Source organism: Shewanella sp. BJSY2023SW005 (genome assembly GCF_047314585.1).
In the GTDB taxonomy this organism is placed as follows: domain Bacteria; phylum Pseudomonadota; class Gammaproteobacteria; order Enterobacterales; family Shewanellaceae; genus Shewanella; species Shewanella algae.
This window is the reverse complement of sequence record NZ_JBKORJ010000030.1, coordinates 1-230,686: the sequence shown is the minus strand read 5'-3', so window position 1 is coordinate 230,686 and position 230,686 is coordinate 1. Positions and strand designations below refer to the sequence as shown.

Here is a 230,686-nt window from a genome sequence, read left to right as displayed (position 1 = left end):
TGTTGGGTATTTGCCGCCGCGTGCGCCTTGCTGTCCATGTTGGCCGTGCTGGCTATTCCGGGTAGCGACTCCAGGCGTCAATCACAGAGTGACCCCATTGACGCCTGATGATTTCTTACAAGAGCAGAGCATCATTTGCCGGAGAGAGTTATGAGTAAAATGTTTCGACTGGGCCTTATCATTAATCCGCTGGCCGGGCTTGGGGGCAGTGTGGCCCTCAAGGGCAGCGACGGTGTGGCAAAAGAGGCGCTGAGCCTTGGCGCCACCCCCAAGGCCGGGCTGCGAATGGAGCAGGCCTTGGCAGTGATAACGCCTTTTGCCGAGCGCCTGCAAATCTATACCGCCTCGGGTAACATGGGCGCCGACCTGGCGCAAAAGCTGGGTTTTCGCACCGAGGTGTGTTACCAGGCGGCGACGGATACCAGTCGCAGTGATACCCAGGCTGCCGCCAAGGCCTTGATGGCGCAGGAGCTGGACTTGCTGCTGTTTGCCGGCGGCGATGGCACGGCAAGGGATATCTATGGGGTTGTCGGTGAGCACTTCCCCGTACTCGGTGTACCGGCCGGGGTCAAAATTCATTCGGGTGTTTACGGCATTACTCCCCATGCATCCGGGTTGGTATTGAAGCAACTGCTGGAAGGCGCCCTGGTGAGTCTGATGAGCGCCGATGTGATGGACATAGATGAAGAGGCCTTCCGCCAAGGCACGGTCAGGGCGCGGCGTTATGGTGAAATGACAGTGCCTGCGGAGCCGCGATATATCCAGGCGGTGAAGATGGGCGGCCGCGAGGTGGATGAACTGGTGCTGGCGGATATTGCCGCCGAGGTGGTCGGCGATATGGAAGATGAGCTCTATATCATGGGCTCCGGCAGTACAGTGGCGGCCGTGATGGAGGAGCTGGGGCTTGATAACACCCTGCTTGGGGTGGATCTGGTGCAGAACAAGGCCCTGCTGGCCTCGGATCTTAATGCGGCGCAGTTATTGAGTGCCACTGAAAATCAAAAGGTTAAGTTGGTCATTACCCTGATAGGTGGCCAAGGGCACATTCTTGGCCGTGGCAACCAGCAGTTGTCGCCCGAGCTTATCCGGCGCATTGGCAAGGAAAATATCATCATTCTTGCCACCAAAAGCAAACTAAAAGCACTTGAAGGCAGGCCGCTTATCGTGGATAGTGGCGACCAGAAATTGGATAGCGAACTTAGTGGCTATTATCGAATTGTGACAGGTTACCGGGATTACGTGATGTATCAGGTGGCCAACCCAGACTTAGCGGAGTAGAGCATGTTAGAGAAGTACGAACAGGCATTGGAGCAGTGGATTGGCGAGATAGTGGCCGGCGGTGACGATGATGCCCTGTTTGCCAGCGGTTACCTGCAGGGGCATTTTGCCGTGGTGCTGGCCGAGCTGGAAAACGAGTCAGAACAAGGGCCGGATGCCTTGAATGAGCGGATGCAGCAATGTCTGAAACTGGCAGCCAAAGAGCTTGAAGATGCCGATTATCGTCTGGTGGATAGCGCCTGGTCAGAACTGAAACAGCGGATCGCCGCCTGAGTCTGGTTTGAGCAAGAAAAAGCCCCGTTCGGGGCTTTTTTTGTGTCTGACTTTTTGTGTCTGAAATGATAGCGAATGCAGAGAGTTTACAGCGCCTTGCCTCTGATGAGCTTGCGCATCCACATCCGGTTGGGGTTGAGGCGCTGCAGCAGTGTACTTCCCACAGGCAAAGGCTGATGGCAAAGCTCTGATGCCAGAATTTCCGCCGCCAAGGGGCCGGTACTGAGGCCGCGGGAGCCCAAACCACCAAGAACATACAGACCCGGATGCACAGGCGCCTGCGTCTGTTGCCAGTAGCGGGCACTCTCGGGAGTGTGCTGATGTTGCTGATAGCCCTGCATTAGTGCCTCGACATCCGGCGCTTGTCCCAACATGGGGAAGTGATCCCGGGTGACCATACGCACGCCCACTCTGGCACCTTGCCCCATCACCAGCCCCTGGTGCCAGTCGGCATCCGGATAACTCATGGCAATTTTTTGCAGGTTTTCTCTCTGCTCGACTGCGCTGTAGGCCAACTGCTCGGGATCCTTAACATAACTGGCTCCCAGGCAATGAATACCCTCCCAGGCCGGGGTGAGATAGCCCTTGGCGCAGAGTACAGTCTTAAGCGCTTCCAAACCGCCTTGGGTTGCCACTTCACTGACCTGGCCGCGAAAGGGGGAGGCGGGCAGGGCCGAAGTTTGTGGCAGCGCTGTCAGCGAAGTGCCGCTTGCCAGCACCAGTTTTTTGAATGGTCCAAAGCGGCGACCATCGGCTGCACTCAGCCACCAGTGGCTACCTTCTCTTGAAATCTCGCTGATATGGGTTCGGGGTTGAAAGTCACAGTAAGTCGAGTCGACGGCGTATTGGATGGCGGCCTGACACAGGGCTCTGGGACAGACCCAGCCACCCAGAGGGTAAAAAAGACCATCTTCTTTTATATCCAATCCCGCAAGCTCTGTCGCCTCAGTGCTGTCGACCCGGCGCAGAATATCCGAGTGCCAGTTTTGGCCCTCGGCAATCTTATTCAGACGGGCGCGACTTCGCTCATCAAAACCTGTATGCAACACACCGCAAAAGTCATGGGCGATATCGAAACCGGCGGCAGCCAGCGCGGTTATCCGCCGCCGACTAAAGAGAAAACCTTGTTGGAACAGGGTGTTGAGCTCGGATGTTTCCGGAGTCAACAGCGGGTAGAGCGCGCCCTGACGGTTACCACTGGCGCTTTCACCCGCGTTTTCCTCGCTGCAAAATACCTGGCTGGCTTGTTTACGCCCGGCCAGCGACAACGCCAACTGACAGCCGGCCACACCGGCGCCGATAATGGCAACACTGTCATCGGCTGCAAGCGCCGGCTCCCGATAGAGTGGCCAGGGCGCCAGCCGGACACTGCTTTGGTGCCGCAAGGCAAGGCGTTCTGCCTTGGCGATAGGCTCGAGCTCAGTTTGGTGAGTCAAAAGCAGCGATGCCGGGCTGCTAAAATCCGCAGCATTGAGGCCGCTATTGACCATTAAGGGCGCAAATCTTTCTTTTCTTTCCGGTAAGCACAGCAGGGCGGCGCTGTCTTTGGCCAGGCGAGCCATCTGCCAGGCTGCTGCCTCAGAGGGCAAGGACTCGGCAAGCCACAGCCAGTTGTCTATCCAACCTTGATGGCTTAAACCTGGCAGCTCTTTGAGCAGCGCTGCGTCGAATTCAAGATAGAGATCCAGTCTCAGCCTGCCGCCATCGAGCACAAAGCGCTGGCAGCCAGGGAGCGCCATGGGTTTGCCTGCCTGCAGCTCGGCGAGCAAACTCATTACTGCAGTCGTTTGACTCTCGGCGGATGTCGTATTTTCAGCCTTCTGCCATAATTGCAGTTTGTTTTTCAGAAGCTCGAGCGACTCGGCCTGAGAGTTTTTATCGGCGGCGAACAGCAAAAGTTGTAACACAAGCTTGGGATAATCCTGCCTTAGTTGGCTCCAGAGCTGTATCAGCGGTAGCAGGGTTTCGCCGCCTACCGCCGCCAGACATATTTGCCGTCCAAGGGGCTTGTCATCGAGCCGGGTTTGTTGGTAGGGCGCAAGAGTTGTCGCCGGGGCTTGTGTTGTTTCTGCAGATGTGGGATTTTGGCTGCAAGTTTGCGTATTTTCACTGCCGGATGGCCGAAGTTGTTCCTGTTTCACGGGCAATCTTTTACTCTGGAGGCCTTGTTCGGCATTATTTTACCCAAGTTTACGGAAAGCTGACCACTTAAATGCTGTAAAACGGCTAACATGGCGTCAGCAAAAGTAGGTACTGAATTGTACGGAATGGATAGTAAAACATGAAAAGAGTCGTGATCACCGGAATTGGCGTTGTTTCAAGTATCGGTAATAACAAACAAGAAGTGACTGAATCTCTCAAGGCTGGCCGCAGTGGTATCACCCACTCGGATCAGTTTGAGGAGATGCAGCTGCGCAGTCATGTCTGGGGCGACATCAAACTCAATCCCGCAGAGCTTATTGATCGCAAGGCGTTGCGTTTTATGGGTGATGCCGCAGCCTACGCCTATTTGGCTATGCAGCAAGCTATTGAAGACAGCAGTCTGACCGAAGAGCAGTATTCAGATCCTCGTGTGGGTCTTATCGTGGGTACCGGCGGCGCTTCGTCTTCCAACCAGGTTCAGGCGGCAGACACCTTGCGTGCCAAAGGCGTCAAGCGTGTGGGTCCTTATATTGTGCCGCGGATTATGTCTTCTACTGCCAGTGCCTGTCTGGCGACGCCCTTCAAAATTAAAGGGATGAACTATTCCATCAGCTCGGCCTGTGCCACCAGTGCGCACTGTATCGGTCACGCGGTGGAACTTATCCAGATGGGTAAACAGGATATGGTCTTTGCCGGCGGCGCCGAAGAGATCGACTGGACCCTGACCATGGGCTTTGATGCTATGGGCGCCTTGTCGACCAAGTATAACGACACACCGGAAAAAGCCTCCCGCACCTATGATGCCGACCGTGATGGCTTTGTTATCTCAGGTGGCGGCGGCATAGTGATTGTCGAAGAGTTGGAGCACGCGCTGGCCCGTGGCGCCAAGATTTATGCCGAAGTCATCGGCTACGGCGCTTCATCAGACGGTTATGACATGGTTGCCCCAAGCGGTGAAGGTGCGGTGCGCTGCATGAAGATGGCGCTGGAGTCAGTAGATACACCTATCGATTATGTTAACACTCACGGTACTTCTACCCCTGTCGGTGATGTGCGTGAACTGGAAGCCTTGCGTGAAGTTTTCGACGGCCAGATGCCGGCGATTGCCTCAACCAAGTCGCTGACAGGGCATGCCCTGGGCGCAGCCGGTGTTCATGAGGCTATATACAGCCTGTTGATGCTTGAAGGTGGGTTTATCGCGCCTTCCATCAATATCGACAATCTGGACGCGGCCGCAGAAGGTATGCCAATTGTGCGTGAATACCGTGACGCCGAGCTCAACACTGTTATGAGCAATAGCTTCGGTTTCGGCGGCACCAACGCCACACTGGTGATGCGCAAGTACAAGTAAGCGCCTTGATTCAGTGAAACAAGAAGGAAGCCGAATGGCTTCCTTCTTTGCTTGTGAGCTGACGCAGAACTTGTTAGTAGCTTCCTTAAATGTGCGCCGGACTCAGACAAGTCTGCAGGCCGCTGATAGAATAGCGGCTTAATCCACAACAGAGCAGGAAAGTCGATGAAGTTGGTGGTTGATGAAAACATGCCCTATGTGCAGCCCTTGTTTGCCGAGCTGGGGGAGATAGTGGCCGTTGATGGTCGTCATCTGGATGCGGCCACAGTGGCCGATGCCGATGTCTTGCTGGTGCGCTCGGTCACCAAGGTCAATGAGGCGCTGCTGGCAGGCGCACATAAACTTAAGTTTGTCGGCAGTGCCACCATAGGGACAGATCATGTGGACAAGGCTTATCTGGCGTCCCGTAATATTCCCTTTTCCAATGCCCCAGGTTGTAATGCCACCGCAGTTGGCGAGTATGCTTTTATCGCCATGTTGGAGTTGGCCAACAGATTTGATACTCAGCTCAAGGGCAAAACCGTTGGCATAGTTGGCGCCGGCAATACCGGCTCGGCGCTGGCGCGCTGCCTTGAAGCCTACGGAATCAATACCTTGCTCTGCGACCCCTTTCTGGCCAAGGCTGGAGACAGCCGCCGTTTTGTCAGCCTGGATGAACTGATTGCCGGCGCCGATATTGTTAGTCTGCACGTACCTCTGACCCGGGAGGGCGACCATCCTACTTGGTATCTGTTTGACGAGCAGCGACTAGAGACATTGAAACCCGGCTGCTGGTTGCTTAACTGCTGCCGCGGTGAAGTGATAGACAATCGCGCGCTGATCCGGGTCAAGGGCAAGCGGCCTGACCTCAAGTTGGTACTGGATGTTTGGCAAGGGGAGCCCAACCCCATGATGGAACTGGTGCCTTTGGTGGAGTTTGGCACCCCGCATATTGCCGGTTACAGCCTGGAAGGCAAGGCCCGGGGCACTTTCATGTTATATCAGGCCTTGATGGCGATACTCAATCGCCCGGCGGACAAGTCGCTTGCCACTCTATTGCCCGAGCGCTGGAATTCCCGGCTCGATATCAGCAGTATGCCAGATGAAAAGGCATTGTTGTCTCTATGCCGATTTATTTATGATCTACGTGATGACGATGAAAAATTCCGGAAAATGCTGAAAAACCCCGCAGGTTTTGATGACATGAGAAAAAATCACCGCCATAGGCGAGAATTCAGTGCTTTGACTCTTTCAAACGCCGGGGGTTCTGGGGTAGATTGGTTGTCTCATTTAGGTTTTTCAGGAGTCGGTCTGTAAATGTCGCAGGAATTTAACGTTGTCGTATTGGGTGCCTCCGGGGCTGTGGGTCAAACCATGATAGAAATCCTTGAGGAGCGTAACTTCCCGGTGGCGAATCTGTTTCCACTGGCCAGCACTCGCAGCGCCGGTGAAACTGTGAGTTTTCACGGTAAACAGGTAGAGATCCTCGATGTGGAGAGCTTCGACTGGACTCAGGCGCAGATAGGCTTCTTCTCTGCCGGTGGCGATGTCTCGGCCAAGTGGGCGCCGATAGCGGCCGATGCCGGTTGTGTGGTGATAGATAACACCTCACACTACCGTTACGACCTGGATATTCCATTGGTTATTCCAGAGGTCAATCCACAGGCGATTGCCGACTTCCGTAACCGTAATATTATCGCCAATCCCAACTGCTCAACCATTCAGATGTTGGTGGCGCTCAAGCCTATCTATGATGCCTTTGGGATCAGCCGTATCAATGTGGCCACTTATCAGTCGGTTTCCGGTACAGGCAAAAAGGCGATTGAAGAGCTGGCGGGTCAATCTGCCAAGCTGCTGCAGGGCTTGCCTTCAGAGCCCAAGGTTTATGATAAGCAGATAGCTTTCAACGTGTTGCCGCATATAGATAAGTTTATGGAAAATGGCTACACCAAAGAAGAGATGAAGATGGTTTGGGAAACCCAGAAGATCCTCGGCGACAGCGAGGTTTTGGTGAACCCTACCGCGGTACGGGTACCTGTGTTTTATGGCCATTCGGAAGCGATTCATATCGAAACGCTGCAACCGGTTGATGCCGCGGAAGTCAAGGCGGTATTGCGGGATGCCGAAGGCGTGGTGCTGTTTGAAGATGATGATGATTATCCGACAGCTGTCACCGAAGGTGCCGGTAGTGACCCTGTGTATGTCGGCCGGGTGCGCAAGGATATTTCCCACGATCTGGGTATAGATCTTTGGGTGGTCTCTGACAATATCCGCAAGGGCGCGGCGCTCAACAGTGTACAGATAGGCGAGATCTTAATCCGCGATTATCTGTAAGGAAGGTGCGAATAAGTCCTCGCGGCACTCTGGCTTACACAGCAATTGGCGTTCAAGGCATCTGACTGAAGACATGCCGGGGCCTGTCGAAGTCGGATAACGCAGAGAGCCGGTTGCTGTGCAAGCCCCGAAGGGCGTGGCTTACAGTCCTGCCTGCTGTGTTGTGCTTCTTGCAAAGGACTAAGGCCATTTGCTGCGAACCACGCCTTGCATCCAGGCCTGTAAGCCGACGCAGAGCACGCATGGGACTTGTTTGCACCTTCCCTAACACTCTAAGAACTCTTTGTTTCTGTTGAAAAAGCCTGCAAGCAGCAGGCTTTTTTTGTTTTGCAAATGTGAACAGTAGCAGGGCGGACATTTCTGGTTTATAGTAATCTCAATAAATACAAATGCCTAAAGCCAGTCGTCAGTTGGCGAAACCAGCGCTTGAAAGGGAAGAATGGATGAACTTTCGCACTTCATATCTTGTTGGCCTGATGGCCGCTTTTTTTGCCCTGAACCAAGGTACTCTCATTGAACCCGCCCATGCAGAAGGCCTGAAAATTACCGGCCCTGATGGTCAGGTGCGCCAACAGGTACGCCAGTATGGTCCGACTACGCCATCAGACACCTTCTGGAGCATTGCCCAGAAAGTCAGACCGGATTCCAGTGTCAGCATCTATCAGGTCATGGCCGCTATATTTGAGGCCAACCCGCACGCCTTCACCTCCAATAATTATAACAGCCTGGAACGGGGCATGATACTGCTGATCCCTTCCAAAGAGGTGATGCAGGCTATTCCCCAGAGTATGGCCAGAGCCCGTGCCGAGCAGGACGACAAGAGCTGGTCTTCCGGTAAGCCGCTAAAAGCAGATGATGGCAAAATTGAAACTGCCAAAGCCCCCGAGCGTGAAAGCCAAGCCGCAAAAGAGCCAACGTCGGCCACCCAAACTCCAACGGCGGCGCAGCCATCCAAGGTAGCTACAAGTGCCAAGGAAAACAGCGCGCAGCCGAAAGTCAGTGAGCCATCGACTGAGCCAACTCAAGTGGCTGCAGACAAATCGCCAGCCACCACAACCGAAAAAGCAGCCACGGAAGCAACTCCGGAAACGGCCGACGACAACAGCATTGAAGCGCTGCAGAGCCGCAATCTGAGCCTGACCGATGAACTGGGACGCGCGCAGGACATGCTCACAGTGGCCAATACCGATAACCAAGGGCTGCAAGCGCAAATCGATGAACTGAATCAGCGTCTGTCTGTGTTGGAAGAATCGCTGCAGGCCAGCAAAAAGCAGGAGCAGCAACTCAAAGCCGAAAATGCTGAACTCAAGCAGCAACTTCAAGCTGCCAGCACTACGGCTAATGAGCCGGACGACCTCTGGCGCAGCCTGATGGACAACCCGTTGTTACTGGCCCTGGCCGCGGCCATACCCGCGGTACTGCTGTTGTTATTGCTATGGAGCATGCTGCGCCGCAGACGTAAACAGAGTGATGCCCAAGCACCACAGACCGAAGCGGCTCCAATGGCTGCCGCGGCTGTCGCCGGCGCGGCCACAGCCGAGATGGCCAATGCCGACGATGAATTGGCGGTGCATCTGGATGATGATCCGGACGATTCCATTGATTCACTGCTGGATGTCGACAGCTCAGCGCTGCAGCCTGAGCCGGAAGTTGAGAGTGACAACGAGCAGATGGACATGGCGCAGGAGATGTTCATCGACTCGGGAGAGGGGGATGACACCCAAGAGGCCGAAGATGAAGGCCAGTCCCTCGATGATCTCTGGGCCGAAGCCATGGGCGAGCAGGAGTCGGGTGAGCAGGAAGACGCCGCAGAGGAAGACTTGGACTCACTGCTGGCCGGATTGGACGATACCGATAAACAGGAAACCATTCCTGAAGAGTTGCAGGCCGAAAGTGTTCCAGCATCAGAGCCTGAGCTCAGTGAAACCTTACCCGAAGATGTGACGGCTGCTTTCGAGCAGAGCTTTGAAGCCGAGCTTGAACAGAATCTCAATATCGAACCCGAAGAGCAGAGTTCCGAGCCTGAATTGGATACAGAGCTGCAGAGTTTGGATCTGGAGAGCCAGGCCGATGACAGCGCAGTAGTCATTGATGAGGATGAAGATCTCAGTGCTGCCATCGCTGCCGAATTGGCCGAAGATGAACAGGCTGAAGAGACTCTGGATGAGACACAGGAAGCCGATCTCGATGCGCTGCTGGCCGGGTTTGACGTCAATGAAAACACAGAACCTCAAATTGAAGACGATAGTAAGATTGAAGCCGAGGAAGATCTCAGCGCTGCCATTGCTGCCGAGCTGGATGAGGATGACTCAGCTGATACCGAGCTGGGCGAAGAAGCTGACATTGATGCCTTGTTGGCTGGATTCGACTCGCCGGCAGCAGAGAGCACTGAAACGGAAGACTTAAGTGACGCTATCGCCGCAGAGCTTGAAGATGACAATGTTGCCATAGACTCCAGCGATACAGAGGCAGACATAGATGCCTTGCTGGCAGGCTTCGATGACTTGGGCGATGCTGTCGAGACTCAGGAAGCTGAAGCAGAGCCGGTTCAAGCTGAGGAAGAGAGTGAAGATCTGGACGCCTTGTTGGCTGGGCTTGCGGATGACGTAATTGCGATAGATAACGTTGATGAGGCGATAGCTGAGACTGACGAGGAAGATAGCTCAGAGGTTGAGTCGGATGATGCCACTGAGCGCAGCGATGCCGAATTGGATGCCATGCTGGCAGGCTTGTCGCAGGCTGAGGACTTGGATGAGCCTAAGAAGTCCGATGAAACCGATACTTTAGCCGATGAGAGCAGGGATACCGACAGCGAGCCACAAAGCGCTCAACGCAGCGACAAGGATTCCGGCTTCTTCGACGATCTCAAGGCCGGCAGCAAGAGCCATGATCCCCATATTCTTGAGTGGGAGCCCTCCGCACCCAAAGAGCCTTTGGTTGAGGAAGAGCCCTCAGCGCAAGAAAAGCAAGAGCCCTCAGTGCAAGAAGAGCCTTCAGCGCAAGAAAAGCAAGAGCCCTCAGTGCAAGAAGAGCCTTCAGCCATAGAAGAGCTCTTGGCTCAAGAAGAACTCTCTAATCAGGAACAGGCTGCTGATGTTGAAGACAGCGTAACAGATACCGAGCAGGCTCTGGATATTGACCTGGCCCAGGATACTGACGACAGTGACAAGAGCCTGAGCGACGATGACCTGTTGGCCGCTTTTTCTGAAAACGTTGCCAAGGAAGCGGAGGCGGATGAGGAATTCAGTCTCGAACTGGATGATGATGACTCGCTGGATCTCGAAGACCATAAACTGACAGTGGATGAAGCGCTTGCGGCCCTCGATGCCAAAGAAAAAGGCAAGGTGGCTTCCAGCATGGTACCTGAGCACGATCTCAGCGCCTTCCAGAAGGAAAACGGTTTTATCGATATTGAGCGCCTGCTCAGTGAAGCCGACGAAGGCAACAGTGATACCGACCCCTACAAGGAGCTGGATGTGGATATGGGTGAGCTCGACTCCCTCGTTGGCGCCGCCGCTATGGTCGATGTCGATGATGAGGAAAACTCTGTCAATGCCAAGCTGGACTTGGCGCGGGCCTATATCGAAATCGATGACAAAGACAGCGCCAAGGCATTGCTTAAAGAGGTGGAGCTGGACGGCAACGCCCGTCAGCAAGAGGAAGCTGCAGCCCTGATAAAAACCTTGGGCTAGAGCTCAATCAATACTCAAACGGCGCCTGGAGCGCCGTTTTTTATGCAGTCTGTTGCTTGTCCGGGCTTTTTCTTGGAGGCGAATGCCCGCTCTGTGGTAGAATTCGCCGCCTTGAGATCAGGGGAGAAACAGATGCGTATTGCGTTGGGTATCGAATATGACGGCAGCGGCTATTATGGTTGGCAGCGCCAGGCCGAAGTGGATTCAGTTCAGGGGCAGTTGGAGCGGGCCTTATCCATGGTCGCCAATGAGCCGATAGCACTGCAATGCGCCGGTCGCACCGATGCCGGGGTACACGCCACCGGGCAAGTGGTGCATTTTGATACTTCTGCCGTGCGTAAAGAAGGCGCCTGGACCCTGGGCGTCAATGCCAATCTGCCGGACAATATCGCGGTGCGCTGGGCCAAAGAGGTGGATGACAGTTTTCATGCCCGCTTTTCGGCAACCGCTCGCCGCTACCGCTATATCATCTACAACCACAATTTCCGTCCCGGCATTTTGCGTGGTGGCGTCAGCCATTATCACGGTGACCTAGACGAGCAGAAGATGCATCAGGCGGCTCAGTATCTGCTGGGCGAGCGCGACTTCACCAGTTTCAGGGCGATCCAATGTCAGTCGCGCACCCCGTTTCGCAATGTGCACAGGGTCAGTGTGACCCGCCAGGGCATGTATGTGATAGTGGATATCGAAGCCAATGCCTTTTTGCATCACATGGTGCGCAATATTGTCGGCTCGCTGCTGGAAGTGGGGCTTGGCAATCAGCCGCTGGATTGGCTGGGACAGTTGCTGGAGCTCAAAGACAGAACCCAGGCTGCCCCCACGGCCAAACCCAATGGCCTCTATCTGGTGCATGTCAGCTATCCTGAGCAATATCAACTGCCCAAGTTGGCCATGGGCCCACTGTTTATGCCGGACTGAAACCGTTAGCATGCTGTTGCCGCTACGCTTTTGCTTGCGGCAACATCAAGATTTAAGGGAAGAATCAAATGTCGCAATCATCCGCTCATCCGCATCAGCTACCGGGAGCCAACGCTCCTTTGTCTGTTTGGCTGGACTACCTGCTGGCCATTCATCCGACCGAAATCGATATGGGGCTCGAGCGGGTCACCCAAGTTGCCACCAGGCTCGGGGTGCTGTCACTGGGCAGCACCAAGGTGATCACAGTTGCCGGTACCAATGGCAAGGGCAGCACCTGCCGTATGCTGGAGCAGATCATGCGCGCGGCGGGTTATCGGATCGGGGTTTACAGCTCGCCCCATATCATCAATTACAATGAGCGGGTGCGAATAGACGACGTCGATGCACCGGATAGCGACTTTATCTCGGCCTTTGAAACCATAGAAGCGGCCAGGGGCGACACCTCGCTGACCTTCTTTGAATATGCCACGCTGGCCGGGTTACTGCTGTTCAAGCAGGCCAGGCTGGATCTGGTTATTCTGGAAGTGGGCCTGGGAGGCAGGCTTGACGCCACTAATATAGTAGATGCCGATGTCAGTGTGGTAACCGCCATAGATCTTGATCATCAGGCGTATCTTGGTGACACCCGGGAGTTGGTTGGCCGTGAGAAAGCCGGCATCTTCCGTCAGAACCGCCCGGCGATAGTGGGCGATGCCGAGATGCCTGCCAGCGTAGTTGATGTTGCCAATGAAAAGGGCGCCTTACTCAAGGCGGTGGGGCAGGCATTTTCCTACAAGCAAACCAGCACAGGCTGGGATTTTTGCGGTGAGCACTGGCAGTTTGAGGGCTTACCCAAGCCGCAATTACCTCTGCCCAGCGCCGCCACTAGCTTGGCGGCGCTGGAACAACTCTGGCCTGAACTTTCCGAAGCGGCGATTCGCTCAGGGCTCGCCAGTGCCAGGCTCAGCGGCAGAATGGAGCATATCAGTGAGGCGCCGCTGATTATTTTGGATGTGGCGCACAATCCCCACGCGGCCCGCTATCTGGCGCAAAGGCTGGATGAACTGCAGGCCAAGGGGCGAGTCTATGGCGTTTGCGGTATGCTCAAGGATAAGGATATCGAGGGCGTGATGCAGGCGCTGGCGCCTAGTATAGACAGCTGGTTGTTGGTGACCTTGCATAATGAGCGTGGTGCCGATGCCGGCCGTTTGCGAAAAGCCCTGCCGGATGGCTGTGACGCCCGGGAATTTGAACAGATGCCGGATTGCTGGCAATACCTCAAACCCAAACTCGGCGCCGAAGATGTGGTAATTGTCTTTGGCTCCTTTTACACTGTTTCGGGCTTTAAAGCGCTTATCTAATTGACTGGAAGGAAGATATTTTGTCGACTCAGTTTCATAACCGTCTTGTAGGTACCGTAGTATTGGTCGCCTTGGGGGTGATCTTTTTACCTGACATTCTCGATGGCAAGAAAGAGCGCCAGCAAGAGCAGTTCACTGAAATTCCGCTGCGGCCGGATACCGAATCGCAATTGGCGGAGCCGGGAGAGTTTGAAACCCTGGATGTAGCCGAGACTCTGGACTTGGCACAGGAGACAGACGAGCCTCAGGTTGAAGTCGAACCGGCGGCGCCCGAGGTGAAGGCTACCGAAAACAGTGTTTCCAACACCGCCCAATCCAAGCCACAGGAGGTCAAAAAGACTCCCGAACCCAAGGCCAAACCCAGTGATGCAGCCTGGACTTTACAGCTCGGCGCCTTCAGTAACGCGGCCAATGTCAAAGCCCTGGTAGCCAAATTGCGCAAGGCCGGATTCAGCGCCTATACCTTGCCGGACAAGCCTGTGGACGGAAAGTTGACCCGGGTGTTTGTCGGTCCGGATGTCTCCAGTGATCGCATCAAACAGCAACAGAAGAAGGTTGAAGAGTTGACCAAACTCAAGGGTAAAGTGGTTCGCTATAACCCACAGGAAAGATGACAGTTTGCCCCGAGTCGGCAAGCAATTATTTACGCCCCGGGGGTGAGAATGCTTGCCTTCTCTGGTAGAATCCCGCCGACTTAAATCTTCACCGGATACTTCTACCCATGGTTTGGATAGATTACGCCATCATCATAGTTATCGGATTATCGACCCTTATCAGTCTGATCCGTGGTTTTGCCAAAGAAGCCATGTCGCTGGTGGTTTGGTTCGCCGCCTTTTTCATCGCCAGCCAGTTTTATCAGGACCTTGCCGTTCATATCACTCAAATCAATGATGAGGTGCTGCGAAACGGGGTTGCCATTGCCATCTTGTTTATTGTCACCCTGATAGTGGGGGCCTTGGTGAACTATTTGATCGGCCAGTTGGTCTCCAAGACAGGGCTCTCGGGAACGGACAGAATTCTTGGCCTGTGTTTCGGTGCGCTGCGCGGCGCATTGATAGTCAGTGCCATACTCTTTTTTATGGATGCCTTTACCGGCGCACCCAAAACCGATTGGTGGCAGGGTTCGCAACTGGTGCCCGAATTCGGGGTGGTTATCCAGTGGTTTTTTGACTACCTGGAAAATACCTCAAGCTTTGTACCCAAAATATAAAAAATACAATTATCAGAACATCTTACAATGAGGAAGCTTACCCATGTGTGGTATCGTCGGAATCGTTGGCCGCTCGGCGGTCAATCAGACCATCTATGATGCACTGACAGTGCTTCAACACCGTGGCCAGGATGCTGCAGGCATAGTGACTATCGATCAGAATGCCTTTCGCCTGCGTAAGGCCAATGGTCTGGTCAAGGACGTATTTGAACCCAAGCATATGCAGCGGCTGCAGGGCAACGCAGGCTTGGGCCATGTGCGTTATCCCACGGCCGGCAGCTCCAGTGCCTCTGAAGCCCAACCGTTTTATGTGAACTCTCCTTTCGGGATCTCTCTGGCGCACAACGGCAACCTGACCAATACAGTGCAACTGGCCGAAGGGCTGCGCAACAAGCGCCGCCATGTGAACACCACTTCCGACTCTGAAGTGCTGCTCAACCTGTTGGCCGATGAGCTGGACAAGACCGACAGCCTGACCTTGAGCCCGGATGAAGTGTTCGATGCGGTTTCCCGGGTGCACGCCGACACCCGCGGTGCCTACGCCGTGGTGGCCATGATTATCGGTCAGGGCCTGGTGGCATTTCGCGATCCTTTTGGTATTCGCCCTCTGGTGCTCGGCAAGCACGAGACAGCCTCTGGTACCGAGTATATGGTGGCCTCAGAGAGCGTGGCACTGGATGCCGTTGGTTTTGAAGTGATGCGCGATGTGGCTCCCGGCGAAGCCGTGTATATCACCACAGAAGGTGAGCTGTTTACCCGTCAGTGCGCCGAAGCGCCAAGCTATGCCCCCTGTATCTTCGAATTCGTTTACTTTGCCCGTCCGGACTCCACCATAGACAAGGTGTCAGTCTATGCCAGCCGGGTCAACATGGGCGCCAAGCTGGGTGAGAAGATCCGCAAGGAATGGTATGACCATGATATCGATGTGGTGATCCCTATTCCGGAAACCTCCTGTGATATTGCTCTGGAAATTGCCCGTGGCATGGATCTGCCTTACCGTCAGGGATTCGTGAAGAACCGCTACATCGGCCGTACCTTTATCATGCCGGGGCAGCAGGAGCGCAAGAAGTCGGTTAGACGCAAGCTCAATGCCATCAACGCCGAGTTCAAGGACAAGAATGTCCTGCTGGTGGACGACTCCATAGTGCGTGGTACCACTTCAGAGCAGATCATTGAGATGGCCCGTGAAGCTGGCGCCAAGAAGGTGTATTTCGCCTCGGCCGCGCCCGAGATCCGCTTCCCCAACGTCTACGGTATAGACATGCCAACCTCCAATGAGCTGATTGCCCATGGCCGTGATGCCGATGAAATCGCCCGTCTCATTGGCGCAGATGGCATTATCTTCCAGGATCTGAGCGACCTGGTGGAAGCTGTGCGAATGGAAAACCCGGATATCAAGCGCTTCGAAACCTCAGTGTTTGACGGCCACTACATCACCAAGGATGTGGATCAGGCCTATCTGGATCATCTTACCCAGCTGCGTAACGACGATGCCAAGGCCAACCGCAACAAGGATATAGGTACCAACCTGGAGCTGCATAACGTCTGCCATCCTTGATAAGTACTCTCTGATAAAGCCAACCCTTGAGGTTGGCTTTTTTCTGTGCCAGTCAGTATGCTGAGCCTCGACTCTTGATGGTGCAGGGAGAGAAGCACAATGGATAAGTACCGGGAAACCGTAGCAACCTTTGACAAAATGGCGCTTCCCTATCGGGATAAGTTTGCCGGCAACGATTGTTATGACTCGGCCCATAACCGATTTGCCTCCTTGCTGAAGCAGTATCAGGCCTGTGCCGGACGGCGCCTGCGGTTACTGGATATCGGTTGTGGCCCAGGGCATGTCAGCGGCATGTTGGCAAAAAGGGTGCCTGAGCTCGAGATAGTGGGTATAGATGCGGCGCCGGCCATGGTGGCACTTGCCAGTGAATTGTTACCCGAGGGACGTTTTTATCGGCTGGATAGCCGCGAGCTTGGTTGTCTTTCGTCGCTGCTTGAAGCTGATGCCGTGCAGGCTATCGCAACCTTAGATGTGCCTGAAAGTGCAGCTACGCCCCTAAGTCTTGGGGTTTCTGATGGCTCTAATACCCTTGATGACTTTAATGCCCTTGATGGCTTAGACACGCCAGAGGGTTTTGATGCAATACTTCTGCTCTTCATTACGCCTTATCTTGAACGTCAGGATGTGATTGCCTTACTGCAAGACTGCCGTGTGCTACTGAATGACGGCGGGCTCCTGTATCTGGCCTCCATGGAGGATGACTATCAAGCGTCCGGCTATCAAAGCTCCAGCGCAGGAGACAGAGTATTTATCCACTATTATCCCGAAGTGTTTTTCGTCAGTGAGTTGGCCGCGGCCGGGTTTGAGCTCATCGACAGCCTGCGTAAACCCTATCTGGAGCAGGGCGAGGTCAAGGCCACAGATCTGTTTCTCTACGCCAAAGCCGTGTAAAAACAAAGGCGCTTCAGAGGCTGATAGCGCCTGAGCTTTTCAGGTAAAACGCTTATTTTGCCCGCTACTTTTTGTTCACTACTTTTTGTTCACTGCTTTTTATCACGACTGTTGGCTCGTGAATTTGTCTCACGATTTTTTCTCGTGGCCTTTTCGCGTAACTTTGTCTCGTGATTTTTTTCTCAGTTAGCGAGCCGTTTTGCGAATAAACTCCAGCAGGCGGTTATTGGCCGGCATGGCATGGTCCTGGCAAAGCTCAAGTCCCTGGGCTGCAGCCAGCATCAGGATCCACTCTTGATCGCGAATGCCGCTTTGCGGATCGCGCTGCCTTAACATGGCATCGAACACCCGGTTGGAGTCGCTGCTGTAATCGCCTCGGTAGTTGAAGGGGCCATAGAGGCAGAAACGACCGCCGTTTTGCAATACTTTGCCTATGCCGGTAAACATCGCCTCCACCATGGGCTGGCTCATGATATGCGCAGTATTGGCGCTATAGATGGCATCCGGCGCCGGCTCAGTTGCCGCCTGCGGCCAGGGTGAACACACCTCCAGAGTGATCACCTCGGCCAGGTTACTCGCCGGGAGTTTGGCATGCCAGGCGCGGATCCCATCCAGATACTGGGGCTGATCGCTGCATTGCCACACCAGATGCGGCAACTGCGGGGCAAAGTAGACCGAGTGCTGACCGGTTCCACTGCCTATCTCCAATACCCTGCGGCAGCCAGAGAATGCCTGTTTGAGTATTTTGAGTATCGGCTCGCGGTTGTTTTCACAGGCTTGGGAGAAGGGCGCGGGTATCGAAGACATAAAAGATTTCCTGCAATCTTGCCGTCGTGACGGCTGAGTGAGTCTGGTGTTTTATCGTACTGACTTTATAACATCGCCAGAGGTTTAAATCATGGCAAGACTAATCTTGCGAAGAACATAAAAAAGCGCCCCTGAGGGCGCTTGGGTCGTTTTCAGTCTCAATCGACACTCTTATTGGGCAGGCTTGAGATCTATGCGGTAGACGGCAAAGCCCAGCTCATCGGTACTCAGCTTGGTCATAGTCCTTTGCTGGTTGGCCTGGATGAAGTTGGCGGCCTTGTCACTGTCCTGGGTCGCAAAGCGGATATCCAGGGCAACAGCCGTATCTATACTCTTGAAGTCCCAGTTATAGTCGGCCGTGGGGTTGACCATGGCGTCATACTTGTCGGTTTCAGGATTGTACTTGGACTGCTCTGTGATGTAAGCCGCCAGAGCTTCACGGTTGGTGTCCGGCAGTTCCAGTACCACGTGCTCGCTGCCGGTGCCGGCAAACTTTCCGCCAAAGGCGCGGTAGTTGTTGGAGGTGACGATAAATTCCTTGGCCGCCAGGTTTTCACCTGTATAGACAGTGCCTTCGCGGTCGGTGAAGGCCAGATCCACAATTCGTGAGGCATCGGCATTGACCAGAGCACAATCCCGGTCGTATTTGCTCGGCTGTGTCACGTCTATCTTGTAGGACACGCCATCGATAACATCAAAGTTATAGGTGGGGTGGTTATAGTTCACCAGCTCCTGCGGCTCAGTGCTGGCAGGATCTATCTGGTTGAACTGGTTGGCTGAACACTCGAGCCAGTCTTTCAGCTCGGCGCCGTTTAGCTTAACCGCTACCATAGTGTTGGGGTAGAGGTAGAGATCGGCGGCGTTCTTGAAGGTCAGCGGCCCTTTGTCCACCATTACATACTGATCGGCATCACTGGTGGTGCTATGGCGGCCACCGGCCTTGAACGGCGCGGCTGCAGAGAGCACAGGCAATGACTTGAGTGCTTCCGGCAGCTTGGCCTTGACGTTGGCTATCTGGGCGTCGGAGACAATCTGCACAGTCGGGTCGTCCTGCACCAGCGTCAGGAAGCTGAACATGTCGGCGGCAGCTACCCCGATTGGCTGCTCGACAAAGGCGATGGTGCCCTGGTGTTCCAGCTCAACCGCATCGTGAATGTCCTTATCGGCTTCCACCAGAGGTGTCTTGTTGGCACCGTCATAGATAGGGCGGGCCTCAGTGCGGGCCGAGAGCACAGTCCACTTGCCGTCTTTACGTTGCAGTTTGAAGTCGACCAGGCCCATGTTGTCGCCCCAGCGACCCGGCATCACGGCGGGGACACCGTTAAGCAGGCCTTTTTCCACATCTGTGTTGGGCAAGTCGGCATAGCGGGCATCGGGGAAGATGGAGTGGCTGTGGCCGAACATGATGGCATCAATGCCGTCGACATAGGTGAGGGCATAGGTGGCATTTTCGGCAGCAGGATCGCCTGGGTTTTCGGTGGAGCCAATGCCTGAGTGCGGAATGGCGATAATGATATCGGCGCCTTCAGCCTTCATTTGCGGCACAAATTTCTTGGCGCTCTCCACTATGCTCTCGGCGCGTACCTTGCCGGTGAGGTTCTGCTTGTCCCACAGCATAATTTGCGGAGGCACGAATCCTATATAGCCAATCTTGAGCTTGTGACTGTTGCCGTCAGTGTCCTTAACCTCGGTTTCCTTGATGAGATAAGGGGTAAACAGGTTGTCACCTTTCTTGAGTCCCTTCCAGCAATCATCGGCATCACAATAGACGTTGGCGTTGACATAGGGGAACTGGGCGCCGGCGAGGGATTTCTCCAGGAAATCCAGGCCGTAGTTGAATTCGTGGTTGCCTATGTTACCCACGGCATAATCGAGCAGGTTCATCGCCTTGTAGGCGGGGTGCACTTCGCCATCGGCGATACCGACCTTGGCCATATAGTCGCCCATGGGGCTGCCCTGCAACAGATCGCCGTTATCGACCAATACTGTGTTGGTGACTTCTTTGCGGGCGGCATGGATCAGGCTGGCGGTACGGGCCAGACCTATAGTAGGGTCTTCCTTGCCGCTGTAATAGTTGTAATCCATGATGTTGGTGTGCAGATCTGTGGTTTCCAAAACCCGCAGATCCACGCTCACCGTTGGCTCATCCTTGTTGTCACTGCCACAGGCACTGAGACCCATTGCGGCGGCAACCGCCAGTGTTACTAATGTTTTAGTTTGCATTGTTTACTACTCTTGGTTTTTATTATCGACCCCGGGAGATTATCCCGTCCATCATCCGGTTAAATCACTGTTAATCATGTGATTAATCTGGTTAACCAAGGCGCAGTATACCCAAAGGCGGCGACACTTATGTGACATCGGCCGTTAAAAACGGGTGACAATTTGTGACAAGTGGCAAATAAATGTCCGCTGACTGTCCCGGTTGTTCAAAACTTGTTCCAGTGACCGCAAGAGGCCCGACTTTGACGCTGGATTTCTGCTCAGTCATGTCGGCTCCATGGGGGAGGGCAGAATTTCTTACAGTTAAGTCATTGTCCAAATAGCGGAAGAGTTGTTAAGGTAATGGCGGGAATCAACAGGGCTGTTGCCCCGCCGAGACAGGTGTCCCGGGTATTCAATCATAACTAAGCAATAGCCTGCCGTTAATGGAGTCAAGATGCGTAAGACATTAATCGCCACCGCCATAGGCGCTGCACTGGTGCTGAGTGCCTGTGCCGAACAGCAAACCAATGAAACTGTCAGTAATGCCCCGGCCAAAGAAGCGAGCCAAAGTATGCCAGAGGCAAAAAGCACCGAACAAACAGCAAGCAATGTGCTGCTCAGCCCAAGTCCGCTGCAGTATCATGCGCCGCAGTTCGACAAGATAAAAATCGCAGACTATCTGCCGGCCTTTGAAGCCGGGATCAAGGAACACAACCAGCAAATTGCCGGCATAATCAACAACAGCGAAGCCGCTTCGTTTGATAACACCATAGTGGCGATGGAAAAGACCGGCGCCATTCTCAATCGTACTTCCAGGGTCTTCTTCAATCTGGCCGGGTTGATCTCCAACGATGAGTTTCAGGCCATTCAAGGGGAAATCGTTCCCAAGCTTACCGAACACAGCGACAATATTTTCCTCAATCCCAAGTTGTTTGCCCGGGTTGAAGCTGTCTACAACCACAAAGATAGCCTGAGCGCGCAAGATCAGCGTCTGGTGGACTTCTATTACAATCAGTTCGTCCGTGCCGGCGCCAAATTGAGCGAAGCCGACAAGACCCAAATGCGTGAGCTCAACGGTGAGCTGGCCACATTGTCGACCGAGTTTTCGCAAAACATTCTCAAGTCGTTCAAGGATGATGTGATCCTGGTGACCGATAAGGCGCAGCTCAAAGGCTTGAGTGAGGATGAGATAGGCGCCCTGGCCAACGCCGCCAAGGAAGCGGGTAAAGAGGGCTACCTGATAAGCCTGGTGAATACCACCCGCCAGCCACTGCTGTCGAGCCTGGAAGACAGAGGCCTGAGAGAGAAAATTTGGCAGACTTCGGCCAATCGCGCCATGGCCAGTAATGGTCCTATCGTACTCAAGCAGGCACAGTTGCGCGCCGAAAAGGCCAAACTGCTGGGTTATGAAACCTGGGCTGACTATGTACTGGCCGATCAGATGGCCGGTAATCCGGATGCGGTATTTGCCATTTTGGATGACCTGGCACCCAAGGCCGTTACCAAGGCTAAGGCTGAAGGCAAGGATATCCAGGCGCAAATCAAGGCTAGTGGTGCTGACTTTGAGCTGCAGCCATGGGACTGGGCCTTCTATGCCGAGCAGGTTCGCAAGGCCAAATACGATCTGGATGAGAGCCAGATCAAGCCCTACTTCGAATTCAATACCGTGCTGAATGACGGCATGTTCTACGCCATGCAGAAGTTCTACGGCATCACAATGAAAGAGCGCAAGGATCTGCCGGTATGGCAGGAAGATGTCCGCGCCTGGGAAGTATTCAACGAAGACGGCAGCTCCATCGGGCTCTTCTATCTGGACCCTTACGCCAGAGTAGGCAAGAACGGCGGCGCCTGGATGGATGAGTACGTGACCCAAAGCTTCCTTTTGGATAACAAGCCTGTGGTGTACAACGCGCTCAATATTCCCAAGCCAGCCGAAGGTCAGCCTACGCTGATGACCTTTGATGAAGTGACTACCATGTTCCATGAGTTTGGCCACGGCATTCATGGTTTGTTCTCGCAGGTGAAATACCCAAGCCTTGCTGGTACCGCTACTCCAAGGGACTTTGTTGAGTTCCCATCCCAGGCCAACGAGGATTGGGCCACAGATCCGGACGTTTTGGCTCACTATGCCAAACATTACAAAACCGGCGAGCCAATTCCGCAAGCCTTGCTGGAAAAAGTGCGAGCAGCGGCTACCTTCAACCAGGGCTATGACACGGTAGAGTATCTGGCCGCAGCGCTGCTTGATATGGAGTGGCACTCACTCAAGGCTGGTGAACAAGTGGCGGACGTTAAATCCTTCGAAGCCAAGGCCCGTGCCAAACATGGCCTGGATTACGCGCCTGTGTTGCCACGTTACCAGTCGACTTATTTCAGCCATGTATTCGGTGGCGGTTACTCGGCCGGATATTATGCTTACCTGTGGACCGAAGTGTTCGCTGCCGACGCCTTTGCCCATACCATGGCAGAAGGTGGCCTCAAACGAGCCAATGGTGACAAGTATCGTCAGGCAATTCTCTCCAAGGGGAACAGTGAGGATCTGATGCAGGACTACATCCAGTTCCGCGGCCAGAAACCCACAGTGGATGCGCTGCTCAAGCGCCGAGGCCTGGTAGACTGAAACCTTTGATAACACCCGCCAAATGGCGGGTGTTTTTTATCCCTCAAATAAGATGATAAAAGCTATGGAAGCTATTCGTTATCCCATCAAGGGCAGTTGCCAGTGCGGCGCTGTCAGTTATCGCTTGTTGGCGCCGCCGCAGATGGTGGTGGCCTGCCACTGCAAGGAATGCCAGAAACTGTCCACCAGTGCCTTCAGCATCACGGCGATTGTCAGAGCCGAAGATATAGAATTCAGTGGCGAACTGAGCCATTGGCAGCGTGGTTCGGCCAGCGGTAATATCAGCGCCGCCAAGTTTTGTGGTCGCTGCGGCAATCGTATCTATCACTACAACCCGGCAGAGCCGCAGAGTATCAAGCTCAAGCCCAGTAACCTGGAAGATACCCGTATCATTCAGCCGAGTGCCCATGCCTGGGTCAGTGAAAAGCAGGACTGGTTTGTTATCCCGCCCGGAGTCAAGCAATACACCGGTCAGCCTTGAGAAAGCCCAGCCCTGATAAAGAACTAAAAAAGCCGTTCACTGAGTGAACGGCTTTTTGATTGCGCTGCTGGACATTGCTAATCCGGCAAGCGTTTATTCCGCCAGCAGGCCGCGACTGCGCAGCAGTGGCTCAATGGCGGCTTCCTGACCACGGAACGCCTTGTAAAGCGCCATAGGATCTTCACTGCCACCGCGCTCAAGGATGTTACTGCGGAACGCCTTGGCGGTAGCCGGGTCAAAAATACCGTTTTCCTTGAAGGCCTCAAAGGCATCGGCGCCGAGAATGTCAGACCAGATATAGGAGTAATAACCGGCCGAATATCCTCCGGAGAAGATGTGGCTGAAGTAGGTGGAGCGATAGCGCGGCGCTATCTCAGAGATCAGCCCCATATTGCTCAGCGATTGCTGCTCGAAGGCGGCCGCATCCTGAGGTTCGGTGACGCTGCTGCTGTGCCAGTCCAGATCCAGCTTGGTGGCTGCCATGTATTCCACCGTGGCGAAACCCTGGTTGAACTTGCTGGCGGCGCGGATCTTGTCTACCAGGCTCTGGGGGATCACCTCACCGGTTTGATAGTGCTTGGCAAAATGCGCCAGCACATCCGGTTGAGTCATCCAGTTTTCCATCACCTGTGACGGGAACTCCACATAGTCGCGGGGCACGGAAGTGCCGGACTGGGAACGATACTCCACCTTGGACAGCAAGGCGTGCAGCGCATGGCCGAATTCATGGAACAGGGTACCTGCTTCATCGAAAGTCAGCAGCGTCGGCTCATCGCCACTGGGGCGAGGGTAATTGAGTACGTTGACTATGATGGGCTGCTCGTTGATGCCATCGACCACCGCCTGGCGGCGATAGGCATTGGACCAGGCGCCGCCGCGTTTGCTGTCACGTACATAGTAATCGCCAAAGAAGATACCGATAACGCTGCCATCTTTATCTTTCACCTCGAAGGTGCGTACATCCGGGTGATACTTGGGCAGATCGTCACGCTCGGTGACACTGATGCCATAGAGGCGGTTGGCGGTGTAGAACACACCCTTGAGGGTGTTTTCCAGAGAGAAGTATGGCTTGGTCTGCTGTTCGTTGAAGCTGTACTTGGCGACGCGTATCTTGTCGGCATAGTACCACCAGTCCCAGGCGGCCAGTTTGAAGTCCTTGCCTTCGCTGTCGATAAGCTTTTGCATCTCGGCCTTTTCGGCTTCGGCCTGGGCCAGGGCGGCGGGCCAAATTTTATCCAGCAGGGCGTAGACATTTTCCGGAGTCTTGGCAGTACGCTCTTCCAGCACATAGTGGGCGTGGCTCGGATAGCCCAGAAGCTGGGCTCGTTTGGCTCTAAGAGCCGCCAGCTCTGCCAGCACCTTCTTGTTGTCGTGGGCGTTGTCGTTGTTACCGCGCTCGATATAACCCTTGTAGAGTTTTTCTCTCAGCTCACGATTATCGGCATAGGTCAAAAACGGGGTGACGGAGGGGCGTTGGGTGGTAAATACCCACTTGCCGGGATGGCCGCGCTTGATGGCCGCCTGGGCGGCAACGTCAATCACATCCTGCGGCAGACCGGCCAGATCGGCCTGCTTGTCTATCACAAGTTCAAAGTCGTTGGTTTCTGCCAGCACATTATCGCCGAACTCCAGGCTCAGCTTGCCAATCGCTTCATTGAGCTTTCTAAGCTCCGCCTTACCGGCTTCATCCAGGTTGGCACCGCCGCGGCTGAAGCGTTTGTAGGTGTCTTCGAGCAGTTTCTGCTGCGCCGGGTTATGTACCAGCTGATCTTTTTGCTGATAGACAGTCTTAACCCGCTGAAACAGGGCGTTGTTGAGGTAAATATCATCGCGGCTGGAAGACAACAGCGGGGATACTTCCTTGGAGATCTTCTGCAGCTCGGCAGAGGTGTCGGCGCTGGTGAGGTTATAAAACACCCCTGACACTTTGGTCAACAAGGCGCCACTGCGCTCCATGGCTTCTATGGTGTTGGCAAAGTCAGCGGCGGCCGGATTGTCTATGATGGCCTGAATCTCTGCCTTGCGCTCGGCAATCCCTTGTTTGAAGGCCGGCAGGTAATGCTCGGACTCGATGCGATCAAAGGCGGGGATTTCAAGGTAAGTATTCCAGGGCTGGAAGAAAGGGTTGTCCCGGGTTTGTTCGGCCTTGGCAGCGGCTGGGTTTGTGCCTGTGCCATTTTGGAGAGCAGGCGCTTGGGTTTGGGCAGATGTGTCGCTCTGGGATACAGGCTGGTTGTCGCAGGCGCTCAGTGTCAGCGCCAATCCCAGGGCCAGAGCCACTGGAGAGAGGGTCATTCCCTTCATTGTTATTCCTCTATGCTGGTGTTTATCTCCCGTATGGCGCGGCGGGCCGCGCCGAAGCCGTCCTTAGTAACATGCCGTATTGAAAAAGGCCAATTTTGTCCTGTTTAGTTTGTAACAAAATTTAGCGAATGCAGTATCGAAACTGTATCTGTGGCACACTCTCAGGCCTTTGAAAATAAAAGATAACAAAAGCCACCCTGCCATGATGATAAGAACACTTTCCCGTTTATCCCTGTCGCTGTCCCTGTGCGTGTTTGCTCCTTTTGTAAGCGCAGAGAGCGGCCTTACGCCTCAGGCTTCGAGCCAGGTTTCAAGCCATATTTCAAGCGTAAGCGCTGCCCAAGGTACAGAGTCTGCATTGAGTAAAGTCTCGCCACTGTCGAAAACCTTGGCCCAGTACAGCCTTGACCGCTATGGCAGCGAGATGGAACAGAGTCTCGCCGAGTTGGTGCGCTTCAATACCGAGGCTATTCCAGGGTTGACGCCCGACACCAATCCGGAATTCATCGGCTTCAAGCAGGCGCTCAAGGCCCAAGCTGAGCAGTTGGGGCTGGATTATGCCGATCACGGTTATGTGCTCTTGATAGGCCTTGGCGAAGACAGGGGCGGCGGCGCTAACAAGCTTGGCATCATTACCCACGGGGATGTGCAACCGGCCAATTCAACGCTTTGGCACCAGAGTCCCTATCAACTGGATATTCAATCGCAACCGGGCAAGCTGATAGGCCGCGGCACCGAAGATGATAAGGGGCCGATAGTCACCGCCATGTATGCCATGAAGGCGCTCAAGGACAAGTCGGTAAAACTGAACCGTCGCATTGAACTCATGGTATATCTGGCCGAGGAGTCGGACTGGGAGCCGCTGAAAGTGTTTCTCAAGGACTATCAAGCGGCCGATATAAATATCACCATAGACGCCGAATATCCTGTAGTCACCGCCGAGAAGGGCTGGAGCCAGATAAAACTCACGATACCTGAACCCAAAGTCAAGGCGCCTAATTTCGATAAACCGCAACTGCAGCATTTCAGCGGTGGCTCCTTTGCCAGTCAGATCCCCCAGCAGGCCTTGGCCCTGATCCGCGGAGCCGACAGCGCAATGGTCAGCCGTTTGCAACGCGTCGCAGAGTCCCAGCAGGGGGTGCACTATGATTTTACCCTGGATTTCGACAGCCTGGAGATCGCCGCCAACGGTAAATCGGCCCATTCCTCAACCCCTGAAGATGGTGTCAATGCCGTGACTCATCTGGCTGCGCTGTTGGAGTCTGAGACATTCGCGCCGAGCCAGTCGGCATTAACCTTGGCATTTATCAATGAAATGATAGGCTTGGACCTCTATGCCGAGCGCTTTGGCGAGCTGGGCTATAGCGATGATTTTATGGGGCCTATGTCGCTGGCGCCGACTGTGGTGGAGTGGGGGCAGGGGGGTACCAGCATTACGCTTAACCTAAGGCGCCCCATAGGCAAGAGCCCGGAAACCTTGGATAAACAGCTGTCCGCGGCGCTGGCCGGTTGGCAGCAATCCCACGGCGTGACTCTGGTCGATGTCAGCAGCTATTGGGGCGAGCCCAAGGTGATGGATAAGGCGCCGCATCTGCAAACCCTGCTCAATGTGTTTGCCGAGTTTACCGGTATTGCCGACCCTAAACCTGTTGCTATTGGCGGCTCCACCAACAGTAAACTGTTTCCCAATGCCCTCAGTTTTGGTCCGGCCATGCCGGGTGTCGAGTATACAGGCCACAGTGAACATGAGTTTATCACCCGCGAGCAGTTGCAGCTGAACCTTAAGATGTACACCGCCGCCATGGTGGAGTTGGCGGTAAACCCGGGATCATAAGTCTAGGGAAGGTGCGAATAAGTCCCATGTGTGCTCTGCGTCGGCTTACAGGCCTGATGCAAGGGGGGCGCAGCAAATGGCCCTAGTTCTTTGCAATACTTCCCTAAGCTGCCGAGATAATCGCTCTTGAGTAAAAGTAAAGTCATGCGGACTGGGAGTGGCACCATCATCACAGGGCGGTGCCTTATACTCTTAAACCGGGCCCTGCTCCAGGCAGGGCACTTGTTCCAAAGCCTGATCCCAAGCGGCGCGCGTTTGACAAAAAATGTGTGCCTGGGGAGTCAGACCCGGCTCATCGTCCAGGCTGCCTGCGGGTATTTGCAGCAGGTGGCCACCTTCGACTGCTTTGGGCAGCGGCGAGCCGCAAACGGCGCAAAAATGGCGGCTGTGGCGGGTACCGGGCAGGGTAAACGCAGTAATGGCGTCCTGGCCACTGAGCCAGGTTAACTCGGCGCTGTCTGAAAACAGATTGGCACTGTGGGCCGAACCTGAATCCTTGCGGCAGCGACTGCAGTGGCACAAAAAGAATTGCTGCAGCTCAGCGCTTATTTCAAAACGAACCTTGCCGCAAAGGCAACTGCCTCGATAGTGCTTCATGTTCCCTCCTTGGTGTTGATAGGTTATTCCCTTTCGAGCCCGTCCCAAAATCTTGGCAGCCCCTCCAGGCTCCCTGGCTCAAGGAATAAGCAAACGAGTTTATTCTAATGGGATGGACCGGGAAACAGCAAATCCTGTTGGCACCATAACCAGCGCGATTTTGCACCCAAAGAAGCGGCTTTGGCCTTCGGGAAATCTTCTTGTAATCTGTGACTTGCTTGGGTATGGTCGCCATAACTATCAATGAGATACAGTACAAGCTCCTGGGGTATTCAAGGATGTTTCAGTGACGAAAAGGATTGTCGGTTTCGCGGTAGCTATCGCCGATTGAACTCAAGGTTCGGCGCGCTCTCTTGTTTGCTCATTACCGGATGTTGATTCTCCAGCACATCAAACTCGTGCGCCTGGGTTATGGTGATGATTTGAGCTTATCGCTTATCCATGTTTGCGGGTTTGCAGGCCCTATATCTATGACAATGATTGGCAGATTTGAATGGATTAAGGGTTTTTGACAGTTTTATCAGTTCAGGAATAAAAATGGATAACTATTTTGTGTATTTCGGTGTTGCCATGGCCACCATTCTCTTGCCTGGGCCAGCGGTGATGCTGACCGTCAACAACTCGATTCAACGCGGCTTGCTCAAGACCTTTGCCGGTATCTTTGGGGTCGCACTGGCTATTTTGTTTGTTGCCTTGATCTCGGCCACCAGTTTGGGGGTTGTGTTGGCCAGTTCAATACTGGCCTTTACTGTAATTAAGTTTATTGGCGCCGCTTATCTTATCTATCTTGGTCTGAAAATGTTCCGAGCCAAGGGTGGTGGCACCAGCAGCGCTCATTTACAGCAAGGCAGCGCTCGCAAGTGTTTCGCCGAAGGATTTTTAGTCTCCATCTCCAACCCCAAGGCGATCGTGTTTTTTATGTCGATATTCCCGCAGTTTATCGACCTGCAGCGGGAATACGCTCCTCAGTTTGCCTTACTCGCCGCAACCTTTAGTGGCTTGGTGATCCTTATTCACACTCTGTATGCCCTGTTTGCTTCCATTGCCAAGACCAAGCTGGCTTCCGGCAAGGGAAGCTCAGTGCTGAATAAGCTAAGCGGCGGCGTCTTTGTCTGCTTCGGCATTGGCCTCGCCGCATCAAGCCGCTAGTGTCACAGGGTTTATGGCATGAGCTTTTAAATAGGATGATCTCAAGCGGGTTGTTGGTATCTTCAACAAGCTTGCAGAATAAAAGGGATTTATGAAGAAAATCATAGTGGTATCAATTGCGCTGTTGCTGTCAGGCTGCGCAACTCAAGTCGATAAGTTTTCCTATCTGAAGCAATGGAATGACAGCTGGCAAGCATGTGATCGTCAGGGCAAGACATCGACACTCACATTCCCCGCCAGCCCTTGGTTCAACGCTCTGGCACGTGAAGACAAGATAGCAGTGTTGATTTACCTGAATGAGTTAAAAGACTATCAGTGTACTGAGGATGAAGCACTGAGACTCAAAGCGGTACTCGCCGATGCCGATATCACCACACTCAACGACTTGCTCAAAGGTTTTATCTATTTTGAGGCGCCGGACAAAGAGGCGATACAACACCTGGATCAGAGTCAGGTTGAGGCGCTGGCAAAGGCTATCGACGGGCCTTTTAACCCGCTGAAAGTGGCTGAAGATTTAGGCATGCTACAGCCCTGAGTGTTCAGGCATCACAGGCGTGGCATTTAGATATAAGAGGCAAAACCACCAAGAGCCAAGCTACAACAGGGAGGTTTTATGGCGCTTATTTATGAGGTTCAGGTTCGGGGAGCGGCCAAGGTGCTGGTACATGAAGTCAGCTCCCGCGCGGCCGCCGATCTATTGGTTTATCGAGTCGACAGCCGCGGCGCTACACACAATCAGGATAGTCTCTGGTGTCAGGTGGCGAGCCGCTCAATGGCTACGTCACTCATTCATTGGGTCAGCCATCGTGGCGCGGCCGATCTGCTGGTGTATTTTGTCAGCAGCCGCGGAGCCAGTGGTTGGCAAACTCAGCACCCGCTCAAAGGCCGTTTGTAACCCGGCTGCTTTTAAATCCAGGTAAAGAGGACGCCGGAAAGGTGAAAGGATGGATATTGGTAAACAGCTTTGGCTGCTCTGTGCGTTTTCATGAACCCGAGCTGGACACCAGTGGCTGGCTTAAACACTATTGCGTGACCATCTCGGGAGAAGGCATGCAGGCAAGTGTGAGGGTGGATAATCTTCCCTACGGACGGAACCCGGCGGATTTCTTTGAGGAGCTTGCCCGGCAGTGGCAGGGTTGGCAAGGCGAGCAAAGCTGGGCTGCCATAGAAGGTGAGTACAGTCTTGTGGCAACGACAGATGCCTGTGGCCATCTGCTATTGACCGTCAGCCTTTTAGCCAAAGGTGGTTTTCCTGCCTGGAGCGCCGAGGTGAGCCTGGCGATAGAAGCCGGGCAGTTGCAGGCATTGGCTATGAACGGCAAAGATTTCTTTTATCCCGCGCCGGCCGGCCTTTGAATGCCCTTTAAAGACGTTTTACTGACAAGGATTTCCATGAGATTCGTATTTTTGCTTTGTGCCTTGCTGCCTCTGACTATATTGGCCGAAGAGCAGCGTTTTACACTTGCGGCCGGGCTTATCGATGAAGCTGTGACAGTTCAGGTTGCTTTGCCCGAGAGTTATCGACATTCAGACAGTTTTCATTACCCCTTGCTGTTGGTACTTGATGGTTCGACTCAGTTTCATCATGTGGCATCCAGCGTCGGCTTTCTGAGCACATACGCCATAGTACCGGAAATGATAGTGGTGGGCATAAGCACCCGCGACAGACTCAAGTACTTTACTCCCACAGAGCCGGAAGATTTCGCCGCAAGGGCGGGAAAGGCCGATGTTTATAACCGTTTTATCGCAGAGGAACTGCTGCCTACATTGAGTGAACGTTACCGTCTGGCGCCTTACCGGATGATATTTGGCCACTCTTTGGCCGGGCTTTACAGCAGTTATCAGGTGCTCGGTCCGGCATCGTCCTTCAATGCCGCGATAGCCATTAGTCCCAGCCTGTGGTGGGACGATGGTGCCTTGATTACAGATTACGACAAATACCAGACTCGCGAGCGCAAAGCGCCCATGCGCTGGTTTCTCAGTATGGCGAGTGAGCCAGGCGAGATGGCGCGGGCCTTTGATGCCATGCTGCAAAAACTGGAAACCAAGAAGCCGTCAAAGCTACAGGTTTTCAATGCCCGTTTTGCCCGAGAAACCCACGACAGCACTCCCTTGATTGGCAATGTCGAGGGGCTTAAAGCCATCTTCAGTGGCTGGAACGCGGTACCGGAAGTCGATGTGATGTCGCTGCAACAGCTGCTGGCGTTCTACAGGGAAAAAACTGCCGAGTATGACTATACCTTTCCGTTGTCGGCACATCAATTCAATGTATACGGCCTAAAGGCCGCCTATGAGGGCCAAACTGCCTGGGGCGTTGCCATATTGGAGCAAGGAGTAGAGAAATTCGCTCGCTCGGAAATCCTTTGGGACAGCCTGGCAACGGCCTATACGCTTAACCAACAGCTCGATAAGGCTATGGCGGCGTCTATCAAGGCGCTGCAATTGGCCAGGCTGCATGGTTCGGTTTTTCTCGAAGAGATTATGGCTCAGAACCGGGCGCTTGAGCAAAAACTGAGTCAGCCCTAACTCAGGTCTTTTACCTACCAAGCCCGGGATTTCCCGGAGAAAATTTACACCTGTTATGAGAGGAATGCCGTGTTTCGTGGATTAAATGAGATAAAACAACATATTGAAGAAGGCAATCTGGACTATTTGCGCCAGCATATGCCGAAAGCCTGGTCCCAATATATGTTCAGGATAGAGAAAGACCCGGCCGGGCTTGAGATCATCTCTTATCTCAGGGCGAACGCCGTTATCAAGGACTATCAAATCTATTACCTTATGTATTGCCGTGTGACGTATTATTCCGAGCCGAAGCAGTTTACGCCGCTATTTGACATCATCAAAGTCAACGGCCGGATGGCAGCTTGGTCGAAGACGACCCTGAACATCTTTACCGGCTGTGTCACGATGTTTATCTCGGTTTTATTAGCGCGTTTATTTCAGTGGGTGGCCGCTTGGACCATAACCGGTTGTTGGCATTGGTCTTCGCAGGAGAGTCTGACGCTTACGCCATTTTTAATTTTCTACTGCCCAGATACGCCTTCTCCCATGAGGCACTGGCTACGGCGGCGGCCTGTTTGTTTTACAATGAATACCATTTGAATGGAGCCGGTGAACAGGCTTTGGCAGCCTTGCTAAGTCGGGGCATAGCGTTGGATTACTGCTTTGATGATGACAGTGAATTCGGCGAATATGCTTGCTTGGCGGCATTGATCTTCGGTCACAACCCAAAAAGGTTTAACCAGCTGTATGCCGATGGTGTCGAGCAGGCGCTTGTCGACAGTTTCGATTGGTCGCTCTTGCTTACCGAGCATGAACTGACTCTTGAGCATATTGAAGCCCTTAAGCTGTTGTCCCGCAGCGCTGCGTTACCCATAGATGAGATTGGCGAATGCCTGTTAGAAAGAGAAGATGAAGCACTGCTGGCTGCTTTTGACTCCCTGCGCTGATGTCTTGGGCTGATGAACTTTATCAATCACGGCGCGAATGGCCGTTGAGGCTGTGAGCGGGAAACTCAGGGGGTTGCAAGAAACTGCCGACTTTCAAGGAGCGAAAAAGTATGAATCTACTGCTGCTCAGTAATCACCAAAGCGCAACCGGCCATAAGGCGCTAGCGTTTGTTATTGAGGCTTTGGGGCTTAAAGGACAAGTCGGTGGTTACATAGGTTCAGAGCCTGATCCCGAGGGGGATTTCTACCGGGCAACACAGGCGTTTTATCAAGGCCTTGGCATAAACCTCAACACCTACCTGGATTTTGAACGGGGTTTTAACGACACTGTGATGCAGACGTTACTGGATAAGCCTTTAGTGCATCTCTCGGGCGGGGATACTTACCGTTTTTTGCGCGGCTTGCATAGTCGCAATCAACAGCAGAAACTCAAGAGTTATGCTGCATCCGGACATCTCCTGGTTGGTGTCAGTGCCGGCGCCATGCTGCTGACCGCCAACATAGAAACCGCGGTGCTTTGTGGTGACAGCAATACAGTGGGCCTTGAAAACCTGAAGGCGCTGGGCTTGGCCGACCTTTTATTTGTGCCCCATGTGGTTAATTCGCAGAGCCGAGACCAATCCCATGGCCTCAGCCAAAAACAGCGTGCAAAGCAATTGGCTAAGCGGCATGGTTTGCCCGTTTATCTCTGCTCGGATGAAGACGCTCTGGCCATTATTGATGGCCGACTTCACAGTTTTGGTGCGCCGGAGTTCATCCTGCCAGAGGCTATCGCCTGAGTTTTGCTGTGTAGCAGTGCCCGTTCATCGGGATGACAAACCTCATCTATTGGGGTAGTTTGAACATTATTGATGGCTTATGCCAACAAGGCCTTAAGGAAGCAAGGCATCACCCAAGAGGAAGTAAGGATGGCAGCAGAACTGATCAAATCGTCAATGACTACAGTGCAGAATGGAGTGGCCAAAGCCGATGGCAAAATCTCCTTGACCGGCAATGAACTTAAGTTTGTGCCTTTCAATCAGCAACTGGGGCTGGGGCCCTACACACTCAAGCGTGATGATATCTGCGCGGTAGAAAAGTGTCTGGCTACTGGCGGCGGTATTTTCCCTATATCGGCAGATGCGCTGCGGGTCATTCTCAATGATGGCAAACGCTATGAGTTTATTCTGGCAGATACCTCAGAGTGGCTTACGCTGCTGTAATTTAGTGCCTCTTTCGGTAAAAGCGGCATAGTCGGGAGCTGGGTATGAAAGTATTGGCAATGTCTCAAACGCAATGGTACCTGTTGGAGCATGAAGAACAACTATATCTGGACGTGCTTTGCCGACATAACAACCGCTTTATGATCCAGCTCAATGGGCAGGAAATGGCGGAATATCGCCGTTCCGGCAATCTATTTCTCGGGCAACTGGCCCGTGATATTCAATATGCGGTACCTATCCTCAAGGGGGCCCGTTCCAGTTTCCAGGGGCGGGATCAGCGTCGTCAACTGGGAGAATTGGCCACCACAGCCGAATGTGAATGGCTGGCGGCCAAAGAAGCTGAGCAGTGACCAACGGAGGTACAGCTTCAAAAAAATTTTATAAGGAAAACCGTGCAAGCAGTGTTTAAGCAAACCGAGGGCGATTACCTCGAAGCCGTTATTGAAGTGGCGGGGCAGCCGCTTACTGTGATGGATGAATTCGGTGGTGACAGCCTGACTTATGGTGAGGTCATTGATATTGAGCTGAGCGTCGGTATCGCCTGTGAACAGGAGGATCAAAACACCATGTTGGCCGGCAACCCGGAGGGGTTAAGGCTGCTGCAGCATATTCAGGGATGGAGCTACCGCGCATTTGGCACCATAACCGATATTACCCAAGGTGCTGTCATAGATGTCGGCCTATGTCGGCTGGAGGCACCTTTCGATAGCAATATTAGCGGCGAAAGCATCGCCTTCACCATTTTACGGCTCGATGCCAGGTCTGTACCAAGCTCAGACTGATACCTTAAAGCTTGTCGCCGAGAGTTTTGCGATCGAATAGATATTGCGGACAAATATCGATACTGTCTGGGCGATTTTTGGGCTCTGTGGATAGCCGGTGCGTCTCTCGGGATTGCAATCATGCTATCAAAGGCCGCATAATCGGCAACGGGCTTATCCTCGCCCCATGTCATACTTAAGTGCCTGCTAAGGCTTTCAAATCAAGGTCACGGAAAACCCAAGGTTTTGTGACAGTTATTCTGATCGGAAAAGGAATTTTACCTCAATGCTTTTGCAATCTTTTATCGACCATCTGCCACCCGGCGCAGATATCAAATCAGTATCGGCGCCAACTCTTGCCAAATATCAGGACCATTTGCCCGAGTGCTTATTGGAACTGTGGCAACAACATGGCTTTGGCCACTATGGTGATGGTTTAATCCAACTTATTGATCCGGATGAATACCTGGACAATCTCTGGGGCTGGCTGATGTTGGATGAAGACATGAGTCGCATCCCGTTCGCTATCAGCTGTTTTGGCGACATTTTTTATTATCGACTCCTGAGCGATGAAGGGGATGAAGATATCGCCTTTATCGATCCCCACACTTCGCAGACAGATGTGCTCACCTGGAGCATGGAAGATTTCTTCAACGACTGGTGTTGTGACGATGAAGTGCAAGCCAGCTTCTTCAGGAAGAAGGATCTTCAGCAAGTCAGTGATCTGCAAGGTAAGCTGCAGCAGAACCAGATCTACTTTTACACCCCGGCACTGCGTCTCGGTGGTGAACCTGCCATTGATAAGACTCAAAGAGGCGATGCCAGGGTTCAGCTGGACTTATTGCTGCAATTGGCTCTTGAAGCCTAACCGCGAGAACAGGAGGAGAAATTGAACCGGGCAGCAGTCATAGTCTACTGGTTGGTCTGTTTGTATACGCTTGGCAAGCTGGTTTTGTCGGCGCACTGGGCCATGTTTATCGATTTCCCCTCCATGCTTGGCGTTATTGCTCCCGCCCTGGCTTGTTGGTTTACCCCTTTGGCTGCGACAAGGCGCGCCAAATTACGGGGGGCCATCAAAGTATGCTGGTTGGCCGCCGGGCTTATGTTTATTTACGGTTTGCTGCGGGTTTTGATGCAAAGCTTAGGCGGCGCCGAAACCATCATGGCCGGTTTGGGCGTGGCCTTATTGCCGCTGTTTTACAGCTTAATCATCAACTTATTTGCCGCGCCATATCTGTTCTTTGGTGCCGCTCGGCAAGTGGGCTCCAATCAGCCTTTGAGCACAAAGCGGCATATTGGAGAAGCGAGCCAAGCAGAGTGAGTTCTTATGTTTGCCCATCTGTTTCGAAAACGAAAGATAAGGCAATATGCCCGTAAGCTATCCAGGGATTTGCTAAAGCATTATGGCAAGAAGAGATATTACTCCAGAAATCAGCTGGAAAGGGCCTTAATCAGACAAAAGCTCAGGCGTCCGGCCAGAGACGGTGACAGCAATGGCAAGATTTCGACCAACGAATATTATGCCTATGCCATGTACTGCTCACCGGCCGAGTTTTCCCGCATTTCGATGCAAACTTCCATCGCCCAAGGTTCCAGTGAGCCGGACTATGGGCAACTGAGAAGGGAAGCTGCGGAGGTTATCTTTGGCCGGCCACAGGATTTTTCTATCACGAGCCTGCATGATGCCAGCACAGACCATAGTGCAGCGGAAACCGCCGCTGCGGATCCGGGGTGTGATTCTGGCAGTGATTAAGCTGAAAGTGAGCGAGCTGGTCGTGGGCGCTTGGCCTTTGCTTCTGCGATGACCACTCCTGGCTGACAGGAGAGCTCCGGTCAGCACTGTAAATCGGGCAAAAGGGTTAGAAGCTTATACTCAGGGAGAGGGCAATGCCGGAACTATTGATCCAGCTTGTGCTGGGTTTTGCACTGCTGACGGGCGTTTTGGGCTGGTTTGCCTTGATGTTTGCCTCGCTTCCCGGCGCCGAGCTGCGTCGCAGTTTGTCTATGCGTCTGGTGCGAGGGTTGTTTTACAGCTATCCCCTTTGGGTGTTGGTGCCGGTATATCAGCTTAAATACACCTTGGTGGCAAGTTCTGTGGATTTGCTTTGGGGGATAGTCCCAATGCTGCCTTTGTTGTTGGTCTGGTCGATATTCACCCTTCAGGGGCGGGAGCTTAAACGTCGGCAACAATCAAAAGTGGTATCAAAGCCCACGACCAAACAGGAGTAGAAGGGCAGCTAAACCAGAGGCTGCCAATGTCCAAGTAATACCCATGCCCATTGATACCCGCAACGACTGGCCTAACAATCAAGGAGGTTTAGATGGTGACTATCGCCGAGCTGCAAGCTTTTATTAACTATGAGCTGCCACATAGCGGCATTGTGATTGAACATCTGGGAGATAAGTCGGCCAGAGTGCGTAAGCCGATAACTCAGGCGCACCTGCGCCCCGGTGGTACTGTCTCAGGGCCGACCATGATGGAGCTGGCGGATATTGCCATCTATGTCGCCTTGCTGGGGGAAATAGGCATAGTGCCGCTGGCGGTAACCACTAACCTGAATATCAACTTCCTGCGTAAACCCAGTGCCGAGTGTGACATTGTCGCCGATTGTAGGCTGCTGAAACTGGGTAAATCACTGGCGATTGCCGAGGTGTCTGTGTTTTCGGACGGACACAGCGACCTGGTGGCCCATGCCGTGGGCACTTATTCCATTCCGCCGGCGAGCTAGCCTCTAACCCCATTCAAAAACAGTTGTTTTCCTCCGCGCTGATAGAGATGTCGCATCATGCATATTCCTCCTGAAATCAATCTATTATCACCTTTTGCTGCGGACGAGCAGCCCATGGGACCCTATCCTTCATTGGGCTTTCTGCCTCTGTTCGATGCCGAGCTCGGCAACGGTGATTATTTTGGGCTCTATTGGCCCTTGGGCCGGGAGACAGAGGCGCCGATTGTCTGTGACATGTGGCACGATGAGGCCAAGTTGGTACCGGCCTTTTCCGGCGCCGGTAAATTTGTTGCCTGGCTCGAAGCCAACGACTGGGAGCGCGGCGATGAAGAGCCGCAAGACGCAGACTTTGCGCCAATGTTGGTTCAGAGCGCCAAGGCGTTTTTTCGCGGAGCAGAGGAGGGGCCAGCCACGCAGGACGATATTGAGGCAGGCATTGTTTTACTGCAGCAGGCCTGCGAGCAATTACCGGAAGTGGGTGACTATTGGTTTGCACTGGCATCGCAGTTAAGGCGTTTGGGGCGAAATGAACTGGCGGCTCATGCTGCTCTACGGGCGTTTCACAGTAATTGGGCCTTCGGCATCCCCTCCGATGGCGTAATGCGAATGCTCAGCCAGGTGCAGTTGCAAACTTATCTTGAAGATGATCCCTTCATCCGCCGGCTCGATGGCTTTAAGCCGGGATTTGGCGGTGAAAAGCATAACGACAACTATCCCATCATGCTGGCGGCATCCAGGGAGTATCTGCAGGCTGGCCAAGTGCTGCCCGGATTGATGCTGTATCAAAACTATGCCTATTCCATGTACTTTGAGACTCAGGCCTTTCAAGAGCGCTATGGGTTTGAGCTGACTCGTTGGCAAAGCGAGTTTTCCGCCTTGTGTTTAACGCACTTAGGGGATGATCGCCGCGTGAGACTCAGTCATGAAACGGCTTGGAAGCCGTAACTCTTGGTCAAAGGGGCTTCAATAAAATTAAAAAGGCTCCCTTGGGAGCCTTTTGGCTTATCTAAGGTTAAAACTGGTAGGTGACTGAGACCCCAAAGTTACGGGGATCGACTATCGCCGCATAGCCATCCGGGTAGTTACGGGCTGCCGGAGAGCGGCTCAACACGGCTTTCTCATCAAAGGCGTTGTTGACGAAGGCGTTGAAGATCCAGTTGTCTGTCTCATAATTGAGCGACATACGTGCCAGCACATAGTCACCGGCAACTCGTTCCTCTGTGTTCTCAAAGTCACCATAGTACTCACCGACATAGTTGGCGGAGACACTGAAGGTAAGCTGATCTGTCAGCCAATACTGGGCACCGAGATTGGCGGTCATTGAGGGGGCCGAATCCAGTTCATTGCCCTTGGCTGAGGCATAACCTTCTCCAGGTTCCTTGATTTCCGAACTCAACAGCCCAAGGCCGCCGTGCAGGCGCAGATCCCGGGTCACCATGGCTGAGGCTTCAAACTCGGCACCATAGGTAATTACCTTGTCCATGTTGATAACCCGTCTGGCAGAACCTGTGGCCTGATATCCGTCGTAGTCGTTGTAGAACAGGTTGGCGCTCAGGTTGATATTACCGCCATCCAGGCTGGTTCTCAGCCCAAGTTCATAGGCGTTAACGTACTCTTCATCGTAGAAGTAGAACTCATTCTCCGGAAAGCCTATCGCCGCACCGGCGGCGTTGTAACCACGGCGACCGCTTAAGGAGACTGTGGTCTCGGCATTGATATCGTATTGCAGCACCAGCTTGGGCAACTTGATGGTCTTGCTGTTGTCCAGGGTATCTTCTATGGGCGTTTGCGGCTGCTTCATCCAGAAATTACGTAGCTGCGACTCCCGTTCGACCCGGCCTCCGGCGGTGATCCTGAAGTCATCGGTGAAGTTATAGGTAAATTCGCCGAAAACCGCTTTGGAGTCACTATTGTCGTCGCCGCGATAAACCGAACCGCCGATACTGTTGAAGTCTTGATCGCGCTTGAAATAGTAGAGGCCGATAAAGCCGCTGTAGAGTTCGCTGTTAAGGCCAAAATGCAGCTTGGTTTCAGCCGTGGTGTTGGACTCCTCCATACTCACCACTTGCTCGGTAGCAGGATCCTTGTCATAAGTATCCATCACCCAGTTGTAGTTCATTCTGGCCAGCAAGAAGTCGACCGAGAAATTGTCACTGATCCTGTAGTCCAGCTTGATGCTGCCGGTATCGGATTCAGTGTCCATGTTTCTGGGATTGATGGGCTGATACTTCCAGGGATCGTCACCACTGAAGTATTGCCGTCCCGTGTTGCCGCGCTCATGGTTTTTGGAATAGCTGAGCATGGCCTTGAGGCCGTCAATGGCAGCGGGCTCCCACAGGAGTTTGGCTCTTATTCTGTCTGTGTTGAGCTTATTCAGATCAAAGCCAGGCGGGTTAGCTTCATGGATAACCGGGTTGGCGTAAGTTTCACCATCGGTATGCTGCGCCGACAGGCGAAAGGCCAGCTCATCTTCAATCAAAGGGCCGGAGATAGCGGCGGCCGAGTCTATATATTGGCTCTCACTGCGATAACCCACACGAGCGGCACCCTGCCAGTCAAAAGTCGGATCCTTGGTCTTGATAAACATGGCGCCGCCTATGCTGTTGCGGCCATTGCTGGTGGATTGGGGACCACGAAACACTTCAATCTGCTCTATGTCCCACATGCCGGTATCGCCGGTCAAATCCGCCATAAAAGGTTCTGCCACTCCATCGGTTATTGTCGATACCCGGGTCTTGGCGCCGCCGGAAACCCCACTAAAGCCGGTGGCGGCTCCGTTACCGGAAACCCCGCGGATATTGGGCATCTGCCCGGACAGCACTACCAGGTTGGGGATTTCAGAGATGGCGTCATGCACCGACAGGTATTGCAGCGTCTTAAGCTGCTCTTCGGTGATGACAGATACAGATGAACTCACGTCTTTCAATGATTTCTCTGTCTTTTCCCCCAAAACGACAATTTTTTCGATTGATTGATTTCCGCGCTCGACAGCATCGTCGGCAAAGGCCGGTGATGCCAGCATAGCGAGCAGCAGGGCGTTGAGCTTAAACTTGTAGCTAGGCATGAGTATCTGTCCTGATTAACAAATGAAGCGATTGAGAAAATAAGCTTTAAGTGGGGGGCAAATTTATATTGTTACAAATATGAGTGCAAGTGATAATTGTTATCATTTAATAAATTGTGATCGAATGCAGGGAAATCTTTTGTAAAAGGGACAAATTGGATACTCGAAATAAGTCTGTGATGAAACTGCAGTTTTTAGGGCTGGCATCTGAGTGCGCTTAAGGTAAGTTGCTCGGGCACGTTCGATGGCTTGGATCAAAGGGGGCGCTCTATATCTCAGTCAGACTGGAATCAATATGACTTTGGCCGTTGGAAGCCGCTGCCGCCCAATGCTCAGCGGCTAAAGACTTTAAAGGGCTAGTTAGCGTTGGTTATTGCGCCGGCTTTGGATCTGCAGCGACAAGAGTTGCCAATGAGGCGTCAGGTAACGGGCGAACATTCTTTGTGCCAGGCGCTGCTTCAATCTTTGCCAAAGACCGGGAGGAGTAGTGAACTGCAACATAATACTCTCCTTGAGCCACTGCTCATCGAAACCGGCCCATTCGCCACAGACATCGAATAGATTGGGGCCGCACACAGGGGCAACTTCGCGGTAGAGAATATGCTCCAGTTCCGGCAGGGAATAGGGTGAAAGTGCACATACTCGGGTGATGCCGGGGTAGTGCAGGGCGACATCTGTATCAAGAAACAAGTCCGACAGTGCGCTCCATACCGCCTGGCGGGTGTGGAGCGTTTCTGCGTCTTCAAGCATGATCTGTGCGGGGGATTCAGCCATAGGGTCCTTCCTTTGGGGCTGCAGTCTGTGCCGTGAGGTTAACCAAAGCGGCAATCGACATCAAGTGTTGGCTGCCTGTGGTTCGCGGCGCCAACCCAGACTCATGGCGAGGAGCAAAGCCATCAGCGCCAGCAAGGCCCCGGCCAACGGAAGCTCGTTCAGTCCTGTGCCCAATGCCAGCAGAGTCCCGGCAATCCAGGCACCGAGGGCATTCCCCAGATTAAAGGCACTTTGGTTAAAGGTTGACGCTAACAAAGGCGCCTTGGCGGCACTCTTGACCACTAACATCTGCAGCATGGGGCAAAGTGCAAAGCCGACAACTGACCACAGCATCAGCAGCGGCACGGTTAACAGCAAGCTGCCGAGGCAAAAATGCAACGGGGTTAGAATGCCAATCAACGCCAGACTCAGGAATGTGAGCGAGGGCAGAAGTTTTCTGTCGCCGAGAAAGCCGCCAAGTAAACTGCCAAGAGACAATCCCAACCCCAAGGCAAACAGTACCAAAGTGATCTCCTTGGGAGAGGCGCCGCTAACTTGTCCCAAGGTTGGGGCAATATAAGTGAAAACACTGAAGAGGCTGGCGTTGGCCACCACGGATAAGGCCAGGCCGCTGAGGACTTTGCGGTTCTTTAGTACCTTGAGTTCATCTTTAAACCTTACCTTTTGCTGAACCAGATTGGCCGGCAGGTAAAACCACAATGCAACAAGTGCCAACAATCCTATTGCGGCAACTCCCCAAAAGGCGCAGCGCCAACCCAGTGCCTGACCTATGGCTGTACCCAGGGGCACTCCCAGGATATTGGCCAGGGTAACGCCCATAAAGACCAACGCAATGGCTTGGGTCCGTTTTTCCGGCCGGGACAAATCGGCAGCCACTATGGAAGCCAAACCAAAAAACGTGCCATGACATAAAGCGCTCAGTACGCGAGCCAGCATCAAGGTTTCATAGCCATCGGCCAAGGCGCAGCAAAGGTTACCGCCAATAAACAGTAACATAAGCCCGAGTAGGGTGCGCTTGCGGGGGATCCGAGCAGTAGCCATCGCCAGTACAGGGCCACCGAATACTACGCCAAGGGCGTAGAAGGTCACCAACAGGCCGGCCTGAGGCAAGCTGACATTGAGTGACCCGGCGACTTCGGGCATTAAACCCATAATGATAAATTCGCTGGTTCCGATGGCGAAACTGGCGAGAGTCAACGCAAGAATAGCCAGTGGCATCTTGACTCCTGTGGATAGTGGCAAGCGACGAAAGAGAGTGCTGCAGTCATAGTTCAGAAATAATTCAGCAAATGCGATTTTACGACCCGTCTGTGCTGCCACGCTCATGAAAACTTGTTATGGGGCTATGCCATGCGGGAATTGCGGGGTGGGGGCACCTTTGAAGTGACACAAGCGGGCTGCGCTTATGTCAGGGCCGGGGAATATTTTGATAAGGGTTAAAGCGATAAAAAAGGACCAGCATTGAGCCAGTCCTTATTAAGGGGGTTAACGGGTTATTTACGAACCCACTTGCCGGAAGCATCCTGCACTATATGGCCTTTGTCGGCGGCAGCAATCGCCTTGGCGCCGGCGAGTTTGGCAACATCATCCACGGAAATCCCGTTTTGACGGGCGATTTTTTCATAATGTGCCCGGCGTTTGGCATTGATATCCTTAACCAGTGCCGTCACCTCGGCGCTGGATTTGACCACGCCCAAATAGCCGTTTTGCTGTTCACCCACCAACCCTTGGCTCTTGGCGTCCTGCAAACCTATGGCAAAGACGCAGAAACTCATCAACAGGGCGGCAGTCAGGGTCATCAACTTGGTTTTCATCTGTGTTTTCCTTTCGCGAATTCTGGCACCTTAGAAGAGTTCATCATTGGTCAGCAGCTGATCCAACTCTTTATCGACCTTAATGCGAATTTCATGTTCGATTTTCACATTCAGGTTGATAACGATTGGCTTATCCGGTGGCTCAATCTTGACCGTTGGGGTACAACCCGACGCCAGCAGCAAGGCTGTAGCCAGCGGCAGCAGAAATTTAATCTGTTTCACATTCATGTCCTTTTGTGTCCTCACTGCATGGAAGCTTCAATTTGGGTTTGAAGCTTGTCACCTATGGTCAGACTCCTGAGGAGCTGCAGCATGTTCTCCTCATGAGAGTAGTTCAAGTGGATAGGGCGTTCAATCCCCTCGGCCTTACCTTTTACTTCAACCTTGAGCCAGGCCTCACCATCCGGTGCCATATCGTAAGTGCTGGCCAGGGTAGAATATTGCAAGTGTTCGAGGGTAGAAAAGGCAAAGTCCAGATAGGGTTGCCCAGCACGCATTTGAGCTACAGCCGGATTATTGCCGACCTTGATAAGTCCGCCTGGGGCACGGGCCGCCAGGCGGCCGCCTTTGACCGACACCTGGCCGTCGGTAATAAATACCGGCAATACACCATCGAAAATACCGTCGGCGTAGATGCCTTCCTGAGGCTGGATGGCCAACAGTTCTTCCAGGCTCAGGCCCTGCAACACCAAATAGGCATTGGATGGCGCGTTGAGCCGCAAGCGGAAGCTGGGCAGCAGCATTTGTCCCTTGAGTAACTCGCCTTGGCCGCGCACCTGAATATCGGCATCCCGAAATCCGGGCAACAGCTTGGCTTGAGTGCTTTGGTTGTTGTCGAGTTCAGGGGTCAGGCTGAGCTGGCCTTCCAGTCCCAGATTGGTCAACAGCACTCCGGGGTTGAAGGCCTGTACCGAAGCCTTGAGCTGCTGACAGTTGAGTTCGGCCTCTGCCGGCGCCTTGGCTTCCTTGGCCAGTGTCAAACGGCACAATGCCGACAGGTTGGCGCCTTCAAATGGTAACTGACTGATACTGCCAGAGAGATCCGACAGCAGCGGGTTGAAATCCAGTTGCAATTGCAGCGCTCGTCCAAGCCCTTCGAGCTTGAGGTCGGCAATCATATGGGTCTCGCCCCTGAGTACCAACTCAGGAGGCAAGGGCAGGTTCTTGGCCGCCAGCGCCTTGATATCCGCGAGATCCGTATCCAGGGTCCAGCGACTGTTCAAGCGATAGCCAAGCGGATCTTTGGCCCGCTTGGGCCAGATGGGCATAAAGTCGTGGCGGCTGTGAAGCGGGATATTATCCAGTTGCCAGTTTTCTTCACTGATAAGACGGTTATCCTGCCAGTCAATGGTTTGGCTGAAGCTGCCATAGCCCAGATTGAGCAGGGTTTCGGTGCGAGGTCCGAGCTTGGTATGCCGGGTTTGGCTTAAGTTGAGCCCATCGAAGGCCAGATTCAGACGACTGGCAAAACGCTCATCCAAGAGTTGGCTCAAGAGTGGCAAGTGCCGTTTTTGATTTAGGTTGGCATCCAGGGTTCGACTGAGTCCGGGGCTAAGGAGCGAGGTTTGGGCAATCGACAGTGCCAGCGGCCCGCTTTTAGCCTGCAATTCACCCAGCTGGCTGCTGACCGCGGGCAAAGACAGCTTAAGTTTGCCTTGGTTGAAGCTGCCACTGAGCGGGTCCAGCAGTGACAACTTAAAGCCCGAGAGTTGGATACTTTTATCCTCTATACCGGCTTGAATGGCGTCAGTGCTGAACCCGGAATTGGCCGCGAGGCTGAAGTTCAGTTGTTGCCCTTCGCTTGTCGACTCCAGTGCCAGCTTACCGCTAAGTGCCATTGATGCGCCCTCATTGAGTTGCAATTCAGCTGCAGCCGACTGCCAGCGAAAACCGCTTGGCAGGGAGGCTTCAAGGCGCCAGTCTGTGCGTGCTTGTTCCAGTGGCAACAGCTCAAGGCTGAGTTGCAGCCCCTGAATGGCCTGTTGCAGCGCCAGTTCGAGTCGCTGCTCGGCCGACAAGGGCTTTGAGTTTGAGGAGTTTGGTGAGCTTGAGCCTGATGAGCCAGAGCTTGATAAACCAGAGCCCGGCGAATTTAACCCTTGAGGCTTGGCGCTTTGCGGCAAAGAAACAGAAGTGTCTTGCTGTGCTCCTGCGGCCTTTGGCAGTTGCAATTGCAGGTTTTCAAGGGTCAGCAGCAAACTCGGCCGCTCGCCATTACTGAGCACTGCTGGGCTCAATTCCGCAACACTTGGCCCATTAATTGGCGCACCGCTCGACGCTTGCTGCTTCTCTGTCATCAGGGCGGGCAGTAGCGGCCGCACTGTCAGATTCGGCAGCGACACCCGCATGGATGTCTCATTGCCCGTTGCCGCATTGTTCTTTGTATCATTGTCCTTGGTGGGTTTGAATTCGGCGTCGAGGCCCTGATCAAGCGCCAGCTCAATTGCGGCGATAAGGGGTTTTACTTGTTTTTTTTCAGCGGGCTCTTGTGCCAAGACTTGCTGCAGCTGCGCCAATTGCGATTCGAGTTCCGCGGCCTTGGTTGCTGATGTTTGTGCGGATGAGGATGTTGCTGCGAGCAAGGCAAGCAGCGCTTGGCGCTGAGCCGGAGTGGTTGAAAGCGTGAGTCTCAGCGGCGCCAGCTCAAAAAACTGCTCGCTGGTGGAGCCCGAAAAGCGAAAGCGCAACCCCGCGCCATCACTATCCTTAACCTCAGCCTCAGCCTTGGCACTGAAACTGGCAGCAGCGTTGGAACTTGGGCACAGAGGGCTATCAGTCAATGAATTGTGTGCCTTAGCTTCCAGAGGCAGCGGCGTAATCTTAAGCGCCACTTGCTCGAGTCCCAGCATGGCAATAGTCGGCGCCGACCAGCAATGGCGCGAGTCTATGTTGCCTTGGGTCAAATCCAGAGTCAGTTGTGAGAAGAGATCTCCGCCAAGGCTCGGCATCAGCTCGGCATTCAATATTTCATCAAGTTTAAAGGCGCTGATGAGGGGCGCTGCGGCCGGGTCCTGCTCAACACTTGCCAGCGCTTGTTGCAGCGCTTTGAGATGCAGATGACTGGTCAATCGCCAGGCGGGGGCACCGTTGGCGAGTTTGGCTTTCAAATCGGCGGTTAATGCCAGCAGGGGCGTCTCTTGTCTTGTTTGAGTTCCTGAGTGAGTCTCTTGTTGCCCTCCTTGTAACCAGGTGGCCAGCTCAGTAACCAGTTGCCCGGAAGGGCTGAGCTGCAACTTTTGCAGCAGCAGAATAAAGCTTGGGGTTTTACCTGCCTTATCCAAGGTCAGCGACGCACTGGGTGTATCGGATACGCCCGCCTCGGGTTGCAGGCTTATTCGGGTCGGCCCCAGGGCTATTTCGGGCACAGAGTTCAAGTCCAGCGTCAGACTCTGACCGCCATCATCACCGCCGGGCAAGAGTAGCTCAGGCGTCAAACTAAAACCGGCGTCTCGATAGCTGACTTTTTGAAGTTGCGCCATCAACCAGTCGGTGGAGCCAGGGGGAGGCGTCGATGCTTCGCCTGTCAGCAATTGCCAAATTCGTTTTGCACTGACAGGCGATTTGAGCTGGAGCCTGAGTTGATGAAACTCAAGCTCGCTGCCCTGGTAATCAAGCTTGAGATAATCGAAGCTCAGTCTGTCCCAGCCTTCAGGCGCCAGACGCAACTCGTCGATACGAATATCTTGCGCAGCCAGATATTGATTAATATGCGGCAGCAGCCACTGCGGCCTTTCATACAGGGACCAAACCAGCCCTACCAGCAGGGTACTCGGAAGCAGCACCAGCAGAAGCAACATGCCAACAGCCCATACAGTCAGGCGTTTCTTGCTTGGGAGTCGATACCTCATTGGTGTTTCCCGGCCTTGGCCGCTCACTCCTGCCAGCGGATTTCTGTGGTCAGAGTGTGGCTCTGTTTGGGGCCGAGCACCAGTTTATCTTCCAGCACATTGGCGGCTTCCAGGCAGACCATGGACAGGTAATCCTGCTCTTGGAAACGGGCCAGCCGCTTGGACTTGTCTATCCAGGGATTCCAAAGTACTGCCGAGTGGCTCTGCTCACGGCTGACAAGAATAGTGCCGTTGGGGGTATGCAGCTTTTGCAGCTCGGACAAGCCGGTGTAAACCCGGTCGGTCTCGCGCTCAAAGCACACTTCGTCCTCGACTTGTGCATACGGGCCTTCACCAAACTCGACATATTGGCTGCCGGCAAAGCCTGTGGCGCGCAGCTGGTGGATATCGCCGATGGGGAAATAAGAGTGCAGCGCCTGGGTCAGCGTCACGCTTTGCTCTCCCAGGTTGCGGTTAATCAGGCTGACTCTGAGGCTGTCGCTGAGGACAAAGTCCAGCCGCACCTCGGTATCGTGGGGCCAGTAACCTTTGTCCTCGTCGCTGAGTTTAAGGACAAAGCTCAGCTCTACCCGTTCATTACTGATATGAGTTCGCTCAAGTTGCCACAGCCGGGTGCGGGCAAAGCCATGCTGGGGCCAGCCCTCATTGGCATGCATGCCAAACCAGGGCCAGCAGACGGGAATACCGCCGCGAATACCACTGCCCGGCAGATAGTCATCGGCAGGAGAAACCCACAGCAGCGGCGCCTTGCCCTTGGGCACAAAGCTGTCTATCTGGGCACCCTGTAAAAAAATACGGCCGTAGCAGAGTGGGGTATCGATTTCGATATAGTCCAGACCATTGGGGTGTTTGCGGGTGTTGACGCTGGCCATGCAGGATTCCTTTAGCGGGCGAACAGGATAATGCCCCTAGCTTACAAAGTTTTACAGCCCGAGATAAGGGGCTGTTCAAGCGAATTTACGCAGGGCGCTGTTCTTGCATTCAAAAAAAGTGATATAAAACTGGTCAGAGGTGCTGAGTTTTTACTCAGAATTGGCTAAGGTGAAACATCAATCACAGGGAAAAGGAAATAAGCATATGGCAAGTTATCAGCCGCCGATGCGGGATTACCGCTTTATTCTTGAACAGTTACTGGATATTTATCAGCAGCCAAAGCTGCAGGGGTTCGATGAAATCGACCCTGAGTTGGTCAATGCCATTCTCGAAGGCATGGCCGATTTCAGCACTGGGGTGATGCTGCCGCTCAACAGTGTCGGCGATCTGCAGGGCTGTCGTCTGGAAGCAGACGGGGTGAAAACCGCCGATGGCTTTATCGATGCCTACCGCCAGTATGTGGATAACGGCTGGCCGACGCTGACCTGTGATCCCGAGTTCGGCGGCCAGGGCCTGCCGGAAGTGGTGGGTATCTTTGCCACCGAAATGCAGACCTCCTCCAACATGGCCTTTGCCATGTATCCCGGGCTGACCCACGGTGCTTACAGTGCCATTTTTGCCCATGGCTCCGAGGCGCTCAAGGCCAAATATCTGCCCAAACTGGTGAGCGGCGAGTGGACCGGCACCATGAATCTGACCGAATCCCATGCCGGTACCGATCTGGCGCTGCTGCGCACCAAGGCCGAGCCCAGCACTGACGGTTGCTATCTTGTCAGCGGTGAGAAAATCTTTATCTCCAGTGGCGATCACGATCTGGCCGAAAACATAGTGCACCTGGTCTTGGCCAGGTTGCCGGATGCACCGGCCGGGGTGAAGGGGATCAGTTTGTTCGCCGTGCCCAAGTATTGGGTCAAGGAAGATGGCAGCCTGGGCGAGGCCAACAATGTCAAGGCCAGCGGCCTCGAGCATAAGATGGGCATTCACGGCAATTCCACTTGTGTGATGCTGTTCGACGGCGCCAAAGGCGAGTTGGTGGGCGAAGCCCATCAAGGCCTCAGAGCCATGTTCACCATGATGAACCAGGCGCGCATGGGTGTTGGGGTTCAGGGGCTGGGCGTCTCTGAAATCGCTTACCAGAACGCGCTGGCCTACGCCAGAGAGCGGGTTCAGGGAAGGGCACTGTCCGGCACCAAGGCGCCGGAGCAAAATGCCGATCCTATTCTGGTGCACGGTGATGTGCGGCGGATGCTGTTGTCGCAAAAAGTCTTCAATGAGGGCGCCCGCGCCCTTATCGGCCAGCAGGCGCTGTGGCTCGATGAAGCCGAGCGCCATCAGGATGCAGAGCAAAAGGCCAGAGCCAAAGCGTTGGCGGCGTTGTTTACCCCTGTGGTCAAAGGCTTTATCACAGATAGAGGCTTCAGCGCCTGTGTCGATGCTCAGCAGGTGTTTGGCGGCCATGGTTATATCCATGAGTGGGGGATGGAGCAGTTTGTCCGTGATGCCCGTATCGCGATGATTTATGAAGGCACCAATGGCGTGCAAGCCCTGGATCTGGTGGGGCGTAAGCTGATGGGTGACAAGGGCGCGGCGCTGAAACTCTGGGCCGCAGAGGTGGAGGCCTTTATCGAAGGCGCCAAACCCAAGGCCGCTCAAGATCCCCGGCTTGCCAAAGTGCTCGAAGGTTTGGGCCAGGCGGCAACGGATCTGCAGCGCGGTACCCAGAGCCTGATGGAGTTGGGGATGAATAATCCCGACAACCTGGGCGCGGCCTCCATGCCTTATATGCAGCTGTTTGGCACAGCTGCGCTGGCGTGGATCTGGGCGCGGATGGCCGAGCTGGCGCTCGATGGGCTGGCAGATGATGCCGACGGTTTCTATGCCGGCAAACTGGCCTCGGCGGGTTTCTTTATGGACTACTATGTCAGCAGCGCCAGTGGCTATCGGCGTCAAATCGCCGCGGCCAGTGAATCCATCATGGCCTTCGACGACAGTTACTTCGGCTAAGCTTCAATACCAAAGGGTCGGTGCAACCGGCCCTTTTTTGTGGTACACCAATAGCTTCCAAGCCAATCGGTTCGTCAGTATGGAGTGACAAGATGGATCTGAATTACGACAACAACAATATTTTCGCCCGCATTCTTCGCGGCGAGTTGCCCTGTATCAAACTCTATGAAGACGAGCATACTCTGTCTTTCATGGATATCATGCCGCAAACCAAGGGCCACTTATTGGTGTTGCCCAAGGAGTCGGCCGTGACCCTGTATCAGTTGTCCGATGAAGGGGCGGCGGCCTGCATGCGTACCGTCAAACTGATGGGCAAGGCAGTGGAAAAGGCCATGGGGATCCCGGGCTCCACTGTGTTCCAGCACAACGGCAGCGCCGCCGGTCAGAGTGTGCCCCATGTACATTTCCATGTGCTGCCCGGCCCGCTTAAAGGCCTGATGGAGCACGCGGCCCATCAGGGGGATATGGATGAGCTGCACACCATAGCCGACAGAATTCGCGCTTGTATCGGATCTTGAGTTGTTTTCCCCCGCCAGACAGCCGCCACAGGGCGGTTGTTTACTATTAGTGCTATCTCAATCTGCTTAAAGTCAGTTTGCCGTTGATAAGCAAAGAGAGGTTTGATTGCATAATCGCATTGTATTTACCGGTGGGCCGGGTTCAGGCAAGACGTCTGTCATCGACTTTTTGCAAAGCCTGGGTTACCCGAGTGCGCCGGAAGTCGGCCGTAAGGTGATAAAGGCTCAACTGGCGCAAGCTGGAAGGGCGCTGCCCTGGGATGACAAGAGCGCTTTTCGTGATGCCATGGTTGATGAAGAGCTGACGCGTTATCAAACCTTCAGCGGCGATGACGGCATTATCTTCTTTGACCGCAGTATGCTGGATTCCTACGGTTATAGCCTGCTTGAGAACTTAACGATTCCCGAGAGTTTGCTGAGTCATTGCCGTGAGCTCGTTTATCACCCAAGGGTATTCATCTTTCCGCCCTGGCAAGCCATTTATGCCAATGATATGGAACGTAAGCAGGACTTCAGTGTAGCGGTGGCGACTTATCATGAGATGCAAAAAGCCTATGAGGCTTTCGGTTATGAGTTAATTGAAGTTCCCAAATGGTCGGTTGCGAAGAGAGCCGGTTTCATTTTGGCCAAGGTAGGCGAGGCACTGCAAACGCCCTAAGCTGTCGCTGTGAGTTTTCTCAGCCATTCAACCAGAGGTTCCGGTTTAATCCCCGGGCCGACCCTACCAAACGCTCAGTTTGAATATTGCCAATATCACTGCACAGGTCAGCAGTCCAAGACCGCCCAAAACACAAACCACTTTTTCAGGGTAGCGTGAACCCAGTTCGGGAAAGAGGATAGCGCCCAGGCTGAAGCTTGGGATCATCTCGTACAGTAACCCCATTCTCTGGTTGCTTGCCGGTGCAAATGGCGGCAGGTAGAAGTAACAGAGCAGATAAATAGCCAAGGTGACAATCGCGAGCCATTCATAGCCCAGAAAGGGCTCATCGGCCTTGAGCAGACGACGCAGCAGGACAATCATAATCGCCGCGATTAAAAGTAGCATGACACTTCCCTGTAAATAAAATGGCCGCCACAAACTACGGGATCCGAGATGAGCTGACAAGCGCAAAAGAGAAAAAGCGCCGCAGGGGCGACGCTTTTTGAGGTTATTTACCAGCTCAGGTGGTAATTGATGGCAAAAGTGCGGCCACGGCCGTGATAGTCAAACATCTTCTCCGGGCCGTAAGTTGGGCTGTAGAAGTAAGCGGCTCGCTGGCCCCAAAGGGTGCTGTAGTCCTTGTCAAGCAGGTTTTCGATGCCATAGCTCAGGGTACCGACCGGCAGTTCGATGGAACCGAGCAGATCCAAAGTGGTATAGCTGTCCAGCTCACTTCTCTGGCCATCATTTGCCTTGAAGCGATAGTCAGAGTCGGCGCTGAAGCTGTGCTCGGCCTGCAATCTTAACTGTTGGCTGTCACCGCGCCAGGCGATAAAGGCCGTGGCTTTGGAAGGTGAAGCATAGGTGACTGTCTCATCAATCCAGTCGGCGCCATTTTTGATTTCACTGCGAACCAGATGCAGGTTGCTGCCCACCTGCCAGGCGCTGCTGATATCGAAGTTCAGCTGGGCTTCCAGGCCATAGGTGCGTTTATCGTTGTCCTTGACTTCTATGGTCAGATCGCTGCGATTGACCTCAATCACCTTATCCGAGATGGCGTAATACAGACTGGCCTGGGCCTGCCAACGGTCGGCCAGATAGCGCCAGCCCAGCTCAAAGGAGTCGGTCTTGATGCCATCGAGGCGGGAATCATTGATATTAATGCTGTTGGTCAGCTGCAGATAACCATCGGCATCGGCCTGATAGCTGCCGCGACCATAGTATTTGGACAGATCCGGCAGCTCAAAGCCCTGCGAGTAGGCAAGCCACAGTTGCTGGTCCCGGCTCAGTTTAGCCACCAATCCCAGGTTAACCAGGCCTACATGGTAGTCGGTGCTGCCGCCCTTGATAGCATCGGCGCCCGGCGCCTTACCCTGGGCAATCGCCACCTGTTGGTTATAGCCGATAAAGTCATCGACGCTGTTGTCCATCTGCTGATAACGATAACCTGCGTTGAGCACCAGATAGTCGTTGATATCCCAGCTGCCCTGCAGGAAGGCTGCGATGGACTCGACACTGAAGTCGACATATCGGCCTGTGGTGAACAGCTCCTTCATGGTCAAACCGCCACTCTGGTTGGCGGCGTCGAGATCAAAACTCATCTGATCCGAGTCGAAGCTCTCCTTGTCCCAGTCGATGCCCCAGGTGAGTTTGAGGCTGTCGCTGGGCTTGGATTCCAACACGGCTTTCAGGCCATAAATGCCGGTGTTTTGTGACGAGGCCGAGAAGTTGTAAACCCCGAGGGTTTCACTGACGTAAGGGAAGGGGTGAAAGTCGAGATCTTCCTTGCGATAAAAGCCTTGCAGGTACAAGGTTTGGCCGAGAAAGTCAGCCTGGGTATAGCTGAGGTTCAATAAGGTACGATCGGTTTTGGGGCTGCGATCGGCATTCAACCCCTTGCGGCTTTCGAGCAGGGAAGCATCTGAGGTGACGCCGCTGAAGTTTTCCCCCATATAAAGGCCGTGGTCGCCATCGGACTCATTGTTGTAAAACTGCACCATGGCACTGAGGGTGGCATTGTTTGGTAGGCTCCAGTCCAGGTTGGCCATCAGATCATAACCTTGGGTGTACTGCATGCCGGTTTGGGTGATATCCGGCATTACCTGATTGCCGCTGCCGTCGAACCATTGGCCATTTTCCTGCCAGGCGGCACTGAAACGTCCCTTGAGGGTATCGCTGCCGCCGGCCACGGCAAAGGCGGCGCGATAATCCAAGTCATCACTGCCGTTAAAACCCGATTTGAAACCTGCTTCGGCTTCAAAGGTATCCTGGCTGTCGGCGGCTTTTTTGGTCACTATATTGATAGCGCCGCCCAAAGCACCACCGCCATAGAGGGCTGAGGCGCCGGCCAACACTTCAATGCGGGCGATGTTAAAGGGATCTATGCTGTCCAACTGGCGGCTGATCCCTCTGGAGGTGTTCATGGATACGCCGTCTATCAGCACCACCATGGCGCGGCCGCGCATGTTCTGACCAAAGTTGGTCCGGCCCTGGCTGGATACGTCCATGGAGGGAACCAGGGCGGCCAGCATCTCTTTCACGCCTTTGCCGCTGTCTATCTGCTCGCGGATGCTGTTTTCATCGATTAGCCAAACCGTGCTGGAGAGCTCGCTTATCTGGGTAGGGGTACGGTTGGCGCTGACCACCATGCGCTCCATCTGGGTTTCTTCGGCCATGGCGGCTCCCATCAGCAGCAATTGACTGCTGACAGCAGCGGCGACAAGGCTCATCCGAACCATGGATTTGGGCATAACATTCTCCTAAACAACTCAAGGGGTTAAATGAGGCACCAGACAGGGATCCAGCAGGCAAACGCCAGGCTGAGCGTCTTCTTGCCGGGTTGGTATCCCAAGGCTAAAGACAGCACCAAGCCTGGTGCCAACAGCAGGATCAACAGCCGGGCATCCAGCCCAAAACTGGCCAATACCAGCATGATTGCCAGCAAGACCAATCCCTCACACCAAAGCAGTTGGTTACAGCGCAACAACAGCGGGGACGTTTCCATATTATTTGGCCTCCTGAAAGATGTTGCATTTTAATTGCAAACAAGAATGGTTCGCAATTGAATTTACACTGAGTGATGGAAAAGTGAACTTATGGAGGTATGAATATTTCCATAATGAAATCATGGGTATGTGAAGAGATCTTCGAATAGTGCTTTGAAGGGGGGCTGTGGGTGGGACACTTGGTTTTGACTGTCGGAAAAATAAGGGTTTGCTCTTGGCCTGGAAAGTCTCAACCGGGCTTTCATGGTTGATTTCAGCCGCTGATAGGGCATAGATTACGGCAAGGTAGAAAGGGAAATACTGAGAAAGGTTGTATTCAACACTATGGACAAGTTACTGGAAAATCTGTTTTCAAAGCGCGCTGATGAGCTGGATGCCTTGCTGGATAAAAGGGATGAAGCGGCATTTGATAATGCTTGGGTGCATTTAAATCAGCAAGTAGGCGAGGTTGATGCTCACTTGGATAACAGCTTGGATAACAAATTTGATAGCAAAGCGTTGTTTATAAAATTGTCCGAAGCGACCAATTGCCACGAGATATGCTGTTATATCACAGATGACCTGGAGCTGATTGAGAAAGCTCGGACCATGGGCTTGGAGTCAAGGTTTCTGGATTATTTAAAGCAAAGCTATCGGCAAGGTCAGGTGCCTTGCGAATGGTTAGGCTAAAAAACAGACTCGCTCTTTCGTATCGGCGGCGTTGCCGGCTTGAGCAGATTTCAGGAGACTTGTTTGATGAAAGTGAAACGAATCGTAGCCAATGTGGCTGCTGCCGACCTGGACGCAGGTCAAGTATTTTATGAATCGATTTTTGGTCTTGAGCTGGTTATGGACCATGGCTGGATTAAAACCCTTGGCTCAGCTGAAGAGATGAAAATTCAAATCAGTTTGGCGACCGAAGGCGGCTCAGGGACGCCGGTGCCAGATCTATCTATTGAGGTGGACAATCTTGATTTGGTGCTTCATCGGCTGAGAGCGCAAAACATAGAGATTGAATACGGGCCAATCTCAGAGCCTTGGGGTGTACGCCGCTTTTATATCAGAGATCCATTTGGGAAATTGCTCAATGTACTTCAACATGATCCGGATATACTCCAGAGCTAACTTCAAATTGAATAGTGGATGATTTTACTTAAATAACCCATTGATTTCACTATGGCCACCCCAGGTGAATTGCTTTTACCCCGGGGCTGAGCGTCGGGACAATAAGGAATTAAGCAGATGCAGTTACCCATAGAGTATTACTGGTTGAAAGCGCATAAATTTGCAGGACTCATGCCTTGGTGGTTTATCGATGAACCCGGCGGACCCGGGCTGAGAATGGAATACCAAAAAGAAACCGGGGAGGACTTCTATCCCATCGCCAGGCGGCAAGATAATGACAGCGTGGCCGGGTTTAAAGTGATTGACGGCGAAATACAAAAAGAGCTGGTCTCTGTCCATTTAACCTGGACAGGAAAGCGCGAACAGCAAGGTTTTCCGGCCATGGCCGTGTACAAGGATATTTTTTCCTGGTTGTCAGAAGAAGTCCTTCCCGAAACGGCTGACTGGGTAAGTGAAGAATTCCTGGCGGAGCTTGAGGAGGAAAATAGATAGCTGCGCTGTGTTTAGTTGCTTTGTTTAGTTGCCTTGTTCAATCGCCTTGTTCTATCAACTTTGCCCAATCAAGCTTAGTTAATCATGCCATTACCCACAGAGGGTTTGCAGCCGACAGATGACTTGGCTAGAATTACTGTAATTTTATCCAGTAATACTGTTCAGTGACAACCAAAGGACGCAGTGGATGATCCTCTATATCGCCGAAAAGCCCAGCCTTGGGCGCGCCATCGCCGAGGTGCTCCCAAAACCCCATCGCAAACATGAGGGCTATATCGAGCTTGGCAACGGAGATTGTGTTTCCTGGTGTATAGGTCATCTGCTGGAGCAAGCTGAGCCGGATGCTTACGATCCCGCCTACAAGTCCTGGCAGTTGGAACATCTGCCTATTGTCCCGTCCGATTGGCAGATTAAACCCAAAGCCAGCAGTCGCGGCCAACTCAGTGTCTTGCGTAAATTGGTCAAGCAGGCCAGTGAGTTGGTCAATGCCGGCGATCCGGACCGGGAAGGGCAGTTGTTGGTGGATGAAGTGATTGCCCATCTTGGGGTCAAGGGCGATAAGTTGGCAGCAGTTAAACGCTTGTTGATAAGCGATCTCAACCCGCAGGCGGTCAAACGCGCCCTGGGGCAGATGCGCAGCAACCGCGAGTTTGTGCCATTGTCGACTTCGGCACTGGCGCGTAGCCGAGCCGATTGGCTCTACGGCATGAATATGACCCGTGCCTATACCCTGCAGGGGCGCAAGGTGGGCTATCAGGGGGTGCTGTCGGTCGGTCGGGTGCAAACCCCTGTGCTTGGTTTGGTTGTCCGGCGCGATCAGGAAATCGCTGCCTTTGTGCCCAAACCTTTTTATGAAGTACTTGCCCATCTTAGCACCCAAGAGGGGAGCTGTTTCAGCGCCCGCTGGCAGCCCAGTGAGGCCTGTCAACCTTGGATGGATGAGGATGGGCGGGTGCTCTCCCGCGGTTTGGCGATGAATGTGGTCGGCAGGATCACCGGCCAACCCGGCCGGGTAGATGAGCTGGAGCGTAAGCAAAGACACCAGGCACCGCCTTTGCTCTATAGTCTGTCTGCGCTGCAGATTGATTGCGCCAAACGCTTCGGTATGAGCGCCAAAGAGGTGCTGGATACGGTGCAGTCCCTGTACGAACGGCATAAATTGATAACCTATCCGCGCTCCGATAGCCGTCACCTGCCCAAGGCGCAGTTACAGCTGGCCCCGACAGTCTTGAATGCCATTACCCAAGGGGCGGCAGAACTGCTGCAAGGCTGTGAAGCGCCCAATCCCGCCCTTAAGTCCAAGGCCTGGAATGATGCCAAGGTGGACGCCCATCACGCGATAGTGCCTACGGAAAAGACGGCTAACCTCGGTGTGTTATCACAGCGTGAGCGTCAGGTGTATTTGCAGATCGCCCGTCAGTATTTGGCGCAGTTTTACCCTAATTATGAGTACCTTGAACCCCGCGCCGTGATAGACATTGCTGGAGGTTGCTTCGTGGCCAAGGCCAAACAGCCATTGAAACAGGGTTGGAAGCAATTGTTTGGCAAACAAAAAGCCGACGATGAAGCGGAAGATATTCAAACCAGCTTACCTGAGTTGACTCAAGGGCAGATACTGGATTGCCTTAAGGGTGAACTAGTGGAAAAGATGACCCAGGCCCCCAAGCATTTTACCGATGCCACACTGCTGGCGGCGATGACAGGAATAAGCCGCTATGTGAAAGACCCAGAGATCCGCAAAATCCTAAAGGAAACCGATGGTCTGGGCACAGAAGCGACCCGCGCCGGGATCATTGAACTCTTGTTTAAACGTGGCTTTTTGAAACGTCAGGGCAAGAGTATTTTGGCTACCGAGGCTGGCAGCGGGCTTATTCAAAGCCTGCCTGAAGTGGCCACCACGCCGGATATGACGGCGCTGTGGGAAAGTAGCCTGGATGCGATTTGTCGCCGTGAACTTAAATATCAGGCCTTTATGCAGCCCTTGACGGCTAAACTGGGCGAGCTTATTGAGCAGGCCAAGGCACAATTGCCTACGGCCTTGAGTGGCGTGAAAAGTACAGGCTTCAAAGGACGTAAACGTCGCAGTGGCGCTTATGCCGGCAAGGCCGGAGCCCCCAAGGGCACAAGCACCAAAAAGAGCACTGGCGTTAAGACCGGCACCGGCAAGCGCAGCTATCGCTCAGCGACCAAGAGCAAAACCAAAGCCCAGTCCGCAACGTCCTGAGAATTTGGGGTTATTTCAAGCGTCGGTATTGGTTGGACAGGGCATGGTACTCGTATCCCAGCGCACTGAGCTTATGTTCGAGCTGAGCAGGTGACAGGTCAAGCTCGTAATAAAGTGCATCTCTGTCCGGGCAGTGCAGTCTCAGTTTCTCATTGACTATGCCCAGCAGTATTTCGGCGGGCAGATGTTGCAGGCTTTCCATATTCCCTCCAGGCGTCAGCGGTTGACTGTTTCATAATGCAATAGAGTTGGCTTGGGTTGCAAATCTTGCCTGAATATATTTAAAGTTTCATAAAATCAATATCTTAATAAAGCAATTTCATTTTCTATTCTCGGCGGTTTTGCCTTTGTTTTATCACCCCTTTTTATCAACTCTTGTTACATCAAGCATTCGTGATGATTCGAACCGAGTCAGCTTTAACCGTATAAAAATCAAACCGTTATTCTTTCCTGTGTGGCAGTAAACTCTGCTCTTGCCGATACGCATGCATCTCTTTTGCTGCATAAACTGCTCGCTTGTTACAACGATATTTAATTCTTCTCACGGCATTTAACGCCCGCCAACCACGATATTTCACGATTTGTCGATCCAGCTCAGGAAACCAGGGGTTGGGATTGGCTTTTTAACAGCTGGCACGCAAACTGCAGCCCTCGAGTAACACATAGAAATATGTCTAATAAATCAGCGTATTAAACGCGTTTTACTTATAAAAGGGTAATGAATATGAACAAGAAGATCCTGGCACTTATGATCCCGGCTATGCTGGCGAGTGGCGCTTCTCAGGCTGTGGAACTGTATAACGATCAGACCAACAGTGTGAACATGATAGGTTGGTTGGGTTTTGCCGCCTTCAATGATGGTCATGAAACCTCTGTTATTGATAACTTCTCTCGCGTAGGTTTCCGTTTTGATCGTCAGGAGCGTAACGGCTGGCGCGCCTTTGCCCACACAGAGTGGGGCATCAACATGGTGACCAGCGATGACGGTCTGATCTACACCCAAGGCCAGGGCGGCGGTCAGATGCGTGCCGAGAAGAACAGTGACTTCTTGTTCAACCGCTTGGGTTATGTGGGTATGGCTCACGATAAGTGGGGTACTATGACTTTCGGTAAGCAGTGGGGTGCATACTATGATGTGGCTTACACTACCGACGTGCTCAATGCCTTCACAGGTTGGTCTGTAGGTGCCTACACCTTTGGTGACGGTGGCCTGACCGGGGCCGGTCGTGCCGATGCTGCCTTCCAGTATCGCAATACCTTCTTCGGCAAGCTGCATATCGCCCTGCAGTATGCTTCCAAGCAAAATGACGACGTTGCCCTGTTTGACGAAAACGGCGTCGCTCTGAACGATGGCTCTGAGCTGAGCTTTGACTCCAGCTATGGTGCCAGCGTGACTTACTATGTGACCGATAAGTTCAAGGTTCTGGCCGGTTTCAACCGTGGCGACTTTGAAGGCAACCTGGCCGGTGTTGCCGTTGATGATACCAACCAGATCGTCGGTATCGGTGCCCAGTACGGCAGCTTCTACCAGTATGCTCCAGGCCGTGACGCCGATGGTCTGTACGTGGGCTTCAACGCTCACAAGAGCAAGCAAAACGAACTGGTTGGCGGCAGCCTGTACGACTCCACCGGCGGTGAATTCATCCTTGCTTACCAGTATGACAACGGCTTTGTTCCTTCTCTGTTGCTGAGCTATCAGGATCTGGACACAGATGCCAACACCGCCATCCAAGGCGATTGGACCCGCCAGTTTGCGGTTCTGGGTCTGCACTACCGTTACAGCCGTGACACTGTGATGTATGCCGAAGCCAAGATTGACTTCAGCAGCATGGATGACAAGTCCTGGGAAGATCTGCAGGACAACAACTATGCGGTAGGTATCCGTTACTTCTTCTAAGGGGCTCCCTGTATTTCCCTGCACAGGCCACCTTAGGGTGGCCTTTTTTTAATTTATTCACGAGCTTATCCATTGCATTGGGCAAGGGAAACTAGATGCCATCACGGACATGAGTCCAGGGTGCTGAAGGAGACTCTGATTGAACAAGGAAAAGATGAAACTCAATAGTAAAATAGTCGGGTTGGCCGTTACCTTGCTTGGCGGTTTTGGCACGACTGATGCCGGCGCATCGACTCAAATAGAAGCCGGATATCTGGGGTTTACGAGTGCCACCCGTGACGATAATCCCGGGGCTTTCAACCAAAGCTTTGCCGCGCTCAGTCATTTCAGTCGTGACGAGCGCAACACTTTTTATCAGATGCTCAAGGTGGAAAACCCCGGTAAATGGGTGGCGGATAAACGGGTCGCCTTCAAGTCATTGACGGTTTGGCATTATCGGCTCAACGAAGAGCGTACCGCCCTGTGGCTGCAAAACTTTCTCGGCACCCATAAGCATCTGACCGAGGATAATTTTTATCTCGGCTTGAAGCAGCATTTTGACTGCGGCGCGCTGCGTTTCAACCTGGGATTGGCGGGGCATTATACTGTGAGTCAGTCCAATCTGACCGATAAAGATTACTCAGGGTTATCCGGCGTGGTGCTCAATGGCAACAGTTATTACGATTTGCCAGTGCTCCCCAAGGGCTGGAAATTAAACCTGGATTATACTGCGGCTTTTGGGCGTGACCGCGAGCATGCGGCTGTCTTTGGTTATGACGACGATTATGGTCATCAATTGTTTGCCGCTGTTTCCGGCCCATTGGCACAAGACTTGAGTCTCAAGCTGCAACTGACGCACTACAAGAGTTGGGGCACTGCTCCCAACGATGGCCTGGAGTACAGCTTCTCGCTTCGCTACGCTTTTTAACGCCACTGCTATATGCGCTTTCAAGCCCGTCGATGAGACAAGATGCAACAGCCAGACCCGGCAGCAAGGTGCAATAAAAAGGCCGAAAGTGATGACTTTCGGCCTTTTATGTTATTTTTCCCCGTCGGAATGAGCTTGCTCCTTTCCAGAGTCGTTTGCCATGTCCTGTTTCTAAACGATCCCCAGTTTTTTCATCTTGCTGCGTAGAGTATTGGGGTTAATATCCAACAGCTCGGCAGCACCACCTGGGCCGTAGAGCTTGCCGCCGGTCACTTTAAGGGCGTGCTCTATGTATTTACGGGTCATGGTTTCCAGCGGTACCAGTTGATTGCCCGCATGGCTGGGGTCGACCACTATGGTCTGGCCGCTGGCGGTGGCCACGGCTTCGGTTTGTGGCGCCAGGAAACTGAAGTCCAGTGGTCCGGCCGGGTTTTGAATGATGGCCCGCTCCAGCACATTGATCAGCTCCCTGACATTGCCGGGCCAATTGTACTGACTGAGAATGGCCAACTGCTCAGGGCGGATACAGGGCAGTTTGAGCAACTGGAATCGGGCGCTCAGCTGTTCAATAAAATGCTGCACCAACAGAGGGATATCTGTGCGCCGCTGGCGTAAAGAGGGGATGTCTATCGGGAATACTGCCAGCCGATACCAGAGATCCTCACGAAAATCCCCCTGATGCACCATGGCTTGCAGGTGCCTGTGGGTTGCCGCTATCACTCTGATGTTCAGGTGTACCTGTTCATGGCCACCGACCCGGGTAATGGTGCTGTTTTGCAGTACCCGCAGCAGTCTCACTTGAGCCGAGAGTGGCAGTTCACCTATCTCATCGAGGAAGATGGTGCCGCCGTTGGCCTGTTCAAAATAACCGGCCTTGCGCGATTCGGCGCCGGTAAAGGCACCTTTCTCATAGCCGAACAGCTCTGAGTCGATAAGGGTCTCGGGAATGGCGCCGCAGTTGACTTTGACAAAGGGTTTGCCGGCCCTGGCCGAGAGTTCATGAATGGCGTTGGCAATCACCTCTTTTCCGCAACCGGTTTCCCCCAGCATCAGTACTGTGGTGTTGAGATGGGCGATGGATTGCACTTGTTGCATCACCTGTTTCAGCCCCGAGTTGGCACCGACCACACCGTTTTGCACATCCAGCGTGCGTTTGAGGCTAACGTTTTGTTTGGCCAGCGCCTGATTTTCCAGCAGCAGATTACGACCTCTGAGGTTGAGGGCAGTGATCAGGGCAAAGGTGCTCATCTGCGGCGCCAACATATCTGCGTGTCGGGGGCGGAAGGTACCGGCACTCTTGGAGTAAAAACCTACTATGCCCAAATGGGTATCTTCCATCGACATACGTAAAATGATCAGCGAGCGGATCCCGGGGATCACCTTGGGGGCAACCTGGGATGTCACGGGATCATGATCAATGTCGTTAACAATCCTCACCCTCGGCCTATCGGGATCTTCCAGCGTTTTGGCCAGTCCCTCTGGGAGGGAAACCTGGACATCAAGCGTGCTTGCCTGCGTTTCGCTGGCCTGGGCGATAAATTGTATATCATTGAATTCTTTTCGATAAATATTAATGAACAGGCCATCGAGTGGCACTGAGTCACGTACATAGTCGAAGTAGTGTTTAAGCGAGGTTTCCAACTGCAGGCTACTGCAGAGCCGCCTGGTACACTCGTAATAAAAGTGTTTTTCCATTGATATTTCAAATAAACCGCGAAGTTTCGTGATTGTAGATCTTTATATTTCGTGATTCTGTGGCCGTAATCATAAATCTCCCCCTGAGCACCTCTTTTTGGTTAGTTGGCATGGCCAGTGCAACTGGTTGACTGAGTTCTTTCCCTGCATGAAAGGAAAATAAGTACATGACAGAAAAACAGAAAATAGACAGTGGTCGTCGTCAGTTGCTCAAGGGCGGCGCCGCTCTGGCAGTGACCGGGGTGGGGATGGCTGTCAGCAGTGGTGCCATGGCCCAGTGCCGCGAACAGGCGCCGGAATCCTTTGATGAACTGGTAGACGTATTGGTAGTCGGCAGTGGCTTTGCCGGTATGGCAGCAGCCCTGCAGGCCCGTGAAGCCGGTGTCAGCGTAATGGTTATCGACAAGATGCCGGTTTTTGGTGGCAACTCAACCATTAATGGTGGTGCCATGGCGGTTGCCGGTTCTCCGTTGCAAAAGCAGGCCGGTATTGAAGATTCAGTAGATGCCATGGTGGCCGACATGTTGCGCGCAGGTCGTGGCATGAATGATGTTGAAATGCTCAAGCTGGTATGTAACGGCACGGCAGAGTCCTGCCAGTGGCTGATTGACTATGGCGTTAAGTGGAAGCCTTTCGTACAGCATTTCGGTGGTCACAGTGTGCAGCGGGTACTGCAGACAGTAGAAAGCTCCGGCGCCGGTATCATACGTCCGCTGGTCAAGGCTGCCCGTGCCAAAGGCGTGATCATGAAAAATCAAACCAAGCTCGAATCTTTTATCCGTGATGCTGAAGGCCGCGTGATCGGGGTCGAGGTTCGTGAAGGTTATTATTTCCCACGGGAGCGGACAGGTAAGATACGCACCATAGGAGCCCGCAAAGGGGTGATCATGGCGACCGGCGGCTTTGGCCGGGATATCGAATATCGCATGATGCAGCTGCCTGAGCTGAACAATGACCTGGACTCAACAAACCATCCGGGGGCGACCTCTGAAGCACTGAAGCAGATGATGCTTCTGGGGGCCAACCCTATCCATCTGGATCAAATTCAGCTGGGCCCATGGGCATCACCCGATGAGAAAGGTTTTGGTACTGCATCCCAGTTCAACACCATTGCCACTTATCCTCACGGCATAGTGGTGGATGTGCGCACCGGTGAGCGTTTCTTCAATGAGCTGGCCGACCGTAAGGCGCGTGCCGATGCCATCATGACCCGCAGAGATGAGCACAACAACCCTGTGTATCCCATTGGCTTTACCAATGCCGAAGGTGCCAAGAATGCCCAGACACTGGATTGGGGTATCAAGTACAAGGTGATCACCAAGGCCGACACGCTGGATGAACTGGCCAAGGCCTATGGTATGCCGGCCGACAAGCTCAAGGCGCAGGTGGCCCGTTGGAACGAAGCGGTCAAGAGCGGTGAAGACAAAGAGTTTGGTCGTCCAATGCAGGAAGCCATAGTGTTGGATAAGGGCCCATGGTACGCGGTGCGTATGTGGCCGAAAGTTCACTACTGCATGGGTGGTGTCAAGGTTAATACCAATTCTGAAGTCCTGCATCTGGTCAGTAACCAGCCGATTGCAGGCTTGTATGCGGCCGGCGAATCCACCGGCGGTATTCACGGTGCCAGCCGCCTCGGTGCCTGTGCTGTGGCTGAAGGTATTGTCACCGGCCGTAATGCCGGCCGTAACTGTGCCGCTGCCAAGCCGGTAGCACTGAAGCAAGCGTAACAAATTCAATAACAAGGAGTAAGATGATGAACAAATCTCTAATGCTGGCGTCGCTGACGCTGGGCCTGATGTCAGGCAGTGCTCTGGCAATGGAACAAGTGGTTCTGGATGGCAAGCACATGACTCAGGAACAAGCCTGGGCCATTGCCGATGGCGCCAAAGTCAAAGTAGCCTCTCAGGCACGCACCAAACTGGTTAAGTCTCACGAGTTGCTGATGGAAGCTGCGCGTCTGGGTAAGCCTGTCTATGGTCTGACTGTAGGTGTGGGCCTGAACAAAGACCACAAGCTGTTTGATGCCAATGGTGAGCTGAGTGCCGCCGTTATGGATGCTTCCCGTAGCTTCAACTACAGCACGCTGCGCGCTCACAGTGCCGGTGTCGGCGAACCTATGCCAGTGCGTCTGACCCGTGTGGCTCTGGCCGTGCGTCTGAACACCATTCTGTCCGGTCAAACCGGGGTTCAGCCTGTGGTTGCCGACCTTTACGAAGCCTACCTCAACAAGGGTATTACTCCAGTTATCCCTTCACAGGGTACTGTGGGTGAAGCCGACATCCTGCTGGCCTCTCACGTAGGTCTGGCAATGATTGGTGAGTGGGAAGTGTTCTACAAGGGCAAGCGTGTCAGCAGCCGTGAAGCCATGGCCGATGCCGGAGTTCCTTTGCTGGAGCCTATGGGTAAAGATGCTCTGTCTATCCTGTCCAACAACGCAGTGGCTGTAGCCTATGCGATGAAGGGCTATCAGGATGCCAAGCACCTGCTGGAAGTGTCTCCAACCGTATTCGGTCTGAGCCTTGAAGGTTTGAATGGTAACGTGGCACCTTTCCTGCCACAAACCAATGATATCCGTCCTTTCCCTTATATTCAGGCAACCACCAAGGATATTCTGGCGCAGCTGGATGGCAGCTATCTGTGGCAACTGAATGATGAGCGTCCGCTGCAGGATCCTCTGAGCTATCGCACCACAGCCTACACTCTGGCCAGTGCCAAGAAAGCCCTGGTGGATCTGGGCGAAGTGATCGACATTCAGATCAACCACTCAGATGATAACCCAGCCGTAGTACTGGGCGCATCCAAGGACTACAGCCAGTTCCCTCAGGTAGCCAAATACATGGTTGAAGGCAAGGGTGGTGTGTTCCCAACCACCAACTTCGAGCCTCTGCCTGTTGCCCTGGCGGTACAGAACCTGAGCACTGCCCTGACTCACGTGTCTCACAACAGTGTAATGCGCACTATCCACCTGTCTGATGCCCACTTTACCCGTCTGAGCCGCTTCCTGGCCGGTCCGGAAAACAATGGTCATGCTTTCGGTGCTATCCAGAAAGCCTTCGTTGACATGCAGGTGCGTAACAAGCAATTGGCTAGCCCGGTTTCATTCGATGGTATCCAAATTGCCGGTAACATCGAAGACACTTTCACCAACCTGAAACTGGCTTCTGACAACCTGATCCAGATTGTTGACAACACCAACACCATCTATGGTCTGGAGCTGTTGCACTCTACTCAAGCTGTCGATCTGCGCAAGATGCACGACAAGAGCCTGAAGCAGGGTAAAGCCACAGGTGCCATGTATGAAGGTTATCGTCAGAAAGTGTCTTTCGTAAGCAAAGATCGTCCTTTCACTCCTGACATTCAGGCGTCACACGACTTTATTGCCAACTACTGATAGAAGAGCGGGGCAGGCAACTGCCCCGCAACAGGAAGCCCAAGATGTTGAAGATGATATCCACTGTTCTTGTAGCCTGCGCCTTGTTGCTGCCTGGAGCGGCCAACGCCATGAAGATCAAGGACTACCACAAAGAAGTCATGACAGCTGAAAATGGTCGTGTCGATTGCGCCGCCTGCCATGGTGATGCCAAGCGCAAGACCATTCCCGATGCGACAGCCTGTGAAGCCTGCCACGGCACTCCTGAAGATGTTGCCAAGCAGACAGCACGTCCGGCCAACGCCGGTCATGATGTTGAACCCAACCCCCATGACAGCCTGCACTATGGCACGGACTTGCCATGTACTTACTGCCATCAGGAGCACAAAGAGAGCAAGGTTTATTGCAATCAGTGCCATGAGTTCACCTATCCAGCAATGAAGCGCTAAGTCGGCGGTTCGAGTCTCCCTGTATTCTTTGGATTGGACCCAGTCCGTTATTTCCACCGCAGCCTTGGCTGCGTTTTTTTTGGATAAAAAAAGGTCTGCCAAAAGGGCAGACCGGGACGACACCGAAACAAGTGTTTAAGCAAAGCGTCAATGGATGTGGAACCAAGTTCAGTGTGCGCTTTTAAAATTAACCCAAACTGAATTCACCTGAGCGCCTGGCCGCGATTGAGCGCAATCAGCTTATCGAGGATCCGCTCACCATCCATGCGTATGCCATTGTGCTCATATTCAGAGGTCAACCAATACTTGAGGTTGCCGACTCTGGCGGCGGTTTCCAGGCTGTAGGCCTGCTCGACATACATATCTTCGCTGTAGATGGCAGCGGCGACAGGTACACGGTTATTGGCAAGAATGTTCGGGTCATAGAGTGAAGGCCAATCGGCTTTGGCGGCCAGCAATTCGGCGCAGGCTTTCAGTGGCTTGAGGTTGGCAAACTGTTCGAACATCCAGGGGTAAATCATCTCGCCGCTGAAAAGCAGCTCTTCGGCGTCCGGGGCAAAAGCCGGATATTCGCCCCGCACCCTGTGGGCGGCCCAGTTTGCGGCTTGCTGCTGGCAGTAGATGGACTCGTGCATTATGGCAAACAGCGGGTTGGTATTGTAATCCAGTATTTGGCAGAACTGCGCCTCAAACAGGGGATTGAGCGCCTTGCCACTTGGGGTATCTATCAAGGCTTGCTCCAGCAGATAGTAGACGGCCTCCGGCCCTTGCTCCATGCCTAAGTTGACACCCAAAAGTTGCAGCATTTCCTGGGTCAGCCGTTCTCCTGTGGCCAGGCGCGCCTCATGGCTATTGATAAAGCCTCTTAGCTCGGCCAGTAGGGCTTTGGCATCTTTGAAGCGGGCAAAGAAATCCTGATTTTTGGCCAGCAGGCGTTGATAAGTTGCCCGGTAAACCTCGGTAGCGGGGCGTTCAAGGGAAGGGATACCGCCGGTAATAAAGGCTTCCTTGAGCCCTTGCGGCGCGGCGCTCAGGTATCTGAGTACGCAAAAGCCACCGAAACTCTGACCGAGAATGCTCCAGGGAGTATCAGGGCTCAGTTGTGCCCGAATCGCCTCGGCATCGCGGATGATGTTGTCGGCGCGAAGATGGCTCAGGTGCTCAGCCTGTTCGTCAGGCGTCATGCCGTCCAGTGTCTTGAAGCTGACCGGGCTTGAAAGACCAGTACCACGCTGATCCAGCAAGAGTACCCTATACTCCTTGAGTGCTCTTTTAATCCAGCCGCCATTGGCAAGGGGGCGGGCGGCACCAAAGCCCGGGCCACCCTGAAAGAACACCAGGAGTGGCAGGGTCGCGGCGTTATCCTGGGTGCCGATAAGCTCCCTGGCAAAAATTTGCAGTTGTTCCCCGGTGGGATGCTGATAATCCAGTGGCAGAGAGAAGAAGTGTTTGCGGCTCTGGATGCCAGCAAGACGGCTGTCTGTTATCATGTAGGGCCTTGGGCTTGAAGGTTGGATGGCTCAAAATTGTATACAAAAATCCCTGCGCTGCAAACCGGCGCCAGAAAAGCCGCTTATCTGTCGCTTTCCTGCCCGGGATCAATTTTTCTGTTGCCGGGTTGGTGGATCATGCATCGAGACGATCTATCGATCATGGAACGATAACAGCCTGCGAGTGTGTGTAATGAAATACCAGATCATCCCAGTGACCCCTTTCCAGCAGAATTGCAGCCTCATCTGGTGTGAGAAGAGTGGCAAAGCCGCTGTGATAGATCCAGGCGGTAACCATGAGCGCATCATGGATGCCCTGGCGCAGCACGGCCTGCAGTTGCAATATATTCTTTTGACTCACGGACACATAGATCATGTCGGTGCCGCCAAGGCTTTGGCCACCGAGTGTGACGTGCAGATTATTGGCCCGCATATCGACGATAAATTCTGGCTGGAGAACCTGCCACGCCAAAGCCAGAACTTTGGTTTCCCGGCCTGTGAAGCCTTCGAGGCAGACCGTTATCTCGAAGATGGTGAAGAGGTTACATTGGGAGAGCAGGCATTGCAGGTGTTTCACTGTCCGGGGCATACACCCGGGCATGTGATCTTCTTTGACCGCGAAGAGAACCTGGCCTGGGTGGGAGATGTCCTCTTCCGTGGCTCTATAGGCCGTACTGACTTTCCCGGCTCCAACTATCAGCAGTTGATTGACTCCATTCGTTACAAACTCTGGCCCTTGGGCGAGCAGGTCAACTTCATTCCCGGCCACGGCCCTATGTCGAGCTTTGGTGAAGAGCGGCGAAACAACCCTTTCGTTGCCGATCAGCTACTGGCCGATTGAGGCTATCCCTGTTGCAACTGACCCGGGCATGCCCGGGTTTTTATTTGGCTGAAATTCACTCCATTATTGTTTTTTTACTACTAAATGTTTGCAAAGTGAGCCAGGTCTCGGCATTAATAGGCCATTTTTTGGTGTAGATCCGGTTTTTGTTATCAAAAACGGGGTAATTTAACCAATAGTTACATTTTGTGGAGATACTCCTATGCAACAGCGTTGGCATGCAGCAATATCTGCCGGCCTCTTGGCCACTGTATGGTGTGGGGTTGCCGACACCTTTGGTCTGATCACCTGGATAGGGTTTCTGGGGTGCAGTACTTTCTTTGCTCAAGGACGCAGTGGGTTCGCCGGTTTGCTTCAGGCCTGGTGCACCAATACATCGGGAGTATTCTGGGCCTGGCTTATCATCAGCGGCAGCAGCTTCTTTGTCTCGCCGGTATTTGGCTGGATCTTCACCGGCATAGCCACCAGTGCCATGTGCCTGCAGGCCTGCTTCGGTAAACTTAACTTTATTCCCGGTGCCTTTATTGGTTGTTGCATCACCTTTGCCATGTCGGCGGATATTGCGGCTATTATGCCGCCGCTGCTGATTGGTGCCGTATTCGGTTATGCCATGAGTCGCTTGACCGATCTCATGGGCTATTGCCAAACCAGCCGCAGTCGTCAAACTCAAACAAAACCTCTGCCGGTCGAAAGGGTGGTGGAGTAATAGATTATACTGCCAGGGTCCTGTCCCGGCTTTTAGCTTCGCGCTGAGGAGCACTGATGAAGCAGATTCAGTTTAGAAAAGTTGATGCCATGCTGATTAAGTTCAGTCTCAACGGTAAATTCTGGCTTGTGTGTTCGCTGGTTACCGCCATAACCGCCGCTATCGCACTGGCCAACTGGTGGCAGTTGGATGCCAGTGTAACCCAGGGCGCTGAGGCGCGTTTACAAGCCAAAGCCGAGACCCTGCTCCAGCTGGCGCCCGAGCCGGAGAGCGATCTTTGGCTACAGCAGCAAGGCCTTAGCCGCAATGAACCGCGCGCCGAGGTGAAAGTCATGCTCAGTAGCCGTGACGGCAACTACTGGCTCGGTGACAGCTTAACACTGCAGGAGCAAGAGATGCTCAGCCGGGCGAACTGGATGCTGCTGTGGGCTTTTGTCGGGCTGTTGCCACTGTTTCAGCTTAGCTATTGGATCTCCACCTCACTCGGCGGCGGACTCTGGGATATGTATATGGCAATCAAACGCCTGGCTGACGGCGATTTGAGCTTCAGGCTCAATTTCTTCGGCACAGATGATTTCAGCCTGATAGCCCGCGAGATTGACCGCTGCGCCGATAACATGAGCGAAATGGTCACCGCCATCAGCAGCAATGCCGAAACCTTGTCGATGGCGGCTTCCGAATTTGCCGAGCAAGCCGCCGCCGGTGATGAGATGGGCAAAATTCAGTGGCAGTTTCTCGATACTGTGGCCACGGCGATGGAGCAGATGAGCAATGCCATTACCGAAGTGTCCCATAACGCCGCCGAAACCTCTTCCCAGACCCGGGACAATGCCTCTCAGATGGGACAGGGCGCCAGACACATAGCAGAAACAGTTGCCAGTATAGGTGAGTTGTCGGGCCGGATTGCCGAGGCTTTCTCTTCGGTATCGCAACTTTCGCGGGATGCCACCGAGATTGGCGCCGTGGTGACCACTATTGATGGTATTTCCGAGCAGACCAATCTGCTGGCGCTCAATGCCGCCATCGAGGCTGCCAGAGCCGGAGAACAGGGGCGCGGCTTTGCCGTGGTTGCCGACGAGGTGCGGACCCTGGCGGGGCGAACCCAGGAAGCGACAGTGGAAATTCAACGTATGATTGAGGGTTTGCAGGCGGGCAGCCGCAATTTGTCTCAGTTGACCGAGGCGATAGTGTCGCAGGCGGATGAAAGCCGCCAGGCGATCATTCAGGTGGGTACGGACGTTGAGGGGATGCGTGGCTCAGTGGATGCGGTTTTTGATCGCAGCAGCCAAATCGCAGCCTCGGCCGAAGAGCAAAGCGTGTCGGCCCGGGAGATCAGCTCGCAGCTTGGCGATATCCGCAGCCACTCGGATCAGATGCGCCAGGCCAGCGAAAGGGCGATAGAACTGAGTCAAAAACTGGCCCAGGCTTCTGCCTCTCTGACCCGGCTGTTGGCACAATATAAAACCAGTTGAACGGCTAGACAGCTGAGCCATAAAAAAAACGCCGGCATCATCAGATGTCGGCGTTTTGCGTTATATTGTTTCCTGAGCTTTGTTTTTTGCTTCAGGCGTGCCGCTTGCTGTAGTCAGCGCCATCAGCGCCATCCAGCGTTAGCGACAATGTCAGCGAAAACAGCTCCAGATAGGCGCGTGATCCGAGGGCTTGTCGATGCCGCGAAGCGCGTAATCCACATCGGCCTCACTCAAGCGGCTTGCCAGCGACTCGGTTGCCAGGATCACATCGATACGCAGGCCGCGGTTATCATCAAAGCCACGGCTGCGATAATCAAACCAGGAGTAGCGTTCGCTGCGCTGCGGGTGCAACTGGCGGAAGGTGTCCACCAAACCCCAATCCAGCAGGGTTTGCAACCATTCACGCTCTTCCGGCTGGAAGCTGCATTTACCCGTCTTCAGCCAACGTTTGGCATTGGCATCGCCGATGCCGATATCCAGATCCAGCGGCGAGATATTGATATCCCCTATGATGGCAATATCCTGATCCGGGCTGAATGAGTTTTGCAGATACTGCATAAGATCGGCGTAAAACTTACGCTTGGCCGGGTACTTGGTCTCGTGATTGATATTTTCCCCCTGGGGGAAGTAGCCGTTAATCACTGTCAGCACCCGGCCGTTGTCCTGGATGAACTTTCCGGCGATAAGCCGGCGCTGGGCATCTTCATCGTCGGTGGGAAAGCCTTTTTGAACCTCAATGGGGGCCTGTTTGGATAACAGAGCCACGCCATAGTGGGCCTTGCCACCGTGGAAATGTACCTGATACCCCATGGCCTCCACTTCGGCCAGAGGGAAGGCTTCGTCGTGCACCTTGGTTTCCTGCAGCCCTATGATGTCCGGCTGGTGACTGTCTATCAACTGTTGCAGTTGATGCAGACGAGCTCTCAGTCCGTTGATATTGAAGGAAACGATTTTCATCAGGGCAGCACTCGTTTGAAGGGTTTAACGATAACACTCAGATAAACGCCGGCGGCAACATAAGGATCGGCATTGGCCCAGGCCTGGGCGGCTTCCAGCGATTCAAACTCGGCCACCACCAAAGAGCCGCTGAATCCGGCGTCCCCCGGGTTTTCACTGTCCACGGCGGGATGTGGACCGGCCAGCATCAATCGTCCTTCATCGGCCAGCAGTTGTAGGCGCTGTAGATGGGCCGGACGAGCGGCAAGACGTTTTTCCAGGCTGTTTTCAACATCTTGAGATGAGATCATATACCACATTATTTGAGTTCCTTGCGTTGCTCTTCGGGGATGTGTTTAAAGAGATAAACCACGGTTGCTATGGTGTTCAGTAGCGTCACTGCGGTCAAGCCAAAGACCTTGAAGTTGACCCAGGTTTCCTGACTCAGACTGAAGGCGACATAGATATTGATAAGGCCGCAGATAATAAAGAAACTGACCCAGTACCAGGTGACTCTGGCCCATATCTTGTCGGCGACCTTGAGTTCCTGCCCCAGCATGCCCTTGAGTACAGGCTTATTCAGCAATTGGCTGACACCCAGACCCAAGGCGAACAGGGCATAGACTATGGTGACTTTCCATTTGATAAAGGCATCGTCGTGAAACACCAAGGTCAGGGTACCGAATACGGCCACCATGGCAAAGGTGATGAGATGCATTTTCTCAAGCTTGCGGTACAGCAGGTAGGTCACCACGAGTTGCAGAGCCGTTGCGGCTATCAAGGCGCCACTGGCGACATAGATATCGTAAAACTTATAAACGGCAAAGAAGATAACCAGCGGCAGGAAATCCAACAGTTGTTTCATAGTAATCAGACTGAGTGAAAATTGCCTTTGAGTTTAGCACGGCGGGCTTTGAGGGATAAACCTCTTCGGCCCTTGCGTGGGTCAGTGCACAATTATTACAGGGAACCTGAGTTGATCTTGCCGGTTTCCGGGAGAATTTCCACTATCACCCAGGCCCGGCCCCGTTTATGCAGGCGAATGGTTCTGTCATCGACCCAGGGGCGGCCACCTCTACGGCCGGTAAATTTGACCACGACAGTCACGTCATCGGTGAACTTGCGAAAGAAGTCGATATCTATCTCTTCAATCTCCAGGGTGACATCTGTCATCTGTAGATTGAGCATATGGCGCTGTACAGAGGCGGCGATATAGTAACTTTTCAGCACCTCCTTCATCGGATCATCGACATAATGGGTTGCCTTCTCGACATCCTTATCTACGTAGATGGCCTGAAAGAATCCCAAGGCGACTTGTTCCGGGCTATCTATGGTGGCTTTACTCGGGTCATCATTGCAGCCAAATAGGCCTAGCAGACAAAGAAAAAGTAAATATCTCATAGTGTTGACCCTAATGATTGGTGCCAAACAGTATCGGTTTTTTTAGTATTGATCGCAAGCCGATGCCGCACGCTTGACGGGATCGGCGATCCTGTGGCATATAAAGAGGATAGCGCAGAGATTCTTATCCACAGAATCTGTGGACAAGTGTGTTGAAGACTCGATAGATACTTCCTAAGCGATTGATATCGTCGTTAAATTGTCGCTGGTTATTTTTTGACGCTTGGCACTTTTCCCTATCCGTTTCTCTCCTGATAACTCATTCCTGGCTGAATCATAACTGGCGTAAAGGATCCTTTGCGTTGATTTTGTACAGCTTTTGCAGATAAAAGCCGCAGTCAGTATCCAATATCAGTTCTTATAGAGGTTTGAACTGCCAGTTCCAAAGGGTAGGTTGAAAAGACGCGCATGTGTGCAGGCTGGCATCGATTTATCCCGATAAACCTTTCATTACCCAATCTGTTCCCCAGCTTTTGATGCTCGCTGAGTGAGCTCCTATGTGAAATAGACTACAAAAAAGCGCCTGCCGGAGCAGACGCTTTTCTTGAATTGGCTATCGGACCATTAATTACTCTGAGTGGCCTGAATGGCCGTCAGGGCGATGGTGTAGACTATGTCATCCACCAAGGCGCCACGGGACAGATCGTTCACCGGCTTACGCATACCTTGCAGCATAGGGCCTATGCTGATCAGATCGGCGCTTCGTTGAACCGCCTTATAAGTGGTGTTACCCGTGTTGAGATCCGGGAACACAAACACGGTTGCCTTACCGGCAACCGGGCTGTCCGGCGCCTTGGAGCGAGCCACATTGGGCATCACGGCGGCGTCGTACTGCAGTGGGCCGTCAATCACCAGATCCGGACGCTTCTCTTTGGCAATCCGGGTGGCTTCACGCACCTTATCCACATCTGAGCCTGTCCCTGAGTCACCGGTTGAGTAGCTGATCATCGCCACTCTGGGCTCAATGCCGAAGGCTTTGGCCGACTCGGCCGATTGAATGGCGATATCGGCCAACTGCTCGGCATTGGGATCCGGGTTGATGGCGCAGTCACCATATACCAGCACTTGATCCGGCATCAGCATGAAGAAGATGGAAGAGACCAGGCTGGAGCCGGGCGCTGTCTTAATCAGCTGCAGTGGCGGACGAATGGTGTTGGCCGTGGTGTTGACCGCACCGGAAACGATACCGTCCACTTCATTCTGGGCCAGCATCATGGTGCCCAGCACCATGTTGTCTTCCAACTGCTCACGGGCAACTACTTCGGTCAGACCCTTGTGACGGCGAAGATCCAGCATAGGTTCGACATAGCGCTCACGCACTTCATCGGGATCGATAATCTCGACATCCTCTCCCAGAATGACATCCTGCTGGGCTGCGATACGCAGAATCTCGTCGCGTTTGCCTAGCAGTACGCAGCGGGCAATACCGCGCTCGGCGCAGATGGCGGCGGCTTTGATGGTGCGCGGCTCATCGCCTTCAGGCAGCACCACGGTCTTACGGGCGGCGCGGGCCAGCTCGGTAAGTTTGTAGCGGAAAGCCGGTGGCGACAGGCGGTGCTCGCGGGGCGAGTTTTCGGTGACGCTTTCAATCCAGCTCTGATCGATATGACCGGCAACATATTCCTGTACCAGTTCAATACGCACTGCATCGTCCACAGGTACTTCGTGGTCAAAGCGTTGAATATTGAGCGAGGTTTGCCAGGTATTGGTGTCGATAAGGAACACAGGCAGGCCGGTTTCAAAGGCCTGTTCACATAAAGCCATGATCTCAGGCTCAGGTTCATAACCGCCGCTCAGCAGCAAGGCACCAATCTTAACGCCGTTCATCGCTGCCAGACAGGCAGATACGATAACATCGGAGCGATCGCCAGAGGTGACCAGCAGCGAGTCTGTCTTGATGTGCTGCACCATGTTGGGAATCGAGCGGGCACAGAAGGTTACCTTGCGCAGACGGCGAGTGTTCATCTCACCGGCATTGATGATGCGGGCACGCAGGTGCTTGGCCAAGTCGGATGCTCTGGGGGACACCAGATCCAGGTTGTAAGGCACGCTGCCGAGGATCCTCAGTGGGCTCTTGCCCGGCAACTGGAACATACCGGCAGTATCGCTGCGCTGAACGTCCTGATGGTCGAATACTTCAGACAGATCCGGACGGGCACGGCCTTCGTCGTCCACCGGCGCGCCAATCTTGTTAATGATGGCACCGATAAGACGTTTGTTCTTGTTACCACCCCAAGAGTTAAAGGCGATTTCGAGGCGGTTCATCAGCCCGGTCGGACTGTCGTTGCCTGGGGTTGCGACAAAAATCACATCGGCGTCGAGCGCCTTGGCAATGGCATAATTGACATCATCGGCAAACGGATGGCTACGGGTGTGCACCAGGCCTTCGATGATCAGGGTTTCAGTGTTGTCGGCAATTTCACTGGCGCGGGCGATGATTTGCTCCATCAGCACATCCGTCTGATCGGCGCGGATCAGCGCTTCGGCGTGGGCCATTTCAAACGGCTCAAGCGGGTTGACCGTGGGGGACTTGCTGAGGATGGTAGTTGAACGCTCAGGGCCGTGATCCTGCGGGCGCAACTGGGAAATGGGTTTAAAGAATTGCACTTTAACGCCGTGGCGTTCCAATGCACGAACCATCCCCAGGCTGATAGACGTCAGACCGACGCCAGTGCCTATGGGGATCAACATAATGTTACGGGACATAAAAACCTCTTCGGAGTCGATGGTTTTCCGGTGAATCTTGTAAAGTCAAAAAACATGAAAGCCGCCAGGCTAACCAGGCGGCTGATTGGTCATATTATTCTTCTATCAAACTAATAGCGTCTTCGGCGATGACCCACTCTTCATTGGTGGGAATGACCATGGCCAGAGTGCCCTCATCTTTAGTGATAATTCCGCCATTGCCGAAGCGGGCGGCCAGGTTGCGTTCATCATCGACCTGGAAGTTGAAGATGGACAGTAGTTCCAGCACTTTCTTGCGGATAATGTCGGAGTTTTCACCTATGCCGCCGGTAAACACCACGGCATCCAGACGGCCCAATGGCACAGTGTAGGAGGCGATATATTTTGCCAGACGATAGCAGAAGATTTCCAGTGCCAGTGTCGCACCTTTGTGACCTTCGGCGTATCCTTCCTCAATACCACGGCAATCATTGGTCAGTTCGCTGATCCCCAAAAGGCCGCTCTGCTTGTTCAGCAGGTTGTTGACCTCCTCCAGGGTGTAACCCAGTTGGTGCACCAGATGATAGATGATGGAGGGGTCGATATCGCCGCAGCGGGTTCCCATCACCAAGCCTTCCAGTGGTGTCAGGCCCATGGAAGTATCCATGCTCTTGCCGCCTTTAACCGCCGTGACCGAAGCGCCGTTGCCCAGGTGAGCACAGATTACATTGGTGTCGGCCAGCTCTTTACCCAGCACCTTGGCCGCTTCACGGCTGACAAACAGATGGCTGGTGCCGTGCATGCCGTAACGACGAATGCCGTGCTCACGGTAAAGCTTGTAGGGCAGGGCATAGACAAAAGCGTGCTCAGGCATACTCTGGTGGAAGGCGGTGTCAAACACGGCAACCTGAGGCAGGCTTGGGAACGAGGCCATGGCAGCGCGAATACCTATCAGGTGCGCCGGATTGTGCAGCGGTGCCAGTGAGGCACAGTCTTCGATACCTTTGATCACCTGGTCGTCAATGATAACCGAGCGGGTGAATTTTTCGCCGCCATGCACGATACGGTGACCCACCGCCAGGATCTGTGACGCCAGTTCAGGCAGGGGAGCCAGGATCTGGTTCACAATAAACTCCACGGCTTCACGGTGCGCGGTAAATGCGCCCAGTGCGGCTTCATGCTTTTCGCCATTGTGTTTCCATTTGATGCGGGAGTTTTCCAGACCAAAGCACTCGGCCAGACCTGAGATCTGATCATCGCCCGTGAGTGCATCCATGACTGCAAATTTCAAAGAAGAACTGCCGCAATTTAGAACCAATACCAGTTTTTTAGACATGTTAAAAACCTTTCGCCGTTTTTAATTAATGAGTTACGGGTGAACTGGACTCGCCTGTAACCTGTTTCACTGCGTTCCTGCCGTCAAGCCGTTGTTGGGGCCGAATAGGGAACTGTGCTAAGGTAAAAGCAATATTATGCTTGTTTCAGGTGCCTTGATTGAGCCTTAACTTTCTCAAAACCGTGAGGGAAGGTCATCGTTATATGAAGACCTGGCCCATGGTCAGACAACTGGGTTTCTTTTTTCCTGAGTTTCGCGTTATTCGTGCCACTCAGTTGGCGTTGCAGTTGATGCCTGTGTTGGCCATGCTATCGGCTGCCACGCCACTCTATTTCTATGGTTGGGACTATCTGCCCCAGGCCATAGCTATCTTTCTGTTCTTTCTCAGCCTGCCTTTGCAGGGCTATCTGTGGCTGGGTTGGCGTGCTCGCCATCCCTTGCCGCTGTCCTTGCTCGATTGGGGTAATCAACTCAATGCCAAGCTTTCCGGGCTTGGGGTGAGCAGTCGTCCTTTAGGAGCCAAGGCCTGCTATATGGATATGGCGCAGATCCTTAAATTGGCCTTTGAACGTCTCGATGCCGGATTTTGGGAAGAGCTCTGAATCAGTAACCGGCATTGATCCCTTTCTGGATAAATATAGCCTTTATTCGCTCCATGGTTTCGCGATCCGGCGGCGACACGCCGTCGAGTTCATAGTGTTCACCCATGGCTTCCCACTTGTGTTTGCCCAGTTCGTGGTAGGGCAGTAACTCCACTTTTTCCACATTGGTCATTGGCTTGATAAATTCAGCCAGTTTTTCGGCCGAGGCTTCATCGTCTGTATAGCCGCCGACAACCACGTAACGGATCCAGGTTTTCTGGCCTCGTTTTGCCAGATATTCGGCAAACTGCAATGTTCGCTGGTTGCTGACCTTGGTGAGATCTATGTGCTTGGCATCATCCATCTGTTTGATGTCCAGCAGTACCAGATCAGTGTTGTCCAGCAACTGGTCGATCACCTCTGTGTATTTACGGACAAAGCCGTTGGTGTCCAAACAGGTGTGAATGCCTTCGGCCTTGCAGGCCTTGAATAGCTCGGCAACGAATTCAGCCTGTAACACAGCTTCACCACCGCTGGCGGTCACGCCACCACAGCTGGCTTCCAAAAAAGGTCGGTAGCTGACTATCTGTTCCATCAGCTCCGCGACCGTAACTTCCTTGCCGCCATCCAGATCCCAGGTGTCGCGGTTGTGACAGTATTTACAGCGCATCAGGCAACCCTGCATAAAGGCAATAAAGCGAATGCCGGGACCATCTACTGTGCCAAAGGATTCCACCGAGTGGATCCGTCCTTTTACTGTCATGTGCTCTCCTTGGAATGGCTGCAGCGGCGGCCGCTGCAGCCTGGTTTCAAACGCGGATTACAGTGCTTTGGTGAAAGTACGGGTAATCACGTCTTGCTGTTGCTCAGGGGTCAGTGAGTTGAAGCGCACTGCATAGCCTGAAACACGTATGGTCAGCTGTGGATACTTGTCAGGGTTGACGACAGCATCTTCCAGCATTTCACGGTTCATCACGTTGACGTTCAGGTGCTGACCACCTTCATGGCCTGGCTTGTGGGAGAAGTATCCATCCATCAGCGCAGCCAGGTTGGTGCGGCGGGCATCTTCATCTTTACCCAGTGCATTGGGCACAATGGAGAAGGTGTAAGAGATACCGTCCTGAGCGTGAGCGAAGGGCAGCTTGGCCACTGAGGTCAATGAAGCGATAGCGCCTTTTTCGTCACGGCCGTGCATTGGGTTGGCACCCGGGGCAAATGGTGCACCGGCGCGGCGACCATCCGGAGTGTTACCTGTCTTCTTACCATACACCACGTTGGAAGTAATGGTCAGGATTGACTGGGTTGGGATGGCGTTGCGGTACATCTTCTTGTCACGAATTTTGGCCATAAAGCCTTCAACCAGCATACAGGCGATGTCGTCAACACGGGCGTCGTTGTTACCGAACTTGGGATAATCACCCTCGATTTCGAAGTCTACGGCAATACCGTTTTCATCGCGAACCGGTTTCACCTTGGCATACTTGATGGCAGACAGGGAGTCGGCAGCAATAGACAGACCGGCGATACCACAGGCCATGGTGCGACGTACGTCTCTGTCGTGCAGCGCCATCAGCGCGGCTTCGTAAGAGTACTTGTCGTGCATGTAGTGGATGGTGTTCAACGCAGTGACATACTGAGTTGCCAACCAATCCATCAGGCCATCGAGACGGCTCATGACGTCATCATAGTTGAGCACTTCGTCGGTGATAGGATCTGCCTTGGGAGCAACCTGAATTTTCAGCTTTTCATCCACACCACCGTTGATGGCGTACAGCATGGTCTTGGCCAGGTTGGCACGGGCACCAAAGAACTGCATGTGCTTGCCCACAACCATGGGGCTCACGCAGCAGGCGATGGCGTAGTCATCGGACTCGAAGTCAGGGCGCATCAGGTCATCGTTTTCATACTGGATGGAACTGGTGTCGATAGACACTTTGGCGCAGTATTTTTTGAATGGCTGAGGCAGCTGCTCGGACCAAAGCACAGTGATGTTTGGCTCTGGGCTTGGACCCATGTTGTATAGGGTGTGCAGGAAGCGGAAGCTGGTCTTGCTCACCAGTGGACGACCGTCCAGACCCATACCACCGATAGATTCGGTAGCCCAGATTGGGTCGCCGGAGAACAGCTCATCGTATTCAGGGGTACGCAGGAAGCGCACCATACGCAGTTTCATCACGAAATGGTCGATCATTTCCTGAGCCTGCTCTTCGGTGAGCACGCCATTTTTCAGATCGCGTTCGATATAAACGTCGATGAAGGTTGAAGTACGGCCCAGAGACATGGCAGCGCCGTTTTGGCTCTTCACCGCGGCCAGATAGCCGAAGTAGGTCCACTGGATGGCTTCTTTGGCATTCTTGGCAGGGCCGGAGATGTCATAACCGTATTTGGCTGCCATCTTCTTCATCTTGCCCAGCGCTCTGTGCTGCTCGGCAATCTCTTCACGCAACTGGATAACGTTGCTCAGATCTTCACCGGCTTCCATCTGAGCCTGCAGTGAAGTGAACTGGGCAACCTTGTCCTTCATCAGGTAGTCGATACCGTAGAGGGCTACGCGACGGTAGTCACCAATGATACGGCCACGACCGTAGGCATCGGGCAAACCTGTCAGTACACCTGACTTGCGGCAAGCGAGAATTTCCGGAGTGTAAACATCGAACACACCCTGGTTATGGGTCTTACGCAGTTCGGAGTAGACATACTTGATTTCAGGATCCAGCTCGCGATCATAGGCGGCGCAGGAGCCTTCAACCATGCGGATACCACCGTTGGGCAGCATGGCGCGTTTGAGTGGCGCATCGGTCTGCAAACCAACAATGGTTTCCAGTTCCTGATTGATGTAGCCGGCATCATGGGAATCTATGGTAGAGACTTTGTCTGTATCAAAGTCGACCGGAGCGTGGGTGCGGTTTTCCTGCTTGATGCCTTCCATGACTTTGTCCCACAGGGCTGTGGTCGCAGTGGTGGGGCCAGCCAGGAAAGACTCATCACCTTCATAGGGGGTGTAGTTCTTCTGGATAAAGTCACGTACATTGACTTCGGTCTTCCAATCGCCGGGAACAAAGCCTTCCCATGCGCTTGCAAACAGCTCAGTTTTCTCGGTCATAGTACTCATACCTTCTAGTTGAGATAAAGTTACTTGCTGGCCTCGCTGCCTTGCTTGGCCAGCAAGGGACGGCGATACACAAACCAGTAAGTCAACCCTACAAATAAAGCTCCCCCCACGATATTACCCAGAGTGACGGGAACCAGATTATGGAACACGAATTGGCTCCATGTGAGATCGGCAAACTGCTCGGGGCTGACCCCGGCGCTTGTCCAGAATTCAGTGCCGGCCATATTTTTGCTGATAATGGCCATGGGAATAAGGAACATGTTGGCAATGCAATGCTCAAAGCCTGCGGCGACAAACATGGCGACCGGCAACACCACGGCCAGCAGCTTGTCAGTGACCGAGCGACCGGCATAGGCCATCCATACCGCCAGACACACCATGATGTTACACATGATCCCGAGGGCGATGGCCTGGAAAAAGTCATGGTGCAGTTTGGCTTGAGCTGTCTTCATGTAACCAAGGCCTATCAAACCGTGGCCGGCATCATAGTGTTTGGCGGTGATCATCAGGCCTACCAGTAGCATGGCGCCGATAAAGTTGCCCAGATAGACCAGCCCCCAGTTGCGCAGTAAGGCCTTGGTGGTGACCCGTTTGCTGGCTCTGGCAGTAATGGTTAATACAGTAGAGGTGAAGAGTTCGCCGCCCAGAACCACCACCAACATCAGGCCCAGGCTGAAGCACAGGCCGCCGATGAGTTTGTTGAGACCGTAGGGAAGGGCGCTGCCACCGGCAGTGGCGACAACATAGAAGATAAACGCGAGGCCAATAAACACCCCCGCAGTCATGGCCAGCAACAGGGTCGACTGGGTATCGCGGCCGATTTTGACGACGGCCGCATCCTCGACCTTCTGCGCAGTATTGGCAGGGGTTGATGCATCAAATGGGCTAGGACTGTTGTTCATAGCTGCCTTCTTTCGCTCATTTGGTGGCTGGCCACCGGTTTAGGTTATGAAATTCATTTATCGCTTGTTCTGTGTGATGACCCTTGAGTCATCGAATTCGTTAACTATAAGTAAAATGTAATTAAATTACGTGATTCAGATCAATTTAATCGCCGCATAATCTGAATTGTGAAATTAAACTACTTTTTGCCATTCCTTTTTTGCCTGAAAAACAGTCTTGAAACAATTCACCGCAATCTTAATTATCTTGCAGTGTTATCTACCGAATCCTGTGCTTTCTATTTGGTGTTTAACCCAAGCATAAGCTTGTAACACGTTATAAAAGTCCAATCTGTGCTGTTGCTCGCGATGAATGGCTGCAAACTGGAAATGTTTACATCTCCCATGTTGCCGCAATCTCCATCTTCTTTACTTACAGAGCCCAGGTTGAGGTTTTAGCTACCCCGAGAAAGTCTGTTCAAAGAATCGCTCGTTACGCATCCAACCTTAAAATTGGTCTTACCAATTTACCATAAAAATATTAACACAGAGCCGCGCTGTCGGCATCTGATATCGGCCTTTCCCCACAGGGAAAAGCTAAATTTTGCGAGCAGGTTAACAATTGTATGCCATAGCGCCGACACTGGGGGATCCGCCGACAGTCTATTTAAGTAAATCCTTATTCCTACAGCCTCACAAACTGGTGTCAAAGTTTGAGTCAGGTCTTGAATTTTGGGCCGTTGTGACCTGTTCGGGAGCAGGCTCAGGGCTGTGAGTCCTGTCATGGTTAATTCGGCATGCAGTCAAAAAGTTAACGGAATATCATCAGGTAACCGGGTGATAACTTTATCCCACAACCAAAGCGTAACTTGAGTCATGCCTTGGCACTCGGGGGAAGAGTTGATTAGAATCAACGCTTTCTTTTTGCTGTCACGCTCCAACCCCAGGAGCAATCCAAGGAGGCCGTTATGCCATCCATGGCACGTCTGGCCATCATACTTACCCTGATCTACGCCCTGTTGTGGGCTCTGGGGCCCCTGTTGACCGATATGGGTGTCTGGGACTCAAAACCTGACTATTACGGCCTGCCATTGTGGTTTTGGCTGTCCTGTATCCTGACCCAGCTGTTTTTCATTATGGGACTCTTCTACCTGTTTGGCCGGGGAGGGCATAAAGAGTGACCACTCTTATCCCGGTATTAGTTTATCTGTTGCTCAGCCTGGTGTTGACCCGCTTTATTGCCGCCAGACAAGACAAGGCCAGCCTCTATCAGGATAAGGCGGCGCGCTTTTTTATCGGTGGCCGTTTTCTCAATGGCCCCATGTTGGCCTTGACGCTGGTGGCCACCTATACCAGCGCCAGCTCTTTTATCGGTGGTCCGGGCGCCGCCTACAAGATAGGTTTGGGCTGGGTATGGCTTGCCTTGATCCAGGTGCCGGTTGCCATGCTGACCCTGGGAGTGCTGGGGCCGAAGATCCTCGCGGCCAAGGCGCCTTACGCCACCTTGATTGAGTGGTTGGACGCTCGCTTCGAACATAAAGGAGTCAGCATGTTGGCGCTGGGTTCCTTGGTGCTTGGATTTATCGCCATGATAACGGTGCAGTTTATCGGCGGCGCCAGGTTGTTTGCCGGGGTCAGCGGTATCGACTACAGCCTGGGGCTGGCACTGTTTGTGGTGACAGTGTTGGCTTACACCCTGAGCGGTGGTTTTAGGGCGGTGACCATCACAGATGCCTTTCAGGGAATAGTAATGCTACTGGGGCTCTTGCTGCTGTTTTTCACCCTGCTTGGCCATGGTGGGATGACAGAGTTGATGTCCAAGGTGGCCAGCGAAGATCCTGCCTTGTTGCAGCCCCACGGCAATGAAGGGCAACTGGGCTGGCCCATGATGCTGTCGTTTTGGGTGCTTATCTGTTTCGGCACCTTGGGGCTGCCACATACTGTGGTGCGTTTATTGGCGGTTAAAGATACCCAGGCGCTCAAGAAAGGCATTATTTGGGGCACCCTTATCAGTGTTTTGATGACACTGTTACCGCATCTTATCGGTTTGATGGGCAGGGCACTTTATCCCGATTTGCAGGTACCGGATGAAATCATGCCTACCTTGATCTCCGGACTGTTTTCGCCACTTTTGGCCGGGGTGTTGCTGGCGGCGCCCATCGCCGCCGTGATGTCGTCGGTGGACTCCATGTTGCTGCAGGCGGCGGTCAGTCTGGTGCGGGATGCCTGGGTTAAGGTGAGGCCACAAACCTCGGCGCAAAGCCAGCTGCGTTTGAGCCGCATTACCATGTTGATGATTGCTGCGCTCGCCTGTTACTGGGCGCTAGAGCCGCCGGCCATGATAGTCTGGCTCAATCTGGCTGCTTTCGGCGCGCTGCAGGCGGTGTTTCTCTGGCCAATATTGGCGGCGGTATTCTGGCCTTCATTGACTGGCAACTCGGTGTTTGCCGCAATGATTTCCGGATTGCTGAGTTATGGAATGCTGCAATGGCTGGCCTTGCCTTTGCCGCTTCATATTCACCCTGTGGTACCGGCCTTGCTGGTTTCCCTCTTGGCCATGTTGGGCTGTCAGGCATGGTTGCCGGTAAGGGAAGTTTTGGTTACCACACAGGACAAAGCGGAATGAAGCTCCATGCTTGATTGTTGAGGATGGAATTAAACAAAAAAAAGCGCAGTCAATGACTGCGCTTTTGGCTATTAAAGCGTTTATCAGAAGCGGATCTGATAACCCGCGTAGACTACGCGACCGATAATGTTGTGGGTATCGGCGTCATAACCTGGGTAGGACAGCTCATAGTTCACCGCAGGCATGGCATCGAACAGGTTACGGGCACCGACTGTGACTTTACCGAACTTGTCAAAGTCATAGTTCATGGCCAGATCCCAAGTGGTGAAGGAACCGAAGTCCTGCTTGTCGATGTTGGCAGCTTGCTGCTGTGGCGTTTCACCGGCATAGGAGTCTATGTACTTGGCGATCAGCGAGGCGCTGAAGGCATCGTACTCATAGCTGAAGGTGGAGTTGAAACGCAGCTCAGGATATCCCTTGGTACCCAGCACGTCGTAACGTGGGTCGACCGGGCTGGCCTGCTCTGTGTATTCCAGTGCATAGGTGCCTTCCAGTGCGAACTTCAGGTTGCCGTAGTTACCCAGCTCGAAGCGCGAGCTGAAAGAGACGTCCAGACCCGAGGTTTGTACCCCGTCCATGTTGATGTAGCCGGCGCCAATCTCTTCAATCTTGCCGTCGGTATCACGCTTCACATAGACATATTTAGGATCGTACGCACCGAGGCCGGTCGTGGCTTCCAGATCCAGAATAGTCTGGGCACCAACGTAGCTGACCTGGTTGCTGATCTCTATGTTGTAGTAGTCCACAACCAGAGAGATATCATCAGTGATGTTCCACACTGCACCGAAGGCATACTGATCAGACTCTTCAGGTTTCAGCTCCGGATTACCTGAACTCTTGCGCAGATACTGAGTTGACTCACACACATCAGCGCCTTCGCGTTGGTCAGCCGGCAGCATCTGACAGCCTTTGGTGTCGATCACTCTGTCATAACTGGTAGCGGCTTCGCCCAGCAGATCATCCAGTGACGGAGCACGGAAACCTTGGCCGTAAGAGGCGCGCAGTACCAGGTTATCCAACAACTGGTAACGCAGGTTGATAGAGCTGGACAGCTGGCCTTCGTCCGGCAGGCTGTATTGGTCATAACGGCTGGCCAGTTTGATGTTCAGATCGTCAGTGACCGGCAGTTCCAGCTCAACAAAGGCAGCCTTGTAGTTACGCTCACCGGCGGAGTCACCACCGTAAGTACCCAGTACTTTGCCGGCAGCTTGCTGCGCGTCGCGGCGATCGCTGAATTCCATCTTCTGGTACTCGGCACCCACGGCATAACCTATGTCACCGCCTGGCAGTGCGATAGGAGCCAGCGCAGCCCAGGAAATGGCAGTCGCTGTGGTCTTGGAGTCAGCTTGACGGGTGGCGGTGTGCAGGAAGCTGTCCAGGGTTGCCTGAGTCGCATTGCCGCCCAGAACAAATGGGTTGTACAGGCCGGCGTCTACGGCTTGTTGCAGGTTGTCTTCAAACACATAGGAGTCAGTGCTTATGTCTACCTGCTGATCTGAGTACTGTACATACCAGTTCAGTGAACCGGCATCCAGCTCCAGGTTCAGACCGGTAACCACGTCAATCACATCGGACTTGAACGTCGTGCTGCGATCGGCCACACCGGTAAGACGGTGGTAAGCCTGTACTTCGCTTGCGTTGGCTGCGCCATAAGTTGGGTTCAGTGGGTTGTCGGCAGCTATGTACAGGTTAGGGGTCCATAGCGCGGTAGAGGAAGTCGTGGACTTGTCACGCATCACAATCGCCTGACCGAACCATTCCAGGTTGTCGGTAATTCTGTAAGTCAGGTTACTGAACAAAGAGTCTTTGGTCTGATCCGGCAGGTAATCGGTGCCTTCATACATGCTATAGCCACAACGTGGACCATCTTTGCTCTGAACGATTTGATCGGCCGGACAGTCTTTACCCGGTACATAGTTACCTGTGTAGGTTGGCGTTTCAAAGGTTCCGTCTTCTTTTTTGCCTGGGCGGGCAGCCACAGGGCGCCAGGTACCTTCCGGTGCATACAGAGAGCTGCGGCCATAGGCCTCATCCCAGTTGGCGGTCAAATGATCACGCTGACCACCCTTGAGAGGATCAAACTTCTTGTGCTCTATGATTACCAGGCTGGTGCTCTTATCGCCTGTGTTACCGAAGGTCATCGACGCCGACATTTCATCACGGCCACCCTGAGTCGGGTTGGCGTATTTCAGATCGAATCCAAGACCGTCATAGTTCTTCTTCAGAATGATGTTGATTACACCACCAATGGCATCGGAACCATAGATGGCAGAAGCGCCGTCACGAAGGATCTCAATGCGCTCGATGGCGTCCATAGGGATCAGGTTAAGGTTGGTTGCATCGGCACCAAAAGTGGCTGATGGTGCGATACGGCGGCCGTTGATCAGGGTCAGGGTGCGGTTTGAACCCAGACCACGCATGCCCGAGCTGGCATGGTTACTGGCAGAGCTGCCGGCGTCGCTGATGAAGCTGCCCGCAGTGTTATATGGCATTTGTGCCAGTACCGCAGAAACATCTGTCAGGCCGGTTTTGGCTATGTCTTCAGAACTCATCACAGTTACCGGCAGTGCCGATTCCATGTCGGTACGCTTGATACGTGAACCGGTAACTTCGATGCGCTCCAGTTGTTCGTTTTCGTTGGCTTGAACTGCAGGTAGGCTAAGAGTGGCCGCTGCTGCGCCGCCAAAGAGGGCGAAGCGCACAGCTTTGCTGACACTGAGATTCATCATTTATATCCTTTTATGATATTTATTTTGTCTTTTTGTATTTATTCGAGCCGGCATAGAACAATTCGGCGACAAAATGTAACCATTAAGATACAAATAATACAAGCGGTTAAATGCTTGTTACCCGATTATTTATTGTAATAAAGATGTAATCAGATGTTTTGAAACTATTAAAAAACATCAGCAACCACATTTAAAAACATGATAAAAACATTTGATTAACATTTGCGGGGTTGGTTGAATAAATAATAAGCGGCGCAAAATGCGCCGCTTATTTACCGAATAATATTCAGTTTAAATGAGCTTAGAAGGAATAGCTCAGACTTGTGTAGTAGAAGCGACCGACGTTATCGTACGCTGCAGAACCTGCTGTGGTACCGGTCGTACCATAAGGCAAGTCTTTATCGAACAGGTTATCGATACCGAACTTAAGCGTTATACCGGAATCAAACTGATAACCCACGGCGACATCACTGATGAAGTAATCGTCGTACTGCATGTTTGAACTTGGGTTTGCGTTGCGGGCCAGTTCCTTATCTGTGTACAAGCTGACGTCATTGACGAAACGGGTACGCCAGTAGCTGAGCCAGTTTTCATACTTGTAGTTCAGGGTCAGGTTGGCCTGCCAATCTGCATATCCCAAAGTGCCGGCCAATTCTTCGTAATCGCTGGGATTATCCTGGAAGGAGAAGTTCCGGCGCTTAAGCAGGTGAGTCGCAATCAGGTTGGCACTGAAATCACCACCCAGAATGTCAGTCTTATAAGCCAGATCCAGGTCAACACCAGAGGCCTCCAAGGCTGCAACGTTCAGAGAGTGACTCTGAATCAACGTTATCTGGTGTGAAGATGGGTCACGGGTGATCAGCGCGCAATACTGGTTATCTATACCACTGGTCGAATCCAGGCAGCGATCTATGATGTCCTGAGCCGCAATAGAACTGATGGCATCATCAATCTTGATATTCCAGTAATCGAGTGTCATAGACAGACCTTCGATAAACTCAGGTTGATAGATAAGCCCTACAGTGTAGCTGGTGGACTCTTCAGGTTTCAGTTCCCGGTTACCACTGCTCTTGCCTTCTATGCTTTTGGCATCGTACTGATCATTGAAATCAGTAGGTACACCCAGCGCGGCACAGTTCTTGCGGCGAGTGGAAGAATCGGCCAGGTTATTGAGGTTATCAATACGGCATGAATCATCAACCCGGAAGAAAGTTTGACTTGGGGCACCAAACAGCTCGCTGATATTAGGCGCTCGAATGGCTTCAGCATAGGTACTGCGCATTCTCAACTCGTCGTTGATTTCCCAGCTCAGACCGGCTTTCCAGGTAGTCGCATTGCCAATGGTGCTGTAATCGGCGAACCGTACGGCCAGATCCATATCCAACTGACGGATCAGCGGCAAGTCGGCCAGCAGAGGTATTGATACCTCGGCAAACACTTCCTTGACATCGAAATCACCTTTGTCTTCACCCAAGGCGTTGAAGAATGTGCCTGCAGCATTCTCAGGCTCTTTGATCTCACTCTCTTCTTTGCGGTACTCAACACCGGTAGACAGGCCTACATAACCGGCTGGCAGTTCGAATAGCCCGGAATTGGTGATAGTGCCACCCAAAACGGTTTGCTTGATCACTGCGGTGCCAACAGAAGTGGTATTGATGTAGTCAATGGCTTCCTGGCTTGGGTTACCTGCACCAAAAATGTTGACCGGCACACAACCTTCAGCACGGGCGGTTTCGCTGCGACAGACTATGTTACCGTCGAGCATGACAGCATCGAGGGCATTTTGGTAGTTGGCATAGATGAGGTTATTTTTGTTCACCCGTTCCAGATCTGTCTGGCCATAGATGGCGTACAGGTCATAATCCCAGTCATCAGCCAAGACGCCTTCTAGACCCAGTACGTAGCGCTGGGTTTCACGGGTGTCGTCCTCGACACGTTGGCCCAGGTCGGCCATGAAACGGTTGATGACGATTGAATCCAGTGGCTGAGGGTTACCGTCTGCATCCTTGTTGCTCTTCATCAGAGCAACAAGGTTGGGATCCAGATAAGGGTTATCAACCTTAATTGTGTTTACCTTGTTGCCAAAGAAGAAGGCAGGCTGACCATAATCACTGGCCTGACTGTTGACATATTTGGCCTCAAAGTAGAGGTTCATATCGTCATTCAGCTGATAATTGCTCTTCAGGTTGAGGTTATAACGCTTGAATTCTGGTTGCAGATCTTCAAACTGTCTCAAGTTGGTGAAGTCACAGTCGACACAATAGTTCCCATCAACTTTAGGGCCGATGTAGACATCACGGATAGTCCCGTCTGGATTGAAGGTCTTCCAACCATCCAGGAAGAAGGTACCGGCGTTGCTGATCTTATAATGTCCGCCGTTTGGCAGGAAATACTTGTCTGGATCAGACGGATCATTGGAATCGATATAGTTACCGTCGGCATCCTTGGGTCTGTTGGTATTTTTCAGACTGGTAAATGAGGTTTTGGTTTGATCACGATCGAACGCTCTGAGTCTATCCTGAGCGCTGTATTCTGCGGCGAAGGCGATATTACCGCGACCATCATTGATATCTGTACCGTAAGAAAGCGAAACTCTGTCTTTACCAAAACCACTGTCATCGGCTCGACCTTTGATAGCGGAAATATCCAAGCCGACAATGTCTTTTTTCAGAATGAAGTTAACTACGCCTGTTACTGCATCTGCACCATAAATAGCAGATGCACCACCCGTAATGACTTCCACTTTTTCGACCCAGGCACTCGGAATCGTGTTTACGTCAACCGAAGAGCTTCCCGCTGAGCTGGCAACATGGCGTTTACCGTTAACCAGCACCAAGGTTCTGTCGGTACCCATGGTACGCAGATCCAACAGGTTGGCTCCGGCAGTACCAATGTAACGTCCAGAGTTGGCGAGAGAATAGGTGTTACCTAGAGCAGGCAACTGGTTGAGGGCTTCACCTATGTTGGTAACACCGGTAGACAGAAGTTCTTCACCCGAAATTACTGTCACCGGGGTAGGGGCCACGGCACCTTCACGTACGATACGTGAGCCAGTGATAGAGATACGCTCAACGGCAGAATTAGCCGTTTGCTGATCTTGTTCTGCCGACAATGCTGGTGCGGAATAAGCTGCAGTTGCAACACCACCAATTAACGCAAAGCGCACTGCTTTGGCTAATTTAGAATTAGCTTGCATTATTTTCTCCCTGATACTTATGTGTGTTTTTATTTTTTTCATCCGAATTAATTAAAAAATGTTTCCGGATGTATCAGGAATATAACCTTAGTGAAATAAAAAGTGCAACAAGGATAATACAGGTGTAATTAAATTATACTGAAACCAAATGTACTCATCTTGTTATCATAAATATAACGTACAGCGTTTATTTGTTCTGACTCTCTATCTTGCTGACTAATTAGTCATATTAATTAGTAAATTATTCTCTACTGTAAATTTATGTGGAGTTAAATGTTTTATTAATGTTTAAACTTGTTCGTAGTGAAGAGTTGAATTTGTTTTGTCTAGGAGCTTGAGTAGATTTCAATGGACCATTGAAGATCCAATAAATCGCAAAAGCGTGATTTGTGTCACGCTTTTGCGGGTTTCTGTGTATGGGAATTTCAGTTTCCCAGAGACCAGGGGCGGTAGTGTCTGAGGTAACTGATAGCGACGAAGCCGACAATAGCACTGGCTATCACAAGCTCAATATTTCCAAGTAACGCCAGTGGCCGGTGCAGCGATTGCAGCATGGGTTGGCTGTTGCACCAGGCGGCTGTTTTCAGTAGGGCAGTGGCTCCTATCACCATGGGGAAGGTGTAGGCAGCAAACCCAGGGCTGAAAGGGAGGCGCAGCAAGTGCAGGAAGGCCAGATAGATGACCAGGGTCATCAGCAGGGCCAGACTCAGCAGCAGGGCGACCAACCAAAGCTCAGGCTCCGGAGTCAGGGTCAGATAGCCGGCCAGAGACAGGCTGGCCGGTGCTGCCAGAATCGCTATGGTCGGCTTGGCTGCATCCGCGACCGGGTTACAGAAGATTAAGCGATAGAGCATCACAGGCAGCATCACCAAGTAACTCACCAAGCCGAACATCAGAATGATGTGAGCGATTTGGGCGCCTACCTCGCCGGCTTCGGCGCCGGGAAAGGTCACGGCGGCCACCACCATGCCGATAGGGGGCACAAACCAACTGGGCACCATATGCTCCAGGTTGAAGTCCATTGCTCTATGCAGCACAAAGGCCGCCAGTAAACAGCAGTGAATGGCGATAGCCGTCAACCAGATCAGGAAGCCACACAAAGGAAGATGGATCCCTACGGCTTTGGAGATCACCATCAGTGCCATGGCAAAGGTGGGCAGCACACTGCCGACCACAGGGTGGCGCAGTTCTTCATTCAGTAATTCAGGATGCAGAATGAATTTGACTGTCAGCAGAGACAGTAATATGCCGGCAACCGCCGCGCCCAATGCCAGGCCGGGAAATTCTGCTGACACGTTTTCCCAGGCCCAGCCCAGGCTGGCGATAGCCAGCGCCAATCCGGCCAGTGGGCTTGGCAGCCGCCTGAAGGCGGCTTTACTGAATTTGGACTCGCGAGTGCTGAGTTCTTCAGTGGTAGTGGCAACGAGTTTCATACTGTGACCTCTAGATTCCGATTTGATGGTCCTAGTCTAAAACCGGCCTTTGATTAATAAAATTGAAATTAAATTATTCATTGATTCAAATTTATTTAAGCTTGCAGCGCAGCAGAGTATGCCCAAGCCCTATGTCATCGATATCTTCATCGACATAGAAACCTGCCTGTTGCAGTAGTTTCAGCAGTACCTTGGAGTGATACATACGACTGTTGCCATTGGCCATGGCTGTGAAGTAGAGCGAGGTGGCATTGACACAGTAGGCGGAGGCGGCATTGGGCTGCCTGTCCCAGAAGGTTTCCAGAATGCAGAGCTCGGCTGTCGCCGGCATGGCTTTGGCACAAGCCTGCAGGATGGCCAGGATTTGTGCCTCGCTGAAACAGTCGAGGAATTGGCTCATCCAATAGAGATCGCCGTCGGTCACAAAGGGGCCGTCAGGGGCAAGCAGATCGCACGCCAGGCCGGATATCCGCCCACTCAAACCTGCGGCTTTTGCTGCCTCGGCGGCCAGCTCAAGCTGGGGAGCAAGATCCATTATGGTTACCCGGCACTGTGTGTTGTAGCCGGCACATTTCAAGGCCCATTTGCCGGTATTGCCACCGATATCCACTAAGTGAGCCGGCCCTTTGGCAAATATGCGCGGCATCAGACTGTCAAAGGCGTGATCTGAATAATAGTGATCGAAGGCGAACCAGCTGTGTTTGGCTTCTGTCGGTAACTGGCTCAGGGCTGGGTAAATAGTGGGCCAATCGCCGAATACTTTCAGTCCCTCGGGAGAGCCTTGCTCCAGCGCCTGTTGCAGATGAAACAGGCCTTGGTAACAGATGTCGTGGATAAAATTGAGGTTGGTGGCGGCCATATCGTCATGCAGCAGAAACCAGCCTGTCTTGTCGAGGATGTAATTGTTTCCCTTGTGCCAAACTAGCCCCATGGAGAGCGCCATATCGAGCAGAACGCCCAGAGCATATTCTGTCAGCCCGGTTTGTTCTTTGAGTATCTCAAGGCGTATGCCCTCATCGCCTGCGGCATCTATATGCTTGAGGATGTCGAACTGCAGCAGGCAGCGGGTCACCTGAAAACTGACCGGAGCGAAGGCGATTTTTTGTGCTTCAAATTTGGCTTCGAAGGCACTGAGTTTGGCGGGTTCACTGAAAAAGGGCATTGTCTTGGGAGCCGTGGGAAAGGTTCAAAAAAAGCCTTTATGGCCCAAAGCCCAAGTCAAGTACAGGCCAGTTGCATAAAACTTTGATCAAGAGGGCAAATATGTGGTTATTACCCCTTTTGATTTCAGGACGAGACGTTGGCATAAAAAAGCCCTCGTCATTAGACAGGGCTTTCAAGTTGCGGTTTATGCTTACTTATTGCACGTTTTCCTGATCGCCGAATTGGCCGACAAACAGGGCCGAGGATAGATAACGCTCGGCGGCAGATGGCAGGATCACCACTATGTTTTTGTCTGCAAATTCTGGCAGGGCGGCAATGCGGTTTGCGGCAACGACGGCGGCACCGGAGGAGATCCCCACTAAAATGCCTTCTTCTTTCATCAGCCTGTGAGCCATCTCTATCGCTTCGTCATTGGTGACCAGCTCTACCTTGTCAATCAGCTCTAGATCCAGGTTACCCGGAATAAAGCCGGCGCCTATGCCCTGGATCTTGTGCGGACCCGGCTGCACAGGTTGGCCCGCCAGAGTCTGGCTGATCACGGGGGAGTCGGCTGGTTCAACGGCCACAGCAGTGATCGCCTTGCCTTGAGTGTTCTTGATATAACGGCTCACCCCTGTAATGGTGCCGCCGGTACCGACACCGGCAACAAATACATCGATTTGACCATCGGTATCGTTCCAGATCTCAGGACCTGTGGTTTTTTCGTGGATCTCAGGGTTGGCCGGGTTGTCAAACTGCTGCAGCAGCAGATATTTATCCGGCGCCGATTGGCGGATTTCCTCGGCCTTTTCGATGGCCCCTTTCATGCCCTTGGCACCATCAGTCAGTACCAGGTTGGCGCCCAGTGCCTTGAGCAGCTTGCGGCGCTCGAGACTCATGGTGTTGGGCATGGTCAGAGTCAACTTGTAACCTCGGGCCGCGGCAACATAGGCCAGCGCAATACCCGTATTTCCCGAGGTGGGCTCAATCAGCTCTTTGTCTTTGGTCAACAGGCCTTTTTTCTCGGCGTCCCAAATCATATTGGCACCAATACGGCATTTGACACTGAAGCTTGGGTTACGGGCTTCTACCTTGGCCAGCACCTTGCCGTTGCTGACGCGGTTAAGACGAACCAGTGGAGTGTTACCAATGGTGTAGGAATTGTCTTCGAAAATTTTGCTCATGGCTTGCTGGCCTCCTTTGATTGCATCCCTAAAGCATAATCTCCATGAGATCAAAGAGAAGTGAATCTTTGTTCTTCTTTATTCTTTTTAGTTATTACATGAATCTCTGTTATTCGTAACTTCGGAGTAAGCCAGTTTAGCTTTATGTTAATCTCAACGCCAATTCGATGTTAACCAAAAATCAACATTCTATTCCAAATAGGAGAGCAGGCTTGGATCACAACTTCAATGCCGAGGAGGCAAATCCGAATCGAACCGGGGAACAGAGCGGCTTTAAGCTGTATCCGGGCAAAGATCCCCGCAGCATAGTGACACCGGCCGCATTCAGTGTGGCGCCGGAGCTACTCTACACCCCCTTGGCAAAGCCTTGGAAAAGGGCGCTGGCTATCACGATAGACGGTTTGTTGATAGCAGTACTGGCCGAACAGGCCGGCCCGCTGTTTGTGCTTTTGGTGTGCCTGCTGGCTTACTATATACACAATCACGCCAACAGGATCTCCACTTGGGCCAAGGGGCTTTTGTACCTGTTTATGGCGGTGGTTTTGCTTTGGTCTGCGGTGCCGCAGATGATAAAAGTCAACGGCCTGCAAGAGCGTCGCGATAATGAAATTCAGGGGCAGACACTGCTGACCTTGACGCCGCAGCTGCTGCGTTTGAGTTTGTGTGAGGACAAGGCCTGTGCCCAACATGAAGCGGGTTTGCTGGTCAATGCCGCGGTTGAGGCAGGGCTGTCACGTACCCAGGCCGAGACCATGCTGCAAGGTGCATTGGATGACTTGCCGCTTGCTTCAGCCGATATTGCGGCGATAAATGCAGACTTGATGCCGCAGTTGGCTTCAATGAAGCCCGAGTCTGTAGCGGCACTCAATGCACAGACTAACGCACAAACCGATGCAAAAAACGATGTAAAAACTGATGTAAAAAACGATGTAAAAAACAATGCAAAAATCGACACACAAACCAAGCCGGCATCTGCCGAAGACGACTCAAGACCGGAAGCTGAAGAGGACGAGCAGGAGGAAGAAACACAATACAGTCTGCTTGCTTGGGCCAAGGGGATGCTCAATGACCTCGGGTTTGGATTTGGCTGGGCGGCATTCTATTTTACCTTGTTCACTGCCTGGTTTGATGGTCAGACTTTAGGCAAAAAAATCATGCGGGTGCGGGTGATTGCCCTCGGAGGTGGTAAGCTGTCCCTATGGGACGCCTTTGGCCGTTACGGGGGATACGGTGCAGGCTTTGCCACTGGACTGCTGGGTTTCTTGCAGATTTTTTGGGATGCCAACAGGCAAGCCATCCAGGATAAGATCTCAGCAACAGTTGTCATCGATCTGAGTAAGCCACGCATGAGTCCAACAGAGACGGTGCTGCAGGCGGATCCGGTCACAAAACAATAAGAAGGTAGTTTATGAAGGATGCGATTGTCATTTCCGGTACCGGGCTGTTTACCCCTCCGGAAGGAATAACCAATCAAGAACTGGTGGACAGCTTCAATCAGTATGTTGACCTGTTCAATACCGAGAACCGTGCCCAGATAGATCTTGGCCATGTGGCGGCGCTGAATTACTCATCGAGTGAGTTTATTGAGAAAGCGTCAGGCATCAAACACAGATTTGTGATGGTCAAAGAGGGGATCTTGGATCCTGAAGTCATGATGCCGTTGATCCCTGAACGTGCCAGCGACAGCCTGTCACTGCAGGCTGAAATGGGCTTGCATGCGGCCAAGCAAGCGCTTGATAATGCCGGCCTCAAGGCGGATGACATTGACTTGGTGATAGTCGCCTGTGCCTACACCCAGCGGGCCTATCCGGCGATGGCGATTGAAATTCAACAAGCCCTCGGTACCCGGGGTTATGGCTTTGACATGCAGGTTGCCTGTTCCTCGGCGACTTTTGCCCTGGTGACAGCGGCCAATGCCATTCGCAGTGGTAGCGCCGGGCGCGTGTTGGTCATCAATCCTGAGATATGTTCGGCTCAGGTCAATTATCGAGACCGCGACAGCCATTTTATTTTCGGTGATGTGGCCACGGCCTTGGTATTGGAGCCGGCCGCAACGTGCCGCGCCCAGCAAGCCTTTGAAATTCTGTCGAGCCGCTGCTTTACTCATTACTCGAACAATATCCGCAGCAACTTTGGTTTCCTTAACCGTTGTGATCCGGCCACTTCCGGCGAGGCAGATAAGCTGTTTCATCAACAGGGGCGCAAGGTCTTTAAAGAGCTGCTGCCCATGATATACCAGCATTTGGATGCGCAGCTCGAAGAAGCAGGTATCACGCCCGAACAGTTCAAGCGTCTGTGGCTGCATCAGGCCAATATCAATATGAACCAGTTTGTGGTGAAAAAGCTCCTGGGTGAAATACCCGAGCCTTTGAAGGCGCCCGTGGTGCTGGATCAATACGCCAACACGGCATCGGCCGGCTCGGTAATCGCTTTCCATAAATATCACCAGGACTTCAAACAGGGGGAGTTGGGCCTGTTGAGCTCCTTTGGTGCGGGTTACTCCATCGGCAGTTTAATTCTGCGTGCCTGTTAAGGCAGGTCTTTCCTCAGCAATAAAAAATGCCTGCAACTGCAGGCATTTTTGTGTATCAATTGGCCTTACGGCGCTTAATCTGGCGCTATGGCCGGATTGCGATAGGCTTCGCGATACTTGTCGACCCACATGGAGGTGGCACCGCAAATGGCAACCGGCATCACGATAAAGTTGACAATAGGGATCATGGAAAACAGGGTGACGGCGGCGCCGAAGCTCATACTGCTGCCCTTGGTATTTTTCAGGGCAAACTTCATCTCTTTGAATGCCACCTTGTGGTTATCGAAAGGATAGTCACAGTATTGGATGCTCATCATCCAGGCACTGAAGATAAACCAGACCACAGGGAAAACGGTTTGGCCAATCACAGGGATAAAAAACAGCAGCAAGATCAGTATGGCTCGCGGCAGGTAATACACCAGTTTTTGCCATTCGCGGCCGAGGATCCGCGGCAGATCCTTGATTAAATCCAAGGTGCCGCCGGTATTGAGCGGCTTGCCGGTCAGCAGTTGCTCCACCTTTTCGGCCAACAGGCCGTTAAATGGCGCTGCCAGCCAGTTCATCACAGAGCTGAAGATAAACGACAGCAGCACCAACAGGGTGATAATCGCCAGTGGCCAGAGGATCACATTAAGCCAACTGAGATAGTCGGGCAGTTGGCCTTCGAGCCAGGCAAACACATTCCCCAGTTGGCCTATGGCAAAATAGATGACTCCGGCAAACAACAGCAGGTTGATCATCAGCGGAATAAACACAAAGCTGCGCAAGCCCGGACGTTTGATTAGGCTAAAGCCTTCGAGAAAATAGTTGACGCCGCTCTTGGCGGGTCTTGAAGATGCGGACATGTACCACTTACTCTCAATAAAAGAACACTTAGGGCCGATTTTGAGCAACCAAGGCCACGAAAACAAGGGAAAAACGCAGCCAAGGGAATAAAAAGCGTTACAAAATGCGGCCCGCTTTGCTAAAGTGACAGCGCTTATACAGCTTATTGGGCCAGGACGGCGGCGTTTCAATCAGGCTATTGAATTCCCTTCAGGATTGGCCCGCAAAACAAAAACAATCGGCACTGACATCCAACGGCAAATATGAGACTCAAACAGATAAAACTCGCTGGCTTCAAGTCATTTGTCGATGCAACTAAAATTCCTTTTCTCAATCCGCTGACGGCCATTATCGGCCCCAATGGCTGCGGTAAATCCAATGTGATTGATGCCGTGCGCTGGGTGCTGGGTGAAAGCTCGGCCAAACATCTGCGCGGTGACTCCATGGCCGATGTTATCTTTAACGGCTCCAGTGCCCGTAAGCCTGTTTCTGTCGCCGGCGTTGAGCTGGTATTCGACAACACCCTTGGGCGTATCGGCGGCCAGTATGCCAACTACGGTGAAATCTCCGTCAAGCGCCAGGTCTCCCGCGATGGCGAAGCCCTTTATTTTCTCAACGGTCAAAAATGCCGCCGCAAGGATATTACGGATATCTTTATGGGCACCGGCCTTGGGCCGCGCAGCTACGCCATTATAGGCCAGGGCACCATCTCCCGCTTGATCGAATGCAAACCTCAGGAACTCAGGGTTTTTATCGAAGAGGCCGCAGGCATCTCCCGTTACAAAGAGCGGCGCAAGGACACGGAAAACCGTATTCGCCATACCCGTGAAAACCTTGAGCGCCTGGGGGATATTCGCTCCGAGCTTGGTAAGCAACTGGATAAGTTGACGATTCAGGCTCAGGCCGCCAAACGCTATCGGGAATACAAGCAAAGTGAGCGGCGCTTGCATGCCGAACTCTTGGTGATGCGTTTCTTGGAGCTCAATGATCAGGCCGAGGCGCAAAACAGCGAGATAGAAAGGCTGGAGACCGAGCTGGCCCAGCAGCAGGCGCAGAAACAAGAGTTGGAGTTGAGCCTGACTCGGCAAAAGCTGGCTCAGGATGAACTCAGTGAAAAGGAGCAGCGCCAGGTTGCCGATTTTTATCACAACAACACTGAAATCGCCCGTATCGAGCAGCAGCTCAAGTATCTCAAAGAACGGGATAAACAGCAGGCATCTGAATTGGGTGCGCTGCAACAGCAAATCGCCACATTGAATGAACAGCTGACTCAGGCCAAGCAGCAGGAGCAAACCCTGGATGACAGTTTGCAGCAACTTTTGCCGCGCCAGGAAGAGCTGGAAGAGCAGCAGTTTGAACTGAGCCAGCAGTATGAAGCGGCGCTCTCGCAAAGTGAAAGCCTTGCCGGCGAGTTGCAACAGGCGGTGACTGCGGTCAGGGATATCAAGCATCAACAGGAGCTGGCCGCTACCCGGGAGCAGCATCTTAAGCAGCAACATGCCCAGCGCAGCGAGCAGCTTGATAAGCTCAGTGCAAGATTGCAGCAACCTGAGGCCGATAACGGGGCAAACCCGGCAGAGCTTCAGCAGCAGGTCAGCTTGTGTGAGTCACAATTGGCGGCAGCTAAAACCGATATCGAACGGCATGGCGCAGAGTTGACCAAGGCCCAGGAGGCGCTGGAGCAAGCAAGACAAGCGGAGCAGCAGTTGGTGCAGCGCCGCTCGGGGCTAGTTGGCCGCCTGGAGCTGATAAGTCAGTGGCTCGAAGGCGCCGCTCAAGCAACGCAAGAAACACAAACTGCCTTGACTCAGCTTTGGCAGGAAATTCAGGTTGAGGCCGGTTGGGAGCAAGTGGTTGAGGCCTGGCTTGGCCCCTTGATGCGCGCCGCTGTCTATCCTGACTCCAAACCATTTGATGGCAAAGGTTTTGCTCAGACTCGTCGCCAGAGTTGGGGGCCGGTCAGCGCCGGCGTCAACTTAAACCCCTGGCTTAACAGGGTGCGCTGGGCCGAGTCGGCGCAGCAGGCATCCAACATGCTCGAGCAGGGGCTGGCAGAGGGGGAGCTGATCCTCTGCCGCGATGGCAACCTTTTTGCGCATGATGTAAAGCTGACACTCGCCGAGGATGGCCAGTCACTGGTGAAGCTGACTGCCGAGCAGGGCGCCATTCAGGCTGAGCTCGATAAGCTTGCAAGCGAGAGCCGGCAGGCGCAGCAACAAACCACTGCGGCTCAGGATAGGTTCAACGAATTAAGGCAGGCTCAGCAGCTCAAGTCCGAGGCGCTACAGCAACAGCAACTGGCGTTGACCCGCGCTGTGATGGCTTGTGAGGCGGCCACCGAGCAGGCGGCACGCGAACTCAGACAAAGGCAACAGATAGAAGCGGAAATCGCCGAGTTGAAAGAGCGCCTCAAGCAGGAGCAGTTTGAGCTGGAGACGCTGATTGAGAGTCAGTTTGCTGCCGATGATACTCTGTATGAGCGCCAGCGGCAGGAGCGATTGCTGAGTGAGCGCCACAATGAGGCCAATCAGCAAAAAAACAGCCTTAAAGTCAGCCTGAGCGAACTCGAGCGCCAGTTAAAAACCTTGAATGGGACTCTGGCGGAGCAGAAAACCGCCTTGGCGTTGGCATCGCAGCGGCGTAAACAGTTGACCGAGCAGTTGCAGCAGGCCGAGCACAAGCGCAGGGAATTGCTGGATAAACCGCAGCAGGATGCAGATAGTGCCGAGCTGCAACCGCTGGAGCAACGCCTGGAAGGATTGCTTGCGCAGCAACACGGGATGCAGACGGAGCTTGAGCGCACCCGGGCCCAACTTGCCGAGCAGCAACAGCAGTTGGATAGTACAGCTTTAAAGCAAAAACAACAGCTTGGACAACTGGAGCACTTGACTCAGACAATCAGCACGTTAAAGTTACGTCGCGAGGGATTGAAAGGTCAGGCCGACAGCCAATTGGCGCAGCTCAGTGAGCAGCAGATCAAGCTGCATGAAGTGGCGGCAAACCTGCCGGATGAAGCAAAAATAGCGCCCTGGCAGGATGAACTGGAATCAGTTCGGCGTAAGATAAGTCGCCTCGGCGCCATTAACTTGGCGGCCATTGAAGAGTATGAGCAGCAAAAAGAACGTAAGGCTTATCTCGATGCCCAGGATGAAGATCTCAACAAGGCGCTGGCCAGTCTCGAAGAGGCGATCCGCAAGATAGACAGGGAAACCCGCAGTCGCTTCAAGGCGACTTTTGAGCAGGTCAATGCCGGACTGGGCGAGTTGTTTCCCAAGGTATTTGGTGGCGGCAGTGCCTATTTGGCACTGACAGACGATGATTTGCTCGATACCGGAGTGACCATCATGGCCCGGCCACCGGGCAAGAAGAACAGCACGATTCATCTACTTTCGGGTGGAGAAAAGGCTCTGACGGCTTTATCATTGGTGTTTGCGATTTTCAGGCTCAATCCGGCGCCTTTTTGTATGCTGGATGAGGTCGATGCACCCTTGGATGACGCCAACGTCGACAGATTCTGCCGTCTTTTGCAGGAGATGTCGGACAGCGTACAGTTTATCTATATCAGCCACAATAAACTCACCATGGAGATGGCTGATCAGTTGATAGGTGTCACTATGCATGAGCCGGGTGTCTCTCGCATAGTCGCAGTCGATATTGAAGAAGCGGTGGCTATGGCCGACGCCGGATAACCATAGGAAAACAGGTAACCAATGGAAAATTTGCAACTGGTATTGTTTGTGTTGGGTGCGATTGCCATCATCGCCGTGCTGGTTCACGGTTTCTGGTCTATCCGCAAACAGCAGCCCAAGTCGCTTAAAGAAAATCCGCTGACAGGTTTCTACAAGGACCAGGCCCGGCGTGACAGCGAAGGTTTCGATGCCGATGGAATTGGTGAGGTGAGGGTGCGTAAAGTTTCGCCGGACGAGAAGCCGCCCAAGCTCAAGAGCAGCAAGTTGCGTAAACCTGGTTTCCAGCCGCCTCAGCAGGATGAAGTTGAAGGCGAACAGGCGTTTTCCCTCTCAGGTGCCAAACCCGAGCCGAGAGTGAACAGCAAGCCACAACGACAAGAGCCTGTGTTACATATCGATGATGAAGAAGATACTGCCGAAATGCAGATGGAGCTTGGGCTGGGTACGGATAATCACAGCGACACTCAAACCACGGCCCAGGCCGGTCACCAGGTAAACAGCCAGCCAGAGCCACAACTTGCCACTGAACAACAGACCCGCGAGCAGGCCAAGGAAGAATCGCGCCACGATGAGTTGCCCGATCCCACAGATGTTTTGGTACTGCATGTGGTTGCCAAAGAGGGCGAGAGCCTCAGCGGTGCTGAGCTGCTGCCTTGCCTGTTGGCACTGAATTTCAAGTTCGGTGACATGAACATTTTCCATCGCCATGAAGACAACGCCGGCACAGGTCGGGTGCTGTTTTCCCTGGCCAACATGGTTAAGCCCGGGGTGTTTGACCCGGACAACATGGAGCAGTTCAACACTCAAGGGATAGTCCTGTTTATGACCTTGCCTTGTCACGGTGATCCACTGATGAACTTTTCCATCATGCTCAATTCCGCCCATCAATTGGCGGATGATCTTGGTGCCGATCTGCTGGACGGCCAGCGTCAGCCATGGCATCAGGACACCAAACAAGCTTACCTGGGCCGTATTCGGGCTCAGGGCTGATATCCATCAGGGAGCCTGTGTGAGTCTCTCTATCCAAGGCCGCCTCTGCGGCCTTTGTTTTGTGCGGAATTTTTATGCAAGCCATTGAAAACGAAATTGATCAGCTGATAAGTACCATTAACGAGCACAACATTCGCTACTATGTGGATGACAACCCCAGCATTCCCGACGCTGAATATGACCGCCTGATGCAGCGGCTCAAGACGCTGGAGGCCGAGCACCCTGAACAGCAACGCAGCGACTCGCCAAGCCTCAGAGTCGGTGGTCTGGCGCTGGCCAAGTTTGAACAGGTGACTCACCTCAAACCTATGCTCAGTCTGGACAACGCCTTCAGTGAAGAAGACTTTGCCGCCTTCCATAAGCGGGTGACTGACAGAGTCGGCGAATTCAGCTATTGCTGCGAGCCCAAGCTCGATGGTCTGGCTGTCAGTATCCTCTATCGCGATGGCGTGCTGGAGCGCGCCGCCACCCGGGGCGATGGCGCGGTCGGTGAAGATATTACCGAAAACGTTCGTACCATTCGGGCGGTGCCGCTGAAGCTCAGGGGCGATGATTATCCGCCGCTGTTGGAAGTGCGCGGTGAAGTATTTATGCCCAAGGCGGCCTTCGAGGCGCTTAACGAGCGCAACCGGGTCAAGGGAGACAAGCTGTTTGTCAATCCGCGTAATGCCGCCGCCGGCAGTTTGCGGCAGCTGGACTCCAAGATCACTGCCTCTCGGGCACTGGCGTTTTACGCTTATGCACTGGGCGTGGTTGAGCCGGAATCCTTCCCGCTGGCGGACACCCATCTTGGGCAGTTGCAGCAGCTTAAAACCTGGGGATTGCCGGTCAGCAGTGAGATCCGCCTTGCCAAGGACCTCAGCGAAGTGGATGACTACTACCGGGATATTATGGCGCGCCGCAGTGCTTTGGCCTATGAAATCGATGGTGTGGTATTCAAGGTCAACAGCATAGAAGCGCAGCAGACACTGGGATTTGTCTCCCGTGCACCGCGCTGGGCCATCGCCTATAAGTTTCCGGCCCAGGAAGAGATGACTCTGCTCGAAGGGGTCGACTTTCAGGTAGGCCGCACCGGCGCCGTGACACCGGTCGCCAGGCTCAAGCCTGTGTTTGTCGGTGGGGTGACAGTTTCCAACGCCACTTTGCACAACGCCGACGAAATCGCCCGCCTTGGGGTCAAAGTTGGCGATACTGTGATCATTCGCCGCGCCGGTGATGTTATCCCGCAAGTGGTTGCCGTGGTGCCGGAAAAAAGACCTGAGGGTGCCAAAGAGATCAGTTTCCCGGAGCAATGCCCGGTTTGTGGCTCTCAGGTAGAACGCCTCGAGGGGGAAGCCGTGGCTCGCTGCACCGGTGGCCTGTTCTGCGAAGCGCAGCGCAAGGAAGCCATCAAACACTTTGCCTCCCGCAAGGCGCTGGATATAGACGGCATGGGCGACAAGATAGTCGAGCAGCTGATCGATAAGGAGCTGGTAGAGAGCCCGGCGGATCTGTTCTCACTCACGGCTTCGGCCTTGACCATGCTGGAGCGGATGGGGCTCAAGTCGGCCACCAATCTGGTGCAGGCCATAGAAGCAGCCAAGCAAACAACCCTGCCCAAGTTTCTCTACGCTTTGGGGATCCGTGAGGTGGGTGAATCCACCGCTGCCAACCTGGCACGGCACTTCAAAGAGCTCGATGCCCTCAAGCAAGCGAGTGTCGAGCAGCTTATTGAAGTGGAAGATGTCGGTGCCATAGTGGCTCAGCATGTGGCGCACTTCTTTGCTCAGCCCCACAACCTTGAAGTGATAGATAAACTGCTGGCCGCCGGGGTGACCTGGCCGGCCATCGAAGCGCCGTCTGAAGACGAGCAACCGCTCAAGGGGCAGACCTGGGTATTGACCGGCACCCTGAGTCAGATGAGCCGCACTGACGCCAAGGCGCAGCTGGAGGCGCTCGGCGCCAAAGTGTCCGGCAGTGTTTCCAAGAAGACAGACTGCGTGGTGGCCGGCGAGGCCGCTGGATCCAAATTGACCAAGGCCAATGAGCTGGGGGTCAAGGTGTTGGATGAAGCCGGCCTGCTGGCGCTGCTGCAGCCCTGAGCTTTATTTCTCTGTTTAAGCCCCGCCAAGCTGCGCAACGTAGATCAGATAAGGATCGGTTGACCGAACCTCCTGATGAGAGACAATCGGAAACCTGTTTGTAGGTTTCCGATTTTTTATGTCTATTCAAAACTGCTTTGCCGACTTTGGTTATAACTTGATGAGACGAGAAGCGAGCCAAGCGGCAGTAGAGCATGGTCGAATGCCCAATGAAATCAGCTTTAAGTACGCTTGTCAGTTCATCGCAAGTCAGCTCAAAGTCATGAGCAAAGCGGTGTCACCAGGTAATACGCCGAAGCGTCTAAACAGTCTGCGAGGAGACTTGTCCATCCTTTTTATAGACAAACGCCCTAAGCCAAATCGGCCCAGGGCGGTAAAAATATCAAAGACCCGATATCCTGTTAATCACAAGGCAGCTCCGCTTAAGTGAACTACGTTGCGCTAAGCTGCGGGGCTTTTTTATGTTCACTTAGCATCAACTGACCCGAGTTGATAAGGACTCTTAACATTTCAGACTCAAAAAAGCCAAACAGTCTGTTCAGGCCCTCCTTATTTAGCTTATTTGCCTTACACAACTTGAATTGCGCCGCCGCAGGACCCACCTCATTGTTTTGGAAGATGCTTCGGACTCAAGGCCTGTAGGTTCATCTGCCTAGAAGCCGGAGTCAGTCACAAGCGTGAGCGCTTTCGGTTACTTTTTTATGATGGCTGCGCCAGGGCCTGTCTGGGTGAGTCACAATGATGGAATTCTGCCCTTGCTTAAATTTGAACATGTACGCTGGCTCGACAATAACGGTCATATCAAGCCGCCGTTACTGCTTTACATCATAGTACTGTTTCTGGCCCGCGGCTGGTGTGTGTTTGCAGCGTCTCTGACCCAGGCCAGCGACAGGGCCGCTTTGGTGCGGCTGTTTTATCCGGAAAAGAGCGACTTCCTATTGGCTCTGGCCGCCGGCGTCGGCGCCTTGCTGGTCTATGGTTTGATCGTGGCGGAACGTAAACGGGTATTTGAGGTGGTGATCCCACTATTTCGGCAAATTCGTTGGTGGTTGGCGCTGTTGCTGGGGATAGACGGCATGTTGCTTATTCAGCGTCTTGGTCACAGCGACTGGCTGTTCAGTTGGAATTTGGCGCTGGATGCCTTGCTGCTGTTCTGGTCTTTGCTGTACCTCGCCAAGTCGGCTCATTTGCGCCACTATTTGAACGACTGGCAAAAACAAGACAAGTTGGAGTGACATACAAGGCAAGATTGGCGGTTTTTTGCTATATAAAACAGAGACCCATTGGCATATTTCGGCTTAAAGAGTTATCAATTGCAGCCATTTTGGATGAAATATGAACAGAAAAGGGCTTCAGCGGCCGTTTAGGAACTAAAACACTGTCAAATATGCTGTTTTTGTCATAAATTTGGCGCTGAAGTCTTACGCTTGGTTTTCAATGGTCTATAGTTAAGACTCTTGGGTATTGGTTTTTTAAAACCTTGTTTATCAAGTTGTTCTCTGGAGAAACTTTGAGTGGCCAAAGCTGAAAGGATCCATCTCCCGCTGTCACGCCTGCAAACCGGCATTACAGTCAAGTTGCCTCTGTCCTGGACAGATCATCCCTTTTTGTTCAATCGTATAGAAATCAAAGATGCCAGCCAGATAGAGATGATCCGTAATCTCGGGGTGCCCTATGTCATCTTGCTCTCCAACGAGGAGCTGCTCAATGATGTGATTGAAGAGGAAGACGAGGCGCAGCAGGCAACAGAGCAAACAAAGGACAATAAACCGGATCCCAAAGCCTCTGCCCGCAAGGCGATACGCAAGAGCCAGGGGCGTTTTTTGAATGCCATTAATGACAGTCGTACCGTGGTCAGTAAGTTGGTGTCCGATCCCGAAGGCGCCGTTCGTGAAGCCTCAGCTCTGGTAGAGCTGATGCTGGAGCATCTGTTGGAATCCGATAATCCCAAGTTGGCCTTGGTGTCCAGTGGTGAAGGCGCTCCCAGCGTGACTCAGCACGGGATATCGGTGGCGGTACTGGCCTTGATGATCGGTCATTCGCTTGAGTTGTCCAAGGACAAGCTGAGGGACATCGCTCTGGGGGCACTGCTGCACGATATAGGCAAACTCAAGGTGCCCGATGCCATCAGGCGCAAGCGCGGCCCCTTGAGCCCCCATGAAAGCAATTTTCTCTCCATGCATCCCAATTTTGGCTATGACATGCTCAAGCGCAGTGGCCTGTTTGGCAATGAGGTGCTGCATATAGTGATGCATCACCATGAGTTTATCGATGGCTCAGGCTACCCCGATGGGCTCAAGCTGGCCAAGCTGCCCCTGACCACTCAGATAGTGGCACTGGCCAATGACTATGACAGCCAATTGGCGCGTCAGGAGATGGTGTCACCGCAAATTGCCCTGGGTTATCTGTTTAAAAATCGGGTCGGCCAACATCAGGAGCAGTTGATTTCGGCGCTGGTCAAGGTGCTGGGTATATATCCGCCTGGTACCCTGGTGAGTCTGTCTGACAACAGTGTCGGCAAGGTGATGATGACGACCGCAGAGGTGCGGCAACCCCAGGTCTGGGCCTGTAAACGCGATGGCAGCGAGCCTAAGTTGCGCTTTCTTATGGATGAGGAGGTCAGCGTGGAGGCCGTGCTCAAGTCTGATGAACTGACCGAAGGCGCCTCAAAAAACCTGCAAACCGGTGCCAGCATCAGTTTCTATTTCAGCGCCCTGGAATAGCTTGCAACCCGCTTTCTCTTGCCGTGAGCGGCCAAAGTTTGGCCACTCATAGGCCCACCTCTGGTTTTTATTGTTATTTGTCTTATGCTTGAGCTCGGTTTACAACGGAGTAGGGCGATGAAACATATTGCAGTTTGGGGCTGCGGCTGGTTTGGTTTGCCACTGGCGAAGGAACTGCAGACCAGAGGCGTTAAGGTTTGCGGCAGTAAGCGTACCGAGGAGGGCGCGGATCTGTTGAGAAAAGAGGGGATGGATGCCGTAACCCTCAATCTTGCTGAGCCTGCACCTTTACCTTCGTTACCGGATGGCTGTGATGCCTTGGTGCTCAATATCCCCCCCGGCCTCAGGCGTGGCGCCAATGATTATCTGTCCTCTCTCGAGCGTTTATTGCCTGTGATTGCAGCAAGTTCCATCAAACGTCTGTTGTTTATAAGCAGTTCAGGGGTTTACCCACAGTCTCAGGGCGTGGTCACAGAGGCGACATCTGTTGATGCTCCGGCGGACAGCTATTGTGGCACCTTGGCGATGGCTGAGCAGAAGATACTGGCGCTTGCCAACGAAGGTCTCAAAGTCACTGTCATCCGATTTGCTGGCTTGGTCGGACCTGGCCGTCACCCCGGGCGCTTCCTGGCCGGCAAGAAAGGGCTGCCCGGAGCAAACGCCGTGGTGAATCTGGTGCATCTCGATGATTGCATAAATGCCTGCCTGCAGTTATTGACCGCCGCTAACCCAGGGGCCATCTATAACCTTTGTGCGCCGTGTCATCCAACCAGGCAAGAATTCTATCCGCTTGCCGCCAAGGCGCTTGGCCTGGCATCGCCTGAGTTTGCAACAGAGAGTGAAACCGGTAAGTGGGTGGATGGCTCTCTCATCTGCCGCGAGCTTGACTTTGAATACAGTTACCCCGAGGCTGATAGCCTTATTGCCGCTTGCCAATAAAAAGCGTGACTAAAAACAGAACAAGAGGAAACCCTATGTCTTTTTTATCCAGAATGGTGAGAGCCTTGCCGCTGATACTCTTGGCCTTCGGCAGTTTCAGTGCCAGTGCGGCCGATTTTCAGGAAGGGCGCGATTATGTCAAGGTGCCAGGGATCCCGGAAGCCAAGAGTGGCATAGTCAGAGAGTTTTTCTCCTATAACTGCCCCCATTGCTATCACAAGGATCCCTTGATGCAGCAAACTGCTGCCCTGCTGAAGGGGAAACTGGATTTTGAACGAACCCCGGTCGGTGCCGGGCGTCCCTCCTGGATCCTCAGTCAGGAAGCCTATTATCTGGCGCAAAAATTCAGGATAACCGATCAGGTGCACGGCAATATTTTCAACAGGATCCATGAGAAACATCAGGCTTTTGATCGGCCGCAGCAGTTGAAGGATTTCTTCTTGGCGCAGGGGGTCAATGAGCAAGAGCTTAACCAAACCTTGGGCTCGGCCGACAGCAAGCTGGCGTTGGCCAATTATGATACCCAGACTCAGCTCTCAGGGATCCGTGGTGTGCCTTCACTCTTGGTCAATGGCAAGTATTTGATCACCTCCCAAAGCTCAGATCCCAAGGAGCTGGCAGCGCTTGTCCTCTATTTGAACCAGGAAGCGCCATAGCGACCACTTTGCAAATGCAGTCAAGAAAATGCAATCAAGAGGCCGAATGGCCTCTTTTTTTACGCTTTTTGGCATTAATCTGCCGAACAAATTCAGACAAGAGCCTGAATGGTCATAAGAGTTTATTCCACCTCGGTTCGATAAAAGCGTTTATGGCAGCTTTGGGTTCTTGTTCGACCCTTCCCATGGCGGAGAAGGGCCGCTTCCTGATGCAAACCATCCTGAAAATCACTTCGACATTGGTCTAATAATAAGCGCCAATTAAACGAGCGTTTTATTGGCGTATTTTGTTTTAACTAGCTGATAAATATTGGATTTTTACAATTGTTATTAATGTGTAAATTTGGGGTTAGACTAAGGTCTTGATTGTGGCACTCCCGGCGGTTGCTAGATTAACTGTGACTTAATAATTATTACCACAGGGGAGTCGCTATGGGTTTTGAAAACAATGACAAGGCAAAGGGGTACTGGCGCGAAAACTTGCGCTTGGTACTGGCACTACTGGCCATCTGGTTCGTGGTTTCCTACGGTTGTGGGATTTTGCTGGTGGATGTTCTCAATGAAATTCATTTTATGGGATTCAAGCTTGGCTTCTGGTTTGCCCAGCAAGGTTCCATGTATGTATTCGTAGTGCTGATTTTCGTATATGCGGCCAAAGCGAATGCCTTAGATAAAAAATATAACGTACACGAAGACTAAGGAGCGGGCCGATGGATGTTCAAGCATTAACGTTTTTGATTGTGGGGCTCTCGTTTGCCCTTTATATAGGGATTGCCATCTGGTCAAGAGCCGGCTCTACCAAAGATTTCTATGTTGCCGGTGGCGGGGTTCACCCAGTGATGAACGGTATGGCGACGGCCGCAGACTGGATGTCGGCCGCTTCCTTTATCTCGCTGGCGGGGATTGTCTCTTTCGTCGGATACGATGGCAGTGTGTACCTGATGGGCTGGACCGGCGGCTATGTGTTGCTGGCTTTGTGTATGGCGCCTTACCTTCGTAAGTTCGGCAAGTTCACTGTGCCTGACTTTATTGGTGAGCGTTATTACTCCCAAGCGGCCCGAGTGGTGGCTGTGATTTGCGCCATCTTTATCTGTTTTACCTATATTGCCGGGCAGATGCGCGGTGTTGGGGTGGTGTTCTCCCGCTTCCTGGAAGTGGATGTCGATACCGGGGTGTATATAGGTATGGCGGTAGTGTTCTTCTACGCCGTACTCGGTGGCATGAAGGGGATCACTTACACTCAGGTGGCCCAATATTGCGTGCTTATTTTCGCCTTTATGGTTCCGGCCATCTTTATCTCTGTGATGATGACAGGCCATATCATTCCACAAATCGGTTTTGGCGCTGAACTGATAGACGCCGCCGGGAATAATACCGGGGTGTATCTGCTGCAAAAACTCGACGGCCTGCAAACCCAACTGGGTTTCACTGAATACACAGAAGGCGCCAAGAGCACCATAGATGTATTCGCCATCACTGCTGCGCTTATGGTAGGTACTGCCGGTTTGCCACACGTTATTGTGCGTTTCTTTACCGTACCTAAGGTGAAAGATGCCCGTATCAGTGCCGGTTGGGCGCTGGTGTTTATTGCCATTATGTACACCACTGTGCCTGCCTTGGCGGCGTTCTCTCGGGTGAACATGATAGAAACCATCAATGGTCCTGAATCGACCGGTGTTGCCTATGAGTCGGCGCCGCAGTGGATCAAAAACTGGGAAACCACCGGGCTTATCAAGTGGAATGATAAAAACGGCGACGGCAAGATGTACTACGCCAAGGGTAATCTCACCGACGATAGCAGCAATGAGATGAATATCGACCGCGATATCATGGTGTTGGCGACCCCTGAAATCGCCGATCTGCCGGCTTGGGTGATTGCTCTGGTTGCAGCCGGTGGTCTGGCGGCGGCGCTGTCGACTTCTGCGGGCTTGCTGCTGGTTATCTCAACCTCGGTATCCCATGACTTGTTGAAGAAAAACTTTATGCCGGACATCTCAGACAAGAAGGAGTTGTTCTATGCCCGAACCGCGGCGGCTGTTGGTATAGTGATTGCCGGTTACTTCGGGATTAATCCGCCCGGGTTTGTGGCGGCAGTGGTGGCCTTTGCCTTTGGCTTGGCGGCATCGTCACTGTTCCCGGCAATCGTGATGGGTATTTTCTCCAAGTCGATGAACAAGGAAGGAGCCATAGCCGGTATGGTGGTGGGGCTTGGCTTTACCGCGGCTTATATCATCTACTTCAAGTTCATTAATCCTGCCGATAACAGCGCTGAAAACTGGCTGTTTGGTATTTCACCTGAAGGAATAGGCATGATTGGCATGATACTCAACTTTGTTGTGGCGATTATTGTTGCCAAGATGACAGCCGCTGTTCCAGAGCATGTACAGGAAATGGTTGAATCCATCCGTTTCCCCAAAGGTGCAGGCACGGCGCAGGAACACTGATAGTCTAATGCTGCATAAATGGAAGATCCCCCGCTTGGCCGGGGGATTTTTTTATCAGTGCAGTTTGGGTTGGATACTCAACTTTCTATTTTTCTTTGGTTTGGGCTTTCTGTTTCGGGCTTCTGCCTTGGTTCTGGCGGTATTCGACTAAAGCCAGATAGCCAGCATGATACAGAGTGGGCAATATTGAGATTAGTCAGACCAACTCTAAAGGCCGCCCATGGATGAAAGTGAACTGCTGCCTATTCGCAGCTTTCTGCAACAGACGGTTCCTTTCGATGAACTGCCACAACCCTTGCTGGAGCAATGTTGCCGCACCATCGGCATAGGTTATTACAGCAAGTCGATGAAAGCCGTGCCGCTGGATTCGGCCAACCCCATGCTCTATATCGTTCGTAGTGGCGCCTTTGAAGTGCGCGATGCCGAGGGCGAGTTGCTGGACCGCTTGGGGGAGGGCGATTGCTTTGGCTTTCCCTCTTTGTTGTCGGGCGAGGAGATCAGTAACAAGGTGCTGATCCTCGAAGATGGCCTGGTCTATCATGTGCCACCGGCGCTGTTTGACACTCTGCGCCTGGAGTGCCGCAGCTTCGATCGCTTCTTTAACCGCGCTTATGCCAAGCGGTTGCGCCACCAAGGGCGTTTTCGGGCCAGGGATTTGACCACGACCAGCCGGATCAGCACCCTGATGACCCACGAGCCTGTCAGTGTCGATCACCGCCTTTGTATTACGGATGCGGCCAAGCTGATGCGCAAGCACAGGGTATCGTCTGTGTTGGTTCTGGATAATCACAAACTGGTGGGGATCCTCACCGACAGGGATCTGCGTAATCGGGTGCTGGCCGAGGGGCTTACCGGCAATGAAGCCGTGTTTCAAGCCATGACCCGCCAGCCCGTATACATAGATGCCCAGGCCCTGGTATTTGAAGCCATGCTGCTGATGAGCGAGCACAACATTCACCATCTGCCGGTCATGGAGCGAGAGCAGCCGGTCGGGATGATCACCAGCACAGACATACTGCGAAGTCAGGCATCCCAACCTTTGCTGCTGATAGGCGAGATAGAGCGGCAAAAAGATTTGCAAAGCCTTATCGGGGTCAGTCGACAAATTCCACTTTTACTGCAAAACCTTATCAGTGCGGATGCCCGTGCCGAGGAGATTGGCCGGGTACTGACCTCAGTTACAGATGCGCTTACCCGCAGACTTATCCAGCTCCATCAGGCGCTGCTCGGGGAGGCGCCGATGGCGTTTTGCTGGTTGGCATTTGGCTCTCAGGGGCGGCAGGATCAGGCCGCCTGCTCGGATCAGGACAATGGTTTATTGCTGGCCGAAGAGCCGGATGAGCATGCCAGAGGTTACTTTCAGGCCTTGGCCAAGGGAGTGTGCGCCGGGCTCAACGAATGCGGTTATGTATACTGCCCCGGGGATATCATGGCGCAAAACCCCAACTGGTGTTTGTCGCTGGCAAGTTGGCAGCAGAAGTTTGCCTCTTGGGTCAACACCCCTGAGCCCAAGGCCTTGATGCATGCCAGCATCTTTTTCGATATGCGCTCCGTATATGGGCCGGACAGTCTGTTCGATGCGCTGCAAGACAAGGTGCTGGCGCAGACCAAAGACAAGGATATCTTTCTGGCGGCCCTGACCGGCAATGCCTTAAGTGAGTCGCCGCCATTGGGATTCTTCCGCCAATTCGTGCTCGACAGGGATGGCAGTGAGGTCAAGGGGATGGATCTTAAACACAGGGGCAGCGCCCTTATCAATGACATCGCCCGGGTATATGCATTGGCCACTGGTATCAAAGAGGTCAATACCGCCAAACGGATCCGCGCCTTGATGGAGAGCAAGCTGTTGAGCCGCAAAGATGCCCTCAATCTTGCCGATGCCCATGAATTTATTGCCCATATGCGGCTGGCCAATCAGGGGCGTCAGTTTGAGCAAGGCCAAGGGATAAGCAATTTTCTGATGCCGCAGGCACTCTCTTCACTGATGCGTCATCAACTCAGGGATGCCTTCAAGGTGGTGCATGATGCCCAGGCGGCGCTGAGACTCAAGTTTACCCGGAGTTTCTAGGATGCCTTTGCTGCACAAAGTCCGCCTGGCCTGGCATTGCTGGCAGGCAAGAGAGCCACTCAAGTCTTTTTACCAGGCCTTGAGTCCAGTATTATCCAAGCCTGTGGCAGAGACGCCTTTGATGGCGCTGGACCTGGAAATGACCGGCCTAGAGCCGGGTTGCGATCAGATCCTCTCTATAGGTGTGGTGCCTATCAACAAAGGACTATTGGAGCTCAGCGGCGCCCGCCACAAATTGGTGAGTATTGCCGGCAGTGTCGGTCAGAGCGCCACGATTCACGGCATTATGGATCGCCATCTTGACCAGGGGGCGTTGGCGCCCGAGCAGCTCTTGCCTTGGCTGTTAGAGCAAAGTCAGGGGCGCGTTTTACTGATGCATCATGCTCCTTTGGACTGCGCTTTTCTCAGCAGGCTTTGTCAGCAGGCATACGGTACTAAGCTGCACCTTCCCGTGATAGATACCCTGCTGCTGGAAAAGACCCGCCTGCAGCGGCAACAGGAGGTGCTGCCAAGCGGTAGTCTGCGCCTCGGCGCTTGCCGCAGCCGCTATCATCTGCCGCCGTATTCGGCCCACAATGCCCTGACTGACGCGCTGGCCTGTGGTGAGCTGTTTCTGGCGCAAAGCTGTGATGCTGCCAAAGAGCCTGTGGCCGATTTCCTCTCCTGGGTATAGCAGTCGGTGAGCACTTCCTGGGTGTATTCCCTTGGTTTGACACTGAGCAGAGCGTTGTCAGAACTGAGCTTGGTCGAATTGAACTTTGCCAAGCGGCCCGAATTCGATTAATTTCAAAGTGCCACTCAAGGCGTTAAGGAGCAAAGCTATGGCACTTCCGTTACTCTGGCTTGGCTCTGCCGCACTCGGCGCCGTGTGGCTTGCCGATGAAGGGCAGAAGCGTAAGAAAGTCGCCCGCAATCGAGTACTCAAGGATATGCCGACAAAGGGGGCCAAGGGGCAGGCGCGGCTGACACCCAGTGAATGGTTTCACAGTCAGAGTGTCAAACGAGTGCAGCCCGGGATGCTGGTGTGCTGCCACGTATTCGGGGTCATTGAACACACAGGTATCTGGCTCGGTGACGGTATGTTGGCCGAACTCCACGGCAGCGGCCTTGTGCGGCCAGTGTCGGTGAAGCGTTTCCTGGCAGGTCGCAGCGGCAGCAAGGTGTTTGTTGCCTGCGATCATCAAAGAATGCCCCTGGTCAGTGAACAGGCGCTGGCCCGCGCCGGCGAGAGCCTGTTTCAGTATCGGGATTATGACTTGTTTGACAATAACTGCCACAGGTACGTGTGGCACTGTATCAGTGGCAAGCCGCAAAGGGTGAGCAGTTTTTCGCGGCTCAATCAACTGTTGGAAGACTTCTTCGGTCAGGGCATCTATTGGGATCAACTGCCGCTGGAACCCTTTGGGGAAGAGTGAAGATGATTGTCGCCGCAAGGGCCTTAAATATTAACCATGAATTATCTTGGGTGGTTTGCCATTCATGCAACTCAATCGCTTTGAAAAATCGATAGTCAGGCATCCGCTGCGTTTGTGGCTGCAAAGACAGCTGGAGCGGCGGATGTTGTTGAAGCTGTTTGCCAAGCCTTTACCTGCTTTTAGTCGCGCCTTGGAGATAGGCTGCGGCTTTGGTGAGGGAATCGCGCTTGTGCGTCAGGATCTGGGGGCGGAAGAAGTGTGGGCGCTCGATTTTGATTTCGACATGGTCAGCCACTGCGCCGGGCGGTATTCGGATCAAAACTGGTTGCATCTGTGCCAGGGCGATGGCAGCACCTTGCCTTTTGCCGATAGCCAGTTTGACCTTGTGGTCGATTTTGCCGCCTTTCATCATATTCCGGATTGGCAACAGGCGGTGGCCGAAGTACACAGAGTATTGCGCCCTGGCGGCTATTTCGTCATGGAAGAGCTTTATCGCGTTGCTATCTGTAATCCCTTGAGTCGGCGTTTGTTTGAACATCCCCAGGAAAACCGTTTCAATCACGCTGAACTCTTGGCTGTTCTTGAAGATACCGGCAACTTTGAGATTATCCGCCAACACCAGTTGCCGGCGCTGGCGGGTATCATCCTGGCCCGTAAAACCGTCGGCAAAGCTTGAGCAGGATAATGACGGGTCAAGCCGGGCCTTGCCGTGCTTGGCGGTTTGGTTTTGCCCGGCTCCACTCTATAAGCATTTATGCGTTTAATCCTATCTTTTTGCAACCGATATAACAGCATCCAAGTGCGTATCATTTAAGACAATTTAGCCTAAATTTGCCCTGAAGCATGGTTTGTTGTGCCGCTTTACCACTATAATTTGCTCAATACTCCGAAGTTAAATTGGAAACGCAGTCGTTATGGCAAAAGTATTGGAATCCGTAGATCAACGTACCCAACTCGTGGGTGAGAACCGTCTGGAACTGCTGCTGTTCAGGATCAGTTCGACCCAGCTGTTTGCCATCAATGTATTCAAGGTCAAAGAAGTAGTGAAACTGCCGGAACTGTCTGCCATGCCCGGCAGTCATCCCGCCATCAGTGGCGTCGCCAATATCCGCGGTACGTCCATCCCTGTCATTAACCTGCGCAGTGCCATAGGTTTTTCGCCCATGCCGGTGGGCGAAGACGCTAACCTTATCATCACAGAATACAACCGCAGCGTGCAGGGTTTTCTGGTGGGCAAGGTTGAGCATATCGTCAACATGACCTGGGGCGATATCATGCCACCGCCGAAGACTGCCGGCCGTAATCATTACCTTACCGCCATTACCCGTATTGAGACTCAGGGTAAAACTGAGTTGGTGTCAATTATCGATGTGGAAAAGGTGTTGGCGGAGATCATCCACTATGACGTGCGTCTCTCGGAAGGTGTGCTGGATGAGTCCTTGGTGGCCAAGATGCCGGGGCACAAGATTTTAATTGTCGACGATTCGCCCACTGCCAGACGCCAGGTTCGCGATACTTTGGGGCAGTTGGGGCTTGAAGTGATTGAACGCAGCGATGGGCGCGAGGCGCTGACGCTGCTCAAGTCCTGGTGCGATCAGGGGCTCAAGGTGACAGATCAGATTTTGATGATGATCACCGACGCCGAGATGCCTGAAATGGATGGTTACCGTTTGACTTATGAGGTGCGCAACGACAAGCGGATGGCCGATCTCTATATCACCCTCAATACCTCACTCAGTGGCAGTTTCAATAAGGCGATGGTGGAAAAGGTGGGGTGCGATCGTTTTATTTCCAAGTTCCAGCCGGATCTGCTGGTGGAAGCCGTGCAGGACAGAATTCGTCAGCTCGGCTGATTAGTGGCTGTTTTCCAGCTCCAGTTCGCGGATAAGTTGCTTCTTGGTGCGTTTGTCCGCGGCTATGTTGAGTCTGGCCAGGCGTACGGCAAAGGCAAATCTGTCGCGGCCGCAGATGGCAGTCAAGGCCTGCAGAAAGTCTTTATCCAGTGCAAAGTTTTTGGCGTAGTGCTCTATGGCGGCAAACACTGAGCTGTAGTGCAAACCGTCGAAGTCAAACCCGGTATTTGGCGTCTCGTCGCGCAGCGGAACCCCATCAATACACAAGGGCCAGCCCTTGGCATTGATCCTGTCTCTGGCCACTTCATACATAAACCAGGCGCTGCGTTTAAAGCCGCCAAGAATTTTGCAGGAAAACTCCGATTCTTCCAGCTCTTCACGGGTCCAATTCAGCCCTATGGCCAGATGTTTGGCGTAGCGCTTCATCAACGCATCTTTAACCGCAATACGGCACTCGTATATCGAGGTGAGAGTATGTTGGCGGGCCAGCGTCAGGCACTCCTTACAGGCGGGCACGCTCAGTGAGGCATGTTCTGCATGGGGGGAGGCTCTAAAGGCAAAAACGTGCTCGCAGGGTTCGGCACAAAACCAGCAGCTGTGACGGCAATTAAAGGGGATGTCGACCAAGGGACAGGGCATAGGGTTGTGCAGATGCTGCTCTGAGTCTTAAAAGAAGTCGGGAGTCTTGATGACTCCCGACCGGGTAAGGCTTATTCGGCTTCCACGTCCACCAGGAACTTGGCCAGCTCTACCGGCTCAACTTCGGGACATTCCTGCTCGGCGCGCCAATCGATACCAATCAATACGCCATCTTCGTTGAGATCTTCAATCCAGAACTCCAGCAGCTCTTCCAGTGAAATCGCTACCGGTGCGAAGTTGACCCACTCCTCGGTGCAATGACTCTGGGCCACCGCCTGATCAGACCAAAGCGGCATGACATCTGTGTCTTCATATTCACTGGAGTCACACACCACCCAGCCTTCGCCGGAGTCGTCCTGCAAGCCCCACACCTGCTGGTGCTCTTTGACGTTATCGATAAATTGGCTCAGTGCCGGCGCTAAATCAGTCATGATCTCTCTCTTGAGCAAGGGTTAGTGGCGCCATTATACGGCATAAGCACTGGAGTCCAAGTGAATCTTAACCTCAGATGAACAAACAGGAATAAATGCTTAAAAATCGGCTCAACGACAGGGAATTATGCCTGCGGGGCTTAAAAAACGCTGTGCGACTGGTTAGGATGGAGCTCGATGGGGTGTTTAATCTTTTAAGGAGTCGGAAGGTGTTCAGAGTATTATCCTGGTTTCCCCTGCTGCTGGCCACGCAAACGCTGGCAGCCCCCCAGAATGAGGATCCTGTAGAAGCCCTGATAAAGGCCGGAGAAGCGGCTTTTCCTCAGTGTATTGTGGAGTTGCAGGACAAGGCCCTTAACGAGGGCATCAGTCAACAGACCATCGACTCACATCTTAAGCCACTCAAGTTTGTCCCCAGAGTGATAGAGCTGGATCGCAGTCAGCCCGAGTTTACCCAGACATTTGCCAACTATTTCGATAAACGGGTAACAGATTGGCGGGTTTCCAAGGGCCGGGAGTTGCTGGTTGAGCACAAGGCGCTGCTGGACAAGCTCAAGCGCGAGTATGGCGTGCCGCCGCAATATCTCTTGTCTTTCTGGGGCATGGAGACCAATTTCGGAGGCTACAAGGGTAAGATGCCGGTCCTGGACTCGCTGGCGACTCTGGCCTGTGACTCCCGGCGCTCGGGCTTTTTTACCCAGGAGTTGATGACAGCGCTGAAGCTGAGCCAGAAATATGGTTTTGCTGCCGCCAATATGCAAGGCTCCTGGGCCGGTGCCATGGGACACACCCAGTTTATGCCCAGTGCCTACGCCAGTTATGCCGTCGATGGTGACGGTGACGGCAAGGCGGATCTCTGGAACAGCATAGATGATGCCCTGACCTCGGCGGCAAACTTTCTTGCTCACCTGGGGTGGCAGCGCAACGAACGCTGGGGCAGGGAGGTTCGCTTACCTGAGGCGTTTGATTATCAGCACCTGGGGCAGAAAAAGTCTCTCGCCGACTGGCAGGCGCTGGGATTGACCCAGAGCAATGGCGAGGTGCTGCCACAGGCCCAGATGGAAGCCAGACTCTATCTGCCCGCCGGGCACGAGGGACCTGCGTTTCTCGGCTACGATAACTTCCAGGTGATCCAGCGTTGGAACCGTTCTGAGTTTTATGCCATCTCAGTAGGCCATTTGGCCGACAGAATAAGTGGCGCCGGACGGCTGGCCAAAGCACCGCCGCAGCAAACCCGCTTGAGCCGCGCCCAGATAAAGGCGCTGCAGCAAAAGCTCAATGAGCAGGGGTTTGATGCCGGAAAGCCGGACGGTATTCTCGGGCGTAATTCTCGCGCCAGTTTACAGGCGTTTCAGCTCAGCAAAGGCTTGGTGGCCGACGGTTTCCCCTCTGCCGAAACCTTTAAAGCTCTGGGACTCTAGTTCTGCTAATCAAAATGATTGCCAGCAGCCAAGGGATTGGCTAATGTTAGCTCATAAAGGCGCCAAGAAGCTGCCCGGATAATGCCGGCAGCAGAAATTGGCGTTCTCCCTCACCTATTTGAACTCAGGGAATGATATGAGCAGCGAGATGAGCAACATAGATAAGTTGAGTCACGGCCAGCGTCAGCGTCTGGCCTTTATCGATTTCAGTCTGCAGTATTTTGGCCAGGTCAGTCGTCAGGATCTGATTGCCAAGTTTGCCACCGGATTGGCGGCCGCCACCCGCGACTTCAGCCTCTATCGCGAATTGGCGCCGCAGAACCTCAAGCTGATGCACCCCAGCCGTCATTATCAGCGCCAGCATGAATTCAAACCCTTGTTTCATCACGATCCCGAAGCCATTCTCTCGGGTCTGGCCCGTGGCTTTGGAGATGGTTTGTCACAGCCCCTGGTTCCCAGCCAGGTCTGTTTCGATGCGGTGCGGCTTATTCATCCGGATACCGAGATTATCGCGGCGCTGATGCGTTCAATTCAGCAAGGGCAGGCGCTGGCACTGCAATATGTTTCCACCTCAAGCGGTGAAACCCTCCGTGAAATTGTGCCCCATGCCCTGGTCAACAACGGCCAGCGCTGGCATGTACGGGCATTTGACAGACAGCATGGCAAGTTCAACGACTTTGTGGTGACCCGTATCAAGCAGGCCAGAGAACTTGAGGGCTCTCCCTTGCCCAAGGAGCAACCGGCAGCCGACAACAACTGGTTGACGCCGGTGGAACTGGTGTTGGTACCCCATCCGAGCCTGAAGCATCCGGAGGCGATTATGCTCGACTATCGTATGGAGGATGGTGAACTCAAGGTGGCCAGCAACGCGGCCTTGGCCGGATATCTGCTGCGCAGCTGGAGTGTGGATTGCTCTGTTAAGCATCAAATCGATGGTGGTGTTTGTCAGTTGGCACTTAAAAACCACCAGGTGCTGGAGCGACTCGAGCATCTGGCGATAGTGCCTGGCGCCGGGCGGTAATCCAAAGCAGTGGAGTGCAGGCGACAGTTTTGTTAAGCTGCGCCGGAATCATGAATACTGAGGACTCAGAATGAGCGTTAAAGAAGATATGGTGGTGCAGTTCAATTACACACTGCGCGATGAAAAGGGGGAAGTGCTGGAAACCAACGAGGGGCACGATCCCATCGCCTATCTGCATGGCCATGACAACATGATGCCCGGAGTCGAGAAAGCCATTGAAGGCAAAGAGATAGGTGCCAAGTTCAGTGTGACCTTGCCTGCCTCTGAAACTTACGGTGAGCGTGTTGAAGGCGCCGAGCAGCGCGTATCGGTAAAACACCTGATGGGCGCCAAAGTATGGAAGCCAGGCATGCGCGCGGTCGTCAATACAGATCAAGGCCAGCGTCAGGTGACTGTGGTCAAGGTGGGCAAGTTTATGGCCACTGTGGACATCAATCACCCATTGGCCGGTCGCGAGCTGACCTTTGATATCGAAGTCGTTTCCGCCCGTGAAGCTACCCATGAAGAGATAGCCCATGGTCATGCCCATGGCGTCGGTGGCCATCACCACTGAGTTTGGCTTTAACTGAAAACGCCCGCTTTAGCGGGCGTTTTTGATTGAAAAACCATTGAGAGGAGAGGGGATGAAAATTGACTGCGAGCAGGGGCGATTGCTGCTGAGTCCCAATGAGCTGCAGGTACGCTTGCCGGCCATGCAGACAGTGTTGATGGCGCTGAGCGACGATATCCGTTTGCTCAAAGGCCCTTGCATTCTGCTGGCCGATGCCGGCGCCGTGCGTTGGCAGCTGCGGCTCGACTCAGATGAACAGCTCGAGCAACTGGCAGACTTTTACGGCCTGACGCCCGAGTGATTTACTATTCCAGTCTGTGGCGTTGATGGCTGCGCTGATAGTCTAACTCGGGGCCCTTGGGTACGACGCGACTGGGATTTATCTGCCCATGGCTGTAGTAATAGTGCTGTTTGATATGTTCAAAGTTGACCGTGGCGGCAATGCCGGGGTACTGATACAGATCGCGCAGGTATTGGCTCAGCGCCGGGTAGTCTTCAATGCGGCGTTTATTGGTCTTGAAGTGGCCCACATAGACGACATCGAAACGGATTAAAGTGGTAAACAAGCGCCAGTCTGCCTCAGTGACTTGTGAACCGGTGAGAAAGCGGCGTTCACTCAATTGCAACTCCAATCTGTCAAGGGCACTGAACAGCTGCTCAAAGGCCTCTTCATAGGCTTGTTGTGAGGTGGCAAAACCGGCCCGGTAAACCCCGTTATTGATATTGGGATAGATGAACTCGTTGAGCGTATCTATCTCCTCTCTCAGATGGGGCGGGTAAAAGTCCAGGTTATTGCCGGTCAGATGATCGAAGGCGGAGTTGAACATACGGATGATTTCCGACGATTCATTGCTGACTATGGTCTGATGATGTTTGTCCCACAGCACAGGTACTGTCACCCGACCGCTGTAATCGCTAGCGGCTAGTTGATAAATTTGGTAGAGGAATGCTTTGCCAAACAAAGGGTCTTGCTCGGCGCCCTGGATATGGTGGCCGCCCTTGGGGCCAGCCGCCTCTGTGGCAAATTCCCAGCCGTTTTCCAACATATGGGGCTCGACCACAGTGACAGAGATCAGCGCTTCCAATCCCTTCAAGGCGCGAAATATCAAGGTTCTGTGGGCCCAGGGGCAAGCGAGTGAAACATAGAGATGATAGCGGCCCAGCTCGGCCTTGAATCCGCCTTGGCCACTGGGGCCCGGACTGCCGTCCGGGGTGATCCAGTTTCGCAGCTTTGCATCTTCACGGACGAACTTGCCGCCGCTTTTGTCTGTCTGATACCACTGATCAACCCATTTGCCCTGCTGCAATAATCCCATCTGTCGCTCCTTTAACCGCTTTGCTTTCATGGCTTGCATCTCAGTCTAGGTGGTGGTTATTTGTGGGTAAAGCGCGAAATACATGTGTTTTTATTCGAATTTTTAGAATGGTACTGGCAAGGAATCTTCAGCCTGATATGATGTCGGTCACATTTTTTGCCTATCAAGAAGGATGTAGTTATGTCGTCAGCCACCCTGGATGCCGTTGTTGTTGAACCCCGGGAGCCGGCCACGGCCTGTGTTATCTGGTTGCATGGTTTGGGTGACTCGGGTGACGGCTTTGCCCCTGTGGTGCCGGCATTGGGATTGCCAGCCGATCACTCGATACGCTTTGTGTTTCCACATGCGCCTGAGCAAGCTGTTACTGTCAATGGTGGCTATGTGATGCGCGCCTGGTATGACATCAAGAGCCTCAATCTCCATGACAGAGCCGATATGCCAGGGGTGTTGCAATCCGAGCGTTTGGTTCGACAACTCATAGAGCAGCAAGTCGCCCAGGGCATTGCCGCCAACCGTATTGTGCTTGCCGGTTTCAGCCAAGGTGGGGTGATGAGCCTCTTTACCGCACTGCGTTATCCCGAAGCCTTGGCCGGTATTATGGCGCTGTCCTGTTATTTGCCTGGAGGTGAGCAACTGCCGGAAGACGTGAGCAGCGCCAACCGTGATACACCTATTTTGCAATGCCACGGTGAGCAGGATGATGTGGTTTCCCTCAGTGCCGGGCTTATGGCTAAAGAGGCGCTCGAGCAGGGGGGATATCGGCTTGAATGGCACACTTTCCCAATGGCGCACGGCGTGGTACCGCAGGAGCTTAATCTCATTAGTCAGTGGCTGCAGGCGTGTTTGAGCTAAGGAAGGTGCGAACAAGTCCCATGCGTGCTCTGCGTCGGCTTACGGGCCTGGATGCAAGGCGTGGTTCGCAGCAAATGGCCTGAGTCCTTTGCAAGAAGCACAACACAGCAGACAGGTCTGTAAGCCACGCCCTTTGGGGCTTGCACAGCAACCGGCTCTCTGCGTTATCCGACTTTGACAGGCCCCGGCATGCCTTCAGTCAGATGCCTTGAACGCCAATTGCTGTGCAAGCCAGAGTGCCACGAGGATTTATTCGCACCTTCCCTAAGTGACAGTTAAGGGTTGAGCGCCTGAAAATTAAGCAGCCTGGGGCAAGAAAATTATCACCCGGGCTGTTTGTTTTGCCAAACAATGGCCATGTCTCATGGCAAGCTTTAGTTATTATCTTAAATAACAGCAAGATAACTATGGTTGGTTAGAGTTCTTAAATCCTGGTCCCGCAGCATATCCCGCTTTGATATCCCCCTCGTTTAGGGGGTTATTTGGTAACGTAAACAAACTGTATTATTTCCCGCCTTAAAATCACACATTTAGCTCACTTTTATTAATAAAAATGACACATATTCGACTTAATCTTGCTAGTATGTCGGGCGCGGGAAGTTCGCTTCACCGCTTATTAATGATGATGGTAAAAATAAATAAAAACATGGGGTTGATTTAATTATGTCTAATAAACTGATGAAAGGACTTTTGGCGACAGCCATTCTGGCTGCTCTCGCCGGTTGTAACAGTGATGACAAGGATCCGGCACCGGAAGTCTGCGGCGCCGATAACTGCACCAAGTTCACCATTTTACACACCAATGACAACCATGGCCGCTTCTGGGAAAACAGTGACGGTGAGTATGGTATGGCAGCCCGTAAGACGCTGGTTGAGCGCTTACGCAACGAAGTGGAAAGCAACGGCGGCCAGACTCTGTTGCTCTCCGGTGGTGATATCAACACAGGTGTGCCTGAGTCGGATCTGCAAAACGCCGAGCCTGACTTTATCGGCATGAACCTAATTGGCTATGACGCCATGGCCGTGGGTAACCACGAGTTTGATAACCCACTGAGCGTGTTGGATATGCAGCGTGAGCTCGCCGAGTTTCCTATGCTGGCTGCCAACATCTACAAAAAAGATGGCACCCGTTACTTCGAGCCTTACAAGGTTTTCGATGTTAAAGGTCTTAAAGTGGCTGTCATAGGTTTGACCACAGAAGATACCGCCAAGATAGGTAACCCTGAGTTTATCGGCGAGCTTGAGTTTACTGATCCCAAAGAAGAGATCAAAAAGGTCATCAAAGAGATCAATGATAAGAAAGCCGCCGACATCATAGTGGCGACCACTCACATGGGTCACTATGCCGATGGCCAGAACGGCAGCAACGCCCCGGGTGACGTGGCCATGGCTCGCGCCCTGGAAGAGGGACAGCTGCAGGTTATCATAGGTGGCCACTCACAGAACCCGGTTTGTATGGAACCCGGTACCCAGAGCTATGCCGATTTCAACCCAGGTGATGATTGTCGCCCTGATCAGCAAAACGGCACCTGGATCATGCAGGCCCATGAATGGGGTAAATATGTTGGCCGCGCCGATTTTGAATATTATGGCGGTAAACTACACCTGGCCAGCTACAAGCTGATCCCGGTCAACCTGAGAAAACTGGATGCCGAAGGCAAGAAGACAGAGGAACTGGCCGGTGAGCCGATCCCTGCCGATACCACAGTGAAGGCTGTGCTGCAGCAATATCAGGACAAGGGTAGTGAAAAACTGGGCGAAATCATCGCCACTACCGATGGAAAACTGGAAGGCGATCGCGCCGTGGTTCGTGGTCAGCAGACCAACCTGGGCCGTTTGCTCGCCATGGCGCAGGCCACCAAGGTTAATGCCGATATCGGCGTGATGAACTCGGGTGGTGTACGTGACTCTATCGCCGCCGGTGATATCAGCTACCGTGATGTACTGACAGTGCAGCCTTTCGGTAACATGATAACCCTGAGCACCATGACAGGTGCCGAGCTCAGCGATTATCTGGGTGTAGTGGCTACCATGCAGCGCGGTTCAGGGGCTTATGCCCAGATAACGGGCGTGAAAATGACAGTTGACTGTCAGGCCAAGTCGGTCGCTATCAGCGAAATCAACGGCAAGGATTACAGTGCAACAGATAGCTACACCTTCACTGTACCCAGCTTCAACGCCGCGGGCGGTGACGGCTATCCCAAGCTGGATCCTGTACAAACCGGCTATGTTGATGCCGAAGTCTTCTACAGCTTCCTGAAAGAGAAGCAAAGCATCAAGGCCGTTGATTACGAGCCGGTAGGCGATATCGTTTATGAAAACTCCAACAGCCCACTGGGTTGTGAAGTGCCTCAGTAAATAGCACTTCAAGTCACTTTAGAGGCAGCCCTTCGGGGCTGCTTTTTTGTGGCAAAAGAGCAGGGTGGTCATGTGGGTTTGGGTGATTTTTAACCAAATAATTCTACCGGGACTTGAAATACCATTGCCCGACCCTATCTATTGAGTGTCGGCAGGGGAAGCGCCTTGACCGATAAATTAAAGGCCGTGCCATTGGGCGGCCGTTTGAACCTAGGGTGCGATGATTCGGCCCGACACTACATATTGCTTAATCTATGAGGATATGACTATGCGTAACTATGATTTGACTCCCCTTTACCGCAGCGCTATCGGTTTTGATCGTTTGGCCCGTTTGGCCGAACATGCCGCCGCCAACAATGGCAATGCCGGTTACCCTCCATACAATATCGAACTCCTGGGTGAGAACCGTTACCGGATCACCATGGCGGTTGCAGGCTTTGCCATGGATGAGCTGGAGATCACCAGCGAGGGCGAAAAGCTGTTGGTGAAAGGCACCAAGGGCGAACAGGCTCCGGAGCGTAAATACCTGTATCAGGGCATTGCCGAGCGCGGCTTTGAACGTACCTTCCAGTTGGCCGATTATGTGACCGTCGAAGGCGCCCATCTGGAACACGGCCTGCTCAATATAGATTTGGTGCGCGAGATCCCTGAAGCCATGAAACCGCGCAAAATTGAGATAGGCTCAGGTAACCGCCTGATAGAAGAAACTCAGGCCTAAAACAGCGCTGATAAGCTCGGCCCCGGCTTGTAAAGCAGGCCGCTAAAGCAAAAAAGCCAGTCTGATACAGACTGGCTTTTTGTATTCAGGGCCATCATTCCCCAAGGCAGTGCTTAGAGTACCATGGCGGCAATCCAGCCGAAGATCAGCAGCGGGATATTGTAGTGAATAAAGGTTGGGATCACGCTGTCGCGGATATGGTCGTGCTGACCATCGGCATTCAGGCCGGCGGTGGGGCCGAGCGTCGAGTCCGATGCCGGTGAGCCGGCATCCCCAAGCGCCGCGGCGGTGCCGACCAGGGCGATAACCGCAGGCACAGAGAAACCAAAGTTCAGTGCCAGTGGCACATAGATGGTGGCAATAATGGGGATAGTCGAGAAAGATGAGCCAATACCCATGGTGATTAACAGGCCCACCACCAGCATCAACAGCGCGCCCAGGCCCTTGTTGTCACCAATCAACTCACCTATGGCACTCACCAGAGTCAGCACTTCACCGGTTTGTTTGACTACGGCGGCGAAACCGGCGGCGGCTATCATGATAAAGCCTATGTTAGCCATCATGCGCACGCCTTGGTTAAAGATATCTTCATCGGCCACATGTTTGAGCGCGCCGCTGAATGAGAAGATCATAAAGCCAACCAGCGCGCCGAAGATCATCGAATCTGTCTGCAGTTGCACCAGCAGAGTCGCCAGAATGGCCAGCACGGCAATGATGATGTTGCGCTTGCTGAGTCCGGTTTCCGGCTCGGCGGTGAGGATCTGCTCTTCCCGGTACTCTCTTGGCTTGCGATAGCTGATAAACACGGCCGTCAACAGTCCGGCCAACATGCCTGCGGCCGGAATAAGCATGGCTTGGGGAATATCCCCTGACTGGGCCTCTAAGCCGTTGGACTGCAGGTTTGCCAGCAGTATGTCGTTTAGAAATATGCCGCCAAAGCCAACAGGCAACACCATATAAGTGGTGACCAGGCCGAAGGTGATAACACAGGCGACCAAACGCCTGTCCAGCTTGAGTTTGGACATCAGATGCAAGAGTGGCGGCACCAGAATGGGGATAAAGGCGATATGGATCGGCAGAATGTTTTGTGAGCTGATAGCCATGGCCAGCAGCGACAGCAGCAACAGGCTGCGAACCCACTTGAGGTTTTGACTATCGGGATCTTTGCCAAGGGCCTTGATCACAGAGGTGGAGATCAAAGTGGTCAGCCCAGAATGGGACAGGGCCACGGCAAAGGCGCCGAGCAGGGCATAACTCAGGGCTATCTGGGCTCCACCGCCCAGGCCGGTATTGAATGCCTCTATGGTCTGGTGGATGTCCAGTCCTCCCATCAAGCCGGCGACCAGGGCGCTGATCGTCAAGGCGATCACCACATTGACCCGGGCCAGGCTGAGAGCGAGCATCAGACAGACGGCAATCACAACTGCGTTCATAGTAAAGTCTTATTCGCTAAACAAAGGGGCTATTTTTGACTGGGGGGGCTTGGATGTCCAGCTGCAATCAGTGTTTGCGGGAAAAAATCTCTCTTTGTGAACTGGATCCTGAGGTTATTGAGTCGCTTTGTGAGCCAGGTAATTGCGGTGGCCGCACACTTGCCGATTTCTTACCCAGACAAGCCTTAAAATGCAGCAAAAGCGTGATATTGATCCTAAATAGGTTGTCAGGTGCATGGCACCTCTTATAATGGCTTGTAGTTAAAACGGATTCTGTTTTATTCACAGCTCAATCCATAGATGGAGGTATAAAATGAGCGTATTAGTAGGCCGTCCGGCTCCGGACTTTACTGCAGCAGCTGTTCTGGGTTCTGGTGAAATTGTTGACAGTTTCAACCTGACTGCAGCAATCAAAGGCAAGCCTGCGGTAGTGTTCTTCTACCCACTGGATTTCACCTTCGTGTGCCCATCTGAGCTGATCGCCTTCGATCACCGCATGGAAGAGTTCAAGAAGCGTGGCGTTGAAGTGATCGGTGTTTCTATCGATTCTCAATTTACTCACAATGCATGGCGTAACACCCCAGTGGAAAAAGGCGGTATCGGCCAGGTTCAATACACTCTGGTAGCCGACGTTCGCCACGATATCTGTAAGGCTTATGATGTTGAGCACCCAGAAGCCGGTGTGGCTTTCCGCGGTTCTTTCCTGATCGACAAAGAAGGCATGGTGCGTCACCAGGTCGTTAACGATCTGCCTCTTGGCCGTAACGTCGATGAAATGCTGCGTATGATTGACGCGCTGCAATTCCACGAAGAGCACGGTGAAGTTTGCCCAGCAGGTTGGGAAAAAGGCAAGAAAGGCATGAAAGACAGCCCAGACGGTGTTGCTGCCTACCTGTCTGAGAACGCTGAAGAGCTGTAATTGCTTGTATAGCTTTATAAAGCTGCCCTCGGGCAGCTTTTTTTATACCTATCTAAACCTTTATTGCCCATTCCAGAGCTCAGAGCTTGACGAAAGGTTCAGGATAGTTGCTAATTGAACCGGAAAAATAGCAAGGAAAACAGGATGAATTCAATGGAGTTTGCTATTCCGGAGCAAGACAAGCAGGCCTTCGGCCAATATTATGCGCAAAAGATTGCACCCAAGTGTCGGCGTTATGAGTCGGTTCGAGAGGCCGCTGCTGCCAGGTATAAAGAGCGTAGAAAGATAGTTGCGCCTCTCACCTTTATCGGCATTCCGGCATTTTTGCTGTTTTTTGCCATGGGTTTCTACGGCGCCTTGATGTTGAATTTTAAAGAAGGGGTGTTTTTTATCGGCTTTGGCGGCGCCGTGCTATCTCTGGCGGTGGTGGTGTTGGCCAACATCTGGGCTGGCAGTGAGATAAGTGAACTGCGTACCCAGATAGTCGAGGAGATCTATCCTCTATTGCTGGGGTATTTCGGTAAAAGCTTTGCGTTCAACCCCTCGGGATTGCCTGAACTGGAAAGCTATAAAGACTATGGTCTCTTTCCCGACTATGACAAAGGTTATTTTCAAAACTCGGTCAGAGGCAAATATCTTAATGTGCCTTTTCTGCTTAGGGAACTGACGTTACTCGAACGCACAGGCAAGAACGATAATGGTCCCCAATATAAGACGCTGTTCGATGGCATAGTGATAGAGTTTGACCTGCCGAAGACATTTTCCGCGACCATCCAAGTGCGCCGCGATAAAGGTTTTATGGCCAATGGCTTGGCGCAGTTTAGAAACAAGCTCTCGAGGGTAAAGCTGGAAGACCCGGACTTTGAGCGTAGATTTGAGGTCTACAGTGACGATCAGCTCGAAGCCAGATATGTGCTCAATACAGCGACTATGGAACGTTTGTTGTCACTATCAGGATTTTATCAAGGTGAGCTGGAAGCCTGTTTTAAACAGGGTCGATTGTTTGTCAAAATAGCCTGTAAGCACAGCTATTTTGAGCCGCAACTGGATCTACTCAAGCCGCTGGATCTCAGCGCAGACATAGAGCAAGTGTTCAAAGAAATCCATGAAGTATTCGACTTGATTAAAGCCCTGAAACTCGATAATCGCACTGGGCTTTAAACATGAGGCTCAAGACCTTAGTTTTGAGCCAGGCTATCTTTGGTTTCCGGTCACTGGCTTCTGAACGGGTTTCTGAACGCTGGTCTTTGGTCGCTGGGTTTTGATGCGCCCTCACACCTGATGCTCAAAGGATTTGGCGTGAGGACGGGAAACACTTTAGTTTGAGTCGGCTTATATGTCCGAGCCGACTTGCTATGTTTGAGCGTATGTTTGAGCGGGTTTAGACCACATCCTGTGGGGTTTCGGCTTCGGCTTCGGTTTCGGCAGCGGCAGGCAAAGGCCAGCCGCCAAGGGCTTTCCAGCGGTTGACTATGTAGCAGAACAGCTCGGCGGTGCGCTCTGTATCATAAAGCGCCGAATGGGCTTCTTTGTTGTCGAAGGGGATCCCGGCCAAGGCGCAGGCCTTGGCCAGCACTGTGTGGCCTATGGCCAATCCGGCCAGAGTGGCGGTATCGAAGGTGGCAAAAGGATGAAACGGCGAGCGCTTGATATCATTGCGCTCAATTGCCTTACTGACAAAGCCGTGATCGAAGGCGGCATTGTGAGCCACTATGATAGAACGGTGGCAATCGGCCGCCTTCTGCGCCTTCTTCACCGCCTTGAATATTTCCAGAAAAGCTTCTTTCTCGCTGACGGCGCCCCTGAGAGGGTTATTGGGATCTATGCCGTTGAATGCCAGTGCCTCCGGCTCGAGATTGGCGCCTTCAAAAGGCTCGATATGGAAGTGCAGGGTTCTGTCTATTCCCAGATTGCCCTCGGTATCCATCTTCAGCAGCGTGACGGCAATCTCCAGCAGCGCGTCGGTCTGCGCATTGAAGCCAGCGGTCTCCACGTCGATCACCACAGGGAAATAGCCCCTGAATCTGTGCTTGAGTTGGTTGGCTAGGCTTGGCTGAGTCATGCATTTCCCCTGGAAAATAACGAAGCGGCTATTATGCTAAAACATCAACAGGGTGTCATGTTCGATTGTTGTTTTTATAGGCTAAAGGAATGAATTTCTTTGCCGATAGAGACAACATGGTATGCGAAAAGAGAGATTTCTATGTGGCGTAAACTGTTCCTGCTGTCGACTCTTTGTCTGCCGCTGTCGGCGATGGCAGATCTCAGGCACTATGTGGCGTCACTTGACGACTCTCATTGGCGCGTGGCGCAAAATACCCCCATAGGTTGCAGCCTGGAGCACGACATTCCCGCCTACGGCAAGGCGGTGTTTTCCAGTCATGCGGGTAAAGAGCTGAATCTGCAGTTTACTCTGGATATGTGGCAAAAGCCTGATGCCGTGACCCATGCCCGCTTGATGAGCAAGGCGCCGGCCTGGCGTCCCGGGGTGACCTCCAAGGCGATTACCGAGTTGAGCTACCAGAAATACTTCAATGGTGAAGTGCCGAAAAAGGCCGCCTGGTCCATGCTGGCAGAGCTGGATCGCGGTATGGAACCCACTTTCTACTACAGCGATTGGTACAACCAAAGCAACAAGGTGGCGGTCGGCCTTTCTGCGGCCAACTTTGCCCAGAAATACCGCGAGTTCAAGCAGTGCCTGGCCAATCTATTGCCTTACAGTTTCGATGATATCGCCTTTACCGTGCTTACCTATGAGATGGGCGGTACCGAGTTGACCCGTTATTCCAAGGCGCAGCTGGCGCGGGTGCTGGAGTACCTGGCCTATGATCCCGAAGTGGAACTGGTGCTGATAGACGCCTATACCGACAGCTATGGTGGTCGTAGTATCAACCAGAAGGTGTCTCAGCAGCGCGCCGGTTCAGTCAAAGAGTTCTTCGTGGCGCGGGGTATCCCGGGTGACAGGATCCACACCGAAGGGCACGGCGAGCGCCGCCATGTGGCTTCAAACGACTCCAGTGACGAGCGTGCCCGCAACCGCCGGGTGGTTATCCGGATAAGCAAACCGCTCCAGTAACGCCAGAGCATGCTTTCACAGACAGTAAAAAACCAGGATCAAGCCTGGTTTTTTCATGCGTGGACTTTGGCGGGGAGACTCAGGCGCGCATCGCCTTGTCGCCTCTGGCAAGCCCCACGACTCCGGAGCGGGACACTTCCACCACCTTGGTGACCTCGGTCAGCGCGGCAATAAAGGCGTCCAGTTTATCGCTGGTTCCCGCCATCTGTACTGTGTAGAGATTGGCTGTCACATCGACAATTTGGCCGCGGAAGATATCGGCGGTGCGTTTCACTTCTTCCCGCAATGCGCCGCTTGCCTTGACCTTGACCAAGGCAAGTTCCCGCTCCACATGGGTGGACTCTGTGATGTTGGACACCTTGAGCACATCGATAAGCTTGTGCAGCTGCTTCTCTATCTGCTCCAGAATGCTTTCATTGGCCTCAACTGCGACTGTCAGCCGGGACAGGGTAGGGTCATCGGTGGGCGCAACCGTAAGAGTTTCAATGTTGTAGCCGCGTTGGGAGAAGAGACCGACAACTCTTGACAGGGCGCCGGGCTGGTTTTCCATCAATACAGATATGATTCGACGTCTCATCAGCTTTTCTCCGTCTTGCTCAGCCACATTTCATTCATAGCGCCACCACGAATTTGCATCGGGTAGACGTGCTCGGTTTCATCAACACTGATATCCACAAACACCAGCCTGTCTTTCATGGCCAGAGCTTGTGCCAGTTTGCTCTCCAGCTCATCCACATGGTCGATATTGATCCCCACATGGCCGTAGGCTTCGGCGATTTTGGCAAAATCAGGCACCGAGTCCATATAAGAATGGGAGTGGCGGCCCGAGTAGATCATGTCCTGCCACTGTTTCACCATCCCGAGGAAGCGGTTGTTGAGATTGATGATTTTCACCGGCACATCGTATTGCAGTGCGGTGGAAAGCTCTTGAATATTCATCTGAATCGAACCGTCGCCGGTGACACACACAACGGTTTCATCCGGCATCGCCATCTTGACACCCATGGCGGCCGGCAAGCCGAATCCCATGGTGCCCAGGCCTCCTGAGTTGATCCAGCGCCGTGGTTTGTCGAAAGGATAATAGAGAGCGGCAAACATCTGGTGCTGGCCAACATCCGAGGCCACATAGGCATCACCGTTTGTCAGGCGATAGAGGGTTTCTATCACTTGCTGAGGCTTGATCCGTTCGGCATTGCGCTGATACTCGAGGCAGTTGCGGCTGCGCCAGGAAGCAATTTGCTGCCACCAGTGTTGCAGCGCCTCGTCATCCTGAGGCATTACCTTGTCTTCATCCAGCAATTGCAGCATCTCGTTCAGTACCTTATCGGCCGAGCCCACAATCGGAATATCCACCTTGATGGTCTTGGAGATGGATGAAGGGTCGATATCTATGTGCAGTATGCTGGCATCCGGGCAATATTTGGCGACATTATTGGTGGTTCTGTCATCGAACCTCACGCCAATGCCGAAGATTAAATCTGAATGGTGCATGGCCATATTGGCTTCGTACAGGCCGTGCATCCCCAGCATGCCCAGGTTGTTGTGATGAGAGCCGGGAAAGGCGCCCAGCCCCATAAGCGTATTGACCACAGGCAGTTTCAGTCGTTCGGCCAGTGTCAACAGCTGCTGGTGGCAGCCGGACATAATGGCGCCTCCGCCCACATACAGCACAGGTTTCTTGGCGGCCATCAAGGCCTGCAAACCCCGGCGGATCTGGCCCTTGTGACCCGAAAGCGTCGGGTTGTAGGAGCGCATCTTAATCTCTTCCGGGTATTGATACTCGTGCAGTATCGCTGGGTTGAGGCTGTCTTTGGGCAGATCCACTACCACAGGGCCTGGGCGGCCGCTGGCCGCGATATAGAAGGCTTTCTTGATAATGGTGGGAATTTCGGTGGGATCTGTCACCAAAAAGCTGTGTTTCACCACAGGGCGGGAGATCCCTATCATGTCGCATTCCTGGAAGGCATCATTGCCGATCAGGTTACTGGGCACCTGGCCAGAAAGCACCACCAGAGGGACTGAATCCATGTAGGCGGTGGCGATGCCGGTAATGGCATTGGTCGCTCCCGGGCCGGATGTCACCAATACCACGCCGACCTTGCCCGTGGCTCTGGCGTAACCATCGGCCATGTGCACAGCCGCCTGTTCATGGCGGACAAGAATATGTTCGATATCGGATTTTTGATGCAGGGCATCGTAGATGTCGAGAACTGAGCCACCCGGGTAGCCGAATATATGTTTTACGCCTTCGTCAATTAACGAACGCACTATCATGCTGGCGCCTGAAAGCATCTCCATTTGGTACTCCTTGATAAGATACCGTTACGGTAAACAGTAACTTTTACAGCGACGGTTATCGCTCTAATTCGGGCCGGAAGGGTAGTTCCGGCCAGCTGTCGACCGCACACTTCCCTGTAGGGAAGGGGTCTCTGTCACCAATGGACAGAATTTCATCATATTGGAAAGAGAGAAGTTTTCAAGCCCCTGGGAGCGGCTTTTTTATGAGCATGAATAAATTTCATTTTTGCCGCCGAAAAGCGGCCCTGATTGCGGTAGGCTTTTGCTAAAGTGCTATTTATTAAGTATTGAATTTATTATGTTTTATTCCTAATTGAGGATCTTTTTAGACTTTGGTCTAAAGCGCCGCAATTCCTTGTGTATGAACCCAGTCTTTGAAAATTGTGGTTCTTTGGTTGCGGAAATCGACAAACGGCGCTTTTCGCTCAAGCGGTTTCAAACGCTTGAGCATGCTTTACCGCCAGCTTTATTTTAGGAACCGGTACTGCGGCATTCTGGCACAGGGCGGCGACTGACAGCGAACTGGCACAAACCCACCAGTAGCACAGAGGCCAGCATCAGCGCGGCAAAGGGCACGGCAGTACCAGTGTAAAACAGTGCCAGCAGCGGTCCTGCCAGAGCACCAAAGCCAAACCTCAGGGTGCCGATAACCGCGGTGGCTGTGCCTGTTTCCTGCTGAAACTTCATCAGTACTATGGCATCGGCGTTAACCGACATTATCCCCAGACATCCCATCAGGGGGATCAGCATGGCCACGGTAAAGTGGTAACTCAAGTCGAGCAGGTTCACCAGTAACAGCCCGGTAGCGGCAATACTGCCGAGCATAGTGGCGGCAACCAACATGCGTCTTGAGCCATAGCGACCAACAATGCGTGAGTTGATAATATTGGCCAGCATCAAGGCGCCTACGTTGGTACTGAATAGTATGGCAAACAGTGACTTATCCAAGTTAAATACAGACATATAGACAAACGGCGAGGCTGTCAGATAGCAGAAAAAGGCGAATGAAGTCAGCACGCCGCTGCCGATATGCAGCTTAACGCCGGGCCGGGTAAAGACGGTGGCATAAGCGCCAAAGAATGACTTGCGGCTGCGCTCGGCGCCTTGCATATCCGATGGCAAACGCAGTTTCAGCAATACCAGCATGAGCAGCAGCAGGGCATAGAAGGCGAGAATAAAGAAAATCAAATGCCATTCACCCAGCTCCAGAATTAAGCTGCCTATGGATGGAGCCAGCAGCGGCGCCAGCATCATTATTAGGCTGACATAGGACATGCCCTTGGCCGTATTGTCACCATAGACCTCCTTGATATAGCCGGGGATCACCACGGTAGCGGCGGCGCCGATAAAGGCCTGGACAAATCTGAGGCTTAAAAACATTTCTATCGTTTGCGATAGCGCCAATCCCAGGCTGACCAACATAAATCCCGATAGGCCAATGATCACCAAAGGACGACGGCCGAAGCGATCGGCCAAAGGCCCAAAGGTAAGCATACCCAGAGAATACCCGGCCAGATACAGGCTCAGAGACTGCTGCACTGTAGTGATATCGGAATGGAAACTTTCGGCTATGGTAGCCATGGCCGGCAGATACATGTCGATAGCCAAAGGCGTTATCGCCACGATGGCCGACAGCATGGGAATAAGCAAGGCCAGATGCAGCCCTTGGGGTGTGCGCCTGGTTATCTGGGGTTGGGTATCCAATTTAACCTCATTATATTGGCCAAAAAGCATTGGATGCTTGGTCAGGAGTGTGATTCGTGCCACGAAAAGGGGCTTGGGGTTTATGTTAAGTCGCGGCGGCCAATAAGGGAAGGTGCAAATAAGTCCTCGTGGCACTCTGGTTTACACAACAATTGGCATTCAAGGCATCTGACTGAAGGCATGCCGGGGCCTGTCGAAGTCGGATAACGCAGAAAGCCGGTTGCTGTGAAAGCCCCGAAGGGCGTGGCTTACAGGTCTGCCTGCTGTGTTGTGCTTCTTGCAAAGGACTAGGCCATTTGCTGCGAACCACGCCTTGCATCCAGGCCTGTAAACCGACGCAGAGCACACATGGGACTTGTTCGCACCTTCCTTAGCCAATCCCCCAGAGTCGTTTCTTTACATTACTGACAAACAAAAGCGGAAATGTGAATAGTGAGAATATTTTATTTCGCCCTGGATGACTTCCTGGCATAAGCTCACTACATTATCCACTCAGGACAGTATGCGCTTAAATTGATGGAGTTGAGTGCTGAATATGCGAGTTAATTTTCCACAATGGAACACCAGGGAGTTGCTGACTCAATCACTTCCCGGGCTGGCAGGATTGCTGCATTACCAAAAAGAATGGTTGCGGGATGATCTGCGTGCCGCCTTGTCGGTAACCGCGGTGGCCTTGCCTGTGGCCATCGCCTATGCCCAGCTTACCGGGGTCAGCGCCGTGGCCGGGCTTTATTCCTGTATTTTACCAATGTTGATTTATGCCTTGTTTGGTACATCGAGGCAACTGATAGTGGGTCCGGATGCCGCGACCTGTGCCGTGATAGCCGCTGTGGTGACGCCACTGGCCGCCGGAGATGCCAAGGTGCACTGGCAGTTGGTGATGACCATGACCCTGATGACGGGCATTTGGTGCCTGCTGGCCAGTCGCTTTCGGCTCGGGGTGCTTGCCGAGTTTCTCTCGCGGCCGATTTTGATGGGGCTGCTCAACGGGGTGGCGATAACCATTATCGTCGGCCAGTTCTCGAAGATTTTTGGCTTTAGCTTCGACTCCCGCTATTTGCTGGAACGCCTGGCAGGCGGCGCCGAGTATCTGTCGCGCACTCACTGGCCAACATTGGGCATGAGTCTGGCCACCTTGCTGGTGTTCCTGCTGGTCAAGCGTCTGCGGCCGCAACTTCCTGCCTCCATGGTGGCGATTGCGGTGGCAGGATTATTGGTATGGCTGTTTGATTTGCAGCAGTATCAACTGGCGGTGGTCGGTACTATCGAAGGCGGTCTGCCGGAGTTTCAGGCACCGGTATTTGATTTGGGGCTCAGCCGTGAACTGGTGATGCCGGCGCTGAACCTTGCCATGGTGAGCTTTGTTTCCATGATGCTGACGGCGCGCAGCTTTGCCGCCAAAAACGGCTACGATATAGATCCTGATAAAGAGTTTCGCGCGCTTGGATTTGCCAATATCGCCTCGGCGCTGTCTCAGGGGTTTGCCATCAGCGGCGCCGATTCGCGCACCGCGGTCAATGATGCCAATGGCGGCAAGTCGCAGTTGGTTTCTGTGATAGCGGCGCTGCTGATAGCCCTGGTGGCCCTGTTCCTGACTGCGCCGCTGCAATATATCCCTTCGGCGGCGCTCGGGGTGGTGCTGGTTATCGCATCGCTCTCTTTGATTGATATCAAGGGGATCTGGAAGCTGAGAAAGCGTGACAACGGCGCCTTTACCCTGGCGTTGATCACCCTGTTGGCCGTGCTCTTTATCGGGGTGATCCCGGGGATCACCCTGGCAGTGCTGCTGGGCTTGTTCCAATTTATCCGGGTAGTGATGAAACCCTCGGAGCAGCTGCTCGGTGTCGATCGCAAAGGGGTGCTGCGCAGTATCGACCGCAGTGACAAGGCCACGGCGATCCCGGGGATCATGATCTACCGTTTCAACTCACCCTTGACCTATTTCAACGCAGGTTATTTCAAACGCCAGCTGCTGGCCAGGTTAAAAGAGCAGCCCGAGCCGGTGGACTGTGTGATAGTCGATGCGGTGGCCTGTTTCAGTCATCTGGATATCAGTGTGATGGCCATGATTGCCGATTTGGCGCACCTGTTGAAGCGCCGCGGTGTCAGCCTGGTACTGGCGGGCCGTAAACGTCAACTGCTCAGCTGGTGTGAAGCCAGTGGCATAGATGTGGCGGAGGATGGTTTGATCATCAGGCCTGATTTGGCCTTGGCGGTGCGTATGCATCAAAACTACAAACAAGCGGTCGCTGAGGGCCAGGCCCCCGAAGTGCGGCGTTTGGCCGGCGATGATACCAGCGCCCCCAGACCGTCACACCTGTAAAACCTGGCGGGCTCCCGATAGCACGCAAACGCCTGCCAAGATTGCTCGGCAGGCGCTAAAGTGGCTGTTGCTCGCCGCTTTCCAGCCACAGTGGCTTGGGTTTCATGGCGCGGATAAACCAGGGGTGCTCGAGCCAGGCCTGCAGCCATTGAGTCAGACAGGGCAGGGGGGCTGCATTGAACCTGGCTCTATCCACATGGGCAAATTGGCGCACAAAAGGGAAAATGGCGAGGTCTGCCGCGCTCATTCGCCCGAGCAACATGGCTTGCTCTTGCTGCCCTTGAGCCTCAGCCAGTCTCTGCTCCAGTGGCAGCAAGTACTCGAGCGCTTGTTCGAAATAGCTTTGCTGGCTGAACTCAGGATAACGGTCAAAGTATTTGTATCTGTCCAGCAAAGGCTTGAATGCCCTGTCATTGGTTGCAATCAGGGCTGAGATAAGGTTTTCTTCCTCAGGATTTTGCGGCAGCAATGAGTGGGGATCGGTTTGCGTCAATGCCCAGAAGAGGATATCCAGACTCTCGTCAAGCACCCTTCCACCGGCGAGTTGCATCACAGGCACTGTGCCCTTCGGCGACAGGGCCAGCATCTCCTGCGGCTTATTTTTCAGCAGAATTTCCCGCACCACAACAGACTGGTCGGCGGCAATCAAGCCCAGTCTGGCGCGCATGGCATAGGGGCAGCGGCGAAAGCTGTACAGCATAGTTTGACTGCTTACTTGAGTCACAAGATTCCCTTGGCATTTCAATAAAACAGCCATTGTAGGAATGACTCGGGTGACAGGCAAGGTCGCCTGCCCAAAGACGTGTATAGGATTAAGTCGTTACGATACGGCTACTTGATTCAGAAATCGCCTAATAACCCTACTTTTTCTGTCTATTTGCGCTACTGTGATTGGGGTAGAATGGCGCCCCCATTTTGGGAGGCCGATCACCTAAGGAAGGTTCCAGAAGGTGAGGCTGTTATGCACTGGAAATTAGGTTCCAGCCAGCAGAAGTTGAGGTAATGATGTCCAAAATAGTTGTATGCGCTTTATATAAGTTTGTTTCCCTGCCGGATTATGAGGCTTTGCGTCAGCCGTTGCTCGAGACCATGGAAGACAATGGTATTCGCGGCACCTTGCTGCTGGCTGCCGAAGGCATTAATGGCACAGTGGCCGGCTCGGAAAGCGGCATCAATACCCTGATGGCCTGGTTGGATGCCCAGAATGGCCTGGATAATATCGTCTCCAAGCGCTCATTTGATGATGAGATGCCGTTTTACCGCACCAAGGTCAAACTCAAGAAAGAGATAGTCACCATGGGGGTGGAAGGCATAGATCCCAGAGAAGTGGTCGGCACTTATGTCAAACCCCAAGACTGGAATGCGCTGATCTCCGATCCCGATGTGCTGCTGGTTGATACCCGCAACGACTATGAAGTGCAAATTGGTACCTTCAAGAATGCCGTCAATCCCGAGACCGAGACTTTCCGAGAGTTCCCCGAATATGTGAAGCAGCAGCTGGATCCGGCCAAGCACAAGAAGGTAGCCATGTTTTGCACCGGCGGGATCCGTTGTGAAAAGTCCACAGCTTACCTTAAGCAACAAGGCTTTGATGAGGTGTATCACCTTGAAGGTGGGATCCTCAAATATCTGGAAGAAGTGCCCGAAGAGCAGAGTCTGTGGCAGGGAGAATGCTTTGTCTTCGACAACCGGGTTTCAGTGGATCACCAGTTGCAAAAAGGCCAGTACGATCAATGTAATGCCTGCCGGATGCCGATAACCGAGGCCGATATGCAGAGCCCGGCCTATGAGCAGGGTGTCAGCTGTCCCCATTGCATAGATAAGCTGGATGAAAAGCAGCGCCGGCGATTTATCGAGCGTGAGCGGCAGATGCAACTGGCCAAGCGCCGCGGTGAGGCTCACATAGGCGCCGATGTCAAAGAAGTGATCCATAAGCGCCGTGAGCAAAAACAGCGTCAGAAAGAGCAGGCCAAGCAAACCTCTTGATAGCGGTAAGAAATCTAATCATCCAAGGAGCCCACAGGCTCCTTTTTTCTTATTCGTTCTTTCCTTAGTTCAGGGTCCTGGTTATCCCTGTCACTATGGTTTTTCGATAACCGGAACAAAAAGCAGCTTTCTCCCCATCCAATCCCCATTCAGGTTTCTTGGCCAAAAAGCCAGCTTTTCCTTTGATTTGTGTCGTTTAAACGCAGAGCTTCACATAACTGCAATCTTGATTAATCAAATCTGTCATCTGGATCCCTGACAATCAGGCCGCTTTATTTTTAATAGCGAACAATTTACTTCAACCCAATACGGATGATGAAAGTGATGAAAAATAGATTAGCTGCGTTGATCTCTTGCAGCCTGGTAACCATGGCGGCCAACAGCGCCGTGTTACCCAGTGTTCAAACTGACAGCCATTGGTATAAGGAAAGCGCCCAGCGGGTGTCAGACAAGGCTACATTAGAATCAAAAGCAAAAGCCAAAAACGTCATTTTGTTTGTCGGTGACGGTATGGGGATCTCCACCTTGACTGCTGCGCGTATCTACCAAGGGCAGCAGATGGCCGGTAACCAGGGTGGTGAAGAGAATTTCCTGAGTTTTGAGAAATTTGACCATACCGCATTGATCAAGACCTATAACACCAACCAGCAAACACCGGACAGTGCAGGCACCATGACGGCCATTGCAACCGGGGTAAAGTCCAAAGCGGGGGTGATTTCGGTATCCGAACAGAGCCTTCGTGGCAACTGCCTGTCATCCAAAGGCAATGAGCTGGTGACTCTGGTGGATCTGGCCAATGCCAAAGGCTTATCTACCGGTGTGGTGAGTACTGCACGTATCACCCACGCCACTCCGGCAGCAACCTATGCCAATAGCCCGGAGCGTGACTGGGAATCTGACGCCAACCTGCCTGCCGAGGCGGTAGCCAACGAGTGTAAAGATATCGCCTACCAGATGGTGATGCGCGATAAAGACAATGCCCTGTCAGTCGCCTTGGGCGGCGGTCGCCGCGCCTTTATCCCTGAAACAGTGACTGATGGCGAGAACAAGAAAGGGCAGCGTAAGGATGGCCTGGACTTGACCAAGGCTTGGGTCGACAACCTGGACAACGCCGCCTATGTATGGAACAGCGCAGAGTTTGATGCCATAGATGCCGGCACTACAGATCACCTGCTGGGCTTGTTCAACTCCTCCCACATGGAATATGAAGCGGACCGCGCCGATGATGTGGGCGGCGAACCTTCATTGACCCAGATGACTGCAAAATCTCTCGAGATTTTGCAGAAGAACGACAAGGGCTATCTGCTGATTGTCGAGTCGGGTCGTATCGACCATGGTCACCACGCCGGTAACGCCAAACGCGCCCTGGCCGATGCGGTGGAACTCTCCAACGCCGTTAAGGCGGCGGTCGAAAACACCAACCCGGAAGAGACGCTCATTCTGGTCACCGCCGACCACAGCCATGTGTTCACCATCGCAGGTTATCCGAAGCGGGGTAACCCCATTCTTGGTCTGGTGCACGGCGTAGATGGAAACCTTTCTACTGCCCTCGATGGTAAGCCATACACCACCTTGGGTTACACCAATGGCCCGGGCGCAGTTGTGGGGAACCGTGACGACCTGACCTCAGTGGACACTCAAGACAAAGACTTTATGCAACAAGCTCTTATTCCTATGGGAAGTGAAACCCACGCCGGTGAAGACATCAGTTTGCATGCCACAGGCCCCGGCGCCAATCTGGTGCAGGGTGTAATGGAGCAGAACGTGATTTTCCACATTATCAATCAAGCCCAAGAGCTTGGCGGTACTAAGTATTAATTGGGAGCAAGGAAATGAATAAGAAATTACTGGTACTGTCTTTGGCCGCGATTCTCGGTTTGGCGGCCTGTGGAAGTGACGGTGACAACGGCAAGGACGGCACCGCAGGTACCCCGGGCACGGATGGAAGCAACGGCAGTGACGGAAAAGACTGGACCGCCGTTAATCAATGGTATGTCGATGGTCAAAACCGCGTCACCAAGGCGTCCAATATGAGCAATAACACCCAGGCGGGGGCGGCGAAAAACATCATCTTGTTTGTCGGCGATGGCATGGGCGTTTCAACTGTGACGGCGGCGCGGATCCTCGATGGTCAACTCAAGGGGCAAACCGGAGAGGAAAACTCACTCTCCTTTGAGACTCTGCCTTATCTTGGCCTGGCCAAGACATATAACGTTGATGGTCAAACCCCGGATTCGGCCGGCACCATGACGGCCATGGTCACCGGGGTGAAGACGGACGTTGGCGTGATCTCACAGGCTGAAGGTGTCGAGCGCGGTGTCTGCTCCTCCGCCAGCGGTCAAAACCTGGTGACTTCGCTGGAGCTAGCCGCCATGGCGGGTATGGCTACCGGTGTGGTTTCAACTGCACGTATCACTCACGCTACCCCGGCGGCCACTTATGCCCATGTACCGGATCGCGACTGGGAAGCGGACAGCAACTTGCCGGCCGAAGCCGTCACCAACGGCTGTAAAGACATTGCTGCCCAGATGCTGGACTTCAATAACGGCAAAGGGATCAATGTGGTTATGGGCGGTGGTCGCCGCGCGTTTATTCCCAACACTACTATCGAGCCTGAAGGCAAAGCGGGTAAGCGTAACGATGGTCGCGATCTGACCGCCGAGTGGTTGTCCCAGTACCCCAACGCCAGTTACGTTACCGACCGTGACAGCTTCCTGGCGATGGATACCGGCACCACAGAGCATGCGCTGGGGCTGTTTAACTCCTCTCACATGGAATATGACTACGACAGAGTCGAGACCGGTGTTACCGGCGAGCCTTCTCTGGCAGAGATGACGGCCAAGAGTATCGATATTCTGAAAAAGAACGACAAAGGCTTTGTCCTGATAGTTGAAGCCGGTCGTATCGACCATGCTCACCATGCCGGTAATGCGGCCCGTGCCCTGCACGACACCATAGCCTTGTCTGAGGCGGTACGTGTCGCCATGGAGAAGACTTCGGCCAATGACACCTTGCTGATGGTTACCGCCGACCACAGCCATGTGTTCACCATCGCCGGCTATCCGACCCGAGGTAATCCTATCCTGGGCCTGGTGAAGAGTAACGATGCCAACGGTCAGCCGTCGGTCACCAACTCTACCGATGCCAACGGCATGCCTTATACCACGGTTGGTTATGCCAATGGCCTGGGCTTTGGCTCGCTGGCGACCGGTGGCGATGAGCGTTACAACTATGCCGCCGAGCCTGGTCGGGTGGATCTGAATTACATAGACACCCAGAGTGTGGGGTTCCATCAGGAGGCATTGGTGCCGCTGGAAAGTGAAACCCATGCCGGTGAAGATGTGGCCATCTTCGCTCGCGGCCCGGGTGCCAGCCTGGTCCAGGGTACGGTTGAGCAGAACCACATCTTCCATGTGATGAACTTTGCCGGTGATTTGGTCAATAAGGCCGAGGCCGCCGCGGCGCAATAAGGTTTAGCGTTTCGCAGCCTGATGCCCCTGCCTGCCCCTAGTTTCAGGCAGGGTGTCAGGCTGCTTCTTTGGTTTTAGAGTAATATCAGTAGGTTTATTATGTCTCGCGTAACATTCAAGCCAGCGTTCCCCCTTTTTTCCCGCGTAGCGCTTCATATCGCTCCTCGTATAGCTCTTTGCACAGCTCATTGCACAGCCCCTCGCGTTCTTGGTCGCCCACTCACGCTGTCACTCGCTCTGGGGATCACAGCTTCGCTGGGGCAGTTTGCCATGGCCAATACTTTGTCTGTCAGCAACCAGCCTGGCAGCCAAGAGCACGCCCATGTCAAAGCGGGCGGCTCAATTGGCGATAATGCTAATGTTTGTGCCGCCAACCCCGGTCGTTTTCAAGCCAGCTATCAGATCACTGTTGGCAGCGGTGAGCAGGCCAGGCAGCAGCAACTGACCCTGACGCGCTTTGACGATACCATCATCTATCAGCGCAGCCCTGTCAGCTATGAGGCTTGGCATAAAAATGGCGAGTATGTGCGTTATTTCCCCCAGGAGAAACGCTCTATCAGCTATCGCCGCGGCGATCTCTTGGCGCTGAATATTCACACCGATCTCGATAGGCAGTTCCACCTGATATCGCCTGCTGCCTTGAGTCAATTTGAAAAGGGCCAAAGCCTGCAGGATAGCTGCTTCACCCGTCAGAGCTATTCCTTTAATAGCAAGGGTCATGAAGAAAACCATAGTCACGCGAACAAAAGTGCCACCGAGCCGCAGTCTTTGCAACTGAGCTGGATAAGCGAGCTGGAACTGCCGGCCGAGATGACTATCACTCAAGGTGAGCAGCGTATTGTTTATCGGCTCAGCAAACTGACGCCTGTGAGCCAGGAGAGTTTCAAGCGGCTTACCTCAGGTTTCCAGGACCTCGACTTTGCCGATGTGGGCGACAGTGAGTCAGACCCTTTTATTGCCAAGATGATCACCCAGGGCTTTATTCAACATGGCAGCTCAGGCTTCTACTCGGCAGATGGTCAGCAGCTTGAAGGCGGGCATCACAGCCACTGACATCACAGCCACTGACATCACAGCCACTGACATCACAGCCACTGATTAACCCCAGTTACCGATATAACAAGGGCCTAGTCACAGGACGTCAGTTGTCGGCATAACTTATCTGCAGCTCAAAACCCAACTGGGCGAGCTGCTTTTGCTCCCGCTGCAGGTCTTTGGCAAACAGGTTGATGCGTTGACGCGGCTCGGGCAGGCTTATCTGCATCCCTGTTGCCGTGGGTTTTACCCGGGTGATTTTCAAGCTGCGGGCGATACGGCCGAGATTCAGCAACACGGCGAGCCGCAGCAGCGCCATTAAACGGATTAGGCGTAATTTCTGAGCGGGCTCCAGTTGTGCCAGCGCCTCCAGGTTGGGTTTCTTGCGCTGGTTGCCAATCAGCAGTGCCAGCAGCTGTTGCTGCTCTTGACTGAAACCGGGCAGATCGCTATTGGCTATGATGTAGGCGCCGTGTTTGTGGTGAGCGCGGGAATTGATATGGATCCCTATCTCATGCAGTTTCACCGCATGTTCCAGCAGGGAGCGCCAGGGCTCGAGCTGCCAACAGTCGGCCACGGCATCAAACAGCTGTTTGGCGGAAGTGGCCACCTTGGCGGCATGGTTCAAGTCCACATGATAGAGTTTGGCCATGCTCTCGACAGTGCGGCCGCTGACATCACCGAATTGGCTGATCCCGGCAAGTTCGTATAGTACGCCTTCGCGCAGAGCCCCTTGCGCAAACTGCAACTCGGTGACCGGCAGCCTCTTGAAGAAGCTGATCAGGATAGCCAGCCCCGCCGGTAGCAAAGGTGCACGTTTGCTGTCCACCTGCGGCAGTTCAATCTGATCCACATGCCCCCAGTCCAGCAACTGCTGTTTCAACTGCTTGAGCCTGGGCAGAGTGATGGTTTCATCGTTGAAGAAGTGCTGCATCGCTTCGCAGATGGCCTTGACACTCCCTGAGCTGCCAAGAGTGAGATCCCACTGGCCACTGAAATACTCCTTGGCCAGTGAGGCAAACTGTTTATCGGCTGCTGCCTGGGCGGCGCGAAAGTTCTCCAGCGTCAGCTTGCCGTCGACAAAGTATTTCTGGTTGTAACTGACACAGCCACAGCGCAGGCTGGAGAGTATCTGCGCCTGAGTCTTGTGGCCAAGCACCACTTCGGTGGAGCCTCCGCCGATATCTATGATGAGGTTGCGCTCTGCCAGCTCCTGGCTGTGGGCTATGCCCTTGTAGATAAGGCGCGCCTCTTCATGGCCGGATACCACTTCGACCGGGTAGGGCATAATGGCCCTGGCAGCCTCGATAAAGGCCTCACGGTTACGGGCGACTCTCAGAGTGTGGGTGGCCACCAGTCTGACTCTGGCCTGATCCAGAGTGGAAAACCTGAGGTTGAAATCCTTGAGGCAGGCGAGACCGCGCGCTATGGCGTCATTATCCAGCCTGTTGTCCTGATCCAGCCCCTCGGCCAACTGTACCAGACGTTTCTCTTTATGCAGGATCTGAATGCTGCCATCCTGCTCGCGGGCTATCACTAGATGAAAGCTGTTGGAGCCCATATCCACAGCGACAAAATGCTTGGGTGTTGCAGTCAAGGTGGTCCTCATTTTGCTATTGCGTCGGTTCCTGGGGCTTGGCCAGATCCAGTTGCCGCTGTTTTTCGTAGTTGCCCAGATACTGATGTATGGCTATCTGGGATCTTACCTTACGCTTGTTGCCCCGCTTACGGTAGGGGTTGGATTGATCTTTGTTGATCACCCGCGCCTTGATGTTGTCGGTAAATTGCAGCGCCAGGGTATCGAGGATCATCTGCTTCAAGCCAGGATCATATACCGGGGTGCTGACTTCAATACGGTTATCGATATTACGCCCCATCCAGTCGGCGGAGCAGAGAAAGAGTTTGTTTTCACCGCCTGAGTGGAACAGCATCACTCGCGAGTGCTCGAGGAATCTGTCCACTATGCTGAAGACCTCAATATTGTTGCTGATCCCGGGAATATCGGGAATAAGCGCGCACATACCGCGAATAAGCAGACGGATTTTGACGCCGGCGCTGGAAGCTTCATACAGCTTTTGGATCATCGCCTCATCCACCAGATTATTGAGCTTGAGGGTGATGGCGGCCTTGATGCCGCTTTGGGCATTGATGATCTCCTGCTCGATAAGGCCGGTCAGCTTCTGGCGCGCATCATAGGGGGAAACTATCAGATGCTGGAAGTTATCCCGTCTGTAAGGGTGCTCAATCAACTCAAATACCTGCTCTATTTCGGCGGCAATTTCCTGATTGGCGGTAAACAGCGAAAGGTCGGTGTACACCCTGGCCGTGCCCTCGTTGAAGTTACCCGAGCCAATGTGGCCATAGAGGCGCATTGCACCGGCTTCCTCGCGGCCGATAAGGCACATCTTGGCATGGACCTTCAAGCTTGGGATCCCATGGTGTACCTTGACGCCGGCCTCGGCCAGCACCCGGCTCCACTCGATATTGGCCTGCTCATCGAAACGGGCCCTGAGTTCAATCACAGTGGTGACCTGTTTGCCGTTTTTCACCGCATCTATCAGCGACTGGATGATATGGGACTTTCTCGCCACCCGATAGAGGCTGATTTTGATGAACTTGACGGCAGGATCATAGGCCGCCTGGCGCACCAGCTCGGTAAAGTGGGAAAACTTGTGATAGGGGTAATAAAGCATGATATCGCCGCGGCGAATGGCGTCAAACTTGTTGGCACAGACACTGAATCCGGCTGAGTCCAGTGCCGGAAGCTTGTCGTTTTCCAGGTATTTGCGTCCCGGATTGGGAAAGCCGATAAAGTCCTTGAAACTGTGGTAACGGCCGCCGGGTATCAGGCACTCGGTATTGGAGATATTCAGCTGCGCCGTGAGCATACTCAGCATATGCTCCGGCATCTCTTTATCATACACCAGACGCACAGGCTCGGCGGTGAGGCGCTTTTTCAGGCCCTTGGTGAGCTTTTCCAGTTGGCTCTGTTCCAACTCATCGGTGAGATCGAAGTCGGCATCGCGGGTCAGCTTCATGGAGAAGACTTCAATCTCTTCATATTCGAAGAAAGGGGCGAATAGCTCATCGACACAGTGCCTTATTATGTTATCTAGCAAGATCAAATGCTTGCGGCGCTTCGAGGTTTCTGCCGGCAGTTGGATGAAACGCGGTACATTCTTGGTGGGCACTTCCACCAGGGCGTACTGACGCTTTTCCCGGCTGTAGAGGCACACCGCCAGATAAGTGGTGTCATCGTTGAGTTGTTTGAACAGCTCGGAGCGGTTGCTGAGGATAAGCGGCGTGATGTGGCGCTTGAGCTGATCCTTGAAGTGTTTCTTCAGCCACTGGCTATGAAAATCGCTCAGCTGTTTCTCATTGATGAGAAAGATGCTGTGTCTTGCCAGTTCCCGCATTAACTCGCCGTAAATGGCGTCGAAACGCTCTTGCAGTATCAATACCTTGGTCTGGATCTTGGCCATCAAATGGCGGCTGGAGTTGCGACCTTCCTGCAGGCTGGATAACAGAATCGAGCGGCGCACCGCAGCAACCCTGACCCGGAAGAACTCATCCATATTGTTGGAGAATATGCCCAGAAAGCGAACCCGTTCCACCAGTGGAACCAGAGGGTCGGCTGCTTCCTGCAAGACTCTTTCATTGAAAGACAGCCAGGAAAGCTCCTTATCCAGAGAAAATTTTTCGACGGACGGTGACACGGCAAAGACTCCTCGTGAGCAGACGCCGGACATAGAGAAAGCCCGGCAGATATACAATAACACTCCGATATCCGCTTGTAATCAGAGAATAAAGGCGGGCGCAGTTTCTTGGTTTTACGCTATTTCGGCCCGGCTCAGGTTTGCATTCGGGGCTGCGCCGGCGCTAAGGAAGGTGCGAACAAGCCCCATGTGTGCTCTGCGTCGGCTTATAGACCTGGATGCAAGGCGCGGTTTGCAGCAAATGGCCTTAACCCTTTGTCCTTTGCAAGAACGCAAGAGCGCAAGAAGCATTCCCTAAAGGTAGAGCGAATTTATGTCGAAAGAATGACAATGCCCCCACTTTGGTCAAAGAGAGCGATATTGGCGATTGGGCTTTCTGCCCGGCTTATGCTATGTTGCGCTCTTTTTTCTCGGCCGGTTTCCTGGCCGGGAGCGGGCGCTGAGGCTTTGTCTTCAAAGCAAAAAGCGGCGCCCGGGCCACTTCGAGCCAGCGAAAGCAGGAGGACGGAATGTTTGCAGGTTTTGACTATGGCAGTGCCAACTGCGCCATTGGCGTGATGGAGGAGGGCCAGACCCGGCTCTTGCCTCTGGCCGAGGATGGCAACTATATGCCGTCGACCATTTATGCCATGGAGCGGGAACTCATTTCCGAATCTGTGCTGCAGCGCTTGCCGTTGGCGGCCCAGGCTGATTTCAAACCCAAACGCGCCGCCGAGCTGAGTCGCGCCCGAACGGCGCGCCTGGAGCTGGATTTGCTTGCCAACGAGCAAGCGGTATTCATCGGCAATCAGGCGATTGAAACCTATATGGAGATGCCGGAAGAGGGCTTCTATGTTCGCTCGCCCAAGTCCTTCCTCGGTGCTTCGGGCCTGCTCAGCAATCAGATGGCGCTGTTTGAAGATATCGTCACCCTGATGATGCAGGAAATTCATACCCGGGCGCAGCAGAGCCTGAAACAGGCTATTTCCCAGGTGGTGATAGGGCGACCGGTTAACTTTCAGGGCATTGGCGGCGAGCAGAGCAACAAGCAAGCCGAGGCCATTTTGACTCTGGGGGCCCGGCGCGCCGGGTTCACCGATGTGGCTTTTCTGTATGAGCCTATGGCGGCTGCCCTTGAGTTTGAGTCGACACTCACCCGGGAGCAGCGGGTGCTGGTGGTGGATATTGGCGGCGGTACCAGTGACTGCTCCTTTGTGTGCATGGGGCCTGAGCTTAAGGACAAGAAAGATCGCAGTGACGACTGCCTGGGCCACAGTGGTCAAAGGGTAGGGGGCAACGATCTGGATATCGCCTTGGCGATGGCCGGTTTTATGCCGCACTTGGGGCTCGGCAGCGCGCTGAGCACAGGCAAGCCTATGCCAAGGCAACCCTTCTGGAACGCGGTCGCCGTCAACGATGTCAGTGCCCAGCGGGAATTCTCTGCCTTGAGTAGTCGCAAGCTGATTGAAGAGCTGCTGCGGGATGCCAAAGAGCAGGCGAAACTTGCGCGCTTATTGAAGATGCAAAAAGATCAGCTGGGTTATCGTTTGGTGCGTAGTGCAGAGCAGCTTAAAATCGCCCTGAGCGACAGTAAGCAAGCCGCTATGGATATAGGTTTTGTCGAAGCGCCCAAACCGCAGCCCTTGACTGTGAATGTCGATGCCGCCACCTTTGTGGCCGCCATCGATGAATCGCTCGAAACGGTGCACAAGCTTATCACCCAGGCTTTGACGGAAGGGGGATGTCAGCCGGATGTCATTTATCTCACAGGTGGCAGTGCCAAGAGCCCGTATATTACCGAGCAGATCCGCGCGCGTTTCCCGGATGTGGCTTTAGTCAGTGGCGATCACTTCGGCTCAGTGGTGGCCGGCTTGACCCGCTGGGCCGAGCGCCTGTACCGTTAAATTGCACTTTAATTGAAAGAGGACTCTTCATGGCACTGAAAAAAACGCCACTCTTGGCCACCTTAGTCGTGACTGCGGCAACAGGCTTGCTCGCCGGGTGCGGCGATGATGTGGGCAAGGTCAGCCTGGGCGTATTTACCACCAAAGATGTGATCATAGATGCCAAGACAGATCCCAAACTGCCCGGTGTTACCTGTCATATCAGTCGCATAGAGGCCAATCTGGATTTTGCCGACCCATCGGATATGAGTATCAGCTGTCGCCAGACAGGACCGATAACCAAGGCGCAACTGGCCAGTATCGAACTGGGGAAGAAGGGCGAGATAGTGTTTACCGAGTCCTTGAGCATCTTGTTCAAGAGCCTCAAGGTGAGACGTATCTATGACAGTGAACACCAGACACTCCTGTATCTGTCCTATTCCACCAAAGAAACCAACGGCAGCCACAAGCACGCTCTGTCCACTGTGCCGCTGTGGGGAACCGATGCCTATGAGCCAAGGCCCCAGGCGGTAAACTGATAGGTCAAGATATAAAAAAGAAAAGCCTCGAAATCGAGGCTTTTTTGGGGTTGCTACTGGATTAGAACTTGTAATTCACACCCAGGGTGATGCGCTGACTAGTGAAACATCTTTTCTTTATATCAAGCACCTGAGTTTTTCCTGAACGGGATTAAAATAAGGGAACTTTCCGATAGGAACGGGCTCTTTAATAAGGCATGATGTGAGGGTTGCCGGTGTGTTTAATACCGGATGTGTCGTTTTTAACTCCGGGTTACCGGCTTTGCCCCAAGTGAGCAGGAAGCGCTCTTGAGACAGCTGGAGAGAACCGGCGTGAAGTTAAGGGAAGAACATGTCATTTAATCAATCTGTGAGTAGAGGCAAGAGCGAAGCGGCCCAAGAGGGAACACTGACATCCAATAACCGGGTCAGTAAAAAAGACATACGGATAAGCGCTGCACGCAGGCGAATAGAGGATATTCGTGAGCAGATGGCCTTATCCCGTGAATTGGGCGTAGGAGTGTCGGCAGATGAGCTGGACTTTGACTGACGCTAACAGCGATAAGCTTAAAAAGCCCGCATTCAAGCGGGCTTTTTGCTGATTAAGCCTGCATTGCGGCGTGATAACGTTCGAAGGCTCGCTCGAGGTCGGCAATCAAATCGTCCGGATCTTCCAAACCTATATGCAGTCTCACCAGGGGCTTGCTGCTGTCCCACTGGGTTGCCGTGCGCAATTTCTCTATACCGGATATCGCCAGAATAAGGCTCTCGAAGCCACCCCATGAAAATCCCATCTTGAAGTGCTCCATCCCTTCGACGAAGGCGGTCATCGCCTGGCGGTTACCCTCTTTGAGCACAAAGGAAAACAAGCCGTTGGCGGCGCTGAAGTCACGCTGGAAAAACTCGTGACCCGGGCAACTGGCAAACGCCGGGTGACGCAGGTGATCCACTTCCGGGCGCTGCGCCAGGAAATTGGCCACTTTGAGAGCATTTTTTTCATGTTGCGCCATTCTTACCCCCAGGGTTCTCAGCCCCCTGGCCGCCAGAAAGATATCGTCTGCAGAGGTGCATTGGCCCATGAGATAGCTGTTCTCCCTCAGGGTATCCCAGTGTGCTTCATTGGCGGTCGCCGTACCCAGCATCACATCCGAGTGACCCACTATGTACTTGGTGGCGGCCTGAATCGAGATATCGACGCCCATCTCAAACGGGCGACAATTGATGGGGGAGGCCCAGGTGTTGTCCAGCATGGTGACCAATTGATGCTCATGCGCGATACGGCACAGGGTCGGCACATCCTGGACTTCCATGGTGATGGAGCCGGGAGATTCCAGAAACAGCACTTTGGTATTGGGGCGGATAAGCTCGCGGATACCGGTGCCAATCAAGGGGTCATAGTAACTGGTTTCAATCCCCAGCCCCTTGAGCAGCTTGTCGCACAGATCCCGGGTGGGCTCGTAGACACTGTCTACCATCAGCAAGTGATCACCGGCCTTCAGAAAAGACAGCAGGGCGCCACTGATGGCCGCAGAGCCTGAAGGGTAGAGCGCAGTGCCAACACCACCTTCGAGTTCGGCAATGGCCGCCTGAAAGGCAAAGTGAGTCGGGGTGCCGCGGCGGCCATAGAACATCTCCCCTTTGGCGCGATTGGCCGTGGCGTGGCGCATCTGTTCCATGCTGTCAAATACAACGGTTGATGCTCGAAACACGGGAGGATTGATCACTCCCTTGCTCCACTTTTTGTCCCGGCCGAGTGAGACCAGCTTGGTGGCTTTCTTCATGGATGCAACTCTTGTTTGTGATAGCGGGGCGGGCGCCCCTTTGAGGCATATTAACATTGAATCTTGTCATTGCCAGTGCGGCGGGCTTGAGACTTGTTCAAGTTGTCCGCGGCTTAAAGCAGCGGCAGGCTGACCCGAATTTCGACACCTGAGCCGTCGCTCAGGTTGCTGGCACTGATATGGCCGCCATGGAAGGCGGTGATAAGCCTGGCGATATAAAGTCCCAGTCCCAGATGAGGTTTGGACTGCATCGTTTGTGGCCGCACTGAGACCATGGACTCGAAGATCTGCTCGGTCATGTTTTCCGGCAACAGTGGCCCTTGGTTTTCCACCCTGAGCAGTGCCTGTTTGCCCTGCACCTTGAGGCTGATGCGGATATCGGTATCGCCTTTGCTGAACTCAATGGCGTTGGTGACCAGCTTATCCATCAGCTGGGCGATATATTCAGGCACGCCGCGCATGGTCAAAGGTTCATCCGGCAACACCAGCACGAAACCTTGTTCCTTGTAAGTCATCTGATACCCGGCGACGCAGCCTGCCACTACCTTGGTCAGCGGGAATTCATCTATCTCGGCCTGGGACAGGGACTCCTCGAGCCGGGTGGCTTCGCTCATGTTGGCGAGGATCAGCCACAAGCGGTTGACCCCTTCCTGGGCGCGGTCGACGTACTTGGCCGTGTCTTTATCCAGTTGCTGCAGACTCAAGTGCTCCAATGAGCTGCGCACCACGGCCACCGGGGTTCTCAATTCGTGGGATAGCCGCGAGGACATGTTTTCCAGATAGTGGGTATATTGCCCCAATCGGTTGACGATATTGGCAAAACTGCGCGACAGATCGCCAATTTCATCGCGCACTTTTGAAGGAGGAATGGTGTCGCGAACCCGCCCCTGGCTGTCGATGGCGCGTTCAGCCTGATCCCTGAGTTTGCGAATGCGGCTGGAGATCCCGGAGGCAAACACAAACAGTGCCAGGGTTCCCATGGCCATCACGGTCAGGATCACATTGAACAGCTTCTCCAGTGCCCGGTTACGCAGGGTACGGATACCATGGGTGGTTTCCTCGGCAACCACGGCGCCCATCACCTTATCGTCAATCCAGATGGGGCTGGCCGCCGCCAACACCACCGCCTTGTTATCCGGTGTCAGGCGCCAGGTGGAGGCCATCTGGCCATTCAACGCCCGGCGAATATGGCTGCCGCCGAGTTCGGTCGAGTCCTGCAGTGAGTCGATAAAATCCATAGGCGGCTTGGTCAGCACTGTGTAGTAGATGGGGTGTAGATAGTCGTGTTCCAGTTTGCCAAAGAAGCTTTCCGGTTGCCGCTCCTCCTCGACCGAGCGGGTCCAGACACTGGAATCGGCGCGAATATCGCCCGACTTGGCCAGCACCCGGCCATGGACATCCACCACCCAGATCCGCGAGCTGTTATGCCCCATACCTTTGATAATACTTTCAATTTCCGGTGATGGTACCAGAACCGTCCCCAGCTTGTCGGCGCGGTCAGTGGCCGAGGTACCAACTATGGCTTCCAGCCTGCGGCTCTTTTTGTCGTTGACATCATGAATGGCGAAACTGAGTTTACTGCCCACCATCTCCAGCGGCATTCTGAGTTCAATATTGTAACCCTTATCGGTTTTCAACCACTGGCCCTGAATGCGGACCTCTGGTGTCACCGGGGCACTGAGCGCTGGATTTTCAGGCAACTCGAAGGCGCTGAGCCAGCCATCGTGCTTGTTGGCTATGGTGTAGCGGCGAAAACGGCCATCCGGGGCCAGGGTGGCGATAGCCAGATAGTCGTTGCGATCCACACTCAGGCTGTTGCGGCCGCGGTAAATCACCTTTGGATCCGTTACCTCGAAAAAGCCGTAAAGGTAGCCGCCATATTTACCGACCATATGGGTAAAGCTCAGCGTTGACTGGCTGTCACTCAAGCGCATCAGGGTGTGTTCTTCGCCATAGGTCATGGCGCGATGGCGGTAAGCTTCCCAATCATTGAGGCGGCCATCCAGCTGAATGGGGCCGTTGAGCGGGTAGGCGTAGAGATCGCGGCCCTTTTCCACTTGATTGAGGAAACTGGCCTGGCTGTCGAACAGCCTGGGTCTTTCATGCAGCGCCGTAGCCAGGGCCTGAGTGGTTCCTTCCAGGGTTTTCTCCTGGCCGTGACGCAGATATTTCTCCATCTCCCACACATACTGATAGCCAAGCCAGGGCAGGCACAGCAAAAACAGCGACAGTACCAGAGTCTTGGTTCTGAGGCCTATTGGCGGGTGATAGGAGGGAAACTTCAAGATTCGGGATCCCAGCGATAACCCATGCCATAGACGGTATCTATACAGTCAAAGGCCGGATCGGCGGCGATAAACTTGCGCCTGATCCGCTTTACATGGGAGGTAATGGTGCTGTCATCGACATAAATCTTGGCTTCTTGCATCAATTCGGTGCGGCTGCGCACATGGCCGGGATGTTTGGCCAGGGCGTACACCATCCAGAATTCGGTCACTGTCAATTCAATCGGCTGCTGTTGCCAATATACCTGAATTCGGTTGGCATCTATGGTGAGGGCGCCGCGCTCCATCAGAGTGTCGGCCGGAGCGCTGCTGCCGGCGAGTTCGCAGCGGCGAAACAGCGCCGCCAACCGCGCCAGTAAATGGGGAAAACTGACATCTTTGCTCAGGTAGTCATCGGCACCCAGACGCAGGCCACAAACCGTATCGAAGTCGCTGTCTCTGGCGGTGAGAAAAATAATCGGCAGGGTGCCCGACATCGCCCGCAGCGACTGGCACAAGGTAAAGCCACCATCGATTTCATGCTCCAGACCTATGTCAATAATGGCCAAATCCGGTAAGCGGGTGTTGAAGGCCTGCATGGCCTCGGGGCGGTTGGCGTAAGTCTGCACAGAGTAACCCTGTGATTGCAGCACATCTTTGTAGTTTTCTCTTATTGCAGCTTCATCTTCCACTATGGCAATGCGTTTCATCTGCCTCTTGTTCCTGCCGAGCCGTGAATAGCCGTGACTATACAGGATTTTAGCCGTGAAAAAAGCGATCGCTTCCAATTGCCATTTTGTTGCCACAATTGATAGCCAAAGTGCCATTTTTGCTCCCCAGACTTGCCATTTCAATGGGGTTTAATCATCTCAACGACGAGGAACGCTGCCAACTGGGCAGCAGGCTCTACAAGACAAAAGGAATCGAGATGATGAAAAAGACCCCCATAGCCTCCCTGATCATGGCATCACTGTTGCTGACTTCTTCTCTGGCGCACGCCGACAGCCAGCCAAACTTACCGACTCAGGAGAGAGACCACAACGAAGAGTTGGTTGGCTTTGGCACAGGCGCACTGCTGGGCGCCGTGGTTGGGGGACCTGTGGGGGCGGTTATCGGCGCCTTCACCGGCGGCATAGTGGGTAAGTCTGTGGGCGATGACGAGCAGCTCAAGAGTCAGCAGCAACAGCTGGCCGAGCAAACCGAACAACTGGCGAGTCTCAGTGAGAAGCAGCGAGCGCTGAAGGAGTTATCGTTGCAATACGCCGATGCCCAGAGTCGCCTCAATGCGCTTTCCCGCGACCGAGCTGACCAGCTCGAAGAGTTAATCGTGGGTATGAATGTGCAGTTTCGTACCGGCACCGCCGAAATCGAACCCCACTTTGCCCGCCAGCTGGACGATTTGGCCTATGCCATGAGCCTGTCGCCTGAGCTGATGTTGGATCTGACCGGTTATGCCGATCGCCGTGGTAATTCTGATTACAACCAGACGCTGTCCGAGCAGCGAGTTGAGGCGGTGAAAAGTTATTTGGTTAGCCAAGGCGTTGCCGAAGAGCGTTTGCAAACCCAGGCTTTTGGCGCCAGTTCTCCCCTCAGTGCCAAACAGAGCCGCGAGAGCGACTTCTTTGACCGTCGGGTCACGCTGAAATTGCAGACTCAGGGAGCTGCTCTGGCAGCCAATCAACAAAGCGGTAATTGAGAGGGAGCGGCAAAATGAATATGGATATTCCTCGGCAGGAAAACGAGCAGTTTCAGAGAATGCCCGCCGCCAGTCACAGCGATTCTGATACTTATTTATGCAGGGCCGTCAACGCCCTGCAATTTTCAGGCTTTGCCCTGCTGGCACTGCTGGTGTTCAATCTGGTGAGCTCGGTTGAAGCCTGGGCCGAGAATGGCCCCCAACTTGCCGAAGAGCCTGCAAGTGCCCAGGCTCAGGAAGGTACCCTTCAACTGATTGATAACCCGCAGTGGCCAGGTGCCGGGGTGCTCGCCTTCGGCGACACCCAGGCCCCGGCACTGGCAACCGAAGTCAGCATGAGCATCAGTGGCTGGAGTAACAGAGTCAGCGTCACCCAGTCATTCACCAATGATAGCCAGGAGTGGATCCACGGCCGTTACCTGTTCCCGCTGCCCAATGAGGCGGCGGTGGACAGCATGCAGCTGAGAATAGGTGAGCGGATCATCGAGGGGGTTATTCAACCAAAGGAAGAGGCCAAGCGCACTTTTGAGCAGGCCAAGGCTCAGGGCAAGCGCGCCAGTTTACTGAGTCAGGAGCGGCCCAACCTGTTCACCACTCAGGTGGCTAATTTGGCCCCGGGGGAAACCCTTAAAGTCAGCTTCAGCTACCAGCAAGCATTGGATTACCGTGATGGTCAGTTCAGCCTGCGCTTTCCCATGACCCACACGCCCCGTTATCTGCCTCAAAGCATGCTGCAAAGCTTCAAGGGCGTGGAAGAGGCGGCGCGGTTGTTGAGCCCTGTGATTGAAGCCGCGGGCCTTGAAAAGATGTTCACCGGCGCTGATAGCGAAAGCTCTGAGCCTATAAGCACCCAAGCGCAAAGCGGTGGCCAGGAGAATCGTCTCAGTTTGGATATTATCCTGGATGCTGGTTTTCCCTTGCTGTCGCTGGAATCCCCTTATCATGCTATTTCTCAACAAACCCTGAGTGATGGCCGTATTCGGGTGCAGCTGCAACAAGACAATACCAAGGCCGACAGCGACTTTGTGTTGCAATGGCAAGCGGATCCGGGCGCCAAGCCCGCAGCGGCGCTGTTCAGCCAGCAAGGCCAGACCCATACCCCAGCACCTTCTTTAGCGCAGGCCGAAGGCCAAGCTGCCAGGGATGAATACAGTCTATTGATGTTGATGCCTCCACAGAGCAAAGAGGTGGCCAAGCCCTTGCCCAGGGAGCTTATTCTGGTGATAGATACTTCGGGCTCCATGGGGGGAGATGCAATAGTTCAGGCCAAACAGGCATTGCTGTATGCCTTGAGCAGTCTCAAATCGGAGGACAGTTTCAATGTTGTTGAATTCAATTCTGCAGTGCAGACCATGGCGGCCAACTCTTTGCCGGCGACGGCCCACAATATAGGTCGGGCACAGCAGTTTATTCGTGCCCTGGAAGCCAACGGTGGTACCGAGATGGCCAAGGCGCTTGAGTTGGCATTGAACAATGATTTTGCCGCTCAAAATAAAGTCGGCACGCAAGGTGAGATTAAGGCGCTCAGGCAAGTGATTTTCATGACGGATGGCGCCGTAGGCAATGAACAGGCGCTATTTGAACTGATTAAAGACAGGCTCGGCGAAAACCGCCTGTTTACCGTAGGCATAGGCAGTGCCCCCAACTCCCACTTTATGCAGCGCGCCGCAGAGCTGGGGCGTGGCAGCTTTACCTATATTGGCAAGATGCAGGAGGTGGAGCAAAAGGTGGTTGCCTTGCTGGAAAAAATCTCCGCTCCCAGGATCACAGATGTGTCGCTGCGCTACCCTGACGGCACAGTGCCGGATTACTGGCCGGCACAAATTCCGGATCTCTATCAGGGTGAGCCGGTATTGGTGAGCATCAAACAGCGTAGCAATGCCCACAAGGCAGTTATCGTATCCGGTCTTATCGATGGCCAATTCTGGCAGCAGGAGCTGGCGCTCAATGCCAAGGCTGATCCCAAAGGGCTGGATCTCATCTGGGCCAGAAAACAGATAGCCGCGCTGGAGCTGGCCAAAGATGCTGCCAACAGTGAACGCATTGAACGCCAGATCACAGCGCTGTCGCTGAAGTACCACTTGGTCAGTCCGTACACCAGCCTGGTGGCAGTGGATGTCACCCCGGTCAATCCGGACGCCGCGGCGACCCGGGAAGGGCAAGTGGCCAGTCATGCGCCCAAGGGCTGGCAGGGTAAGTTGCCGCAGACCGCCACCGATAGCCGGCTGATGTTGCTGCTGGGGTTGGCAAGTTTGCTGGCGGCGCTGATGCTGGCGGCTTTCCCCAGGGCCTTTGGCCGTCGTGCTTGTGAGGAGGCGGGGCGATGAGCCAGGCTGAGCAGGCCCTGACAGCAGGAACTATGCCCTCGGTCAATAGGGGGCGCTTTAGCGATATCTGCTCAATAGTGATAGTTGTTCTGGTTGTGGCAGGTTCGGCCATGCTGTTTAAAGGAGGATATATGCAAGCCAAAGCCATGTTCGCCCAGTTTTTGATTGAAAAGGCCTGGGCCAAGAGTCTGACTGACGGCCAGGCACACAAACCCTGGTCCTGGGCCGATACCCACCCCACGGCCAAATTGTGGATAGGCAAGCATGAGCCACTCTATGTGCTGGCCGGGGCCAGTGGCCGTAACCTGGCCTTTGGACCGGCGCAGATGCTTTCGGGAGCCGGCGCCGGAGAGACAGGCAATACAGTGATTGCCGGTCACAGGGATACCCATTTCGCGATCCTGGCCGGGGCCAGGGTGGGGCAGGAGATCCGCTTGCAGGGCATGGATGGCCAGATCCATTTTTATCGAATACGTGCTACCGCAGTTGTGCATGAATCTGAGACACGTTGGTTGATGGGCAGTGATGAGCGGCTATTGACGCTGATCACCTGTTATCCCTTCGACAGCCTGAGCGGCGGCGCCGAGCTTAGATTTGTGGTGCAGGCAGAAGCCTTGCAAACGCTGGCGGTTTCAGCCTGATATCGGCATCACCCGATTGCGGCCCAAACGCTTGGCTTCATAGAGCAAGGTGTCGGCGCGTTCGGTAAGGGATTGGCGGGTATCCAGTTGCTGCCATTCTGCAACCCCGAAGGAGGCGCTGATATTGCTGATGAGCTGGCCCTTGCGCCTGTCTCTGACGCTAACCTTCTCCAGTGCCCGTCTCATGGCTTCGGCCAGTTGGCGGGCTACTCTCAGCTGACTGGTCGGCACCAGAATAGCGAACTCTTCACCACCGAAACGATACAACTTGGTGCCGTCACGGCAACTATCCTGCAGACGCTTGGCCACCGCCTTGAGCACCTGGTCCCCCAAAAGATGCCCATATTCATCGTTGAAACGCTTGAAGTGATCCACATCCACCAGAATAAGGCAGCAGCCCTTCGGCGACTGACTCAACAAGCTATCGAAGTCGGCATCGAAGGCACGGCGGTTAAGGCAGCCGGTGAGGGCATCAAACAATATGTCTTTTTCGGTGTTTTGCAGCTGTAGCCGCAGACTGTCTATCTCCTGCTGGGCCTTGCTCAGTTGCGAGCTCAAATAATCCGTGCTACTGCGAATATCATCCGAGTCTTTCACCAGGGCTCGGACCATGCCCATCACTTGCTCAAGATCCATGGCGTCCTGATCCAAGCGGCTGATACGGCCAAAGTTACGCTCGATTTTGGCGCGAAAACTGTCGGCATCGCAGCTGGTATCCTTGAGTGACTGAGACAGCTCGGTCGCTATCGCCTCCATACTCTGGCGCATATCTCTGACATCCAGTTCATCTTCCGGGGCCAGATGATGACGGTAGAGGAGTTCCGCCGTTGAGGGCGGACAGGTGTTGTACTGGCTGACGGCTTCATCCAGGCTGGCATTGAGTACCGGGTTGCGCTCGCTGACATAGGCATACCAGAGCGCATAGTTGACCGGCGTTGTCGGTATCTGATGTTTTAACATCAACGGCAAGGCTTTTTTCAGGTATTGGGCGGCTTGTTGAAGCAGAGTCATGGTCATAGGGGAACTCATTGTCAATGCAATTACCTATTCAGCTTGACATAAATTAAGCCGCTTGTGGATCCAAAGGCTCACAGAATGTCACCTTGTTGCGCCGATTGCCGAATGCTGCCCCGCTGTTACAATGGCTGAACAAAATAGATAATAGCAAGGAATGAAGTCGTGAAATTTACCTCTGTCTGTGGCCTGTTGGCCACACTGTTAACGCCCGCTCTGGCGTTGGCTGCCCCCTTTGAACTGGATGAATCCAGCTATCGCCAGGATGTGAAAACCCTTGCCAGTGACGCGTTTGGAGGCCGTGCGCCTCTGTCGGCCGGTGAACAGCTGACCTTGGATTACCTTACCGAGGCCTTCAAGGAGATGGGGCTTGAGCCCGGGTTTGGCAACAGTTATCTGCAAGCCGTTCCCATGGCCAGGATCACTGCAGATCAGAATATGCAGTTAAAGCTGGGCTCAATGAGTTTCAGCAATGGCGAGGAGTTCACCGCCCGCACTCAAAGAGTGACGCCCAAGGTGCAGCTGCAAGACAGCGAGGTGGTATTTGTCGGCTACGGTATCAATGCCCCGGAATACGGCTGGAATGACTTTGAAGGCCTGGATGTTCGTGGTAAGACCCTGATTGTACTGGTCAATGATCCCGGCTTTGCCACTCAGGATCCCCAGGTATTCAAGGGCAATGCCATGACCTATTACGGTCGCTGGACCTATAAATATGAAGAAGCGGCCCGTCAGGGCGCCGAAGCCGTGTTTATTGTGCATGAAACTGCGCCCGCCGCTTACGGTTGGGGGGTGGTGCGTAACAGCAACACCAATACCAAGTACACCCTGGTGGATAAAGATAACAACGCATCATCGGTTGGCGTGATGGGGTGGATCCAGCATGATAGCGCCAAGAAGCTGTTCAGCCAGGCGGGTCTGGACTTTGATACCTTGAAGCAACAGGCGGTCAATAAAGGCTTCAAGGCGGTGCCGTTGAAACTCAAGGCCAATCTGACCTTGAACAACAAGATAGAACTGGCGCAATCCCACAATGTGGCGGCCTTGTTGCCTGGAACCGAGCACAAAAATGAATACTTGGTGATGCACGCTCACTGGGATCACCTGGGAAAGACCATTGAAGATGGCAAGGAAGTGGTGCTCAACGGCGCTGTGGATAACGCCTCAGGTGTGGCCGGTGTTCTGGCACTGGCAAAGCATTTCAAACAGCAAAAGGGCATTGATGCCCCGAAACGCTCGATTCTGTTCAGCGCTTTTACTGCCGAGGAAACCGGACTCATTGGCGCCCAGTACTTTGCCGAAAATCCTCCGGTTCCCACCAAGCAGCTGGTGGCATTTCTCAATATAGACGGCATGAATATGGGTAAAGGCGTGGATTACATCCTGCGTTATGGTGAGGGCGTGTCAGAGCTGGAGCAGTATTTGAATGATGCTGCCAAAGGGCAGGGACGCAACGTCAAGGCCGATCCCCGGCCGCAAAATGGCTTGATGTTCCGCTCGGACCATTTCGCTCTGGCCAAGGAAGGGGTACCCGGCTTGCTGTTTATGAGTTTGGGGGATACAGACCCGGATTATATTGCCCATAAATATCATAAGGCAGCCGATGATTATGACCCAAGCTGGAGTCTGGATGGGGTTCGGCAGGACTTGGCCTTGATAAGCGATATCCTGGCACGGTTGGCCAATAACAATGACTGGCCCCAATGGCTTGAAGACTCGGACTTCAAGAAGCGCCGGGCTCAGGATCAGCGCTGAGTTTGGTGGCAGGTGTGACTCAAAAAGGGTTACACCTGTCCATGCTTCTTGTCACTTGAAAGCGTAATTAATTGAATGCCTTTGTTTTTCATGGCTGCTCGACACAGGCATGCACCAGAAAACTGGAGTGGAAGTATTTGGGAATGTATTTGGACAGCAGATAATTGAAGAAACCTACTCGTTTCCACTCTTTGAAATCGGCGTAATGCGCGACTGAAATCACCTTTAGCTTTCCATGCCATTGCTCAATCTCCCGTGGCGAGTCGAGCGCCAACTTAAAACCGGCACCGGCATATTTTACGCTGTCGTGGTTATCTGAATTGTCCCTCATCCAGCGACTGATACCGTCGAATAGAATATGGCAACCAGGAAAGCGGTTGGCCAGTTCTTGAAGCAACTGTTGTACCTGACAATTGTCGAAGTACATCAGCAGGCCTTCGGCAATAAAAACAAAGGTTGCGCCCTGATGACGGGCATTGAGTTCATCCATCCAATCGCTATCAAATACAGAAGCACTGATGCATGTCTCACAACTGTCCGAAGGAAGGAGCTGCTCTCTGAGGGCAATCACTTCAGGCAGATCCAGGTTGTAAAACCAGGCCTTGTCCTCCATCGTGTTTCCCATCAGCATTTGAACCCTCTGAAAGCGGGTATCGAGCCCGGCTCCGAGGTTGACTACAACACAGGACTGCGCCGCAGCGATAATATCCGCCGTGAGTCTGTCAAAGTAACCCGCGCGGATGGCAACCCCTACTGAGCTCAATACAGATTGGTCAAAACTTGAGAAGTCATAATCAAATTGTTCGATAAGCGCGCAGGCCCAAGGATCTGAGAAGAAGGCATCTTTCAGTTTGGATTGGCACGACTTCATATAGAGCGGGATAAAAAGTGTTTGGGCGATAGGATCATTTAGCCCTGTGACTGCCAGCTTGTTACTCATCTTTGCCTACTCCATCACCTCTTTTGCTAAATGATAACCATTATCAGATGCGTAACTGTGAGCAAGAGTGGATTTTTATCAAACTCACTTTTTGAGAGGCTTGGCAGGCGAGAGGACTGGAATACTTGGTGATTGTCGGCAAAAGATAGTGGATGACAGCTTTGACTCGAGCTGCCAATAAGCGACTATGGTCAGGGAAAGGGGGCAGGAAAAAGCGTCAGGAAAAAGCGTCAGGAAAAAGCGTCAGCAAAAAGCGTGATTGTACCGTCAAGCGGAGAACAAGTTCAGAAACGGTAGCTGATCGATAACATAGGGCCGATAAAACTATAGTAGAGGTTGTAGTCGGCCACTTTTACCGCGGCGTCCGATGCGCTCTGACGCACATCCACATCCACTTTGTAATAGTTATAGGCCAAGGTGATGTCCCAACGATCACTCAGGGTGGTTTTCATGCCGGCTCTGATATCGACCAGTGAGCCCTTGAGATCATCAAGGCGCACGGAAAAATATTGGGCATGCAAATTAAATTGCCAACCGGGTGCCAGCTCATAGTCACCAAAGAGGCCAATATTCGGCAAAGGTGCGGTAACGCTTTCATCCACCAGTCTGGGAATGGGCTGGGCGCTGCAGATATTGCCGCTGAGCTCTGAGGTGGCACAGGCCCCGATTGAACCTTCGAAGCTGCTTTCAATGAACATGGTATGCAGCCCTACACTGACCCCTATGTTATAGCCGTTGCCTTGAAACAGATCATAGCCATAGCCGATGCGGGCGATATCGATATTGAGCGTGGTGCCCAGCTGGCCACCGGCCTTGACATCATAGACGGTATCGTCAATCTGGATCTGAAATGGTCGACTGACCGCTTGAGTTTCAGCGCTGCGGTGTAGTTGTTTCCAGTCAAAATAGATGTGGTGTCTATCGTTGAAACGGTATCCCAATTCAAACAGAGGCAGAAACTCGTTTTCCGCCAACTGCAGATCAGACTCAAAATCCAGATCGAAATCGTTGCCGACCAAGGGATCGGTAACTTGCATATTGGTGTCGGACTGAGAGTAGAAACCACCAATATTCAAGCTCCACTCGCCGGCTTGGGCTTGGGTAGTGGCGCAGCAGAGCAGGGCGAGTGTCAGCGACAGTCTCAAACCTGAATTGTTAATAGAGTGTGGTGTCAACAATGGGTAATCTCTTTTCGTTACTCAGATAATCCAAGTGCCTTCTCAGAGATTCCTTTTCCGGGATAAATCGGCACGTGCGCGGTTTGAGTGCTTGCCAGCTCTAGTTTGTAGGATGACACTTCTTGTATTTTCGAATGCTGAAAATCCGCGCGACTGCAAAGAGTCTAAACCAGAATGATGGTTTTTGTGAATAGAATGTTTACAAATGTGTGGTTTTTTATGATCTACCACAAAAAAGCGCCCCATAAAGGAGCGCTTCAGTCTGATATTAAAGCTCGTGTTCGGATCAGGCCTCGGACTCGCTGCTGTCGCTTTTCTTGGAATCCTTGTTGAACATGCCCAAACGGATGCGGATAAAGTGCAGTATTTGTGCTGCTATATCCAGGTGGAGACAGGACTCCAGTCCTTCAAAGCCCGGCGAGGAGTTGGCCTCGCAAATCTTGTAGTGACCGTTGTCAAACAGCAGATCTATCCCGGCAACATCCAGATCCAGTATGTTGGCTGTCTGGGTTGCCAGCCACTCGATTTCAGGTGTGACCGCAAAGGGGCTGGCTGAGCCACCGGCGCTGACATTGGCTTTGAAACTGTCCTCTTGGCCGCGTCTCTCGTAGCAACCCGCTACCCGGCCACCTATGGTGAAGACTCGCAAGTCCCGGCCATGACTGTTGGAGATAAACTCCTGCAGAATGATGTTGGCATTCTTGTTGGTGGCCTCGATAAGCTGCATCAGATCATCGAACTCACGTGCCTTGTGTGACAGAAACACGCCGCTGCCTTGCGAGCCGGACAGTGTCTTGATCACCACAGGGAAACCCAAATGACGTTCAACCAAGTCAACATCAACCGGGAATTTCACCAGCATGGTCTTGGGCGTTGGCAGATTCTTTTCGGCCAACAGTTGCTGGGAAAACAGCTTGTCCTTAACGGTTTCTATCGCCTTGGAAGAGTTGAGACAATAAACGCCAAGACGTTCCAGGTGGCGGATAATCGCCAAGGCAAAATAGGTGGTACCCGAGCCCATACGGGGAATAATAAAATCGGGCAACTCTACTGGTTGCCCGTTCAGTAAAATACTCTTGTTGTCCTCTCGGGTCACTGTGAGGTCAAACTCGTCGGGAGCATAGACCTCAAGTTCGATATTGTCGGCCTTGGCGGCCTCCAACAATCGGTTTATTTCATACAATTCAGGTTTTAGCTGAGTCGCGGTCTCTTTATATAAAATCCAACCACGCATTTAGTCGCAAACCCTAATTTTCATTGGTCATCCTCAAGTTCAGGCTCATCCTGAACATCGTCATCTATCATATCGTCGATATACTCAGCATCGGCCTTTTTCACTAAAGTGGTGCCGACTACTGCGTAGAAAGGCTTCCCAGAAGCCAACTTGACATACTTTACCCAGATCTTTTCCAACAAGCTACCGGGAGCGGAATTTCCGCGGACAACTTCAACAAAATGACTCTCCTCCGGATTCCGGGGGGCTTGGCGTCCCTCCGCCAGAGCCTGCATGGCAACGCCATGTTTTTCGAGTAATTCTGCTTCGTTGTAAGTAAAATCCCCGCTGCGGCGAAAGCCCTTGGGGAAGTTCTTGTCGTCATAGAAACGGCGTTCGCTGACGAAACTCTCATTGGCGGCTTGTTGCACAGATGCACTCTGCAGTGCCGATGGTGAAGGAGTCGTGGTCAACATGGCGATATTCCTTACAAAAATGGTTCTTGAGGAGATTTGCAAGCAGAGTATTGGCTAGTATGATTGATTTATAAATCAAAAAAATTTGTCTATGACGATAAAGAATTTTTTATGGACACGGATTTACTCAAGACATTTCTGGAAGTTTCCCATACCCGCCATTTTGGGAAGGCCGCTGAAAACCTCTATCTGACCCGCAGTGCCGTATCTTTCAGGGTTAAGCAGCTGGAGAGCATTCTCGGGGTCGAGTTGTTTGAACGGCAGCGAAACAACATACAACCGACCCCGGCCGGGGTGCGGATGCTGGCGCATGCCGAAGCGGTACTGACCGCCTGGGAGCGGGCCAAACAGGATATCTCCCTGAGTGAACACCAATCGGTGCAATTGGTTATCGGCGCGGCGCCCAATATCTGGGACGCTTATCTGCAGGGATATATGCAAGGCTTACATCAGGGGCTTGCCGGAGTGGCGCTGCGCACTGAAATTCTGGCACCGGCGGCGATGACCAAACAGTTGATGGACCGAACGCTGGATCTGGCCATTGCCTTCGATCCCCCTAAGCTGGAAGAGTTTGAGTTGTTGCAGATAGGGGAGGTGTCGCTGCATCTGGTGAGCACAGAGGCGGCTTCCTCCGTCGATGAACTGACGGACAGGCATTACATCAAGGTCGATTGGGGCACGGCATTCAATATCCAACATGCCAGAGACTATGCCGAGTTACCCATTCCTGTACTGCATACCGGCTCGGCTCGTATTGCGCTGGACTTTCTGCTCAATAATGGTGGCAGTGCATTTTTGCCGCAAAACATGATTGAACCTTATCTGGCGAAAGGGGAGCTGTTTGTGATTGATGATAAGACACCGCTCAGGCGCAATGTTTACGTAGCCTACTTGCCGGGCAACGACCGCCTGGAGCAGATACTGCAAGCGGTCAACTACCTCAGAAGTCAGTTCTAAATTTGGCCGGGCATTGAGCGTTTTGCCTTGATGCCCGGTTGCCTCACTGAAACATTCAAAATACCAAAGCGTGCATTCAACATACCAAAGCGCTTTAGAGCACCAAAGGCCAGATAACCACGGCCCAGGTCAGGCCGCATAAACACAGGCTGATAAAGACCGCCGCCGAGGCAATATCTTTGGCCTGGCCGCTCAAGGGGTGAATTTCATCGCCCACTCTGTCGACCACGGCTTCAATGGCTGAATTCAACAGCTCGGTAATAATGACAATAAATACCGTCGCTATCAGCAGTATTTTTTCTGTCTTGGCCACATCCAGATATAACGCCAGCGGGATCATTAACAATGCCAGTACGGCTTCCTGACGAAAGGCGGCTTCATGTTTCCAGGCTGAGCATAAGCCCTTGATGGAAAAGCCGGTGGCGCGGAAAATGCGTTTCAGTCCGTGATTGTTGGCGGGTTTCATATTCTCTCAATTCTTGATCTGTGGCTATGGCCGGTTGCTGTATAAAGACCTGCTGAACCGTGAAAGGTTCCTGGGTTAATGGGGTTGTAACTTGTCGCTTCCTTTATTGACCTCGCGTTGGTCACTAGTGACTAATTTGACTATTAGTGCAGTGGCGCTGAGGTTTCCAAGGTGCGGCGGCATTATAGCAGCTCATCTTGCCGCTGATATAACAGTTACTGCATCTACCACGGGTGTTTGGCCGTTATTATGGGATGGCGGGAGGTTTGGCAAAGGGGGAGGGCCGTTTCGATAATCGTTACACTAGTTGTCACCATAACCGCCACAACTTTCTATACTCTTTGTAGTTTTGGTCTCTGCTATAGGATGTAGCAGGCAATTGGCCGATAGCCAGGGAGGGCTTATGCAATATCCGCAATCTTTACCGACAACAGCATATCTTAAGCGTTTTCCGGCCATGCTGTTACTGCTGCAAACTTTTCTGCTCTCGTTTCCGGCCGCCGAACGAGAATTACCGGCCCCGGAGCTGGCCGGTCGTTGGCAACAACAGAAGGCCGAAATCAAGGATTTTCTTGTCAGTGAAAAACTCGATGGTGTTCGCGCCAGATGGGACGGCAGGCGTTTGCTGAGCCGCTCGGGCAGAGTGATTCCTGCACCAATTTGGTTTGTGAAGGACTTTCCTGCCGTGGCACTCGAAGGAGAGCTTTGGGGCGGCTATCACAGCTTTGATACTGCATCGCTGCTGGCCAGAGGTTTAGGCGAAGCAGACTCCTGGCGCCAGCTGGGTTTTTATCTGTTCGATGCCCCCGGGCTGAAAATGGCTTTTGCCGAACGTTATCAGGCGTTCAAGCAGTATCACCAACTGACCCCTTATCTCTATGTCATCGAGCAGCGGCGTCTGAGCAGCACGCAAGAGTTACATCTGTGGTTACAACAGGTGGTGGCCAAAGGGGGCGAAGGCCTGATGGCGCACCGCATCGATGCCATGTATCTGGCGGGGCGCAGTGATGCCTTGTTAAAACTCAAACCTGTGGAAGATGCCGAGGCGCGAGTGCTGGCGATACTTCCGGGAAAGGGCAAGTATCAAGGCATGATGGGCGCCTTGCTGGTGCAAACCGAGGCTGGGGTAAGCTTTCGTCTGGGAACAGGTTTCACCGATGCCGAGAGGGCTTCACCGCCACTTCCCGGAACCTGGGTGACCTTTGCTTTCTCCGGGCTGACCTCAGGCGGCAAGCCTAGGTTTGCCCGCTTCCTTAGGGTAAGATCCGACTATCAACTAAGTTTCCCGGCAGAGGCTATTGAGGCAAAAGTCTCTGTCGCCGACCCGGCTGCAGAACGCAATCCTGCCGTGTCAGTCAACAAGGAGCCTTAAGGTGGAATTTCAAAGCGCGCCAAGTGTTAATGAGGGTGAAATTAACCGTATCTTGATGGTTTGTATGGGCAATATCTGCCGCTCACCAAGTGCTGAAGCTGTAGCCCGGGCCAAGGCTCAGGCCATGGGACTGACACTGGAGTTGGATTCTGCCGGCACCATAGGTTATCACTCAGGGGAGTCGCCGGACAGGCGCGCCCGCGCCGCAGGTGAGCGGCGTGGGCTGGACTTTTCAGGGATCAAAGCCCGGCAGGTGTGCGCGCGGGACTTTGCTCATTTCGATCTTATTCTGGCGGCCGATCGTGAGAATCTTCAGGCCCTATATGAGGCTTGTCCGCAGATTTACAAACACAAGCTGGCCTTGATGCTGGACTTTGCCGATACTCCCATCAGGGAAGTTCCGGATCCTTACTATGGTGGCGACAGCGGATTTGAGCAGGTTTTGGATCTGTTGGAGTTAAGCATTGCCGGACTGTTTGCCCGGATCCAGGCCGCCAGGCCCAAGAGTATCCCGCCGGCGCGGTGAGCGGTTCTGCAAAGGACTAAAGTCATGAAGCTTATACGGAATTTAGTTGGATAAGTGACATACAAAAACAGGCCACCATAGTGGCCTGTTTTCGCTAAGTTTGCTTCTTGAGGGAAACTTAACCCTGATGGCGTTTGCCGGAGCGCTTCAGCCTGTCGGCTTCTTTCTTTGCCTGCTTCAGGGCCTCTTTCTCCGCCAGCAGCTTGGCCACTTCGACCTCTTCTGCCTGGGCCATTTCCGGCGTTTCCAGGGACAGCTGGCCGATTTTCCCTGAGCGGAACTCATGTAACAGCAGTTCCGAGGCCTTGTGCAAATCGATATGACCGCCGCTTCTGAGGGCGCCACGCCTGCGGCCTATCTCTTCGAGCAGTTCGATGTCGCTGGCGGGCAGGGAGGTCAGCTTATAACGCTCCATCATCGCCTCCGGGTAGGCATGCAGGAAGTAAGCTGCGGCAAACAGGGCCACATCCTCATATTCCATGGCGGTATCCTTGATGGCACCTGTGACCGCCAGGCGATAACCCGAGGCTTCATTGTCCACCTTGGGCCAAAGGATCCCCGGCGTATCGGACAGCACTATGCCGTTTTTAAGGTTGATCCTTTGCTGCGCCTTGGTCACCGCAGGTTCATTACCTGTCTTGGCAATCACCCGGCCAGCCAGGGTGTTGATGATGGTGGACTTGCCCACATTGGGGATGCCCATGATCATGGTGCGAATATCCTTGAGTGCACCTTCGCTTACGGGGACCAGTTTGCGGCACAGCTCGGGGATCTTTCTGACCATGGCAGGTTGCAGCGTAGTGATGGCTTGTGCCCGCACCCCTTGTTCCTGCTCCAGGTACTCAATCCAGCGATTGGTTATCTCGGGATCGGCCAGATCAGACTTATTCAGCAACTTGATACAAGGCTTGTCCTGGCGCAGCTTTGCCACCATGGGATTTTCACTGCTGTAAGGTATTCGGGCGTCCAGCACTTCGATCACCAGATCTATCTGAGGCATCACCTCTTCTATCTCTTTGCGGGCCTTGTGCATGTGTCCCGGATACCATTGAATCGCCATCTATTGCTTATCCTGATGAAAACTGAAAAAAGAGCGCTATTGTAGCATTCCGAACTGAAAAAAGCGCCCTCAGGCGCTAGATAACCCCAAGTTCGCGCAGGCGCTCCATCAGGTAGCTGTCGGCGGTATAGCGCTCTGACAGCACTACGTCGGGGCGAGGGTGCAGGAACAGCGGCAGTGAGATCCGCGACTTGCTCATATCGGCACCTTCCGGATTGATCACCCTATGAGTGGTCGATGGGAAGTAACCGGCGGAAGCCTCCTGGAGCATATCGCCTATGTTAATGATAAGGTTGCCAAAATCGCTGGGAACATCCAGCCATTCTCCATCGAGGCTTTTCACCTGTAGCCCGGGCTCGTTGGCGGCTGGCAATACGGTAAGCAGGTTGATATCCTCATGGGCGGCGGCGCGAATGGCGCCCGGGGTCTCATCACCTGTCATTGGCGGATAATGCAGCACCCGCAGCAGCGTCTTGTGGCTGTTGGCTATCATTTGCGACAGCGCAGTGCGGTAGTTGGCTGCCACCTCGGCAGGCGAGTGCGCCTCGACCCAGTCCAGAAGCTCGGCGGCCAGCGCATTGGCTTCTTGGTAGTAGGTGAGGATATTGTCCTGCAATTGCTCAGGAATGCGGCCCCAGGGGTAGACGTGAAAGTACTCTTTGATGTCTTTGACCGTATGGCCTTTGGCGGTTTCTGAAATGCTCGCCGGAAAGAAACCATCCTGGGTTTCCGGCTTGAACATGAAGGCCTGTTTTTCTTCACTGTTGAAGAAGTTCTGCCAGTCGCGGTAGATATCCTGCACCAACTGTTGTGAAATAGGGTGGTTGCGCAACACGCCAAAGCCGGTGCTGCGCAGGGACTCTACAAAGCGCTCGGCAGCATCTGCGGCGCGATAGTCTATGGTTTCCAGTTTCATCATCATCTTTCTTGGTTATTTTTTATTGACCCGATACTCGTGTCTCTAAGGACATTTTGTTGGCAGTCGGGTGACCCGGCGCAAGTCTACCTTGATGTCTTTATAGGGGCAACGTAAAGTGATCCAAGTCACTTTTATGGCTCTGTGTAACTTGAGTGAACGGTAACCGTTGCAATTCGGGTCCTATGGGTTACGCAGAGTAATCGAGGAGCGTTAAATGAAACCCCTGAACGAGTTTGAGCGTTATGTCATAGAGGAAAAAGGCACAGAGCGCCCTTTCAGTGGAGAGCTGTATCAACACAATGCCAAGGGGCGATATCTGTGCCGTAAATGCGGCGCCCCCTTGTATTTGTCCGAGCACAAATTCAATGCCCATTGTGGCTGGCCCGCCTTTGACGATGAAATCTTTGGTGCCGTCACCCGGATACCCGACGCAGATGGTCGCAGAACCGAAATCGTTTGCAGTCAATGTGGTGGTCATCTGGGGCATGTGTTTGAAGGAGAGGGGTTAACGGCCAAGAACTTGCGACATTGCGTCAATTCTGTCTCCATGGTCTTTGAGGCCATAGATGATGCCGAGGCTCAGCAGCCGGCAACTGAAAAGTGTTTGGAGACGGCCACCCTGGGCGGCGGCTGTTTCTGGTGTTCAGAGGCGGTATTTTTAAGCTTGGCCGGGGTTATGCAAGTGACTTCCGGCTATGCCGGCGGCGCGGCAAAAGATGCCAACTACAAGGCGGTATGCAGCGGCGCAACCGGCCATGCCGAAGTGGTGCAGATAGTTTTTGACCCCACAGTCATCAACTATGCCGAGCTGTTGGAGGTATTCTTTGCCAGTCATGATCCCACCACCTTGAATCGCCAAGGCAACGATGTGGGGCCTCAGTATCGTTCGGTGATTTTCGCGCACTCGGATAAGCAGATTGATACGGCGTCCTCTATGATTAAGGCGCTGGATGAGGAAGGCGTCTTTAGCGCGCCGATAGTGACAGAGTTGACCGCCTTTGATGGTTTCTATCCGGCGGAGAACTATCATAACGACTATTTTGCGCTCCATGGTGAGCAGCCCTATTGTGCATTGGTGATTAAACCCAAGCTGGATAAGGTGCGGGGACGTTTCAGTGCCAAGCTGAAGTAGAATAAAAAAACGGCAAGCCTCAGCTTGCCGTTTTCTATGGTCTGGACAGCGTTAATTTATGAGTCTAACTTGTCGTCGGCAATCTTGTATCTGGGATCTTCAATCAGATTGACTTCCACCAGATCGCCGGCCTTGTGCAGCAACTGCTTGCAGTCGTTGGAAAGGTGACGAAGATGCAGGCGTTTGCCTTGGTTCACATAGCGCTCGGCCAAGGTGTCTATGGCATCCAGAGCCGAGTGGTCACAGACCCGGGATGACTGGAAGTCGACCACGACATCCTTGGGGTCATTGTTGGCATCAAACAACTCAAGGAACGAAGCCGCCGAGCCGAAAAACAGTGGGCCATTGAGGCGGTAAACCGCCCAACCGTTGGCATCTATACTCTTTTGAGCACTGATCTGTTTGGCATGCTCCCAGGCAAATACCAGCGCAGATACTATCACCCCGACAAATACCGCAATCGCCAGATCGGTAAATACCGTCACCACAGTCACCAGTACAATAACAAAGGCATCGTGCTTGGGCACCTTGCGCATCACTTTAAAGCTGGCCCATTCAAAGGTCCCCAGCACCACCATAAACATGACCCCGACCAAGGCGGCCAGCGGGATCATCTCGATAAAGGCGGCGGCAAACAAAATAAAGCACAGCAAGGTGAGGGCAGCGGTGACCCCGGAAAGACGGCCGCGGCCCCCTGAGTTGATGTTAATCATCGACTGACCAATCATGGCGCAGCCACCCATGGCACCGAAAAAGCCACTGGTAACGTTACCCACGCCTTGGCCGACACATTCCTTGTTGCCACGGCCGCGGGTCTGGGTCATCTCATCGACCACAGTCAGGGTCAGCAGAGATTCAATCAGGCCAACAGCCGCCAGGATAACTGCATAGGGCGCTATGATATAAAGGGTTTCCAGGTTAAAGGGCACGGCCGGAATGGCAAAGCTTGGCAGTGTGCCGGCGATAGTTGCCTCAGGATTACCGCTCATATTGCGCAAATAATCGAGCACGTTGCGGGTATCCAAATCCAGGCCCACCACCAGAGCGGTTACTGCCAGTATGGCCACCAGGGATGACGGCACGGCTGTGGTCAGCTTAGGCAGAAAATGTATGATAGCCATGGTCATGGCTATCAGCGCCAGCATCAGCCAGATATCTGCACCGGGTAACCAGGCCATCTCCTCTTCGCCGACTTTGACCTGAAATTGCCCCAGTTGCGCCAAGAATATTACTATGGCCAGGCCGTTGACGAAGCCTATCATTACAGGATAAGGCACTATGCGAATGAACTTGCCAAGACGCAGTGCTCCGGCGGTAATTTGAATTATCCCGGCCAGCACCACGGCGGCAAACAGATAGCTGACGCCGTGGGACACCACCAGACTGGTCATGACCACGGCCATCGCGCCGGTGGCGCCTGAGATCATGCCGGGACGGCCGCCGATGAGGGCCGTGATCAGTCCCATGATAAAGGCGGCATAAAGGCCCACCATTGGCTCTACTTTAGCAACGAAGGCAAAGGCTACCGCTTCGGGCACCAGCGCCATAGCAACCGTTAGGCCGGAGAGTATATCCGCCTTGTGACTGCTGGTTTTATGGCGTATCAGTTCAAACATTCAGCTTGGGATCCCATCTTGAGGGTTAAAAACAAAGTTGCGCATACTAGCAAAATTTCTGTTGTGACAGAAGTGTGAAGCAGATCAAAATAAAAAAACCATGCCCGAGGGCATGGTTTTTTCTTAGTAACACTTAGGTTCAGGGACGGGCCATATCTGACTCGGCGCTGTTACCATGGCTCTTGCGTGGTGCGGCTTCGCCATTGGCCTGATACTCTCGGCCTTTGGGCACTTCAACGTGAGCACGTTGATCCACCTGTGGTTTGGTTGTATCTGAGCCAACCATAGTGCTGAAGCGACTGACTCTTGGTGCGGCGCTTGTCTGGGTTGTCGCAGGTGTTGCTGCCGGGCTTTCCTTGGCTTCATTGCTTGACTGGCGCGCAGGGCGGCTGATAGCAGCCGGCTTGGCCATAGGGGCAGAGGCGGCGACGCTTGCCGATACTGTTTCTGCCTTGGGCTTGGCTGCTGCGACTTCAGCAGTTTTTGCCTTGGGTGCTTCGTTCGCTTTCTCTGCCGCTTTTGATGGCGCAGCTTCGACTGGTGGAGCTTTTGCAACTTCAGCTTTTTCAGCTTGGGCTTCAGGCGCTGTCACTGGCTCGGCTTCTGCTGTTTGGGGTTCAGCTTTTACCTCGACTTCGGCGGCTTTTGCATCGGCAACGACTTCTACCTTGGCAGCGACCTCGGCTTGAGGCTTTGTCTCAACCTGAGCCTTGGCTGTTGCTTCAGCTTTGGCTTCAACCTGAGGAGCCGGCTTGGCAACAACTTGAGGTTCAGCTTGCGCTTGCTCTTGAGCTTTGTCGGCAGGCTTTGCTTGCTCAGCGGCGACTTCAACGGCAGCGGCTGGCGTTGATGCCTCGGCGACAACCTCTTCTTTAGCGTTATTTGCTACTTCAGTGGCTGCTTTTTCAGTGCTTGCCTTTTCAGTGCTTTCAGACTCTTCGCCTTCCTGTTCAGTACGGCGGCGACGCTGACCGGCTGCGCGCAAATGACGAGGGCTGCGGCGGCTACGGCGTTGGCCTTCACGTTTGGGCTTATCGTCTTCTTCAGTGTTCTCGATGGCTTCGGCATCACTTTGAACACCACTAGCTTGAACACTGGTTTCAGCGATTTGCTCAGCATTGGCAACAGGGCTGGCTTCGGCGCTTGCCTGAATGTCTTGTGACACCTCTGCGCCTTGGGCTTTAGTGGCAACCTGAGTTGACTCTTCACCCTTCAGCTCGGTAGCGGTTTCGCTCTTGGCTTCTGACTTGGCTTCAACTTCGGCTTGAACTTCCATTTCCTTGGACTCAGCCTGAGCTGCGGCAGGCTTACGACGGCTGCGACGCGGCTTGTCAGCTTGCTCGGCGTTATCCTTGGCATCGCTTTCTTTGGTGCGAGCTGGCTTGGCCTCGGTTTTTGCCTCGACCTTTACTTCAGATTTGGCGTGGGCGCTGGCTTTCACTTCGGCGCTGGTTGCCTCTGCTGTATTGTCAACGGCTTCCTGTGCATCGCTGGCCTCAATGCGCACCTTACGACGCAGGTTGCGACGTTGGCGACGCTCACGGGCGGCTTCCTGTTTTGGTTCCTGCTCGCTTTCGTCACGGGCCTTGCTGCGGCTCTTGCGTTCATCAACAGCTTCAGACTTGGGAGCCTTGTCGTTACGGTCACCACGGGTTGGCTTGCCGGTATCGTTTGCCTGACGCTTGTTGCCTTGCTCGTCTTTATCACGGGCAGGGCGCTCATTGGCGGACGATTTACGGTTGCGGCTGCGTGAATCGCGGTTACCGTCTTTGTCATCACCACTCTTGCGACGTCTGTCGTTGCGGTCATTGCGACGGTTACGGCGGTTGTTCTGGCCGCTGCCTTCCTGATTGTCTTTAGTGCTCTTTTCCTGCTTCTTGTCGGCTTGTGGCTCGGAAGAGGAGAAGATGGCACCCAGGGCGGCGAAGAAACGGGAAATTATTCCGGGCTTGGCCGCTTCAGTCGTTGCGGCTTTGGCCGCCGGTTTGGCTGTCTGCGGTGCTTCGGCAGTTTCCTGCTTTAGAGGTGTAGCAAAACCACTCAAGGCTGGCTTGGGTGCAGCAGCACGTTCCAGTTTACGTGGTTCATACAGTTTGTTTTCCGGCTCTTCCACACGCTGGTAGCTGACTTCAGAGATCTGGTCGTCCTTGCGATGACGCACCACGCGGTAGTTCGGGGTCATCATGTGTGGATCCGGGATCACATAGACTTCAACATCATGGCGCTGCTCAGTGATGCGTATGGCCTTGCGCTTTTCGTTAAGCAGGTAAGCCGCGACATCCACGGGCACTATGGCCTCAATCTGAGAGGTGTTTTCCTTGATGGCTTCTTCTTCCATCAGGCGCAGAATCGACAGTGCCAGCGACTCGGTACCACGAATGGTGCCCTGGCCGTTACAGCGTGGGCAGATGTGGGCGGCGGACTCTTCCAGAGACGGACGCAGACGCTGACGGGACATTTCCATCAAACCGAAGCGGGAAATACGGCCCAATTGCACACGGGCACGGTCATGGTGAACTGCGTCACGCAGACGGTTTTCCACTTCGCGTTGGTGTCTGACCGGAGTCATATCGATGAAGTCGATAACCACCAGGCCGCCCAAGTCTCGCAGACGCAACTGACGGGCAATCTCGTCGGCGGCTTCCAGGTTGGTGTTCAGTGCGGTTTCTTCGATATCGCCGCCCTTGGTGGCTCTGGCGGAGTTGATATCTATAGAGGTCAGTGCTTCGGTGGGATCGATAACGATAGAGCCGCCGGAAGGCAGTCTAACTTCGCGTTGGAATGCAGATTCTATCTGTGACTCAATCTGATAGTGGGTAAAGAGCGGCACTTCAGATGAGTAGGGTTTGACTCTGTCGACAAAATCAGGACGTACCAGGGAGATATGCTGCTTGGCATCGGCATAAATTTGTGGGTGGTCGATTAGAATTTCGCCTACATCACGGCGCAGGTAATCACGGATGGCGCGAACGATAACATTGCTTTCCTGATGAATCAGGAAAGGAGCAGGGCGACTCTCGGCCGCTTCCTGAATCGCTGTCCAATGGTGCAGCAATACCTTCAAGTCCCACTGCAGATCGGCAGCAGCCTTGCCAACACCTGCGGTGCGGACAATCAGCCCCATGCCGTTGGGCACTTCCAGGTTTTCCATGGCCTCTTTCAGCTCAGTGCGCTCATCACCTTCAATCCGACGGGAGATACCACCGGCGCGAGGGTTGTTGGGCATGAGTACCAGGTAAGAGCCGGCCAGACTGATAAAGGTGGTCAGGGCGGCGCCTTTGTTACCACGTTCTTCTTTATCTATCTGAACTATGACTTCCTGGCCTTCACTGACCACTTCTTTAATGCTGGGACGACCCTGGAAGGAGTAACCTTTGGGGAAGTACTCGCGGGCGATCTCTTTCAGTGGCAGAAAGCCATGGCGTTCTGCACCATAGTCAACAAAAGCCGCTTCCAGAGAGGGTTCTACGCGGGAGATTTTACCTTTATAAATATTGGCTTTCTTCTGCTCATGGCCTGGGCTTTCGATATCCAGATCATAGAGCTGTTGCCCATCAACCAGGGCAACGCGCAACTCCTCGGATTGAGTCGCATTGATTAACATCCGTTTCATGATGACGTCATTCTTCTTAATAAGAGGTCATCAAACGTACTGGTCGCTGCATTACGGGCCTGGTCTCATTCGGGCGACGCCTCTCGGCGTTCCTCCAGGCAGGGAGGTGCGCATTGCTGTTAGACGCATTCGCTGCGTGTCGCATCCTATTTATGGCTTATTTTTCAATGATTACAAAAACAAGGAATTCGTTGTAAAACATCAACCAACCCCATAAATTCTTCAATAATAATCCGGTAATGCCGAAGTCGAGCCGTGTCGTTTGATGACGAGTTAACATTAACTTTCGAAAACAGCATAGTGGCGGCTTGAAAGTGGTCTGAATTTCGTAATTCCATCCAGGTTTAACCGTAAAAACAATTTTTTCAGTAGTGTTCTTTTATGTACGGTTTGCAAATCAACTATTTGCGACCTCGGAGGTCAGACATCGCTCAAGCGCTTTCCACTGTTCGAACCGTTCATAGATTGAGCAATGGCTCATCAATACGCAGGGTTCGCCGCTGAAATATAGCTGAATTCAAAAAAATCGGCAATCAAAAGCCTCAACATGTTGTACAATAGCGCGCCCCGAACCGCAACATAAGTGTTATGAATACCGAGACGCCATCACCCAATCAGCAAGTTCGCCTGGTGACCATTGACGAAGACAATGTTGGCCAGCGCATTGACAATTTTCTGCTCAGCAAGCTCAAAGGCGTGCCCAAGAGCATGATCTATCGCATAGTGCGCAAGGGCGAAGTCAGGGTCAACAAGAAACGGATAAAGCCTGAATACAAGTTGGCCGAAGGGGACCAGGTACGCATTCCGCCGGTTCGGGTCAGTGAAGAAAACTACCGCACGGCGCCTTCCGCCAACCTGGAGCGGGTATCGCGCCTAGAAGACAGAATTCTTTTTGAAGACAAGCATATTCTGGTACTGAACAAACCGGCCGGCATCGCCGTACACGGTGGCAGTGGTGTGGATTACGGCGTGATTGAAGCGCTGAGATCCCTGCGACCGCAACAAAAGTTTCTCGAGTTGGTGCACCGTCTGGATAAAGACACCTCCGGAGTGCTTTTGGTTGCCAAGAAGCGCAGCGCGCTAAAGCACTTGCATGACCAGCTCAGGCACAAGCAGATGCAAAAAGATTATCAGGCGCTGGTTCGCGGTGAGTGGCAAAAGCATGACAAGGTGGTTAAGGCGCCATTGCTGAAGCTGACGCTCAAATCGGGTGAACGCATTGTGCGGGTAAATACCGAAGGCAAGGCCTCGGAAACCCGCTTCAAAATTTTGCAGCGTTATGACGGTGCCACACTGGTGCAGGCCAGCCCGGTTACCGGTCGTACTCATCAGATCCGGGTACACTGCCAGTATGCCGGTCATCCTATTGCCTGTGACGAAAAGTACAGTGAGCAAAAGTTTGATGACAGTATGCGGGCACTCGGGTTGAATCGCTTGTTTCTGCATGCGGCGCAACTTAAGTTCATTCACCCTGACACAGAGACTGAAATGACAGTGCAGGCTCCTTTGGATCCTGAGTTACTTGAGTTGTTGGATAAACTCACTCGGGTATAGCAAAGAATAAGGAAACAGGCCATGAAGGCATACGAGCTGCTGATATTCGATTGGGACGGCACCCTGATGGACTCAATAGGCAAGATTGTCCGCTGTATGGAAAATACGGCAAGGGTAATGGCCTTGCCTATACCCTCGGAGCAGGCAGTACGTGACATTATTGGCCTATCTATGACAGAGGCCTTGCAATGCCTCTATCCAGCGGGAAGCGTTGGCGAATATCAGGCGCTCAGAGAGGAATATAAGCAGCAGTTCCTGCAGCTTGATACCACGCCTAGCCCACTTTTCAGTGAAACTCCGGCACTGCTGTCACAGCTGCGCAGTGAGAAGTATCTGCTGGCGGTGGCGACAGGTAAGGCAAGGGCAGGTCTTGAACGTGTACTGCGGGAAACTGGGCTTGGAGATTTTTTTCATGCCAGTCGCAGCGCCGATGAGGCGAGAAGTAAACCACACCCGGACATGCTGCAACAGCTATTGGCTGAATTAAAGATAGCGCCTGAGAGAGCCTTGATGGTGGGTGATTCGGTACACGATCTCAATATGGCTGCCAGCGCCGGTATGGATGCCATAGGGGTCAGTTATGGCGCCCATAGTCGCGAACGCTTACATGAAGCAGCGCCCAAAGCTATTATCGACACGCCATTGGGGCTTTTACATCACCTATGATGCTTACGGGAATACAGTCCCTAGTGCACAGTGAAAAGGCCTGCAGATGCAGGCCTTTTACTTTCTGTATTCTGCTAAGGAAGGTGCGAATAAGTCCTCGTGGCACTCTGGCTTGCACAACAATTGGCGTTCAAGGCATCTGACTGAAGGCATGCCGGGGCCTGTCGAAGTCGGATAACGCAGAAAGCCGGTTGCTGTGAAAGCCCCGAAGGGCGTGGCTTACAAGCCTGCCTGCTGTGTTGTGCTTCTTGCAAAGGACTAGGGCCATTTGCTGCGAACCACGCCTTGCATCCAGGCCAGTAAGCCGACGCAGAGCACACATGGGACTTGTTCGCACCTTCCCTAAATAAAGTGAAGTGCAAGTTCAGGAATTGGCGGTTTTCAACTCCTGGCCCAATTTGGTACTCAGGTTATTCGTGTTTGGGGGCTCTGCGCTCAAGTTCTCTTTGCTCAGGTTCTTTGTGCTCAAGTCCTTTGCACCAAGGCTCCCGCTATTAAGATCCAATGGCTCAGTGCCTAGGCTGGACAAGGCCAGCGCCGACAGACGGGTGATGTCGTGGGACGAGACTATGACGCCGCAAATTTCGCCGGCATCATTGATGCAGGGTGAGTGTCGTACACTCATCAGTAATGGCGCGGCCAGATGCGGTGGATGCAACCACTGATTGGCTTCCAGCGTTTCGCCGTTAAAGGCCCGCTCAAGTAGCGGCCGGATCTTCTTCTCAAACACGCTTACACCGTGCAGTTCAGTAATATGCTTACCTATGATCTCCTCTTTAACGCGGTTGAAAAGCTGCTCATACCCTTTGGATACCATACGGTAACAGTAGTCGGTACCGATAAATGCCAACAGATGATCTGTGGTGGCTATCATCTGCTTGTGCATGGAGAGCTCGCGACTGACCAACATTCTGTGATATTCGAGACCGATACGCTGGGCCAAGATCCGGAAAAACTCTTTTGACTTGGCGCTTTCGGCCTGGGGGAGAGTGTCGAGTACAAAAATATGGCCGACCGGTTTGCCATCACTGCCGAGGATCAACTCGGCCTGATAACTCTGGGCGCCTATCTCGCGGATCATGGCAAAATGGGGAAATCGTTTCTGCAGATCACGGGCGTGGAGTATGTGAGTGCTGGTTTCCTGTTGTTGATAGAGGGACTCACAGGGAGAGCCGGCCAATTCAAACTCAAAAGCAGGCAGAGACTGTTTGTTGTCACAAAAGGCGATGATTTCGCCTTGGGAATTGTTTTTGAGTCGGCCAAAGCCGGCCCAGCGACATTGGGTCACCAAGGCGAGTGCGCGCAGTGCCCGTTGAAAAAAGCGTTTATCTGTGCAGGGAGCAGCCAGTAGAGCCAAGGCTTCTTCGGTATCTGTCATCTTTTCACTCTACAAGGGATCATCAAAAGAGATATGTTGATTAATTGTTATTAGTGTAGAGCGAAAGCCGCGCTGACGCACTTCAATTTACCTTGTTGTGATAAGATTCAGACCCATCCGACACCCGTATCATCTTGCATCACAGTGCCACATGTGCCTTGGCAAGTCTGTAGGAGGGAATAGGTACAGGTAAGAGGCAGCGCCTGAGCCTTCATCTTACTGGCGCCGCAGCATCTCCCAATATTTTTATACCCTGACGGGAGAGCATTTCGATGAGCAGGATTAAGGGTAAACCTATTAGTGTGTTGGGATCCCGTCCTTCAAGGGCCCGAAACAGGGCGATGCCCAAGCCTTCACACTTAAAGCTGCCGGCACACCAGAGCGGTTGCTCGCGGCGAACATAGTCGGTGATTTCATCTCGGCTCAGGTTTCTGAAATGCACAGTGAAAGGTTCGACTTCCACCTGAGTTTGGCCGCTGCGGCTGTCAAAGAGCGCCAGCCCGGTATAAAAGGTGATGCTTTTCCCCGAGGCGGCCTGTAATTGTTTGCAGGCTTTCTCTTCAGTCAGTGGCTTGCCGACGATTTGACCATCAATCACAGCGACCTGATCAGAACCTATCACCAGAGCATTGCTTAGCTGCTTTGCCCCGGCCTGCGCTTTGGCTGCCGCCAGACGCTTGACCAAATCAAAGGCGGTTTCTTCAGGCAGGGGCGTTTCATCCACTTCGGGAGCTACACACTCAAACGCCAAATCCAATTTTGCCAATAGTGCCTTTCGGTAACTGGAGGTTGAGGCTAAAATCAACTGAGGTTCTGTGGGTGATACCGCAGCCTGGGTGCTGTCATCTTGGTGGGTCATATCTTGGGTTCCAAAGCGATGTGGGAGCCGGATATTGTCGCCAAATTTGCCAAGGCCTGGCAAGAGTGGCTTTGGGATGAGATGACTGGCTTTATTTTGCGCGGCAACGGCTTGTGAAGAGCCCTGTGCTTGGGTAGAATTCTGCGTCCGTCAATTTCGAACCCGTTGGAACAGGCCTATGATGGCTGAGGGCGCACAGGTTTTGTTTCCTTTGCGAGCCTCATCATCATTTTTCCTTTGACTCCGGCGGTTTCAAACTATAATATGCGCGCCTTATGCAAACAGTAAAGATACCGGTTTCAATTGATCCCATTCGTGCTGCGACCAGCCGCCTTAGCTATCAAGGTGTTGTTCCTGGTACGCAACTGAAGCGATTGAATGAATTATGTGCCGGCGACTGTTCCGATGTGACAGTGTCAATTGAGTGTGGTGTGGATTTACAGGGGATAGTCTACCTGAAAGGGAAGGCTGTGACGGAGCTCACTCTGCTATGTCAACGCTGCATGACACTATTTACCACAGAGGTTACGGTCGAGTTTAGTTTCAGTCCTTGCCGAAATGAAGCTGAAATCGATGAGCTCCCGGATGCGTATGACCCTATTGAGTGTAATGAAATTGGCGAAGTTCGTCTGCATCAATTGATTGAAGATGAATTGATACTGGCTATGCCCTTGATACCTACCCATGACGTAGATGAATGTCATACAGGTTCCAAGGATGTGGCTATAGGCGAGATTGAAGCCGCTCAAGAGGAGCGTCCAAATCCGTTTGCAGTGTTAGAAAAACTGAAGAGCAAGTAATCCAGGAGACAGATCAATGGCTGTACAACAGAATAAAAAATCTCGTTCAAAGCGCGGTATGCGCCGTTCACACGATGCACTGAGCACTGCTCAGCTGTCTGTAGACGCTACCAGCGGTGAACTGCATCGTCGTCACAATGTGACTGCTGACGGTTTCTACCGTGGCAAAAAGGTAATCAACAAGTAAGTTGTTGATTGTCTTATGACGAGTCTGACGCTTGCGTTAGATGCGATGGGTGGCGACCATGGCCCCCACGTGACTGTGCCTGCAGCCCTGCAGGCACTTAAATTATATCCAGATCTCAGGTTTATTCTGGTTGGTGACCAAGACCAGATACAGCCATATCTCGCCCAATCCGGGCAAGACATTACAGATAGAATAGAACTCAGGCATACCACTGAAGTGGTCAGTATGTCCGACAGGCCAGTGCATGCTTTGCGTTGCCGGCGTGACAGCTCAATGCGTCAGGCGCTGGATGCTGTGCATAGAGGCGAGGCCCAGGCGTGTGTCAGTGCGGGAAATACCGGCGCGCTGATGGCGATGGCCAAGGTGGTACTAAAGACGCTGCCTGGCATAGACAGACCCGCTTTGGTCAGTTGTCTTCCCACCATCAATCATAAGCCAGTCTATCTGCTGGATCTCGGGGCTAATGTTTCCTGTGATTCAGATACTCTGTTCCAGTTTTCCGTCATGGGTTCAGTACTCTGCGAAGCAGTGACCAAACAACCCAGACCCAAGGTTGCGCTGCTCAATGTCGGTAGCGAAGAGATCAAAGGCAACGATCAGGTGCAGCAGGCTGCCCAGTTGTTGCAACATACTCCTCAAATCAATTATCAAGGTTTTATCGAAGGGGATGAGATTTACCGAGGCAAAGTCGATGTGATTGTCTGCGACGGTTTTGTCGGTAATATTACCCTGAAAACTTCAGAAGGCATTGCCAGACTGTTGATCCATCAGCTTAAGGAAGGGCTGACCCGAGGCTTTTTTGTACGCATGTTGGCCAAATTATTGGCTCCCAGTATTCAAAGCGTGCTCAAACAGATGAACCCCGACCACTATAACGGAGCAAGTCTGATAGGATTGCGCGGAATAGTCGTCAAGAGCCATGGGAATGCGGATGAAACTGCCTATTTACAAGCGATTAGCTTGGCAGTCACTGAAGCAAGACGTCGACTCCCTGAGATGATCAAGCAGCGTCTCGAGTCGATACTTTTAGATATAAACAGCTGATTTCTCCTTATGCATACAAAAATTCTTGGAACTGGCAGTTATCTGCCGGCGCAGGTGCGTAGCAATCAGGATCTGGAAAAAATGGTGGAAACCAGTGACCAGTGGATTGTTGAGCGCACGGGTATTTCTGAGCGTCGGATCGCTGATGCCAGTGAAACGGTTGCCACTATGGGTTATCAGGCGGCGCTGAAGGCCATTGAAATGGCAGGCATCGAAGCCGGTGAACTCGATATGATTATCTGCGGCACCACAAGTGCGGCAAACGCCTTTCCGGCAGCTGCTTGTGAAGTGCAGGCCATGTTGGGGGTTCATACCATCCCGGCATTTGATGTCGCTGCGGCTTGTTCCGGCTTTGTCTATGCGCTGTCGGTTGCCGATCAGTTCGTGAAAACCGGTGCGGCCAAGAAAGTGCTGGTAATAGGCGCCGATGTGCTTTCCAGATTCTGTGAGCCGGAAGACAGGACCACCATTATTCTCTTTGGTGATGGTGCCGGTGCCGCCGTGGTGGGCGCCAGTGAAGAGCCGGGGATCATCTCTACCCATATCTACGCCGATGGCCGTCAGGGCGATCTGCTCAAATGTGCCTTTCCACCCAGAGCCGGAGAAACCTCCGAAGCCGTGGGCTTTATGACCATGAAGGGCAACGATGTCTTCAAGGTCGCCGTGACTCAGTTGTCCCATGTGGTGACAGAAACCCTGAGATTGAATAACGTCGACAAGTCAGAAATCGATTGGCTGGTGCCACATCAGGCCAATTTCCGCATTATTAATGCTACAGCCAAGAAATTGGACATGAGTCTTGATAAAGTGGTGCTGACGCTGGCCAAACATGGCAATACTTCAGCTGCCTCAGTGCCGATTGCATTGGACGAAGCGGTGCGCGATGGCCGCATCAAGCGCGGGCAACTCTTGCTGCTTGAAGCCTTCGGAGCCGGTTTTGCCTGGGGTAGCGCCTTGGTTCGCTTCTGATATTCAGTGCCTGCTTTCTTCGCGTAAGTGAGCGGGACGTCTCAATGCATACAAGTTGATCTGCCGGGCAGATCAGTGGACTCGGGCAGCGGCATCAGCTTTGCTGCCTGCAATCATAGGTAAATGAATATGGAAAACTTCGCTTTCGTGTTCCCGGGACAAGGTTCTCAGGCTGTTGGCATGCTTGCCGATCTTGCCGAAGGCTATCCGGTCGTGACCGAGACTTTTCGTGAAGCCAGTGAAGTACTGGGTTACGACTTGTGGCAACTGGTACAGCAGGGACCGGCCGAAACTCTTAACGAGACTGATAAGACCCAGCCAGCCTTGCTGAGCGCCAGTGTCGCCCTGTATCGCGCCTGGCAAGCGGCCGGCAAAGCCGCGCCCAGCGTGATGGCAGGCCACAGTTTGGGTGAATACTCGGCGCTGGTGTGTGCCGGGGTACTCAAGTTTACCGATGCAGTTAAGTTGGTTGAACTGCGTGGTCAATTGATGCAGCAAGCGGTTCCTGCCGGAACCGGCGCCATGTTTGCCATCATAGGCCTGGATAACGACGCCATTGCCAAGGCCTGTGAAGACAGCGCCGAAGGCGCTGTGGTTAGCCCGGTTAACTACAATAGCCCAGGCCAGGTGGTGATTGCCGGTGAAAAAGCCGCGGTTGAGCGCGCCGCCGCAGCTTGTAAGGCAGCAGGCGCCAAAATGGCGGTTGCCTTGCCTGTGAGCGTGCCTTCCCATTGCGCTTTGATGAAGCCTGCCGCCGATAAACTGGCCAGTGCACTGGGTAACATCGAATTTAGCCAGCCGCAAATTCCCGTGATTAACAATGCGGATGTCGCCCAGCCACAAGCTGCCGCTGATATCCGTGATGCCTTGGTACGTCAGCTATACAGCCCGGTGCGCTGGACTGAAACCGTTGAAGCCATGGCGGCCATGGGGGTCACTGAGCTCTATGAAGTGGGTCCGGGTAAAGTCTTGACCGGGCTTTGCAAGCGCATTAATAAATCCCTTACTGCCAAGGCAGTCAACGATGCCGCTTCTCTGGCTGCATTGATCGAATAAGGAGCTTTTCATGAGCGTAACATTAGACTTAAGCGGCAAGATTGCCCTGGTTACCGGCGCCAGTCGTGGCATTGGCAAGTCGATTGCCACTACTCTGGCCGAGGCCGGTGCCACAGTATTCGGTACCGCAACCAGTGAGCGTGGCGCTGAAGCCATCTCGGCTTATCTGGGCGATAAGGGCCATGGTTTGGTGCTGAATGTCACAGATCCACAATCTGTTGAAAATTTATTTGCCTCGATCAAAGAAAAAGCCGGTGATGTTGATATTCTGGTAAACAATGCTGGCATCACCCGTGACAATTTATTGATGCTGATGAAAGAGGATGAGTGGCAGGATATCCTGGACACCAACCTGACATCTCTTTTCAGGTTATCCAAGCCAGTGATGCGCTCAATGATGAAGAAACGTCATGGTCGTATCATCAATATCGGCTCTGTGGTAGGTACCATGGGCAATGCGGGCCAAGTGAACTACTCTGCGGCCAAAGCGGGTTTGATCGGATTTACAAAATCTCTCGCCAGAGAGGTTGCATCTCGTCAAATTACAGTTAATGCTATTGCTCCTGGTTTTATCCAGACAGATATGACGGATGAGCTGACAGAAGATCAGCAACAGGCCATCATGTCCCAGGTTCCAATGAGACGCTTGGGTCAGGCACAGGAAATTGCCAACGCCGTGCTCTTTTTGGCCTCGGATGCCGCCGCTTACATCACAGGGGAAACCTTGCATGTAAATGGCGGGATGTATATGGTTTAAGGGCGAATGGCAGGGATACTGTCGCAATTGGGTGGTGATCTGCAGCAATTGAGGGCCTAAAATCGTGGTTAGACCACGAATTCTAGGCTTGCAATGTTGGTCAAATCTAATAAACTACTCGCAATCTTACGCAAGTGCGTAATTTGAATAGGAAAGAAAACTAATGAGCAACATCGAAGAACGTGTAAAGAAAATCATCGTAGAGCAACTGGGCGTTAAAGAAGAAGACGTTAAGCCAGCAGCTTCTTTCGTAGACGATCTGGGTGCAGATTCTCTGGACACTGTTGAGTTGGTTATGGCTCTGGAAGAAGAGTTTGATACCGAGATCCCTGATGAGGAAGCTGAGAAAATCACTACCGTTCAGGCAGCGATCGATTACGTTTCCAAGAATCAGTAATCCAGAATTCCAGAAAACAGGCGGCATAATTGCCGCCTGTTTTTGTTTTCGCCCCGTCAGTTTCTGGTTGTACCAGTATCAGCCGATGCATTATCGTGTCTTGTGACCATTCGGCTGCTGGCCGGCGGCAATGGTAGGCTGCAACAGCCTGGCCTATCATGGTAACTCACCCGTTAATCTAAGGTGGACACAGTGACTAAACGTCGAGTCGTTATCACTGGCCTGGGTCTGGTGACCCCGGTCGGCAACACAGTGGACAGCACCTGGCAAGCCTTGCTGGCAGGTCAGAGCGGTATCGCGCCTATCACCAAGTTTGATGCCAGCGAATTCAGCACCCGTTTTTCAGGCTCAGTCAAAGATTTTGACGTAGAGCAGTACCTGTCCCGTAAAGACGCCCGCAAGATGGACCTCTTTATTCAGTACGGTATGGCTGCCGGCATTCAGGCCATGCGTGATTCCGGATTGGAGATGGATAAAGAAGATCCGACCCGAGTCGGAACCGCTATCGGCGCTGGTATGGGCGGCATGTGGTTGATTGAGCAAAACCACAGCGCCTTGATGGCCGGTGGCCCACGTAAAATTTCCCCTTTCTTTGTGCCCAGCACCATCATCAATATGATTGCCGGTCATCTGTCCATCATGTACGGCATGACCGGCCCTAACTTTGCGGTGACAACTGCCTGTACCACCGGGGTTCACAACATAGGTTTCGCAGCCCGTACCATAGCTTATGGCGATGCCGATGTGATGGTTGCCGGTGGCGCAGAAGATGTGACTTGTCCTCTGGGCGTGGGTGGCTTTGCCGCGGCCAAGGCCTTGTCTACCCGTAATGATGACCCTCAGGCGGCCAGCCGCCCATGGGATAAAGACAGAGACGGTTTTGTTATCGGCGACGGCGCCGGGGTACTGGTGCTGGAAGAGTATGAGCGCGCCAAGGCTCGCGGTGCCAAGATTTATGCCGAGCTGGTTGGTTTCGGTATGAGCGGCGATGCCTTCCATATGACCTCGCCGCCAGCCGATGGCGCCGGCGCTGCGGCAGCCATGAAAAATGCGCTGAGAGATGCAAGCCTGGCTCCCGAAAGCATAGATTATATTAACGCTCACGGTACTTCTACGCCGGCAGGCGATAAGGCCGAAGCGGCGGCAGTGAAGTCCATCTTTGGCGATCATGCCTATAAGCTGATGGTGAGCTCCACCAAGTCGATGACGGGTCATTTGCTCGGGGCTGCCGGTGCAGTGGAAACCATTTTCTCTGTGTTGGCCCTTAAAGATCAGGTAGTTCCGCCTACCATCAACCTGGACAATCCGGACGAAGGTTGCGATCTGGACTTTGTTGCCCATACCGCACGTCAGACCAAAGTAGAGCATGTGCTATGTAACTCTTTCGGGTTCGGTGGCACCAATGGCTCTTTGTTGCTGAAGCGAGTTTAAGATTCAACCTCTTGAAAAAGCGCCAGATGGCGCTTTTTTTATCTTTAAAATCAGTTAGTCATATTCTCAAGCTAAACCCAGAATTAACCTTTGTTCATCTCTATTGGCATTCCCTGAATATAGCGCCAGAATCCCGCCAAATGATTCTGGAGTTTTCACTATGCTCAATCCTGCAATGTTTCCTGTTATGGCCGTAGTCGGAGCGATTGCTGCCAATTTAACCGAGTTGGTGCGGGGCGAAAACAGCCGCTGGCAACCGGCGATGGAAATTGGTGTTCGCACTTTTAGTTTGGCCATAGCTGCCTATACAGTGCTCTGGTTTGCCTTGTTGACAGCAGCGGTTTATGCCGGCGGCGATGCCGATGTGATAGCCGGGGTAGAGGTGCTTGGCATCTTCCTGCTGGCGATGGGCATTTACTCACTGTTTCATCTGTCCCGTTTTGTCAGCAGCAAATTGCAGCTTTGGATTTATCGGCTGGCCTTACCTCTGGTGATTGGCGGAAGTTTCCTGGTATGTAAGTTTGGGTGATTGCGAAATTTTCGCGTACACTCTCAGCCAGGTGCGGTCAGCAGATCGCCAAGCCTGATGAGAGGATCCCATGGCAGGAACAGAGAGACAGATAACCCTGAGGTTTTTGGCCGAGCCCGCTGACGTCAACTTTGGCGGCAAGGTACACGGCGGCGCAGTAATGAAGTGGATTGACTTGGCGGCCTATGCTTGTGCGGCCGGTTGGAGCGGTAAATACTGCATCACGGTTTACGCCGGTGGGATCAGATTTGTCAAACCTATTCATGTGGGCAATATAGTGGAGGTGAGCGCCAAGGTGATCTATACCGGCAGCACCTCCATGCACATAGGTTTGGACGTAAAGGCCGGCGATCCCAAGGATTCTGAGCGCCATCTGACCACTCACTGTATTGTCATCATGGTGGCGGTAGACGATGAAGGTAAACCTACGCCTGTACCTGAATGGCAGCCGACATCGGCAAGAGACATAGAGCTCAGGGATTCGGCAATCAAGTTGATGGAGATGCGCAAGAAAATCGGCGCGGAAATGGAAGCGCACGTTCATCCTTAAGTGTTGATTTCAAGAGCCACATTCGTGGCTCTTTTCTGTATGCGGGATGCTGAGTTTGCCCGTATCAACTTCTCCTTTGTGCTGCCCCATGGCAAAATGCGGCTTAAACATCGGCTCGAATTGTCACTCTCGGCTTTGGTTTAAACTAAGAATTTTGCTTTAAACCAAAACCTTGGCTTTACGCCAAAGGTTTTGAAGCATGGCCGGCAATCGGGCCAGCCTGTTCCCGCATTTAAAACAATCAAGGAAATATCATGGCGAATGTCGCATTTCTCGGTCTAGGTGTTATGGGGTATCCCATGGCTGGGCATCTGCAAAAACAGGGGCACCAGGTCACTGTTTACAACCGTACTTTCTCCAAGGCTGAAGCCTGGGCGGCAGAGTTTGGTGGGCGCTGCTGCGCGACTCCGGCCCAAGCCGCCGAGGGGCAGGATATTGTCTTTGCCTGTGTCGGCAATGATGATGACTTACGCCAGGTCGTACTGGGTGAAGAGGGCGCAGTGCATGGTATGGCTCCGGGAAGTATCTTTGTCGATCACACTACTGCCTCATGCGATGTGGCGCGGGAGTTGGCCGCTTTGCTGGCCGAGAAGGGCATCGCTTTTATGGACGCGCCGGTTTCCGGTGGTCAGGCTGGGGCCGAGAATGGGGTATTGACCATTATGGCCGGTGGCTCTGAGGCGGCATTTGCGCGGGTAAAACCTGTGATGGCTGCCTATGCCCGCTGCGCCGAACTATTGGGAGATGTTGGCGCCGGGCAGTTGACCAAGATGGTCAATCAAATCTGCATTGCCGGTGTGGTACAAGGTTTGGCCGAAGCCATGCATTTTGCCAAGAGCGCCGGGCTCGATGGCGAGAAGGTAGTTGAGGTGATCAGCAAAGGCGCGGCCCAGAGCTGGCAAATGGAAAATCGTCACAAGACCATGCTGAAGGGTGAGTATGATTTTGGATTTGCGGTGGACTGGATGCGCAAAGACTTAGGCATAGCCCTCAATGAAGCCAGACGCAATGGCTCGCATTTGCCGCTGACCGCCATGGTTGATCAATTTTACGGTGAAGTACAGGCCATGGGCGGTAACCGCTGGGATACTTCCAGTCTGATGGCTCGCCAGGAGAAGTGCCGTAGCAAGTAAGGCAGGCGATTGGAGATAACAAAAGGACAGCTTCTGCTGTCCTTTTTGGGTTTTGAGTCTGCTATCAGTTGGGCTCGGGGCTGACCACTATATGTTCCAGCTCTACAGGCGCTACTGCGTGCAGGGCGTCCATGCTGGCTCCCACCAGAGAGATTTTGCCATCGGCCGATTCCAGCAGCAGTGCCCGTTTGATTTCACTGAAGCTGCGGTTATGGCGCAGCAGGGTCGACAGTGCCATCTGCATTGGCATCATGGATGGGTTAAATGCGGCGTTTTCGGCGTAACGGCCACAGAAGGTGGCGCCATCAGCCGTTTCCAGTACTACCGCACAATGGCTCTTGCTGTACGGGGCATAGCTGAGGCTGGCGTGATCCAGCGCCTCAATCACCATGGGATCGGAGCTTTCAAGCACCAGGTTTACCTGTTGTTTACTCAGCAAAGGCGTGGTGACATTGAGATCTTTGGGGCCAAAGGCGTAGGGCAGGTAATGACTCAAAGGCGCTGTAGGCTGCTTGGGCAGGTGAATACGGATCTCTTGCCCGGCCACTAACTCATTCATAAACTGACGGCAGTGGCCGCAGGGACTCTCGTTGACTATGATATCGACTACCTGGCTTTCACCGCTCAGCCAGGCATGACTGATGGCGCTTTGCTCGGCGTGAACCGAGTGGCACAAGGCTTCACCCGGCAGTTCGATATTGGCGCCCATATAGATATCACCGCTCTTGCCTTTGGCGATGGCGCCGACATAGAACTCACTGATTGGCGGATTGGCCAGTGCCGCGGCAATAGGCAAGAGTGCCAGCAGTAATTCATCATCACCAAGGCCGCTGACCTTGGCCAACTCACTCAACTGCTGTGCATCCAGATGACCGGCGAACTCATCGTTGAGCAGTGGCACCAATTGCTCGGCAAGTGTCTTGGGCAACTGGTTCAGGCTGTTTACAAATCTGTCTTGCATTGGCCATTCCTTGTTAAATGTTAAGCTAATGGTTATCCAGTTTAGTCAGGAAGTTACAGTGGAAACGGGACTGGCTTCGCAAAATTCCGTTAAAGCGCCTGTAAGTATTGCACCAGAGCCTTGAGAAGTCGCTGGTGACTTTCATTTTCGGCAGTTTCTTCCAACAGATTTTCTAAGCGAATGACATAATCCGGATCGTTTAGCCTTTGCTGACAGAACTCATGCCAGCGCAGTGTTTCTTTGTCCGTAAGTGTCGAAGGATAGTTGCGGGCACGGTAACGAAACAGCATCTCCTTGAGCCTGGGGTCGTCAAAGCTGAGATCCAGCGCCGCCAGATTATCGGGGGCGGTATGGCGAATCATCTCCATCTTGGCCTTATCCGCCGGAGAGAAGAATCCTCCGCTGTAGAGCATAAGATCCGGATCTGTACTCTGGTTGTCTCTTGGGGTATCAAACAGGCTTGCCAGCTTGGAGCGGATCTGCGGATGCTGGCGCAGGCGCTTGTATTGCTCGCGGGCAAAGGCCTTGTCAAATCCAATCCGCTCGGCGGCTTCATCGGTCAGTGTCTTGGCGGTGGCAATAAAGGGGCACTTATTGATATGCACCTGTTTAACTGGTATGGGTAATTCATCTTCTGCCAATTCGCTTCTTGGCGTATAGAGGCGCTCGCGAATGCTGTCTACATCCAATTCAATCAGCAGGCTGATATCCATATGCAGGTTAACGCAGACAATGGCATTCTTGTTCTCCGGATGATGGGCCACAGGGGCAATGAGAGTGGCACAGCCCTGAGTCGCCGGGATCTTGGAGCTGATATGCACCAAGGGTTGCATATTGAGTACATCGATTTGCTCAGAAACTGCCTGCTTGCGTCTGAGTTTGAAATAGTAGTCAAACAGCCTTGGTTGTTTCTCTTTTATCAGTTTGGCCAAGGCTATGGTGGCGTAAACATCTGACATGGCATCGTGAGCCTTTTCATGGCCGAGTCCGTTGGCCTGGGTCAGATGTTCGAGCTTGAAACTGGGAGAGCCGTCCTCTTTGGTTGGCCAGTTGATTCCGTCCGGGCGCAGGGCATAGCAGGCCCGAACCAGATCGATAATGTCCCAGCGGGAATTGCCTTGCTGCCATTCTCTGGCATAGGGATCGATAAAGTTACGGTAAAAACCATAACGGCTGACCTCATCATCAAATCGCAGCGAGTTGTAGCCGGCGACGCAGGTATTGGCTTGGCTGAACAGGGCATTGATCCGCCCCATAAACTCGGTTTCCGGCAGCCCTTTGCCATTGGCCAGTTGCGGCGTGATCCCTGTGATGAGGATCGCCTCGGGAGAGGGCAGGTAATCGCTGGCTATCTGACAGTAAAAGGTCTCGGGCTCGCCAATGATGTTCAGCTCCAGATCGGTACGTATCCCGGCAAACTGCGCCGGCCTGTCTTTCGCCGGATTAGCGCCGAATGTTTCATAATCATGCCAGAATATGGAAGGCTGAGGTTGGGCTTGACTCATGCTGATGACTTTGGCTCTGTAGACAAAAGCTTATCTTAACATTTTTTTACGGAAATGGGATTTTGCCAGTATTATCGCTGGTACTTCGGTTAAAAACCGCCCTTGGTGAATCGATGGCCTCTGGTTACAATAAGCGGCCTGCCGGCAGGGACAACGAGGTTCGGATTACCCGAAGGGATGCAGATGTACAGTCAGTTTTTCAGTTCACCCACCATAGTCAATCTTTCAATGCCGACCAGGTTGTGCCTCAGCCTGCCGGACAGTGTCAGTGATTTTGTGTTGTCGGAGGCCTTGCGCTCGCCGCTGCTTGAGTGGGTAATGCTTGAAGGAGAAGACAAGGCTTCGCAGGGGCAGTTTATTTTGAGGCTGCAACCTTTTCTGACTCAGCAGTTGCTACCCTTGGAATCCGTCAGGAAGGATGGAGTGTCGCGCACGGCAGGTCAGGGCTTTAGACTCTACTTTGAAGTTGGAACCAGTACTTCAAGTTGCATCACAGCCCTGAGGCAAGGCGTGTGTCTCGATTTATGGCCGGGGCAGACATTTCTCTGCTCGTTACAAACCGGCAGATTCGAGCTGCTGCCCCTGGAGCAGGATTTGCGTTTGTCCCAGGAGCCAAGAGAGATCATTCTGGCCAAGACAGCGTTGGCCGAAGCTCAGGATTATCAAGCCAGTAGTGAAAAGTTGGCGGTGCAACTCAGTGAAGTGACTCAGGCTCGAATCAGGCTGGAACGATACCAGCAGGCGCATGGGGCTAAATTGCCCGAAGGCCTGCTCAACGAAGTCTGGCATCTGCTCACAGGTCTATCCCAGAAACGTCAATGGCTGCTGCGATGTTATAATCAGTCGCTTGAGCGTCCCAATTACCGCCAGAGTGCCAACCATGATGGCACCGAAGAAAAGCTCAGGCGCGCGCTTGAGTGCTATGAACTCTTGTCATCGCCGGAGCTCAATGCCATGGTCAGGCAGTTGACCGACGAAGAGTAAAACCACCTTGGGCTGCAAAGCCCGATTCTGATGGAAGTAATGCATGACTTATATTTGTCCCCTGTGCCGCAGCGAGTTGGTGCAGGACGGAAAACAATGGCGTTGTGGCCAAAACCACAGTTTTGATCAGGCAAAGGAAGGCTATATCAATCTGTTGCCGGTGCAGAAGAAAAACTCCCGCGATCCCGGTGACAACAAGCAGATGATGCAGGCCAGGCGCGCTTTTTTGAACGCCGGCTATTATCAGGCTCTCAGCGACAGGGTCAACGAGCTGGCGCTGGAGTATGGCAAGGGAAAACCCGAGATTTTGGATCTGGGCTGCGGTGAAGGCTACTACAGCGAGCGTTTGCAACAAGCTGTTGGCGGCGAACTCTATGGATTGGATATTTCCAGAACTGCGATTCGCTACGCCGCCAAGGCACATCCCCAGATGCGCTTTTGTGTGGCCAGCGCCTACGACATGCCTTATGCCGATGCTGCTTTTGATCTCATGTTGCGTATCTATGCACCATCAAAAGATAAGGAGTTGGCGCGGGTGTGTAGGCCAGGCGGCATTTTTATCTGTGTATCCCCAGGCCCCAGACATCACTTTCAGTTGAAAGAGATCATCTACAGTGAGCCAAGAGAGCATGAGCCGACCAAGTCAGAGCTACCGGGTTTTGGTCTGCTGCATGATGAGCGATTGCAGTGGCCGCTGGTTTTACCGGCCGGGCAGGTTTGCAATGACTTTTTGGAGATGACTCCCTATGCCTGGAAGCTCAGCGCCGAACAAAAACAGCAGCTGCAGGCTGAGGGATTGGGTTGTGAGCTGGATTTTTACATTCAGGTTTACCGGCGTAATACATAAGACGTAGAACTATAAGATAGGTTTCAACTTGTTACGGCAAATACTCGAAATTTAAGTAAAAAAAACCTCAAGGGCTCAATTAAGTTTGTTGACTTATCTCCAGAATGATTTATAGTCTACTTAGCTTGAAAGTTGGGCTTATTTTTATGTCTTCAATACGACCAGTTCGTCCTGTAAACATAAGTAATACCGGCATTTTCAGCTCCACCGCCGTTAAGGCTTAAAAGATAGTTTTATTTACAGGATTTATATCATGTCACAAGTAACTGGTGTAGTTAAGTGGTTCAACTCTGACAAAGGTTTCGGTTTCATCGAGCAAGAGTCTGGTCCAGACGTGTTTGTACACTTCCGCGCCATCAACTCTGACGGCTTCAAGACTCTGGACGAAGGTCAGAAAGTATCCTTCACTGTTACTCAGGGCCAGAAAGGTCCTCAAGCTGAAAACGTTTCTGTTATCGGCTAATCGCTTTTCGGGGTAACCCGAGCGATACAGTAATAAACCGCGTGAACCTACACTCTCTGGTGTAAGGAAGCGCGGTTTTTTTATGCCTTGATTTTATGTATTGGCTTTTTATGTCTTCATAGTTAAGCCAGCTCAATTTCTATCTCTTCAGTCTTTTATCTCTTCAACAAGTGGTCTCTGGTTAGAGCTTTTATTCTAATTTGTAGTGATCTCTCAAATTAAGATTAACTTATTTCAAGCTGTTACTCTGTTTTAAAAAATATACCTTCATTTATCCCGATAACCGCAATTGAGTCTCTGATTTATCCGATTTTGGCAGGCCCCCTGGTATGACTTCGGTCAGGCCCAAGCCACTCCTTACGAAAAAGAACGCACTTGCGCCTTTCCCAAGACTTTGTTGGTGAAAATGGCAGGCGTAATGTAGAAAGGGATGTGATTAAGTTGCTGTAAACTGATTCTGATGCAAACTGATATGAATGAGTGTAAATAGCGGGGCTAGGTGAAAATACCCTGGGTGGTTCGATTAAAAAAGTAAAAGCGTGACACTAACCTGCTGTAGACGAAAGAAAAAACCTATGCCAAGGCATAGGTTTTTTCGTGTCAGGGCTCGACAGGTATAGACGAGTGGCTGAGATTCAGGCTGCGCCGTCGAACAGTGTATCTTCCAGTGTGCGGCCTCGCATCAGGCTGCGATATTGCCAGCCATTCTGCTTGAGTAGCTGCAGCAGTTCGATATCCAAGGTGTCCTTTTCCGGTTGGTAACGGATAAGGTAGTTTTGTTTGCCCTTGGCCGAGACCTCGTAAACACCTTCAAGGGCGTAGAGTGCTTCCAGCAGTTTTTCCTGATCACAGTGTTGCATCTGCAGCGTCAGATAGGCTTCGGCGCTGCTCTGCTGCATGGTGACCGACTGGCTCAGTTTACCTTTGTCCAGATACAGCACTCTATCACAGAGCTTTTCCAGCTCATCCAGATTGTGGGAGCTGATAATAAAGGTGGTGTCTGCGCTCAGGGATTCTACCAACTCGCGAATTTTGCGGGCGTTGGCGGGATCCAGTCCGGCCGTGGGTTCATCCAGCAGCACCAACTTGGGGTTGCCTATCAGCGCCTGAGCAATCGCGGCGCGTTTCCCCATACCATGACTCAGAGAGTTGGGTTTTTGATTGGCGACGTCCTCAAGGCCTACCAGCGCCAGCACCCGCATGGATTCAGCCTTGGCAGCTTCGGCGCCCATACCTTGCATGCGGGCAAACAGGCTGAATTGAGTCAGCAGGCTGAAGCCGGGATCCAGTGCGGCGTCCTGGGGCAGGGCAGAGATCTGCCCCAAAAGTTCGCTACTACCCGGGCGCTGTCCCATCACAGTGATTTCACCACTACTTGGACGTATATAACCCAGCAGCAGGCTCATCAATGTAGTCTTGCCGGCACCGTTTGGGCCGACCAGGGCGATGGGACTACCGGGCTCCAGTTGCAAGTCGACGCTATCCAATGCCCGCTTGCTGCCGTAGAGTTTGCTCAGGCCTTTACAGTTAATCAGACTCATAGATCACCTCGCTGCATCATGGTGCGGCCTATTGCCAATAACCCAATGGTTTGCAGCAGTGGCAACCAAGCACTTGACAGTGCCGTTAGCGGCTGGGCATTGAGCATGGCATCTATCTGTGCTCCGGGCACCAGATAACCGATGAAAGAGAGCATGGGCAGCTGAGCATTGATAACCGCCATTACTATCATCATGGCGGCAAAGAAAAGCACCGCAAAAACACTGGCTAATCTGGCCGAGCTGGCCCAGAGTGAGAACAGCGCCATCAGGGCGGTGTAGGGCAGCAGGATCAATACCAGATTGAGCGTCATCATCAAGCCGGAAATCAGTGCGGGTAGCACCAATGCCATATCCCGGCTCATGGCCAAAAATACGGTTGCTATGACTGTGATGGCAACCAACAGCAATTGGATCAACATCATGCCGAGGAAGCGGCCGAAGAAGAGGGCATCGCGGCCCGAACGCAGGCTGAGGAAGCGCAGTGTGCCGCGGTTTTTATCCGAGGCGAACTGATCGCCGCAGATAAGAATGCTGAACATGGGGAACAGGTAGAGACTGATGACCCAATAGACGGCTTGCTCGGCAACCGGCCAGGCAAACAGTTGATCCAGAGTGCCTTCACCGAAGGCGCCGGTAACAAAATGCTTGAAGTCCGGGTTCAACAGAAAGCTGGCGGCACCTCGAACCGGATAGGCGAGGATCAGCAGCCACACCAGGGCGAAAGCTATCATCGCCAGGGTGCCACGGCGGTGGAAAATGAGTTTATAGAGTTCAAATCCCGCGAGTTGCAGGGCGTTTTTCAGCCCTCCGGGATGAGTGCTGTGAGTTGCAGTTGTCATGTGGTTCCTTGTTTTGCTCCAAATATGGAGTCCTTGCAGCGACCGGAGCAAGCACTGGGTTGCCGATAAGACGCCAGCCTAACACCATGAGGCCAGGCAGGCCAACGCCTGGCCACTATTTCAAGCCGTAGCTGTCGTTTTTACGGTCAATTATGCCAGTTGCGCCTTAAGCTTGGCCAATTCCTGTTTTAGTAAAGCCAGCTCTTGCTTCATTGTCGCCAGTTCTTGTTCAAGCAAGGCTATCCGGCTCTGGCTCGCCGTTTCTGGCTCACTTTCGCACTTTCTTTCGCGTTCACCTTCACGGTGAGCTGCAGCTTGATTGGCAATCTGGGTGGTATCTGCGCCGCCGGAACTTTCAGATACACCATCATTCTCGGTGAAGTTCTCGGCAAAGCGTATCTCACGTTTTCCAGGCTCCCTGGCCAGTTGGCGGATAAAGCCTTTGTCTTTCAGCGCCAATAGGGTTTGCTCCACTTGTGGCAGGCCGTCAAATTCAAACAGCCGCTGAGCCCGGCTTCTGAGTTCACCAGCGGTTTGGGCGCCGCGCAGCAGTAACAAACACACTATCGCCAGCTCCGCCGGGGAAAACTGCAGCTCGCCAAATTCAGTGTTACAGAATCTGTGGCGGTATTTAATGACCCGGCTGCCAAAGCCCGATTGCTCACTCAGCAGACGTTTTTTACTCAGGCTGTCCAAGGCTTGCTGCACTTCAGACTCGCTCAGTTCCATCACGGGATCGCGGCTGGTCTTTTGATTGCAGGCTTGGGTCAGTGAATTGAGAGACAGGGGATAAAGATCCGGAGTGGTGACTTCTTTTTCCAGCAGGCAGCCAATCACTCTGGCTTCGATGGCATTGAGTTGCAACATAATTGACAGTTCCATTCAAGGCAGATGTCGGCCAACTGACCGACATTTTACTCAGTGTTTTTGAGTTATATCAGAGCCTTGAGCCGATGTCGCGGTTTTCCTCGGCTGCGCCTGTCCTGGATAGGGCAGGCGCGTTATTTTTGCTCAGTTCTTTGTTCAATTACTGGCGTGGATACCGTCATCTTCGATGCGCAGTTTTCCGGTCTTGAACAGGCCGCCGATGGCTTTCTTGAAGGCCTTCTTGCTCATGCCAAGTTCGGCGTAGATCACCTCGGGCGAGGTCTTGTCGCTGTAGGGCAGGAAGCCGCCGGCCTGAGCCAGCTTCTTCATGATCCGCTGTGATTGCTGATCCAACTCCTGACGGTCAGCCTTTTGCAGGGTCAGATCCAGTTTGTTATCGTGACGCACCTGCTTGATATAACCCTTGAGCTTTTGGCCAAACTTCAGCTTACGGAACACCTCATTTTGATAGATGACGCCCCAATGCTTGTTGTTGACTATCGCCTTGTAGCCGAGATCTGTGGTACCTGCGATGATAAGGTCAACCTGTTGACCATTCTTGTACCAAGCCGGGCTCTTATCGACAAACTTATCGATTTTGGACGAAGCGACAATCCGTTCGTCGGCGCGGTTACGGTGAACATAGACCAGGTAACTGCGGCCCTCTTCGGCCTGCTTGTGCTGCTCACCGAAGGGCAGCAGCAGATCTTTTTCCAGTCCCCAATCGAGGAAGGCACCGACCCGACCAATGGAAACCACCTTGAGATAAGCAAACTCACCCACCTGAGCCAGGGGCTTTTTAGTGGTTGCGATAGGCAGGTCGTTGGAGTCCAGATAGAGGAACACCTCCAACTTGTCGCCAACCTGACAACCCTTGGGCACCACTTTATTGGGTAATAACACCTGTCCCAACTCATGAGCGTTGAGGTAAACCCCGAAATCAACCTGTTTGACCACTTCCAGGGTGCAACTTTGACCTATTTCTGCCATCTGTTTTTGAACCTGATTAACTTTGTTTCAGCTGCGGCGGATTATAACGGATTGCGCCCACCTATGCCCGTGCCTTTTGTTAGGGAGGTGCGAATAAGTCCTCGTGGCCTTCTCTTTTGTAGGGCGTGGCTTGCACAGCAATTGGCGTTCAAGGCATCTGACTGAAGGCATGCCGGGGCCTGTCGAAGTCAGACTTCCCTAAGTTTGAATAAGACTAAAGTTAGCGCTGCTTTTTGCAGCAGAACTGGTTAAGCTGAAAATAAAAACCTTTGCCTATGTTCTCTATCTGGTCCGTCAGCCTGCTGGCACTCTTGTATCTCGCGCTGTTGTTTATCATCGCCTGGTGGGCGGATAAATATAAACCTAAACGCTTTCGGGCGCTGTTTTACAGCCTGACACTCGGCGTCTACTGCACCTCCTGGGCCTTTTTCGGTACCACGGCCCAGGCTGCCAACCATGGTTGGTGGCTGGCGCCCACCTATGCCGGTACCTTGATCCTGTTTCTATTTGGCTGGCGGCTTTACTGCCGGGTGGCGCAAATCTGCCGCGATGAAAAACTCACATCCCTGGCCGACTTTATCGCCAGCCGCTATGGCCAGTCTTCCAGCCTCTCCGGGCTGGTGTCTTTTATTTCCGTGATTGCCATAGTGCCCTATATTTCGTTGCAGCTGTCGGCCACCTCGGAAAGTATCGCCATGCTCACGGGTGAAGAAGTTTCCTCCGGCGGATTCTGGCAAGACAGTACCTTTTATATCATGTTGCTGCTGGCGCTGTTTGCCGTACTGTTTGGTGCCCGGCGTCCAAGACCCAGCGAGCACAACCCGGGGCTGGTGGCCAGTATGGCGTTTGAATCGCTGGTGAAGCTGGCTGCCTTTATCTCGGTTGGACTGTTTGTCTGTTTCGGTTTGTTCGACAGCCCGCTGGCACTCTGGCAACAGGCTCAGAGCGCCAAGGCTGAAGGGCACTTGAGCTTTGAGGTCGACTCCGGCTACATCTATGCCACCCATACCCTGCTTGGGGTGTTGGCCATGTTCTGTTTGCCGCGTCAGTTTCATATGCAGTTTATTGAACCGGGCGGCGAGGGCCATCTCAGTACGGCGCGCTGGCTGTTTCCGCTGTATCTCATTCTTATCAATCTGTTTATTTTGCCTATCGCGGTAGCCGGCCTGTTATGGTTCGGTAAGGAGCAGGTGGCGCCGGACTCCTTCGTACTGGCCTTGCCGATGGCGGTAGAGAATCACGCCGTTTCCCTGATGGTGTTTCTCGGCGGTTTTTCGGCGGCCACCAGCATGGTGATTGTCTCGGCGATAGTGCTGTCAATCATGATCACCAACGACTTTATCAATCAGTTTATTCTGCGGCGTTCATCACTGGCCTCCGGCAGTCGCGGCCTCAGCCAAAACGCCTTGCTGCAGGCCAGAAGGGCGGTGATCTTCGCGCTGTTGCTACTGAGTTACTTTACCCACAGAATACTGGCCGATACCAACTCCCTTGCCATGGTGGGCTTGATGTCTTTTTCCCTGGTGGCGCAGTTTGCACCTGCGCTGATCATAGGTTTGTGGTGGCGTCAGGCCTCTTGTCTCGGGGCGCAGCTGGGGATCGCCTCAGGCTCGCTGGTGTGGTTTTATACCTTGCTGCTGCCGAATCTGGTGATAGGCGCAGTCGGTTACCAACCCTGGCTCGACAATGGCCCATTCGGTGTTCAGGCTTTGGCGCCGCGGGATCTACTTGGGCTGGGGCTGGATGATATTACCCAGTCCATGCTGCTGTCGCTTGGGCTCAATTTAATGGTGTATATCTTGCTGCCTGTACTGCGCCCGGCGGGGCTCGCCGAGCGGCTGCAGAGCAGCAAGTTTGTTATCAGCCGGGATGACAGACGGGAAGGTGTGCCCAAGGCCAGTTTGAGTTTTCATGATCTGGCAGCCTTGCTGAAACGCTTCGGCGAAGCCGACTCGGCCAGTCAGTTGGTTGCCAGCGAGTTCCCCCTGGATCCCAATCACTGGAAAGCGGATGCGCCGGTGCGAACCGAGCAACTGGTCGAGAGAGAGCTCGCCGCCATGGTCGGCGGCGCCTCGGCGAGGCTGATTATCGATGCCGCCAAAGATGAGAAACATCAGGGGCTGGAGCAGGTGGCCGAATTTGTCGATGAGGCCCGCGAAGTGCTGCGCTTTAATCGCGACTTGCTGCAATCGACCATAGAAAATATCCAACAGGGGATCAGTGTGGTGGACTCCCAGCTGAGGCTGGTGGCCTGGAATCAGGGCTACAAGGATATGTTTCTCTACCCGGATGAGGCGCTCTATATAGGTCGACCGGTGGAAGAGATCGTTCGCCTCAACGCCCACAGAGGCATGTTTCGCGGCGAAGACCCCGAACAGGAAATTGCCAAGCGTCTCGACTATCTGCGTCAGGGCAGCGCCTATAAGTATCAGCGCACCCACAGCAATGGCCGGGTGTATGAGATGCAGGGTAACCCCTTACCCGGTGGCGGCTTTGTGACCACCTATACGGACGTGACCGACTTTGTCAGCCAGCAGCGCCAGCTGGAACACGTCAATGCCTCGCTGGAAGAAAAGGTCAACCAGCGCACTCGGGCGTTGACCCAGGCCAACCGTGAACTGTCCAATGCCAAACGGGTGGCCGAGCAGGCAACCGAGAGCAAGACCCGCTTTTTTGCCGCCGCCAGTCACGATCTGTTGCAACCCTTCAATGCCGCCAGCCTGTTCTGCTCCTTGATGAGTGATAAAGCCAGGGGCAGTGAGCTGGAAACCCTGGCCGATAATATCCGCAGCTCCCTTGGCAGCGCCGAAGAGCTGCTCAGCAGTATTCTGGAACTGACCAAGCTCAACGCCGGAGCCTTCAAGGTGAATGTCAGTGAATTTCCATTGCGGCAAATCATAGATCCCCTCAGGCACGAGTATCAGGCGCTTGCGGCGCAAAAAGGCATAGGCTTTCATCTCGAGAGTCAGGAAGTGCTGCTCAATACCGACAAGGCGCTGCTCAAACGTGTGCTGCGTAATCTGCTCAGCAACGCTATTCGTTATACCGAGCAGGGTGAAGTGCGGCTGAAGACCTATCTTGAAAACGGACTCTTGTCATTGATAGTGGAAGACACGGGCATTGGTATCGCCAAGGAAGATCAACTGACCATATTTGAAGAGTTCAAGCAGCTCGGCAGCCGCGGTAACGCCGAAGGACTGGGGCTTGGGCTGGCGATTACCAAGCGTATCTGCGATCTGTTGGACATCCCCTTGCTACTGGGTTCCCAGGTAGGAACCGGTACTCAGTTTACCTTGTTGCTGCAGTGCAAGTCGCTGCCGGGGGCTGTGGCCGCGGTCAAACCCAAGACTTTGGAGAGTGAGTCTGATTTTGCCGGGTTACGGGTTTGGCTGGTGGATAATGATCAAACCGTGCTCGAAGCCCTGGGGCAGGTCATGGGCAGTTGGGGCTGCGAGATAGAAAAGGCCACCGGCGCCGAGCAGTTGGCTGAACTGCAAGCGCGTTTGCCCTTGCCGCAACTTTTGATAGTCGATTATCAGTTGGATGCCGGTCTCACCGGGGTTGAGCTGTTGGCCTCCCAGGGGTTGTCCGGATTACCTGTGATTATCAATACCGCCAATCAGGCCGAAAGCATTCGCGAGCAGGTCAGTGATGCCGGTTTCCCCTTGCTTTACAAGCCACTGAAGTTGCCGGCGCTCAGGCGCAGTATCAAGCGTTTGCTCAATTGAGGCGCGCTTTTAAATAAAGCGCTTTGTGGGGAAGGGGGAAACCGTTATTCGGGGCGGCTGAGCTGGTTATAGCGGATGCCGGCCTGGGTTCGGTTGTTGAGGCCGAGCTTGCGCAGAATGGCCGATACATGCTGCTTGACCGTGGTTTCCTGCACCTGCATTTCATAGGCTATCTGCTTATTGAGCAGGCCATCGGCTATCATCGCCAGCACCTTGTATTGTTGCAGCGTCAGTTTTTCCAGATTTCTGGCAAAGTCCGTCTGCTCGTCATCGGCGTCCAGAGTGTCCAGCGCCAAATCCGCCGGTAGCCAGGTTTCGCCATTGAGCACCTCGGCGATGGCTTCGGATATCCGCTCCAGCGGCGAGGACTTGGGCACATAGGCCGAAGCGCCCAGGGCGATGGCTTGCTGCATAATCGCCGGTGCTTCGGTGGCCGACACCATGATGATCAACACATCCGGATATTGATTGCGCAGTTGCGACAGTCCCTGCAAACCATTGGCTCCTGGTATGCCGAGGTCGAGAAACACCAGCTCAGTTTCACTGTGTCGCCCGAGCAGCTCAAACAACCCCTCGAGATCGGCGCATTCGCGTATCTGTGCTTCATCCAATACGCAGGCGGCGGCCTGCTTGAGGGCGCTGCGAAACAGCGGGTGATCATCGGCAATTATGGCTTTCACCAGACTCATCCTAAGGGCTCCGGGTTTCAAATTTTATACGGGAAAGTATCAATAAAAACAAGGCTTACCCTAGGGTAAGCCTTGTTCGGGGTACGGATTAAAAGCGGTAGCCTACCGTCAGGGTCACTGTGCGTGGATCACCGTAATAACCAATCAGGGTGTTGTCGCCACCGAGTCCCGGGGTGTACTTGCTGACATCTGTCGGATCGCTCGGATCCGGGGTGACAAACTGATAGCCGCCGATAAGGTACTCTTCATCGGTGAGGTTTTTGCCATAGAGGCCGGCATACCAGCTGCCGTCATTGCTATACCAGGTGATCCCCAGATTCAACAGGCCGTAGGCGTCCTGGGTTAGCAGGCTGTCTTCCTCAAACAGCACATAATCACCGCGATAGTAATAGTTGCCGTTAAAGACAAACTCACCGATATCGGCGTAGAGACGATAGGTGAAACCCAGGTTAAAGGTGAGATCCGGGGTATTGGCTATGGTAAACCTGTCCGATTTGTCGAAGGTTTCACCTGTGACAGGGTCGGTATCGAACACTTCACTGAATTCAGCATCGATATAGCCCACCGCCAGGTCAAAGTTCAGCGCGTCTGTGGCCACCCAGGTCATCTCAAGCTCTGCGCCACGTGCCTCCGAAGAGCCTATGTTACCCAGGCGCTGATTGAGGTCGGCGGCCGTGTCGCCCGGCAATACAGAGATATACTGCCTGTCCTTATGATCCAGGCTGAACAGGGTCAGGTTGGCCCTTAAGTTGCGGCCCCATTCGCTCTTCATCCCCAGCTCGAAGCTGTCAACGGTTTCAGGATCTGCCGCCGGCTCGGCGCTTTCGGCCCTGGGATTAAAGGTGCCGGATTTGAAGCCCTGGGCGTAACTGGCAAAGAACATGATGTCATCCGAGTACTGGTATTCCACCCCGACTCTTGGGGTCAGCTTGGACCAGTCTTCACTGTCGTCCAATACCAAGGGCACCAAGTCGCCTTCGGGGCGGACATAGCCCGGCACCCAGCCGGATTCGGGATAGACGGTATCGAATATCAGGCCGTTGCGGACATAGGCTTGCTTTTCGTCCTGGGTGTATCTCAGCCCCAGGGTCATGGACCAGCTGTCACTCAAGTCTACGCTGCCCTGAATATAGGCCGCCTTGCTGGTGGAATTGGAGCAGCCGCTCACTTCACGGGTCAGCCCAGGGGCGTTGAGCGCCTTTCCAAGCTCTTCGAGAATCGCCTGAAACTGGCCGCAGGACTCGGCATCATAGTAGTAAAGACCGGACACCAGCTTATAGTTGTCGCCGCTGTGATGCAGTTGCAACTCATGGGTGGTTTGCTCGTCGTCATAGATGGCCGGTACGTCGAAAATCTGCAGTGAGGTGTTGTCGAAATCTATGTTGGTGGGTGAGTAACTCTCTCTTCTGGCCGCGATATATTTCAGCTGCGTTGAGTGGTTTATGTCCCAGCTGCCGGTGAAGCTCCAACCTTCGAGGTCCACCTCGTTCCAGGTGGGCAGACTGGTGTAGGAGTCGAACTTGCTGTCCGGTACCGGGGCATTGGTCAGCAGACTCGGCAGCAGGCGATAGCCCCCCTTGGCGTTGGACTTATCGTCTGTTTTATCCCAGGCGAGGCGGAAAAACAGTGAGTCTGTTGGGTGATACTCCAGGGTGAGTCGTATGGCACTGAGATCTTTGTTGTAGTTCTCTTTGTCCTGGTTCGGCTCGGCTGAGGTCAAAAATTCACCGAAACCATCGCGGTTGAGGTTGGCATAGCCAAAGCCCAGATACAGCTGCTCGTCTATCAACGGATACTGGCCGGTGATCTTGAGATCTTTCTGATTAAAGCTGCCGTAGGAGCCCTGAATATTCAGCTGGGGATCGCCGGACATCACCTTGGTCACATACTTGACCGCACCGCCTATGGTGTTCTTGCCGTAAAGCGTGCCCTGAGGGCCGCGCAGTATCTCTATCTGCTGCACGTCCAGCAGATCCAGTACCGCCCCCTGTGGGCGGGCGATATAGATATCATCCACATAGATACCGACGCCGGGCTCATAACCCCAGAGCGGGTCCTGCTGGCCCACGCCGCGAATAAAGGCGGTCATGGTGGAGTTGGTTCCCCGACTCGCCTGCAGCGTGGTATTGGGGGAGAACTGCTGCACTTCGGTCACCACGGTAATACCGCGCTCATTAAGCTCGGCCTCACTGACTGAGGTGACGGCGACCGGTACTTCCTGCAGGTTTTCCACTGTGCGTCTGGCGGTGACTTCAATACGTTCCAGCTCGCCCTTATTGTTGGTTTCTTCTGCCTGAGCCGCTATCGGCGTCAATGCCGAAGCTATGGCCAGTGCCAGCAGAGAGTAGGGGATCTTGGATTGACTCATGATTAAGTCCTTTTGCTGTTTTGTTTGTTTTGTTTTTATTAATACTTCGGCGTTTACTCTAGAGCAAAGGAAGCGGAAGGGAATTAGCACCTTAGTACAGTGTTATTTAATGATTTGAAATTTATTGGTTATTTTGTGTATAGCACTATGGTGTTATGTTCAATCCGGCTTTTGCTTGTCACTCTCTTGGTTGTAAAAATTGGTTGCAAAAAATTAACAATGACGCCTGTTAAATCGCTGCAAATTTGCGGCGCCGTAATAGGGCGGCCAACAACAAGAGATGGGCTTATGTTGAGTATGCTGGGACTCTTCGGTGGCTTACTGCTGCTGATTATTTTGACACTCAGAGGTGTCAACCTGTTTGTCGCCGCGCCACTGTGCGCGGCCTTGGTGGCGCTGAGCAACCATATTCCGTTATTCGATGCCTCGGGGGCTGACTTTGTCAGTGCCTATATGGGCGGTTTTTCCGGCTTTCTGGCGTCCTGGTTCTTTATGTTTTTGCTGGGCTCTTTGTTCGGCAAGTTTATGGAAGATACCGGCGCAGCCGATGCGGTGGCGCATTTTATTGTGGGGAAACTCGGGATCCGCTATGCGGTGCTGGCTGTGGTGGCCGCCTGTGCCGTGTTGACCTATGGCGGCGTCAGCGTATTTATTGTGGCATTTTCCGTCTATCCCATGGCGCTGGGGCTGTTCAAGGACGCCAATCTGCCGCGGCGCTTTATTCCGGCAGCGCTGGCACTGGGCTCGGTGACTTTCACCATGACCTCGGCCGGTTCGCCTGAGATCCAGAACTGGATCCCGATCAAATACCTCAATACCTCTCCCTGGGCCGCTTGGGAAGTGAGCCTGGTGGTGGCCCTGTTTATGGCGGTCAGCGGTTATTTCTGGCTCAAGTGGATGATTAACCGAGCCATCGCCAGAGGTGAGCGTTTCGAGGCGCGCAGTGATGATCCTGAAGTGCCGGAGCGGGATCTGCCTCATCCCATCACAGGGGTGATCCCTCTCATTGTGGTGCTGGTTATCTCCTTTTGGCTGCACGATACCCTGGCACAAAATGCCCTGATAGTTGCCTTGCTCGGTGGGGTGCTGACGCTGATGTTAATCAACTTCCGCCATTTTCATCATCTGGGACGGGCGGTCAACGATGGCACCACAGGCGCTTTGGTGGCCATAGGCAATACCAGCGCCGTGGTCGGCTTTGGCGCCGTCGCCAAATCATCGACCGCCTTTGCCACCGCGGTTGAGGTGATGACCAATATGCCGGGCAATGAGCTGTTGGGGGCTGCGGTGGCGGTGAGCGTGATTGCCGGCCTTACCGGCTCTGCCAGTGGCGGCCAGGCGATAGCCCTGCCTTTGGTGGCGCCCCATTATCTGGATATGGGGGTGAACCCGGATCAGTTGCATCGAGTGGTGGCTATCTCTTCCGGTGCTTTGGATACCTTGCCCCATAACGGTTATGTGGTTACCACTATTCGCGCCATCTGTAAGGAAACCCACAAGCGCGCCTATTGGGCGATGGCGGCGCTGACGACCCTGCTGCCGCTTATCGGTGTCGCGCTGGCACTGGCTCTGTTTATTTGGTTTTAAGAGGTGAATATGAAGTTATTTGCATCCTGCATGTTTGCGGCGCTGCTTGGGGTTGCCCAAGCCAGTGCTCCGGCTTCGGCCGAGTCCGTTTCTGCCACGGCGGCTTCGTCCTTGAAAGCGACCGCCCAGCCTATGCTGGTGGAGAAAAAGTCGTTTATTACCACTGAGTTTCGCACAGTATCGGGCAAAGTGTTGCCCAGTGTGACCGTCGGCTGGGAAAGCTACGGCAGTCTCAATGCGGCCAAGGACAATGTCATACTGATCACTCATTTCTTTTCCGGTAATTCCCACGCCGCCGGCAAGTACGCCGAGTCTGATCCCCAGAGTGGCTATTGGGACGCCATCATAGGGCCGGGCAAGGCGATAGATACCAATCGCTTCTTTGTTGTCAGCGCCGACACTCTGGTCAACGCCAATGTGCACGACGGTCATACCATCACCACAGGGCCTGCCAGTATCAACCCTGAAACCGGCAAACCCTGGGGATTGGATTTCCCCGTGGTGACCGTTCATGACTTCGTCGAGGTGCAGCGCTTGCTGCTGGAGAGTCTCGGCATTGAAAAACTGCATGCGGTGATGGGTGCCTCCATGGGTTCGTTTCAGGCGTTAGATTGGGCGGTGAGTTACCCGGACAGAGTCGAGCGGCTCATTCATGTTATCGGCGCCGACAGCATGGATGCCTGGAGCGTACCGGCGCTGGAAAAATGGGCCCTGCCTATCCGGTTGGATCCCAACTGGCGCGGCGGCGACTACTACGGCAAGACGCCCCCGGTGGCAGGGCTGACCGCCGCGCTGCTCAATATCACCCAGGATGCAATGGCGCCGGAGGCTTATCTGGCCAGCTTCAAGGATTTCACTGTGGCCGACAAAGGCGCGCTGGCGGATATTCGCACGCTGCCGCAAATCAGCCAGATCTTGCAACAGCGCGCCGGGGCCAGGGCGGCATTGCAGGATGCCAACCATGTACTGTATCTGGTACGGGCCTCGCAACTGTTCAGTGCCGATTGGCAAGGGGGCGAGCTGAAACTCGCCTTGGCCAAGATAAAGGCCAAGAGCCTGTTGCTGCCTGCCAGTGGCGATCTGCTGCTGCGGCCCCAGAGGGTGAGGCAGATGGCCGCCACCCTGAAGGAACTGGGTAAAGAGGTAGAGATAAGTGAAATTAAAGGCCCCTGGGGGCATCTCGATGGCTTGTTCTCCATTCAGAGCAAGAGTGATGAAATCCGTACATTTCTGGCGGACTGAGTCACGCCGCCGCAGGGCGTAATTTAAGGAGCCTGTATGAAAGACCCTAAAACCGTATTGATCACCGGCGCGGCCAGCGGTATCGGCCTGGCGATTGCCACTGAGCTGGCGGCCTTTGGCCACAGGATATTGCTGAGCGATCTCGACCCTGAGCGGGCGATACTGGCCGCCAACACGCTCAATCAAGCCGGCGGCAACTGCTTGGGCCTTGGGCTCAATGTCGCCGACTCCCGGGCCATTGAAGCGCTGACCGAGCAACTGGCTGACATTGAAGTGGATGTGCTCATCAACAATGCCGGACTGCAGCATGTGGCGCGCCTCGATGCCTTTCCGGCCGAGAAGTGGCAACTGCTGCAACAGGTGATGCTCACCGGCCCGGCAATGCTTTGTAAGGCATTGCTGCCGGGAATGCGGGAGCGCAACTTTGGCCGCATCATCAATATCGGCTCTATCCATGCACTGGTGGCATCCAGGTACAAGTCGGCCTATGTGGCCGCCAAACACGGGTTACTGGGGCTGAGCAAGGTCGTGGCACTGGAAAACGCCGACTGGGATATTACCGTCAACACTATCTGCCCGGCTTATGTGAAAACACCGCTGGTGGAGGCGCAGATAGTGTCCCAGGCAAGGGAGCACGGCATGAGCGAGCAAGAGGTTATCGACAACATCATGCTGTCCCCCATGCCGAAGAAGGCGTTTATCGGCGTCGATGAAATCGTGCATTCGGTAGCGTTTTTGATGGCGCCGGCGGCGCGCAATATTACCGCCCAGACGCTGGTGCTGGACGGTGGCTGGACCGCGCAATAAGGCAAGACAGGCTGACACAGGAGAATCACTATGGCCGGGTTGGATAAAAGGGTTGCCAGTCATGAACAGGCATTGGAGGGGATAACCCATGAGATGCGGATCATTGCCGGAGGCTTTGGCCTTTGTGGCATTCCCGAGGGCTTGATAGCCGAGTTGGTGCGCAGAGAGGTGCGTGATCTGGAGCTGGTGTCCAACAACTGTGGCGTCGACGACTTCGGTCTTGGGCTCTTGCTGCAAAACCGCCAAATTCGCAAGATGGTGGCGTCATACGTGGGTGAAAACGCCCTGTTTGAGCAATTGATGATGAGTGGTGAGCTGGAGGTGGAGTTGGTACCACAGGGCACTCTGGCCGAGCGGATCCGCGCCGGCGGCGCCGGGATCCCGGCGTTTTACACGGCCACGGGAGTCGGTACTCCGGTGGCCGAGGGCAAACCCAGTGAACATTTCGAAGGTCGGGAGTATCTGCTGGAGCGCGGCATAGTCGCCGACTTTGCGCTGGTTCGTGCCTGGAAGGCCGATTGGCAGGGCAACTGCATCTATCGCCACACCGCGATGAACTTCAACCCCTTGGCAGCGATGGCGGGCAAGATAACCGTGGTGGAGGCCGAAGAGATAGTTGAGCCCGGCAGCCTGCCGCCATCACAAATTCATACACCGGGAATTTTTGTCGATCGCCTGGTGCAGGGACAGTTTGAAAAACGCATCGAAAAGCGCACCTTTCGGCCCAGCTAACAGGAGAACAGCATTATGGCGTTGAGTCGCGAACAGATGGCTATGCGGGTCGCCAGAGAGATCCGTGACGGTGATTATGTCAATCTGGGCATAGGCATTCCCACTCTGGTAGCCAACTACCTGCCACCGGGGATAGAGGTGATGCTGCATTCGGAAAATGGTCTGTTGGGAATGGGGCCGTTTCCGCTGGAGGAAAAGATAGATGCCGACATGATCAATGCCGGTAAGGAGACAGTCACTGCGGTCAAAGGCGCGGCGATTTTCGACTCGGCCCTGAGCTTTGCCATGATAAGGGGCGGGCATGTGGATCTCACTGTGTTGGGGGCGATGGAGGTGGATCAACAGGGCAATATTGCCAGTTGGATGATCCCGGGCAAGATGGTCAAAGGGATGGGCGGCGCCATGGATCTGGTGGCCGGCGCGGCCAACATCATATGTACCATGATGCACTGCAGCAAACAGGGTGAGCCCAAGTTGCTTGAGCGCTGTACGCTGCCGCTGACCGGGGTAAACTGTATCAAGCGGGTGCTGACGGACTTGGCATTGCTGGAAATCCGTGACGGCGGCTTTCATCTACTGGAGCGCGCGCCGGGGGTGACTGTTGAGGAGATCCGCGCCAAGACGGCGGGCAGACTGCATTGCGGTGAATCTGTGCCGGAAATGACCTTTGATTAATTCGCTAAATTGGGTGGCGTTTTTAGCTGCCGCGATTTTTGCTTGAATCGCCAGGTTTCAAGATAACAAACCTTTGTTTGAGGGTGAGTTTTCACCCTCAAATTCCCCAAGGGGGCTGCATTGAATCAAACTAGGTACCCAAAGCGGTATCTGGCGATCAAAATAGGGAGCCTGAGTATTTAAAAAATCTTGAACAGATAAAATCGGCTTTCATGGCTCAATCTATTGATATAAATCGAAAAAAGCTCGCTTAAATGGCATGAGTGAACATAGCAACTGTAGTTTATATTTCAAAGCCTTGGATAAACTGTGATTCGTGCTTGCATTATGGGGCACAGCAAGGTTTAATTGCGCCGTTTTGAAGGTACATTCAGTCCTGACAGGCAAACGTGAGTAACAGGGTTATTATGGTTCACGAGTCATTAACCGTGTAAATGAACAAAGCACCATTTACACGGGGTTAAGAGGGTTTTAGCTAATGCACAGCCATTCATTTGCCGCACTGGTTCGCCAAGTGCCACAACACAGGTTTTCAACCATTGTCAGCTATGACAATACCGGCTTGAAACATCTCACGTTAATCCGCATCAATTCCGGCCGCGAACAGGCCAATAGTCCCAACTGAGCCCGTCGTCCATCTACGACGATGAATTCACTCGGCATTCATTTTTGAATCGCCGAGGACGGGTTATTTGTCCACCCTTACATTCAACACCAAGAGTTTTAGGTTAAATGCAAGCCAAGAATATTTACTACGAGACATTGCATCCGGCATACGGGCAGTATTTTGAGGTGGAAAAGGTGCTGTTCGAGCAAAAGACCGAACAGTGGCACCTGAGCATTTTTGAAAATGCCGCTATGGGACGGGTCATGGCGCTCAATGGCGCCATCCAGACCACTGAGAAAGATGAGTTTGTCTATCACGAAATGTTGACCCATGTGCCTATTCTGGCCCACGGCGACGTCAAGCGGGTGCTTATCATAGGCGGCGGTGACGGCGGCATGCTGCGGGAAGTGGTCAAACATAAACAGATTGAATCCATTACCATGGTGGAGATTGATGCCGCCGTGGTGGAAATGTGTAAAAGCTATTTTCCAAACCATTCCCAAGGTGCCTATGATGACCCCAGAGTCAACTTGGTGATCAGCGACGGGATGGATTATGTTAGGCAATCACAGCAAAAATTTGATGTGATTATCTCTGACTGCACAGATCCCCTTGGTCCGGGAGAAGTACTGTTCAGTTCCGACTTTTACGAGGGCTGTAAGCGTTGTCTCAATGAAAATGGGATTTTTGTCGCTCAGAACGGCGTGCCTTTTATGCAGCTGGATGAAGTGCAAAATACCGTCAGACGCATGAGCTCTTATGTGAAAGAGTGTCGGTTCTATATGGCGGCCGTGCCTACCTATGTGGGTGGCAGCATGGCCTTTGCCTGGGCAACCGATGATCTTGAGGCGCGTCAGCATAGCCTGGCGACTCTCGAAGAGCGTTTTGAGCGGGCCGGTATTACCACCCGTTATTACACGCCGGCTATCCATCAGGCAAGCTTTGCGCTGCCGGCGTTTGTCGAACAGGCGGTCGCGTCAGCGATGACGGTTACCGCATAACCCATTTTTTGATAACAGGCTAACGAACATGAGTGATTGGTCTATTGACGATGCCCGCGTCGGCTACAACGTCGCATACTGGAGCCAGGGATTTTACGGGATCAGCGATCAGGGTGAGGTGACAGTGTCACCGGATCCTTTGAATCCGGACAGCAAAATTGGCCTGAACGAACTGGCCAAAGACATGGTGAAGGCCGGTGTTAACCTGCCTGTGCTGGTCCGTTTTCCGCAGATTTTGCACCACAGGGTCGATAGTCTGTGCCAGGCCTTTAATCAGGCGATTCAAAAGTATGAGTACAGCGAAGACTATCTGTTGGTTTATCCCATCAAGGTGAACCAGCAGCAGACAGTGGTTGAGGAAATCCTCGCCAGCCAGGTCAGCAAAGAAGCCCCGCAACTTGGGCTTGAGGCCGGCAGTAAGCCTGAGCTGATGGCGGTACTGGCGATGGCACAAAAGGCCAGCTCAGTCATAGTCTGTAACGGCTACAAGGATAAAGAATATATCCGCCTGGCACTGATAGGCGAAAAGCTGGGCCACAAGGTCTACATAGTGCTGGAGAAGATGTCCGAGCTTAAGATGGTACTGCATGAGTCCCGCGAGCTTGGGGTTACTCCGCGTCTGGGTCTGCGCGCACGCCTGGCGTTCCAGGGCAAGGGCAAGTGGCAGGCCAGTGGCGGTGAAAAGTCCAAGTTTGGTCTGTCTGCTGCGCAGGTGCTGCGGGTGGTCAACGAGCTTAAGAGTGCCGACATGCTGGATTCGCTGCAGTTGCTGCACTTTCACCTGGGTTCGCAAATCGCCAATATCCGCGATATTCGCCATGGTGTGGGTGAAGCGGCGCGCTTCTACTGTGAGCTGAGAAAACTGGGGGCCAAGGTCAACTGTTTCGACGTGGGCGGCGGCCTGGCGGTGGACTATGACGGTACCCGCAGCCAAAGCAACAACTCAATGAACTATGGCCTGAGCGAATACGCCAACAATATCGTCAGCGCTCTGAGTGATGTCTGTGCCGAGTACGAGCAGCCGGTGCCGAGGATTATCTCTGAGTCCGGCCGCTTCCTGACGGCGCACCACGCCGTACTTATCACGGATGTTATTGGTACCGAGGCCTATTCCCCTGAGAATATTCAGCCACCGGCAGAGGATGCCCCACAGCTGCTGCACAACATGTGGCAGTCCTGGAGCGATATCCGCGGCCGCGCCGATTCCCGCGCCCTGATTGAGATTTTCCACGATACCCAATCGGATCTGGCCGAAGCTCACGCTCTGTTTGCTCTTGGGCAACTTAGCCTGGAAGAGCGCGCCTGGGCGGAGCAGACCAACCTGCGAGTTTGTCACGAGCTGCAGGGCCTGATGAACAACAAGAACCGTTATCACAGACCCATCATTGATGAACTCAATGAGAAACTGGCCGACAAGTTCTTTGTTAACTTCTCGCTGTTCCAATCGTTGCCGGATGCCTGGGGCATAGATCAGGTGTTCCCTGTGTTGCCGCTGACCGGGCTGGATACCGCGCCAGAGCGCCGCGCCGTGATGCTGGATATCACCTGTGATTCGGACGGCATGGTGGATCAGTATGTGGACGGGCAGGGGATTGAAACCACACTGCCGGTGCCTGCCTGGAGTGCCGAGAGCCCGTATCTTATCGGTTTCTTCCTAGTTGGGGCTTATCAGGAGATCCTCGGTGACATGCACAACCTGTTTGGTGATACCAACTCGGCTGTGGTGCGTCTCGATGAAAGCGGCCTGGCCAACATAGAGTCTGTGCTGTCCGGTGACACTGTGGCCGATGTGCTGCGCTATGTGAACCTGGATGCTGTGTCCTTTATGCGCACCTACGAAGAGCTGGTGAATCAGCATATTGCCGAAGACGAACGCACCTCGATCCTTGAAGAGCTGCAATTGGGTCTTAAGGGTTATACCTATCTGGAAGATTTTTCATAAGGTCGGTGCATTCAGCAGGCCCTTCGGGGCCTGCAACAAGTAGAGATAAAAGATGTTTTTTGAAGGTTCAGAAAAAAAAATTGAAGTGATAGTGACGCCGGCTACGCCTTCGCTGCGCTCACTGGGAAAGCCCTTCTGGGAAGAGATGGTGGCCAAGGCCAATGCAGAAATCCTCTCTTCCGTCAGCAATGATTATTGCGATGCCTATCTGCTCAGCGAGTCGAGTCTGTTTGTTTGGGACGACAGGTTTTTAATGTTGACCTGTGGTATCACCACACTGGCGTGCTCGACCCTGCATTTTATCGACTCCCTCGGCGAAGAGGCGATAGCCTTTGCGACTTTTCAGCGCAAAAACGAATATCTGTCGCACCTGCAGGCCAGCTCTTTTGAGCAGGACTTACAGGCACTGAGAGAGAAATTGTCCGGTGTGGCGTACCGTATCGGTCATCTGGATTCCCATCACCATTACCTGTTTTGCAGTGACAAGGCCTTCAGCGCCGAGAGCGGTGATGCCACCAGTGAGCTGTTGATGTATCACATTCGCGGTGAGGCGGCCGACTATCTGCGCTCCGATAATCAAAGCTGCGCCGGGGTTCGCCAATTGCTGGCACTGGAAGAGATGCTGCCCGGATTCCAGTTTGATGACTTCCTGTTTGAGCCCTTTGGTTATTCCATCAACGGCATTCGCGACAAAGAGTATATGACTATTCATATCACGCCCCAGGAAAGCAGCTCTTATGTCAGCTTCGAGACCAACCTGGATCTCGCCGCACAACCGATAGATATCTTCGCCCGTTTGCTGGCCATTCTCAATCCCGGCAGCTGGGATGTCATCGGCTTCAACGCCCAGTTGGACACCCGTGGTTACCCTGAACATTTATGTCTGGGAAGTTGCTCTTTGTCCCTGGAGCAGGGTTATAATGTTGGCTTCAGTCACTATCAGCAGATGTGCCACGAAGTGCTGATCCCTGAGTCCATGTAAATATCGGCATTAGCCAAGTTTTGGAGTATTTATGACCACTTTAGCAGATAAACCTGATTACTCGCTTTATTCAAATGCGTTTGGTTATTTGCGTCAGCCACTGGATTTCAAACCGCTAGAAAGCGATGCGGATGTGGTGGTAATAGGTTTGCCTTTCGATATGGCCGTTACCGGTCGCAGCGGTGGCCGTATGGGGCCTGGGGCTATCCGTAATGCCTCGACCAATCTGGCCTGGGAAGAGAAGCGTTGGCCTTGGGATTTCAGCCTCAGCGAATATATCAAGATAGTGGACGCCGGCGATCTGGTATTCAACTGTGGTGATGCCGCTGACTTTACCGAGCGCACCGAAAACTTTGCCAGCAAAGTTCTGGCCGCCGGCAAGACACTGCTGAGCTTTGGTGGCGATCACTTTGTGACCCTGCCGCTGCTGCGCGCGCACCACAAACAGTTTGGCAAGATGGCGCTGCTGCACTTCGATGCTCACACCGACACCTACAGTCAGGGCAGCAAGTTTGACCATGGCACCATGTTCTATCATGCCCCCAACGAAGGCTTGATCGATCCGGCTCATTCTGTGCAGGTGGGGATCCGCACCGAATACACCAAAGAAGGCCACGGTTTTCAGGTGATTGATGCCGCCATGGCCAATGAAATGACCGCCGATGAAATCGTGGCGCAGATCAAGGCGCGGGTTGGCGATATGCCTTTATATGTGACTTTCGATATCGATTGCCTGGATCCTGCCTTCGCGCCGGGAACCGGTACTCCGGTATGCGGCGGTCTCACCAGCGACAAGGCGCTGAAAATTATCCGCGGTCTCAAGGGCCTCAACATAGTGGGTATGGATGTGGTTGAAGTGGCACCTGCTTACGATAGCGCCGACATTACCGCGCTGGCGGGCGCGACGCTGGGCCTGGAAATGCTGCATGTCTGGGCGCTGGGGCAGGGCAAAGTCAAGTAAGCCGCTTCACTTTAAGCCAACGCTTGTCGTTGGCTTTCCTTCTTGTATAGAGCCCCCAGCCTAGGCTGGGGGTTCCGTTTCGCTGGGGCTTTGTGCCCGGCTCAGGGACAAGGATAGACGATGACAGATTTGAGTGATGTTCGCCGCGAATACACCCAAGGCGGCCTCAGGCGCGCCGATCTGGCCGCCGAGCCCATGGCGCAGTTTGAGCGCTGGATGGCGCAGGCCAAGGATGCACCTTTGACGGACCCTACCGCCATGGTGGTGGCCACAGTGGACGAAACCGGCCAGCCGTTTCAGCGGATAGTCTTGCTGAAGCGTTTTGATCAGCAGGGTTTTGTATTCTTTACCAATCTGGAAAGCCGTAAGGCGCAGCAGATTGCCGTCAACGCCAAGGTCAGTTTGCTGTTCCCCTGGCATCCGCTGGAGCGCCAGGTCGCCGTGACAGGTATAGCCGAAGCCCTGTCTGCTACAGAGGTATTCAAGTACTTTGTCAGCCGTCCGAAAGACAGCCAGATAGCGGCCTGGGTCTCGAAACAGTCAAGCAAGCTTAGCGCCCGTCAGGCACTCGAGAGTAAGTTTGCCGAGATGAAGGCCAAGTTTGCCAAGGGCGAAGTCCCCTTGCCCAAGTTTTGGGGCGGCTACCGCATAGTGCCTTCCAGTGTGGAATTCTGGCAGGGCGGTGAGCACAGGCTGCATGACAGATTCCTCTACAGCCGCACAGATGACGGATGGGAGATCAATCGCCTTGCACCTTGATGGCGCTATGGCATAACAAGAGGGACGGCATCTGCCGTCCCTTTACTTTTACCCGTCAGCTATTTTAACCGCACTACGTTTTCCGCTTGCAGCCCCTTCTGGCCTTCAGTCACGCTGAAGCTGACCTTCTCACCTTCTTTCAGGGTGCGGCGGCCGCTGCCTTGAATGGCGCGGTAATGGACGAACACATCGGCGGCGTTTTCCTGGGTTAGAAAACCAAAGCCCTTTTCATCGTTGAACCATTTAACGGTTCCTGTCACTTGTTGCTCTGACATAGTTTCCTCGTTACCTAATCTTGGCTGCTGGTCTGTATCAGCGTTTGTAGCATAAAAGGTTTTTGTTTCATTGGCTTGACAGCCTGATGACGCTGAGAGAAATGGTTGCAGGCGGCCGTTGTGGTCCGTGAGCAAAAGTTCACTCAATAGCGGCAAAGGTTTTCTTGAAGTGAACAATATGCTTTAGTAATGAGTAATCTACAAAAAGCGCTTGCTTTTACCCGAGTGAAATCCGGCGCAGTTCAATTCACTCCCTACAAGGAACAAGAATATGCAGAAATGGATCCCCTTGCTGGCGCTCGGCGCCTTCAGTAACCTGGCCCTGGCGGCTGACTGGCAGTTGGACAATGCCGACTCCAAGGTTAGCTTTGTGTCGGTCAAGAAAGGTGATATCGCCGAGGTACATGAGTTCAACCAGGTGAGTGGCACACTTGCCGAGAGTGGCGAATTCAAGTTGGAGATCCCGCTCAACGGCGTTAATACCGGTATTGAAATCCGCGACAAGCGGATGCAAACCATGCTGTTTGAGGTGGCTAACTTTCCTAGCCTGACGCTGACAGCGCAAGTGCCTGCGGATCTATTGGACAAGCTCAAACCCGGCGAGTTGCTGACTACTGAGATTGATGGCGTGTTGTCGCTGCATGGCAAGAGTCAGAACAAGCGCTTTGGTGTGGTGGTGGCCAGACTCGGTGAGTCGAGCCTTTTGGTAACCTCGCAAAAAGCTGTCATAGTGAACGCCGAAGAGTTTGGTTTGACCGATGGGGTTGAAAAATTACGTGAAATTGCCGGTCTATCCAGCATCAGTAAGGCTGTTCCTGTCTCTTTTGTTCTAAGATTAAACAAGTAACAAACGACGGCTTGATTTGAGGCAAGACTCAAGGCGGATTTTGTTTCATAATGTGACTCTCTGATCGCCGCATTGGCGGCGTTCGGAAGTTTGCCCCTTATGGGTTGGCCTGAGACGTTGCACGCGGGAAGAAAGATGGTTACAGACAAAGACGGCTATATGCACCTCATACAATTCCTGACCGAACACCTTGGATTGTTTGAGACTCCCGAAGGGGAATCTTTGGGCGACAGCAGCGTCATGGAACAGTTTGAAGAGCAGCTGTCGGCGCAGATTATTATGGTCTGTGGCCAGAATCCGCAACTGTCCTTTGCCCAGCGTAACACTGTTATCCGTGAGATAGATGCCATAGTGTACGATTTGGAAGAGATCCTGGCCAAGGTGGCCAATCATAAGGCTACGGCAAAGCAAACCTTGTTTATCAGCGAGTTTGCCGGTTTGATCAAGAATCTGTTTGATCAGGAAATCGCCAAGCTCCTGTCTCAATAACGCACACAGGTGGAGGCGCTCAATGCTGACACTGCTTTCCGGGTTTGATGACAATACAGTGGCAGTTCGCGCCAGCGGTGTGATCAGCGGTGATGATTACGATGCTGTTTTGCTGCCGGCGGTCGAGTCCAAACTCAGGGAACATGTGCTCATTAAACTCTGGTATGAATACGGAGCTGACTTCGAGGGCATCTCTTTGCAAGCGGTGTGGGATGATGCCTGCCTTGGACTGTTTCATCTGCAGGACTTTTCCCGTATAGCTGTGATCACCGATAGCCCCGCCATCGAGGGCATGGCTCAAACCTTGGCGCTGATGCTCCCTTGCCCGGTGGCCGTGTTTCCCAGAGCGGAAATGGCCAAGGGCCGAGCCTGGCTCTCGGGAACCTGAAGCGTTAACATCTGTCTTATCTGTAAGTTCCGGCATTTCAGCCGGATTTTCATCTTGTTAAGTGAAATGAATGGAATAGTCCTATGCTTAAAAAACTTGGTCTTTGTTTTATGTTGCTTTCGACATCAGTGTTTGCCCAGGAAAAAACAGTCATAGGTCAGACTGAAATTATGACGGTCGCCGAAGCCGGGCTCAGTTTTGAGGCCCGTATCGATACTGGGGCGGCCAACACCTCCATGCATGCGATGGATCTCAAGGTCATTGGCGGCAGTGCCAAGAAGATGCAGGATAACGTGGGCAAAATGCTCAGCTTTACCACAGAAAACGAACGTGGTGAGAAAAAGCAGCTCAAGGCCAAAATCGTCAAGACATCTACTGTCAGTAACTCTCAGGGACGAGAGACGCGTTACATGGTGGAGTTGAACGTCGCGTTTGGCGATCACAAACGTAAGGTCAAGGTTAATCTCAGAGACCGCAGCCACATGGATTATAAACTGCTTATCGGCCGCAACTGGCTGTCCGATGACTTTCTGGTCGATGTGGCTGAAAAGCGCATCATAGGGCCGGTCGCTCCCATCAGTGTGCGGGAATCAGGACTGATTTTCCAAACCCGTATCGATACCGGCGCGGTGGAAAATTCACTGCATGCTACGGATCTGAAAGTGGAAAACGGCGATGAGGATATGGAAAAGAATATCGGTAAGCAGCTGAGCTTCACCACAGAAAACGAAAAGGGCGAAAAGCAACGCCTGCATGCCATGATCACCAATACCTCGCTTATCCGTAATGCCCAAGGCAGTGAAATTCGTTATATGGTGGAACTCAACATTGGCGAGCCGGGAAGAGAGTATCCGGTCAAGGTTAACCTTAAAGACAGAAGCAAGATGACCCATAAACTGTTGATTGGCCGAAACTGGCTGCAGGGTCACTATCTGGTGGATGTCAGCCTGAAAGAAAGCGACTAAAAGCTAAGCGCTTCTAAACATACCCCCGGGAAAGCCGCCTATTATGGCGGCTTTTGTCATTCAGAGGTGAAACTCATTAATATTATAGTGATATTTTTCAATGGCATGGAATGGCAGCTCTTTGCTTAGAGTCAGGTTATGTTGAAATCCCGGCCCATGTGAAATCGTCTAGCTGAAAGAGTTTTGCAAAGGTTTGATAAGTCCAAGTGCTTGAGTCTTCTCTCGCCTCAGAGGAAGCCTGGTTAAGCTACTCAATGGACTCAAGCGGCAGCAGCAGGCGGATGCAGCAGCCGTCTCCCTCTTGGGAGCTGATGGTCATTTCTCCAAGCAGTTTTAGCCTCACATAGCTCTGTAACCGTGACAGAGTGCCGGTTCCGCTTTGTGAAGCGGCCTGTTCAATACGGGCCAGCGTCTCCTGACTTATTCCGCTGCCGTTGTCTGTTACTGTAACCTCCAGATGGCGCTCGTCCAGCTTGTCCGCCTCAATAGTTATCAGGGCATTGGCAGATTGATGGGTAAATGCATGATGCAGAGTGTTGCTCAGCAAAGGGTAGAATAGCAATAAAAGCTGCCAGGGTTTGGCACCAGGCAACAGCTTGTCCGCAATCGCCAATTTCATTTCAACGTTTGCGGCGGCAAACTGCGGCGTCATCAGAGCCTGCAGGTGAGTCACGAATTCATCGAGATGAAGCGTCTTGACCTCTGTCTGTGGATAATTGACCAGCGCCAACAGGTGACGCAATCTGGCGGAACCAAGCAGAATAAGTTCCTTGGACTGATTCAAAACTTCGGTGCTTTCGGTTTCAAACAAACTTGCGCCGAGCTGATCGAAGTCGGCAGACAAGTCAGCAACCAACTGGGCAAGTAGTCTTGGCAGCTGCAACTCCTGCTCTTTCATCAAGGTGCTGCTGAGACTGAGCAACTGAGACTTGCTTTGTGCCTGCTGCAACTGACCTTCCAATTGAGCTATCTGTTGCTGCTGTTGTTGCAGGGTACGGCTGTTGCGTTTATTGATATCGGCCTGTAACTCCAGGGCTTGCCCCAACTGCTGTTCCTGGCGTTTGTGACTGGAAAGATCGAATGCAATCGCCCCTATGCCACACAGTTCGCCAAATTCGTCGCGGATGGGGAAGCGGGTTACCTGATACAGGACATCCCCCAGAGGAGTGGCAATGGGTTCTTCGGAGCAGAAGGGGCTTTGGTTACTGACAACCCTTTGATCGTTGGCTTGGTAGATTTGTGCCAGGCCAAGAGGGAAGACCTGATTGTCATCCGCACCGATAAACTGCGCCCGTTCGTGGGCGGTAATTTCGCAATACTTGTCGTTGACCAGCGTATATTGCCCGGTTAAATCTTTGATGTAGATGATGTTCTGTGAATGATTCATCAATGCATTGAGCTGCTCGGTACGTGTTTTGAGAATTTGTTGGGCGTTATGTTGCACCTCCAGTTGCTGCTCCAGCGCCAGGTTACTGGCATCCAGGCTGGCCATCGCCGTTTCCAACTGACGGGTGCGGGAGATAAAACTGCCGGCCAGCATCCCCAGTTCATCTTCTCTGTCTCTGGCATCCAATTCCAGCCGGGCAGGATTGTTTTCCCTGAGCGCTGCCACCATGCGGCTGATAGGTTTGATAAACAATCTGTGCTGTACCAGAAATAACAGCAGCAGTGCTAGCAACTGGATCGCCACCAGGTAGATGCCGACTTTGCCGGCAATCAATGTCGCGTCCTCTTTGAGGGATGACAGCGGTGTGACTATCACTATTTTCCAGTAGGTCTTGGGCATCAAAAATACCGAAACCAGCGCCGGCTCGTTGAGCAAGGGATCCCGGGTCAGCTCTTGGGTCAGCAGCAGCTTGGCATTGGCCGGCCATTCTCTGGCAGAGTTGTTGATTATGGTGGCAAGCAGTGCCGCCTCGATTTCATCACGCTCGCCCATCAGGCTTTTGAGCTGTTGACTGCTGAAGGCCTTATGTTGATTGGCCTCCTGAATAAGCACCTGATCGGCACTGCGCAGTGCTTCACCAACAGATTGAAACTCGGGGAACAGGCGTTCAAGGCGTTGAAAATTATCCAGACTCAGCGGCTTTTCCAGCGTGCTGTCCAGCAACTCATCTTCCCAGGGAGAGGCGAGCAGATGATTGCGGTAGTCGAGGGCAAACACATAACCGCTTAGATCTTTGAGGGCGCCTCTGAAGAAACGATTAAGGCCGCCAAGGCTGATGTCCACGGTGGCGGCACCGATAAACTCATGATCCTGCCAGATAGGGACAGAGGCAGTGACCATGGCTTCAGCCGTGTAGGGATCGCGATAGGCGCTGGACCAGAAGGTTCTGTCGGCCGGAAAAAAGCGGGTGGGTTTATACCAGTCTTCGTTGTGGTAGCGTTGCTGTGGCTGCTCGTTATAGCTGTTGAGTTGCTGCAGTTTGCCGTAGCTGTCGCGATACCAAAAGAGGCTGTCGAGGATCCGCCCGGGTTCAAAGGCTCGGGGTTCAGGCCAGATCCCGCCGCCGGTGATCATCTCTTTCTGGGTTTCCAATTCCAGCACCGACTCGATACTGGCCTTGAGCGCTGTGCCATTGCTGCGGTAAAGGGCACCAAGATTCGCCATGGTACTGACCAGGCTTTCTATCTGTGAGGTCACTTCCTGCAGTCTTGCGGTAACGACTTGACCATAACTTTGGTTCAATGCTCTTTGTTGACTGAGCAACTGGTTACGTTGAATGCTGAGCAATACCAGCACAGTGCTGATGACAATGAGGGCGCTGATGAGTAACTGACTGAGGGCAAACTTGACCGGCAAGCGTTTCAGCCAGCCGGGAAGCCAAGGTAATCGGTTGGATTGTTGCTTTGCCTGGTTCCCTTGCATATATCCTCAGTAATAAGCTTTTCAAGCTGTTACATAATACAACCTCTTGAGAAAAGCCGCCATTTTTCGAAGGGCACCTAATAGTTAGTGGGGGGCACTCGTGCTGAATGAGTGCGCGGGGTTTGCAGTTGGGCTGAGCGCGAAGCCGGGCAGAGATATGCAATCCGGACTGGGGATATAAGAAAAGGCACCCTTTGAGTGCCTTAGCGTCGAGAAGGAGGCTTGCTTCAGAGCAGGTTGTTTTCTCTGACATAAGCTTCAAATTCAGTGCAGCCGCCGACGTGCTCTTTGTCGACGAAAATTTGCGGCACTGTTTCAACCGGCTTGCCTACGGTTTTTTCCAGATCGGCCTTGGTGATGCCTTCGGCGTGAATATCGACATACTTAAACTTGAAATCATCACGCTTTTCAGCCAGTTGTTCAGAAAGCTGCACGGCACGTACACAATATGGGCAACCTGGACGACCGAAAATAACTACAAACATATTGACTCCCTTGGACTTGATTTGCAGCAGTTATACCACAGCTTAAAGACCTATGCTAAGTCGCTTGATCCCAGGAATGATTTTTCGGTTTGAAACTTGCCTTGATAATCAAAGAAAGTTTGCAATAAATCCCAGCGCCGCGCCTGTTTTTTCAGCAGCAGCATATCCGGCGCCCGAAACCGCGCAGCATCGTCGACCAGTTGTTGTGGTTGACTGTATTTCGGCAGTTTCAGGCCAGGTGTTTTGCTGTGGGGATGAATAAAACAAGCAAACAGTGCCCGGCGTTGAGCACTGGTCTCCATTTTAAAATACTGGTTGAAGTCATTGCCGTCATAATCCAGATACTGAACTCTGAGGCGCCCCTCTTCGGCGTGCAGCAACATTTGCTGTACCTTGAACAGATGATGATGTTGTTTTGACAACACCTCTTTGAGGCGTTTGTCCGGGTCGACCAGAGTCGATTGGCATTGATGGCAAATCTTGGCTGCGATGTCGTTTTCGGCACCGCAATCCGGGCATGACTTGGCGCGATAGCGATAACTGCATTGACTATTGTCCTGCAACAGTCCTTGGCAGCGGCGGCCGAAATGCTCGATGATGTCGCCATCCTCATCCGTCTTGCCCCAGAAGATATTGGCAAAACCACACTCGGGGCAGGGAACCTGTACCGGCACCGAGTTTGCCGCGGGCTTGGGAGTGCCGACCTCGGGATAGAACAGGTCAAAGCCGCTGGCGGCATAATCTATGACCAGGCAGTCCTGTTTGCCTTCGGCCAGTCTCAGGCCACGGCCAACCATCTGTTGAAACAGGCTCACAGATGCCGTGGGCCGCATGATGGCAATAAGGTCTACATGGGGCGCATCAAACCCTGTTGTGAGTACGGCCACATTGACCAGAAACTTAAGTTCCTGGGCTTTAAAGCCGCGGATGATGGCATCCCGTTGTTGCATCTCTGTGGTCGCTGTGATGAGCGCTGCCTGTTCGTCAGCCAGTAGCGTTAGCACTTCTTCGGCGTGACGCACAGTGGCGGCAAAAATAATCACTCCCTTGCGGGTGTTAGCCAGTTGCCTTAGTTGGTTAACAATGGCCTTGGTCGCACGGCCACTGTGACTGAGCAGGGCATCGACCTTAGCCTCATCGTACTCCCCATTGCTGTTACTCGGCAGGCTGCTGAAGTCATACTGAGCGCTCAGGCCATCGTAAAGCCTGGGCGGCGTCAGATAGCCTTGTTTAATTAGGGGCCTTAAGGGCAACTCAAAGATGCAGTCATCGAAAATCCCTCGGTCGGGATTACCAACCCGGCCGTGATAGTGGCGGCGATAAATAAAACCCAGTCCAAGGCGATAAGGGGTGGCCGTCAACCCCAGCAGCTTAAGTTTGGGGTTGTGGGATTTGAGGTGTTCAAGCAGTTGCTGATACTGGCTGTCCAGCTCAAGGCTCACTCTGTGGCACTCGTCTATGACCACCAGGGAGTAGTGGCTGTCAAAGGCTTCAAGGTTGCGCCCGGCGGATTGCACGCTGGCGACAACGGTTTTGCCTTGGGTGAGCTTTTGCCTCAGGCCGGCCGAGTAGATACTGGCTTCATCAGTCAACAGGGCAACTTTTTCGGCGTTTTGGGCGACCAGCTCTTTAACATGGGTCAGTACCAGTACCTTGCCTTTGGCGATACGGGCCAGTTCAGCAATCACCAAGCTCTTGCCGGCGCCTGTGGGCAGCACTATCACAGCCGAGCCTGACTGAGCGCGGAAATAGCGCACAGCGGCATCCACGGCTTGCTGCTGATAATCACGTAGGTGAATGCCGGCCTTGGCGGTATCTTCTGCCTGAGTTTTTGTCGTCGCTTTCTGAGCTACTGGCTTTTTACTATCTGTTGACACTGACTTGCAAAGAGGAATTGACCGTGGGGCGAGCTTATCACAGACGTGCTTGGGTACTGTGCTTTTCCTGCATTGTTGCTCACTTTCTATCCTCGGACACCACAACTCGTCTTGCTCAGGGCATCAATGGTTAAAAAAAGCACTTTTTGTAGGCAATTCATTTGCTAAAATGCCTCACACCACTGGTCAAAGACCTGTAGCTAACGTAAAATTTTACTGTTTTAATTCAAACAGACACCAAAATCGCCGCCTACGGGCCGGCATGCACTGGAAGAGAAGATGCAGCAGTTAACTGAGATCGTAGAACAGGCCTTAGCCGCCATCGAAGGGGCCAGTGATCTGAAAATCCTCGATGACATCCGCGTCGATTATCTTGGCAAGAAGGGCAAGATCACCGACATGATGAAGTTGATGGCGACCCTGAGTCCACAAGAAAAGCCCGCCTTTGGCCAAAAGGTCAATGAAGCCAAGCAAAAGGTACAGCAGTTCCTCAGTCAGCGAATTGAAGGGCTGAAAGCAGCCGAGTTGGAGCAGAAGCTCCAGGCTGAGAAAATAGATGTCACCCTGCCGGGGCGTCGCCTGGACAATGGTGGTTTGCATCCGGTCACCCGAACCATTGAACGGATTGAGAGCTTCTTTGGTGAGTTGGGCTTCAGTGTCAAACAGGGGCCGGAAATCGAAGACGATTATCACAACTTCGATGCCTTGAATATGCCCGAGCATCATCCTGCACGGGCGGGGCATGATACTTTCTACTTCAATCCCAAGTTAGTGCTGCGTACCCAGACTTCAGGGGTGCAAATTCGCACCATGGAAGTGGAAAAGCCACCTTTGCGGATTATCTCTCCCGGTCGTGTCTATCGTAATGACTACGATATGACTCACACGCCTATGTTCCATCAGGTGGAAGGCCTGCTGGTAGATGAGAATGTTAACTTTGCCGAACTGAAAGGCATTTTGCACGACTTCCTGCGTAACTTCTTTGAAGAGGATCTGGAGATACGTTTCCGTCCTTCTTACTTCCCCTTTACCGAGCCTTCTGCCGAAGTGGATGTGAAAGGCAAGAACGGCTGGCTGGAAGTGCTCGGCTGCGGCATGGTTCATCCTAATGTGCTGCGCGGTGTGGGAATCGATCCTGATAAATACTCCGGTTTTGCTTTTGGTATGGGCGTCGAGCGTCTGGCCATGTTGCGTTATGGTGTCAACGACCTGCGCGCCTTCTTCGAAAACGACTTACGTTTTCTCAAGCAATTCAAATAACGGAGCTTTAGTATTATGAAATTCAGTGAATCCTGGCTTCGTGAGTGGGTTAACCCTGCGATTAGCCGTGACGAATTAACTCACCAAATCACCATGGCCGGCCTGGAAGTGGACGACGTCATTGCCGTTGCCGGTGACTTTTCCGGCGTGGTAGTGGGTGAAGTGGTTGAATGTGGTCAACACCCCGATGCCGACAAGCTAAGGGTCACCAAGGTCAATGTCGGCGGCGAAGAGCTGTTGGATATCGTCTGCGGCGCACCCAACTGCCGTCAGGGACTCAAGGTTGCTGTGGCCGTTGTCGGTGCCGTGCTGCCCGGTGACTTCAAAATCAAGAAAGCCAAACTGCGTGGACAGCCTTCACACGGCATGCTGTGCTCTTATGGCGAGTTGGGCATAGAGATTGAGAGCGACGGCATTATTGAGCTGCCGCTGGATGCTCCTATCGGTACCGATATTCGTGAATATCTGCAGCTTAATGATGTGATTATCGATGTGGATCTGACCGCCAACCGTGCAGATTGCCTGGGTATGGTGGGGCTGGCCCGCGAAGTGGGCGTGCTCAACCGTCTTAACGTGACCGAGCCAAGCTGGGAAGCTGCCAACGTCAGTAGTGAGCGTAGAGTTGAAATTGACGTGGCCAACCCGGAAGCTTGCCCGAGATATCTGGGCCGGGTGGTCAGCAATGTCAATGTCAAGGCGCAAACGCCTGACTGGATGGTGGAGAAACTGCGCCGCAGCGGTATTCGCTCGATAGATCCTATCGTGGACATCACCAACTATGTATTGGTTGAATTCGGTCAACCTATGCATGCTTTTGATCTGGACAAGATTGACGGTGGCATCAAGGTGCGTCTGGGTAACGGTGAAGAGAAGCTGACTCTGCTCGATGGCAACGAAATTATTGTGCCAGCCGATACCCTGGTGATTGCCGATAACAGCCAGGCATTGGCCCTGGCTGGTGTATTCGGTGGTGAGGCTTCCGGCGTCAGTGAGCAAACCCGCGATATTATGCTGGAGTGTGCGTTCTTCGCGCCTTTGGCCATCATGGGTAAGGCCCGTCGCCTTGGACTGCACACCGACTCTTCGCATCGTTTTGAGCGCGGCGTTGACCCAGAGCTGCAGCATAAGGCTATGGACAGAGCTACCCGCCTGGTGCTGGATATCTGTGGCGGCGAAGCCGGCCCTGTGGTTGAGGCCAAGAGCGAAGCGCATCTGCCAAAGGCTGCCGACATTAAACTGCGTCGCAGCAAGCTGGACAAACTGCTTGGTCATCAGATTAGTGATGCCGATGTGGAAGAGATCCTGACCCGTCTGGGCTTCCAGGTTGAAAAACAGGGCAGCGATTGGCAGGTGAAAACCGCCACTTATCGCTTCGACATGGCAATTGAAGAAGATCTTATCGAAGAAGTAGCCCGAATTTACGGTTATAACAATATTCCGAACACAGCCCCGCTGGCGCACCTCTCTATGACAGATCATAAAGAGTCGGATCTGAAGCTTAGTCGGGTGAGGGCTATGTTGGTGGCCCGAGGTTTCCAGGAAGCTGTCACCTATAGTTTTGTCGATCCCAAGCTGCAAAAACTGGTGCATCCTGACAGCGAAGCCATGGTACTGCCTAACCCGATTTCCAGTGAAATGTCGGCTATGCGCCTGTCTATGTTCACTGGATTGCTGAATGCTGTGGGTTACAACCAGGCCCGTCAACAGACTCGTGTACGCCTGTTTGAGACTGGTTTACGCTTTATTCCTGATGCACAAGCAGAATCCGGCGTAAGACAACAAGCCATGCTGGGTGCGGTGATCGCCGGTCCCCAGAGCGACGAGCACTGGAACATGGAGTCGAAAACCGTTGATTTCTTCGATCTTAAAGGTGATTTAGAGGCCATTATTGGCTTGACAGTTTCCGAAGCTGAATTTAGTTTTAAAGGAGCGCAGCATCCGGCTATGCATCCGGGGCAATGTGCTGAAATATTGAGAAATGATCGGGTCATAGGGTATATAGGCGCAGTCCATCCCAGCCTCGAGAAGCCTTTTGGGCTGAATGGCAAAACCATAGTTTTTGAGCTGGAATTGGACGCCTTGCTGCAGGCTAAATTACCGCAAGCCCAGGCTGTGTCTAAGTTTCCAGCCAATCGCCGCGATATCGCCATAGTGGTTGATGAAGAAGTCGCCGCAGGTGACGTGATGACGCTGATAAGAAAAGTTGGCGAAAATCAGTTGGTTGGCTTAAACTTGTTCGATGTATACCGAGGTAAAGGTGTAGAGCAGGGCAAAAAGAGTCTGGCGATCGCACTTACGTTACAAGATAACACTCGTACACTTGAGGAAAAAGAGATAGCTGAGATGGTTGATACAGTGGTTTCTGCACTCAAGTCCGAGTTCAACGCATCGTTGAGGGATTAAAGTATGGCACTTACCAAGGCCGAAATGGCAGAGCATCTTTTTGAAACGCTTGGCATTAACAAGCGGGTAGCCAAAGAGATGGTTGAAGCGTTTTTCGAAGAGATCCGAACTGCGCTTGAAAATGGTGAGCAGGTCAAGTTATCTGGCTTTGGCAACTTTGATCTTAGGGATAAGAATCAAAGACCGGGAAGGAATCCCAAAACAGGTCAGGACATTCCAATTTCTGCCCGTCGGGTGGTGACATTCCGTCCGGGACAGAAGCTGAAGAGTCGCGTAGAAGCTGCTAACAAAGGCAAATAACTGCTCGGTCAGTAATTCAGAACAGGGAAGCCGCTCCTGTGAGTGGCTTCCCTGTTTGTGTCTGTAGAAAACACTTCTACTATGCTGTATCGCATTTTTAATGCCTGGTTTGGCATTGCATTGGAATTACACCCAGGGGTTAAACCTTGTCAAATACACCTTCCAAGCCTAAGAAAGGCAAATACTTCGATAGGCGCTTCCGTTGCTCATTGTTGCATCCCAGATTTTGGGGCAGTTGGTTGGCGATAGGCGTACTGGTTCTCTTTGGTCTCTTGCCCGCCATTATTCGCGATCCTATCGCTCGCGGCTTGTCACGTTTGGTCAGGCGTATAGCCCATAAGCCCATTAAGGTGGCCAGAGCCAATCTCAAAGCCTGTTTCCCCGATAAGAGTGAATCGGAAATCGAGCAGTTGCTGGAGCGCAACACCGAAGCTTTTGTGATGACCTTGCTGGCCCAATCTGAGCTTATCTTGATGCCGAGCTCCTATATACGCAAAAGAGTCAAGGTTGAGGGAGAAGAGCATATTGCCGCTGCCCGTGAAGCAGGGCAGCCGATTATCTTTATCATGCCCCATGTGTGGGGCATAGAGTATGCCGGTTTGAGGCTGAATTTGGACTTGCCCATGGTCTCCATGGCCAAGGCGCATCGAAATGAATTGTTCAACTGGTTCAATAACCGGATGCGCAGCTCTCAAGGCGGCAATATCTATATGCGTGAAGCCGGGATCCGGGCCTTGTTGGCTGAGCTGAAACAGGGTAACAGTTTCTTCTATTTGCCGGATGAAGACTTGGGACCGGAACAGAGCGTATTTGCGCCATTTTTAGGAACAGTCAAGGCTACTTTACCTGTGGTTGGCCGTTTGGCACAGGCTGGTAACGCTCAGGTAATGCCGGTGAAGATTGGCTACGACGAGCAAGCCAGGTACTTTCGTTTGACTGTTATGCCGGCAATTGATCCCGAGTCGATGCAGGGCAAGGAAAATGAAGCCAAGGCGCTGAATAAGGCGGTGGAGCAGGTGATCAACGCCTATCCTGAGCAGTACATGTGGTTTCTTAAGGTACTACGCACTCGTCCGGAAGGTATGCCGCCGATTTATTGAAATAGAACACAGATAAAGCCACTCACAGAGTGGCTTTTCTTTTATGTACTATCGGCAAAGTGCTGCCTGTTGCTTGCAGGCTTGGGGAAGAATCATGTGCCCAAGGAATTGGTGGTTATGGCAAAGGCTGTAATCTGGTTGATGTGTTGAGCTTGAAGCAAGAGGAGGGGAAGTATTTACAATTTCCTGCGACACGAGAACAAGCCGATCGCGATAAGCTCTTGCTATGCTCATCATTCAAATTTAGTTAATAAGAGGAGTTGGTTCTTTAGAAAGGAATTGGTTGCGGGAGCCGGATTTGAACCGACGACCTTCGGGTTATGAGCCCGACGAGCTACCATGCTGCTCCATCCCGCGTCCGAATTGTACTAATCAGTTTGAATTCATAATTAAGGAATTTGAAATTGGTTGCGGGAGCCGGATTTGAACCGACGACCTTCGGGTTATGAGCCCGACGAGCTACCATGCTGCTCCATCCCGCGTCCGATTTGTACTAATCAGTTTGAATTCATAATTAAGGAATTGATTGTGGCGCTGGATTTGAACCGAAGACCTTCGAGGCTCTTATAAAGAACTGAGCCCGACGAGCTACCATGCTGCTCCATCCCGCGTCCGAATTGTGCTAATCAGTTTGAATTCATAATTAAGGAATTGGTTGCGGGAGCCGGATTTGAACCGACGACCTTCGGGTTATGAGCCCGACGAGCTACCATGCTG

The 230,686-nt window shown here is 53.2% G+C and carries 199 protein-coding genes, 2 tRNA genes and 1 pseudogene (1 of these 202 cut by a window edge); 129 read left to right on the top strand and 73 right to left on the bottom strand.

Annotated features, from left to right (window positions below):
- The 3 genes in view from ACMHXI_RS10465 to ACMHXI_RS10455 are tightly spaced (at most 42 nt apart) and all read left to right on the top strand, a layout consistent with a single transcriptional unit that may run on beyond the window.
- Positions 1 to 108 carry the 3' end of an MFS transporter gene (locus ACMHXI_RS10465; RefSeq protein ID WP_107004653.1) on the top strand. The gene continues 1,080 nt to the left of window position 1, outside the view, so 108 of the gene's 1,188 nt are visible here — the last part of the coding sequence; its start codon lies off the left edge, out of view; its stop codon occupies positions 106 to 108.
- Between the two features lie 42 nt (positions 109 to 150).
- The gene (locus ACMHXI_RS10460) at positions 151 to 1,278 is read left to right on the top strand and encodes an ATP-NAD kinase family protein (protein WP_208184674.1); all 1,128 of its coding nucleotides are present in this window, start codon (positions 151 to 153) and stop codon (positions 1,276 to 1,278) included.
- A gap of 3 nt (positions 1,279 to 1,281) precedes the next feature.
- The gene (locus ACMHXI_RS10455; protein ID WP_044734290.1) at positions 1,282 to 1,551 is read left to right on the top strand and encodes a YfcL family protein; all 270 of its coding nucleotides are present in this window, start codon (positions 1,282 to 1,284) and stop codon (positions 1,549 to 1,551) included.
- 86 nt (positions 1,552 to 1,637) lie between these two features.
- Here ACMHXI_RS10455 and mnmC read toward each other — a convergent pair whose 3' ends face one another.
- On the bottom strand, positions 1,638 to 3,692 hold the full coding sequence (gene mnmC / locus ACMHXI_RS10450) for an FAD-dependent 5-carboxymethylaminomethyl-2-thiouridine(34) oxidoreductase MnmC (protein WP_208184675.1): 2,055 nt from the start codon (positions 3,690 to 3,692) through the stop codon (positions 1,638 to 1,640).
- Between the two features lie 140 nt (positions 3,693 to 3,832).
- Here mnmC and fabB point away from each other — a divergent pair, with 140 nt between their 5' ends.
- From fabB to ACMHXI_RS10400, 10 genes are all read left to right on the top strand, one after another.
- Entirely contained in the window at positions 3,833 to 5,044 is a 1,212-nt protein-coding gene (fabB, locus tag ACMHXI_RS10445; protein WP_028781220.1) for a beta-ketoacyl-ACP synthase I, read from the top strand.
- A 165-nt stretch (positions 5,045 to 5,209) separates the two neighbouring features.
- Positions 5,210 to 6,340, top strand: coding sequence for a 4-phosphoerythronate dehydrogenase (locus tag ACMHXI_RS10440; protein WP_413734861.1), 1,131 nt, complete (start codon positions 5,210 to 5,212; stop codon positions 6,338 to 6,340).
- Positions 6,341 to 7,357 (top strand): aspartate-semialdehyde dehydrogenase, encoded by a 1,017-nt coding sequence (locus ACMHXI_RS10435; protein ID WP_115390511.1) that lies wholly within the window; start codon positions 6,341 to 6,343, stop codon positions 7,355 to 7,357. It begins immediately after the preceding gene.
- Between the two features lie 443 nt (positions 7,358 to 7,800).
- Positions 7,801 to 11,049: a FimV/HubP family polar landmark protein gene (locus ACMHXI_RS10430; protein ID WP_413734859.1), complete on the top strand. Its 3,249-nt coding sequence runs from the start codon at positions 7,801 to 7,803 to the stop codon at positions 11,047 to 11,049.
- A gap of 132 nt (positions 11,050 to 11,181) precedes the next feature.
- Entirely contained in the window at positions 11,182 to 11,967 is a 786-nt protein-coding gene (gene truA, locus ACMHXI_RS10425; RefSeq protein ID WP_107004972.1) for a tRNA pseudouridine(38-40) synthase TruA, read from the top strand.
- A 68-nt stretch (positions 11,968 to 12,035) separates the two neighbouring features.
- Positions 12,036 to 13,307, top strand: a complete 1,272-nt coding sequence (folC, locus tag ACMHXI_RS10420) for a bifunctional tetrahydrofolate synthase/dihydrofolate synthase (protein WP_413734856.1) — start codon at positions 12,036 to 12,038, stop codon at positions 13,305 to 13,307.
- Positions 13,308 to 13,327: 20 nt separating this feature from the next.
- Positions 13,328 to 13,921, top strand: a complete 594-nt coding sequence (locus ACMHXI_RS10415; protein ID WP_025889044.1) for an SPOR domain-containing protein — start codon at positions 13,328 to 13,330, stop codon at positions 13,919 to 13,921.
- 107 nt (positions 13,922 to 14,028) lie between these two features.
- Positions 14,029 to 14,517, top strand: a complete 489-nt coding sequence (locus ACMHXI_RS10410; protein ID WP_025889046.1) for a CvpA family protein — start codon at positions 14,029 to 14,031, stop codon at positions 14,515 to 14,517.
- A 43-nt stretch (positions 14,518 to 14,560) separates the two neighbouring features.
- Complete coding sequence (gene purF, locus ACMHXI_RS10405; RefSeq protein WP_025889048.1) at positions 14,561 to 16,075, top strand: amidophosphoribosyltransferase; 1,515 nt, start codon at positions 14,561 to 14,563, stop codon at positions 16,073 to 16,075.
- Positions 16,076 to 16,174: 99 nt separating this feature from the next.
- Positions 16,175 to 16,966 (top strand): class I SAM-dependent methyltransferase, encoded by a 792-nt coding sequence (locus ACMHXI_RS10400; RefSeq protein WP_144168431.1) that lies wholly within the window; start codon positions 16,175 to 16,177, stop codon positions 16,964 to 16,966.
- 186 nt (positions 16,967 to 17,152) lie between these two features.
- On the opposite strand, the gene ACMHXI_RS10395 is transcribed toward ACMHXI_RS10400, so the two are convergent.
- Both ACMHXI_RS10395 and ACMHXI_RS10390 read right to left on the bottom strand, forming a co-directional pair.
- Entirely contained in the window at positions 17,153 to 17,773 is a 621-nt protein-coding gene (locus ACMHXI_RS10395) for a DUF938 domain-containing protein (protein ID WP_044734297.1), read from the bottom strand.
- A gap of 171 nt (positions 17,774 to 17,944) precedes the next feature.
- Positions 17,945 to 19,996 carry a bifunctional 2',3'-cyclic-nucleotide 2'-phosphodiesterase/3'-nucleotidase gene (locus tag ACMHXI_RS10390; protein ID WP_109247586.1) on the bottom strand — a complete coding sequence of 684 codons (2,052 nt, stop codon included), beginning with the start codon at positions 19,994 to 19,996 and terminating at the stop codon, positions 17,945 to 17,947.
- Positions 19,997 to 20,432: 436 nt separating this feature from the next.
- On the opposite strand from ACMHXI_RS10390, the gene ACMHXI_RS10385 reads away from it, so the two are divergent.
- On the top strand, positions 20,433 to 22,598 hold the full coding sequence (locus ACMHXI_RS10385; protein WP_025889053.1) for a M3 family metallopeptidase: 2,166 nt from the start codon (positions 20,433 to 20,435) through the stop codon (positions 22,596 to 22,598).
- Between the two features lie 64 nt (positions 22,599 to 22,662).
- Positions 22,663 to 23,079, top strand: a complete 417-nt coding sequence (locus ACMHXI_RS10380; RefSeq protein ID WP_062793990.1) for a GFA family protein — start codon at positions 22,663 to 22,665, stop codon at positions 23,077 to 23,079.
- A gap of 93 nt (positions 23,080 to 23,172) precedes the next feature.
- On the opposite strand, the gene ACMHXI_RS10375 is transcribed toward ACMHXI_RS10380, so the two are convergent.
- On the bottom strand, positions 23,173 to 25,383 hold the full coding sequence (locus ACMHXI_RS10375; protein WP_413734852.1) for a M3 family metallopeptidase: 2,211 nt from the start codon (positions 25,381 to 25,383) through the stop codon (positions 23,173 to 23,175).
- Between the two features lie 202 nt (positions 25,384 to 25,585).
- Here ACMHXI_RS10375 and ACMHXI_RS10370 point away from each other — a divergent pair, with 202 nt between their 5' ends.
- Positions 25,586 to 27,217: a dipeptidase gene (locus tag ACMHXI_RS10370; RefSeq protein ID WP_243889394.1), complete on the top strand. Its 1,632-nt coding sequence runs from the start codon at positions 25,586 to 25,588 to the stop codon at positions 27,215 to 27,217.
- A 192-nt stretch (positions 27,218 to 27,409) separates the two neighbouring features.
- Here the strand turns inward: ACMHXI_RS10370 and ACMHXI_RS10365 are convergent, their stop codons facing one another.
- On the bottom strand, positions 27,410 to 27,814 hold the full coding sequence (locus tag ACMHXI_RS10365; RefSeq protein WP_107111207.1) for a GFA family protein: 405 nt from the start codon (positions 27,812 to 27,814) through the stop codon (positions 27,410 to 27,412).
- A gap of 537 nt (positions 27,815 to 28,351) precedes the next feature.
- Here ACMHXI_RS10365 and ACMHXI_RS10360 point away from each other — a divergent pair.
- The 16 genes from ACMHXI_RS10360 (at position 28,352) to ACMHXI_RS10285 (ending at position 38,052) form a co-directional block, all read left to right on the top strand.
- A complete protein-coding gene (locus ACMHXI_RS10360; protein WP_028781056.1) occupies positions 28,352 to 28,963 on the top strand; it encodes a LysE family translocator in 612 nt (203 codons plus the stop codon).
- Positions 28,964 to 29,054: 91 nt separating this feature from the next.
- Entirely contained in the window at positions 29,055 to 29,498 is a 444-nt protein-coding gene (locus tag ACMHXI_RS10355) for a hypothetical protein (protein ID WP_025010473.1), read from the top strand.
- A gap of 78 nt (positions 29,499 to 29,576) precedes the next feature.
- Positions 29,577 to 29,858 (top strand): DUF6150 family protein, encoded by a 282-nt coding sequence (locus tag ACMHXI_RS10350; protein ID WP_025010474.1) that lies wholly within the window; start codon positions 29,577 to 29,579, stop codon positions 29,856 to 29,858.
- A 41-nt stretch (positions 29,859 to 29,899) separates the two neighbouring features.
- Complete coding sequence (locus ACMHXI_RS10345) at positions 29,900 to 30,319, top strand: DUF6228 family protein (protein ID WP_208134356.1); 420 nt, start codon at positions 29,900 to 29,902, stop codon at positions 30,317 to 30,319.
- Positions 30,320 to 30,355: 36 nt separating this feature from the next.
- Positions 30,356 to 31,489, top strand: a complete 1,134-nt coding sequence (locus ACMHXI_RS10340; protein ID WP_413734848.1) for an alpha/beta hydrolase — start codon at positions 30,356 to 30,358, stop codon at positions 31,487 to 31,489.
- Positions 31,490 to 31,830: 341 nt separating this feature from the next.
- The gene (locus tag ACMHXI_RS10335) at positions 31,831 to 32,415 is read left to right on the top strand and encodes a hypothetical protein (protein ID WP_109247581.1); all 585 of its coding nucleotides are present in this window, start codon (positions 31,831 to 31,833) and stop codon (positions 32,413 to 32,415) included.
- Between the two features lie 110 nt (positions 32,416 to 32,525).
- Entirely contained in the window at positions 32,526 to 33,194 is a 669-nt protein-coding gene (locus ACMHXI_RS10330) for a Type 1 glutamine amidotransferase-like domain-containing protein (RefSeq protein ID WP_335900865.1), read from the top strand.
- A gap of 129 nt (positions 33,195 to 33,323) precedes the next feature.
- Complete coding sequence (locus ACMHXI_RS10325; protein ID WP_025889069.1) at positions 33,324 to 33,617, top strand: hypothetical protein; 294 nt, start codon at positions 33,324 to 33,326, stop codon at positions 33,615 to 33,617.
- A 44-nt stretch (positions 33,618 to 33,661) separates the two neighbouring features.
- Entirely contained in the window at positions 33,662 to 33,967 is a 306-nt protein-coding gene (locus ACMHXI_RS10320; RefSeq protein ID WP_208184679.1) for a hypothetical protein, read from the top strand.
- A 42-nt stretch (positions 33,968 to 34,009) separates the two neighbouring features.
- Positions 34,010 to 34,399: a hypothetical protein gene (locus ACMHXI_RS10315; RefSeq protein WP_208184680.1), complete on the top strand. Its 390-nt coding sequence runs from the start codon at positions 34,010 to 34,012 to the stop codon at positions 34,397 to 34,399.
- Positions 34,400 to 34,664: 265 nt separating this feature from the next.
- Complete coding sequence (locus ACMHXI_RS10310; protein WP_025010481.1) at positions 34,665 to 35,246, top strand: GAD-like domain-containing protein; 582 nt, start codon at positions 34,665 to 34,667, stop codon at positions 35,244 to 35,246.
- Between the two features lie 21 nt (positions 35,247 to 35,267).
- Positions 35,268 to 35,699 (top strand): hypothetical protein, encoded by a 432-nt coding sequence (locus tag ACMHXI_RS10305; protein WP_054743837.1) that lies wholly within the window; start codon positions 35,268 to 35,270, stop codon positions 35,697 to 35,699.
- Positions 35,700 to 35,705: 6 nt separating this feature from the next.
- On the top strand, positions 35,706 to 36,131 hold the full coding sequence (locus ACMHXI_RS10300) for a DUF6559 family protein (protein WP_208184681.1): 426 nt from the start codon (positions 35,706 to 35,708) through the stop codon (positions 36,129 to 36,131).
- Positions 36,132 to 36,265: 134 nt separating this feature from the next.
- Positions 36,266 to 36,607 carry a hypothetical protein gene (locus ACMHXI_RS10295; RefSeq protein WP_044734307.1) on the top strand — a complete coding sequence of 114 codons (342 nt, stop codon included), beginning with the start codon at positions 36,266 to 36,268 and terminating at the stop codon, positions 36,605 to 36,607.
- A gap of 92 nt (positions 36,608 to 36,699) precedes the next feature.
- Positions 36,700 to 37,107, top strand: a complete 408-nt coding sequence (locus ACMHXI_RS10290) for a PaaI family thioesterase (protein WP_025010485.1) — start codon at positions 36,700 to 36,702, stop codon at positions 37,105 to 37,107.
- A 114-nt stretch (positions 37,108 to 37,221) separates the two neighbouring features.
- Positions 37,222 to 38,052: a tetratricopeptide repeat-containing protein gene (locus tag ACMHXI_RS10285; protein ID WP_208184682.1), complete on the top strand. Its 831-nt coding sequence runs from the start codon at positions 37,222 to 37,224 to the stop codon at positions 38,050 to 38,052.
- A gap of 67 nt (positions 38,053 to 38,119) precedes the next feature.
- On the opposite strand, the gene ACMHXI_RS10280 is transcribed toward ACMHXI_RS10285, so the two are convergent.
- The 7 genes from ACMHXI_RS10280 to ACMHXI_RS10250 all read right to left on the bottom strand — a co-directional run bounded on the left by ACMHXI_RS10280 (position 38,120) and on the right by ACMHXI_RS10250 (position 47,479).
- The gene (locus ACMHXI_RS10280; RefSeq protein ID WP_117200615.1) at positions 38,120 to 40,171 is read right to left on the bottom strand and encodes a TonB-dependent receptor; all 2,052 of its coding nucleotides are present in this window, start codon (positions 40,169 to 40,171) and stop codon (positions 38,120 to 38,122) included.
- Between the two features lie 360 nt (positions 40,172 to 40,531).
- Positions 40,532 to 40,945 carry a hypothetical protein gene (locus ACMHXI_RS10275; protein WP_052657997.1) on the bottom strand — a complete coding sequence of 138 codons (414 nt, stop codon included), beginning with the start codon at positions 40,943 to 40,945 and terminating at the stop codon, positions 40,532 to 40,534.
- Between the two features lie 60 nt (positions 40,946 to 41,005).
- Positions 41,006 to 42,163 (bottom strand): MFS transporter, encoded by a 1,158-nt coding sequence (locus ACMHXI_RS10270; RefSeq protein ID WP_208184684.1) that lies wholly within the window; start codon positions 42,161 to 42,163, stop codon positions 41,006 to 41,008.
- 275 nt (positions 42,164 to 42,438) lie between these two features.
- On the bottom strand, positions 42,439 to 42,759 hold the full coding sequence (locus tag ACMHXI_RS10265; RefSeq protein ID WP_025890142.1) for a YdbL family protein: 321 nt from the start codon (positions 42,757 to 42,759) through the stop codon (positions 42,439 to 42,441).
- 30 nt (positions 42,760 to 42,789) lie between these two features.
- Positions 42,790 to 42,972, bottom strand: coding sequence for a YnbE family lipoprotein (locus ACMHXI_RS10260; protein ID WP_411394084.1), 183 nt, complete (start codon positions 42,970 to 42,972; stop codon positions 42,790 to 42,792).
- 29 nt (positions 42,973 to 43,001) lie between these two features.
- Positions 43,002 to 46,607: a YdbH domain-containing protein gene (locus ACMHXI_RS10255; RefSeq protein WP_413734842.1), complete on the bottom strand. Its 3,606-nt coding sequence runs from the start codon at positions 46,605 to 46,607 to the stop codon at positions 43,002 to 43,004.
- A 23-nt stretch (positions 46,608 to 46,630) separates the two neighbouring features.
- Positions 46,631 to 47,479, bottom strand: coding sequence for a D-hexose-6-phosphate mutarotase (locus ACMHXI_RS10250; protein ID WP_107004671.1), 849 nt, complete (start codon positions 47,477 to 47,479; stop codon positions 46,631 to 46,633).
- Between the two features lie 205 nt (positions 47,480 to 47,684).
- On the opposite strand from ACMHXI_RS10250, the gene ACMHXI_RS10245 reads away from it, so the two are divergent.
- From ACMHXI_RS10245 to ACMHXI_RS10235, 3 genes are all read left to right on the top strand, one after another.
- Entirely contained in the window at positions 47,685 to 49,484 is a 1,800-nt protein-coding gene (locus tag ACMHXI_RS10245; protein ID WP_208184686.1) for an acyl-CoA dehydrogenase C-terminal domain-containing protein, read from the top strand.
- A 92-nt stretch (positions 49,485 to 49,576) separates the two neighbouring features.
- Positions 49,577 to 50,002, top strand: a complete 426-nt coding sequence (locus ACMHXI_RS10240; protein ID WP_208184687.1) for an HIT family protein — start codon at positions 49,577 to 49,579, stop codon at positions 50,000 to 50,002.
- Positions 50,003 to 50,108: 106 nt separating this feature from the next.
- On the top strand, positions 50,109 to 50,660 hold the full coding sequence (locus ACMHXI_RS10235) for an AAA family ATPase (protein WP_208128167.1): 552 nt from the start codon (positions 50,109 to 50,111) through the stop codon (positions 50,658 to 50,660).
- Between the two features lie 63 nt (positions 50,661 to 50,723).
- Here the strand turns inward: ACMHXI_RS10235 and ACMHXI_RS10230 are convergent, their stop codons facing one another.
- From ACMHXI_RS10230 to ACMHXI_RS10220, 3 genes are all read right to left on the bottom strand, one after another.
- Positions 50,724 to 51,047 carry a hypothetical protein gene (locus ACMHXI_RS10230; RefSeq protein WP_208184689.1) on the bottom strand — a complete coding sequence of 108 codons (324 nt, stop codon included), beginning with the start codon at positions 51,045 to 51,047 and terminating at the stop codon, positions 50,724 to 50,726.
- A gap of 107 nt (positions 51,048 to 51,154) precedes the next feature.
- Entirely contained in the window at positions 51,155 to 53,392 is a 2,238-nt protein-coding gene (locus ACMHXI_RS10225; RefSeq protein WP_413734838.1) for a TonB-dependent receptor, read from the bottom strand.
- A 26-nt stretch (positions 53,393 to 53,418) separates the two neighbouring features.
- Positions 53,419 to 53,646: a hypothetical protein gene (locus tag ACMHXI_RS10220; RefSeq protein ID WP_107004676.1), complete on the bottom strand. Its 228-nt coding sequence runs from the start codon at positions 53,644 to 53,646 to the stop codon at positions 53,419 to 53,421.
- A 325-nt stretch (positions 53,647 to 53,971) separates the two neighbouring features.
- On the opposite strand from ACMHXI_RS10220, the gene ACMHXI_RS10215 reads away from it, so the two are divergent.
- From ACMHXI_RS10215 to ACMHXI_RS10200, 4 genes are all read left to right on the top strand, one after another.
- Positions 53,972 to 54,316, top strand: coding sequence for a hypothetical protein (locus ACMHXI_RS10215; RefSeq protein ID WP_413734836.1), 345 nt, complete (start codon positions 53,972 to 53,974; stop codon positions 54,314 to 54,316).
- Positions 54,317 to 54,382: 66 nt separating this feature from the next.
- The gene (locus tag ACMHXI_RS10210) at positions 54,383 to 54,751 is read left to right on the top strand and encodes a VOC family protein (protein WP_071237246.1); all 369 of its coding nucleotides are present in this window, start codon (positions 54,383 to 54,385) and stop codon (positions 54,749 to 54,751) included.
- A 117-nt stretch (positions 54,752 to 54,868) separates the two neighbouring features.
- The gene (locus ACMHXI_RS10205) at positions 54,869 to 55,243 is read left to right on the top strand and encodes a hypothetical protein (RefSeq protein ID WP_413734834.1); all 375 of its coding nucleotides are present in this window, start codon (positions 54,869 to 54,871) and stop codon (positions 55,241 to 55,243) included.
- Positions 55,244 to 55,430: 187 nt separating this feature from the next.
- Positions 55,431 to 57,467, top strand: coding sequence for a DNA topoisomerase III (locus ACMHXI_RS10200; protein ID WP_413734832.1), 2,037 nt, complete (start codon positions 55,431 to 55,433; stop codon positions 57,465 to 57,467).
- Between the two features lie 10 nt (positions 57,468 to 57,477).
- Here ACMHXI_RS10200 and ACMHXI_RS10195 read toward each other — a convergent pair whose 3' ends face one another.
- Complete coding sequence (locus tag ACMHXI_RS10195) at positions 57,478 to 57,669, bottom strand: DUF4250 domain-containing protein (RefSeq protein ID WP_025889513.1); 192 nt, start codon at positions 57,667 to 57,669, stop codon at positions 57,478 to 57,480.
- Positions 57,670 to 58,191: 522 nt separating this feature from the next.
- Here ACMHXI_RS10195 and ACMHXI_RS10190 point away from each other — a divergent pair.
- Together ACMHXI_RS10190 and ACMHXI_RS10185 are read left to right on the top strand one after the other, a co-directional pair.
- A complete protein-coding gene (locus ACMHXI_RS10190) occupies positions 58,192 to 59,364 on the top strand; it encodes a porin (RefSeq protein ID WP_109248380.1) in 1,173 nt (390 codons plus the stop codon).
- A gap of 139 nt (positions 59,365 to 59,503) precedes the next feature.
- Positions 59,504 to 60,271: a hypothetical protein gene (locus tag ACMHXI_RS10185; RefSeq protein WP_025889514.1), complete on the top strand. Its 768-nt coding sequence runs from the start codon at positions 59,504 to 59,506 to the stop codon at positions 60,269 to 60,271.
- A 171-nt stretch (positions 60,272 to 60,442) separates the two neighbouring features.
- Here the strand turns inward: ACMHXI_RS10185 and ACMHXI_RS10180 are convergent, their stop codons facing one another.
- On the bottom strand, positions 60,443 to 61,966 hold the full coding sequence (locus tag ACMHXI_RS10180; protein WP_028781078.1) for a sigma-54-dependent Fis family transcriptional regulator: 1,524 nt from the start codon (positions 61,964 to 61,966) through the stop codon (positions 60,443 to 60,445).
- A 167-nt stretch (positions 61,967 to 62,133) separates the two neighbouring features.
- Between ACMHXI_RS10180 and ACMHXI_RS10175 the strand changes: the two genes are divergently transcribed.
- Genes ACMHXI_RS10175 through ACMHXI_RS10165 form a run of 3 tightly spaced genes read left to right on the top strand, consistent with a single transcriptional unit; the run spans position 62,134 to position 65,785 of the window.
- The gene (locus ACMHXI_RS10175) at positions 62,134 to 63,693 is read left to right on the top strand and encodes a flavocytochrome c (protein WP_025010507.1); all 1,560 of its coding nucleotides are present in this window, start codon (positions 62,134 to 62,136) and stop codon (positions 63,691 to 63,693) included.
- Between the two features lie 26 nt (positions 63,694 to 63,719).
- Complete coding sequence (locus ACMHXI_RS10170; protein WP_144165558.1) at positions 63,720 to 65,357, top strand: HAL/PAL/TAL family ammonia-lyase; 1,638 nt, start codon at positions 63,720 to 63,722, stop codon at positions 65,355 to 65,357.
- Positions 65,358 to 65,401: 44 nt separating this feature from the next.
- Complete coding sequence (locus ACMHXI_RS10165) at positions 65,402 to 65,785, top strand: cytochrome c3 family protein (RefSeq protein WP_025010509.1); 384 nt, start codon at positions 65,402 to 65,404, stop codon at positions 65,783 to 65,785.
- 203 nt (positions 65,786 to 65,988) lie between these two features.
- Here ACMHXI_RS10165 and ACMHXI_RS10160 read toward each other — a convergent pair whose 3' ends face one another.
- On the bottom strand, positions 65,989 to 67,275 hold the full coding sequence (locus tag ACMHXI_RS10160) for an alpha/beta fold hydrolase (protein WP_335900875.1): 1,287 nt from the start codon (positions 67,273 to 67,275) through the stop codon (positions 65,989 to 65,991).
- Positions 67,276 to 67,468: 193 nt separating this feature from the next.
- Between ACMHXI_RS10160 and ACMHXI_RS10155 the strand changes: the two genes are divergently transcribed.
- The 3 genes from ACMHXI_RS10155 to ACMHXI_RS10145 all read left to right on the top strand — a co-directional run bounded on the left by ACMHXI_RS10155 (position 67,469) and on the right by ACMHXI_RS10145 (position 70,294).
- Positions 67,469 to 68,116 carry an MBL fold metallo-hydrolase gene (locus ACMHXI_RS10155; RefSeq protein ID WP_025010510.1) on the top strand — a complete coding sequence of 216 codons (648 nt, stop codon included), beginning with the start codon at positions 67,469 to 67,471 and terminating at the stop codon, positions 68,114 to 68,116.
- Positions 68,117 to 68,318: 202 nt separating this feature from the next.
- Entirely contained in the window at positions 68,319 to 68,822 is a 504-nt protein-coding gene (locus tag ACMHXI_RS10150) for a DUF1097 domain-containing protein (protein ID WP_025889517.1), read from the top strand.
- Between the two features lie 56 nt (positions 68,823 to 68,878).
- Positions 68,879 to 70,294 (top strand): methyl-accepting chemotaxis protein, encoded by a 1,416-nt coding sequence (locus ACMHXI_RS10145; protein WP_413734828.1) that lies wholly within the window; start codon positions 68,879 to 68,881, stop codon positions 70,292 to 70,294.
- A gap of 150 nt (positions 70,295 to 70,444) precedes the next feature.
- Here the strand turns inward: ACMHXI_RS10145 and xthA are convergent, their stop codons facing one another.
- The 6 genes from xthA to ackA all read right to left on the bottom strand — a co-directional run bounded on the left by xthA (position 70,445) and on the right by ackA (position 76,631).
- Positions 70,445 to 71,251, bottom strand: coding sequence for an exodeoxyribonuclease III (gene xthA / locus ACMHXI_RS10140; protein WP_025011773.1), 807 nt, complete (start codon positions 71,249 to 71,251; stop codon positions 70,445 to 70,447).
- Positions 71,251 to 71,550: a YciI family protein gene (locus ACMHXI_RS10135; protein WP_025011774.1), complete on the bottom strand. Its 300-nt coding sequence runs from the start codon at positions 71,548 to 71,550 to the stop codon at positions 71,251 to 71,253. The genes xthA and ACMHXI_RS10135 overlap by 1 nt, the downstream gene beginning before the upstream one ends.
- Positions 71,550 to 72,095 carry a septation protein A gene (locus ACMHXI_RS10130; protein ID WP_025011775.1) on the bottom strand — a complete coding sequence of 182 codons (546 nt, stop codon included), beginning with the start codon at positions 72,093 to 72,095 and terminating at the stop codon, positions 71,550 to 71,552. Before ACMHXI_RS10130 ends, ACMHXI_RS10135 begins: the two co-directional genes overlap by 1 nt.
- A gap of 95 nt (positions 72,096 to 72,190) precedes the next feature.
- Entirely contained in the window at positions 72,191 to 72,631 is a 441-nt protein-coding gene (locus tag ACMHXI_RS10125) for a hypothetical protein (RefSeq protein WP_025011776.1), read from the bottom strand.
- 564 nt (positions 72,632 to 73,195) lie between these two features.
- Positions 73,196 to 75,337: a phosphate acetyltransferase gene (gene pta / locus ACMHXI_RS10120; RefSeq protein ID WP_107004683.1), complete on the bottom strand. Its 2,142-nt coding sequence runs from the start codon at positions 75,335 to 75,337 to the stop codon at positions 73,196 to 73,198.
- 94 nt (positions 75,338 to 75,431) lie between these two features.
- Positions 75,432 to 76,631 (bottom strand): acetate kinase, encoded by a 1,200-nt coding sequence (ackA, locus tag ACMHXI_RS10115; protein ID WP_025011777.1) that lies wholly within the window; start codon positions 76,629 to 76,631, stop codon positions 75,432 to 75,434.
- 158 nt (positions 76,632 to 76,789) lie between these two features.
- On the opposite strand from ackA, the gene yfbV reads away from it, so the two are divergent.
- Entirely contained in the window at positions 76,790 to 77,233 is a 444-nt protein-coding gene (gene yfbV / locus ACMHXI_RS10110) for a terminus macrodomain insulation protein YfbV (protein ID WP_045283407.1), read from the top strand.
- A 1-nt stretch (position 77,234) separates the two neighbouring features.
- On the opposite strand, the gene pflA is transcribed toward yfbV, so the two are convergent.
- From pflA to focA, 3 genes are read right to left on the bottom strand one after another with little or no spacing between them, the layout of a single operon-like run.
- Positions 77,235 to 77,975, bottom strand: coding sequence for a pyruvate formate lyase 1-activating protein (gene pflA, locus ACMHXI_RS10105; protein WP_025011778.1), 741 nt, complete (start codon positions 77,973 to 77,975; stop codon positions 77,235 to 77,237).
- Between the two features lie 57 nt (positions 77,976 to 78,032).
- A complete protein-coding gene (gene pflB, locus ACMHXI_RS10100; protein WP_028779374.1) occupies positions 78,033 to 80,315 on the bottom strand; it encodes a formate C-acetyltransferase in 2,283 nt (760 codons plus the stop codon).
- 29 nt (positions 80,316 to 80,344) lie between these two features.
- A complete protein-coding gene (gene focA, locus ACMHXI_RS10095) occupies positions 80,345 to 81,226 on the bottom strand; it encodes a formate transporter FocA (protein WP_025889524.1) in 882 nt (293 codons plus the stop codon).
- 947 nt (positions 81,227 to 82,173) lie between these two features.
- Between focA and ACMHXI_RS10090 the strand changes: the two genes are divergently transcribed.
- The gene (locus ACMHXI_RS10090; RefSeq protein ID WP_096141210.1) at positions 82,174 to 82,386 is read left to right on the top strand and encodes a DUF997 family protein; all 213 of its coding nucleotides are present in this window, start codon (positions 82,174 to 82,176) and stop codon (positions 82,384 to 82,386) included.
- Positions 82,383 to 83,831: a sodium/pantothenate symporter gene (panF, locus tag ACMHXI_RS10085; protein ID WP_096141209.1), complete on the top strand. Its 1,449-nt coding sequence runs from the start codon at positions 82,383 to 82,385 to the stop codon at positions 83,829 to 83,831. Before ACMHXI_RS10090 ends, panF begins: the two co-directional genes overlap by 4 nt.
- An 83-nt stretch (positions 83,832 to 83,914) precedes the next feature.
- Here panF and ACMHXI_RS10080 read toward each other — a convergent pair whose 3' ends face one another.
- The 5 genes from ACMHXI_RS10080 to cysK all read right to left on the bottom strand — a co-directional run bounded on the left by ACMHXI_RS10080 (position 83,915) and on the right by cysK (position 93,516).
- Entirely contained in the window at positions 83,915 to 86,560 is a 2,646-nt protein-coding gene (locus tag ACMHXI_RS10080; RefSeq protein WP_208184695.1) for a TonB-dependent receptor plug domain-containing protein, read from the bottom strand.
- Positions 86,561 to 86,861: 301 nt separating this feature from the next.
- On the bottom strand, positions 86,862 to 89,756 hold the full coding sequence (locus ACMHXI_RS10075; protein WP_044734326.1) for a TonB-dependent receptor: 2,895 nt from the start codon (positions 89,754 to 89,756) through the stop codon (positions 86,862 to 86,864).
- A 425-nt stretch (positions 89,757 to 90,181) separates the two neighbouring features.
- Positions 90,182 to 91,189 (bottom strand): TDT family transporter, encoded by a 1,008-nt coding sequence (locus ACMHXI_RS10070; RefSeq protein WP_082052725.1) that lies wholly within the window; start codon positions 91,187 to 91,189, stop codon positions 90,182 to 90,184.
- Between the two features lie 91 nt (positions 91,190 to 91,280).
- Entirely contained in the window at positions 91,281 to 92,351 is a 1,071-nt protein-coding gene (locus ACMHXI_RS10065) for a methyltransferase (RefSeq protein ID WP_208160867.1), read from the bottom strand.
- Between the two features lie 196 nt (positions 92,352 to 92,547).
- The gene (cysK, locus tag ACMHXI_RS10060; RefSeq protein WP_025011786.1) at positions 92,548 to 93,516 is read right to left on the bottom strand and encodes a cysteine synthase A; all 969 of its coding nucleotides are present in this window, start codon (positions 93,514 to 93,516) and stop codon (positions 92,548 to 92,550) included.
- A gap of 212 nt (positions 93,517 to 93,728) precedes the next feature.
- Between cysK and ACMHXI_RS10055 the strand changes: the two genes are divergently transcribed.
- Together ACMHXI_RS10055 and ACMHXI_RS10050 are read left to right on the top strand one after the other, a co-directional pair.
- Positions 93,729 to 94,913, top strand: a complete 1,185-nt coding sequence (locus ACMHXI_RS10055) for an RDD family protein (protein ID WP_413734822.1) — start codon at positions 93,729 to 93,731, stop codon at positions 94,911 to 94,913.
- 11 nt (positions 94,914 to 94,924) lie between these two features.
- A complete protein-coding gene (locus tag ACMHXI_RS10050; protein WP_413734820.1) occupies positions 94,925 to 96,049 on the top strand; it encodes a beta-ketoacyl-ACP synthase III in 1,125 nt (374 codons plus the stop codon).
- Between the two features lie 74 nt (positions 96,050 to 96,123).
- Here ACMHXI_RS10050 and cysZ read toward each other — a convergent pair whose 3' ends face one another.
- Positions 96,124 to 96,894: a sulfate transporter CysZ gene (cysZ, locus tag ACMHXI_RS10045; protein ID WP_025011788.1), complete on the bottom strand. Its 771-nt coding sequence runs from the start codon at positions 96,892 to 96,894 to the stop codon at positions 96,124 to 96,126.
- A 243-nt stretch (positions 96,895 to 97,137) separates the two neighbouring features.
- Between cysZ and ACMHXI_RS10040 the strand changes: the two genes are divergently transcribed.
- The 15 genes and pseudogenes from ACMHXI_RS10040 to ACMHXI_RS09970 all read left to right on the top strand — a co-directional run bounded on the left by ACMHXI_RS10040 (position 97,138) and on the right by ACMHXI_RS09970 (position 115,732).
- Complete coding sequence (locus ACMHXI_RS10040; protein WP_413734817.1) at positions 97,138 to 100,563, top strand: chromosome segregation protein SMC; 3,426 nt, start codon at positions 97,138 to 97,140, stop codon at positions 100,561 to 100,563.
- 21 nt (positions 100,564 to 100,584) lie between these two features.
- Positions 100,585 to 101,553 carry a cell division protein ZipA gene (zipA, locus tag ACMHXI_RS10035; RefSeq protein ID WP_413734815.1) on the top strand — a complete coding sequence of 323 codons (969 nt, stop codon included), beginning with the start codon at positions 100,585 to 100,587 and terminating at the stop codon, positions 101,551 to 101,553.
- Between the two features lie 74 nt (positions 101,554 to 101,627).
- A complete protein-coding gene (gene ligA, locus ACMHXI_RS10030; RefSeq protein ID WP_208142724.1) occupies positions 101,628 to 103,634 on the top strand; it encodes an NAD-dependent DNA ligase LigA in 2,007 nt (668 codons plus the stop codon).
- A 148-nt stretch (positions 103,635 to 103,782) separates the two neighbouring features.
- Positions 103,783 to 104,064, top strand: a pseudogene (locus tag ACMHXI_RS10025) (IS4 family transposase); the annotation flags it as partial.
- 325 nt (positions 104,065 to 104,389) lie between these two features.
- Positions 104,390 to 104,869, top strand: coding sequence for a DUF2919 domain-containing protein (locus ACMHXI_RS10020; RefSeq protein WP_037467504.1), 480 nt, complete (start codon positions 104,390 to 104,392; stop codon positions 104,867 to 104,869).
- Between the two features lie 279 nt (positions 104,870 to 105,148).
- Positions 105,149 to 106,357: an HD-GYP domain-containing protein gene (locus ACMHXI_RS10015; protein ID WP_413734813.1), complete on the top strand. Its 1,209-nt coding sequence runs from the start codon at positions 105,149 to 105,151 to the stop codon at positions 106,355 to 106,357.
- Between the two features lie 117 nt (positions 106,358 to 106,474).
- Entirely contained in the window at positions 106,475 to 107,296 is an 822-nt protein-coding gene (locus tag ACMHXI_RS10010) for an SDR family oxidoreductase (protein WP_208142725.1), read from the top strand.
- A 35-nt stretch (positions 107,297 to 107,331) separates the two neighbouring features.
- Positions 107,332 to 107,952, top strand: a complete 621-nt coding sequence (locus ACMHXI_RS10005) for a thiol:disulfide interchange protein DsbA/DsbL (protein ID WP_025888354.1) — start codon at positions 107,332 to 107,334, stop codon at positions 107,950 to 107,952.
- A gap of 432 nt (positions 107,953 to 108,384) precedes the next feature.
- Entirely contained in the window at positions 108,385 to 108,651 is a 267-nt protein-coding gene (locus ACMHXI_RS10000; RefSeq protein WP_025009490.1) for a DUF4212 domain-containing protein, read from the top strand.
- 11 nt (positions 108,652 to 108,662) lie between these two features.
- On the top strand, positions 108,663 to 110,396 hold the full coding sequence (locus ACMHXI_RS09995) for a sodium:solute symporter family protein (RefSeq protein ID WP_025009491.1): 1,734 nt from the start codon (positions 108,663 to 108,665) through the stop codon (positions 110,394 to 110,396).
- Between the two features lie 220 nt (positions 110,397 to 110,616).
- Positions 110,617 to 112,464: a DUF294 nucleotidyltransferase-like domain-containing protein gene (locus ACMHXI_RS09990; RefSeq protein WP_413734809.1), complete on the top strand. Its 1,848-nt coding sequence runs from the start codon at positions 110,617 to 110,619 to the stop codon at positions 112,462 to 112,464.
- 1 nt (position 112,465) lies between these two features.
- Entirely contained in the window at positions 112,466 to 113,137 is a 672-nt protein-coding gene (locus ACMHXI_RS09985) for an exonuclease domain-containing protein (RefSeq protein ID WP_413734807.1), read from the top strand.
- Positions 113,138 to 113,285: 148 nt separating this feature from the next.
- Complete coding sequence (locus ACMHXI_RS09980; protein ID WP_025009494.1) at positions 113,286 to 113,879, top strand: hypothetical protein; 594 nt, start codon at positions 113,286 to 113,288, stop codon at positions 113,877 to 113,879.
- 64 nt (positions 113,880 to 113,943) lie between these two features.
- Complete coding sequence (locus tag ACMHXI_RS09975; protein WP_025888359.1) at positions 113,944 to 114,555, top strand: class I SAM-dependent methyltransferase; 612 nt, start codon at positions 113,944 to 113,946, stop codon at positions 114,553 to 114,555.
- Positions 114,556 to 114,793: 238 nt separating this feature from the next.
- The gene (locus ACMHXI_RS09970) at positions 114,794 to 115,732 is read left to right on the top strand and encodes a chemotaxis protein CheV (protein WP_028779355.1); all 939 of its coding nucleotides are present in this window, start codon (positions 114,794 to 114,796) and stop codon (positions 115,730 to 115,732) included.
- On the opposite strand, the gene ACMHXI_RS09965 is transcribed toward ACMHXI_RS09970, so the two are convergent.
- Together ACMHXI_RS09965 and ACMHXI_RS09960 are read right to left on the bottom strand one after the other, a co-directional pair.
- Positions 115,733 to 116,371, bottom strand: a complete 639-nt coding sequence (locus ACMHXI_RS09965; protein ID WP_044734336.1) for a hypothetical protein — start codon at positions 116,369 to 116,371, stop codon at positions 115,733 to 115,735.
- Positions 116,372 to 116,442: 71 nt separating this feature from the next.
- The gene (locus ACMHXI_RS09960; RefSeq protein WP_025009498.1) at positions 116,443 to 116,802 is read right to left on the bottom strand and encodes a DUF2750 domain-containing protein; all 360 of its coding nucleotides are present in this window, start codon (positions 116,800 to 116,802) and stop codon (positions 116,443 to 116,445) included.
- A gap of 209 nt (positions 116,803 to 117,011) precedes the next feature.
- Here ACMHXI_RS09960 and ACMHXI_RS09955 point away from each other — a divergent pair, with 209 nt between their 5' ends.
- The 4 genes from ACMHXI_RS09955 (at position 117,012) to ACMHXI_RS09940 (ending at position 120,095) form a co-directional block, all read left to right on the top strand.
- Positions 117,012 to 118,223 (top strand): lytic murein transglycosylase, encoded by a 1,212-nt coding sequence (locus ACMHXI_RS09955; RefSeq protein ID WP_394805918.1) that lies wholly within the window; start codon positions 117,012 to 117,014, stop codon positions 118,221 to 118,223.
- A gap of 136 nt (positions 118,224 to 118,359) precedes the next feature.
- A complete protein-coding gene (locus ACMHXI_RS09950) occupies positions 118,360 to 119,244 on the top strand; it encodes a WYL domain-containing protein (protein WP_234519015.1) in 885 nt (294 codons plus the stop codon).
- Between the two features lie 70 nt (positions 119,245 to 119,314).
- Complete coding sequence (locus tag ACMHXI_RS09945) at positions 119,315 to 119,797, top strand: FKBP-type peptidyl-prolyl cis-trans isomerase (protein ID WP_071239052.1); 483 nt, start codon at positions 119,315 to 119,317, stop codon at positions 119,795 to 119,797.
- A 70-nt stretch (positions 119,798 to 119,867) separates the two neighbouring features.
- Positions 119,868 to 120,095, top strand: a complete 228-nt coding sequence (locus ACMHXI_RS09940; protein WP_025009501.1) for a DUF3389 family protein — start codon at positions 119,868 to 119,870, stop codon at positions 120,093 to 120,095.
- A 4-nt stretch (positions 120,096 to 120,099) separates the two neighbouring features.
- On the opposite strand, the gene ACMHXI_RS09935 is transcribed toward ACMHXI_RS09940, so the two are convergent.
- Complete coding sequence (locus tag ACMHXI_RS09935) at positions 120,100 to 121,110, bottom strand: glutathione S-transferase family protein (protein WP_208125864.1); 1,011 nt, start codon at positions 121,108 to 121,110, stop codon at positions 120,100 to 120,102.
- A gap of 180 nt (positions 121,111 to 121,290) precedes the next feature.
- On the opposite strand from ACMHXI_RS09935, the gene ACMHXI_RS09930 reads away from it, so the two are divergent.
- From ACMHXI_RS09930 to ACMHXI_RS09920, 3 genes are all read left to right on the top strand, one after another.
- Positions 121,291 to 121,962, top strand: coding sequence for an alpha/beta hydrolase (locus ACMHXI_RS09930; RefSeq protein WP_317058358.1), 672 nt, complete (start codon positions 121,291 to 121,293; stop codon positions 121,960 to 121,962).
- A 663-nt stretch (positions 121,963 to 122,625) separates the two neighbouring features.
- The gene (ushA, locus tag ACMHXI_RS09925) at positions 122,626 to 124,320 is read left to right on the top strand and encodes a bifunctional UDP-sugar hydrolase/5'-nucleotidase UshA (protein ID WP_025888364.1); all 1,695 of its coding nucleotides are present in this window, start codon (positions 122,626 to 122,628) and stop codon (positions 124,318 to 124,320) included.
- Positions 124,321 to 124,588: 268 nt separating this feature from the next.
- Complete coding sequence (locus ACMHXI_RS09920; protein WP_028779347.1) at positions 124,589 to 125,038, top strand: Hsp20 family protein; 450 nt, start codon at positions 124,589 to 124,591, stop codon at positions 125,036 to 125,038.
- A gap of 113 nt (positions 125,039 to 125,151) precedes the next feature.
- Here the strand turns inward: ACMHXI_RS09920 and ACMHXI_RS09915 are convergent, their stop codons facing one another.
- Positions 125,152 to 126,471, bottom strand: a complete 1,320-nt coding sequence (locus ACMHXI_RS09915) for a Na+/H+ antiporter family protein (protein ID WP_413734802.1) — start codon at positions 126,469 to 126,471, stop codon at positions 125,152 to 125,154.
- Positions 126,472 to 126,784: 313 nt separating this feature from the next.
- Between ACMHXI_RS09915 and ACMHXI_RS09910 the strand changes: the two genes are divergently transcribed.
- A complete protein-coding gene (locus tag ACMHXI_RS09910) occupies positions 126,785 to 127,390 on the top strand; it encodes a peroxiredoxin (RefSeq protein WP_025009505.1) in 606 nt (201 codons plus the stop codon).
- Between the two features lie 144 nt (positions 127,391 to 127,534).
- On the top strand, positions 127,535 to 128,551 hold the full coding sequence (locus ACMHXI_RS09905; RefSeq protein ID WP_413734800.1) for a DUF3137 domain-containing protein: 1,017 nt from the start codon (positions 127,535 to 127,537) through the stop codon (positions 128,549 to 128,551).
- Positions 128,552 to 128,771: 220 nt separating this feature from the next.
- Here the strand turns inward: ACMHXI_RS09905 and rnt are convergent, their stop codons facing one another.
- The gene (gene rnt, locus ACMHXI_RS09900; protein ID WP_144165602.1) at positions 128,772 to 129,452 is read right to left on the bottom strand and encodes a ribonuclease T; all 681 of its coding nucleotides are present in this window, start codon (positions 129,450 to 129,452) and stop codon (positions 128,772 to 128,774) included.
- A gap of 141 nt (positions 129,453 to 129,593) precedes the next feature.
- Between rnt and ACMHXI_RS09895 the strand changes: the two genes are divergently transcribed.
- Positions 129,594 to 130,466 (top strand): flagellar protein MotY, encoded by an 873-nt coding sequence (locus tag ACMHXI_RS09895; protein ID WP_413734798.1) that lies wholly within the window; start codon positions 129,594 to 129,596, stop codon positions 130,464 to 130,466.
- Between the two features lie 79 nt (positions 130,467 to 130,545).
- Here the strand turns inward: ACMHXI_RS09895 and ilvN are convergent, their stop codons facing one another.
- The 3 genes from ilvN to ACMHXI_RS09880 form a co-directional block, all read right to left on the bottom strand.
- Positions 130,546 to 131,043, bottom strand: coding sequence for an acetolactate synthase small subunit (gene ilvN, locus ACMHXI_RS09890; protein ID WP_025888373.1), 498 nt, complete (start codon positions 131,041 to 131,043; stop codon positions 130,546 to 130,548).
- Positions 131,043 to 132,764, bottom strand: coding sequence for an acetolactate synthase 3 large subunit (locus ACMHXI_RS09885; RefSeq protein WP_107111285.1), 1,722 nt, complete (start codon positions 132,762 to 132,764; stop codon positions 131,043 to 131,045). The genes ilvN and ACMHXI_RS09885 overlap by 1 nt, the downstream gene beginning before the upstream one ends.
- Positions 132,765 to 133,235: 471 nt before the next feature.
- Positions 133,236 to 134,402 (bottom strand): multidrug effflux MFS transporter, encoded by a 1,167-nt coding sequence (locus tag ACMHXI_RS09880; RefSeq protein ID WP_174840003.1) that lies wholly within the window; start codon positions 134,400 to 134,402, stop codon positions 133,236 to 133,238.
- A gap of 601 nt (positions 134,403 to 135,003) precedes the next feature.
- Here ACMHXI_RS09880 and ACMHXI_RS09875 point away from each other — a divergent pair.
- A complete protein-coding gene (locus ACMHXI_RS09875; protein ID WP_107352205.1) occupies positions 135,004 to 136,791 on the top strand; it encodes a SulP family inorganic anion transporter in 1,788 nt (595 codons plus the stop codon).
- 55 nt (positions 136,792 to 136,846) lie between these two features.
- Here ACMHXI_RS09875 and ACMHXI_RS09870 read toward each other — a convergent pair whose 3' ends face one another.
- Entirely contained in the window at positions 136,847 to 137,491 is a 645-nt protein-coding gene (locus tag ACMHXI_RS09870) for a glutathione S-transferase (RefSeq protein WP_144165608.1), read from the bottom strand.
- Positions 137,492 to 137,796: 305 nt separating this feature from the next.
- Here ACMHXI_RS09870 and ACMHXI_RS09865 point away from each other — a divergent pair, with 305 nt between their 5' ends.
- The 4 genes from ACMHXI_RS09865 (at position 137,797) to ACMHXI_RS09850 (ending at position 143,300) form a co-directional block, all read left to right on the top strand.
- Entirely contained in the window at positions 137,797 to 138,777 is a 981-nt protein-coding gene (locus tag ACMHXI_RS09865; protein ID WP_025009513.1) for a rhodanese-related sulfurtransferase, read from the top strand.
- Between the two features lie 315 nt (positions 138,778 to 139,092).
- Complete coding sequence (locus ACMHXI_RS09860; protein ID WP_221052038.1) at positions 139,093 to 140,595, top strand: alkaline phosphatase; 1,503 nt, start codon at positions 139,093 to 139,095, stop codon at positions 140,593 to 140,595.
- Between the two features lie 14 nt (positions 140,596 to 140,609).
- On the top strand, positions 140,610 to 142,247 hold the full coding sequence (locus ACMHXI_RS09855) for an alkaline phosphatase (protein ID WP_413734795.1): 1,638 nt from the start codon (positions 140,610 to 140,612) through the stop codon (positions 142,245 to 142,247).
- Between the two features lie 270 nt (positions 142,248 to 142,517).
- On the top strand, positions 142,518 to 143,300 hold the full coding sequence (locus tag ACMHXI_RS09850) for a hypothetical protein (protein ID WP_221051337.1): 783 nt from the start codon (positions 142,518 to 142,520) through the stop codon (positions 143,298 to 143,300).
- Positions 143,301 to 143,388: 88 nt separating this feature from the next.
- On the opposite strand, the gene ppx is transcribed toward ACMHXI_RS09850, so the two are convergent.
- Positions 143,389 to 144,879, bottom strand: coding sequence for an exopolyphosphatase (ppx, locus tag ACMHXI_RS09845; RefSeq protein ID WP_259663066.1), 1,491 nt, complete (start codon positions 144,877 to 144,879; stop codon positions 143,389 to 143,391).
- Positions 144,880 to 144,895: 16 nt separating this feature from the next.
- Positions 144,896 to 147,031, bottom strand: a complete 2,136-nt coding sequence (ppk1, locus tag ACMHXI_RS09840; RefSeq protein WP_174840002.1) for a polyphosphate kinase 1 — start codon at positions 147,029 to 147,031, stop codon at positions 144,896 to 144,898.
- A 476-nt stretch (positions 147,032 to 147,507) separates the two neighbouring features.
- On the opposite strand from ppk1, the gene yegD reads away from it, so the two are divergent.
- The 3 genes from yegD (at position 147,508) to ACMHXI_RS09825 (ending at position 149,928) form a co-directional block, all read left to right on the top strand.
- Positions 147,508 to 148,881 carry a molecular chaperone gene (yegD, locus tag ACMHXI_RS09835; RefSeq protein WP_413734792.1) on the top strand — a complete coding sequence of 458 codons (1,374 nt, stop codon included), beginning with the start codon at positions 147,508 to 147,510 and terminating at the stop codon, positions 148,879 to 148,881.
- A gap of 29 nt (positions 148,882 to 148,910) precedes the next feature.
- Positions 148,911 to 149,399, top strand: a complete 489-nt coding sequence (locus ACMHXI_RS09830) for a CreA family protein (RefSeq protein WP_051541651.1) — start codon at positions 148,911 to 148,913, stop codon at positions 149,397 to 149,399.
- Positions 149,400 to 149,730: 331 nt separating this feature from the next.
- Positions 149,731 to 149,928 carry a PA3496 family putative envelope integrity protein gene (locus tag ACMHXI_RS09825; RefSeq protein ID WP_025009524.1) on the top strand — a complete coding sequence of 66 codons (198 nt, stop codon included), beginning with the start codon at positions 149,731 to 149,733 and terminating at the stop codon, positions 149,926 to 149,928.
- A gap of 52 nt (positions 149,929 to 149,980) precedes the next feature.
- On the opposite strand, the gene ACMHXI_RS09820 is transcribed toward ACMHXI_RS09825, so the two are convergent.
- From ACMHXI_RS09820 to pdsR, 3 genes are all read right to left on the bottom strand, one after another.
- Entirely contained in the window at positions 149,981 to 151,159 is a 1,179-nt protein-coding gene (locus tag ACMHXI_RS09820) for a cystathionine beta-lyase (protein WP_144216359.1), read from the bottom strand.
- Positions 151,160 to 151,272: 113 nt separating this feature from the next.
- A complete protein-coding gene (pdsS, locus tag ACMHXI_RS09815) occupies positions 151,273 to 153,444 on the bottom strand; it encodes a proteobacterial dedicated sortase system histidine kinase (protein WP_144164933.1) in 2,172 nt (723 codons plus the stop codon).
- Entirely contained in the window at positions 153,441 to 154,133 is a 693-nt protein-coding gene (gene pdsR, locus ACMHXI_RS09810) for a proteobacterial dedicated sortase system response regulator (protein WP_025009526.1), read from the bottom strand. The genes pdsS and pdsR overlap by 4 nt, the downstream gene beginning before the upstream one ends.
- A gap of 218 nt (positions 154,134 to 154,351) precedes the next feature.
- Between pdsR and pdsO the strand changes: the two genes are divergently transcribed.
- The 3 genes from pdsO to ACMHXI_RS09795 are packed head-to-tail and all read left to right on the top strand — an operon-like array spanning position 154,352 to position 158,087.
- A complete protein-coding gene (gene pdsO, locus ACMHXI_RS09805; protein WP_096141672.1) occupies positions 154,352 to 155,119 on the top strand; it encodes a sortase-associated OmpA-like protein PdsO in 768 nt (255 codons plus the stop codon).
- A 14-nt stretch (positions 155,120 to 155,133) separates the two neighbouring features.
- Positions 155,134 to 157,446, top strand: a complete 2,313-nt coding sequence (locus tag ACMHXI_RS09800; RefSeq protein ID WP_208184702.1) for a marine proteobacterial sortase target protein — start codon at positions 155,134 to 155,136, stop codon at positions 157,444 to 157,446.
- Positions 157,447 to 157,478: 32 nt separating this feature from the next.
- Positions 157,479 to 158,087 carry a class GN sortase gene (locus tag ACMHXI_RS09795; protein ID WP_037436504.1) on the top strand — a complete coding sequence of 203 codons (609 nt, stop codon included), beginning with the start codon at positions 157,479 to 157,481 and terminating at the stop codon, positions 158,085 to 158,087.
- On the opposite strand, the gene ACMHXI_RS09790 is transcribed toward ACMHXI_RS09795, so the two are convergent.
- The gene (locus ACMHXI_RS09790) at positions 158,079 to 159,104 is read right to left on the bottom strand and encodes a GGDEF domain-containing protein (protein WP_025009529.1); all 1,026 of its coding nucleotides are present in this window, start codon (positions 159,102 to 159,104) and stop codon (positions 158,079 to 158,081) included. The genes ACMHXI_RS09795 and ACMHXI_RS09790 overlap by 9 nt on opposite strands.
- A 162-nt stretch (positions 159,105 to 159,266) precedes the next feature.
- Here ACMHXI_RS09790 and ACMHXI_RS09785 point away from each other — a divergent pair, with 162 nt between their 5' ends.
- Entirely contained in the window at positions 159,267 to 160,856 is a 1,590-nt protein-coding gene (locus tag ACMHXI_RS09785) for a M28 family peptidase (RefSeq protein WP_208184703.1), read from the top strand.
- An 88-nt stretch (positions 160,857 to 160,944) separates the two neighbouring features.
- Here ACMHXI_RS09785 and ACMHXI_RS09780 read toward each other — a convergent pair whose 3' ends face one another.
- From ACMHXI_RS09780 to ACMHXI_RS09765, 4 genes are all read right to left on the bottom strand, one after another.
- Positions 160,945 to 161,796, bottom strand: a complete 852-nt coding sequence (locus ACMHXI_RS09780; protein ID WP_208171456.1) for a class I SAM-dependent methyltransferase — start codon at positions 161,794 to 161,796, stop codon at positions 160,945 to 160,947.
- 284 nt (positions 161,797 to 162,080) lie between these two features.
- Complete coding sequence (locus tag ACMHXI_RS09775; protein WP_373455040.1) at positions 162,081 to 162,974, bottom strand: hypothetical protein; 894 nt, start codon at positions 162,972 to 162,974, stop codon at positions 162,081 to 162,083.
- A gap of 286 nt (positions 162,975 to 163,260) precedes the next feature.
- The gene (locus ACMHXI_RS09770) at positions 163,261 to 164,208 is read right to left on the bottom strand and encodes an ATP-grasp domain-containing protein (protein ID WP_025009532.1); all 948 of its coding nucleotides are present in this window, start codon (positions 164,206 to 164,208) and stop codon (positions 163,261 to 163,263) included.
- A 20-nt stretch (positions 164,209 to 164,228) separates the two neighbouring features.
- Positions 164,229 to 164,663: a DUF413 domain-containing protein gene (locus ACMHXI_RS09765; RefSeq protein ID WP_025009533.1), complete on the bottom strand. Its 435-nt coding sequence runs from the start codon at positions 164,661 to 164,663 to the stop codon at positions 164,229 to 164,231.
- Between the two features lie 111 nt (positions 164,664 to 164,774).
- On the opposite strand from ACMHXI_RS09765, the gene hdfR reads away from it, so the two are divergent.
- Positions 164,775 to 165,620 carry an HTH-type transcriptional regulator HdfR gene (gene hdfR / locus ACMHXI_RS09760; RefSeq protein ID WP_025009534.1) on the top strand — a complete coding sequence of 282 codons (846 nt, stop codon included), beginning with the start codon at positions 164,775 to 164,777 and terminating at the stop codon, positions 165,618 to 165,620.
- A 94-nt stretch (positions 165,621 to 165,714) separates the two neighbouring features.
- Here hdfR and ACMHXI_RS09755 read toward each other — a convergent pair whose 3' ends face one another.
- Positions 165,715 to 166,086 carry a diacylglycerol kinase gene (locus tag ACMHXI_RS09755; RefSeq protein WP_045283749.1) on the bottom strand — a complete coding sequence of 124 codons (372 nt, stop codon included), beginning with the start codon at positions 166,084 to 166,086 and terminating at the stop codon, positions 165,715 to 165,717.
- A gap of 403 nt (positions 166,087 to 166,489) precedes the next feature.
- Between ACMHXI_RS09755 and ACMHXI_RS09750 the strand changes: the two genes are divergently transcribed.
- Both ACMHXI_RS09750 and ACMHXI_RS09745 read left to right on the top strand, forming a co-directional pair.
- The gene (locus tag ACMHXI_RS09750) at positions 166,490 to 167,458 is read left to right on the top strand and encodes a DNA ligase (RefSeq protein WP_243891874.1); all 969 of its coding nucleotides are present in this window, start codon (positions 166,490 to 166,492) and stop codon (positions 167,456 to 167,458) included.
- Between the two features lie 55 nt (positions 167,459 to 167,513).
- Positions 167,514 to 167,984, top strand: coding sequence for a low molecular weight protein-tyrosine-phosphatase (locus ACMHXI_RS09745; protein ID WP_144164962.1), 471 nt, complete (start codon positions 167,514 to 167,516; stop codon positions 167,982 to 167,984).
- 118 nt (positions 167,985 to 168,102) lie between these two features.
- On the opposite strand, the gene ylqF is transcribed toward ACMHXI_RS09745, so the two are convergent.
- Together ylqF and ACMHXI_RS09735 are read right to left on the bottom strand one after the other, a co-directional pair.
- Entirely contained in the window at positions 168,103 to 169,044 is a 942-nt protein-coding gene (gene ylqF, locus ACMHXI_RS09740; protein ID WP_144164923.1) for a ribosome biogenesis GTPase YlqF, read from the bottom strand.
- A gap of 76 nt (positions 169,045 to 169,120) precedes the next feature.
- Complete coding sequence (locus tag ACMHXI_RS09735) at positions 169,121 to 169,960, bottom strand: isopenicillin N synthase family dioxygenase (RefSeq protein ID WP_144164960.1); 840 nt, start codon at positions 169,958 to 169,960, stop codon at positions 169,121 to 169,123.
- A gap of 217 nt (positions 169,961 to 170,177) precedes the next feature.
- Between ACMHXI_RS09735 and ACMHXI_RS09730 the strand changes: the two genes are divergently transcribed.
- Positions 170,178 to 171,095, top strand: coding sequence for a bifunctional methionine sulfoxide reductase B/A protein (locus ACMHXI_RS09730; protein ID WP_144168487.1), 918 nt, complete (start codon positions 170,178 to 170,180; stop codon positions 171,093 to 171,095).
- Positions 171,096 to 171,151: 56 nt separating this feature from the next.
- On the opposite strand, the gene ACMHXI_RS09725 is transcribed toward ACMHXI_RS09730, so the two are convergent.
- Both ACMHXI_RS09725 and rne read right to left on the bottom strand, forming a co-directional pair.
- Positions 171,152 to 172,711: a SulP family inorganic anion transporter gene (locus ACMHXI_RS09725; protein ID WP_144164919.1), complete on the bottom strand. Its 1,560-nt coding sequence runs from the start codon at positions 172,709 to 172,711 to the stop codon at positions 171,152 to 171,154.
- A gap of 139 nt (positions 172,712 to 172,850) precedes the next feature.
- Positions 172,851 to 176,324: a ribonuclease E gene (gene rne / locus ACMHXI_RS09720; protein ID WP_413734784.1), complete on the bottom strand. Its 3,474-nt coding sequence runs from the start codon at positions 176,322 to 176,324 to the stop codon at positions 172,851 to 172,853.
- Between the two features lie 588 nt (positions 176,325 to 176,912).
- Here rne and rluC point away from each other — a divergent pair.
- A complete protein-coding gene (rluC, locus tag ACMHXI_RS09715; protein ID WP_342188606.1) occupies positions 176,913 to 177,878 on the top strand; it encodes a 23S rRNA pseudouridine(955/2504/2580) synthase RluC in 966 nt (321 codons plus the stop codon).
- Between the two features lie 21 nt (positions 177,879 to 177,899).
- The gene (locus ACMHXI_RS09710) at positions 177,900 to 178,544 is read left to right on the top strand and encodes an HAD-IA family hydrolase (RefSeq protein ID WP_109247874.1); all 645 of its coding nucleotides are present in this window, start codon (positions 177,900 to 177,902) and stop codon (positions 178,542 to 178,544) included.
- Between the two features lie 364 nt (positions 178,545 to 178,908).
- Here the strand turns inward: ACMHXI_RS09710 and ACMHXI_RS09705 are convergent, their stop codons facing one another.
- Positions 178,909 to 179,922 (bottom strand): PAS domain-containing protein, encoded by a 1,014-nt coding sequence (locus ACMHXI_RS09705; protein ID WP_413734781.1) that lies wholly within the window; start codon positions 179,920 to 179,922, stop codon positions 178,909 to 178,911.
- Positions 179,923 to 180,133: 211 nt separating this feature from the next.
- Complete coding sequence (locus ACMHXI_RS09700) at positions 180,134 to 180,781, bottom strand: Maf family protein (protein ID WP_208125906.1); 648 nt, start codon at positions 180,779 to 180,781, stop codon at positions 180,134 to 180,136.
- Between the two features lie 275 nt (positions 180,782 to 181,056).
- Between ACMHXI_RS09700 and yceD the strand changes: the two genes are divergently transcribed.
- The 11 genes from yceD to ACMHXI_RS09645 all read left to right on the top strand — a co-directional run bounded on the left by yceD (position 181,057) and on the right by ACMHXI_RS09645 (position 189,634).
- Entirely contained in the window at positions 181,057 to 181,581 is a 525-nt protein-coding gene (gene yceD, locus ACMHXI_RS09695; protein WP_025009545.1) for a 23S rRNA accumulation protein YceD, read from the top strand.
- Between the two features lie 16 nt (positions 181,582 to 181,597).
- Complete coding sequence (gene rpmF, locus ACMHXI_RS09690; protein WP_025009546.1) at positions 181,598 to 181,768, top strand: 50S ribosomal protein L32; 171 nt, start codon at positions 181,598 to 181,600, stop codon at positions 181,766 to 181,768.
- Between the two features lie 15 nt (positions 181,769 to 181,783).
- Complete coding sequence (gene plsX, locus ACMHXI_RS09685) at positions 181,784 to 182,812, top strand: phosphate acyltransferase PlsX (protein WP_025009547.1); 1,029 nt, start codon at positions 181,784 to 181,786, stop codon at positions 182,810 to 182,812.
- Between the two features lie 9 nt (positions 182,813 to 182,821).
- Positions 182,822 to 183,781: a beta-ketoacyl-ACP synthase III gene (locus tag ACMHXI_RS09680; protein ID WP_413734778.1), complete on the top strand. Its 960-nt coding sequence runs from the start codon at positions 182,822 to 182,824 to the stop codon at positions 183,779 to 183,781.
- Between the two features lie 129 nt (positions 183,782 to 183,910).
- Positions 183,911 to 184,837 carry an ACP S-malonyltransferase gene (gene fabD, locus ACMHXI_RS09675; protein WP_054743982.1) on the top strand — a complete coding sequence of 309 codons (927 nt, stop codon included), beginning with the start codon at positions 183,911 to 183,913 and terminating at the stop codon, positions 184,835 to 184,837.
- 10 nt (positions 184,838 to 184,847) lie between these two features.
- Entirely contained in the window at positions 184,848 to 185,594 is a 747-nt protein-coding gene (gene fabG / locus ACMHXI_RS09670) for a 3-oxoacyl-ACP reductase FabG (RefSeq protein ID WP_025009550.1), read from the top strand.
- 163 nt (positions 185,595 to 185,757) lie between these two features.
- Entirely contained in the window at positions 185,758 to 185,991 is a 234-nt protein-coding gene (acpP, locus tag ACMHXI_RS09665) for an acyl carrier protein (protein WP_006081231.1), read from the top strand.
- A 192-nt stretch (positions 185,992 to 186,183) separates the two neighbouring features.
- Entirely contained in the window at positions 186,184 to 187,422 is a 1,239-nt protein-coding gene (fabF, locus tag ACMHXI_RS09660; RefSeq protein ID WP_028779317.1) for a beta-ketoacyl-ACP synthase II, read from the top strand.
- A 160-nt stretch (positions 187,423 to 187,582) separates the two neighbouring features.
- Positions 187,583 to 187,951, top strand: a complete 369-nt coding sequence (locus ACMHXI_RS09655; RefSeq protein ID WP_144130835.1) for a hypothetical protein — start codon at positions 187,583 to 187,585, stop codon at positions 187,949 to 187,951.
- A gap of 70 nt (positions 187,952 to 188,021) precedes the next feature.
- Positions 188,022 to 188,501 carry an acyl-CoA thioesterase gene (locus tag ACMHXI_RS09650; RefSeq protein ID WP_025009552.1) on the top strand — a complete coding sequence of 160 codons (480 nt, stop codon included), beginning with the start codon at positions 188,022 to 188,024 and terminating at the stop codon, positions 188,499 to 188,501.
- Positions 188,502 to 188,755: 254 nt separating this feature from the next.
- Entirely contained in the window at positions 188,756 to 189,634 is an 879-nt protein-coding gene (locus ACMHXI_RS09645) for an NAD(P)-dependent oxidoreductase (RefSeq protein WP_144130839.1), read from the top strand.
- A 64-nt stretch (positions 189,635 to 189,698) separates the two neighbouring features.
- On the opposite strand, the gene cdd is transcribed toward ACMHXI_RS09645, so the two are convergent.
- Positions 189,699 to 190,595, bottom strand: a complete 897-nt coding sequence (gene cdd / locus ACMHXI_RS09640; protein WP_107111100.1) for a cytidine deaminase — start codon at positions 190,593 to 190,595, stop codon at positions 189,699 to 189,701.
- A gap of 89 nt (positions 190,596 to 190,684) precedes the next feature.
- On the bottom strand, positions 190,685 to 192,100 hold the full coding sequence (gene sbcB, locus ACMHXI_RS09635; protein ID WP_413734774.1) for an exodeoxyribonuclease I: 1,416 nt from the start codon (positions 192,098 to 192,100) through the stop codon (positions 190,685 to 190,687).
- Between the two features lie 183 nt (positions 192,101 to 192,283).
- On the opposite strand from sbcB, the gene ACMHXI_RS09630 reads away from it, so the two are divergent.
- From ACMHXI_RS09630 to ACMHXI_RS09620, 3 genes are all read left to right on the top strand, one after another.
- Positions 192,284 to 193,084: a hypothetical protein gene (locus tag ACMHXI_RS09630; RefSeq protein ID WP_156019820.1), complete on the top strand. Its 801-nt coding sequence runs from the start codon at positions 192,284 to 192,286 to the stop codon at positions 193,082 to 193,084.
- Positions 193,085 to 193,127: 43 nt separating this feature from the next.
- Positions 193,128 to 193,931 (top strand): 23S rRNA (guanine(745)-N(1))-methyltransferase, encoded by an 804-nt coding sequence (gene rlmA, locus ACMHXI_RS09625; RefSeq protein WP_144130848.1) that lies wholly within the window; start codon positions 193,128 to 193,130, stop codon positions 193,929 to 193,931.
- A gap of 253 nt (positions 193,932 to 194,184) precedes the next feature.
- The gene (locus ACMHXI_RS09620; RefSeq protein ID WP_025009607.1) at positions 194,185 to 194,394 is read left to right on the top strand and encodes a cold-shock protein; all 210 of its coding nucleotides are present in this window, start codon (positions 194,185 to 194,187) and stop codon (positions 194,392 to 194,394) included.
- 635 nt (positions 194,395 to 195,029) lie between these two features.
- Here the strand turns inward: ACMHXI_RS09620 and ACMHXI_RS09615 are convergent.
- The 4 genes from ACMHXI_RS09615 to ACMHXI_RS09600 all read right to left on the bottom strand — a co-directional run bounded on the left by ACMHXI_RS09615 (position 195,030) and on the right by ACMHXI_RS09600 (position 198,631).
- Positions 195,030 to 195,935 carry an ABC transporter ATP-binding protein gene (locus ACMHXI_RS09615; protein ID WP_044734370.1) on the bottom strand — a complete coding sequence of 302 codons (906 nt, stop codon included), beginning with the start codon at positions 195,933 to 195,935 and terminating at the stop codon, positions 195,030 to 195,032.
- The gene (locus ACMHXI_RS09610; protein WP_144164905.1) at positions 195,932 to 196,774 is read right to left on the bottom strand and encodes an ABC transporter permease subunit; all 843 of its coding nucleotides are present in this window, start codon (positions 196,772 to 196,774) and stop codon (positions 195,932 to 195,934) included. Before ACMHXI_RS09610 ends, ACMHXI_RS09615 begins: the two co-directional genes overlap by 4 nt.
- Before the next feature lie 150 nt (positions 196,775 to 196,924).
- Positions 196,925 to 197,641, bottom strand: coding sequence for a YceH family protein (locus tag ACMHXI_RS09605; RefSeq protein WP_391564258.1), 717 nt, complete (start codon positions 197,639 to 197,641; stop codon positions 196,925 to 196,927).
- Positions 197,642 to 197,797: 156 nt separating this feature from the next.
- Entirely contained in the window at positions 197,798 to 198,631 is an 834-nt protein-coding gene (locus ACMHXI_RS09600; protein ID WP_144133532.1) for a S1 RNA-binding domain-containing protein, read from the bottom strand.
- 275 nt (positions 198,632 to 198,906) lie between these two features.
- Here ACMHXI_RS09600 and ACMHXI_RS09595 point away from each other — a divergent pair, with 275 nt between their 5' ends.
- Positions 198,907 to 202,359 carry a PAS-domain containing protein gene (locus ACMHXI_RS09595; protein WP_413734770.1) on the top strand — a complete coding sequence of 1,151 codons (3,453 nt, stop codon included), beginning with the start codon at positions 198,907 to 198,909 and terminating at the stop codon, positions 202,357 to 202,359.
- A gap of 44 nt (positions 202,360 to 202,403) precedes the next feature.
- Here the strand turns inward: ACMHXI_RS09595 and ACMHXI_RS09590 are convergent, their stop codons facing one another.
- Together ACMHXI_RS09590 and ACMHXI_RS09585 are read right to left on the bottom strand one after the other, a co-directional pair.
- Positions 202,404 to 203,048 (bottom strand): response regulator transcription factor, encoded by a 645-nt coding sequence (locus ACMHXI_RS09590; protein ID WP_413734768.1) that lies wholly within the window; start codon positions 203,046 to 203,048, stop codon positions 202,404 to 202,406.
- Between the two features lie 88 nt (positions 203,049 to 203,136).
- The gene (locus tag ACMHXI_RS09585) at positions 203,137 to 205,416 is read right to left on the bottom strand and encodes a TonB-dependent receptor (protein ID WP_144168299.1); all 2,280 of its coding nucleotides are present in this window, start codon (positions 205,414 to 205,416) and stop codon (positions 203,137 to 203,139) included.
- A gap of 288 nt (positions 205,417 to 205,704) precedes the next feature.
- On the opposite strand from ACMHXI_RS09585, the gene ACMHXI_RS09580 reads away from it, so the two are divergent.
- The 11 genes from ACMHXI_RS09580 (at position 205,705) to pdxH (ending at position 216,711) form a co-directional block, all read left to right on the top strand.
- Entirely contained in the window at positions 205,705 to 207,003 is a 1,299-nt protein-coding gene (locus ACMHXI_RS09580; protein WP_028779308.1) for a GntP family permease, read from the top strand.
- A gap of 9 nt (positions 207,004 to 207,012) precedes the next feature.
- Positions 207,013 to 208,245 carry an E22 family MetX-like putative esterase gene (locus tag ACMHXI_RS09575; protein ID WP_083390381.1) on the top strand — a complete coding sequence of 411 codons (1,233 nt, stop codon included), beginning with the start codon at positions 207,013 to 207,015 and terminating at the stop codon, positions 208,243 to 208,245.
- A gap of 36 nt (positions 208,246 to 208,281) precedes the next feature.
- Entirely contained in the window at positions 208,282 to 209,052 is a 771-nt protein-coding gene (locus ACMHXI_RS09570; protein ID WP_071239003.1) for a 3-hydroxybutyrate dehydrogenase, read from the top strand.
- Positions 209,053 to 209,082: 30 nt separating this feature from the next.
- Positions 209,083 to 209,784 carry a CoA transferase subunit A gene (locus tag ACMHXI_RS09565; RefSeq protein WP_071239002.1) on the top strand — a complete coding sequence of 234 codons (702 nt, stop codon included), beginning with the start codon at positions 209,083 to 209,085 and terminating at the stop codon, positions 209,782 to 209,784.
- A gap of 15 nt (positions 209,785 to 209,799) precedes the next feature.
- The gene (locus ACMHXI_RS09560) at positions 209,800 to 210,459 is read left to right on the top strand and encodes a CoA transferase subunit B (RefSeq protein WP_025009617.1); all 660 of its coding nucleotides are present in this window, start codon (positions 209,800 to 209,802) and stop codon (positions 210,457 to 210,459) included.
- Positions 210,460 to 210,937: 478 nt separating this feature from the next.
- Entirely contained in the window at positions 210,938 to 211,084 is a 147-nt protein-coding gene (locus tag ACMHXI_RS09555; RefSeq protein WP_093983023.1) for a hypothetical protein, read from the top strand.
- Positions 211,085 to 211,191: 107 nt separating this feature from the next.
- Positions 211,192 to 212,067 carry a polyamine aminopropyltransferase gene (speE, locus tag ACMHXI_RS09550; RefSeq protein WP_028779304.1) on the top strand — a complete coding sequence of 292 codons (876 nt, stop codon included), beginning with the start codon at positions 211,192 to 211,194 and terminating at the stop codon, positions 212,065 to 212,067.
- 28 nt (positions 212,068 to 212,095) lie between these two features.
- Positions 212,096 to 214,009, top strand: a complete 1,914-nt coding sequence (gene speA, locus ACMHXI_RS09545) for a biosynthetic arginine decarboxylase (protein ID WP_107352177.1) — start codon at positions 212,096 to 212,098, stop codon at positions 214,007 to 214,009.
- A gap of 52 nt (positions 214,010 to 214,061) precedes the next feature.
- Positions 214,062 to 214,991 (top strand): adenosylmethionine decarboxylase, encoded by a 930-nt coding sequence (locus tag ACMHXI_RS09540; RefSeq protein WP_413734764.1) that lies wholly within the window; start codon positions 214,062 to 214,064, stop codon positions 214,989 to 214,991.
- Positions 214,992 to 215,022: 31 nt separating this feature from the next.
- On the top strand, positions 215,023 to 215,952 hold the full coding sequence (gene speB / locus ACMHXI_RS09535; protein WP_096141692.1) for an agmatinase: 930 nt from the start codon (positions 215,023 to 215,025) through the stop codon (positions 215,950 to 215,952).
- Between the two features lie 120 nt (positions 215,953 to 216,072).
- Positions 216,073 to 216,711: a pyridoxamine 5'-phosphate oxidase gene (pdxH, locus tag ACMHXI_RS09530; RefSeq protein ID WP_109248853.1), complete on the top strand. Its 639-nt coding sequence runs from the start codon at positions 216,073 to 216,075 to the stop codon at positions 216,709 to 216,711.
- A gap of 59 nt (positions 216,712 to 216,770) precedes the next feature.
- On the opposite strand, the gene ACMHXI_RS09525 is transcribed toward pdxH, so the two are convergent.
- Positions 216,771 to 216,986: a cold-shock protein gene (locus tag ACMHXI_RS09525; protein WP_025009621.1), complete on the bottom strand. Its 216-nt coding sequence runs from the start codon at positions 216,984 to 216,986 to the stop codon at positions 216,771 to 216,773.
- Positions 216,987 to 217,257: 271 nt separating this feature from the next.
- Between ACMHXI_RS09525 and ACMHXI_RS09520 the strand changes: the two genes are divergently transcribed.
- The 4 genes from ACMHXI_RS09520 (at position 217,258) to ACMHXI_RS09505 (ending at position 219,675) form a co-directional block, all read left to right on the top strand.
- Positions 217,258 to 217,833 carry a YceI family protein gene (locus ACMHXI_RS09520; RefSeq protein WP_025009622.1) on the top strand — a complete coding sequence of 192 codons (576 nt, stop codon included), beginning with the start codon at positions 217,258 to 217,260 and terminating at the stop codon, positions 217,831 to 217,833.
- A gap of 135 nt (positions 217,834 to 217,968) precedes the next feature.
- On the top strand, positions 217,969 to 218,322 hold the full coding sequence (locus ACMHXI_RS09515) for a DUF3802 family protein (protein WP_025888976.1): 354 nt from the start codon (positions 217,969 to 217,971) through the stop codon (positions 218,320 to 218,322).
- A 22-nt stretch (positions 218,323 to 218,344) separates the two neighbouring features.
- On the top strand, positions 218,345 to 218,710 hold the full coding sequence (locus ACMHXI_RS09510; protein WP_025009623.1) for an STAS/SEC14 domain-containing protein: 366 nt from the start codon (positions 218,345 to 218,347) through the stop codon (positions 218,708 to 218,710).
- 83 nt (positions 218,711 to 218,793) lie between these two features.
- Entirely contained in the window at positions 218,794 to 219,675 is an 882-nt protein-coding gene (locus ACMHXI_RS09505; protein ID WP_025888977.1) for a RimK/LysX family protein, read from the top strand.
- 247 nt (positions 219,676 to 219,922) lie between these two features.
- On the opposite strand, the gene ACMHXI_RS09500 is transcribed toward ACMHXI_RS09505, so the two are convergent.
- From ACMHXI_RS09500 to ACMHXI_RS09490, 3 genes are all read right to left on the bottom strand, one after another.
- A complete protein-coding gene (locus tag ACMHXI_RS09500) occupies positions 219,923 to 222,544 on the bottom strand; it encodes a PAS domain-containing protein (RefSeq protein ID WP_413734760.1) in 2,622 nt (873 codons plus the stop codon).
- Positions 222,545 to 222,771: 227 nt separating this feature from the next.
- Complete coding sequence (locus ACMHXI_RS09495; protein ID WP_025009626.1) at positions 222,772 to 223,029, bottom strand: GrxA family glutaredoxin; 258 nt, start codon at positions 223,027 to 223,029, stop codon at positions 222,772 to 222,774.
- 50 nt (positions 223,030 to 223,079) lie between these two features.
- Complete coding sequence (locus ACMHXI_RS09490; protein ID WP_208184777.1) at positions 223,080 to 224,828, bottom strand: DEAD/DEAH box helicase family protein; 1,749 nt, start codon at positions 224,826 to 224,828, stop codon at positions 223,080 to 223,082.
- A gap of 357 nt (positions 224,829 to 225,185) precedes the next feature.
- On the opposite strand from ACMHXI_RS09490, the gene pheS reads away from it, so the two are divergent.
- The 4 genes from pheS to lpxM all read left to right on the top strand — a co-directional run bounded on the left by pheS (position 225,186) and on the right by lpxM (position 229,969).
- On the top strand, positions 225,186 to 226,166 hold the full coding sequence (pheS, locus tag ACMHXI_RS09485) for a phenylalanine--tRNA ligase subunit alpha (RefSeq protein ID WP_037436488.1): 981 nt from the start codon (positions 225,186 to 225,188) through the stop codon (positions 226,164 to 226,166).
- Positions 226,167 to 226,181: 15 nt separating this feature from the next.
- Positions 226,182 to 228,569 carry a phenylalanine--tRNA ligase subunit beta gene (pheT, locus tag ACMHXI_RS09480; protein WP_115390441.1) on the top strand — a complete coding sequence of 796 codons (2,388 nt, stop codon included), beginning with the start codon at positions 226,182 to 226,184 and terminating at the stop codon, positions 228,567 to 228,569.
- A 3-nt stretch (positions 228,570 to 228,572) separates the two neighbouring features.
- Positions 228,573 to 228,869 carry an integration host factor subunit alpha gene (gene ihfA, locus ACMHXI_RS09475; protein WP_025009628.1) on the top strand — a complete coding sequence of 99 codons (297 nt, stop codon included), beginning with the start codon at positions 228,573 to 228,575 and terminating at the stop codon, positions 228,867 to 228,869.
- Between the two features lie 146 nt (positions 228,870 to 229,015).
- Positions 229,016 to 229,969, top strand: a complete 954-nt coding sequence (gene lpxM, locus ACMHXI_RS09470) for a lauroyl-Kdo(2)-lipid IV(A) myristoyltransferase (RefSeq protein ID WP_071238996.1) — start codon at positions 229,016 to 229,018, stop codon at positions 229,967 to 229,969.
- A gap of 280 nt (positions 229,970 to 230,249) precedes the next feature.
- On the opposite strand, the gene ACMHXI_RS09465 is transcribed toward lpxM, so the two are convergent.
- Together ACMHXI_RS09465 and ACMHXI_RS09460 are read right to left on the bottom strand one after the other, a co-directional pair.
- Positions 230,250 to 230,326, bottom strand: a tRNA-Met gene (locus tag ACMHXI_RS09465).
- A gap of 48 nt (positions 230,327 to 230,374) precedes the next feature.
- Positions 230,375 to 230,451, bottom strand: a tRNA-Met gene (locus tag ACMHXI_RS09460).
- Between the last annotated feature and the right edge of the window lie 235 nt (positions 230,452 to 230,686).

Bases quoted from the DNA above. Each gene is read 5' to 3' on its own strand.
- ACMHXI_RS10460 (WP_208184674.1), top strand. From the start codon at position 151: ATGAGTAAAATGTTTCGACTGGGCCTTATCATTAATCCGCTGGCCGGG.
- ACMHXI_RS10455 (WP_044734290.1), top strand. From the start codon at position 1,282: ATGTTAGAGAAGTACGAACAGGCATTGGAGCAGTGGATTGGCGAGATA.
- fabB (WP_028781220.1), top strand. From the start codon at position 3,833: ATGAAAAGAGTCGTGATCACCGGAATTGGCGTTGTTTCAAGTATCGGT.
- ACMHXI_RS10440 (WP_413734861.1), top strand. From the start codon at position 5,210: ATGAAGTTGGTGGTTGATGAAAACATGCCCTATGTGCAGCCCTTGTTT.
- ACMHXI_RS10435 (WP_115390511.1), top strand. From the start codon at position 6,341: ATGTCGCAGGAATTTAACGTTGTCGTATTGGGTGCCTCCGGGGCTGTG.
- ACMHXI_RS10430 (WP_413734859.1), top strand. From the start codon at position 7,801: ATGAACTTTCGCACTTCATATCTTGTTGGCCTGATGGCCGCTTTTTTT.
- truA (WP_107004972.1), top strand. From the start codon at position 11,182: ATGCGTATTGCGTTGGGTATCGAATATGACGGCAGCGGCTATTATGGT.
- folC (WP_413734856.1), top strand. From the start codon at position 12,036: ATGTCGCAATCATCCGCTCATCCGCATCAGCTACCGGGAGCCAACGCT.
- ACMHXI_RS10410 (WP_025889046.1), top strand. From the start codon at position 14,029: ATGGTTTGGATAGATTACGCCATCATCATAGTTATCGGATTATCGACC.
- purF (WP_025889048.1), top strand. From the start codon at position 14,561: ATGTGTGGTATCGTCGGAATCGTTGGCCGCTCGGCGGTCAATCAGACC.
- ACMHXI_RS10400 (WP_144168431.1), top strand. From the start codon at position 16,175: ATGGATAAGTACCGGGAAACCGTAGCAACCTTTGACAAAATGGCGCTT.
- ACMHXI_RS10395 (WP_044734297.1), bottom strand. From the start codon at position 17,773: ATGTCTTCGATACCCGCGCCCTTCTCCCAAGCCTGTGAAAACAACCGC.
- ACMHXI_RS10390 (WP_109247586.1), bottom strand. From the start codon at position 19,996: ATGCAAACTAAAACATTAGTAACACTGGCGGTTGCCGCCGCAATGGGT.
- ACMHXI_RS10385 (WP_025889053.1), top strand. From the start codon at position 20,433: ATGCGTAAGACATTAATCGCCACCGCCATAGGCGCTGCACTGGTGCTG.
- ACMHXI_RS10380 (WP_062793990.1), top strand. From the start codon at position 22,663: ATGGAAGCTATTCGTTATCCCATCAAGGGCAGTTGCCAGTGCGGCGCT.
- ACMHXI_RS10375 (WP_413734852.1), bottom strand. From the start codon at position 25,383: ATGAAGGGAATGACCCTCTCTCCAGTGGCTCTGGCCCTGGGATTGGCG.
- ACMHXI_RS10370 (WP_243889394.1), top strand. From the start codon at position 25,586: ATGATGATAAGAACACTTTCCCGTTTATCCCTGTCGCTGTCCCTGTGC.
- ACMHXI_RS10365 (WP_107111207.1), bottom strand. From the start codon at position 27,814: ATGAAGCACTATCGAGGCAGTTGCCTTTGCGGCAAGGTTCGTTTTGAA.
- ACMHXI_RS10360 (WP_028781056.1), top strand. From the start codon at position 28,352: ATGGATAACTATTTTGTGTATTTCGGTGTTGCCATGGCCACCATTCTC.
- ACMHXI_RS10355 (WP_025010473.1), top strand. From the start codon at position 29,055: ATGAAGAAAATCATAGTGGTATCAATTGCGCTGTTGCTGTCAGGCTGC.
- ACMHXI_RS10350 (WP_025010474.1), top strand. From the start codon at position 29,577: ATGGCGCTTATTTATGAGGTTCAGGTTCGGGGAGCGGCCAAGGTGCTG.
- ACMHXI_RS10340 (WP_413734848.1), top strand. From the start codon at position 30,356: ATGAGATTCGTATTTTTGCTTTGTGCCTTGCTGCCTCTGACTATATTG.
- ACMHXI_RS10330 (WP_335900865.1), top strand. From the start codon at position 32,526: ATGAATCTACTGCTGCTCAGTAATCACCAAAGCGCAACCGGCCATAAG.
- ACMHXI_RS10325 (WP_025889069.1), top strand. From the start codon at position 33,324: ATGGCAGCAGAACTGATCAAATCGTCAATGACTACAGTGCAGAATGGA.
- ACMHXI_RS10320 (WP_208184679.1), top strand. From the start codon at position 33,662: ATGAAAGTATTGGCAATGTCTCAAACGCAATGGTACCTGTTGGAGCAT.
- ACMHXI_RS10310 (WP_025010481.1), top strand. From the start codon at position 34,665: ATGCTTTTGCAATCTTTTATCGACCATCTGCCACCCGGCGCAGATATC.
- ACMHXI_RS10300 (WP_208184681.1), top strand. From the start codon at position 35,706: ATGTTTGCCCATCTGTTTCGAAAACGAAAGATAAGGCAATATGCCCGT.
- ACMHXI_RS10295 (WP_044734307.1), top strand. From the start codon at position 36,266: ATGCCGGAACTATTGATCCAGCTTGTGCTGGGTTTTGCACTGCTGACG.
- ACMHXI_RS10290 (WP_025010485.1), top strand. From the start codon at position 36,700: ATGGTGACTATCGCCGAGCTGCAAGCTTTTATTAACTATGAGCTGCCA.
- ACMHXI_RS10285 (WP_208184682.1), top strand. From the start codon at position 37,222: ATGGGACCCTATCCTTCATTGGGCTTTCTGCCTCTGTTCGATGCCGAG.
- ACMHXI_RS10280 (WP_117200615.1), bottom strand. From the start codon at position 40,171: ATGCCTAGCTACAAGTTTAAGCTCAACGCCCTGCTGCTCGCTATGCTG.
- ACMHXI_RS10275 (WP_052657997.1), bottom strand. From the start codon at position 40,945: ATGGCTGAATCCCCCGCACAGATCATGCTTGAAGACGCAGAAACGCTC.
- ACMHXI_RS10270 (WP_208184684.1), bottom strand. From the start codon at position 42,163: ATGCCACTGGCTATTCTTGCGTTGACTCTCGCCAGTTTCGCCATCGGA.
- ACMHXI_RS10265 (WP_025890142.1), bottom strand. From the start codon at position 42,759: ATGAAAACCAAGTTGATGACCCTGACTGCCGCCCTGTTGATGAGTTTC.
- ACMHXI_RS10255 (WP_413734842.1), bottom strand. From the start codon at position 46,607: ATGAGGTATCGACTCCCAAGCAAGAAACGCCTGACTGTATGGGCTGTT.
- ACMHXI_RS10250 (WP_107004671.1), bottom strand. From the start codon at position 47,479: ATGGCCAGCGTCAACACCCGCAAACACCCCAATGGTCTGGACTATATC.
- ACMHXI_RS10245 (WP_208184686.1), top strand. From the start codon at position 47,685: ATGGCAAGTTATCAGCCGCCGATGCGGGATTACCGCTTTATTCTTGAA.
- ACMHXI_RS10240 (WP_208184687.1), top strand. From the start codon at position 49,577: ATGGATCTGAATTACGACAACAACAATATTTTCGCCCGCATTCTTCGC.
- ACMHXI_RS10230 (WP_208184689.1), bottom strand. From the start codon at position 51,047: ATGCTACTTTTAATCGCGGCGATTATGATTGTCCTGCTGCGTCGTCTG.
- ACMHXI_RS10225 (WP_413734838.1), bottom strand. From the start codon at position 53,392: ATGCCCAAATCCATGGTTCGGATGAGCCTTGTCGCCGCTGCTGTCAGC.
- ACMHXI_RS10220 (WP_107004676.1), bottom strand. From the start codon at position 53,646: ATGGAAACGTCCCCGCTGTTGTTGCGCTGTAACCAACTGCTTTGGTGT.
- ACMHXI_RS10215 (WP_413734836.1), top strand. From the start codon at position 53,972: ATGGACAAGTTACTGGAAAATCTGTTTTCAAAGCGCGCTGATGAGCTG.
- ACMHXI_RS10210 (WP_071237246.1), top strand. From the start codon at position 54,383: ATGAAAGTGAAACGAATCGTAGCCAATGTGGCTGCTGCCGACCTGGAC.
- ACMHXI_RS10205 (WP_413734834.1), top strand. From the start codon at position 54,869: ATGCAGTTACCCATAGAGTATTACTGGTTGAAAGCGCATAAATTTGCA.
- ACMHXI_RS10200 (WP_413734832.1), top strand. From the start codon at position 55,431: ATGATCCTCTATATCGCCGAAAAGCCCAGCCTTGGGCGCGCCATCGCC.
- ACMHXI_RS10195 (WP_025889513.1), bottom strand. From the start codon at position 57,669: ATGGAAAGCCTGCAACATCTGCCCGCCGAAATACTGCTGGGCATAGTC.
- ACMHXI_RS10190 (WP_109248380.1), top strand. From the start codon at position 58,192: ATGAACAAGAAGATCCTGGCACTTATGATCCCGGCTATGCTGGCGAGT.
- ACMHXI_RS10180 (WP_028781078.1), bottom strand. From the start codon at position 61,966: ATGGAAAAACACTTTTATTACGAGTGTACCAGGCGGCTCTGCAGTAGC.
- ACMHXI_RS10175 (WP_025010507.1), top strand. From the start codon at position 62,134: ATGACAGAAAAACAGAAAATAGACAGTGGTCGTCGTCAGTTGCTCAAG.
- ACMHXI_RS10170 (WP_144165558.1), top strand. From the start codon at position 63,720: ATGAACAAATCTCTAATGCTGGCGTCGCTGACGCTGGGCCTGATGTCA.
- ACMHXI_RS10165 (WP_025010509.1), top strand. From the start codon at position 65,402: ATGTTGAAGATGATATCCACTGTTCTTGTAGCCTGCGCCTTGTTGCTG.
- ACMHXI_RS10160 (WP_335900875.1), bottom strand. From the start codon at position 67,275: ATGATAACAGACAGCCGTCTTGCTGGCATCCAGAGCCGCAAACACTTC.
- ACMHXI_RS10155 (WP_025010510.1), top strand. From the start codon at position 67,469: ATGAAATACCAGATCATCCCAGTGACCCCTTTCCAGCAGAATTGCAGC.
- ACMHXI_RS10150 (WP_025889517.1), top strand. From the start codon at position 68,319: ATGCAACAGCGTTGGCATGCAGCAATATCTGCCGGCCTCTTGGCCACT.
- ACMHXI_RS10145 (WP_413734828.1), top strand. From the start codon at position 68,879: ATGAAGCAGATTCAGTTTAGAAAAGTTGATGCCATGCTGATTAAGTTC.
- xthA (WP_025011773.1), bottom strand. From the start codon at position 71,251: ATGAAAATCGTTTCCTTCAATATCAACGGACTGAGAGCTCGTCTGCAT.
- ACMHXI_RS10135 (WP_025011774.1), bottom strand. From the start codon at position 71,550: ATGTGGTATATGATCTCATCTCAAGATGTTGAAAACAGCCTGGAAAAA.
- ACMHXI_RS10130 (WP_025011775.1), bottom strand. From the start codon at position 72,095: ATGAAACAACTGTTGGATTTCCTGCCGCTGGTTATCTTCTTTGCCGTT.
- ACMHXI_RS10125 (WP_025011776.1), bottom strand. From the start codon at position 72,631: ATGAGATATTTACTTTTTCTTTGTCTGCTAGGCCTATTTGGCTGCAAT.
- pta (WP_107004683.1), bottom strand. From the start codon at position 75,337: ATGTCCCGTAACATTATGTTGATCCCCATAGGCACTGGCGTCGGTCTG.
- ackA (WP_025011777.1), bottom strand. From the start codon at position 76,631: ATGTCTAAAAAACTGGTATTGGTTCTAAATTGCGGCAGTTCTTCTTTG.
- pflA (WP_025011778.1), bottom strand. From the start codon at position 77,975: ATGACAGTAAAAGGACGGATCCACTCGGTGGAATCCTTTGGCACAGTA.
- pflB (WP_028779374.1), bottom strand. From the start codon at position 80,315: ATGACCGAGAAAACTGAGCTGTTTGCAAGCGCATGGGAAGGCTTTGTT.
- focA (WP_025889524.1), bottom strand. From the start codon at position 81,226: ATGAACAACAGTCCTAGCCCATTTGATGCATCAACCCCTGCCAATACT.
- ACMHXI_RS10090 (WP_096141210.1), top strand. From the start codon at position 82,174: ATGCCATCCATGGCACGTCTGGCCATCATACTTACCCTGATCTACGCC.
- ACMHXI_RS10080 (WP_208184695.1), bottom strand. From the start codon at position 86,560: ATGATGAATCTCAGTGTCAGCAAAGCTGTGCGCTTCGCCCTCTTTGGC.
- ACMHXI_RS10075 (WP_044734326.1), bottom strand. From the start codon at position 89,756: ATGCAAGCTAATTCTAAATTAGCCAAAGCAGTGCGCTTTGCGTTAATT.
- ACMHXI_RS10070 (WP_082052725.1), bottom strand. From the start codon at position 91,189: ATGAAACTCGTTGCCACTACCACTGAAGAACTCAGCACTCGCGAGTCC.
- ACMHXI_RS10065 (WP_208160867.1), bottom strand. From the start codon at position 92,351: ATGCCCTTTTTCAGTGAACCCGCCAAACTCAGTGCCTTCGAAGCCAAA.
- cysK (WP_025011786.1), bottom strand. From the start codon at position 93,516: ATGAGCAAAATTTTCGAAGACAATTCCTACACCATTGGTAACACTCCA.
- ACMHXI_RS10050 (WP_413734820.1), top strand. From the start codon at position 94,925: ATGAAGGATGCGATTGTCATTTCCGGTACCGGGCTGTTTACCCCTCCG.
- cysZ (WP_025011788.1), bottom strand. From the start codon at position 96,894: ATGTCCGCATCTTCAAGACCCGCCAAGAGCGGCGTCAACTATTTTCTC.
- ACMHXI_RS10040 (WP_413734817.1), top strand. From the start codon at position 97,138: ATGAGACTCAAACAGATAAAACTCGCTGGCTTCAAGTCATTTGTCGAT.
- zipA (WP_413734815.1), top strand. From the start codon at position 100,585: ATGGAAAATTTGCAACTGGTATTGTTTGTGTTGGGTGCGATTGCCATC.
- ligA (WP_208142724.1), top strand. From the start codon at position 101,628: ATGCAAGCCATTGAAAACGAAATTGATCAGCTGATAAGTACCATTAAC.
- ACMHXI_RS10010 (WP_208142725.1), top strand. From the start codon at position 106,475: ATGAAACATATTGCAGTTTGGGGCTGCGGCTGGTTTGGTTTGCCACTG.
- ACMHXI_RS10005 (WP_025888354.1), top strand. From the start codon at position 107,332: ATGTCTTTTTTATCCAGAATGGTGAGAGCCTTGCCGCTGATACTCTTG.
- ACMHXI_RS10000 (WP_025009490.1), top strand. From the start codon at position 108,385: ATGGGTTTTGAAAACAATGACAAGGCAAAGGGGTACTGGCGCGAAAAC.
- ACMHXI_RS09995 (WP_025009491.1), top strand. From the start codon at position 108,663: ATGGATGTTCAAGCATTAACGTTTTTGATTGTGGGGCTCTCGTTTGCC.
- ACMHXI_RS09990 (WP_413734809.1), top strand. From the start codon at position 110,617: ATGGATGAAAGTGAACTGCTGCCTATTCGCAGCTTTCTGCAACAGACG.
- ACMHXI_RS09985 (WP_413734807.1), top strand. From the start codon at position 112,466: ATGCCTTTGCTGCACAAAGTCCGCCTGGCCTGGCATTGCTGGCAGGCA.
- ACMHXI_RS09980 (WP_025009494.1), top strand. From the start codon at position 113,286: ATGGCACTTCCGTTACTCTGGCTTGGCTCTGCCGCACTCGGCGCCGTG.
- ACMHXI_RS09975 (WP_025888359.1), top strand. From the start codon at position 113,944: ATGCAACTCAATCGCTTTGAAAAATCGATAGTCAGGCATCCGCTGCGT.
- ACMHXI_RS09970 (WP_028779355.1), top strand. From the start codon at position 114,794: ATGGCAAAAGTATTGGAATCCGTAGATCAACGTACCCAACTCGTGGGT.
- ACMHXI_RS09965 (WP_044734336.1), bottom strand. From the start codon at position 116,371: ATGCCCTGTCCCTTGGTCGACATCCCCTTTAATTGCCGTCACAGCTGC.
- ACMHXI_RS09960 (WP_025009498.1), bottom strand. From the start codon at position 116,802: ATGACTGATTTAGCGCCGGCACTGAGCCAATTTATCGATAACGTCAAA.
- ACMHXI_RS09950 (WP_234519015.1), top strand. From the start codon at position 118,360: ATGAGCAGCGAGATGAGCAACATAGATAAGTTGAGTCACGGCCAGCGT.
- ACMHXI_RS09945 (WP_071239052.1), top strand. From the start codon at position 119,315: ATGAGCGTTAAAGAAGATATGGTGGTGCAGTTCAATTACACACTGCGC.
- ACMHXI_RS09940 (WP_025009501.1), top strand. From the start codon at position 119,868: ATGAAAATTGACTGCGAGCAGGGGCGATTGCTGCTGAGTCCCAATGAG.
- ACMHXI_RS09935 (WP_208125864.1), bottom strand. From the start codon at position 121,110: ATGGGATTATTGCAGCAGGGCAAATGGGTTGATCAGTGGTATCAGACA.
- ACMHXI_RS09930 (WP_317058358.1), top strand. From the start codon at position 121,291: ATGTCGTCAGCCACCCTGGATGCCGTTGTTGTTGAACCCCGGGAGCCG.
- ushA (WP_025888364.1), top strand. From the start codon at position 122,626: ATGTCTAATAAACTGATGAAAGGACTTTTGGCGACAGCCATTCTGGCT.
- ACMHXI_RS09920 (WP_028779347.1), top strand. From the start codon at position 124,589: ATGCGTAACTATGATTTGACTCCCCTTTACCGCAGCGCTATCGGTTTT.
- ACMHXI_RS09915 (WP_413734802.1), bottom strand. From the start codon at position 126,471: ATGAACGCAGTTGTGATTGCCGTCTGTCTGATGCTCGCTCTCAGCCTG.
- ACMHXI_RS09910 (WP_025009505.1), top strand. From the start codon at position 126,785: ATGAGCGTATTAGTAGGCCGTCCGGCTCCGGACTTTACTGCAGCAGCT.
- ACMHXI_RS09905 (WP_413734800.1), top strand. From the start codon at position 127,535: ATGAATTCAATGGAGTTTGCTATTCCGGAGCAAGACAAGCAGGCCTTC.
- rnt (WP_144165602.1), bottom strand. From the start codon at position 129,452: ATGACTCAGCCAAGCCTAGCCAACCAACTCAAGCACAGATTCAGGGGC.
- ACMHXI_RS09895 (WP_413734798.1), top strand. From the start codon at position 129,594: ATGTGGCGTAAACTGTTCCTGCTGTCGACTCTTTGTCTGCCGCTGTCG.
- ilvN (WP_025888373.1), bottom strand. From the start codon at position 131,043: ATGAGACGTCGAATCATATCTGTATTGATGGAAAACCAGCCCGGCGCC.
- ACMHXI_RS09885 (WP_107111285.1), bottom strand. From the start codon at position 132,764: ATGGAGATGCTTTCAGGCGCCAGCATGATAGTGCGTTCGTTAATTGAC.
- ACMHXI_RS09880 (WP_174840003.1), bottom strand. From the start codon at position 134,402: ATGCTGTCGGCCATCGTGGCGATAACGCCTTTGGCTATCGACATGTAT.
- ACMHXI_RS09875 (WP_107352205.1), top strand. From the start codon at position 135,004: ATGCGAGTTAATTTTCCACAATGGAACACCAGGGAGTTGCTGACTCAA.
- ACMHXI_RS09870 (WP_144165608.1), bottom strand. From the start codon at position 137,491: ATGCTGTACAGCTTTCGCCGCTGCCCCTATGCCATGCGCGCCAGACTG.
- ACMHXI_RS09865 (WP_025009513.1), top strand. From the start codon at position 137,797: ATGTCCAAAATAGTTGTATGCGCTTTATATAAGTTTGTTTCCCTGCCG.
- ACMHXI_RS09860 (WP_221052038.1), top strand. From the start codon at position 139,093: ATGAAAGTGATGAAAAATAGATTAGCTGCGTTGATCTCTTGCAGCCTG.
- ACMHXI_RS09855 (WP_413734795.1), top strand. From the start codon at position 140,610: ATGAATAAGAAATTACTGGTACTGTCTTTGGCCGCGATTCTCGGTTTG.
- ACMHXI_RS09850 (WP_221051337.1), top strand. From the start codon at position 142,518: ATGGCCAATACTTTGTCTGTCAGCAACCAGCCTGGCAGCCAAGAGCAC.
- ppk1 (WP_174840002.1), bottom strand. From the start codon at position 147,031: ATGTCCGGCGTCTGCTCACGAGGAGTCTTTGCCGTGTCACCGTCCGTC.
- yegD (WP_413734792.1), top strand. From the start codon at position 147,508: ATGTTTGCAGGTTTTGACTATGGCAGTGCCAACTGCGCCATTGGCGTG.
- ACMHXI_RS09830 (WP_051541651.1), top strand. From the start codon at position 148,911: ATGGCACTGAAAAAAACGCCACTCTTGGCCACCTTAGTCGTGACTGCG.
- ACMHXI_RS09825 (WP_025009524.1), top strand. From the start codon at position 149,731: ATGTCATTTAATCAATCTGTGAGTAGAGGCAAGAGCGAAGCGGCCCAA.
- ACMHXI_RS09820 (WP_144216359.1), bottom strand. From the start codon at position 151,159: ATGAAGAAAGCCACCAAGCTGGTCTCACTCGGCCGGGACAAAAAGTGG.
- pdsR (WP_025009526.1), bottom strand. From the start codon at position 154,133: ATGAAACGCATTGCCATAGTGGAAGATGAAGCTGCAATAAGAGAAAAC.
- pdsO (WP_096141672.1), top strand. From the start codon at position 154,352: ATGATGAAAAAGACCCCCATAGCCTCCCTGATCATGGCATCACTGTTG.
- ACMHXI_RS09800 (WP_208184702.1), top strand. From the start codon at position 155,134: ATGAATATGGATATTCCTCGGCAGGAAAACGAGCAGTTTCAGAGAATG.
- ACMHXI_RS09795 (WP_037436504.1), top strand. From the start codon at position 157,479: ATGCCCTCGGTCAATAGGGGGCGCTTTAGCGATATCTGCTCAATAGTG.
- ACMHXI_RS09790 (WP_025009529.1), bottom strand. From the start codon at position 159,104: ATGACCATGACTCTGCTTCAACAAGCCGCCCAATACCTGAAAAAAGCC.
- ACMHXI_RS09780 (WP_208171456.1), bottom strand. From the start codon at position 161,796: ATGAGTAACAAGCTGGCAGTCACAGGGCTAAATGATCCTATCGCCCAA.
- ACMHXI_RS09770 (WP_025009532.1), bottom strand. From the start codon at position 164,208: ATGCGTGGTTGGATTTTATATAAAGAGACCGCGACTCAGCTAAAACCT.
- ACMHXI_RS09765 (WP_025009533.1), bottom strand. From the start codon at position 164,663: ATGTTGACCACGACTCCTTCACCATCGGCACTGCAGAGTGCATCTGTG.
- hdfR (WP_025009534.1), top strand. From the start codon at position 164,775: ATGGACACGGATTTACTCAAGACATTTCTGGAAGTTTCCCATACCCGC.
- ACMHXI_RS09755 (WP_045283749.1), bottom strand. From the start codon at position 166,086: ATGAAACCCGCCAACAATCACGGACTGAAACGCATTTTCCGCGCCACC.
- ACMHXI_RS09750 (WP_243891874.1), top strand. From the start codon at position 166,490: ATGCAATATCCGCAATCTTTACCGACAACAGCATATCTTAAGCGTTTT.
- ACMHXI_RS09745 (WP_144164962.1), top strand. From the start codon at position 167,514: ATGGTTTGTATGGGCAATATCTGCCGCTCACCAAGTGCTGAAGCTGTA.
- ylqF (WP_144164923.1), bottom strand. From the start codon at position 169,044: ATGGCGATTCAATGGTATCCGGGACACATGCACAAGGCCCGCAAAGAG.
- ACMHXI_RS09735 (WP_144164960.1), bottom strand. From the start codon at position 169,960: ATGAAACTGGAAACCATAGACTATCGCGCCGCAGATGCTGCCGAGCGC.
- ACMHXI_RS09730 (WP_144168487.1), top strand. From the start codon at position 170,178: ATGAAACCCCTGAACGAGTTTGAGCGTTATGTCATAGAGGAAAAAGGC.
- ACMHXI_RS09725 (WP_144164919.1), bottom strand. From the start codon at position 172,711: ATGTTTGAACTGATACGCCATAAAACCAGCAGTCACAAGGCGGATATA.
- rne (WP_413734784.1), bottom strand. From the start codon at position 176,324: ATGAAACGGATGTTAATCAATGCGACTCAATCCGAGGAGTTGCGCGTT.
- rluC (WP_342188606.1), top strand. From the start codon at position 176,913: ATGAATACCGAGACGCCATCACCCAATCAGCAAGTTCGCCTGGTGACC.
- ACMHXI_RS09710 (WP_109247874.1), top strand. From the start codon at position 177,900: ATGAAGGCATACGAGCTGCTGATATTCGATTGGGACGGCACCCTGATG.
- ACMHXI_RS09705 (WP_413734781.1), bottom strand. From the start codon at position 179,922: ATGACAGATACCGAAGAAGCCTTGGCTCTACTGGCTGCTCCCTGCACA.
- ACMHXI_RS09700 (WP_208125906.1), bottom strand. From the start codon at position 180,781: ATGACCCACCAAGATGACAGCACCCAGGCTGCGGTATCACCCACAGAA.
- yceD (WP_025009545.1), top strand. From the start codon at position 181,057: ATGCAAACAGTAAAGATACCGGTTTCAATTGATCCCATTCGTGCTGCG.
- rpmF (WP_025009546.1), top strand. From the start codon at position 181,598: ATGGCTGTACAACAGAATAAAAAATCTCGTTCAAAGCGCGGTATGCGC.
- plsX (WP_025009547.1), top strand. From the start codon at position 181,784: ATGACGAGTCTGACGCTTGCGTTAGATGCGATGGGTGGCGACCATGGC.
- ACMHXI_RS09680 (WP_413734778.1), top strand. From the start codon at position 182,822: ATGCATACAAAAATTCTTGGAACTGGCAGTTATCTGCCGGCGCAGGTG.
- fabD (WP_054743982.1), top strand. From the start codon at position 183,911: ATGGAAAACTTCGCTTTCGTGTTCCCGGGACAAGGTTCTCAGGCTGTT.
- fabG (WP_025009550.1), top strand. From the start codon at position 184,848: ATGAGCGTAACATTAGACTTAAGCGGCAAGATTGCCCTGGTTACCGGC.
- acpP (WP_006081231.1), top strand. From the start codon at position 185,758: ATGAGCAACATCGAAGAACGTGTAAAGAAAATCATCGTAGAGCAACTG.
- ACMHXI_RS09655 (WP_144130835.1), top strand. From the start codon at position 187,583: ATGCTCAATCCTGCAATGTTTCCTGTTATGGCCGTAGTCGGAGCGATT.
- ACMHXI_RS09650 (WP_025009552.1), top strand. From the start codon at position 188,022: ATGGCAGGAACAGAGAGACAGATAACCCTGAGGTTTTTGGCCGAGCCC.
- ACMHXI_RS09645 (WP_144130839.1), top strand. From the start codon at position 188,756: ATGGCGAATGTCGCATTTCTCGGTCTAGGTGTTATGGGGTATCCCATG.
- cdd (WP_107111100.1), bottom strand. From the start codon at position 190,595: ATGCAAGACAGATTTGTAAACAGCCTGAACCAGTTGCCCAAGACACTT.
- sbcB (WP_413734774.1), bottom strand. From the start codon at position 192,100: ATGAGTCAAGCCCAACCTCAGCCTTCCATATTCTGGCATGATTATGAA.
- ACMHXI_RS09630 (WP_156019820.1), top strand. From the start codon at position 192,284: ATGTACAGTCAGTTTTTCAGTTCACCCACCATAGTCAATCTTTCAATG.
- rlmA (WP_144130848.1), top strand. From the start codon at position 193,128: ATGACTTATATTTGTCCCCTGTGCCGCAGCGAGTTGGTGCAGGACGGA.
- ACMHXI_RS09620 (WP_025009607.1), top strand. From the start codon at position 194,185: ATGTCACAAGTAACTGGTGTAGTTAAGTGGTTCAACTCTGACAAAGGT.
- ACMHXI_RS09615 (WP_044734370.1), bottom strand. From the start codon at position 195,935: ATGAGTCTGATTAACTGTAAAGGCCTGAGCAAACTCTACGGCAGCAAG.
- ACMHXI_RS09610 (WP_144164905.1), bottom strand. From the start codon at position 196,774: ATGACAACTGCAACTCACAGCACTCATCCCGGAGGGCTGAAAAACGCC.
- ACMHXI_RS09605 (WP_391564258.1), bottom strand. From the start codon at position 197,641: ATGTTGCAACTCAATGCCATCGAAGCCAGAGTGATTGGCTGCCTGCTG.
- ACMHXI_RS09600 (WP_144133532.1), bottom strand. From the start codon at position 198,631: ATGGCAGAAATAGGTCAAAGTTGCACCCTGGAAGTGGTCAAACAGGTT.
- ACMHXI_RS09595 (WP_413734770.1), top strand. From the start codon at position 198,907: ATGTTCTCTATCTGGTCCGTCAGCCTGCTGGCACTCTTGTATCTCGCG.
- ACMHXI_RS09590 (WP_413734768.1), bottom strand. From the start codon at position 203,048: ATGAGTCTGGTGAAAGCCATAATTGCCGATGATCACCCGCTGTTTCGC.
- ACMHXI_RS09585 (WP_144168299.1), bottom strand. From the start codon at position 205,416: ATGAGTCAATCCAAGATCCCCTACTCTCTGCTGGCACTGGCCATAGCT.
- ACMHXI_RS09580 (WP_028779308.1), top strand. From the start codon at position 205,705: ATGTTGAGTATGCTGGGACTCTTCGGTGGCTTACTGCTGCTGATTATT.
- ACMHXI_RS09575 (WP_083390381.1), top strand. From the start codon at position 207,013: ATGAAGTTATTTGCATCCTGCATGTTTGCGGCGCTGCTTGGGGTTGCC.
- ACMHXI_RS09570 (WP_071239003.1), top strand. From the start codon at position 208,282: ATGAAAGACCCTAAAACCGTATTGATCACCGGCGCGGCCAGCGGTATC.
- ACMHXI_RS09565 (WP_071239002.1), top strand. From the start codon at position 209,083: ATGGCCGGGTTGGATAAAAGGGTTGCCAGTCATGAACAGGCATTGGAG.
- ACMHXI_RS09560 (WP_025009617.1), top strand. From the start codon at position 209,800: ATGGCGTTGAGTCGCGAACAGATGGCTATGCGGGTCGCCAGAGAGATC.
- ACMHXI_RS09555 (WP_093983023.1), top strand. From the start codon at position 210,938: ATGCACAGCCATTCATTTGCCGCACTGGTTCGCCAAGTGCCACAACAC.
- speE (WP_028779304.1), top strand. From the start codon at position 211,192: ATGCAAGCCAAGAATATTTACTACGAGACATTGCATCCGGCATACGGG.
- speA (WP_107352177.1), top strand. From the start codon at position 212,096: ATGAGTGATTGGTCTATTGACGATGCCCGCGTCGGCTACAACGTCGCA.
- ACMHXI_RS09540 (WP_413734764.1), top strand. From the start codon at position 214,062: ATGTTTTTTGAAGGTTCAGAAAAAAAAATTGAAGTGATAGTGACGCCG.
- speB (WP_096141692.1), top strand. From the start codon at position 215,023: ATGACCACTTTAGCAGATAAACCTGATTACTCGCTTTATTCAAATGCG.
- pdxH (WP_109248853.1), top strand. From the start codon at position 216,073: ATGACAGATTTGAGTGATGTTCGCCGCGAATACACCCAAGGCGGCCTC.
- ACMHXI_RS09525 (WP_025009621.1), bottom strand. From the start codon at position 216,986: ATGTCAGAGCAACAAGTGACAGGAACCGTTAAATGGTTCAACGATGAA.
- ACMHXI_RS09520 (WP_025009622.1), top strand. From the start codon at position 217,258: ATGCAGAAATGGATCCCCTTGCTGGCGCTCGGCGCCTTCAGTAACCTG.
- ACMHXI_RS09515 (WP_025888976.1), top strand. From the start codon at position 217,969: ATGGTTACAGACAAAGACGGCTATATGCACCTCATACAATTCCTGACC.
- ACMHXI_RS09510 (WP_025009623.1), top strand. From the start codon at position 218,345: ATGCTGACACTGCTTTCCGGGTTTGATGACAATACAGTGGCAGTTCGC.
- ACMHXI_RS09505 (WP_025888977.1), top strand. From the start codon at position 218,794: ATGCTTAAAAAACTTGGTCTTTGTTTTATGTTGCTTTCGACATCAGTG.
- ACMHXI_RS09500 (WP_413734760.1), bottom strand. From the start codon at position 222,544: ATGCAAGGGAACCAGGCAAAGCAACAATCCAACCGATTACCTTGGCTT.
- ACMHXI_RS09495 (WP_025009626.1), bottom strand. From the start codon at position 223,029: ATGTTTGTAGTTATTTTCGGTCGTCCAGGTTGCCCATATTGTGTACGT.
- pheS (WP_037436488.1), top strand. From the start codon at position 225,186: ATGCAGCAGTTAACTGAGATCGTAGAACAGGCCTTAGCCGCCATCGAA.
- pheT (WP_115390441.1), top strand. From the start codon at position 226,182: ATGAAATTCAGTGAATCCTGGCTTCGTGAGTGGGTTAACCCTGCGATT.
- ihfA (WP_025009628.1), top strand. From the start codon at position 228,573: ATGGCACTTACCAAGGCCGAAATGGCAGAGCATCTTTTTGAAACGCTT.